This window comes from Pseudomonas sp. 14P_8.1_Bac3, assembly GCF_025466085.1.
Classification (GTDB): Bacteria; Pseudomonadota; Gammaproteobacteria; order Pseudomonadales; family Pseudomonadaceae; genus Aquipseudomonas.
Map to the genome: position 1 here is coordinate 115,343 of NZ_JANLOD010000048.1, position 224,553 is coordinate 339,895.

Genomic DNA, 224,553 nt, shown 5'->3' on the forward strand with positions numbered 1-224,553 from the left:
ATCTACCGCCGTGGCTGGATCGAGCCCGGTTTATGGTTGCCATTGCTGGGCATTGGCGCAGCGTTGTTGGCGATCTATCATCTGGCGCCACAGCCACGCTTCTTCGCCTGGGGCTTGCCGAGTGCGATGCTGGTGATGGCGTGCATGGCCTTGGAACGCTTTTTCGAGAACAGCCGGGTATTCAAGTTGCTCGGCGATTGTTCCTACTCGGTGTACCTGATGCACGTATTGGTGCTGTCCGCCGGTGGCTTCGTCGCACAGCATTACGGGATTAATCCCTACCTGATGTTCGTCATTTGCATCGCCACCATCGGCGTGGCGTCTTGGGCAAGTTATGAATGGGTGGAAAAAGGCAGCTATCGGTGGCTTAAAGCGCGGATCGACGGCGAAACGACGACTCAACCGGCCCCGACGCTTTCCCGACAAAAATACTAGGACTTTGTACGGCGCGATGATTGGCGTAAACTGCGCCCAAGCCTGCGAGGAGTTTCCATGACCGCTATTACCATCACCGACGCCGCCCACGATTATCTGGCTGATCTGCTCTCCAAGCAGAACACCCCGGGCATCGGCATCCGCGTCTTCATCACCCAGCCTGGCACCCAGTACGCCGAAACCTGCATTGCGTACTGCAAGCCGGGCGAAGAAAAACCTGAAGACACCGCGCTGGGGCTAAAAAGCTTCACCGCCTACATCGATTCGTTCAGCGAAGCGTTCCTGGACGACGCGGTGGTCGACTACGCCACCGACCGCATGGGCGGGCAGCTGACTATCAAGGCGCCCAACGCCAAAGTACCGATGGTCAACGCCGACAGTCCGGTCAACGAGCGCATTAATTACTACCTGCAAACCGAAATCAACCCGGGGCTCGCCAGCCACGGCGGTCAGGTCAGCCTGATCGACGTGGTCGAAGACGGCATCGCCGTGCTGAAGTTCGGCGGCGGTTGCCAGGGCTGTGGCCAGGCGGACGTCACCTTGCGTGAAGGCATCGAGCGCACCTTGCTTGAGCGCATTCCCGAGCTCAAGGGTGTTCGTGACGTGACCGACCACACGCAGAAAGAAAACGCCTACTACTAAGGTGTTCGCTGCAATATGAAAAAACGGCGCCCCGTGAGCGCCGTTTTTTTATGGGTGCAATTCAAGGACGCCATCGCTGACTTGCCAGCGATGAGGCCCTACGGCCGATACACATGCGCATGGCTCGCACGGTAAAGCGACGACTCGCTGAACTGGTCGCTCCCGAGCACGCGACCCACCAGAATCAGCGCCGTTCGCCGAAACCCCTTCACCTCAACCTTTCCGGCAATGTCCGCAATCGTCCCCACCACCCAGTCCTGATCCGGCCAGGTCGCGCGATGAACCACCGCAATTGGGCAATCCGCGCCGTAATGCGGCAGCAGTTCGGCGAGGATTTTCTGCAAATGATTGACCCCCAGGTGAATCGCCATGGTCGCGCCATGCCGGGCGAGGCTGCCCAGCTCTTCACCGGCCGGCATCGCGGTCTTGTCGGCGTAGCGGGTCAGGATCACGCTCTGTGACACATCCGGCAAGGTCAACTCCGCCCCTAGCAACGCCGCACACGCCGCCGTGGCCGTCACACCCGGAATGATTTCAAACGCTATACCCAACTCGCGCAAATGGCGAATCTGCTCGCCAATCGCGCCATACAGGCTCGGATCGCCGGAATGCACCCGCGCCACGTCATGGCCGTTGGCGTGCGCCGTCTTGATCAATTCAATGATCTGTTCGAGGTGCAGTTCCGCGCTGTTGACCACCTGTTCGGCGCAGTGACCTTGGAGCACGGCCTCGGGCACCAGGGAGCCGGCATAGATGATCACCGGGCAGCTGCGGATCAACCGCTGGCCTTTGACGGTGATCAGTTCCGGGTCGCCGGGACCTGCGCCAATGAAGTAGACGGTCATCGTCGTTTCCTGTCAGAAGAAGGGCTGGGCAACACTTCAGATGAAGATTGCTCATGATGAAAGGCAGGGATTATCAGAGATTTTACGTAGCGCAGGCCAATGCCAGGGTCGCCTGGGCGTATTTTTGTCGCGAAATCAGCAAAGTGGCCGGCGCCTGAGCCAGTTGTTCGGCGAGGGCGAGGGCGGCACTTTCGGCGATGCCGTAGCAGCCAGTGCGTTCGAAAGCGATTTCGGAGCGGTGGCTGAGTCGCGGCTCATAACCCGCCAGTTGTTCACGGCTGAAGTACATCAGCGGCAGCGCGAGCTGTGCAGCGAGTTCGATCAGGCCAGGTTCGTCGCGCTTCAGATCGATGCTGGCCAGCGCCGTTATCTGGTGAAGCCCGATTTTATGCGCCTGCAAAGCCTGATCGAGTAACGCCCGCAGCGTGCTGACGGGGCAGCCACGCTGGCAGCCCAGGCCGACCACCAGGGTCGGCGCTGCGCCGGGATCGGTCATGCGTGGTATTGGCCAGCGCTTTTGCGGCGGAACAACCAGGCGCTGATCAGGCCCAGGGCCAGCCAGAACACGACGTTGGTCAACTGCGAAGCAATTTTGAACTGGGCTTCCAGCGCTTCTGGCGCGAGCATCGAGTGCACTTGCGGTTGCGGCGCGCCGATCACGTGAGGAACGGCAAGAATGGCCACGCCCAGGAGCTTCATCAGCCAGTGCCGGCTGAACACGATCAGGGCAATGCCAACTGCCGTGGAGGCGGCCGTACCGATCCACCAGATTTGCCGTTGCGCCAGGTCCGCCGCGGCGGTGCCCGGCAGTTCCGGCGGCAGGCCGAGGGTTGGTGCCAGCACGAAGGTCGCGTAACCGGCCAGGCCCCACAGCAGGCCCTGGGAGGTCTTGGTTGGTGAACGCAAGGTGTAGAGGCCGGCGAGCATCAGCGCGAAACCGACGGCGACCACCAGGTTGCCGCCCGTGGTCGACAGCACGCGCTGCCAGCCGTTTTCCGGTTCCCAGGCTTCGGCGTCATGGGTGTGGGCAGCGGCACCGGCAGCGTGCTCGTGCACTTCAATGGCAGCCGGCTCGGATTTTTCATAGGTTTCCGCTTGCAGAATCAGCGGGGCGACCCAGAAGCTTTGCAGCAAGGTCAGCAACAGGGCGGCCAGCAGCCCGGTGAAACCTGCGGTTTGCGCGATACGCTTGATCATGTCGACAGGTCTCAATGGCACGGGAAAGCGGAGCTGTGACGGGTGTCGTGGGCGGCGTTGTGCACCGCTTCGATGTGCGAGAAACCGGCGAAGTAGACCAGGCACGCGCCGAGGATCGACGCACACACGGCGGCGGTCAGGCGTTGCGTCAGGGTTGTAGTCGTGGTGCTGGCGGCTGTGTGGTCGGTGCTGCTGATGATCGACATGGCGCTTCCCTCTGGTCTGTCAGCGGGTGAATAGAGCGCATGGAAGACCCCTGCGAATCGGGCTCGCAGCGGTTCAAACAGCGCCCGCCCACCGCGGGTTTGTTGTTCAGTGAATGTGGCGTCACTTTGTGTTGCGGGCCGGTCTCCGGGCTCACGAGGGGCTTGGGCGTCAGCCGAAACCTGCAAGCATCACCTTCCCATACCGCATGGCACAGTGGATCTGACGCTTCGCTCGCTTACCGTTGCGGGGGCAGCACCGGACTGACATGGCTTTGAGTAAAGCACATGATTCACCGGTTTCCCGTTTCACCCTGTGAAGGGCACCCGTAACAAGGCGTGTAGGAGAGCATGGGCAGTGGCAGGGCGTCAATTGGCAGCGGTTCTCAATTCGGAATCGAAGGCAGCGCCGCCGATGTCATGTGAACATTGACCCGCCCCAGTACCATGCGTAGCCTTGCGCATTCGAGGTTCTTCGGCAGTGCCGAAGCTAAGAAGGGAACGCGGTCGATGCCGCGGCTGCCCCCGCAACTGTGAACGGTGATGTTCGCTGCCACGCCACTGCAAACCCTGTGCAACGGGTTCGCGGGAAGGCGCAGCGAATGTCGGGCCCTCGGCCCGACACACTGTCAGCCAGGAGACCTGCCTCGACACAGATTCTCACTACAACCGGGCGGGGTGATCCGGTGGCGAACTCTTCCGCGCGCGTCCGTCGCAGCGATTGTCGTCCCGTATGCCCGCCACCTTGCCAAAGGGCATCCGATGAAAACACTGGCCAAACTTCCCGTCACCATCGTCACCGGCTTCCTCGGCTCGGGCAAAACCACCTTGCTGCGGCACATGCTCGACAATGCTCAGGGCCGCCGCATCGCGGTGATCGTCAACGAGTTCGGCGAGCTGGGCATCGATGGCGAAATCCTCAAGCAATGCTCCATCGGCTGCACCGAAGAAGAAGCCAACGGCCGCGTCTATGAACTGGCCAACGGCTGCCTGTGCTGCACCGTCCAGGAAGAATTCTTCCCGGTGATGCGCGAGCTGGTCGCCCGTCGCGGCGATCTCGATCACATCCTGATTGAAACGTCTGGCCTGGCCCTGCCAAAACCCCTGGTGCAAGCGTTCCAGTGGCCGGAAATCCGCAGCGCCTGCACGGTGGACGCGGTGATCACCGTGGTCGACAGCCCGGCCGTGGCCGCTGGCACCTTCGCGGCTTTCCCGGATCAAGTGGATGCCCAACGCAAACTCGACCCGAACCTGGACCACGAATCACCGCTGCACGAACTGTTCGCCGACCAACTGGCCAGCGCCGACCTGGTGATCCTCAACAAGGCCGATCTGATCAGCCCTGAAGACCTGGCCCGCGTGCGCCTGGAAGTCGCCGAAGAACTGCCGCCGGCGGTGAAAGTCATCGAGGCCAGCAGTGGTCGCGTGCCGCTCGACGTGCTGATTGGCCTGGGCGCCGGTTCCGAAGAACACATCGACAGCCGTCACAGCCATCACGATCACCACCATGAAGGCGAAGATGACCACGATCACGACGCGTTCGACTCCATCTCCATTGAACTGCCGCAGGCGGACGAGAGCCTGCTGATGGACGCGCTGACCCAACTGGTGGTCAAGCACGGCATCCTGCGGGTCAAGGGTTTCGCCGCGATTCCGAACAAACCGATGCGCCTGCTGATCCAGGGCGTGGGCACTCGTTTCGACAAGCATTTCGACCGTCAGTGGGGCGCCGATGAAGCGCGCACCACGCGTCTGGTGTTGATCGGCCAGGAATTGGACGCCGGGCAACTCGAAGCGCAACTGCGCGCCGCGCTCAGCGTTTAACCCATGCACCTGCTCAGGACCCAGCCCGGCGGTTTCGTGTCGGATGACAACATCGCCGACCTCGGACAAACCCCCGCCGAGCTGGTGATCCTGTGCAGCGGCGACTCCAGCCTGGCGCTGCTCGCCGAAGCGGCGCAGCAATTGCCCGACGATTACCCGAGCGTGCGCCTGGCCAACCCGATGCAGGTGCAAAATCACGCTTCGGTTGATTTATATGTCGATGAAGTGCTGCGTCATGCCAAGGTGATTCTGATTTCGCTGCACGGCGGCATCGCCTATTGGCGTTATGGCGTCGAGCGGCTGGTGGAGTTGTCGCAGCGCGGCGTGCGGCTGATCCTGGTGCCCGGCGACGATCGCCCGGACCCGGAACTCAGCGACCTGAGCACGGTGCCGGCAGAAGAACGCGACCGGCTCTGGCATTACCTGCGCCAGGGCGGCATGGCCAACGCCCTCGAGCTGTTTCGCTGCCTCGCCACGCACTGGCTGGACCGTGATTATCCGTGGGCCGAACCGCAAACCCTGCCGCGCACCGCGATCTACCATCCGCAAACAAGCCCCGCCGCCCTGGGCGATTGGCGAACCGACTGGCTGCCCGGTCAACCGGTGGCGGCGGTACTGTTTTACCGCTCGCATTTGCAGGCGGCGAACACTGGGTTCATCGATGTTTTTTGCCAGCGCCTGCAAGCGGCAGGGTTGAACCCGCTGCCGATTGCCGTGGCCAGCCTGAAGGAGCCGGGCTGCCTGACGGTGGTCGAGGACTGGCTGGACGAGGTCGAAGCCGGGGTCATTCTCAACACCACCGGTTTCGCTCAATCCAGCCCCGAAGCGCCACATCTGCGGCCGTTTCGCCGCAATATCCCGGTGATCCAGGCCATCTGCGCCCAGGACAACGAACCCGGCTGGCGCGCCAGCGAGCAAGGCCTCGGCCCGCGGGACCTGGCGATGCACATCGCGCTGCCGGAACTGGACGGCCGCATCATCAGCCGTCCGATCAGTTTCAAGGACCTGGCCTGGCGCAGCGAGCGCAGTCAGTCCGATGTGGTGTGTTATCGCCCGCACGCCGAACGTATGGATTTTGTTGCCGAGCTGGCGCGGCGCTGGGTCGATCTGGCGCGGGTGCCGAACGGCGAGAAACGCATCGCCCTGATCCTCGCCAATTACCCGACCCGGGATGGGCGCATTGGCAACGGCGTCGGCCTCGACACGCCGGCCGCTGCGCTGAATATCCTGCGGGCATTGCATCAGCAGGGCTACCCGCTGCCGGCGGAACTGCCGGACAGCGGCACCGCGTTGATCCAGCAATTGCTCGGCGGCGTCAGCAACGATCTCGATACCCTCGATCAGCGTCCTTGTCATCAGAGCCTCGCTCTGGATGACTACCAGCGGATGTTCAGCGCCTTGCCCGACGCCAACCGCCAGGCGGTGCTGGAACGTTGGGGCACGCCCGAGAGCGACCCGATGTGCCGTGGCGGGCGGATGATGATCGCCGGGTTGTGTTTCGGCCTGACGTTCGTCGGCATTCAACCGGCCCGGGGCTATCAGGTCGATCCGAGCGCGGTGTATCACGACCCGGACCTGGTGCCGCCGCACGGTTACCTGGCGTTCTATTTCTGGTTGCGCCACACCTACGGCGCCCACGGCGTGATCCACGTCGGCAAGCATGGCAACCTCGAATGGCTGCCGGGCAAAGGCGTCGGATTGTCGGAAAACTGCTGGCCGGATGCGTTGCTCGGACCGCTGCCGAACATCTATCCGTTCATCGTCAACGATCCGGGCGAGGGCGCCCAGGCCAAGCGCCGCACGCAAGCGGTGATCATCGATCACCTGATGCCCCCGCTGACCCGCGCCGAAACCTACGGACCGCTGCGCAACCTCGAGCTGCTGGCCGACGAATATTATGAAGCGCAGCTGCTCGACCCACGGCGCGCCCGGGAGTTGCAGCGCGACATCCTGCAACTGGTGCGCGACACCCATATCGACCGCGAATTGCAGCTCGACACCCCACTCGACAGCGATGCCGATGCGGCGATCTGGCTGCCGCGCCTGGACACCTATCTGTGCGATTTGAAGGAGTCGCAGATCCGCGATGGCCTGCACATCTTTGGTGAATCACCCAGCGGGCGCCTGCGCCTGGACACCGTGCTGGCGCTGTTACGCATCCCGCGTGGCGATGGACGCGGAGCACAGTCGAGTTTGTTGCGGGCGCTGGCCAGGGCATTGGAACTGGGGTTCGATCCGCTCGATTGTGCGTTGGCGGCCCCGTGGGCCGGCCCGCGTCCCGAGGCAATGCAAGCGGTGAGCGACGAACTCTGGCGCACGGCGGGCGATACCCGTGAGCGCCTGGAATTGTTTGCCCTACACCTGATTGCCCAGACGCTGGATGCCCCCTGTAGGAGCGAGCTTGCTCGCGATGGAGTCTCAGACACAGTGGTGTCGACTGACACACCATCGCGAGCAAGCTCGCTCCTACAGGAGGGGCCCCGGTGGGACGACGTCCGCGCGATTCTCGACCACCTGCGCGAAGTCGTCGCCCCACGCCTGGACGCCTGCGGCCCCGCAGAAATGCGCGGTCTGCTCGACGCACTCAGCGGCCGTTTCGTGCCCGCCGGCCCCAGCGGCGCGCCCAGCCGCGGTCGTCTGGACGTGCTGCCCACCGGGCGCAATTTCTATTCGGTGGATGTGCGCAACCTGCCCACCACCACGGCGTGGCGCATCGGTTTCCAGTCGGCCAACCTGATTCTCGAGCGGCACCTGCAGGACCATGGCGATCATCTGCGTCAGCTCGGCCTGTCGGTCTGGGGCACCGCGACCATGCGCACCGGCGGTGATGACATCGCGCAAGCCATGGCGCTGATGGGCGTGCGTCCGGTCTGGGCCACGGGCAGTCAGCGGGTCGACGATTTCGAGATTCTGCCCCTGAGCCTGCTCGACCGCCCTCGCGTCGACGTGACCTTGCGTGTCTCCGGGTTCTTCCGTGATGCGTTCGCCAACCTGATCCGCTTGTTCGACGCGGCAGTGCAAGCCGTTGCCGCGCTCGACGAGCCGGACGACCTCAATCCGCTGGCCGCCAAGGTCCGCGCCGAACGTGACAGCCTGTTGCAGTCGGGGCTCGACGAAGAGGCCGCCCGACGTCAGGCCGGCTGGCGCATCTTCGGCGCCAAACCCGGCGCTTACGGCGCGGGGGTGCAGGGCGCTATCGACGGGCGTTTGTGGCAAAGCCGCGAAGACCTTGCCGAGGTGTACCTGAACTGGGGCGGCTACGCTTACGGCGGCGCCGACGAGGGCACTGCCGCCCGCGACCAGTTCGCCCAGCGCTTGAAGCAGGTGCAGGCGGTGCTGCAAAACCAGGACAACCGCGAGCATGACGTGCTCGATTCCAACGATTATTACCAGTTCCAGGGCGGCATGCTCGCGGCCGTAGAAAGCCTCAGCGGCGCGGCGGCGGCCAGTTACCATGGCGATCACAGCCAGCCGGACCTGCCGAAAATCCGTACGTTGAAGGAAGAGTTGAACCGGGTGATCCGCTCCCGGGCAGCTAACCCGAAGTGGATCGACGGCGTGAAGCGCCACGGCTACAAAGGTGCGTTCGAGATGGCGGCCACGGTCGACAACCTGTTCGCCTTCGACGCCACCACCCGGTTGATCGACGATCACCAGTACGCGTTGCTGGCGGATGCTTACCTGCTGGACCCGGCGACCCGGGCGTTTGTCCGCGAGCATAATCCACATGCCTTGCGCGACATGACCGAACGTATGCTGGAAGCGCAGCAGCGGGGCATGTGGAAGGAGCCGGGCGAGTACCGCGAGGCGCTGGAGAACCTGTTGCTGGACATAGAAGAAGACGGTTAGCGCACACCACCTGACCTTGTGGGAGCGAGCCTGCTCGCGATGGTGTATCTGCCACATTGATGTCGACTGACACTCCATCGCGAGCAGGCTCGCTCCCACAGGGACGAAAGTGTCTGTGAATTTATTGATAGATCATCGACCACGACAGAGACAACCCCAATGACCGACACCCCACATTTCCCGCTCTCCGCCGTGGTCGGCGCCGACGATTTGAAACTTGCCCTATGCCTCACCGCCATCGACCCGAAAATCGGTGGCGTGCTGATCGAAGGCCCGCGCGGCATGGCCAAGTCGACCCTGGCCCGTGGCCTTGCAGACCTGCTCGCCAGCGGCCAGTTCGTCACCTTGCCACTCGGTGCCACCGAAGAGCGCCTGGTCGGCACCCTAGACCTCGACGCGGCCCTGAGCGATGGGCGCGCACAGTTTTCACCCGGCGTGCTGGCCAAGGCGGATGGCGGCGTGCTCTACGTCGATGAAGTCAATTTGCTCCCCGATCACCTCGTGGACCTGTTGCTCGACGTCGCCGCCAGCGGCACCAACCTGATCGAGCGAGACGGCATTTCCCATCGGCATTCGGCGAAGTTCGTGCTGATCGGCACGATGAACCCGGAAGAGGGCGAGCTACGCCCGCAATTGCTCGACCGCTTCGGGCTGAACGTCGCCCTCAGTGGTCACACCGAACCGTCCCAGCGCGGGCAGATCATCCGTCGGCGCCTGGATTTCGACAGCGATCCCCAACGTTTCTGCGTCGAGTGGGAAGATCAGCAGCAGGCGTTGCGCGAACGGTGCGAGACAGCGCGCAGCGCAATGGCGAGCATCCCGCTCGACGATGCAGCGCTGGCGCAGATTACTGAGCGCTGTTTTGCCGCTGGCGTCGATGGCCTGCGTGCCGATCTGGTCTGGCTGCGCGCGGCGCGTGCCCATGCGGCGTGGCGCGGGGCGAGCGCGATTGCCGCGGAGGATATCGACGCGGTGGCCGAGTTCGCCTTGCGCCACCGTCGTCGCGAACCATCGCCGCCGACACCGCAACAGGCCCAGCAGCCTTCGGCGCAAAACTCCACCCCGAGCGCCGGTGAGGGCCAGTGGGGCGAAATGCCCGCGCAGGCGTTGCCGGTCGGCGCCCGACGTGACGTGCCGAGCTGGCCAAAAAAGCCCTAGGCATTCGCCCTCGATCTGCTGCGGGGGCGAATGCCAAGCCCCGTGCGGGACAGCTGGACAGCGGCAGGCAAGGCAAGCGTCGGGCGGCGCAAAGCGGTTCGATCAACTGGCCCGGCACGCTGCTTAACGGTCGCCCGCGTCAGCGCGAGGATGTGCTGTTTCATTTACGTACGCGTTCGCCTCATGAGCTGTGGCTGGTGATCGTCGATGCCTCGGCTTCGACGCGCCGTCATCAGGCATTGAGCGACGCCAAAGGGCTGCTGGCTCAGCTGTTCGACGATGCTTATCGGCAACGTGCGCGTCTGGCGTTGTTGACCGCCAGCGGTCATGCGCCGAGATGGCAAGTGCAGGGGCTGAAAGCCTCCGCGGGCCTGCGCCACTGGCTCGATGAGCTCGGCGCGGGTGGCGGCACACCGTTGCTGGCGGCGTTGGGCGAGGCGGGGCGCTGGCTTGCGGCGAGGCAAAAGCGCTTGCCGGCGGAACAACAGCGGTTGCTACTGGTCACGGATGGGCGCTTGAAAGAGTGGTCGGGCGTGCCGGCGCTGGGGTGCCCGGGGCTGCTGATCGATATCGAGCGCGGGCCGATTCGGTTGGGACGGGCGAGGCAGTTGGCGGCGGAGTTGCAGGCGGATTATCGACATATCGATGAGCTGGTTTCGGGTTGAGTTCTGCATCGTCTGGGCCGCCCCATTCGCGGGCAAGCCACAGTGCTGATTATTTGCCCATGGCCTGACGGTATTGACGCGTACGACGGCCGATGTACACGCGGTCGAGGATTAACGCCCAGAGCGCCGACACCTGCGGACGGGGCTGGCGTCCGCGGCTGAGACGATGGAGCTGGAATTTCACCACGGCCATACTTGCCAGCGCCGCCAGGGGCTTGCGTTTCCAGCGGATCGGCGGCAGTTGCGGGTGGCTGTCCCGGCCTTCACGCCACTGTTTGACCAGCTGCGGCTCGATAGCCAGCGCTGTGCCGATGCCGGCCATGGCGACGCCGCTGGCGAGTACCTGTTCGACAACGGCCAGGCGCCGGATGCCGCCCGTCACCATCACCGGCATCTGCGCCACGCCGGCCAGTTCGCTGGCCATCTCCAGAAAGTAGGCTTCCCGCGCCAGCGTCCGCCCATCGCGCGCTTCGCCTTGCATGGCCGGGGCTTCGTAGCTGCCGCCCGACAGTTCCAGCAAGTCGATCTGTTGATCATTGAGCCACTGGATCACGTGCCGGGCGTCATCGGCATCGAATCCACCGCGCTGGAAGTCGGCCGAGTTGAGCTTCACCGCCACGCAAAACTGCGGCGACACGGCGTGGCGCACGGCGCGGAGCACTTCCATCAGCAGGCGCGCGCGATTCTCGAGCGTTCCGCCCCAACGGTCGGTTCGCTGGTTGGTCAATGGCGAGAGGAACTGGCTGATCAGGTAACCGTGCGCGGCATGAATCTGCACGCCGGTGAAGCCGGCCTCTTCCGCCAGGGCTGCACTGGTAGCGAAGCGCCGGATCACTTCGGCAATATCCTCTTCGGACATCGGCTTGGGGGCAGCGAACATCTTCGAGAACGAACCCAGGTCCAACGCCACTGCCGAGGGCGCCATCGCCTGCTGGCCCAGGTTGGCCATGGTCTGGCGCCCCGGGTGATTGAGCTGCATCCAGAACTGCGCGCCGCCGGCCTTGCCGACCGTCGCCCACTGACGAAAGCGCTGCAGGTCGCGCTCGTCCTCAAGCACCACGCCACCGGGGCCGGTCATGGCGCGGCGGTCGATCATCACGTTGCCGGTCAGCAGCAGCCCGGCTTCGCCCTCGGCCCAGGCCTGGTACAACCGGAATAGCGCAGCGGAAGGTGCCTGCTCGGTATCGGCGAGGTTTTCCTCCATTGCCGCTTTGGCAATGCGATTGCGCAGGGTCTGACCGTTGGGCAGATTCAACGTCTGGAAGGGCGACATGCTTGACTCCTCATCAATGAAGAGCAGAGGCTAAGCTTAAAGCTAACTTTAATGTCAAGCGGCACAATGGGGCTGAGATGAAGATTGGAGAATTGGCGCAACTGAGCGGGCTCAATGCCTCGCGTATTCGTTTTTACGAAGCCCAGGGTCTGATCCAGAACGTGGAGCGCCGGGCAAATGGCTACCGGCATTACCCCGAACAGGTTTTACAAACGCTGTATCTCATCCAGTGCGCGCAGCAGGCCGGCTTCAGCCTGGAAGAGCTGAAACAGTTGTTGTCGATTACCGCGTCCGGCGACGTCAAGCAAGACGAACTGATCGCGGGCTTGAGGCGCAAGATCGAGCAGATCGAACAGATGCAACGGCACCTGGCACAGAGCAAGGCGAAGCTGCTGACGGTGATCGACGACATTCAGTCCAGGCCCGACGGCATGGGCTGCGCTGCCAATGCCGAGCGGGTGCTGGCGTCATTCAGGCCTTCGCGCTGAAGGACGCCGTCGACGGGGCAGGGATCGGATGGCGCATCAAGATGCCGACCACGACTGCGCCCAGCAAGGCCAGCAGGCCCGCGACCCGGAGCAGCAAACTGAAGCCGCCGACGAACGCTTCGCGGGCCAGCGGTTCCACGACGTTACGAGCGGTGTCCGGCAGCAGGCTCAGCGCCGCCGACATGTCGCCGGCCACGACGCGCGAGGCGATGCCCTGGGTTTCACCGAGCCATTGCGCACCGTGAGCGGCCAGGCCCGCGCGCAGCAATGCCTCGGTATGACCGGACAGCAACGCACCGTATACACCGAGGGTCAACACGATGGCGCTGAAGCGCATGGTGGTGCTCATGCCCGACGCCATGCCGGTGCGCGCCCGGGGCACGCAGGCCATGATGTTCTTTTGCGTGTCGCCATTGAGCAATCCGGCCCCGGCGCCGGTCACGGCGATTGCCAGGGCGAAGGGCAGGTAGCCGCCGCTGCTGACCGCCCAGGCACTCAGCAAATTACCGGCGCCGACGAGCGTCAAACCGGTCGCCATCATGGTCGCCGGGGCAAAGCGGCTGGACAGGCGTACGCCGAGCCGCGGCCCCATCAGCATGGTCACGGCAAACGGCAACATGCCCAGGCCCGAGGCGATGGCCGAAAACCCCAGGCCGTTTTGCAGATAGAACGGCAGCAGCGTCATCATCACCTGGGCGCAACCGGCATAAGCGAACATGCCCAGCAGCGCGCCGATAAAGCGCGGGTATCTGAATAATTGCAGGTCGACCATCGGCCGTTGTTGCAGCCGTTCAATCACGACAAACACGCCCAGCAGCAGCGCACCGCCGATCAGCCGCCCGTATGTGACCGGGTTGCTCCAGCCGATCCGGTTTGCCTCGATCAGGCCCCAGATCAGGCACAGCAAACTGGCACTGAAGGCCAGGCTGCCCCACGGATCGAGGCGTGCGGATTGAGGATCGCGGGATTCCGGCACCGCGCGCCAGACCATGACGATCAGCAACAGGCCGACCGGCAAGTTGAGGTAGAAAATCCAGCGCCAGCCGATGTATTCGGTTATCAGCCCGCCGAGGGGCGGCGCCGCGGTCATCGCCACGCCCATGCACGCGCCCCAGAACGCCCAGGCCTTGGCTCGCTCGACTTCATCGTGAAAGGTGTGTCCGATGGAGGCCAGCGCCGAAGTCAGCAACAGCGCCGCCCCGACACCCTTGACCGCGCGGGCAATGTCGAGGAACAACGCCGTCGGCGCGGCACCGCAACCCATGGATGCCAGAATGAACAGGCCCAGGCCGCAGAGCAGGGTTTTCTGCCGGCCAAAGCGGTCGGCGATGCTCCCGGCCGGCAGCAACAGGGCCGCGAACGCCAGCATGTACGCGCTGACCACCCATTCGATGTCGGCAAAATTGGCGCCCAGGTCCCGGGCGATCGTCGGCAGGGTGACGGCGACTATATTGGTGTCGAGGACGATCAACGAACAGACGCCGGAGGCCGTCAACAACGTCAGGTGGGGACTGACGCGGCTCATCATCGGATTGCCTTTTGGGCAAGGGTGCTGATCGATGCCGCGTTATGGGGTTTGACGTGCATGGCATAGGCTCTCTACTGTCAGTACACGACGAGCTTATCGCGAGCGATCAAGCGTTCCGTTAGCCCTGTATCGGGATTTCATTACCTTTGAGCTAATGCACCATGGATATTCGCCATTTCCGCTATTTCCTGGCCGTCGCCCGGCAAGGCAACTTCACCCGCGCCGCCGAACAACTGGGCATCGCGCCGCCGACCCTGACTCGACAGATCCAGGACATGGAAAGCGAACTCGGCACGCGGCTGTTCGTGCGGCAAACCCGTGAAGTCAGTCTGACCGAGGCGGGTGCCGCGCTGGTGATCGAAGCCGAAGCGACGGTGCGCCAGTTCGAATACGCCCAGCACAATGCCCAGCGCGCCGGACGCGGGGAAATTGGCCATATCGAACTCGGCTATGTGGCGTCAGCGGTGTACTCGGGCCTGCTGCAGAAACAAGTTCAGGCCTTCAGCCGCGAGTGCCCCGACGTCAGTCTGAACGTGCGCGAATACCCGATGGTGTCATTGCCGGCCATGGTGGCCGAGGGTCGATTCGACATTGGTTATGTGCGCTCACCCATGACCCTGCCCGAAGGCCTGGACGCGATCCGGCTGGACGCGGAAGGCTTCGTGCTGGCACTGCCGGTCGAATCCTGGCTGTGTCGCTTGACCGAGATTGGCCCGGAACGCCTCCAGGGCGAAACATTCATCCTCCCGGAACAAATCAGCGGCACGTTGCAAGTGGCCGCCGAGGGCGGGTTTTCGCCAAAACTCGGAGCGCAACCGGGTGGGCTGGTCGCGGTGCTGGCGCTGGTGTCGCTGGGGCAGGGCGTGGCGGTGGTGCCGGAGTCGGTGGTCGGACACGTCGGACTGCCCGGGGTCGCGTACCGGTCGATCAAGGGTTGCGAGGCGAGTTCGTGGTTGTCGTTGGTGTATCGGCGGTTCGAGAAGTCGGCGGCGGTGGTGCGGTATATCGAGCGGGTGAAAAGCACTGCAGTCAAAAGCTAGAAGCTTCGCGAGCAAGCCCGCTCCCACAGGGTGCAGTGTCGAGCACACAATTTGCACCGGACACTGTTCAACTGTGGGAGCGGGCTTGCTCGCGAATGCGGCCGCCTGAACAGCTAAAATCCTGACCTTCTACAGATTTTGTAATGATTTCCAGCTGTAGGAAAAGTCCCTGGCGCCTGTACGCTCCAAGGCCTTTTCATTTTCAGGACTTGCATGAACACCCTCTCGGAGCCCCCCAGTTATCCTTCCCCATCGCGCCTCCACGCGCGTCTGATGCCCGCGAAACATCCAGTCTTTCGACTTCCCGATACCTTTGTCATTCATGCCCCAAGGCCTCTGGGCCGCGCCTTGCCGTGCCCGGCATTGTGAATTCACTGAAGAGATCGAGACATTTTTATGGAATGGATAGCTGACCCCACCGCGTGGCTGGGTTTGTTGACGCTGATCGTGCTGGAACTGGTGCTCGGCATCGATAACCTGGTGTTTATCGCGATCCTCGCGGACAAACTGCCGCCCGAGCAGCGCGATCGTGCGCGTCTCATCGGCTTGTCATTTGCGCTGCTGATGCGCCTGGGCCTGCTGGCGAGCATTTCCTGGCTGGTGACCCTGACGCAGCCGCTGTTCGAGGTGTTCGACAAAAGCTTCTCGGGGCGTGACCTGATCATGTTGTTCGGCGGCGTGTTCCTGCTGTTCAAGGCCACCATGGAACTGCACGAACGACTCGAAGGCCATGTCGGCGAGCGCAGGTCCAATACCGCGTATGCGCTGTTCTGGCCGATCGTCGCGCAGATTGTGGTACTCGATGCCGTGTTCTCCCTCGACGCGGTGATCACCGCCGTGGGCATGGTTGATGAGCTGGCGGTGATGATGATCGCGGTGATCATTTCCATCGGCCTGATGATCGTCGCCAGCAAACCGCTGACCCGTTTCGTCAATGCCCACCCGACCGTGATCATGCTGTGCCTGGGCTTCCTGATGATGATCGGTTTCGCCCTGACCGCTGAAGGCCTGGGCTTCCACATTCCGAAAGGCTACCTGTACGCGGCCATCGGTTTCTCGATCCTGATCGAAATCTTCAATCAGATCGCCCGCGCCCGGCGCAAGCGCTCCATGCAGGGCCTGCGGCCGTTGCGCGAACGCACGGCTCATGCGGTGCTGCGTTTGCTCGGTGGTCGCACGTTGGCGGCCGAGGAGGTCGGTGAGGAAATTACCGACCTGCTGGACAGCGCTGAGGCGCCCGGTGAAGCTTTGTTCGACCGTCGTGAGCGGGTGATGATCAGCGGCGTACTGCAACTGGCTGAGCGTCCCATCCGCACCTTGATGACTGTTCGCGCCGACGTCGATTACATCGACCTGTCCGACGACGCAGAAGCGATTCGTGCTCGGCTCATGCACTCGTCCTATTCGCGTCTGCCACTGATTCGCGACGGCATCGTGGATGAGCCACTGGGCTTCGTGCACAAGAAGGAGTTGCTCAAGGAATACCTGGCCGGCAATGAGCCGAACCTCGAGCATCTGGCACGCAAGCCCCTCAACTTGCTGGACAGCTACTCGATCCTCAACGCCCTGGAGCAAATGCGCAAAGCCTCGACGCACATTGCCTTCGTGGTCAACGAATTCGGCGACTTCGTCGGTGTGCTGACCATGACCGACATCCTCGAATCGATTGCCGGCGAACTGCCGGACGCCAGCGAAATCGAAGGTCCGGACGTGGTCGAAGAGCAGGGCGGGTTCATGGTCAGCGGCGCACTGAACCTGTCGCGAGTGCGGCAGCGAACCGGTTTTGCCGCTGAACCAACCGACGACTACCAGACCCTGGCGGGTTTGGTCATGAGCTTGCTCGATCGCTTGCCGATGATCGGCGACAGCCATGAGTGGCAGGGCTGGCGGATGACGGTGGTGGCGGTAGAGGAGCGTCGGGTGACGCGGGTGTTGCTGGTTCGCATCGGCGGGTGATCGTGCCAGATCTCATGAAGTTTTTCCTACGTGAATCAGGACGGTGTTCGCCCTGACTGAAGGACTTGGCCGATAAGAAACACGGAAATCGAGAAGCGCAGGAGCTGATACCTTTTGCGCTTTCCCATTCTCGGTAACGCTGCCATGTCAAAAGCAATAACGTCAAACGCGCATCAGAGTGCTATTTTTAGTACGTCTAAAAGCACTCCAGGAAACACCTTCATGCCGCATATCGTGCTTTCACAGGTTGTAGCGAGTATCTCCGAACTGAAAAAGAATCCGATGGGTACGGTCGCCGCGGGCGGTGGCCAGTCCGTTGCAATACTCAACCGCAACGAGCCGGCTTTTTACTGCGTACCGGCCAAAGAGTACGAGGCCATGATGTCTCGCCTCGACGATCTGGAATTGATCGCTCTATGTAAGGAGCGTGAAAATGACCTGACTATAAAGGTTTCGATTGATGACCTATGAGTTGGAGTTTTCTGAAAAAGCATTCAAGGAGTGGAAGAAGCTCGGTGCAAACCTCAGAGACCAATTCAAAAGAAAGCTTCAACAGCGGCTGATCAACCCGCACGTTCCTGCGGACCATCTGTGTGGGTTAGGGAATGCTTACAAAATCAAACTACGTAGCGCGGGTTATCGACTGGTTTATCGCGTAGTTGATGAGGTGCTGATCGTGACCGTAATAGCGGTGGGTAAGAGGGAGCATGGAGATGTTTACAAGGATGCCAGCGATCGCTAGCTGTGCTTCGATTTCATCGTGGACCAGGATTGTCTTTATAAGGAAATATGATGGCTGTCAGTAACGTAGAACCTGTTCTTCCGCAGTTGACCGCAATCCTTGAGGTCATGAAGTATTGTCTTCCCCTTATGCTGGTCCTGCTGCTTACCTGGTATGGCTACTTAAGAGCAGCTTCCGGTTTCTTCCTGATCGAACGCATTTGGCGATTGATAGGCGGTGGTAAGGAGTTCTCCAGTGATTTTCTCAACCAACAATGGTCTGCCGTCAAGGACCTCGAAAGTTTCCGATTCAAAACAGGCATACGACTGGATAGCTATGAGCAAATGCTTGAGTTGCTCGAACGAATTAAACGCCATGACATCAACATCGCTCAATTGATCCGCGGCAGAAAGTACTTTGATGCAAATCTCCTAGTGATGCGTAATCCTGATTTGAACAGCTGGAAAGGTCGTCATGGCACCGGCTTGGTGCTGGCCATGCTTCTCATGGTTTTGAGCATGATCGCCATAATCCCTGATTATGCGGTTTTGACTATGAAAAAGAGTGATATCACTTTTATGGTGCGGGAAGACTCGGCTAAATCCTTTCTTTCTGACGACTGGGTATTGAAGCCAGAAAACTGCATCAGGCCGACCGTTCGGCCAGACGATGAAATCAAGCAACTGGTCTGCGGAGTATTTGCCAGCGAAGCAGATGGGCGTTATGTCCGGAACATCATTTTCGAGCAACGAGCCTTGTCCGGAATTTTTCTGACTTTGGGTTTTTGGGGCTTTGTATCCATGATCGTTGCAGGCAGCAAAGCACAAGCTGCACGGCGCGTGTTCGAACAATTCACTCGAAGAATGCCTGCATCGGGCGAAAAACTGAATCCGTGGATGCGCGGTGAGCCTGCACCTTGATGACGCTGTTCCTCTGCATTCCCACTTAGGATGTAGGCGGGCGTTTTAATCACCCCTTCGCGAGCAGGTTCGCTCCCACTGGAGAATGCTTCCAATGTGGGAGCTGCCTCTAGCGAAGACGACCTGTTGAACTCCACGATATCGATAAACCCACCCGCGCCATTTTGAGCCACCCAACTGCCTTTGTGGTGCAAGTACCCGCTCTGTGTGGCCAACGGTAGCGCTACGCCGCTGCCTCGTTTGGTAACGTTGTTGCCACGCATTATTCCATCTGTTTGATTCAAAACACTTTTCATTTACCCCTGCCTTCCCGCTACAACCTGTGGCACACTTTCTGCTGTCTATTCCGTTGTTACATACCTGGTTCCGGTATAGCGGAATAAACATCATCCTGGAGTGCTTGCCATGCATCGCCGACCTTCCTTGTTTAAAGCGTGTGTTTTTCTCTTTGCAGCTTCGGCTGCTGCCGTGGGCGTGGCCCAAGCGGCGGACAGCAAGCTCGATAGCGTGCTGGCCCGCGGGAAATTGATCGTGGGGACGGGCAGTACCAACGCGCCGTGGCACTTCCAGGGAGCGGATGGCAAGTTGCAGGGTTTTGATATCGATATCGGGCACATGATTGCCAAGGGCCTGTTCAATGACCCGGCCAAGGTCGAGTACGTGGTGCAGTCGTCCGATGCGCGGATTCCCAATCTGTTGACTGACAAAGTCGACATCAGCTGCCAGTTCATCACCGTCACCGCCAGTCGCGCGCAGCAGGTGGCGTTCACGCTGCCGTACTACCGCGAAGGCGTCGGCCTGCTGTTACCGGCCAACAGCAAGTACAAGGAAATCGAAGACCTGAAATCCGCTGGTGACAGCGTGACCGTAGCGGTGCTGCAGAACGTGTACGCCGAAGAGCTGGTGCATCAGGCGTTGCCGAAAGCCAAGGTCGATCAGTACGACAGCGTGGACCTGATGTACCAGGCCGTGAATTCGGGTCGAGCCGACGCAGCGGCCACCGATCAGTCGTCGGTGAAATACCTGATGGTGCAGAACCCTGGTCGCTATCGCAGCCCGACTTACGCCTGGAGCCCGCAAACCTACGCCTGTGCGGTCAAACGCGGCGATCAGGACTGGCTGAACTTCGTCAATACCACCTTGCATGAAGCCATGACCGGCGTTGAATTCCCGGCTTACGCGGCATCCTTCAAGCAGTGGTTCGGTGTCGATCTGCCGACCCCGGCCATCGGTTTCCCTGTCGAATTCAAATGATCCCGTGAGAGCGGGGCGGTGCTGAATCGCCCCGTTCAAGGTACTGCTGACCATGAACTATCAGTTGAACTTTGCCGCCGTGTGGCGCGATTTCGATACCTTGCTGGCGGGGCTCGGTCTGGGCCTGGAGCTGGCACTGGTGTCGATCGCCATCGGCTGCGTGATCGGCCTGATGATGGCGTTTGCCTTGCTGTCAAAGCACCGCACGCTTCGGGTGCTGGCGTCGGTGTATGTGACGGTGATCCGCAATACGCCGATTCTGGTATTGATTCTGTTGATCTACTTTGCACTGCCCAGCCTCGGTATCCGCCTGGACAAGATTCCCTCGTTCATAATCACCCTGTCGTTGTACGCCGGGGCGTACCTGACCGAAGTGTTCCGCGGCGGCTTGCTGAGCATTCCCAAGGGCCAGCGCGAAGCCGGTCTGGCGATCGGCCTCGGCGAGTGGCAGGTCAAGGCCTACGTCACCGTGCCGGTGATGCTGCGCAATGTGCTGCCGGCGCTGTCGAACAACTTCATTTCGCTGTTCAAGGACACCTCGCTGGCGGCGGCGATTGCCGTGCCGGAGCTGACCTATTACGCGCGCAAGATCAATGTCGAGAGCTACCGGGTGATTGAAACCTGGCTGGTGACCACAGCGCTCTATGTTGCGGCCTGTTACCTCATTGCCATGCTGCTGCGTTACCTCGAGCAGCGTCTGGCGATTCGCCGATAGGAGGCCCCCATGTACGAATCACCCAGTTGGTTGCATGAGTTATGGGTTGCCCGCGACGTGCTGTGGCAAGGCTTTCTGACCAGTGTGCAGGTGTCGGCCCTGGCCATTTTGCTGGGCACGGTGGTCGGCATTGTCACCGGTCTGGTGCTGACTTACGGCAATGTCTGGATGCGCGCGCCGTTTCGTTTTTACGTCGACCTGATCCGCGGTACGCCGGTGTTCGTGCTGGTGCTGGCCTGCTTTTATATGGCGCCGGCGCTGGGCTGGCAGATCAGTGCGTTCCAGGCGGGTGCCTTGGGGCTGACGTTGTTCTGCGGTTCTCACGTCGCCGAGATTGTGCGCGGCGCTTTGCAGGCGTTGCCCAGCGGTCAGATGGAAGCGAGCAAGGCCATCGGCCTGACGTTCTACCAATCCCTCGGCTATGTGCTGTTGCCTCAGGCGTTGCGGCAGATTCTGCCGACCTGGGTCAACTCGTCGACCGAAATCGTCAAGGCCTCGACCTTGCTCTCGGTGATCGGTGTGGCCGAGCTGCTGCTCAGCACCCAGCAGATCATCGCCCGGACGTTCATGACCCTGGAGTTTTACCTGTTCGCCGGATTTCTGTTTTTCGTCATCAACTACGCCATCGAATTACTCGGCCGGCACATTGAAAAGCGGGTGGCCTTGCCATGACTCAACCTTCCAACACTCAAAACGGCCAGGCCCTGCTGGACATTCGCGGCCTGCACAAACAATACGGCAAGCTCGAAGTGCTCAAGGGCGTCGACCTGAGCATGCAGCGCGGCAACGTCGTGACGTTGATCGGCTCCAGCGGTTCGGGCAAGACCACGCTGCTGCGTTGCGTGAACATGCTCGAAGAATTCCAGGGCGGGCAGATCGTGCTCGATGGCGAGTCCATCGGTTATGACGAGGTCAACGGCAAACGCGTGCGTCACGCGGAAAAGGTCATCGCTCGCCATCGCGCCATGACCGGCATGGCGTTCCAGCAGTTCAACCTGTTCCCGCACCTCACTGCGTTGCAGAACGTCACCCTGGGCCTGTTGAAGGTCAAGAAGCTGCACAAGGACGAGGCCGTGGCGCTCGCCGAAAAATGGCTGGAGCGCGTCGGCCTGCTCGAGCGCCGCGATCACTATCCGGGCCAGTTGTCCGGCGGCCAGCAGCAGCGGGTGGCGATCGCCCGGGCCATCGCGATGAACCCGAGCCTGATGCTGTTCGACGAAGTCACCTCGGCCCTCGACCCGGAACTGGTCGGTGAAGTGCTGAACGTGATCAAGGGCCTGGCGGACGAAGGCATGACCATGCTGCTGGTGACCCACGAAATGCGTTTTGCGTTCGAGGTCTCGGACAAGATCGTTTTCATGAACCAGGGGCGGATCGAAGAGCAGGGGCCACCCAAGGAACTGTTCGAACGCCCGCAATCGCCGCGTCTGGCGGAATTTCTCAAGAACACGCGTTTTTGACCTTTCACTTTTCAATCAGGAGAAACACTCATGAGCATTACTCGTTACGGCACCGGCAGCACCGCCGCTGGCGGTCAGCCTCGCCCGTTCGCCCGCGCCGTTGAGGCTGATGGCTGGCTGCACGTTTCCGGGCAGGTGCCGGCGCTGGACGGCGAGATCATTACCGGTGGCATCGTCGAACAGACCCACCAGACCATGAAGAACCTGATCGCGATTCTCGAAGAGGCGGGTTATGGCCTCGAAGATGTCGTGCGTGCTGGCGTCTGGCTGGAGGATCCGCGGGATTTCACCAGCTTCAACAAAGTGTTCTCCGAGTATTTCAAACCCGAACACGCGCCGGCACGGGCCTGCGTGCAGGCGAACATGATGGTCGACTGCAAGGTCGAGATCGACTGCATTGCCTACAAGAAAAAGGCCTGAGCCGAGGTGGCTTCATCGCCAGCAGGCTGGCTCCCATAGGGAAACGCATTCCAAATGTGGGAGCCAGTCTGCTGGCGATGGCGGCCTTACAGCCATCGCTGAACCCCAGGTAAACTCCCGGCACTTTAATGGGAACCACTGACATGACCGAAGACACCATCAAGCGCCGGGCCCGCGGTCTGGACCGGGCGTTCGATATCCTCGATTTCCTCAAGGAAATCGGCCAGCCGCTGCGCCCGAATGAAATCGCCAGCGGCATTGGCAGTCCAAAATCCACGGTCTACGAACTGGTGGCCTCGCTGCTGGAACGGCGCATTCTCGAACCCGTGGGCAAGGAAGGTCACGTCTACCTCGGCCGGCAGCTGTACTTCCTCGGCCAGGCGCACCTGCGCCATTTCGACCTGACCCGCGAGGCCGATCATGCCTTGCAGGAGATCGTCAGCCAGACCCATGAAACGGCGCAGATGTGCCTGCTCAACGGGCGCAAATACACCGTGGCGCTGATGAAAGAGGGCGTGCGGCATTTCCGCATTTCCTCGGACATCGGCGAGAACGCGCCCATTCCCTGGACGGCCTCCGGACGCCTGTTGTTGGCGCACCTGAGCGACCAGGAAATCATCGACCTGATCGACCACGACGACTTCATCCTGCCCAACGGCGAACGCCTGCCGCTGGAGCAGTTTCTCGGGGAAATCCGTCAGGCGCACATCGATGGGTTCTTTTCCTTCGACAGCGTTGCCGACACCTTCACCCATTGCTTCGCCGCCCCGGTGAAAGACCCCAACGGCATCGCGATTGCGACCCTGTGCATCGTCGCGCCACGGGCCGATGCCAAGACCCATTACACCGACTACCGCCGGGTGCTGATCGACAGCGCCAACAGCCTCGCCCGGCGGATCAACGAATAACAGCGGCTGCCTGCAGCCGCGAATGTGAGGAGTTTGACCATGACTACTGCCCAACCGACTGCCGCCGTGGAAAAGGGCTTTGCCCAGACCGGCGCCCATCTGGTGCGTGATGTCAGCCTGCCGGCGCTGGTGCTGCACCGCGAAGCGCTGGAACACAACATTCGCTGGATGCAGACGTTCGTCAGCAACAGCGGCGCCGAACTCGCGCCCCATGGCAAGACCAGCATGACCCCGGCGCTGTTCCGCCGCCAACTGGACGCCGGCGCCTGGGGCATCACCCTCGCCAGCGCCACGCAAACCCGCGCCGCGTATGCCCATGGCGTGCGCCGGGTGCTGATGGCCAACCAACTGGTCGGTACGCCGAACATGGCGTTGATTGCAGATCTGCTGGCGGACCCGACGTTCGATTTCCACTGCATGGTCGATCACCCGGACAACGTCGCCGACCTCGGTGCCTATTTCGCGTCGCGCGGCGTGCGGTTGAACGTGATGATCGAGTACGGCGTGGTCGGCGGTCGTTGCGGTTGCCGCTCTGAAGAGGAAGTGGTCGCCCTGGCCAAGGCCATCAACGCGCAACCGGCGCTGGCGTTGACTGGAATCGAAGGCTACGAAGGTGTGATCCATGGCGACCATGCGGTGACCGGGATCCGCGAATTTGCCGCGTCGCTGGTACGTCTGGCGGTGCAGTTGCAGGACAGCGGTGCGTTCGCCATTGCGAAGCCGATCATTACTGCGTCGGGCTCGGCCTGGTACGACCTGATCGCTGAATCCTTCGAAGCGCAAAACGCCGCTGGCCGCTTCCTCAGCGTGTTGCGCCCGGGGAGCTACGTGGCGCATGACCATGGCATCTACAAAGAAGCGCAATGCTGCGTACTCGACCGTCGCAGCGATCTGCACGAAGGCCTGCGCCCGGCGCTGGAAGTCTGGGCTCACGTGCAGTCGTTGCCGGAGCCGGGTTTCGCGGTGATTGCCCTGGGCAAGCGCGACGTGGCGTATGACGCCGGCCTGCCGGTGCCTTTGTTGCGTTACAAGGCCGGTGTGGTGCCGGCGACGGGCGACGATGTCAGCGCCTGCAAGGTGACGGCGGTGATGGACCAGCATGCGTTCATGACCGTGGCGCCGGGGGTTGAGTTGCGCGTGGGCGACATCATTTCGTTCGGCACATCGCACCCGTGCCTGACGTTCGACAAGTGGCGCACCGGGTGCCTCGTTGATGAGCAGTTGAATGTCATCGAAACCATGGAAACCTGTTTCTAAGTCCGAAACCGAGACGTGGCCTTCGCGAGCAAGCCCGCTCCCACATTGGAATGGGACCCGATGTGGGAGCGGGCTTGCCCGCGAAGACGCCTTGTAAGACACCAAAAATGCATCGGACAGACTGAGAAAGAATCATGACTACCATCACCCCCCCACGCATCGCCCTGATCGGCGAATGCATGATCGAACTGCAACACCGCGCCGACGGCAGCCTGCAACAAAGCTTCGGTGGCGATACCCTCAACACTGCGGTCTACCTGTCCCGCGAACTCGGCGAGCGTGGCGCGGTGGATTACGTCACCGCCCTGGGCGATGACAGCTTCAGCGACGCCATGTGCCAAAGCTGGGCCAACGAAAATATCGGCCTGGGCATGGTCCAGCGCTTGCCCGGTCGCTTGCCCGGTTTGTACTGCATCCAGACCGATGCCGCCGGTGAACGCCGCTTTCTCTACTGGCGCAACGAAGCCGCGGTCCGCGATTGCTTCACCACACCGGCGGCGGTGCCGATTCTCGCGGCGCTGCCCGATTACGACGTGCTGTATTTCAGCGGCATTACTCTGGCGGTGCTGGGTGTGCAAGGTCGGGCGAAGTTGCTGGAAACTCTGGTCGAAGCCCGACAGCGGGGCGCGCGGATCGTGTTCGACAACAACTACCGGCCGCGTCTATGGACATCGATAGAGGAAGCGCGGGCGGCGTATCGCAGCGTGCTGCCGTATGTCGACCTGGCATTGCTGACCGTGGATGACGAACAGGCGCTGTTCCATTTTTCCGATAGCGAGGCGGTGTTTGCCGCGTACGAACAGATCGGCACGCCGGAAGTGGTGCTCAAACGCGGTGCCGAGGCCTGTCTGATTCGTTGTCAGGGTGAGTCGTTCGAGGTGCCGGCGCAAAAGGTTGAGCGGGTGGTGGACACCACGGCGGCGGGGGATTCGTTCAGTGCGGCGTATCTGGCCAGTCGGCTCAAGGGTGGTAGCCCGGTGGAGGCGGCCGAGGCCGGGCATCGGTTGGCGAGTCGGGTGATTCAGGTGCCGGGGGCGCTGATCCCCGGATAAGAGCTGGATGGCTGTCTGCTTCGCAGTCGGTTCGCGAGCAAGCCCGCGAAGAGGCCCTCAAGCCAACCGCTCAATCCCGATAAAAAACCTGCACCAGGTGATAGCCAAATTTGCTCTTGATCGGCCCATGCACCACACGTAGCGGTTTCTTGAAGATCACCGCATCGATCACCCCGACCATCTGCCCCGGCCGCACTTCACCAAGATCGCCGCCGCGCTTGCCAGACGGGCAGGTGGAGTATTTCTTGGCCAGCACATCAAAGGCTTCGCCCTTGGCGATGCGTTGTTTGAGTTGCTCGGCTTCTTCCAAGGTTTTCACCAGGATATGGCGGGCTTGAGCTTTCATTGGGACGAGTACCTTGCAACGGTGATGGCAGCGGGGCGCGGGATTATGCCTTAACTCAATCCGATTGGCCGATCATCGTGCGAATCTTGTTGGCCAGCAGGTCGATGGAAAACGGTTTGGCCACCATGTCCATGCCTTCCTCAAGAAAACCCTGGCGTTCCGCGGCTTTCTCCGCATAACCGGTCATGAACAGCACCTTCAGTTCAGGGCGGTGCTGTCGGGCAATTTCTGCCAGCTGCCTTCCGTTCATGCCCGGCAGCCCGACATCCGTCACCAGCAGATCGACGCGCAAGCCGGATTCCAGTAAGGGCAGGGCGGTCTTCGCATCTTGTGCTTCGTGGGCGTGATACCCCAGTTCTTTCAGCAGGTTAAGCACCAGCATGCGCACCGCCGGATCATCTTCCACCAGCACCACGGTTTCCCCGGCAATCGCCGCAGGCGCCTCGCCGCTGAACGGCAGCAGGGTATTTTCCGGCTCCGTGTAACGCAGACGCGGGAGGTACAAACGCACACAAGTGCCCTGGCCCGGCACGCTGTCGAGGCTGACGTGGCCGCCCGACTGCTGGGCAAAGCCATAAATCATCGACAAGCCGAGACCGGTGCCCTGGCCGATGGGTTTGGTGGTGAAGAACGGGTCGAACGCCTTGGCCAGCACCGACGGCGTCATGCCGGTGCCGTTGTCGCTGACGGCAATCATCACGTAATCGCCGGACTTGACCGACTCCACGGGTGTGATGTCATCGCCGTCGAGGTACACGTTGGCGGTTTCGATCAGCAATTCGCCGCGGTCGGGCATGGCGTCGCGGGCGTTGATCACCAGGTTGAGCAGGGCGTTTTCCAGCTGGCTGACGTCGGTACTGACCGGCCAGAGTTCATCGGCCAATCGCAGTTGCATCTGGATGTGATCGCCCTTGGTACGGCTGAGCAGGTCTTCCAGGGAATGAATCAGTTCGTTGGCATTCAGCGGTTTGCGATCCAGCGACTGCCGCCGGGAAAATGCCAACAGGCGATGGGTCAGGGCGGCCGCGCGATTGGCCGACGACACCGCCGCTTCGGTGAAACGGCCGATCTCGGCGGCGCGGCCGTCGGCGATGTAACGCTGCATCAGGTCGAGGCTGCCAATGATTCCGGTGAGCATGTTGTTGAAGTCATGGGCAATGCCGCCCGTGAGCTGACCGACTGCTTCCATCTTTTGTGCGTGCCGCAAGGCGTCTTCGGCCCGTTCGCGCTCGAACATCTCGTTCTGCAAGCGCTGGTTGGCTTCGGCCAGTTGCTGGGTGCGTGCGGCCACACGTTCCTCAAGGGTTTCGTTGAGGTTGCGCAAGGCTTCTTCGGTCAGTTTGCGCTCGGTTTCGTCGATCACGAAAATGTAGAAACCGTTCACCGCGCCGTCCGCTCCGTGACGCGGCAGGTAGTTCATCAAGGCCTGACGGGTGCTGCCATCGCGATGGGGGGTGCTGATACTGAAACAGCAGGTGCGTCCCGCCAGTGCCTCCGCGATGTATTCAGCGCGCAGGGCGTAGGCTTCTTCACCGAGCACTTCACGAATGGTCCGACCGTAAAGCTCCTGGGGCGTCAGGCCGTACCAGTCCAGGTACGCGGCGTTGTTCAGGCGAAAGCGCTCCTCGGCGTCGACGTAGCTGATCAGGATCGGCATCGCGTTGATGATCAGCTGCAACTCGGTCTGGCTTTGGCGCAGCGCTTGTTCCGTGAGTTTGCGTTCGGTCAGGTCGAGGGCCGCGCCGAGGAAGCGAATGGGCCGGCCATGGTGATCCTTGTAACAGCGGCCACGGGCAAACACCCAGCGCAGCTGCCCATCGGCCTGGAGCAAGCGATATTCCTCGGCGTATTCGGTGCCATGGGTAATGCAGTGCTTGATGCCCCGGGTGACCATCCCGCGGTCTTCCGGGTGCACGGCTTCGAGGTAGGCACTGATCGGCAGCTGGCTGGCGAGCAGCGGGTCGACACCGTGCAGTTGGGCGAAATGGCTGTCGGCGATAAAGCGGTCGTCGCTGATGTCCCAGTCCCAGGTGCCGACGGCGTCGGTGGCGGCCAGCGCCAGTTGCAGGCGTTCCTCGGTTTCGCGCTGGGCCTTCAGGCTGGCGGCCGAGCGCTGTTCAAGTTCGAGGGCGATACGCCGGCGCTCGTTGGTTTCGATGGCGGTGACCAGGATGCCAGCGACCTCGGCGCTTTCATCGCGGATCGGGCTGTAGGTCAAATCCAGCCAGAAATCGGAATCTTCACCATCACGTTGCAGGGTAAAACGCTGTTCACTGTAGGTTCGCACCTGACCTTGTAGGACGGCGCTGTAAATCGGGTCAGTAAAGTCCTGGAGCTCTGGCCAGATCAGGTGTGTCGGCTGTCCGAAAGCGTGCGGATGTTTACTGCCGGCCAGCAGGGCGAAGCCGTCGTTGTAAATCTGCGTGAGCGCCGGGCCCCACAGCAACAGCATCGGCATCGGCGAATGAATCACGATGTCCACCGCGGTGCGCAGGCTCTGCGGCCAGTCACTGGCGGCGCCCAGGGGGGTGCACGTCCAGTCCAGTCTGGCAATCAAGGCCTGGGCATCGCTGCCGGTGGGTATTGCGTTCATCAAGGTGTCCTGCATATCTGTCAGTATGGCGGCGTCTACTATCCTGGGGAGGTAGACGCTGTATGGCCCTTTTTCAGGGTCATTCCCGTTCATTGAATGCTTCGCGGATGCTTTTTGCCATGGAAATCGATGCGCTGTTGAAGATCCTGGCCAGCCAGGATGGTTCCGACCTGTACCTGTCCACTGGCGCGCCACCCTGCGCACGGTTCGACGGCGTGCTCAAGCCCTTGACCGACCAACCGTTCAAACCGGGGCAAATCGCCGCCATTGCCACGTCCATCATGGACGCCGAGCAACGGCTGGAGTTCGATCGGGAACTGGAGATGAACCTGGCGATCTCTTTGGCGGGTGTCGGGCGCTTCCGGGTCAATATTTTCAAGCAACGCAACGATGTGTCGATCGTGGCGCGCAACATCAAACTCGACATTCCGCGCTTCGAAGACCTCAAGTTGCCCGCGGTGCTGCTGGACATGGTCATGCTTAAACAGGGGCTGATGCTGGTCGTAGGCGCCACCGATTCGGGCAAGTCTACCTCACTGGCGGCGCTGGTCGATTATCGCAACCGTCACAGCAGCGGGCACATCGTCACCATCGAGGATCCGATCGAGTACATCCATCGGCACAAGAAATCGATCATCAATCAGCGCGAGGTCGGCGTGGATACCCGCAGCTTTCACGCCGCGTTGAAAAACACCCTGCGCCAGGCGCCGGACGTTGTGCTGATCGGAGAAATCCGCGACCGCGAAACCATGGAACACGCGCTGGCGTTTGCCGATACCGGGCACCTGGTGATTTCTACCCTGCATGCCCACAACGCCCATCAGGCGCTGGACCGCATCATCAATTTCTTCCCGGAAGAACGGCACACACAACTGTTGCATGACCTGAGCCACAACCTGAAAGCGTTCGTCTCGCAACGCCTGGTACGCACCCGCGACGGCCAGCGCCGGGCGGCGGTGGAAGTGATGCTGGGCACGCCGACCATCGGCGACCTGATCCGGCGCCACGAACTCGACGACCTGAAAGGGATCATGGAGAAGTCAGTGGAGTTGGGCATGCAGACGTTCGATAGCGCGCTGTACGCGCTGGTGGTGGAGGGTGCAATCGATGAGGAGGAAGCATTGAAAAACGCCGATTCGGTCAACAATTTGCGCCTGCGCCTCAAGTTGCACGCCGAATCGACCCCCGCTGCCCACACGCCACCGGGTGAATGGGGATTGATGGACTGACGAAACCCCTTGTGGGAGCGGGCTTGCTCGCGAAGGCTGAGGGTCTGAGACATCCAGGTCACTGACGCACCGCCTTCGCGAGCAAGCCCGCTCCCACAGGGGAATGATGATGTATGCCAGGAACGGCATAAGCGATTTATAGAAGAGATTTCCGCCACCGGTCTTTAGGCTCACAAGTCGATCCAGTCAAAACGGAAATCCGCTTGGTGCCTTCTCTAAACGCGACACAGGTTCACTTCCAGCCGAAGCTGGTTACACATCTCAACGACTTGAACACGCACACGTTCCTCTCCGAAAGCCTGCTTCGCGTCGGCAATAGTCCCAACGCCCTGGCAAACCTCATGGCCATCGTGAATGGCATGTCCGCTGAATCGAGTGACGGTATCGCTCCTCCGGTGCTGCACCAACGGATATTGAGCCAGGCCGCACCGGACTTCCGTGATCAGGAGGACGTGGATACTCGATGGCTCGCGCTGCAAAAGCACCTGCAGACCGCCACGCTCACTGAGCAGGAGGTATTGGCGGTGCTCGGTAACGAGCGCGATATTTTGCACACAACCAACACAGGCAAGGCCATTAAAGGGCTGTTTGCGCAAGCGATGTTGCGTTCGATTCGGCCTGTTGGTTCGTTGGATGAAAGTCGCCTGAAAGAGATTGTCGACGTGATTTGCGACTTGCCACGGGCTCAATGGCAGAGCGCCTTGGGCGAAAACGTGCGGTTCCCCAGCGGGCAGGAAAACCCGCAAGGCGTCACGGGTTTCATACAGGCTCAACTGGACCGTTCAAGTGCTTTGCGCGACAAGCGGATCGAGAACTTCGAACTGATCTCCGATCAGCAATGGCAAACCCTCAAGACGCTTGCGGAAAAAGGTCAGGACTATATCCGTAAAAGTGATGGCGACGTTTACAGGGCGATGATGAAACTGGACGAAGAGCCGCAGATGCAGCCTTCTCCCCAGGAGGCGCACGCACGACTGGAAGCCTTCATCGACCAGCTGGAACAGGGCACGGTGAAACGAGCGCGTTGGCCGGAGCGCTATCTGACAGAGGTCAAGGCACTGCGCGATAAGGTCGACCCCCACGAGGGTGCGGCGCCAAGTGCGTGGGACTGGCTGGATGGCCCGAGTTGGCTGGAAGGCCTGCGTGCGCATCCGTCCTCGGAGCCGGTGAACGCAACGCCGACGGCAACGAGTGTTGCCTCGTCGGACGATGGCGCCACGTGGTTGCTGGAAGAACTCGAAGCCTTTGAACGCAGTACCGATTTTTACACCCACGTTGCTACGGGGGATGCAGGTATTCCCGAGGGGGTGTTTGCCAGGTTTTTGTGGGCCTGCAATGTCCTGAAAACGTTCAATCTGCTGGAACTCGACCATAGCCACATCACCACCGGGCCCGGACCGAAGCCTAGTGGCGAGGCATGGAAAAACGGCACAACGGATTTTTACAGATTGCCGATAGGGCCCGACGCTGCTGGTGCGCAATCTCTGCTTGAAACAAATCCACTGGTGTTGCTGGAACAACTCGTGACGCAGGCGGATGACTTGTTCACTCAAATCACCCGCAAAGTGCTGCCGTGGGACAGTGCTTCTGCAACTGACGAAGTGATAGAGATGCTTCCGCCCGTTTACCGATCAACGACGGAAGTCGACCCGACAACATTTGCAGCGCAAGCGGAAGTGGTGCGAGAGCAAATGGGTTCATTGCTGACCCGGATGAGCAGCTATTTAGTCGGCGCGGGTGCGGCGGCACTCGGGCGGGCAGGTGAGTTGATCGTGGAGAATCCCGTGAAAGCGACGGGGCTGGTTGGCCTCTATCTGGCGCTCCAGCAATTGTGCGCCCATGTGTTCCTGCCCGAACCGGAACCATTGGTTGATCCTTTGCAGGGCCTCTTATCCGATCCGGAGACCGTGCGTGATGAAGCCTCCGTTGCCTACGACAACATTATGCTGGGCATCCAGGAGCTTTTTGACGATCTGCCGACATTTGCAGAAGACGTCGAGCGACTCGTCAGCCAATCCGATGAGCTTGATCCCGTTGACGACCCACTGGTGCTCGCGGGAATCGAGATCTTGTTGAAAAAAGTGGTGCCCGATAATACGCAAAACGTTACTTACAGGGACTATGTGAGTGACACCCTTCAATCAGCGTTGGTCGATGCGCTGGATGAGTTCATGGATGAGCCGGACGGTTCAGCGACCGATCCTGACGACGTTCGTCCGTCTGAAATGCTTACGTCCGATGAATCCGCAAGCCACCGTAACAGCCGCAGCCTGCTCAACAGCGCGGGCCTGTCTTCCAATGTTCAAATCTCGGAAGACGGCGAAGCAGATCATTCATTGGCACGCCTGGTGATTCAGGCGGGTCAGCAAGCAGCCGATGCCCGGATTGCTCTTCAATCAGCTGAAGAAATCGCCCCCGGCGTCCCGATCCAGCACGTTGCAGACCGCTTTATCGAAGCGTTTACCGCGACCCAAAAGCTGTCTGATCCACTGCAGTTCATGAGTTCGGTCGTTGAACACGCCATTGAGAAATCCGGTTTGCCGAAAAACATAACGTCGACGCTTACGCCTGAGACAAGGTTTACGGTCGAATACGACTCGCCCAGACCCGTCGCAAGCAAAGGAAATTTTTATCCGATTCATAAATACCGCTATCAGGGTTTTACCTTGCTGGAACTCTTTGCCGGCCAGCATGAGAGAGCCGCGAAGTCACGCGAAGACATAAAAATACTGTGGCCTGCGGGGTACACGGCCGACTTCAAGAAAACCGTCACGGACAATGATTTTCCGGAGGAATTCGAGAAGAAGGCCAAAGAGGTGCTCGCCCAGCCGGCCGCGGCAAATTTGTGGAAGGCGAATAAAAAACTGGAGTTGAAGCAACTCATCAAAAATTATTCGCGCAGCGGTAACGCCACTGCGACGGGAAAGACGGTTGCCAGCAGTTTTCTCGACGGAAACATACAAGCGAGGGCCATCTCCATAGCCAATGGCCCCTTGAGCGGCCTTGATCACGTCGCTAATGCAGTCTACGTGCACCCTGAAAACAGCACGGTCGGCTTGTTTGTTTTTCTAGGTGGAGAAGGCAAGGTTATCGAGTGCCCACTCGATTTATTCAAGGAAGGTGGTCGTTCGATAGAGGAGTTTCCGGAGCTGCGTAATGAGCTATCGAAGCGAATTCCTATCAAGGCACTGCTTTCCCGCGGTGAAGATGATTTCAAATACAGCCAAGGCATATTTGATCTCAAGGATCTGCACTGGAGCGACATTTTCAAACCCCTTATTCCCACGTTGATAGGTAACGTGGACAAACTTAAAACACCCTATTGGCCGATAGTGATGGGGCGGGCGGACGGTGCTGATTTCGATCTTTTTGATGAACTGCATCATCGCCAGAGCGTAAAGATGATGTCCGATATCGACACATTGACCTCGACGAAGGGTGAGCGCATTGCTGATTTTCTACTGGAACTCATGAGCGATTCGTTGGCCGCGGCGTCCTGCATTCTTGCCGTGCCTGAGGCGGGTGCGGTGGCGAAAGCCTTGGCGTTGCTGTTTGGCATCGGCTCGTCAGCCACGGAATATGCTCGCAGCCTGGTCGATGATGATCCTCAGCAGGCGGATCGACACAAGGCCAATGGTATACGCGGAGCCGTTTTCGAACTGGCAGCGCCGTTTGCCGGAAAACTGTTGGGTAAAGGCATTTCCTACGCGATGAAGAAACGCCTCGCCGGCACGATCCTGGAGCGTTTGAAGTCACTGGGGCATCTGCCGCCGGGCATCGTCAAGCATCTGCCGAAATTCGACATGCCGAAACTGGCGGTGAATATGGCTAAGGGAACCCGTAAATGGATTCCTCCGAAAGTCCAGGACTTGCAGTGGACTAACAAGAAGCTGCTGGCAAGATTCAAGAATTACCAGGTGATCAGGAGACTGAACAACCTGGAGCAGGGGCCGCACATTGCACAAAAACTGATGGACAGGACGGGGCTCGTTATTTATCGCGGGAAAAAAGCCGGGTATGTCTACAAAGGGTTTGTCATGCGCGGGGATATGCGAGCCCCTGACGAAGTGTTTCGCGAGGGGTTCAAACTTCGTGCTCCGGTCACGGACGTTAAACAGGTCAATGGCATGAACGGCGGCTTTGGTGGCGGTAAAAATGCGCTGGACCCCGACGGCATGGGGGTTTCCACTTCCGCGTTTTACAGTGATGGTGGCGTGGGTGCGTACCATTACGGAGGTGGCAAGGGCGGATACACCTATCTGGTGGACGCCAGGGACATGATCGGTTTCGACCTATATAGAAACCGTAACTTCGACTCTATAAAGCCGGAACGAATTGGTTTTAAACCAGTGGAAATAAATTTCGGAAACGATATTCCTGGTTCGAGGATTGTGGGAGCCTACGGCCCTAATGGCGAATTCATACGCAATGATCGCGCTATCGCGCGCAGCATCAGGAACAGTGAGCCCAACCCGCTCCAACCCCCGTTGCCGTTCAAAAAGTATGTAAAGGAAACCAACGCCACCATCGCCTCGACATTGTCGCCCGGCTGTCCCTACTAAATCCTCTCACGCCCCCACGCAGTGACTACGCTTGCTGGAGATGCCCCAACGAGCATGTCCATGCAAGCGCTGCTGCAGTATTTCAAGGCGATCCTGCGCCCCGGCCCCGGGGTGCCATTGTTCGCCTTGAGGACCATCGCCGCCGGGCTGTTGACCTTGTACCTGGCGTTCCTGTTCGACCTCGACCAGCCCAAATGGTCGATCATGGCCGTGGTCATCGTCAGCCAACCCATGGGTGGCATGGCGTTGGCGCGCAGTTTTGGTCAGGTCATTGGCACCACCCTGGGTGCGGCGGTGGCGGTGGTGATCATGGCGATCTTTCCGCAAGCGCCGCTGCCTTTTCTCATCACGCTGGCGTTATGGCTGGCGCTGTGCACCGCCGGCGGCACGTTGTTGCGATACACCAGTTCCCAGGCGTTCGTGCTCAGTGGTTATACGGCGGTGGTGGTGGGATTTCTGGCGGTGCCTGATCAGGACGGCACCTTTCTGTTGGCCGTGACCCGCGTGACCGAGACGCTGTTGGCGGTGGCCTGCGTGTGTGTCGTCAGCTTGCTGACTGCACGCCCCGAAACGGTCGCCCGCGACTATTTCAGCAAGATCGATCAAATCACCCGGTTGCTGGCCACCCATGCCAGTGCGGTCATACGCACTAACGAAAGCGAGGCCGATTTTCAACGCAGGCAAATGCAGCTGCTCGGCCAGATCAGCGCGCTGGAGGGCGTGCGGCGCCATTTGTATTACGACGCGCCACGCCTGCGCAGTGCCGACGACCTGGTGCAATTGCTCGGCAATCAACTGCTGTTGCTAACCGCACGGCTCACCGCGCTACGTCATCAGCGCGAGTTGTTGCTCGAGCGCTGGGAAGGCGAGTTGCCCGTTGAGATTCAGAGCGTGCTCGCCGAGGAAGCAGCGCTGCTCGACGAACTGGCGCGGCAGGGAAGAGCGCTGCCGACTGAACAGCGACGCCAGTTCGCAACGCTGCAGAAACGTTTCGAGGCGCTGGCCTACCGTTCGGAGCAACTCGTCGAACCCTTGTCGGCGACCCTGCGTTCGTTGTCCTGGTCATTGCGCTGGGAGCAGGCGCGGCTGCTGGAGCAATTTGAGACGATTCTGGAGTTGAGCGATGCAATCCAGAGTGGACGCCGGGCCAGCAGCCTTCATCGCGGACAAAAAAATACGCTGCACATGGACTACACGTTGGCTGCGATGAACGCGATCCGCGCGTTTTGCGCACTGATGGTGGCCGGGATGCTGTGGATCGAGACCGGTTGGGACGGCGCCCGTGGCGGGATGATCGTCACCGGGATTCTCTGTTCGCTGATGGCGACGTTTCCGCGACCGCTGCTGGCGGTCCAGAGTTATGCCCGAGGTCTGGCGCTGGCGTTGGTGGCATCGGCGATTCTGCAGTTTGCGCTGGTGCCAATGATCAGCAATTTCGAGCTGTTGGCCTTGTTGCTCGCGCCGTTGCTGTACGCCGTCGCGGTGGGGCTGTCCAGTCCAGCCACAACGGGCACGGGGATCGGTCTGGGGCTGACGACGTTTCTGCTGCTGGGACCGCAAAACTATGGCCTGGGACAGAACACCGCCATCCAGTGGTTCGAGTTTGCCGGCGCCTATGTCTGCGCCGCGACGTTGGCGTTGAGCGTTTATGCGTTGATTTTTCCCTTCAGGCCCCAGTTGCGGATTCGCCGCTTGTACAAGGAAAGCCGCGAGCAGGTCTACGCCTTGCTGAAGATCCCGGCCACCGATGAAAACCAGTTCGCCTTCGAAAGCCGCATGGTCGACCGCCTGACCAGCATGCTGGGTCTGTTGCCGGCCATTCAGGCCCCGAGCGCACGGGATCTCTTTAACGTCAGCCTCGGCGGCATGGCCCTTGGTACGGCCTTGAACCAGCTCAGGCAGCAGGGGCAGAACAATCCGTTACTCAGCGCAGACATGCAAAGCCGGCTGTTCGCCGCGGTCGGGGAAACCGGGCGGCTGGTCGCCGGGCGCCCCGACGTTGACGTGGATCGCGTGCTCGACAGTCTGCATGCCTTGGGTGATGAACTGGATGCGCTGCATTGCAGCGTGCATGAACAACTATGGTCGGTGTTCCGCATGCGCGTCGCGCTGCTGATCGCGGTGGCGTTCCTGGAACGCTACCGCGACCATTTCCATCCTGTAACGCCACAGGGAGTACCTGCGCTTGCCCATTGATCTGGAACTGGGCGGGGTCTACCTGCCGCCAATCGCTCAGGCGCTGCTGCTGGGCCTGCCGGTTTTTCTGTTGCTGGACTGGATTCTGCGGCGTCTCGGCGTGTTGCAGTTTGTCTGGCATGAAGCGTTGTTCGAGGGCGCGTTGTACGCCTGCGTGTGCGCGACATTGATTCTGCTGATGGGAGCCTGATGCATTGAAGAAGATTCTTGCCCGTCTGACGACGGTGGCGGTGGTGGTGTTGGCCTTCGTACTCGGCTGGTTTGCCTGGGAGCATTACACCCGGGCGCCCTGGACGCGGGACGCCCGGGTGCGTGCCGATGTGGTGACCTTGTCCGCCGACGTCGCGGGACGCATCGTCAACCTCGGCGTGCAGGATAATCAGCATGTGGAGAAGGGCCAGTTGCTGCTGGAAATCGATCCGTCGCGCTATGCCCTGGCGGTGGATCATGCCAAGCGCTCGGTGGAAGTGGCGAAGGCTTCGCTGGGGCAATCCGAAGCCACCATCGTCGCCAGTCAGGCGCTGCTGAAACAGCGGCAGAGCGAAGAGCGCCGGCGCAGGACGCTGAAGGAGGGCGCGGCAATTTCCGGCGAAGAGTGGGAAAAATCCAGCACCGATGTTGCGGTGGCCCAGGCCGATTTGCTGCGCAATCAGGCCAACCTCGGCTTTGCCCAGGCGAATGTGCAACTGGCGATCGCCGCCCTGGCCGAGGCGGAACATGACCTGGAGCGCACACGGGTGGAATCGCCGGTCAGCGGCTACGTCACCAACCTGCTGACCCGTCAGGGCGACTACGCGACGGCGGGCGGTCCGCTGGTGGCGCTGGTCGACAGCGAATCCTTTTACATCAGCGGTTATTTCGAAGAAACCAAACTGCCGCGAATCGCCGAGGGTGACCGGGTCGATATCGAATTGATGAGTGGCGAACGGTTCGGCGGCACCGTGCAAAGCATCGCCTTCGCCATCGCCGACCGCGAAAACCTGCCGGGCGGCCGCCTGCTGGCCAACATCAACCCTAGCTACACCTGGGTAAAACTGGCCCAACGGGTGCCGGTGCGGATCAGCATCGATGACGACTATGAGGGCAAAGCCAAACTGCGGGCGGGGACGACGGCCACCGTGACCGTCCAGGAAAAGGCTCACCGCTAACCCCGTAGGAGCCAGCATGCTGGCGATGGTCGTCAACGATAACGCGGGAAACCAGATGCCCAGCGGCGCACATGGTTTTTTCGCGAGCAAGCTCGCTCCTACAGGGGCAAGCGCCGGCCACGGACAAAAAAAAGCCCCGCGACCGAATGAGGCGCGGGGCAAAGGAATTTGGTTGGTTGCGGCCAACCAAAAGAGCACGGTTACTTGCTGGCGACGGTCTCCGGTTGCCAGCCGCCGCCAAGGGCCTTGTAGATCGCGACGATGCCGCGATACAGGTCGATTTCGGCCTGGGCCTGGGTGTCTTCCGCCGCCAGACGTTCGCGTTGGGCGTCGAGCAGGACGAGGAAGTCCGACGAGCCTTCGCGGTAGCGAATTTCCGCCAGGTCGGCGGCGGCGCGGCTGGATTCACTCTGACGAATCAGCGAAATCAGGCGTTGCTGGCGCTTGCCGTAATCGCTGAAAGCGTTTTCCGATTCTTCCAGGGCCAGCAGTACTCGCTGTTCGTAGGTCGCCAGGGCGCCTTCGGCATCGGCATCGGCGCCGCGCAACCGGGCGCGGACGCTGCCAAGGTCGAACGCGGCCCAGGTGATGCTTGGACCCAGCGCCCAGGCATTGGCCGCCGAGGAACCGATCTGCGAACCCCGGCCGGCGGTCCAGCCCAGGAAACCGCTAAGGCTGACCCGCGGAAACAGATCGGCCTTGGCCACGCCAATTCGCGCCGTGGCCGACGCCAGTTTGCGTTCGGCGCTGAGGATGTCCGGACGACGCTGCAGCAGTTCACCCGGATCACCGATCGGCAAGGCCTTGGCAATCGCCGGCAGGTCTTTCGGGCTCAAGTCCACGGTCAGCTTGTCCGGACGTTCACCCAACAGGGTGGCGATGCGGTTTTTCTGCCGAACCTGTTCGGCCTGCAATTGCGGCACGCTGGCTTCGACGGACGCCAGGCGGGCGTCGGCGCGGACCACATCGAGCTGATCGCCGACACCGGCGTCACGCAGGCTTTCGGTGATCTTGCGCGATTCCTGCTGGTTGTTCAGGTTGGCCAGGGCAATCTTTTCCCGCAGTTGTGCTCCGCGCAGTTGACCGTAGGCGTCCACCAGCTCGGCAATCATGGTGACTTGCAGCTGGTACAGATCGGCTTCGGCCGCTTGCTGTTCGGCCTCGCTGGATTCCAGGTTGCGCTGGATCCGCCCGAACAGGTCGAGTTCCCAGGCCATGTCCAGGCCGAGGTCATAGCGTTCGCGATTGACCCGTTGGGTGGTCTGGCCGGGAATCTGGCCTTTGCCCAAATCACTGCTGGCGCGGCTGGTGATGGTTGGCATGGCGTCATTGCTGACGTCATCGCGGATCGCCCGGGCCGCTTTCCAGCGGGCGAAGGCCACGCGCAGATCACGGTTGCCCTGCAGGGATTGCGTCACCAACTGGTTGAGGGTCGGGTCTTCGAACTGCTGCCACCAGACGCCCTCGAAACGCGAGCGGTCGAAGTTTTTCTGGCCGGCGGCGCCATCGGTGGCGGTAGTGATATTGGCCGGTTCAGTGGCTGGAGTCTTGTAGTCCGGGCCCACGGCACAGGCGCTCAGGGCCAGTACCAACAGGCTCGGCAGGAAGGCTTTCAGGCTCATTGTTGCGCCTCCAGTGGCTTTTGAAGAGTGTGCGCCTTGGCCGCTTTGCGCTTCTCGCCGCGCTCAACGAAATTACGGATCAACACGTAGAACACCGGCGTCAGCAACAGACCGAAGAAGGTCACCCCGAGCATCCCGGAGAACACCGCCACACCCATGGCGTGACGCATTTCGGCACCGGCACCGCTGGAGAAAACCAATGGAACCACACCCATGATGAACGCGAAGGAGGTCATCAGGATCGGCCGCAGACGCAGACGGCACGCTTCGAGCACCGCAGCCAGCGGGCTCATGCCTTCATCCTGCTGTTTATCCTTGGCAAACTCGACGATCAGAATCGCGTTCTTACACGCAAGTCCCACCAGTACGATCAAGCCGATCTGGGTGAAGATGTTGTTGTCGCCTCCCGAAGCAATCACACCGGTAATGGCCGACAGCAGGGTCATGGGTACGATCAGGATCACCGCCAGTGGCAGGCTCCAGCTTTCGTACTGTGCCGCGAGTACCAGGAACGCCAGCAATACGCAGAGCGGGAACACGAACAGCGCGGTGTTGCCGGACAGGATCTGCTGGTAGGTCAGGTCGGTCCACTCGTAGGTCATGCCGTTAGGAAGTTCATCCTTGAGCAGTTTCTCGATGGCTTGTTCGGCCTGGCCGGAGCTGTAGCCGGGTGCGGCCGCGCCGTTGATTTCAGCGGTGATGAAGCCGTTGTAGTGCATGACACGGTCCGGGCCCGAGGTATCGCTGACCTTGATGAAGGTCGCCAGCGGGATCATCTCGCCCTTGTTGTTACGCACTTTCAGCTGACCGATCTGGTCCGGCTCGAGGCGGAACTGCTGCTCGGCCTGAACGTTGACCTGATAGGTGCGACCGAAGCGGTTGAAGTCGTTGGCATACAGCGAACCCAGATAGATCTGCAGGGTGTCGAAGATGTCGCTGACGGCCACGCCGTGGGTCTTGGCTTTTTCCCGGTCGATGGCGGCATCGACCTGCGGCACGTTCACGGTGTAGCTGGTGAACAGCCCGGCCAGTTCCGGCACGTTGTGGCTTTTATTGATGATGTTCATGGTTTCTTTGTACAGCTCGTCGTAGCCCAGGTTGCCCCGGTCTTCGATCTGCAGGCGGAAACCACCGATGGTGCCCAGGCCTTGTACCGGCGGCGGCGGGAAGATCGCCATGTAGGCTTCCTGGATCCCGGCGTACTGGCCGTTCAAGGCACCGGCAATCGCACCGGCGGACATGCTCGGGTCTTTACGTTCGTCGAACGGTTTCAGGGTCACGAACACGATGCCGGCGTTCGGGCTGTTGGTAAAACCGTTGATCGACAGGCCAGGGAACGCCACGGCGCTTTCCACGCCCGGCTGTTTCAGCGCGAGATCAGACATGCGTTTGATCACGTCTTCGGTACGGTCCAGGCTCGAAGCGTCCGGCAGTTGCGCGAAGGCCACCAGGTATTGCTTGTCCTGGCCAGGTACGAAACCGGTCGGGGTGTGGGCGAAACCGAAGAAGGTCAGCACCATCAGGCCTGCGTACAGCAGCAGGGCAATACTGCTGCTGCGGATAACCCGGGCTACGGTGCCAACATAGCCATGGCTGGCGCGTTCGAAGAACCGGTTGAACGGACGGAATAGCCAGCCGCCCAACAGTTTATCAAGCACTTTGGTAAAGCGATCTTTCGGCGCATGGTGGCTCTTGAGCAGCACGGCGGCCAGGGCCGGGGACAGTGTCAGCGAGTTGAACGCCGAGATCACGGTCGAGATGGCAATGGTCAGAGCGAACTGTTTGTAGAACTGGCCGGTGAGCCCGGAAATGAACGCCGCCGGGATAAATACCGCACACAGCACCAGCGCCGTCGCGATGATCGGCCCGGTCACCTCTCGCATGGCTTTCTTGGTGGCTTCTACAGGCGTCTCTCCCAGCTCGATGTGCCTTTCCACGTTCTCCACCACCACGATGGCGTCGTCCACCACGATACCGATGGCCAGTACCAATCCGAACAATGACAAGGCGTTCAGCGAGAAGCCGAACAGGTGCATCACCGCGAACGTACCGATCAGCGACACCGGCACCGCCACTAACGGGATGATCGAGGCGCGCCAGGTCTGCAGGAACAGGATCACCACCAGCACCACGAGAATCAGCGCTTCGAAGAGGGTGTGGACCACCGCCTCGATGGAGCCGCGCACGAAGATCGTCGGGTCATAGACGATGCTGAAGTCCATGCCTTCCGGGAAGCTCTTCTTCAGCTCCGCCATCTTGTCGCGCACTTCGTTGGAGATTTCGATCGCGTTGGAACCCGGACGCTGGAAGATCGGGATCGCCACCGCCGGCTGATTGTTCAGCAACGAACGCAAAGCGTACTGGCTGGAGCCCAGCTCGACGCGAGCGATGTCTTTCAGGCGGGTGATTTCACCGTTGTCGCCGGAGCGAATGATGATGTTCTCGAACTCTTCCTCGGACACCAGGCGACCCTGGGTGTTGACCGAGAGCTGGAAGGCCGTGGCATTCGGCGCAGGTGGCGCGCCCAGGGCACCGGCGGCGACCTGCCGGTTCTGCTCACGAATCGCCGTGACCACATCGGTCGCGGTGAGGTTGCGCGAAGCAGTCTTGTTCGGGTCGAGCCACACCCGCAGGGAGTAATCGCCCATGCCGAACAGCTGCACATCCCCGACACCGCCCAGACGCGCCAGCTCATCCTTGATGTTGAGCAGGGCGTAGTTGGACAGGTACAGCATGTCGTAGCGTTTGTCCGGCGAGGTCAGGTGCACCACCATGGTCAGGTCAGGCGACGCCTTGTCCACGGTGATACCGATGCGCGTCACTTCTTCTGGAAGTTTCGGCTCGGTCCGGGTCACGCGGTTCTGAACCTGCACCTGCGCGTTGTCCAGGTCAGTGCCCAGGGCGAAGGTGATGGTCAGGGTGATCTTGCCGTCAGCGGTGGACTGCGAGGACATGTACAGCATGTTCTCGACGCCGGTGATGGCTTGCTCCAGAGGAGCGGCCACGGTTTCACCAATCACTTTCGGGTTGGCACCCGGGAAGTTGGCACGGACCACAACGGTCGGCGGCACGACTTCCGGGTATTCGCTGATCGGCAACTGGAACAGCGAGATGGCGCCGGCGATCAGGATCAGCAGCGACAGCACCGCTGCGAAGATCGGCCGTGAAATGAAGAATTGGGAAAAATTCATCGGAGTTGTTGTCCCTTAACCGCGTGGAGTCGCAGCAGCCAGTTTCACAACCGAACCCGGTGCAGCCTTGGCAGGCGCGACTTGGGGCAGGTTGCTGGCTTCCAGCGCTTGTCGTTGTTGTGCAAGGGCGGCGAGGGTTTGCTCGCTGGCCATCGGGATCACTTCAGGAGTGACCGGCGAACCGGGACGTACCCGTTGCAGGCCCTTGACGATCACGGTGTCGTCTTTGCTCAGGCCGTTACGCACGATGCGCAACCCTTCGATCTTCGGACCCAGTTCAACTGCGCGATAGGCCGTTTTGTTGTCGGCGTCCATCACCAGCACGAACTTTTTACCCAAGTCGGTGCCGACCGCTTCGTCGTTGATCAGCACGGCGGAGTAAGTGCCGCTGCCGACCAGTTTCAAACGGGCATACAAGCCCGGGGTGTAGGTGCCGTCAGTGTTGTCGAACACGGCGCGACCACGGATGGTGCCGGTTTTCGGGTTGACCTGGTTGTCGACGAAGTTCATCACGCCCTGGTGCGGGTTGCCGTCTTCGTTGGACAGGCCGAGATAGACCGGGGTGGTGGCGCCGCGTTTACCCTGGCGAGCGAGCTGGGTGTATTTGAGGAACACACGCTCGTCGGCGTCGAAGTAAGCGTAGACCTTGTCGGTGGACACCACGCTGGTCAGCGGGGTGGTGTCGGCGGTGACCAGGTTGCCGGCGGTGATTTCCGCACGGCTGACGCGGCCGCTGATCGGCGCGGTGACACGGGTGAAACTCAGGTTCAGCTTGGCCAGGTCCAACTGCGCTTGAAGCGCGCCAACCGCGGCACGGGCTTCTTGCGAGGCGCTGGTACGCGAATCGGCCAGCTCGGCGGAAATCGCGTTGCTGGTGCGCAGACGTTCGCCACGCTGGGCTTCGTTTTCGCTGCGGGTGGCGTTGGCGCGGGATTGGGCAACCAGGGCTTCGAGTCGGCGGACCTCAGCCTGGAACGGACGCGGGTCGATCTGGAACAGCAGGTCGCCTTTCTTGACCAGCGCGCCTTCGGTGAAAGCCACCTCATCGATCTGGCCGGAAACCCGTGGACGAATCTCGACCGTTTCCGGCGCTTCAAGGCGCCCGGTGAATTCGTCCCACTCGTTGACCGGTTGTTCCAGCACCTTCGCGACGCTGACTTTCGCCGCCGGCATCGTCGCGGCAGTCTCCGGAGCCTTGCCGCAAGCGCTCATCACCAGTACGGCCAGCAAGGCCAGAGGGAAGCGCAAATGTTTGAGTGATTGTTCCATGGATGCATCCGCCAATGTATTGAGAATGGACGGATGATGCTCGGCGGGGGGGTAGGGCACGAATCGAATGAAGCGAAGGTAACTATCATTCGGAATGATATAAGCTCGGTGCCAGCCCTCTAGCATGCACCTTTGGTTAGAAATCGATCAATGTGCTTGATGACAATTCTGTGTTGCGGGGAATGCAAGACTGGATCGCGCCGCGCCCTTCGCGAGCAAGCCCGCTCCCACGGGGGGCGCGAGGCTTGCCAGGGTCAGGCCAGGCTGTCCGGATCGCCAAAGAACATCTGAATCCGCGAGCGCAACCAGCGTTCACCCGGATCATTGTCCTGCGACCCGCGCCACGCCATGTGCAATTCGAAGCTGCGTACTGGCAGCGGTGGATCTTCCGCCCGCACACCACCGGCCGCCGTCAACGCTTCCGCCGTGTAATCCGGCACGGTTGCGACGATATCAGTACCGCTGATCAGCGTACTCAGGCCGTTGAACTGCGGCACCGCGAGCACCACGTGGCGTTTGCGCCCGAGTTTTTCCAGTTCCTCATCTATGAAGCCGCTCAGGTCACCCGCAAACGACACCAGCGCATGTGGGCGGGCGCAGAAGTCGTCCAGGCTCAACGGCCCCGGCACACTGTCGGCGCGCAGCAGCTTCGGCGAACTGCGGCGCAGCACCTTGCGCTTGGCGTTGGCCGGCAGGTCGGTGGTGTAGCTGACGCCGATGGAAATCTCACCGGAGGCCAGCAATCCTGGCATCAGGATGTAGTTGACCCGCCGCACCACCAGCACGATCCCCGGCGATTCGGCGCGCAGACGCTTGAGCAGCATCGGCAACAGGGCGAACTCGACATCGTCCGACAGACCGATACGAAACACTGCGGTACTGGTCGCCGGGTCGAATTCCGCCGCGCGACTGACCGCGGTGGAAATCGAGTCCAGGGCCGGGGAGAGCAGGGCAAAGATCTCCACCGCCCGGGCGGACGGCTCCATGCTGCGGCCGGTGCGTACGAACAGCGGGTCATCGAACAGGCCACGCAGACGCGAGAGCGCCGCGCTGATGGCCGGTTGGCCGAGGAACAATTTTTCCGCGGCACGGGTCACACTGCGTTCATGCATCAATGTTTCAAAAACGATCAACAGGTTCAGGTCGACACGACGCAGGTCATTACGATTCATCTGGAGTCCTGGCAGAGTCATCAAGCTTGACGAGAGCAGCCATATGAGAACAATGGCCGGCATGAATATTAAGGGGAAAGGCTGCTACTCTGCACCGAGTAATTCAGTTTTCCTACAAAGGCTGCTTCGGATTCTTACGACATTTGACGATGTCGCCGCTGCTGCGGAATCAATGACAGGCATGTCGACTATTAATAGCCACTGATGGTCTTGGGCGGAAAGCCCAGATAGAGTTCATGGCATTAGAGGTTTCTTTGGCGAGGTTTGCGATGTCCCGCACGATCCGTTTTCACAAGTTTGGTTCAGCCGAGGTGCTCAAATGCGAAGAGCATGCGGCTGCTCTCCCTGCGCCGGGCGAAGTGCAGATTCGCGTCGAGGCGATTGGCATCAGCTGGTACGACATCCTCTGGCGCCAGAACCTGGCCTCTTCCCATGCCCGTCTGCCTTCAGGCCTCGGCCATGAAATGTCCGGCGTCGTCACGGCGGTCGGCGAGGGCGTCGATGACCTGTCCGTGGGTGACAAGGTCGCCAGCTTCCCGGCAGAGAGCCCGAATGACTATCCCGTGTATGGCGAGCAGATCGTTCTGCCGCGCTCGGCACTGACCCGCTATCCGGACGTGCTCAGCCCGATTGAAGCGGCAGTGCACTACACGCCGCTGTTGATTGCCTACTTCGCGTATGCCGACCTGGCACGGGTCAAGCCTGGGCAATTCGCCCTGGTGACCGACGCCAGTCACTGCGCCGGTCCGTCCTTTGTACAGCTGGGCAAAGCCCTGGGTGTACGGGTGATTGCCGCAACCAAGACCGCGGAAGAGCGTGAATACCTGCTGTCGCTGGGTGCCGAGAAAGTCATCGTCACTGAGGAAGAAGATCTGCTGATGCGGATCAACAAGATTACCGACAACCGCGGCGTCGACGTGGTGTTCGACGGTCTTGGCGGCCCGCAGATGTCGTTGCTCGGCGATGTGCTTGCACCGCGCGGTAGCCTGGTGCTGTACGGCCTGCAGGGCGGTAACCAGACGCCATTCCCGGCTTGCGCAGCGTTCCAGAAGAACATTCAGTTCTTTGTGCACTGCATCGGCAACTTCACCGGCAAGCCGGAGCTGGGGATCATCCAGGACACGGTTGCCCTGCAGCGGGCCTTGCGCGACATCAACCAGCTGACCGCCGACCGCGTCCTGCTGCCGCTCAAGACTCGGGTCTTCCCGTTTTCCGAGTTCGTTGAAGCACACCGTTACATGGACGAATGTCCATGCCGCGAGCGGGTTGCGCTTCAGGTTGAACCGGCGTAACAACATCCCTCTGAGAAGCCCGTGCCTGCACGGGCTTTTTTCTGCCCGGAATTCCGAATAGAGGCAACGCCAACCAGTAGGCCCCAGCTTGCTGGCGATGGACTGAAAGCGCCGCATTTACTCAGACAGCGCCCGCCAGCCTCATCAGCCAATACAAGTAATCCAATTCCTACAGATAACACTCCGTTTGGAACTCAAAAGCATCGTTAAGAACCTCTGTTTTACACTTAAGAGGGTGCAATGCAGCAACTGAACTGGTTTTTATCCTCGATCTGTATCTTCTAATCCCCTTTTAAGCCCTGATAATTGAATGATTACTTTCATCTCAAGGAAAGAGTCATGTCTGGGTATCGGATTGATACTTTTAAACGCACATCTTTAATACATTTCCGACAAGCTGTAGGTCGATGCGCAGTTGCCAAACAACCGTGTGCGACTTCTTTCTTTATTTCTTGTGCTATATGTCTGTGGGGCGCTGTCGGATATTTCCTAGGACCTCTCTTTCAGCTCAATGTACCCGCTATTACGGGGCTTTGCAGCGAGCGGCCCTTCGCCGGAATGGAGGCATTGTCGAGTTATTTCAAATAATTACTTAAGACTTAAGTGTTAGCATTTGAATAACGTCCAGCACTTCATGCATGGCAGGCAATCCGCCTGCGCAATGCATATTGTTGTTTGCGCACTATTGAACTTACGAGCATCAGGTAAATAAAGATGACCCTTATCCATGACCAGGCGATGAATTATGTCTACCAGCAAATGCTGCAACGCTTGCTGAGTTTCTTTTCCCGGGCGGAACGCACCGCTTTGCAGCTGATGATCCAGCGGTTGGTCGTCACTGCGGGCGGCATGGAGAACATTGGTGATTACAAGGTACTGGCGATCCAGAACGGGTCGCGGGACAGTTGCTACACCCTGGCGCTGCTACGCGCGGCGCAACTGAGCATTGCGGGCAGGGCGCCTGCGACCTTCCAGCTGCGCGTGGCTTCGCTGCGCATGAGCGGCGGCAGTGCGACGGCGCAGGACAACATTCATCGCTGCTACAGCGCGCTGTTTCTCTACGACGATCCGCGGGCCGAAGTGGTGATGGCCGATAATCGTGAGGTGTTGCCGTTCGCCCACCCCACGCCGATCTCGGACGCGGGCCGCGAAGCCAATCGACTGAACCTGCTGATGGTCGGGCATCGGCGGGCCCTCGATGGCCCGCTTGACCTGTGGGACGACAGGTATCTGGCCACCGGCGAGTTCTATGGACAGGTTGCCCGTTGGAACCGCGGCGTCGATGCCCTGGTCAGCAGCGACACGCCGCGCCAGCAGAAACTGTTTATCGAAGGCCTCAAGCGGGCGGCTGCCAAGGCCGGGCTCAAGGCGTCGAACCCTCGCGGGACGGGCCTCGACGAGCTGTTTGCATCCCTGGACGAGTTCGGCAGCGACTGTTATCGCGGGTTTTATGGCGGCAAGGGCCAGGCACAATGGCGTCCGGCCGAGCAGTTCGAAGCCTGCCGTCGCACGACGTTCATCGACATCCACGACATGCTGGTCAGCAATCTGGAAGAACGTTGGCCCTTGCTCACCGAGTTCCTGGGTTTCCAGCCGGATGAACTCACGGCCCAACTCAGTGACAACGACTACATCAGCCCACAGATATCGGCCCATGTCCGGGGTTTGCAGGCGTGTTTCGTCCACGGTCGCAGCTATGAATCGGGCGTCGCCGAGTACTTGCAACGCGCCCTGGTCATGATGCGCCGCAAGAAACTCCCGGAGCGTCTGTGCGTACAAGCCATGGAGCTCTTCGGCAACCCGGCGCGGATATTTGATCAGCGTGGTGTGGCGGCGGCCGAAGCGCAAAAAAGCCTCGGCTTGAGCGAGGCGCAACTGGTCTGCCTGCTTTTTGCGCCTTTTGTCGAAAACGGTGCCGGGCTTGAGCGTTTCCTGCGTCAGTGCCATCCGGGAATGTTGGTTGCGATGCCTGACTTGCACCGGGCGATGCAGGGCAATCCGGTGTCGGAGCAGATCGCGCAATGGATGGTCGACGTCAGCGGGCTGCCTGTCAGCCTGATCGGCAGGCTGTATCGCATGGGGCCGTTGCCTCGCATCCAGAGCGGTTTGATCGGCGGCGAGTTCGCCGATGGAGACGGGCGGTCCGATTATGGCAATGGTGCTGCGGTGGCGGGTGAATGGTCAGCGGGACATTGAAAGCAGCGCGCGAGACCGACTTTGCCTATCAGGCGGTGTACCGATACCTGACTCATCTGATCAACGAGCCGGCCAACGACGCGAGTGTCCGTTTACCTTCGTTGCGTCAGTTGGCCAATCGCCTGAGCGTCTCGATCTCGACCATACAGTACGCCTACTCGCTGCTGGAAAAAGAAGGACGCGTCTATTCGGTGGCCAAGTCCGGGTACTACGCTCTGCCGGTGTCCTCGATCAATATGCCCGGCAATGGCAAGGACCTGCTCGAAACCGTCTATGTCAGCGCCCGGCGCCCGGGCATGCTGGTGTTCAGCGCCGATGAGCCGGCCTTGCTGCAGCCATTGGACAGTCCGCTGCTGCTGTTGGAACGTGAACTGTTGCGCCAGTACCCGCGCCTGCCGCGACCGCCTTCACAGCCGAGCGGCGAACTGGAACTGCGCGCGGCCCTGGCGGCGCGCTATACAACGTCGCCAACACGCTGCTGGCACGCGGATGACGTCTACATTGGCGCCGACTTGCGGGGTGTCCTGGAAATACTGATCGCGGTGCTGGGCCTCAAGGGCGCTGCAGTGGTGGTCGAGTCGCCGTGTGACTGGACGATTCTGCGTCTGTTGCAGGCGGCGGACGTTCAAGTGATGGAATGGCCGGTACAAGCCAACGGCAGTCTGGATGCTGAATGCCTCAAGGAGTTGCTGGAATCCCGGCCGGTACGGCTGGTGCTGCTGTCGTCGGGGTTGAGTGTGCCACGGGGCAGTCTGGCGCCCGATGACAACCGGCGAGCCATTGCCCGGTTGCTGGAGCGGCATGGTAGCTGGGTGCTGGAAAACGACTGTTACGGCGAGCTCGAATTCGAAGCTGGCGGCCTGCGATTCCGCGATTTGCTCGACCCTGACCGGCTGATCGTGTTTTCCACGTTCGAGAAAATCATCGGGCCGGAAGCCCCCTACGGCTATCTGCTGTCGCGGCATTTCAGAGAACAATTGCAGCGGCACTTTCTGCTGCGCTCGTTCCGCCTGTCGCCGATCCGCCAGAAAGCCATCGCCCGTTTGTACGGCAATGGGCGGATCGATCAGCATCTTCAGGTGCTGCGCCGGTTGCTCAAGGATCGCAAAGTACAGATGACCCAGCTGTTACAGGAGCGGCTGGGCGATGCCTTGCAAGTCGTGGAACCTCAAGGTGGGGCGACGATCTGGGCGCGTTCGTTGCGTCAGGTTGACATGCGCCGGGTGTTTCAGCGCCTGCTCAAGCATCACGTGGTCATTGCGCCGGGCGAGCTGTTCAGCCTGCAGGGCCTACACTCACAGCACTTGCGCTTGAGTCACGCCTTTGGTGGCGATCATGACCTGGGAGCTGCGTTGAGCCTGATAGGGGACGCGTTGCGGCTCGAATCCATCGACTGAACGTGGGCAAAAACAACCGGTGCGCCCGGTGGATCGATCCCATCGCGTTACGGTCAAACTGCCAGTAAACTGCGATCCTATTCCTGAACCACTCTATTCCAGAGGTTTTGCATGACACTCAGTCCTTTTGCGGGCAAACCGGCACCGGCAGAATTGTTGGTCGACATCCCGCGACTGGTCACGGCCTATTACACCGGCCAGCCCGATGCCGCCATCTCGACCCAGCGCGTTGCCTTTGGCACGTCCGGGCACCGGGGCAGCTCGTTCGACCTGAGTTTCAACGAATGGCACGTCCTGGCGATCAGTCAGGCGATCTGCCTGTACCGCGAAGCCCAGGGCATCGACGGGCCGTTGTTTGTCGGCATCGACACCCACGCGCTGTCCACCCCGGCCGGCGCCAGTGCCCTCGAAGTGCTGGCCGCCAACGGCGTCACGGTGATGATCGCCGAGGGCGACGAATACACCCCGACACCGGCAATTTCCCACGCGATTCTCTGCTACAACCGTGGCCGCACTACCGGGCTGGCGGACGGCATCGTCATCACGCCGTCCCACAACCCGCCGCAAAGCGGTGGCTATAAATACAACCCCACCAACGGTGGCCCGGCCGACACCCACATCACCAAGTGGATCGAGGCGAAGGCCAACGAACTGCTGGGCAACAAGCTTGCCGGTGTCAAGCGCATCAGCTATGAGCAGGCGCTGAAGGCCAACACCACCCACCGACACGACTACCTCAACACCTACGTCGCCGACCTGATCAACGTGATCGACTTCGATGCCATTCGCGGTGCCAAGCTCCATCTGGGCGTGGATCCGCTGGGTGGAGCAGGGGTGCGCTATTGGTCGGCGATTGCCGAACATTACAAGCTCGACCTTGAAGTGGTGAACAAACAGGTTGATTCGACCTTCCGCTTCATGACGGTCGACTGGGACGGCCAGATCCGCATGGACCCTTCGTCCAGCCACGCCATGCAAGGCCTGATCGGCCTGAAAGAGCGCTTCGACGTGGCGTTTGCCTGCGATCCCGATCACGACCGTCACGGCATTGTCACGCCATCGGGTGGCTTGCTGCAGCCAAACGCCTACCTCGCCGTCTCGATCGACTACTTGTTCCAGAACCGCCCGCAATGGCGTGCCGATGCGGCCGTGGGCAAAACAGTGGTCAGCAGTGGTTTGATCGATCGTGTGGCCAAGCGCCTCGGCCGTCGCCTGTACGAAGTGCCGGTCGGCTTCAAATGGTTTGCCGATGGTCTGTTCGACGGTTCGCTGGGTTTTGGCGGCGAAGAAAGTGCCGGTGCTTCGTTCCTGCGCAAGGACGGCGGGGTGTGGAGCACTGACAAGGATGGCTTGATTCCGGCCCTGTTGGCGGCGGAAATGACCGCTCGCACTGGTCGTGACCCGAGCCAGGCTTACCGTGCCTTGACCGACGAACTGGGTGAACCGTTCTCGGTACGGGTAGACGCCAAGGCCAATCCGGAACAGAAAGCGCTGCTGAGCAAGTTATCGCCGGATCAGGTCACCTCGACTCAACTGGCGGGCGAAGCGATCCAAAGCATCCTCAGCCATGCGCCGGGCAACGACCAGGCCATTGGCGGGCTGAAAGTCATGACCGAGAACGGCTGGTTTGCGGCGCGTCCTTCGGGGACCGAGGACATCTACAAGATCTACGCCGAGAGTTTCGTCAGCGACGAGCATCTTAAACAGTTGGTGGCGGAAGCGCAGACGTTGGTGGATGGCGCTATTTCTGTGAATAAGTAAGACTCTTCGCGAGCAAGCCCGCTCCCACACGGCTGAATTAGCCCCTGTGGGAGCGGGCTTGCTCGCGAAGACGGCGCCACGAACGCTAAAAAATCCGAAAAAAAAGGGGCGACCATCAAATGGCCGCCCCTTTTTTTGGCTTGCATTCACCCCATCAAGCCAAATCCACCAACACGATTTCGCTGTCTTCAAGGGCCGTGACCCGCAATACCTGCTCATTCGCCACCGCTACACCGTCTCGAGCTTTTGCTTGTAACCCATTGACTTCAATTACCCCTGTGGCCGGAACCAGGTACGCGCGACGACCGGTATCCAGTCGGTATTCAGCCGACTCGCCAGCCTTCAGGTTCGCCGCCACCAGGCGCGCATCAGCCCGAATCCGCAGGCTTTGATCGTCGCCGGCCTTGCCGCTGGCCAAGGTCACGAAGCCTTCACGCTGGCCCTTGGGAAACGGTTTCGCGCCCCAGGACGGGGCTAGGCCGGTTTCATTCGGGATGATCCAGATCTGGAAAATCCTGGTCTCAGTCGCTTCCAGGTTGTACTCGCTGTGAGCGATGCCAGTACCGGCACTCATGACCTGAACGTCGCCTGCTTCGGTGCGGCCCTTGTTACCCAGGTTGTCTTCGTGGGTAATCGCGCCTTCACGAACGTAAGTGATGATCTCCATGTCCCGGTGCGGGTGTTTCGGGAACCCGGTGCCGGAAGCGATCACGTCATCGTTCCACACGCGCAGGTTGCCCCAGTTCATGCGCTTGGGGTCATGGTACTCGGCGAACGAAAAGTGGTGATGTGCATCCAACCAGCCATGGTGGGCGCCGCCCAGGGAGTTGAAAGGTCTGAGTTCGAGCATGATCGTCTCCTGAAAAGGGTAGGTGATGGTGATCATCATCCAGCAGACTCTGATCGATAAAAAGCGTAAATAATGCCTGAATAACATCGAATAATTTGATATGAAATAAGCTCGAAATGATCTTATCCAGCCTTCACTTCATCGCATAAGCCAATGACCTGTAAGCATTTCACTAGAACTGAACGGCAAATGCAGACACCATAGGCCGCAACAGCCTCACACCCTGGAGTCAGCCCGCGTGCCGCAACACACCCCCGATCTTCCTCCTGAACTTCGCCCTCTGGCCGAGATGCCGCTGCTCAAGCGTCTGGCTGCCCGGTTCTTCGGTCATGGCCTGACCCGGCTGCGTGCACAACACCGTGCGTCATGGCTGCATGGCCAGGCCGATGGTTTTCGCAGCGGTCACAGTGCCGGCGTGGATTATGGCTATAAGGAAGGCAAAATCGACGGATTGGAGGAAGGCCGGCAGGTATTGCTGATTCGGGACTCGCGCTCGACCGAGCACCGTCCGCCTAACGTCGACGACAACCTGTTCGATGATTGGCGCCTGCCATTGAGCGCCGAGTTAAAGAAACGCATGAAGGCCGACGTGGCCCGACTGTTGCCAACCCATGCCCAGCCCAGCGCCGCACAATGGAAGATGATTTTCAGCGACACGCCTTCGACGTCGGTCATCGCCGGCGCGGGCGCGGGTAAATCGACCACCCTGGTGCTGCGCATCGTGCTGCTTACCTATTACCTGGGCTTCGAGCTCGATTCGATGACGGTGGTGACCTTCACCCGGGAATCGCGCAAGGATTTCATCAACAAGTTGATTGAGCTGTTCGGGCTCTGGGGGCGGGCACTGAGCTTGAAAGATGCGCGGGACCTGGTTCGCACCTTTCACTCGCGAATCCTGCCGATGGTACGCAGCCTGCCGGGCTTCGAGCGCCTGCAAGCCTTCGAAAACATCAGCAACCGTCCTCAAAACGCAGCTGAGGACATCGACAGCAATCCGTTCGACCTGCGTATCAATGACGCCCAGCGTCAGCTGCTGAATGCTTGTTACCACCGGCTACATGCGCGCGATGAGCGTTTTCGTGAGCTGATCAAGCCATTGTCGCGCCACGCCTTGCAGCTCAAGGAGCTGGAGCGCGATCACCCAGATGTGCAAAAACGCGTAGCCGTGACCGAACTGGCGGCCAAGCGCGACGAAGAGCTGTGCGACGTCATCGAGGATATGTGGCTGCGGGCCGGCGCGTGGCCGATCAAAGGCATCGAGCCCAATCGCCAGTCATTTGATATCAACGGCGCGACATTCCACTGCCATGGTTACATTCCGAGCCTGGATGCGTGGGTGGTACTGGGTTTCGATCCACGGGAAAACCCGCAGGTCAGTCGCCCGAATGCCAAGCTTAGCGTCCGTGCAGAGTGGGCGGTAAAGCGCACCCTTTTTCAAGCTTTCTGTCGTAAGCCATTGATATGGCTAGATAGTTACGAGTCATCGCGACGCGTATTGGCGTCACTGGCAGGGGATGCGAGTGCCGGGCCGGGGTTCGATTACAAGGTCAAGGGAGAACTTGGCTCGGCCCCGTTGCTCGACTGTTTCGTAGCGGCCGCCGGGTTTATCGAGAACATGGGGCTGGATGTTCCGAGCGCCGTGGGCCAGATGAGTTTCGCCAAGGACGATCCTGACCGCTTTTTCTTCGAAGCGCTCAGCCTTTACTGGCGTGCCCTGGAAGATCATCTGCTGGATCAGAAACCGCCAGTGATGACCTACAACCGAATGTTCGCGCTGTTCAGTGAGCATTCCCCGGAAAACCAGAAGCTGCTGAGTGATGAGCTGCTGCGCCCGCTGTCGCACCTGATGATCGATGAATTTCAGGACGTATCGCCGCAGATCGTTTCCTGGATTCGCGCCAGCCTGGCCGAGATTCGCAGTCGTGGGCCGGCGATGCATGTCGGGCGTGGTGCTCAGCGTTCCTCGTTGCTCTGTGTAGGTGATGACTGGCAATCCATTTATGGCTGGCGCGGCAGTTCACCAACGTACTTCATGGAGTTCAACAAGGAATTTCCATCGCCAAGCACCACCAAGGTCATGCTCAGTGACAACTACCGCAGCCACCAGCACATCATCGATGCCGCAGAGCACATCGTCCGCGCCGCGCCCGCCATCGCCGGCAAGAAGGCCAAGGCAAGCGGCGAGCCCAAGGCGCTGTTGCCGGTGAACGTGCTGGACCGGGATGATCAGGGCATGGCCCAGCGCTTGATGGAACATTATCGAAAGGGCGACTCGATCTTGATGCTTTATCGAAAAAGTAGCGATAAGTCATTGATAGAAGAGCATATTTCACCCGTAGTTAATGTTGATTCGAGCTTGCCGTACGAGTCGCGCCGGCTGAAGCAGCTGACCTACCACAGCGCCAAGGGTCTTCAGGCTGATGCCGTGTTTCTTCTGGGCGATTGTCAGCACTTGACCAGCTCGCCGTACAAAAATCAGGTTTATCGCATGGCCGGGCTCGGCAAGCCGGGCGATAACGAAGCCTACGATAACGCGCAAAAGGACGAGATCCTGCGGCTGGCTTATGTCGGCATTACCCGCGCGGTCAGTCATTGCTACTGGTACGTCGACGGGCAAGAAACCCAGGCGGCGAATATGCCCAAGGCCTCCGACAGGATCGGCAAGGGCAAGGCTTTCTTTGCCGATCATAGATCGATGAAAACGTCCCCATAAACGCCAGTACAGAAAAATAAGCTGATTACGTTATGCGTCGGTGCACGTAGATCTGTTTCTGATAGTTGCGCCCTTGTTTGTTGTGGAAATGATTGTGGTAAAAAAGGACCATCACAGTCACTTGTCACTCCTCACCGCTTATATCCCATGATTCGCAGGAGAGGGGGACAAACTGTCAATGCAGCGGACGAGGTAGTAGTGTTAGATTCGATATCCTTTGCAACTCGCAGTTACAACATGAATGCCGGGCAGGCGTCGAGTGCAACCGGTCTACAGGACGAGACGGTAGTGTTGATCCGTCATGAAAAACGGCCGTCAAAGATTGAAGGCCTGACCGTTTCCGATCGTGAGTGTATTCCGTCGTCCAGTCGGTCTCTGTATGCGCTTAAGGAATTCCAGCTTAATTTGGTTAATGTTGCAGAGTTCGTACTGCAAGACTTCCAGCTGGAAACAGAATCATTGCCGAAACTTCCATTTCTATTGACTTCCACTCCACCCTTCGATCGCTTGGCCACTCCAAAGGAAATGCAAGCAGCGAAAGAGATAAAGAAACAATTGATCAGTCATGTTGCTGGAAAATTCTGCGTCGCAAGAGGTGTTACATTTCGCGAGGCAGAGGCGATTGTGCGGAAGGAGTTCAAGGCCGCCGAAACCACATTGCGCAATGATGCGCGCTGGGACACGATTCAAACCGTGGTACAACACAATGATCAAAAATATGTTTGTTCCATGGTTCCCGCCGGGCAAATGAAGCTCGGTTCAGCGGATATATTCGAAATTTCTTACGGCGATAAGGGGGTTTGCAGTTCGTCGACTAAGACCGCTGAACACGCCGCTAATTTGTGGGTGTCAGAAATCGCAATAGCCGACGAGTCTGGCGAGACGAAAGAATTATACAAGGGGGTCAGGCACGGTACTCTTTCTGTATATGGCCTGAATACAGATGATCCTGCTCGTCGTCAGGGCACTTTGGCCCGGGCCAGGGAAGTGGTCACGGCGGCGCTGTTCACCCAGCCAGACGTGCTGAAGAGCGCGCTGGCAGGGAATGAGGTTTCCCTGAACATTGTCTCCACGTCCTTGATGACACCCAGTCAATTTTATAACGAAAATGAAATGCTCAAGGATCAAATGCAGGCTTGGCAAACGCTGACTCAACAATCACCAACCTGTTTGGCCATACGAGGGGAAGATGGGGAAATAGTTCAGGTTAAGGTTAATTTGAATATCGTTGCGTTCAATTTTGGCGTCAACACGATGGCTTTGAAACTTGGTTTGGGTTGGTCAGTTTCAGACAAAGTAAATGCTCGCGCGGTGGAGCAGTTATTAGGAAAGGATTTCAGTAGCACCTCTTCACCTGGCGGCATGGTGGGTGACTATTTGCGTGATGATCCCGACAATAAGGCTAAGGTTCTGACGTTATGCCGCCATCTCAAACAGATATTCGCAGAGAATTCACATCATCATGATGGCGGCGATCCTTATAAAGCGGCACTGCGTATCGTTATCCTGGCCTATGAAATCGGCGCCGTGCCGCTCTCCAATTGCAAAAGTGGCAAGGATCGAACCGGAATGCTAGATGCGGAAATAAAAAGAGAGGTTATAAGTTTGCACCAGGGGCACCCACTGAGCGAGCCTGGAAGTCCTCTCGGGGCGGTAAATAAGGCGATTTTTCAGCAAGTACTGATCAACGGCGGTAATTCTGGAGTTCAGTCTTACAACATGGGTGTGGAGGGCAATAAAGTACTGGTGAATCGGACGCTTTCAAGTTTGAACCTGTCCTGTGAAGAGCGTATAGGCAACCGTGCAGTGTTCGATGAGGCGCAAGGACTTTCCAGACTGGTCGTTAGCTGAGGTTATTATGTTGAGCATTATTTATCGGTTGCATGAATCGTTAGGGCTTGAAATTGATGCTGATGACCCGACGTATGTGGTGGACAACGACCTGACGGTATATTTCAACGAAAGTGCGGACGTCCTGGAAATGTACTGTCTTGTAGGAGCACTTCCGAGCGATTCGTGCAGGTTGCAGCGTGCGCTGCAGTTCAATTATTCCAATACCGTAGTTTTAGCGGCAGATGCAGACAATGCCGTATTGATTGCGCTGCTTCGTTTCCCGGAAACAGCGCCCGACACAGATTTACAAACAGGATTTCAGCAGTTGGTGGCGGTTACGAGGGAACTGCGTATGAATCTATAAGAGAGCATATCTAAGAGGGCGAAGTGAATTCGCCCTCGATAACGATGCCTCAGGCATAGCTCCTGAGGGCCACCGGCGGAATGAACGACTCCAGCTCATCCTCCACCGCTTCAATGATTCGTTCCACATCCGCGGCATTCATGACGGTTGCGCACGGAATACCGGCGATGGCGATCATGGTCTCGCCACTGGCACGGTCAAACAGACGGGCGATCATGCTGCCCGGGGCGTCCATGCTCGCCTCGAATCCCATGGGATGAAAATGCCAGCGCATCAGCTGGCAGGCGTTTGGAAAAGTGACCTTACTGAACCCTTTATTCATATGTTGCCCGCCTTCTTCATCGAGCGCTTCCTTTAGCTCATGTTAGGAGGGAAGAGCCTTCATTGGCTCAACCAGTGACTGCCCTTAAAAGTAGCATCTGCACGTGAAAGTAATGTGGATTTTTCAGGCCGTTTGGCGATTGGTTCTGCTTTTTTTGATTCAGGTCACGGCGTCGTGGTGATTAGGCAAAAGGCCAGTACCGAATCAACGTTGAAGCAGCGCGTGAATTTCGGCAAGCTCGCTGTTTTCGCCTCGAGCCCTCTAATGCCCGCCGATGATGATGGTCCGCTGCAAACCCAGGCCACGAGTGACACGGTCATGCGCTATCACTTGCGCTGGAAAGAGCGGGACCTGGAGGGGGTCATGGCGCTTTATCACCCGCAGGTCCAATACAACGATTTCTTCCAGGACCGGGTGATGGGGCTGGATGAGTTGCGCGATTACGTGCGCCACAGCATGCCGCGGGATCCGGATGAAGCGCTGGAACACTCGGACCGCATTCGATTTGACGGCAACACGGCGTTCATTCAATACCGGATCACCCTGCGCGGCGGCGATGGCCTGGTGTCGTTTCGCGCCAGCGAGGCGATCACGGTGCGTGACGGCCTGATCTGGCGGGTCAATGAATACGCGTCGCTGGTTCGTGAACAACCGGTCGGCCAATCCGCCAGCACGCCGCGTCCGGCGGCCAGTCGCCTCGGCTTGTCCCCGCGTCAGCTGAGTTTCATGGCTGAAGACCTGCAACAGTATTTTCAACGTCAACAACCCTACCTGGACCCCGAGCTCGACCTGCAACGGGTGGCTAAGGAGTGCGGGTACAGCCGCAATCAGATTTCCTATCTGCTGAACCAGGTCCTGGGCCAGAGCTTCTATCGCTACGTCAACCAGGCGCGCTTGAAGCATCTGCTCGCGGCGCTGGACAGCGCCACGCCGCCGCTGCGGATCGATGACCTGGCGTTTGCCGCCGGCTTCAATTCCCTCTCGGCGTTCTACAGCTGTTTCCGCCAACACACCGGCCAGTCGCCCAAGGCCTACGCCAAACAAATTTCTTTGCGTGCACGCGCGCAAGACAGCGTCTAAGCCCGCGCACTAGGATCAGCGCCATCGAAGTTTGAGTGGCGGAGTCTTGCATGCCGGCGTGGCGCACTATCAGTTTGTGGATGGACCAGCTCGACGAGCCGTTGCTCGCGCGTCCGGCGTTGGAACAAGACCTGGATGTCGACGTCGCCATCATTGGCGCGGGGTACACCGGATTGTGGACGGCGTACTACCTCAAGCGCCTGGCGCCGGGCCTGAACGTTGCCATCGTTGAAGCGCAGACCGCCGGTTTTGGTGCCTCGGGGCGCAATGGCGGCTGGCTGATGGGCAACATCCTGGGTGAAGACCGCTTGCTGGCCGATCTGCCGGCCGAGCAGCGTCGCGCCTCTTATGAACTGTTGCACAGCATTCCGGATGAAGTGGAGATTGTCCTCGAACGCGAAGGCATCAACTGCGATTATCGCAAGGGTGGCGCACTGTATTGCGCCGCACGCTACCCGGAGCAGGAAGCCAGCCTGCGTCACTATCTGGACAAGCTCTACCAACAAGGCCTGACCGAACGCCACTACCGCTGGCTCAGCCCCGAGCAACTGGCGCAGCAGATCAGAATCGCCAAGCCCTATGGCGGTATTTATGCACCTCACGTCGCGACGCTGCACCCGGCCAAGCTGGTGCGAGGCCTGGCGCGGACGGTGGAGCGCCTGGGCGTGCGGATCTACGAGAACAGCCCGGTCACCCACTGGAAGTCAGGCAGCCTGCGCACGGCCAAGGCCGCGGTGCGCAGTCGCTGGGTCGTGCCAGCGGTCGAGGGATACGCAACTACCTTGCCACCGCTGGGCCGCTATCAGTTGCCGGTACAAAGTCTGATTGTGGCGACCGAGCCGCTGTCCGCCGCGACGTGGGACGAAATTGGCCTGAGTAATGGCCAGGCGTTCGGTGAAAGCAGCCGTCAGGTCACTTACGGTCAGCGCACGGCGGATAACCGCTTGGTATTCGGTGCCCGGGGCGGCTACCAGTTCGCCGGCAAGTTGCGCCATGACTTCGACCTGACCGCCAGCGAAGTCGAGTTGCGCCGTTACCTGTTCGGTGAACTCTTCCCGCAACTCAAGCATGTACGCATCACCCACGGCTGGGGCGGCAACCTCGGCATGTCCCGACGGTTCAAGCCGCACATGCTGTGTGACCAGGCCAGCGGCATCGCTTTGTCCGGCGGCTATGGCGGCGAGGGCGTTGGCGCCAGCAACCTGGGCGGTCGGACCCTGGCCGATCTGATCCTGCAACGCGATTCCGAGCTGGTTCGCCAGCCCTGGGTCATCCCTCAGGGCGGTCTCGACGCGCTGAAAGCCTGGGAGCCGGAACCCTGCCGCTGGCTCGGTTACAACGCGATCATTCGCAGCTTCGTCCACGAAGATCAGACCCTGGCCAACCCCGCGACCGCGCCGTGGCGGCGCAAGGTGGCCAGCGGGGTCGCCGAATTCATGGAAGGTTTCATGCAGTAATCGACGTGCTCTTCATCCATAGGCTCCCTCGACAGGTAATCCCATGAGCATCACCCAGTTCAAGAACACCGCAACCCTCAAACTCGACGAATCGAACCCGGTCGCCGTGCCGCTGGGCACCCCTGTCGCGGTGGCGTCGACCACCAGCGTCGAGCGCGACGACGGCGTTGAAACCGGCGTTTGGGAATGCACCCCGGGCCGTTGGCGCCGGCAGATCGTCGCCCAGGAATTTTGTCATTTCATTCAGGGCCGCTGCACTTTCACCCCGGACGACGGTGAAACCCTTCACATAGAAGCCGGCGATGCACTGATGTTGCCAGCCAACAGCCTCGGTATCTGGGACATCCAGGAAACCGTGCGCAAGACCTACGTTTTGATTTTTTGAATGTTGATTCTCTTGATTGCCTGCCAATAAAAATAGCCCACCCAGGAATCGAATCATGATGCGAAAGACACTGACACTGGCACCCCTTGCACTCGTCGCGACGCTCGGCCACGCGGCCGAGACCGTCAAGATCTACAACTGGTCGGACTACATCGCCCCGGACACCACCAAAAACTTCCAGGCGGAAACCGGCATTGGCTTCAGCTACGACGTCTACGACAGCAACGAAACTCTCGACGGCAAGTTGATGACTGGTAAATCCGGTTACGACGTTGTGTTCCCGTCCAACCACTTCATGGCCCGGCAGATTCAGGGCGGGGCATTGAAGAAACTCGACAAGCAACAGCTACCGAACTGGAAGAACCTCAACCCGGTGCTGCTCAAAGCGCTGCAGACCAATGATCCGGGCAATGAGCACGGCTTCCCGTACCTGTGGGGCAGCACCGGTATCGGCTATAACATCGCCAAGGTCAAAGCAGTGTTGGGCGACAACGCCCCCGTGGATTCCTGGGACCTGATCTTCAAGCCCGAGAACATGGCCAAGTTGCAGAAGTGCGGCGTGGCGATCCTCGACAACGGCCCGGAATTGCTCCCGGCCGCCCTGAACTACCTAGGTCTGCCGCATCACAGCAAGAACCCGGAGGATTACAAGAAGGCTGAGGCGCTGCTGATGAAGGTCCGGCCGTACGTCAGCTATTTCCACTCGTCCAAGTACACCAGCGACCTGGCCAACGGCGACATCTGCGTGGCGGTCGGCTTCTCCGGCGACATCCTGCAGGCGGAAACCCGCGCCAGGGAAGCCAAGAACGGCATCGACATCGGCTACGCGATTCCCAAGGAAGGCGCTGCCATCTGGTTCGACATGGTCGCGATGCCCGTCGATGCCCCGGACGAAAAAGCCGGTTACGCCTTCATGAACTACCTGCTGCGCCCGGATGTCATGGCCAGCATCAGCAACTACGTGCATTACGCCAACGGCAACCAACAGGCGGACAGCCTGATTGATCCGGCGATCAAGAACGACACCAAGGTCTATCCGAGCCCGGAGATGATGGGGAAATTGTTTGCGCTGGAAGCGATGCCGCTGAACATCGACCGGATCCGGACGCGGGTGTGGAACAAGATTCGCACGGGGAGTTGATCGTCTTCAGTCTGTGATGGCCTCTTCGCGAGCAGGCTCGCTCCCACAGTGGACTGGTGTCGAGCCTGAATCCTGAGCTCACCCGATATCCCTGTGGGAGCTGGCCTGCCAGCGAAGAGGACATCACCTTCACATTGATGTTGACTGACCCACCGTAATCGCGAGCAGGCTCGCTCCCACGGTGGATGGGTGTCGGGCCTGAATCCACCACAATTCCCGGTGGGAGCAGGCTTGCTCGCGAAGAACGATAACGCGGCTTTTAATCTTCCTTGCGAACGGTGGCCACTTCGTCGGCCTTGACCCTGACCTTCGCCCCGGAAATATCTTCGAACTCATAGAAGCCGTCCTTGCTGCTGGCCTTCGGCATATCCTTGGTCAAATACTGGGTGCCGTTCTGCAGGGTCACTACGGTTTGCGTCGAGCAACCGGCCAGTGCCAGGAAGGCCGCCACCGCCAGGGGCAAGCCCAGAGTCTTGATGTTCATAACCACCTCTCTCCAATAAAAAACGCGACTGCTGCGAATCCTTCAATCGCCACTGTACCTCTAACGCGGTTGGTGCGACGGATCGGTAGAAAGTTCGACGGTCCGTGAAAAAATCCCGCATCCTGCCGCCGCTTATCCTTTTCCGTTTGCACCGGATGGGGCGTTGCTGGTATCTGTACGCATAACCAGTACTCGCTCGCCATGGCCCTGTTTTCCGTGACCACAAACCCGCTCGACGATCCGTTCTATTACTTGAACAACTTTATGCAAGTGCTTGATTGGCTAGGGCATCGCTATGCCGATGTGTTGACTGTCGAGGAGCAGGCTTTCATCCAAGATTTCAACCGGTTGCCCCAGGAGTCCAGGGCGCTGCTTGTGCGGATGGTGATGCGCAAAGGCAATCATTTCCGGGCGAGCAAACTTCATTATCGGGAGATTGGCGACATCGCCAGCGCCGCGGTTCCGTTGCTGGAACTGGGCTGGATCGACGAACACGTACCGCTGCCACTCGCAACGTTGTTCGACGTATTGCTCAAAGCGGAAATCCTGCAATGCTTCGGCAGCGCGATTGACCAGCCCAAAGGAAAAAAGACCGATTGGCTGCCGCCCCTGAGCGAGCAGTTTCCCGAAGCCCTCAGCTTTGAAAAGTGGTGCGTGGCACTGGAAGACCGCTTGTTCAGCCTGACCATCATGGGCCTGTGTGATCGTCTGCGCCTGATGTTTTTCGGCAATCTTCACCAGGACTGGTCGGAATTCGTACTGGCTGACCTTGGCATCTTTACCTATGAAAAAGTCGAGTTCTGCGCCGAATCCCGCGGCTTGCGCAGCCGTGAGGACGTGGACGCCTGTTTGTTCCTTTACGAATGCCAGCAGCGCTTCGAAGCCGGCGAAGCGGTGACGGAGATCGTCGAGCAAATCAACGGGCTTGCACTGAACAACCCCTGGTTGCAGAAACGCCGCGGCAAGCTGTTGTTCCAGATTGGTCAGTATTGCGAACGCGTCGCGGATTTTGCCAATGCGCTGAACATCTACCGCGACTGTGCGTGGCCCGGTGCGCGCGTACGCTTGATTCGCGTGCTGGAGCGCTGTGACGAGTATCAGCTGGCCATGGACCTGGCCACGGTTGCCGGACAATCACCGGAAAGTGCTGCCGAACACCAGCAACTGCTGCGTATGTTGCCCCGACTGCGGCGCAAACTCGGCGGGCCGCCAGCGAAACGTGCGTCGCCGAGAAAAATGCTGCGCCTGGACCTGCAACTGCCCAGGGTCGATCCCGAGCGGTCGGTCGAGTTTTACGTGCAGGCGCATCTGGCAGAAGATTCGGCGCCGGTGCATTACGTCGAGAACAGTCTGATCAACTCGCTGTTCGGCCTGCTGTGCTGGCCAGCGATCTTCGCGCCGTTGCCGGGGGCATTTTTTCACCCGTTTCAACGAGGGCCAGTGGACCTGCTCAACGAAGATTTCCACGCACGCCGGGCCGATCTGTTCCAGGTCTGCCTTGCCGAACTCGATGACGGGCGTTATCTGCAAACGATCCGCGAACGTTATGTCGCCAAGTGGGGGGTGCAGTCGCCGTTCGTGTTCTGGGGCGCGTTGAGCGAGGAACTGCTCGAACAGGCACTCGATTGCCTGCCGGCCGAACACCTCAGGCACTGGTTCAACCGTCTGTTGCTGGACATCAAGGCCAACCGCGCCGGCATGCCGGACCTGATCCAGTTCTGGCCGCAGCACAAGACCTACCGCATGATCGAAGTCAAAGGTCCCGGCGATCGCTTGCAGGACAACCAACTGCGCTGGCTTGAGTTCTGCCACGAACACCAGATGCCGATTGCCGTCTGCTACGTGCAATGGGCGGAGCAGGGCGCTTGAGCTACAGCATTGCGGTGCGGGCGTTGTGTGAGTTCACCGCCAAGGTCGGCGACCTCGACCTGCGCTTTACGCCGTCGCCGACGGCGCTGGAAGGTATCGTCGGCCATCGGACGGTGGCGTCCCGGCGCAACGACGATTATCAGAATGAAGTCGCGCTCGAAGGCCAGTATCAGTCGCTGAAGGTCAAGGGCAGGGCGGACGGCTACGATCCGGCGCAGAACTGCCTGGAGGAGGTGAAGACCTACCGCGGCGACCTGAGCAAGCAACCGGCCAACCACCGGCAGTTGCACTGGGCCCAGGCCAAGGTTTACGGCTGGCTGATGTGCCGCAAGCTGGATCTGGTGCAGATCAACCTGGCGCTGGTGTACTTCGACATCGTCAGCGAAAAGGAAACCTGCCTGGTGGAAGCCTTCAGTGCGCAAGCGCTGAAGGTGTTCTTCGAGCATCACTGCCAGTTGTTCCTGCATTGGGCCGAGCAGGAAATGGCCCATCGCGAGGCGCGCAACGGTGCGGCGCAGCAACTGGCGTTTCCCCATGCCGACTTTCGTCCGGGGCAGCGTCATCTGGCGGAGTCGGTGTTCAAGGCCGCCAGCACCGGCCGTTGTCTGATGGCCCAGGCGCCAACCGGGATCGGCAAGACGGTCGGGACGCTGTTTCCGATGCTCAAGGCCTTGGCACCGCAGCAGCTGGACAAGGTGTTCTTCCTGACGGCGAAAACCCCGGGGCGCAAACTGGCACTCGACGCGGCTCAGGTCATTCTGGACAGTGCCGGCGCACCGCCGCTGCGGGTTTTGGAGATGATCGCCCGGGACAAGGCCTGCGAGCACCCAGACAAAGCCTGCCACGGTGAATCCTGCCCTTTGGCCCAAGGCTTCTATGACCGTTTGCCAGCCGCTCGCCAGGCTGCCAGCGAGCTGTCGCTGTTGAACCAGAACGCCTTGCGCGAGGTGGCGCTGGCACACGACGTCTGCCCTTATTACCTGAGCCAGGAGATGGCCCGTTGGGCCGACGTGGTGGTGGCGGACTACAACTACTATTTCGATTTCAGCGCGCTGCTGTTCGGGCTGGCCCAGGCCAACCACTGGAACGTCGCGGTGCTGGTGGACGAAGCCCACAATCTGGTGGAGCGCGGGCGGCAGATGTACAGCGCCAGCCTGGATCAGTCGACCCTCAACGGTGTGCGCAAAACCGCGCCGGAACCGTTGAAGAAATCCCTGCAGCGAGTCAACCGGGAATGGAACGCCTTGCACAACCTGCAGCTGGCGCCGTACCAGGCCTATGATCGCCCCCCGGAAAAACTGCTCCAGGCGCTGTTCTCGTGCAGCGCCAGCATCGGCGATTACCTCAACGATCACCCGCAGGGGCTCGACAGCGCCTTGCAGAACTTCTACTTCGACATGCTGCAGTTCTGCCGGGTGGCTGAACTCTTCGACGAGCACTTCCTGTTCGACATCAGCAAGCGTGACCTCGACCGCCCGCGCAACCTGTCGCAGCTGTGCCTGCGCAACGTGGTGCCCGCCGGTTTCATCCGTCCGCGCCTGACGGCGGCCCGCAGCGCCGTGCTGTTTTCCGCGACGTTGAGCCCACGTCATTACTACGCGGATCTGCTCGGGACCCCGGCGGATACGGTGTGGATCGACGTCGAATCACCGTTTCACGCTGATCAGCTGCAAGTGCATATCGTCAGCCAGATATCCACGCGGTTCGTTCATCGACAGTCGTCCCTGGCACCGATCGTCGAGTTGATGGCTCGCCAGTTCAGCCAGCGTCCGGGCAATTACCTGGCGTTTTTCAGCAGTTTCGACTACTTGCAGCAAGTGGCGCAGTTGCTGGCCGAGCGCTATCCGCAGATCAATGCCTGGTCGCAATCCCGAGGCATGGCCGAAGGACAACGCCAGGACTTTCTCGACCAGTTCACCGCTGACAGTCAGGGCATCGGCTTCGCCGTGCTGGGCGGGGCGTTTGGCGAGGGCATCGACTTGCCCGGGACGCGGTTGATCGGCGCCTTTATCGCCACCCTCGGGCTGGCGCAACTTAACCCGGTGAATGAACAGCTGAAACACCGGATGGCGGCGATTTTCGGCGCCGGGTACGACTACACCTACCTGTATCCCGGCGTGCAGAAAGTGGTTCAGGCGGCCGGGCGAGTGATCCGTACCCAGCAGGACCAAGGGATGGTGATGTTGATCGATGACCGATTTGGTGACAGCAAGGTCAAGCAACTGCTGCCGCGCTGGTGGACAGTGGGCACTCATGTCGTTTGCACTGCAGAAAACACTTCGGCGTGAGGTAATCTGCTCACCCCATACGCCAGGGACCATTTTCGTGCTTTTCAAATATTCGGTTTGTCCCATACTTCAACAAAACAGTCTTGCCGTGAGGGCTCAATGAGCGAAGATCGAACCAAAGCCAGCGCCATCGAGGACGGGCGTTTTCGCTTGCTGATCGATGCGGTGATTGACTATGCGATCTACATGATTGACCCCGACGGCATCATCACCAGCTGGAACGCCGGCGCCAAACGCTTCAAAGGCTATGAGGAAGCCGAGATTCTCGGGCAGCACTTCTCGCGTTTCTACACCGAAGAGGACCGCCTCCGGGGCTTGCCGCAGCGGGCGCTGGATACGGCGATTCACGAGGGGCGTTTCGAAGGCGAAGGCTGGCGGATTCGTAAGGACGGTACGCGCTTCTGGTGCCACGTGGTGATCGATCCGATTCTCGATCCCTCGGGGAAATTGCTGGGGTTCGCCAAGATCACCCGGGACCTGACCGACCGCAAGATGGCCGAGGAAGTCCTCAAGCAAAGCGAGCAGCAGTTCCGCCTGCTGGTGCAAAGCGTCACCGACTACGCCATCTATATGCTCGACGCGAATGGCCGCCTGACCAACTGGAACCCAGGTGCCCAGCGCATCAAGGGGTATATGCCCGAAGAAGTGATCGGCCAGCATTTTTCGATGTTCTATACCCCGGAAGACCGCGAGGCCGGCGAACCGCAACGTACGTTAAGCATTGCCGTGCGTGAAGGGCGCTTTGAAAACAAGGGTTGGCGATTGCGCAAGGACGGCACGCGGTTCATGGCGCATGTGGTGGTCGACCCGATCTGGGGCGACACCGGCACCTTGCTCGGTTTCGCCAAGATCACCCGGGATATCACCGAATCGACGCTCGCCCAGCAAAACCTTGAAAAAACCCGCGAAGCGCTGTTCCAGGCACAAAAAATGCAGGCCATCGGCCAGCTCAGCGGGGGGATTGCCCACGACTTCAACAACCTGTTGACGGTGATCCTTGGCAACCTGGAAATCGTGCGCAAGCGGGTGGGGGAGGATTCGAAAATCACTCGCTTGCTGGATAACGCTACGCAAGGCGCCTTGCGCGGGGTATCGCTGACGCAACGGATGCTGGCGTTCGCCAGGCGCCAGGAGCTGAAGACCGAGTCCGTCGAAGTGCCGAAGCTGGTTGAAAGCATTACCGGACTGCTGCGCAGTTCCCTCGGGCCGTCCGTGGTGCTCGAAACGCGATTCCCGCCAGAACTCGAACCGGCACTGGCGGATGTCAATCAGCTTGAACTCGCGGTCCTGAACCTGGTGACCAACTCCCGCGACGCCATGCCCCATGGCGGGACCATCGTGATCAGCGCGCGTTCTGAAGGCGCTGAAGATCAGTCCTCGCTCTCGCAGCTGACCGGCCGTTATGTGTGCCTGAGCATCAGTGACACCGGGGAGGGCATGGACGCGACCACCCTCGCCATGGCGATGGACCCGTTCTTCACCACCAAAGGGGTCGGCAAAGGCACGGGGCTGGGGCTGTCGATGGTGCATGGCTTCATCGAACAACTGGGCGGACGGTTCATCCTCAAAAGCGAGAAAGACCAGGGCACCACAGCCGAACTGTGGATACCCGTCGCGACCCAGGGTTCGGCTGCCAGGCCTGTTCCGGAGGAAGCCGCGTCGCCGGTGTCCCGGTTGTGTGTGCTGGTGGTGGACGACGACAGCCTGGTGCTGACCAGTACCTGCATGCTGCTAGAAGACCTGGGCCATCGGGTGGTCAGTTCAGTGTCCGGGGAGGAGGCGCTGAAGGTGTTCGACAGCGAAAAGGCGATTGATCTGGTCATTACCGATATGGCGATGCCGCATATGAACGGCGCCGAACTGGCGCAGGCGATCCGGAAAATCAAACCGGGCCTGCCGATCATCCTCGCCACGGGGTACGCTGAACGGCTGGAAGGCTTCGCGATTGAACTGCCGCGTCTGTCGAAGCCGTTTTCTCAGCTTAATCTGGTGGAAATCATCGCCTCGACCATGAAGTGAGCAGCGTGCGCGTTGCCCAGCGCAGTATCAATCCGGCTGAACTTGTCAGCAGGCGTTTCTTCTAAGCGTCTTTGATCCTTTGCGTGACTCCCTTGCCAAGAATACTGACTGAGGCCACGGCCGAAGATGCCCTGACCGAACATAACGCCAAGATGTTCGGCTCGCCCAAGGAGCGCCTGGATTTCTACCGTCGAGAAATCCAGTACGAAACCAGCATCCTCGCCAATCGCACCGACGCCTACCTGGCGGCGCAATCGTTTTTGGTCATTGCATTCGCCTCGTGCATGTCCAATCTCAATCCCGAGTGGGGCAAACTGTTCACCCTGATCGTGCCGCCGTTTCTGGCACTGCTGGGACTGCTCAGTTCGCTCAACGCCTGGCCGGGCATCCGCGCGGCGTATGACATCATCGATCACTGGCATTTCAAGCAAAGCGAGTTACTGCGCAGCGAACCCTTGATGGGACTGGCTTACGACGAGTCGCCGCTGTTCAGCGAAATGGAATCGTCGCATAAGGGCTACCGCAAATCCTTGTTGTTTTCGGTGCGTACGCCGTGGATCTTCGCCACATTCTGGGTACTGCTGGCCACTTACTCGGTGTTCATCCAGGTGACTAACCCGGGCGGGTGAGCGCTTTACAGCAAGCGTCATCGCCAGCAAGCCGGCTTCTACAGATTCTGTGTCGGCTGGCAGAGCCAGATAAACGCAAAAAACCCCTGTAGGAGCCAGCTTGCTGGCGATGGACTTGAACGCGTCGCGGTGAATCAGATCACACGCTTCATCGTTAACGACCATCGCCAGCAAGCTGGCTCCTACAGGGGTAGTCTTTGCTTGGATCACGCCGCCAGATTTGCGGTCATTTCTTTCTTGTACTGGGCTTTCAGGCTTTCCATTTGCGCGCCCAACTCTTCAAGTGTTGCCTTGCCCAGCAACTTCTTTGCCTGAGGAAACATCTCCGTTTCCTCTTCTTCGATGTGATGCTCCAACAGCTCCTTGACCACTTTCACCCGCCCGGCAAATTCCGGGGTGGACGGGTCGGTCACTTTCAGGTCCGGCAGCACCAGCGAGTCGACGGTGCGGTGCTCTTCCTTGGCCTCGTAATACATGACCTCCTGTTCCTTGCCGCCGGCTTTTTTGAAGGCAGGGTACAACACTTCTTCTTCCAGTCGGGTATGGATAGTGATCTCCATCTCCAGCTTGGCCAGCAGTTCGGTGCGTTTCTTGATGCCGCGTTCAGTGGATTCGCTGAGCTGGGTCAGGATGCCTTTCACGCGTTCATGGTCGGCTTGCAACAGGTCAATAGCGTTCATGGTCGAGTCTCTCAAAATAGTCACGGGGATGAGCGCTGACGGTCTCGAGGCCGAAAGTCGCTTATAAACCCAGAGCATTTGTCGTGCCGAATCTAAATGCGAGCATGACCTTTTATAAATCAACAACTTGAAGCACCTGGAGGCCAACTGCGGTCGTGCAGCCTGCATGAGTCTGAAATTTAACCCATGCAGTTCGCGGCTTCGTTTCAAGCTCTGGATTCGTGTTGTGGCAAAGCGCGCGTTGCAGACATTGGAATCGGCGGGAAGTCTTCGTTAAGCACGCGCAAATGCTCGATCGCCTCTTCAAATTTCAGGTCTGCCTTGCGGCGCAACGCCTGGTAGCGATCGAACAACTCACCATCCAGATCGCCGCCCTCAAGCATTTCAAAAGCGTTGCGACTCAGAGACTGGGCTTCTTCGAACATCTGACGGTTACGCTCCAGGGCGAAGGCCCGGCAGGCTTTGATTTCATCGCGAGTGGAATACTGAATCATGACCAGCACCTTAATTTCCGAAAAAACGGTTTGATTGGCATGCACGCCCCGGAAAAAAACCGGGCGATTAAGCGTGTGACCTGCCGCACGGAAAAAGGATTTCAAGTTTATGAACAGGAAAAGTTGATACGTCCCTGCGAAAATCCGCGGGCATCAAATCAACTATTTTTCTCTTTGCGTTGCTCATACCAAGCCAGCATCGGCTGAGTGCTGATGCCATGGACCAGGATGCTAAGCGCCACCACCGACAAGGTCAGGTCGGTACACAGCGTGGCAATCGATGGGGCGAGCCCATGGTTCAGGGCATAAAACAGGTAATACAGGCTGCCGATGCCGCGGATGCCGAACCAGCCAATCAACAAGCGTTGCTGGCTGTCCAGCAACCCCCTCCAGGGCATGACGACCACGCTCAGCGGCCGGATCAGGCAAAACAGCACCGCGCTGATCACCAGCGCTCGCCAGTCCCAGTGTGCAATCAGCACCACGCCGAGCAGCGTCACCAGGAACACTTCCATGGCCCGTTCCACCAGACTGCCGAAAGCGAGCATGTCGCCCATCATGATGCCGGCAGCGACCTGAGTGTCTTCAAGACTTTCGGTGTCGCCATGCACGGCCTGCTGCGGTTCGACGTTCTGATGGCCGACCACCGGTTGCACCAGATGCTCGGCGGGCAGCGCATCATTGCCGGTAGATTTCACCTCTTCATGGCGCAGGCCGAGACCCGCGGCGAAGACCGACAAGAAGCCATAGCCATGGATCGACTCAGCACAAACATAGGCGAGGGCGATTAACGCGAGGGCCAGGTAATCGTTGGGCGAGAGGGTGCTGTCGTCATTTTTTATCCGCAGCGTCAGGGTCAGACGACCAATGCCGCGGCCCATCCCGTAGCCGATCAGCAACCCGGCAGGCACTGCCCAAAGCAAGCTGCCCAGCGCCCAGTCACCTAACCAGCCGGGGTTGCCGTCGTGTTGCACCAGCAACAGCCCGAGGATCACGAACGGAAAGGCAATCCCGTCATTCAGCCCGGCTTCACCGGACAGGCCAAAGCGCACACTGTCGTCATCCCGCGCGTCGTTGACCTGCACCAGCGCGGCGAGCACCGGATCGGTGGGCGCCAGGACCGAGCCAATCAGCACCGCGGCACCCCAGGTCAATCCGAAGCCGTAATGCAACAGCAAGGTAACGCCGGCGATGGTCAGCAGCATCACCGGCGCGGCCAGGCCGACGGCGACGCGCCAGTTTTTATTCTTGAAGGGCGAGCGTAATTTCAGGCCGCAGACGAACAAGGAAAAGAGCACCGCGACCTCCGTCAGGTGCTCCATCCAGATTGAGGCATCGGCCATGTCCAGTTTCAGTAATCCGAGCGCTGAAGGCCCGATTGCGACGCCCACCACCAGGCACACCGCGGACGTGGTCACCGGCATCCAGCGCAAATACGACGAGGTCAGCGCCAGCGTCAGCAGCACGCCACCCAGCACCGCCACCCAGATAACGAAGCTCATGCGCGGTACTCGCTGGGTCGATGCAGCGATGTGAGGTCCAGGGAGATCAACCGACCGTCGCGCGCAGGTATTCCGGCGTCAGTACGTTGAACCACAGCAGGATCATTTCCACCAGGATAGTGACCAGCACCAGCAACCCGACACCCCAGACACACGCTGCGTTAAGCAGCCCTTGTTCCTTGCGTTCATGCATGAAAGTCGGCATGCCGACAAACAGCAGAAACGTCGAGTACACCGAGGCGGCACCGAGCACGATGATGGCGAGCCAGCGACTAGGGTACAAACCGGCAAAACCGGCGAGGAAAAACGGAGTCACGGTGTAGGCAGCAAAGCCGATGCACTGATTGACCGTCGGCCGCGCGTCGAACGTACGTGACATCCAGCGGATAAACAGTCCCATCAAGGCCACGCCGACAATGATGGACAGGTAAAGCAGCACGCACAATTGCAACGCGCTACTGCTGCTGAGCTTCACCGTCTCGTTCTCTGCCAGGCTCCAGCCGACATAGGTGGTCCCGATAAACAGGCACACGGGCGGGATCAAGGCGAGCAGCAGTAGATGCGCGAGGTAATGGCGCGGATGCGCTTCCTCTTCCTTGCGAATATCCGTCCAGGCGAAATTCGGTTGGGTGAACAACTTGACGATAGGTGCGGACATGATGACCTCCTGATCGGGAGCTGCCCCGTGAGAGGGGCACCTGAACGTATTGAGGGGCGAGTTTTATCAGGGGTTCACTTTTTTTTGCTCTGAAGTGGGAGCGCGTTTGTCGGCGATAGCGGAGTGTCAGTCGCCATTAATGCTGGATGTGCTGGCCTCTTCGCGAGCAAGCCCGCTCCCACCGGGGGATAGCGTCGTTCGCAAGGCTGAGTGACGCCCCGGACACTGTAGGAGCCGGCTTGCTGGCGATAGCGGAGTGTCACTCGCCATTAATATTGAATGGGCTGACCCCTTCGCAGGCCCGCTCCCCACGGGAAGATTGCTAAAGGATCGGCTTGCCGCCCGTAATCCCGTAGCGCTGGCCGGTGATGTAGCTGGCTTCGTCCGACGCCAGCAGTACATAAATCGGCGCCACTTCGACCGGTTGGCCCGGGCGCCCCAGCGGGGTTTCGCCCCCGAAGTTCTCGACGTCCTCGTCCGTCATGGTCGAGACGATCAGCGGCGTCCAGATCGGCCCCGGCGCCACGCAGTTCACCCGGATGTTCTTCGGTCCGAGCATCTGCGCCAGGCCGGCGGTGAAGTTGGCGATCGCGCCTTTGGTGGTGGCGTAGGGCAGGAGGGTCGGTTTCGGCATGTCGGAATTGACCGAGCTGGTGTTGATGATCGAGCCTCCAGGCTTCATGTGCTTCAGCGCCGCCTGGCAGATGCGGAAGATGGCGGTGATGTTGACGTTGAAGGTCATGACCCATTCGTCGTCCGGAATGTCCTCAAAGTTTTTGTGGGTCATCTGGAACGCGGCATTGTTCACCAGAATATCGATGTGTCCGAAGCGCTCGACAGTCTTGTCGACCAGGGCCTGGCATTGCGCTTTCTCGGCGATGTCGCCGGGCAGCAACAGGCTTTGACGCCCGGCCTGTTCGACCCAGCGTGCGGTTTCCTGCGCGTCTTCGTGTTCGTTGAGGTAGGCAATGGCGATGTCGGCACCTTCACGGGCAAAGGCGATGGCTACGGCACGGCCGATGCCGCTGTCGGCGCCGGTGATGAGGGCGATCTTGCCCTCCAGACGACCCGAGCCTTTATAGCTCTGCTCGCCGCAATCCGGGTACGGGTCCATTTTCTTTTGGGAACCGGGGACGGGCTGGGCCTGCTTCTTGAAGGGTGGTTTTGGATAGTCGGTCATGGGAAATCTCCGTTCTCAAGGCAGAAGAGTCACAAGGGTGGACTCCGCTGTTTTGCCTTGAGTTCGGTTGGATTTCGCTGAACTGCGTCCAACGTGAAACCCGTTGTGGGAGCGGGCTTGCTCGCGAAGGCGGTAGGTCAGCAACAGACATGTCGATTGACACACCGCCTTCGCGAGCAAGCCCGCTCCCACAGGGTATCGTGTCAGGCCTTGAGGTTTTGCAAACTGCGCTCCATCCGCGCAATGCCTTCCTCCAGCAACCCACGCGGGCAGCCGAAGTTCAGGCGCACGAACTGTTGATGGTCATCGCCAAAATCCAGGCCGGGGCTCAGCCCGACCTTGGCCTGTTGCAGGAAGAACTGCTGCGGATTGTCGAGCCCCAGTGCCGAGCAATCGAGCCAGGCCAGGTACGTGCTCTGCGGCACGTTCATGGTCACACCCGGCAGTCGCGTGCGCACGGCGTCGACCAGGTAGTCGCGGTTGGCTTGCAGGTAGGCCAACAGTTCGGCCAGCCACGGCGCCGCTTCGGTGTACGCCACCCGGGTGGCCTCCATGCCCAGCGGGTTGACGCTGTCGACCATGCCGCAACGGGCGTGGTTGACCCGCTCGCGCAGGGCGCGATCCTGGATGATCATGAACGAGGTCTTCAGGCCGGCGATGTTGTAGGCCTTGCTCGCGGACATCAACGTGATGGTGCGCTGGGCGATTTCCGGGCTCAGCGACGCGGTGGGAATGTGCTTGCGCCCGTCGAAGCACAGCTCGGCGTGGATCTCGTCGGAGATGATCCAGGCGTCCTGCTCCAGGCAGATGTCAGCCACCGCTTGCAACTCTTCCCGCGCAAATGTCTTGCCCAGCGGGTTGTGCGGGTTGCTCAGCAACAATGCGCCGCCACCCGCCAGAGACTGGCGCAGGGTGTCGAGTGGCGTGGCGTAGGTGCCATCCGCGAGACTATCGAAATTCAGCTCGACCTTGTTCAGCCCCCAATGCACCGGTGCATGGCGCAGCGGCGGGTAATTCGGAACCTGGACGACGACATTCTGTTGCGGCTGCACCAAGGCGTGCAGGGCCATGTTGAAACCCGATTCCACGCCCGGCAGGAAAATCAGCGCCTGCGGCTCGACGCGCCAGGCGTACTTGTCCCACAGGTCGGCAACGATGGCCTGGCGCAAGTCGTCCTGGGCCACGCTGTAGCCGAGCAACGGGTGTTGCAGACGTTTTTGCAGGGCCTGGATGATCACCGGCGGCGCGGCGAAGTCCATGTCGGCGACCCACATCGGCAACACGTCGGCCGCATAGCGGCTCCACTTGGTACTGCCGGTGTGGTGGCGGTCGAACACCTGATCAAAATCGAAAGTCATGCTCATCTCATAAGTGCGGGGGAAATCCGGCGGCCATGATAAACGCCAACCTCCTGCAGGGGCGAGCCCACTCAGGTGCGGCCCACGCGAAAATGCCCGACGGTCGGTTTTCACACAGGCTCCGACAGCATTGTCTAGAGTTTGAAGTGTCGGTAGCCACGCTGCCGCCACCGTGATTGTCCAGAAAACCCGGCACGCGTCCGGGTCTTCACTGATCAGGAGTGCACGATGGATCTCAACCGTCGTCAGTTCTTCAAGGTCGCCGGTATCGGCCTTGCGGGCTCGAGCCTGGGCGCGCTGGGGATGGCCCCGACGTCGGCCTTCGCCGAGCAGGTGCGCCACTTCAAGCTCGCCCACACCCATGAAACCCGCAACACCTGCCCGTATTGCTCGGTCGGTTGCGGCTTGATCATGTACAGCCAGGGCGATGCGGCGAAGAATGTCGCGCAAAACATCATTCACATCGAAGGCGACGCCGATCATCCGGTCAATCGCGGCACCCTCTGCCCGAAAGGCGCGGGCCTGCTGGACTTCATTCACAGCCCCGGTCGCCTGCAGTATCCGCAGGTGCGCAAGCCCGGTACGACCGAATGGACCCGGATCTCCTGGGATGAAGCACTGGATCGCGTCGCCGACCTGATGAAGGCCGACCGCGATGCCAACTTCATCGAGAAGAATGACAAGGGTCAGACGGTGAACCGCTGGCTGACCACCGGGTTCCTTGCGGCGTCGGCGGCGTCCAACGAAGCGGGCTACATCACCCACAAGGTGGTTCGCAGCCTGGGCATGCTGGGGTTCGATAACCAGGCGCGTGTCTGACACGGTCCGACGGTGGCAAGTCTTGCCCCGACGTACGGCCGTGGTGCCATGACCAATACCTGGACCGACATCGCCAACGCGAACCTGATCCTGGTCATGGGCGGCAACGCAGCAGAAGCGCACCCATGCGGTTTCAAATGGGTGACCGAAGCCAAGGCGCACAACGCCGCGCGGCTGATCGTGGTCGATCCGCGATTCACTCGCACCGCGTCCGTGGCCGACTATTACGCGCCGATCCGCACCGGCACCGACATCGCCTTCATGGGCGGGCTGATCAATTACCTGCTGACCGAAGACAAGATCCAGCACGAGTACGTGCGCAACTACACCGACGTGTCATTTATCGTCAAAGCCGGGTATGGCTTCGAGGATGGCATCTTCAGTGGTTACGACGTTGCCAAGCGCAGCTATACCGATAAATCCGGCTGGGGTTATGAGCTCGGCGAGGACGGTTTTGTCAAAGTCGACCCGACGCTGCAAGACCCGCACTGTGTGTATCAGCTGATGAAGCAGCATTACAGCCGCTACACCATTGACCTGGCGAGCCAGATTTGTGGAATGCCGGTCGATGCGATGCAGAAAATCTGGGATGAAATCGCCACCTGCTCGCAACCGGGCAAGACCATGACGATCCTCTATGCCCTGGGCTGGACGCAGCACTCGATTGGCTCGCAGATCATCCGCAGCGCGGCGATGGTGCAGTTGCTGCTGGGCAACGTCGGTATGCCGGGCGGTGGCGTCAATGCCTTGCGCGGGCACTCCAACATCCAGGGCCTGACGGACCTCGGGCTGTTGTCCAACGCATTGCCGGGCTACCTGACGCTGCCGGTCGACGCCGAGCAGGACTACAACGCCTACATCACCAAACGTACGCAGACACCGTTACGGCCGGGGCAGCTGTCCTACTGGCAGAACTACAGCAAATTCCACGTCAGCCTGATGAAAGCCTGGTATGGCGGCAACGCCACGGCCGAGAACAATTGGGCGTACGACCATCTGCCGAAGCTGGACATCCCCAACTACGACATCCTCAAAGTGTTCGACCTGATGGGGCAGGGCAAGGTGAACGGCTATGTCTGCCAAGGCTTCAACCCGATCGCCGCGTTGCCCGACAAGAACCGGGTGATGGCGGCGCTGGCGAAACTGAAATGGCTGGTGGTGATGGACCCGCTGTCCACTGAAACCTCGGAGTTCTGGCGCAATGTCGGGCCGTACAACGATGTGGAAACCGCCAGTATCCAGACCGAAGTGATCCGCCTGCCCACCACCTGTTTCGCCGAAGAAGACGGCTCGCTGGTCAACAGCAGCCGCTGGCTGCAATGGCACTGGAAAGGCGCCGATGGCCCGGGCGAGGCGCGTACCGATGTGCAGATCATGAGCGCGCTGTTCCTGCGTCTGCGGCAACGCTATCAAGCCAATGGCGGGGCGTATGCCGAGCCTATCCTCAAGTTGTCGTGGCCGTACAAGACCGCCAACGAACCTTCGCCGGAGGAACTGGCCAAGGAAATCAACGGCTACGCCACGACTGATTTCACCGACGCCACCGGCGCCGCGGTCAAGGGCAATGCGCAACTGGCCGGCTTCGCTCAGCTCAGGGATGACGGCAGCACGGCTTCCGGTTGCTGGATTTTCTGCGGCAGCTGGACCGAGACCGGCAACCAGATGGCACGGCGCGACAACAGTGATCCGTACGGGATGAAGCAAAATCTGGGCTGGGCCTGGGCCTGGCCGGCGAATCGGCGGATTCTCTACAACCGCGCCTCGGCCGACCCGCAAGGCAAGCCGTGGGACGAGAAAAAACGCCTGGTGTGGTGGAACGGCAAGGCCTGGGGCGGCACCGACATACCTGACTTCAAGGCCGACTCGGCCCCGGAAGCCGGGATGAATCCGTTCATCATGAACCCCGAAGGCGTGGCGCGGTTCTTCGCCGTCGACAAGATGAACGAAGGGCCATTCCCCGAGCATTACGAACCGTTCGAAACACCGATCGGGATCAACCCGTTGCACCCGGAAAACAAGAAAGCCACCAGCAACCCGGCGGCGCGGATCTTCGATTCGGTGTGGGATTCCCTCGGTGTGGCCAAGGACTACCCATATGCCGCCACCAGTTACCGGCTGACCGAGCATTTCCACTTCTGGAGCAAGCACTGCAAGCTCAACGCGATCGCCCAGCCGGAGCAGTTCGTCGAGATTGGCGAGGTGCTGGCCAAGGAGAAAGGCATCGTCGCCGGCGACCGGGTGCGGGTCAGCAGCAAGCGCGGGCACATCGAAGCGGTGGCGGTGGTGACCAAGCGCATCCGGCCGTTGCAGGTCAACGGCCAGGTGGTGCATCACATCGGCATTCCGTTGCACTGGGGCTTTACCGGCCTGACGCGTCACGGCTACCTGACCAACACCCTCGTGCCGTTCCTCGGCGATGGCAATTCCCAGACCCCGGAATCCAAGTCATTCCTGGTCAACGTGGAGAAAGTCTAAATGGCCAGCCAAGACATCATTGCCCGTTCGGCCACCACCACCGTACCGCCGTCCGTGCGCAATCAGGAAGCGGTGGCCAAGCTGATCGACACCACCAAGTGCATCGGCTGCAAGGCGTGCCAGGTAGCCTGCTCGGAATGGAACGAGCTGCGCGACGACGTCGGTCACAACCTCGGCACCTACGACAATCCCCAGGACCTGAGCGCGGAAACCTGGACGCTGATGCGCTTCACCGAGCATGAAACCGACGCCGGCAACCTCGAATGGCTGATTCGCAAGGATGGCTGCATGCATTGCGCCGAGCCGGGCTGTCTGGCGGCGTGTCCGAGTCCGGGGGCGATCATCAAGCACGCCAATGGCATCGTCGATTTCGATCAGGATCACTGCATCGGCTGCGGGTATTGCATCACCGGTTGCCCGTTCAACATTCCGCGGATCTCGCAAAAGGATCACAAGGCTTACAAGTGCACGTTGTGCTCGGACCGGGTGGCGGTGGGCCTGGAACCGGCCTGCGTGAAAACCTGCCCGACCGGGGCAATCGTGTTCGGCAGCAAGGACGACATGAAGGAGCATGCCGCCGAGCGCATCGTCGACCTCAAGAGCCGTGGCTTCACCAATGCCGGTCTGTACGACCCCGAAGGCGTGGGCGGTACGCACGTCATGTATGTGTTGCACCACGCCGACACGCCGGTGTTGTACGCCGGGTTGCCGAGCAGTCCGTCGATCAGTCCGCTGGTGGAATTGTGGAAAGGCGTGAGCAAACCCCTGGGTTTGCTGGCCATGGGCCTGGCGGTATTGGCCGGGTTCTTCCATTACGTGCGCATCGGCCCGCAGGTGGTCGAGGAAGATGAGCTGCCGATCCTCAAGGACCCGGCGGTGCATGAAGTCGACCCATCGGTGCACACCTTCGATCCGCGCGGGGAGGACAGACCATGATTCGCCATCAGATCCTGCGCTACACCGCGAACCAGCGCACCAATCACTGGCTGGTGGCGATCCTGTTTTTCATGGCGGCGCTGTCGGGGCTGGCGCTGTTTCATCCGGCGCTTTTCTGGCTCAGCCACCTGTTTGGCGGCGGGCCGTGGACGCGTATCTTGCATCCGTTCATGGGCGTGTTGATGTTCTTGTTGTTCCTTGGCCTGGTGATTCAGTTCTTCCGCGCGAATTTTTTTATCCGCAACGATGGGTTATGGCTGCGGCGCATTGGGCGGGTCATCCAGAACGAGGAGGAGGGCGTGCCGCCGATCGGCAAATACAATCCGGGGCAGAAGCTGCTGTTCTGGACGTTGCTGCTGTGCATGCTGGGGCTGCTGTTCACCGGGCTGGTGATCTGGCGGGCGTATTTCAGCGTGTATTTCGGCATCACCGCCATTCGCTGGGCGATGTTGTTGCATGCGCTGGCCGGTTTTGTGCTGGTGTTGAGCATCATCGTGCACATCTACGCCGGTATCTGGATCAAGGGGTCGATCAGCGCCATGGTGCATGGCTGGGTCAGCCGCGCGTGGGCGAAGAAACACCATGAACTGTGGTACCGGGAGGTGACGCGCGATGAGCACCCCGAGCGACCGGTCAGCAAAAAAGGATAAGCACCTTGGCGACGATTCTTGAGCCTGGCGAGATTGAAGCGGCGGCGAGTTCACCGCCGTTTCTGTATAGGCCGCCGAACAACCTGTTCACATTGCGCGCGCTAGGGCTGGAGCGGTTGGCCGAGGGGCATCCGTTGGCTGATTATCTGCACCTGGTGGCGGGTCTGTGCCATGTACAGCAGCAGTTGATGGATGATCCTCCGGTGACTGAGCGGCCGGATCTCGAGCGTTTGCGTGTGTGCCAGCAACATGGACTGCCACCGTTTGCCGCGGACAGTCGGGTGCGTGAGGAGGATTGGGTGCCTTGGCTGACGGCGTTGTTGCAACGTTATCAAGCGCCAGCGTCAGGCGCTGTCGAGCAGGCCCTGAGCCGTTTGCGCCACGCGGGTGTCGGTCAACTGAAAGCCTGGGCCATTGCTTTGGTTAGCGGCCAATACGCGTTGCTGCCGGCGGCCCTGGTACCGTTTCTCGGCGCCGCATTGCAGGCGGCCTGGAGCCATTGGCTGCTGACCACACCCGAGCTGACCTTGAAACCCGGCGACAGCCTCAGCCAGTGCCCGGCCTGCGGTTCGCCCGCAATGGCCGGAGTGATACGCCATCGTGGCAAATACAATGGCTTGCGTTATCTGGTGTGTTCGCTGTGTGCCTGCGAATGGCATGTGGTGCGGGTGAAGTGTGTGTATTGCGAGCAGAGCAAGGGGCTTGAATATGTCAGCCTCGATAATGATCACCATGCCGCTAACCAGGCGCCGTTGCGGGCCGAGGTCTGCCCGGGGTGTCGCAGCTATTTGAAGTTGTTGTACCTGGAGAATGATGCTGAAGCTGAAGCGCTGTCGACCGACCTGACCAGCCTGATGCTGGACATGCGCCTTGAGCAGGAAGGCTATCAGCGGCTGGCGCCGAATCTTTTGTTCGCGCCGGGTAGTAACTGACCGACCGCTATCGCCAACAAGCCGGCTCCTACGGGGTTTATGGTTGGTTCAGGGTTGAGGCCTGCTCGCGAAAAGGTTCAGCGTCTACACTCAGGCGGTCACCGTTCACGGGAGCCCCTGATGTCCTCCAGATCCGCCAGCCCGACCTTGCGGCTACCTTCCATCGACAGTTTGCTGCGCCATACGGCGTGTCAGCCGTTGGCCGAACGCTATGGCCGTGAGGCGCTGCTGGCCAGTTTGCGCCAGCTGCTGGATGACCTGCGCGAACCGGTGCTCGCCGGGCAACTCGACGCCGTGGAAATCGCCCCGGAGATCCTTGCGGGCCGCGTCGGCGAGCGACTCGCCCAACAGCATCGCAGCCACGTTCGCCGGGTATTCAACCTGACCGGCACCGTGCTGCACACCAACCTCGGCCGCGCCTTGCTGCCCGAAGCAGCCATCGAAGCGGTGCAGATGGCCGCGCGGTATCCGCTCAATCTGGAATTCGACCTGCGCAGCGGCAAACGCGGTGATCGCGACGACCTGATCGAAGGCCTGATCCGCGAACTGACCGGCGCCGAAGCCGTCACCGTCGTCAACAACAATGCGGCGGCGGTATTGCTGACCCTCAACAGCCTGGGCGCACGCAAGGAAGGGATCATTTCCCGGGGCGAACTGATCGAAATCGGCGGCGCGTTCCGCATCCCCGACATCATGGCGCGAGCCGGGGTGAAGCTGCACGAAGTCGGCACCACCAATCGCACCCACGCCAAGGATTACGCCGCGGCGATTGGCCCGCGCAGTGGCCTGGTGATGCGGGTCCACGCCAGCAACTACAGCATCCAGGGTTTCACCACCCGCGTGCCGACCGCCGAATTGGCCGCACTGGCGCACCAGCACGGTTTGCCGCTGCTCGAAGACCTCGGCAGCGGCAGCCTGCTGGACCTGACCCGCTGGGGCCTGCCCGCCGAACCCACCGTGCGCCAGGCCCTGCAAGACGGTGCGGACATCGTCACCTTCAGCGGCGACAAACTGCTCGGCGGACCGCAAGCCGGGTTGATCGTCGGTCGCAAAGAATTGATCGCAAAGATCAAGAAAAACCCGCTCAAACGCGCACTGCGCGTCGACAAACTGACCCTGGCCGCCCTTGAAGCCGTGCTGGGGTTGTACCGCGATCCGGATCGTCTCGCCGAGCGCCTGCCCAGTTTGCGTCTGCTCACCCGACCCCAGGCGGACATTCTCGCCCAGGCCGAGCGTCTGCAACCTGCGCTGGCCAAGGTATTAGGCGATGGCTGGACTGTCGGCGCGATGCCTGCGCTGGGAATGATCGGCAGCGGCAGCCAACCGGTGGCACGCCTGCCGAGCGCGGCGCTGTGCCTGCGACCTGTCGTCAGCAAGCGCCGGCGCGGCCGGTGCTTGCTTGAGCTGGAGGCGGCGTTTCGCACGTTGGCCATTCCAGTGCTCGGACGCATCGATGACGACGCCTTGTGGCTGGATCTGCGGCAACTCGACGACGAACCAGCATGGCTGGCGCAGCTCGACCAGCTGCAGGTGCCCGGGTGATCGTCGGCACCGCCGGGCACATCGACCACGGCAAGACCTCGCTGCTCCAGGCGTTGACCGGCCAGGCAGGCGACCGTCGGCGCGAAGAGCGCGAGCGCGGCATGACCATCGACCTCGGTTACCTGTACGCGGCACTTGAACCCGGCGCGTCGCTGACCGGTTTTATCGACGTGCCCGGCCACGAGCGTTTCACCCACAATATGCTGGCCGGCGCCCAGGGCATCGACCTGGTGTTGCTGGTGGTGGCCGCCGACGACGGGGTCATGCCGCAGACCCGCGAACACCTGGCCATTGTCGAATTGCTGGGCATTCCGCGGGCGCTGGTTGCGATCACCAAAGGTGACCGGGTGGATCCGGCGCGTGTTGAGCAGGTTCGCGCACAAATCGAGACGCTTCTGGCGCCCGGACCCTTCGCCGGTGCGCCGCTGCTTGCCGTGTCGAGCGTAACCGGGGAGGGCGTCGACACGTTGCGTCTGGCCTTGCTCGATGCGCAAAAAGACGTACTTCAGCGCAGCACCCTCGGCGGCTTTCGCCTGCCGATCGACCGGGCGTTCAGCGTTGCCGGTGCGGGCATCGTGGTGACCGGCACGGCGTTATCCGGTCAGGTGGCGGTGGGCGACACGTTGTGGCTCGGCCCGCAGGGCAAACCGGTGCGGGTGCGCGGCCTGCACGCGCAGAACCAGGCTGCCGACAGCGCCACGGCCGGCCAGCGCGTCGCGTTGAACCTGAGTGCCGAGCGTTTGGCCCTTGAGCAAATTCACCGTGGCCATTGGTTACTGGCCGAATGGCTGTATGCGCCGACGCAGCGCCTGGACATCGAGCTGCGGTTGCTGAGCAGCGAAGCCGGACCCTTCGAGCATTTTCAGCCGGTGCATGTGCACCTTGGCACCCAGGATGTGACGGGGCGAGTAGCCTTGCTGGAGGATTCCAGCCTGGCGCCGGGCGAGCGAATGTTCGCGCAACTGCTATTGAACGTGCCGGTTCACGCGGTGAAGGGCGACCCGTTGATCCTGCGCGATCAAAGTGCTCAGCGCACCCTCGGCGGTGGCCGGGTGCTGGACCCGTCCGCGCCGTCCCGCCAGCGGCGCAGCCCGGAGCGGCTGGCGCAGTTGAAGGCGCTGGCCTCGACCAACCCTCTGGAAGAGGTCCTGCCGGCCCTGTTGACGAACAGCGACATCGGGCTTGATTCGCAGCAGCTTGAGCGTCAGTTCAATCGTCCGCGCCACACCTGGGACTTACCCAAGGGCGTGCGCCTGATCGACACACGTCAGGGGCCGTTGCTGTTCAGCACCCAGCGCTGGGAGGCGCAAAAGGCGTCGCTGCTGGAACACCTGGCGCACTTTCATCAACTTGAGCCGGACCAAATGGGCCCGGACCGTGATCGCCTGCGGCGCTTCAGCGGTACGGCGCTGGACCGCGCAACGTTTACCCGCCTGATCGATGAACTGTTGGCCAGCAACGCCGTGGCCGCCAGCGGCCCGTGGTTGCATCTGCCTGATCATCAGGTGCGCTTGAGCGCGGAAGACCAAGCCCTTTGGCAACAGCTGCAACCGCTGTTCGAGCAGGCCGGGTTCGATCCGCCGTGGGTGCGGGACCTGGGTCATGATGAGGCGACGGTGCGCCTGCTATTGCGCAAGATGGCGCGGCTCGGGCTCATGCATCAGGTGGTCCGCGACCTGTTCTACACCGACGCGATGCTGCGCCGATTGGCGGCTATGCTGTTGCAACTGGCGGCGCAAAACGAGGTGATTCAGGTCACGGCGTTTCGCGACGCGGTGGGGTTGGGGCGTAAACGCAGCATCCAGATTCTTGAATATTTCGACCGCATCGGCCTGACCCGCCGCTTCGGCGACAAGCGCCATGTGCGGCTGGATAGCGCTCTGGCAGCACCCCAGCCCCTGTAGGAGCGAGCTTGCTCGCGATGGACTTGAGGACCCCGGTTTGCTCCAGGTTCCCCGCGTCATCGTTGACGACCCTCGCGAGCAAGCTCGCTCCTACAGGGATTTGTATTCTGGAAGGCAATCGCGCCCGGTGGCGCGGCCGGGCTTCAAACCCGGTTGGGGACGGCATCCGTTCCCGGGCCGGTTCGACTCCGGCTGCCTTCCGCCATTTCCATCAGAAGCGCCCGAAGCTCAGCGGGTACTCGATGACCACGTAAACCCGGTCGATGTCATCGCCGGCCAGTGCCTGGCCGGTGTCCCGGGTGTGATAGAGGTTGCCATCGAGGAACCAGCCGGACTGCCCAGATCCCTGTAGGAGCGGGCTTGCTCGCTCCCACAGGTAGGGCAGGGCGGAGCCGATTTAGTGACCTTCGGAAGCGCCAAACATGGTCTTGGCGTAGATCAGGCCCAAGCCGTAGGAACCGCCGTTGGCGATCGAGGTTTTGACGGTTTCTTCGTAGGTTTCGGTGCGAGCCCAGTCGCGTTGCAGTTCCAGCAGGTATTGCAATGAAGTCATTGGCCGCGCGCCGATCTGGATCATGCGCAGCATGGCCATTTCGTGGGCTTCAGTGCTGACATCGCCACAGGCGTCGGCAATCACGTACACCTCAAAACCCTGGTCGATGGCCGAGAGCGCTGGACCGACGATGCACACGGAAGTCCAGAGGCCGGCGAGGACGATTTTCTGCTTGCCGATTTTGTTCACTTCGACCGCGATGCGCTCGTCTTCCCAGGTGTTCATGCTGGTGCGGTCGATGACGTTGTGTTCCGGGAATACCGACTTGATTTCGTCGAAGATCGGCCCGGAAAAGCTCTTTTCCGCGACGGTGGTGAGGATCGTCGAGACCTTGAAGCCACGCGCAGCCTTGGCCACCAGCGCGGCGTTATTGCGCAGGGTCACGGCGTCGATCGATTTGGTCGCGAAGGACATCTGCGATTGGTGGTCGATCATGATCAGCGTGTGGTCGGTCGGGGTCAGCAGGGTCTTGCCGGGAACTGCTTTTGCGGTAGCCATGGCGATGTCCTTACAGGGGTGAGTGAGGCAGCCATGGTGACGTGGATTCGGGCGAGGATATTGAATCGGTGTGCTGTGTTTGCGGTTTTCTGCGGAACGGCGGCGGGGGTGGTCGTTACGCAGCCCCCCGTCGAATCACCGGCATGAGCAGTCGCGTTTTCCATCGAGCGTCTATGCTGGGCAAAGCGCCCCGCACCGTGGCGGCGACCTGCAAGGAGCGATCATGGAGCCCACGTCTTTCACCGAGAAAACCCTGACACGCACGCTGCTCGATGTGTTTATCCGGGCCGGGCTGATTGCCGTGCTGGTGCTGTTCTGTTTCGAGATCTTCAACCCGTTTCGCGACCTGATGCTGTGGTCGCTGATCCTGGCGATCACCCTGTACCCGTTGCAAACGCGCCTGAAAGGGCCTTTGGGGCAAAAAGACGGGCGGATCGCGACGCTGATCATCCTGGTCGCCATCGTCATTCTGATGGTTCCGATTTACTTGCTGGGCACCTCGATTGCCGACTCGGTTGAACACGCGATGGCAATGGTCAAGGGCGGCGACTTTCACATTCCGCCGCCTGCTGAATCGGTGGCCCGCTGGCCGCTGGTAGGCCAGCCGATTTCTGATTTTTGGCTGCAGGCCTCGACCAGTCTTCCCGACCTCACTGCCAAGTACATCCCGCAGATCAAAAGCGTCAGCCTGACCCTGTTGAGCAAGCTGGCCGGGGTCGGCATGGGCTTTCTGACGTTTATTTTCGCCTTGATCATCGCCGGCATCTTCATGGCCCACGGCGAAAGCGGTAGCCGCAGTGCGGTGCAGATTGCCTCCCGGGTCAGCGGCCCGGCCAAGGGGCCGAAAATCGCCGAATTGTGCACTGCCACGATCCGTGCGGTGGCGCTGGGCGTGGTCGGCATCGCATTTATTCAGATGCTGCTGGTGGGGCTTGGGTTTGTCTTCAAGGGCATTCCTGGCGCCGGTTTGCTGGCCCTGGCGGTGCTATTGCTCGGCATCATGCAATTGCCGGTGACGTTGATCACCGTGCCGGTGATTGCCTTTGTGTTCGCCACCGAAGGGGCCAACACCGCGACGATCGTGTTCGCCATCTACGTCTTCGTCGCCGGCCTGGTAGACAACGTGCTCAAGCCGCTGCTGCTGGGGCGCGGTGTCGATGTGCCAATGCCGGTGGTGCTGATCGGTGCCTTGGGTGGCATGGTCACCAGCGGCATCATCGGGCTGTTTATCGGACCGGTGGTCCTGGCGGTGGGGTATCAGTTGTTCTGGCAGTGGGTGCAGGATCGGCCAGACGTCCCACCGCCAACCCTGTAGGAGCCAGCATGCTGGCGATGGTCGCCAACGATGACGCGGGCCACCTGAACCAACACGGCGCCCTCGAGTGCATCGCCAGCAGCTGGCTCGTCGAGTTCAGGCTTGATCGAGCCTAGCGCGTTGTATCTGCCGCCGGTGCACGCCGTTCCTCGACTTCTGCCAGCACAGCCAGGTCCATATCACCCTGACCATGGGCAATCGCATCCAGCAGGTTGGCACGGATCAGGTCGGCGGTCGGCATCTGCACAGAAACCTGCCCAGCGGCTGCGCGGATCAGCTCAACGTCCTTGAGCCCAAGAGCCGCCTTGAAGGCGGCCGGCTCGTAGCGTCGCTCGCCGATGAGGGTGCCGTAACCTTGATACACCGGGCCGGGAAAGATCGTGGTCGAGACCAGGTTGATCAGGTCGGCCGATTGCAGGCCGTGGCGGGTGACCAGCACGGCCGCTTCACTCATGGCTTGTACCGCCGACACCAACAGGAAGTTGGTCGCCAGCTTCATGGCATTGGCGCTGGAGGCTTCCTCACCGAGACGCCAGGTCTTGCTGCCGATCAGATCAAGTAACGGCTGCACCCGGTCAATGGCGTCGGCCGGTCCCGCCGCCAGAATATTCAGCTGGCCCGCCGCGGCAACGTTGGGACGGCCCATCACCGGCGCGGCAATATAGTCGATGCCTTGCGCTTTGTGCAGGGCGGCCAGTTCCTCGGCGAAGTCCACGGCGATCGTCGCCAGGTTCACATGAATCAGCGGGCCCTTGAGCCCCGCAAGCAGCCCGGAGTCGAGCAATACTGCGCGCAGCGCTTTATCGTCCGCCAACATGGTAAACACCACATCGACGTCGAATGCCTGGGCCGCAGTCGCCGCGGCGTTCGCACCCAGCTCGACCAGATTGCGCGCCGCTTCAGGGGAGCGATTCCATACCCGGACTTCGTGGCCGCTTTTCAACAGATTGGCGGCGATTGCCTGGCCCATGCTGCCCAAGCCTAGAAAACCGATTTTCATGAGTCGTGTTCCTCAACAGGGGAGGTGGAGCATCGTTGGTTGAGTGATACGAAACAACAACGGTGGCGATGGCGCAAGGGGGGAGGGACGATGAGATTGCCTGCTGGGCGCCCTGTAAGTTCGGGATCCTTGTATGGCTTTCGAATGATTGAATTCTGTAGAAGAAGCGGAAAGAACTGCGTAGATCCTGCCCGCAGTCGAAGCGGTTGAATTTGTCGAGTTATTGTTTAGATAATTTCGAACTTGGCGGCGGCCACAATGCCGAACATTACTAGTAACAACCCCCATCCAATCCACTGCAAAATGACCAGCTTTCGTTTAAGGTCGGCAGGAAAATGTTTCAGATCTTCAGCGCAGGCACCACCATCGCGTAGATAGAGGCGAGGTGTGGTCATTACGCCCATTATGGCGCCAATTAAAAAAAGATTACCCCAAGGGCCTCCGTTTCTGAACGGCGCTCGGATCATAACTGCGGGGCTATTCTGCAGGTGATCCAACATAAGGTCCATTTTGGTGTAAGCAAGATGGAGCAAAATTCCGATTATTATGAATAGGCCGGCAAAGTCGACTAGCCCCACAACAAGAACTATTTTGTCGACGGTGCTTAAGCTCACTTCATTACCTCATATACTTTTTCACCCATTATTGCCCCACCACTTCCTAGCGCTTCCCCTGCCATTAATGAGCCAGCTCCCATTACCACGAGTCCACACGCAAAAGTTCCAACCCCACCCGTTGGTACACCAATAGCTGCACAGATAACGCCCGTCGCAGAGCCACCCAACAGCGCACTGGCAGCCACGCCGCCGGCAATCCCACCTAAAAAAGCTCCCGCCTTCAGTAAACTTCACTTTCTCACAAGCCTCTGCATCGCCTTCTGCGCAAACACCCTTGACCTTAACCGCCGAAGCCCCACCCCCCACCGCCGTACCAATCCAGCCACCATATTTCACATACTTCGCCGCTTTTGAAACGCCCGCGATATGCGTGGCGTAGCCCGGGATCCGTCCGGGGGCTCCGGCTTTTCTCCAGCGATGCACAAGGCTTTTGGTCGATATGCCCAGCAATGCCTTTAGGTTGAGTGATACGAAGCAACAACGGTGGCGATGGCGCAAGGGGGGGGAACGATGAGCTGGCCTACAAGCCTGTAAGTTCGCGATATCAAGGATGTATTGAGGGCCGGGACTGGTCGTAGCTGAAAATATTCAGCTATTTCAGCGCATCCCTAAGCTCGATTGATTGTCATGCAGACTTGAATAGCTATTACCTCACCTGAGATGAGAGGGGCGTTGAGGTCGTTAATAAAGCTTTCCAAACTTTCCCAAAAAGTAGAGAGCGAACATTGCAATTAGATGTATAACCAAGACCCAATGAACGAAGGCTAGTTTATGTCTCAACGGCTTCGGAATGGCTTCTAGATCTTTGCTGCACAATTGTCCGTTTTTTAGATACGGTCGCGGAAAGGCAAGGTAACCGGAAATTCCTCCGACCAAGATCAACTTGCCCCAGACCCCCCCGTTTTTTAAAGGGGCCATGGTTTTGACGCCGATGCTATTTGGGAAAAGTTCAACCAGCATTTTCATCTTGGTGCAAGCGATATGCAGGAACACGCCAAGGCAAACGAATATGGAAAAAAATACCCATCCCCCTAGATACACGGTGACAAGTTGGCCTGTGCTCATGTTTTATTCTCGTAGATGATTTCTGCCATTTCTTCGAAGAGTGCCCCTCAGGTCTGGATTCATCGCTCTTCGCCCCATGAACTGTAACCGGCGGTTTTCGCCAGATGATGGATCCAGGCGATCTCGCGATAACGAATGGCCACTTGTTCTTGTGGCTCAGCGTCGTTTTGTAAAACCACATGCGGCATCTCGAGCGTCAGGTCGACGATGACACCGCCATCGATTGAAATCGTATAAAACTTTTCCTGCATGCCGAAGGACGACACGCGGTAGAAACTGATCGTGCAGTTGATTTCTTCCCGGTTCGAAAGCGCTTGCGCAAGCAGGGGCGAGGATTTGTCGACGTTCTTGGTAATGATGATCGGATTGTGCGTTGATCTGTTGATGTTGCCGATATTGGCGATGTTGTGGCTGTAGGACAGCACCATGATTTCATCGGTGTGCACTGCCTGGTATTTGTTGCCGATAGAGTCCTGGGTTGAGCAGCCAGCTGAAATCAGCCCTTGGACCTTCCCTTTGATGGTCATGTATCCATGATTGGCCATAGAACGCACTCCTTGTATTCAGGCGGGCAGTCTAGGGCAGAACGTTTTGTGTTTATGTAGGCCGAGGTGTAGGTCATTTCCGAAAATGAACAGTGGAAGATTGATCAACGCGAAAGTTCTGTAGGAGCAAGCTCGCTCCAACAGAGTGCCGTGTCGTGACCAAGCCTGTGGCGGCGTTGCCACATTGACGCTGCACGGTCACTGACGTTGAATAGCGCTCTTTGTCCGCGTCCATCAGCGCGTGCCGTTCACTTCATCCTGTCGAGAAAACCTGTGCTCAGAAACGTTACGGACATGGACCTGCGCCTGTTGCGCATTTTTTCCATCGTCGTGAAGTGCGGTGGATTTACGGCGGCGCAAGCCGAGCTGAACATGAGCCAGTCGAACATCAGCACGCACATTTCCGGTCTGGAAAAACGCCTCGGCTATCGCATTTGCGAACGGGGCAAGGGTGGTTTTCGACTGACCGAAAAAGGCCAGCGTATTCTCAAGGCTTCGTCGGCCCTGTTTGGCGCGGTCGATGCTTTTCGCGATGAGGCTCAGGACCTCGCCGGGCGGCTGGTGGGGGATCTTTATCTTGGGCTGGCTGACAATATCGCAACGCTACCGGCAGCCCGCATCGACGCCGCGATCGCGCGTTTTTATCAGCGTGAACACGACATGCACCTGCACATTTTCGTCAATTCACCTACGGAGCTGGAGCTGGCGGTCATAGACGGGCAGCTGGACATGGCCATCTCCTACTTCAGCCGGCCATTGCCGACCCTGGCTTACCAGCCGTTGTATACCGAGGAGATCGGTATTTTCTGTGGGCACAAACATCCACTGTTCGGGGTGAAAGCGCCGAGCGGCGAACAGTTGCAGGCCAGCGACTGGATCAGGCATGGCTTCCTGCCGGCCGATCAGGTCCTGCCGATTGCACCGTCCCGGGCATCCGCCACGGCGCATCACATGGAAGCCGTCGTGCACGGCGTCCTGGCCGGAACCCATCTAGGCTATCTGCCGGCCCATTACGCCCGGCCATGGCTGGAGAGCGGGCAAATGCGCGCCCTGCATCCGGCAACGCTGCGCTATGAGGTGCAACACAGCATGATCACCCATGTGGGGCATCCTCAAAGCGAAGCGGTACGTGCATTTATCGAAGACCTGCTGGCCGAACACACTCATTGAGTCGTTCAGCCAAGGCAGCGCGTAACGTGCTTGACCGACTGATAGGCCGCCAGTCCCCATGGCCCAAGCTCACGGCCGATGCCGCTGCCCTTGGTGCCGCCCCAGGACGTCTCGACGAACACCGCCTGGGCCGAGTTGATCCATACATGGCCGACGTCAAGGGTGTTGGCGATGCGTTCAGCCCTGACCAGGTCGGCGCTGATCACCGTGGCAACAAGGCCGAAGCGACTGTCGTTGGCCAACGCCACGGCGTCGTCCTCCGAGCTGAAACGATGCGTGCATAACAGCGGGCCGAAGATTTCCTCCCCCCACAAACGGCTGGTGAGCGGCACGTCGGCGTACAGCGTCGGGGTGACGAACCAGCCGGGATCGCGCACCACTTCGCCACCGGCCATGCACTGCAGGTTTTCAGCGCGGGCGATGGCGAAGTAGTCGTTGACCTTGGACCATTGCGCCTGGCTGGTGAGGGGGCCCATGTCGACTTCTGCCGTCAGCGGATTACCGACACGCAGCGTTTCGAATGCGCTCTTCAGGCGCAGCAGCAAGGCGTCGGCGATGCTGTCCTGGACCAGCAGGCGTGAAGTCGCCGAGCACATTTGCCCGGCGTTCCAGCAGATACCAGCGACGATCCATTCAACGGCCTGGTCGAGATCGCAATCGTCGAACACCAGAATCGCGGACTTGCCGCCCAGCTCCAGGGTGACCGGCCGGCAAAACGTCGCGGCGCTGCGCATCACTTGGCTGCCCACGGCGTTACTGCCGGTGAAGGACAACTTGTCGATGCCCGGGTGATTGCTGAGCGCGGCTCCGGTCTCGGCTTTACCACCGACGATGTTCAGCACGCCGGCGGGCAGGCCCAGTGCGTCGGCGATCTGGCCGTAGGTTTGCTCGATCAACGGGGTAATTTCCGATGGCTTGAGCACCACCGTACAGCCTGCAGCCAGGGCTGGCGCCAGCTTCCAGGCGCTGGTGACCAGAGGGAAGTTCCACGGCACGATCAAGCCGACGACGCCGACCGGGTCCAGGCGCGTATGCGCAGTGAAACCGGGCGCCGACAGCGGCACTTCACGGCCCTGGCGAGCAGTCAGCTGCTCGGCAAGGCCTGCGTAATAGTTGAACGTGGCGACGGCGTCGTCGATGTCGACAACGGCTTCATGATGCGGCTTGCCATTGTTCTGCATTTGCAAGGCGATGAGGGCTTCCCGTCGCTGGTCGATGTGTTCGGCAAATCCCCGCAGATACGCCGCTCGCTGTTGCGCACTGACGTTGCGCCACGCGGGGAGGGCGCTGCGCGCGGCGGCGACCGCCTGATCGACTTGCGCGGGGCTCGCCGCGATCAGCTCGGCGAAGGGCTGACCCAGCGCCGGGTCATAAACGGTGATGCAATCGACACCTTCGCCGTGTTGCCAGTGTCCGTTGATGTAGTGAGCAGCGGTCATGCGTCTACCCCTTGCAAAACGCCCTGAACGGCGTTGCGAAAGATCTGGGTGTAATCGGCGGCGTCGAGGGCGCAGGCGTTGGTGTCCGAAGAAGAGATATCGGCCAGTGCCTGCTCTCCGACCCAGGTGGCAGCGCTGCTGTCGAGACCGATTTCACTCAGCGAATGGGGTATGCCCAGGCGTTGGCGCAGGTCCAGTACCCAGTCGAGAAAACCCTCGAAGTCTGGCCGTTGCAGTTCCAGATAGCGTGCGAGCCGCGAGATGTCGGCGCTGATCGCTGCCCGATTGGCGACCAACACATACGGCAACAGGATCGCGTTCAACAGCCCATGGTGCTTGTGATAACGGGCCCCCAGCGGGTGGGCCAGCGCGTGGACACCACCCAGGCCTTTCTGAAACGCTACGGCCGCCATGGCGGAAGCGACCAACATGCCTTCGCGGGCGATCATGTCCTGACCATCGGCATGCGCCGCCAGCAGGTGCTGCTGGATCAGACGGATGCCCTCGACTGCGACACCGGAGGACATCGGGTGATACAGCGGCGAGCAAAAGGCTTCGATGTGATGGGTAAGGGCGTCCATGCCCGTGGCGGCGGTCAACGCGGGCGGCAGGCCGCGGGTCAGTACCGGGTCGAGGATCACCGTCGACGGCAGCAATTCCGGGTGGCTGATGACACGTTTGATGTGCTGTTCGCTGTGGGTGAGCACTGCTTCGCGGCCCAGTTCCGAACCGGTCCCGGCGGTCGTCGGCAAGGCAATCAGCCGCGGAAGCTCCAGCCGTGGAAAGTCTGCCAGGCTCGGGTAGCAGGCAATGACCTGCGACCATTCGAAGCGCTCCAGGCCAAGCGGATCAGTGGTCGCCAGGCTGATACCTTTGGCGGCGTCCATGGCACTGCCGCCGCCAAGGGCGATCAGCGAATCGTGGCCGCCTTCCTTGAAGGCGGCAACACCGCGAGCCACGTCGTCCATGCTCGGGTTACTGGCGACATCGCTGAACACGCTGAACGGAAGATCGGCGTTGACCAGATGAGCCGTCAGCAACGCGAACGGTTCCAAGGCCAGCATGCCTGGGTCAGTCACCAGCAAAGGCTTGCGCATGCCGAACAATTTGCAGCGTTGCGCCACTGTTTCAAGCGCGCCGGGCCCGCAGAAAATCTCCGTGGGATAGTTCCAATAGTGCAGGGTGGACATCTGAAGCTCCAGATCGGCAAGGCGCAGGGGAGTGCGCCTTGCACTACAAGACGAGGGTGTTATTGCGTGCGCAGTTGTGGGCTGAGAGTGCGCTGATAGGGTTTGGCCCAAACCATGTAGATCAGGCCCAGGACTGCCAGGATTGAAAACACCAGAATCACCGCCCATACCTGAAACCAGGGGGCACCGGGTGGTGCGAGTGATTCCCGTGGCCAGGCAACGTTGATGCTTTCGAACACCAGCCAGAAGAACGCCGCCAGGTTGACCGGCACACCCCAGCGTCCGAGGCTGAACGCGCCGGCTGCGGCTTTCCATTTGCCGCTCAGACGGGCGAGCAGGGCGCAGGTCACGACGATCAGAAACACCACGAAGAAACCGCCGCTGCCAAACGCGATCAGTGTGCCGACGGCCGTGGCATTCAAGCCCAGTGCCAGGCCGAAGCTGGCGAACAGTGTGCTGAACACCATCGCTGCGAACGGCACTTTGCGCTTGTCCACACGCCGCAGCAGCGCCGAGGCAGGCAGGATCGAGTCCCGTGCCATACCGAAAACGGCACGACCGATGTAAGTCTGTACGGACACGATGCAGGCGATGAACGCCACCAGCACAACCGCCACGAACGGCCGCTCCGACCAGGCGCCAAAGGCGTCGACAACCGCAGGCGTCACCGGGTCGATGACCTGGCCGGACACCATGGCGGCGGTGTCGGTGTAAGACAAGGTGACGGCGAACGCGGTCAGCATCACGGTCAGTCCGACCAGGATCATCGAACGCAAAATCGCTCGCGGCGTCGACGTTCGGGCATCAGCGGTCTCTTCAGAAACTTGCGAACAGGCGTCAAATCCGAGGAAAGCCCAGCCACCAACCGCCATCGCTGTCAGAAAGCCTGACAGGTAAGAACCTTCAGCACCTTGTGTAGATGTCAGGCCTTCGAGCAACAACGAAAACGAGTGGTTGCGGAAAAACAGCAGCAACAACACACCAATACCGATGGACGCAATTGCTTCGGCAATGATGCCGGCATTGACGAAATACTTGAGCGGATTGATCCCGAACAGATTCACACCAAGACCGAGGAGCAACAGCACTGCGCCGCTGAGTACCTGAGCGTTCGCCGACGGCGCTTCCCCGGCGAAGAACAGCCATAACCAAAACCCGCCCAGGTAGGCCACGGTGGTCAATGAGGCCAACGCAGACGCCAGGTACATGAATCCCGTGAACCAGGCCAGACGGTCGCCGGACAGGCGTTTGACCCACTGATAACAGCCGCCGGCCAGCGGGTATTGCGAGGCCAGCTCGGCATACACCAGCGCCACCAGCAATTGCAGGGCCAGGCACAACGGGACTATCCACACCCACGATGGCCCGACACTCATCGCACCCAGGGACATCACCGAGTAGATGCCAACCACCGGCGAGACCGTGGCGAACCCAACGGAAAACGAAGACCAGAGCGACAGGCCACGGTGCAACTCCTGAGCGTAGCCCTGGCTGTGCAGCAGGTGTTCATCGGCGTTTTGCCTTGCAGGAGACGAACTCATTGTTCACCTCCGGAATTAGAACTGATGGCGGCGCAACGACGAGCACGACCGGACGCGAACGAAAGTGACATACAGATTCCTTGAGTCGGCAGACACATTATTTTTAGGATCGCCTTGTTTGCAGGCGTACCGACGAAACGGGCTCCCTCAGTGAAGGAGTAGACGGAGCTTAAGATGACTAAACATCAAAGAAAATTCATATGTTCTGAGGCTGACATCTTGGTTTTTAGATGTTTGATGCGAAGGGATGGAGGCGGGATTCAAGGGCGGCGGTGGGAATCGATTAAAATTGCTGAATCATCGTCGCCTGGAATGAAAGAGCCCGCCAAAAGGCGGGCTCGTTTTGATCGTTACTCCTTGCTCAGGCCGGTGAGCCCACACTCAAAGTAGTGTCGGTGCTGGGCGACTTTCCTTCCTTGCGCATTGCCGTTTTACGTACGAGTGCATAAAAGACGGGTGTGAACAGCAGTCCAAACAATGTCACACCAATCATCCCGAAGAACACCGAGGTGCCCACGGCTTTACGCATTTCGGAGCCCGCACCTGGCGTGGTCACCAACGGCAGCACACCGAGGATGAACGCCAGCGAGGTCATCAGGATCGGTCGTAGACGTAGCTTGGAAGCCTGCACTACCGCGTCGATGCGTTCCATCCCGTCACGCTCGAGTTGCACGGCGAACTCGACGATCAGAATGGCGTTTTTCGCCGCCAGTCCGACCAATACCACGAAGCCGATCTGGGTCAGGATATTCATGTCCAGGCCCATTATTTTCAGTCCCGCAGAGGCTGCCAACAGGCACATCGGAACGATGAGCAGAATCGACAGCGGAATCGACCAGCTACCGTATTGCGCGGCCAGGACGAGGTATACGAACAAGACACACAGCGGGAAGATCAGCAGGCCGGTGTTGCCCGCCGTGGTTTGTTGGTAGGTCAGATCTGTCCATTCATAGGCTATGCCCGGTGGAAGCACTTTCTTAGCCAGCGCCTCCATGGTGGCTGTGGCAAAAGCCGAGCCTTTGCCTGGTAAGGTATCACCGCTGATTTCGGTGGCCGGGTACAAGTTGTAGCGCGGCACACGGTCGGCGCCGGTGATGTCGCTCAGGCGCGTGACGCTGCCGACAGGCACCATGTTGCCGTCGCTGTTGCGGGTCTTGATTTTCGCCAGGTCTTCAGCGGTAGCGCGATAGGGCAGGTCGGCCTGGGCCGTGACCCGGTACGTACGGCCGAGGATGTTGAAGTCGTTGATGTAGGTCGAGCCGAAATAGGTCTCGATGGCTTCGTTGATCCGGTTCGCCGGCACCCCGAGCATCTCGGCTTTTTCACGGTCGAGGTCGACTTTCAGTTGCGGCGTACTCGCCGAGTAGGTGGTGTAGACCCCAACCATGCCCGGCGTGGCGTTGGCGGCGGCTACGAGGTCATTGGTTGCTTTGGCCAACGCTTCAGGGCCCAAGCCACCACGATCTTCAAGGCGCATGGCAAAGCCGCCAGTATTGCCGATACCTTCAACTGGCGCCGGAGGCACCACGATGATGCTGGCATCGGCAATGCTTGCCAGACGCTTGCGCAGTTCTGCGGCGATCTTGTCACCTGTCTGACCTTCCTTGATGCGTTCCGGGAACGGTTTGAGTACGACATACAATGCAGCCGAGTTTGAGGAGATAGTACCGGTGGCACCGGAAAAACCGGAGAACACCGGAACTCGTTCAACGCCGGGAACTGCCGCAGCGACGCTCTCGATTTCTCGCGCAACTTTAGTTGTCCGTTCGAGCGACGCACCACCTGGGGTTTGGGCGACAACAATCAAGTAACCACGATCCATTGCTGGAATGAAACCTTTGGGGCTATCGATCAGCAGGTAGGCTGTAGCGCCGATCAGTAATGCATACAACACAAGCATTGTCGGCGTCATCCCGATCAAGCGTCGCACCAGGCGTGCATAGCCCTCGGACATGCGCTCGAAACCACGGTTGAACGAGGCCCCGGCGCCGTGAATCAACGTCCATACACCTTCGAAGCGACGGCGCTTTTGCGGTTTATCACCCGGCTTGACGTGGCCTTTGAGGATCATGGCGGCCAGGGCAGGGGACAGGGTTAACGAGTTGAAGCAGGAGATCGCCGTTGCAATCGCAATGGTGATGCCGAACTGACGGAAGAACTGCCCGGAAATACCGCTGATGAAGGCTGTGGGCACGAACACCGCGCACAGCACCAGGGTAATGGCGAACAGCGCGCCGCTGACTTCCTGCATCGTCAGCAGAGTGGCTTCTCGCGGTGTCTTGCCTTCGCTCAAGTGTCGCTCGACGTTTTCGACCACGACAATGGCGTTGTCGACCACGATCCCCACGGACAGCACCAGACCGAACAGCGTCAGGTTATTGATCGAGAAACCGAGCGCCATCATCGCCGCCAGCGTGCCGATCAGGGAAATCGGGATAGCCAGAATCGGGATGATGGACGGACGCCAGCCCTGCAGGAAGATCAGGATGACCACGACCACCAGCACGACGGCTTCGTAGATGGTCTTGACCAGTTCGCTGACGCTATCGGCGATGAACTCGGTTGGGTTGTACGCGATGCTGTAGTCGATGCCCTTGGGGAACTCTTGCTTGAGTGCTTCCATGGTGCGTTCGATTTCACGGGTCGTCGACAGTGCGTTGGCGCCTGGGCGTTGCAGTACCTGCACGGCTACGGTGGGCTTGCCTTCCAGATAGCTGTCGGTGGAGTAGGCCAGTGCGCCGATTTCAGTGCGGGCGACATCCTTGAGGCGCACGACACGACCGTCTGCACCTTTTTTGAGGATGATGTTGTCGAACTCGGCCGGCTCTTTCATCCGCCCCTCGAAAATCAGGTTCGGTTGGAACGACTGACTCTCTACCGGAGGTTGCGCAATGGTACCGCCGGCTACCTGGGTGTTCTGATTACGCACGGCAGCGACGATTTCGTCGGGGGTTAAATCCAATGCGGCGGCGCGCTCAGGATCCAGCCAGATACGCATGGAATATTCACGGGCGCCGAAATACTGAATGTCGCCCACGCCATCGAGTCGCTTGATCACGTCGGCGACGCGGCGAATCATGTAGTTGGACACGTACAGTTGGTCGTAACTACCGTCAGGAGAGAACAGAAATACCGAACAGAACTGCGTCGGTGACGATTTACGCACTGACACACCGTTGCGTTGCACCGGTTGCGGCAGGCGCGGAATCGCCAACGACACACGGTTCTGCACCTGCACCTGGGCCTTATCGAGGTCGGTGCCGGGCTTGAACGTGACGGTCAGATTCAGGCCACCATCGGACGTCGCCTGGCTATACATGTAGATCATGTCTTCGACGCCGTTGACCTCCTGCTCGATCGGCGTGGCAATGGTTTCGGCCACGGTCTGGGCAGAGGCACCGGGGTAACTGGTGGTGACTACTACGGTCGGAGGAACGATGTTTGGGTATTCCGCCACTGGCAATACCAGGTACGCCAGCGCACCGACGATTACCGTGACAATCGACAGGACAATGGCCAGCACCGGCCGTTGAACGGAGAGGCTACCAAGGCTCATTGCGCACCTGCCACGGAGGTCAGACCTTCATCAATAGGCTTGAGTTGTACGGCGACTTTCTCGCCGGCCTGAGCACGCTGCAGGCCGGAGACGATGACGCGGTCGCCAGCCTCCAGGCCTTCGGTCACTTCACGCAACGTGCCGAATAGTCGACCGAGTTTTACTGGGCGTACATGCACCGTGTCCTGTGTGTCGACGACGTTCAGGACACGTCGCGTAGCATCGCTGGACAATGCGGAGTCCGGCACCAGGAGCGCCTGATGCGGTGCTTCGCTGATCAGTTCAACCCGCCCGAACTGCCCTGGATTGAGCGAGTGCTCGTTGTTGGCCACTCTCGCGCGGCCGCGCAGGGTACCGGTGGAGCGATCAAGGCGATTTTCGATAAAGTCGAGTTTTCCCAGGCGCGGCGCGCCGGTCTCGCCCGGCAGGCTGATCCGTACTTCGCTGCCCAGATTGTCGGCCGATTCACGTTTGCCATCCGCCACCAGTCGGCCGTAACGCAAGTAGGTTTCTTCGTCGATATCGAAATAAATGTCGATGGGGTCGATCGAGACGATGGTGGTAAGCAGCGTGGCGCTGGCATCGCCACCGGCGATGAGATTGCCCTGGCTGACCAATTTACGGCTGATGCGCCCACTCATGGGGGCACGGATCTCAGTGAAGGACAGGTCGAGTTTGGCACGCGCCAACGCGCCCGTTGCGCTCATGACTGCGGCCTGCGCGGCTTGCTGTTCCTGGGTTCGTTGATCAAGGATCGAAGTGGCAATCGCTCCTGAAGAAATCAGCCGCTTTGCACGTACGAGCTCGATGTCTGCCAACTGCAACTGAGAGCGAGCATCAGCCAGTCGACCTTCGCTCTGTGTGAGCGCGGCCTGATAAGGGCGAGGGTCGATCAGGAAGAGCAGGTCGCCTTTCTTGACGAACGCCCCGTCACGAAAAGCGATCTGTTCGATATACCCGCCTACGCGAGCGCGGATGTCTACGGCGTCCGTAGCCTCAAACCGTCCACTAAACCCATCTCTCCCTGTGACTTCACGCTGAATGGGAGGGCTGACGAAAACGGTTTGAACAGCCGTGGGTGCTGGTATGTCTTCCTTGCACGCGGCCAATACGGTCAACGCAATGGCGGTCAATGCAAAGCGGGAGGTGTTTCTGATGGTTAGCATGGAATCGGCCTACTCAAGTACTGCCACGCCTAGCTTGAGGGCTGCGCAGCGACGCGTGTTAAGTCATGGAATGACGTGCGTGTACGATAAGCAGCCGGACAGCGGCGAGTAAGTAGGTTGGCGTTCCGGTATTAGCGGACGTTTGCTTCCGTAATTGTTTCTTTGATCAACCAATATCCGGCTGATTGGGGGTGGAAAGCGGACGGGTTGCTTGCTCCCGGTTCTGGTCGGGAGCTCACTCAAACTATGACTTTGGTTTTCTGGACGGGGTGTTTTTCTTCTTCGCGGCTGTAAGCGTGGCAGGTGTTGTATCAGGGAACAGGTGCTCCCTCAGGAAGTCGATAAACACGCGCAGCTTGAGAGAGGGATGCTTGCCGGAAGGCCACATGATTTTGAAGGTGCCGGATTCGGAGCAATCTTCCAGAACACTCACCAGTTTTCCGCAATCGAGCCATTCGCGGATCGCAAAATCGGGTAAGTAGGCAATGCCGACCCCTTCAACGGCAAACCCGACCCTGGCTTCAAGGTTGTTGCATACCACTGAGGTGGGGAGTTGCAAGTCGAGTTCCTGGTCATCCCGCCGAATTGGCCAGACCTGCAGTTTTCCGGTATTGGGGAAGCGAAACTGAATGCAGGTATGCCTCATCAGCTCTCTGGGGTATTGGGGGACACCGTGTTCGTCAAAGTATTCGGGAGACCCTACCAATATCATCTGATAGTTACCTAAATGCCGCGACGTCAAGCTCGAGTCAGGCAGTTCACCGCTTCGTAATACGGCGTCGTAGCCTTCCTCGATCACTTCAACACGGCGATCGTCAAAGGTCAGATCAAGCTCAATTGAGGGATACGCCTTTCTGAACCGCGCGAGCACCGGAATAAACGGGTCGCTGACCAAGGGAAGGCTTATTTTCAGGCGGCCACGCGGTACTGCGTTGGTTTGTGAAAACTCCGCTTCGGCGGCCTCAATTTCCGCAAGAATTCTCTGGCTCCGCTCCAGGAATCGGAATCCTTCCTCGGTGAGCGTTACGCTGCGTGTGCTCCGATTGAACAGCCTCACGCCAAAGCGCTCTTCCAGGCGCACGATGCTTTTTCCGATAGCAGAGGCGGATACCCCCATCAGCCGTCCGGTGGCCACAAAGCTGCGTGTTTCAGCTACCGATACGAATACATTCAACGTGTTCAGGCTATCCATTTTTACTCTCAGTTACGGATACTTAGTTCCAGAGACTGGAACGGGCCACGACTAATGCCCTGGAGGTGGCGCGTTACAGTAGCTCCCTAATTTTAAACAGGTTTTTCGGTGGGTATCGCAACCCACATCGATCTACCTCCGCTCCCATCGAGTCAATTTTGCCTGCATCGCTAACACTCTCATCCCGCAAAGCATAGGCGTTGATGCTGACGCTATCTAAATCAGCATGAATCTATTGTGCGGCCGGGCACCGTATGAACAGCAAGCCCCGGATCGGTTGGATACGCCGAGTGAATGCATCAAAAATCAACGCTGAATTGCGGAGTAATATTTCCGTATATAGCGGAACGCTGACCTACTTAATCGAAGACGCAACGGCTCCTATCATAGGCATCACTGATACCTAACCGAGAGATCGCTGCCATGTCTGAAGTAATGCACCGCTGGGAAATTTCTGCGTTTGGCCTGGACAATCTGAGCCTTGTCAACACAGCCCGACCACAACCCAAAGCCGGTGAGGTTTTGGTGAAAATCGAAGCCGTCTCTTTGAACTACCGAGACACTCAGGTCATAGAAAATGGCATGACTGCTTCGCTGGCATTCCCGTTCACGCCGGCCTCCGACATGGCTGGTATTGTGCTTGCGGTAGGTGAAGGTGTCACCCGTTTCAAAGTCGGTGAGCGCGTGCTGTCCACCTACATTACCAACTGGGTTGATGGTAGTCCTAAGACCTGGGCCGAAATGCCGACTCAAGGTGGCCCGATTCAGGGCATGCTCGCGCAATACGTAGTGACCCCCGCTGAATGGTGTGTCCGCGCTCCGAAAAACCTCTCGGCAGTTGAAGCCAGCACGCTTCCGATTGCCGCGCTTACAGCGTGGATGGCCCTGATTGAGCTCGGTCATTTGCACGCCGGCCAAACCGTCGTTGTACAAGGTACCGGTGGCGTATCGTTGTTTGCTGTTCAACTGGCTGCAGCCAGCGGTGCAAAAGTAATCGTCACCAGCAGCAGCGATGAAAAAATTGAACATGCTAAAAAGCTTGGCGCCACACATGGCATCAATCGCACAACCACCCCTGACTGGCACACCGCCGTACTCGAATTGACGGATGGTCGTGGCGCTGACCACGTGCTGGAAATGGCCGGTGGCGACAACCTGGGTCGTTCGCTGCAAGCAGTCGTACCTGGCGGTCGTGTGTCCATCATCGGCTTGCTGGACTCCGACGAAATCAGTACCTCCATCATGCCGTTGCTCGGTAGCCGTGCGTCGATCGTTGCCGTCGCGGTAGGGCCGCGTCGCGCGATGGAAGACATGGTGCGCATGATTGACCATCACGGTATCAAGCCGGTCATTGATGCAACCTATTCGTTCTCTCAAGTACCAGATGCATTTGCCCACGTGTATCGCGGCGCGTTTGGCAAAGTCGTAATCGACTTCGAAAAAGCGTAATCAGTCGCGAATATTTCCTCTGGGGTGGGCACCGTTTGAGCCACCCACAGAGGCTTCAATCGATTGATCAGCTGTTCGTTCCACCCGGACGGCACACATTGCGCAATGCGGCCGACATTCAGGTTCATTGCGAACGGCGGGCGCGAGCCCGGACACCGTGCTTTACATGAAAACAAAACCTCTCACAGGCGGCAATTTGCTGATCCCTGATGAGCTCGTCTTGCTCTTTTTTCCCATAAAGGGATGGATTCCAAATGACCCGCTCAGCAAACCCCATGACTGTAATGCCGTTCATCATATTGGGCCTGTTTGGCCTGTACACCCTGGAGCTGGGCGTAGTCGGCATTCTTCCGCTGATTGTCGAACGCTTTGGAGTGACAGTGGCCCAGGCCGGTCTGCTAATGACCTTGTTTGCCATGATTGTTGCATTGTTCGGCCCGTTTCTCGTTCTGGTTTTTTCGCGCTTCAACCGCAAAAAAGTATTGGTGGGGGCACTGCTTTGTTTTTCTGTTTGTAGTGTTTTTTCTGCCTATGCGCCGAATTATTCGACGCTCATGGCGTTGCGCATTCTGCCCGCCATGCTTCACCCGGTTTTCTTCTCCGCGGCCTTCGCGGCGGCAATATCACTCTACCCGAAAGAGCGAGCCACCCATGCAACGACAGTAGCGTTCATCGGGACAACCTTGGGGCTTGTATTTGGCGTTCCTCTGACTGCCTGGTTGGCCGGTCGTTTCTCTTATGAGACGTCCATTCTGTTCTGTGCGGTGGCTACGTTGTTCGCGGCCTTGGGGATCTTGTTCAGGCTTCCCCGTCAAATCAATGCGCCGGAGACCTTTGGCAGTCAGTTGTCGATCTTGCGTAAACCGGCAGTCTGGTTGGCAATTGTCGCAACTGTCCTGGTGTTCATGACCAAGTTTGCTGTGTACAGCTACGCCGCGGAGTACCTGAAAACTCAGACGGGCATGGACAACGACACCATTAGCGTCATGTTGGTTTTGTTTGGGGTAGGCGGAGTACTGGGCAACCTGTACGCCGGACGAATGCTCTCCAGCAATCTTGTGAAAACCGTACTGATGTTTCCGATCCTGTTGAGTCTGGCTTACCTCGTGTTGTACGCATTCGGTAGCGCATCGATCGGCTCAATGGTGATGATTGTGTTCCTCTGGGGCGCCATTCATACGAGCGGCATGGTTATCACACAGATGTGGCTGACCACAGCTGCCCCGGAAGCCCACTCGTTTGCCACCAGCCTCTACGTCTCTGCGGCTAACGGCGGCATCGCCATCGGTGCGTGGGTCGGCGGTTTGTTCATTACCGCCTACGGATTGCCCGGCACGATTTGGTGCGGCCTTATTTTCGCAGTGCTTTCGTTTGTGGTTCTGGGGGTCAAGGCAGCCCTTTACGGAGGCGGCTCGGATCGCGTTAGTCAAGGCGCAGCGCAGGCAGGCTAAGGCAGGTACGAGATTGAGGAATCAGAAGATGCAAACGAAATTTCCGCTCCAGGTATTCAAGATCTCTGCACTGACGGCTGTGCTGTTGACCATCATCAGCTGTTCAGTTGAACCGAATTATGAGCGTCCTGAAGTGCCCATGTCGGGCGCATTCAAAGAAGCACAGAGGGTCGGGGATACACCGCTGAAACCATCCGAAGCAGGCACATGGAAAGTGGCTCAACCTTCTGAGGCAGTTTCCCGTGGCGAATGGTGGACGGTCTTTGGTGACGAGCACTTGAACGCTCTGCAACATCAGGCGAAGGAGGCAAATCAGACACTACAGGCTGCGACAGCAAGGTTGAAGGCTGCAAGAGCATTGAATCAGGTTGCACGCTCCTCGCTATTCCCAACGCTTGATGGTGGTTTTGGAGCGACCCGTCAGCGCGTCACTGAAGCCGCTCAACCGGAGGGTTCACAGCCTTATCAGAACACCATGGTGCGTGCACAAGTCGGGGCATCGTATGAGGTGGATATGTTCGGACGCGTGGCCTCTACTGTCGATGCCGCCCAAGCTGACATGGGCGCCAGGGAGGCATTGTTCCGCTCGGTGCAATTGGCGCTGCAGGCCGATGTTGCGCAGAATTATTTCCTGCTCCGTCAACTGGATTCAGAAACGCAGGTGTTGACCGATGGTATCGAGCTGCGCAGAAAAGCGTTGGAGTTGGTTCAGATTCGGTTTGATGCCAATCAAGCGAGCAATGCCGATATAGAACGGGCTAAATCGGAGTTGGCGACTGCTCGTTCAGAGGGCATGACCCTCCAGCGTGCTCGAGCTGCTTCGGAGCACAATCTGGCGGTGCTTCTGGGGAAGACACCGGCGGAGTTTTCCTTGCCCGCTGGCGCGTTGCCAACAGATACCGTACGTATTCCAGCGGGACTGCCTTCAGCGTTACTGGAGCGTCGACCGGACATTGCCGCTGCTGAATATGAAATGCGTGCTGCCAACGCCAGAATTGGCGTCGCCGAAGCGGCATTTTTTCCATCGTTGACTCTGACCGGCACCGCTGGATTTGAGTCTGACACGTTGGGTTCGTTGTTCAATTGGAGCAGTCGAGCATTTCTCCTCGGGCCACTCGCGGGGACGGCTCTGAACATCCCGCTATTCGATGGCGGCCGTCGTAAAGGCAACCTGGCTAACGCAAAAGCCCAGTATGAAGAAGATGTTGCCAAGTATCGGCAGCAAGTCCTGACTGCTTTCCGTGAGGTCGAGGACAACCTCGTCGATTTACGAATCCTGAATGACCAAACGGTGACACAGAACGAGGCCATGGCGTCGTCTCAACGAGTAGCCCAGCTTTCGCAAACGCAGTACCTGGAAGGCGCGGTGAATTACTTCGATGTGCTCGACGCCCAGCGCACGGCGCTGCAGGCTCGGCGTGCCGCCGTTCAATTGCAGGGCACGCAGACGATTGCGACTGTCAACCTGATTCGTGCACTGGGCGGTGGCTGGGATCATGCTGATTCAATCGGCAAGGTCTCGGTTACTCAAGCTCACTGACATTGCGAGGCAGAGCATCATGTCGATCAATGCGAAGGCGTTTATGGGTGTGGACCTGAATCTCCTCATTATTTTTCTCGTGGTGTTTCGCGAGGAAAATTTGAGCCACGCGGCCAAGCATCTGGGGGTCACCCAGCCTGCGGTGAGTGGGTCGCTGATTCGTTTGCGACGCTGCTTTGATGACCCGCTGTTTGTCCGTAATGGACGTTGTATGCGGCCCACAAAAAAAGCCTGTCGAATTGCCGAGTTGCTGACACCAGTGATGCAGCAAATCGAAGAGGTGATCACCCGAAGAGGAGCCGTATAGATCAATGCGCGGAGCGCAATGCCGTGATGAATGCCTGCAGCGCTGACGACATTTGTTTGTTGCTGGGGTAGTAGAGGTAGAAGCTGGGGAAGGGCGTCGCCCATTCTTCCAGCAACGGCAGAAGTTTGCCGCTGTCCAGTTCGGCCTTGATCCATTCGCGAATCCACACCGTGATCCCGAGGCCATCGACTGCCGATTGCAAGGCTACCGCGCAGTCGCTGACCACCAGCGAGCCTTTGACGCTCAGCTCGAAAGGCGTTTCGCCATTCTGGAAACGCCATTTGTACAGACCCGCCTCGCCCTGGCGCCGCCAGTTCACGCAACTGTGTTGCAGCAGCTCCACGGGTTTTTGCGGCGCGCCGCGCAATTTCAGGTATTTGGGCGAGGCCACGGCGATTTGCGTCAGGGGCTCGCTGAGCTTCAGTGCGATCATGTCCTGCTCGATGAACTCGCCCAAACGAATGGCCGCATCGAAGCCTTGGGCCACGATGTCGGTGGTGCTGTCGTCGGTGGTCAGTTCGAGCTGGATGTTCGGGTAGCTGAGCTGAAAGCTTGGCAGGATGGGCTGGATGAAATGCAGCATGGCCACCTGCGGCGCGCTGATGCGCAAAGTGCCTGACGGCGTATTGCGATAATCGTTGAGTTCTTCCAGGGCCGCATCGAGGTCGGTAAAGATCACTTGCAGGCGCTCGTACAAGCGTGTGCCGGCAGCCGTGGTCGACACGCTGCGGGTGGTGCGGTTGAGCAGGCGCACCCCGAGGCCTTCCTCCAGGCTTTTGATGGTTTGACTGAGTGCCGAAGGCGAGACGCCGAGGGACTGGGCGGCCCGGGAAAAATTGCAGGCCTGAGCCACCGCAAAGAAGGCCTTGAGGTTGGCAAACTCGTTACTGCGCATTGTGTATCTCTCTCTTCATAATGCTTGAAGATAATACTGTATTCTAAATAAGCACCTTGAGTCCGACAATGCAATCAACGGCAATCCTGCCCGCATCGCTCAAGGAGTTCCCATGTCCGTCCAGACATCCTCAGAACCGATTAACCTGCCGCTCGGCGCTTTGCCCAACGCTGATCGTTTGCTGCTGCTCAAAGGTGGCATGGTCGTCACCATGGACGACACCCTGGGTAATTTTGCCAACGGTGACGTGCTGATTCGCGGCACTGAAATCGTGGCTGTCGGCACTGAGCTTTCAGCCGAAGGTGCTGAGGTGGTGGATGCCAAGGGCATGATCGTGATTCCGGGACTGGTGGATACTCACCGTCACGCCTGGGAAGGTCAGCTACGGCGCATCAACCCCAACTCGCCGACGTTGGAAGACTACTGCAACGCCACGCACTTTTCGTTTGCCAAGTACTACCGCCCACAGGACATGTACGTTGGCAATATGCTGACCGCACTGGGCTGCATCAATGCCGGTATCACCACCATCATCGACAACTCGCACAACGCCCGTAGCGGTGCACACTCCGATGCCGCGATCGACGCCCTTCAGGACGCCGGCATTCGCGCTGTACACGCCCCAGGCGCACCGTTGTCCGGCGAATGGGAGTCGGCCAACTGGCCGGGTGACCTGCGTCGCCTGAAAGGCAAATACACCACTGAATCCGATTCGCTGGTGACCCTGGCGATGATGTCGCAGATCGACCGTGAACAATGGGCGGTGGCTCGTGAGCTGGGCTTGAATATCGTCACCGAATTCTTTGGTGCGGGCATGGCGTCCGAGTTGGGCGCGTTGCAGGAAGAAGGCCTGCTGGGCCCGGATAACATTTTCAACCACTGCACCTGCATGCCGGATCAGGGTTGGTCAATCCTGCGCCACGCTGGGGTGAAGGTGAACGTCTGCCCACGTTCGGATGCGCACTACGGCCTTGAAGATGGCGTGTTCGCCTGGCAGAAAGCGGTCGATCACGGCATGAATCCGGGCCTGAGCGTCGACAACGAAAGCTCATACAGCGGCGACATGTTCACTGAAATGCGCGTGGCGTTTTACCTGCAACGCGCCGCGGCACACAGTGCGCGTTTCCAAGGTAACCAGCCCGCGCCGGATCTGGTCAGCGCTCGCCAACTGCTGAAGGCGGCCACGGTTGATGGCGCGGCCTGTGCCGGGCTTGAAGCGAAGATTGGCAGTATCACCCCGGGCAAGCAGGCCGACATCGTGCTGATCCGCACCGACAACCTGAGCATCTACCCGTCCAACAACGCGCTGGGCACCGTGGTGCATGCGGCAGAACGCGGCGACATCGACACGGTGATCATCGCAGGTCGGATTCGCAAGCAGGGTGGCGTGGTATTGGGCGTCAACCGTCAGCAACTGGAAGCCGCCACCGAAGAGTCCCGTGCGTTCCTGTTCGAAGCGGCGAACTACACGGCGGATCCGTTCGCTGAGTCCTTCACTCCACTGCATACCCACTAAGGGGCAACGGCCATGATCCTGATTTCCTTTGCGCTGGCGTTCATCGCCGGTATCGCGATTGCAGTCCAAGCGGCAGTTAACAGTCAGTTAGCGGGTGCGATGTCGGGTAACACCATGGCCGCTGCGTTCTATTCGTTTCTGACCGGCATGATCGTACTGGGCGTGATCGCCTTCTTCCGGGGCGGTCTGGCCGAGTCGCTGAGCGTCGTGCCCAGCCAACCGGCCTGGCGCCTGGTCGGCGGCATCCTCGGGGCCGGGGCGATTTTCTGCACCGTGTGGCTGGCGCCGCGCATCGGCCTGGCGAACCTGTTGGTACTGGTCATCGCCGGGCAGTTGCTGTCTTCGGTGGCCATCGATCACTTCGGCTTGCTTGGCGCGGTGGTGCGGCCGGCGGCAGCGGTGAAGATCGCGGGTGCTTGCGTAGTGCTGCTGGGCGTTTCGGTGACGCTGTTCGGTGAGCGGATGATCGCGTTGCTCGCCAGAGCGTTCTGAATCCGGGGCCGGGCGATCAGCCTGGCCTCATTCCCCCTTTTTGAGTACGAGAGCCGAAGGCCCAGCCTTCAGCTGCGCCGGCTCTCGTACTCGATAATGTTGAAGGTGTTGCCATGACTTCGTTGATTCGTGCCGGCGCTCACACTGTCTTGCCCGTGCTCGCCTGTTCGTTGGCGCTGGCGGGGTTCAGCCCTTGGGCGCAGGCGGATTTTTTCGCCGACTCTCATGCCTCGTTCGAAACCCGTAACGTGTATTTCAATCGCGACTTCAGGGACGGGCCGAGCACGCAGCAATCGAAACGCGAGGAGTGGGCCCAGGGCCTGATTCTCAAGTTCGAGTCGGGCTACACCCCGGGCATGGTCGGTTTCGGCCTGGACATGATCGGCATGCTGGGCCTGCAACTGGATTCGAGCCCCGACCGGGCGGGCAGCGGTTTGCTGCCGGTGCGTTCCAACGGCCGCGCCGACCCGGAGTACAGCAAGCTGGGGGTGACCGCCAAGGTCAAGGTCTCGCAGACGGAACTGAAGGTCGGTTCGCTGATTCCGTCCTTGCCGACGCTGCGCCCCAACGACGGGATGATCCTGCCGCAATCGTTCCGCGGTGCGCTGGTCACCTCCCAGGAAGTGCCCGACACAACGATCACGGCAGGGCAGTTGCAGAAGGTCATCGCCCGTAATGACACCAGTGCCGAAGACATAGCGCTGAACAACAAGAACCAGCGCTTCACCCGTAATGCACAAGGCGACCACCTGACCCTGGCCGGCTTCGACCGCAAGCTCACCGACCAGGTCAAATTCAGCTATCACTATGCGCAACTGAGCGATGTCTACAGCCAGTACTTCGTCGGGCTGATTGCCACCCAGCCCCTCGGCCCGGGCGTGCTGAGCGGCGACCTGCGTTTCGCCACCAGCAAGGATCAAGGCTTGGCCAAAGGCGGCAAGATCGACAACCAGGCGCTCAATGGCATGCTCGCTTATGCCGTCGGCGGCCATAAGTTCAGTGCCGGTTACCAACAGATGATGGGCAAGAATGCCTTCCCCTACATCGAAGGCAGCGATGCCTACCTGGTCAACTTCGCCCAGATCGGCGACTTCGCCGAAGCCAAAGAGCGCTCGTGGCAGGCTCGCTACGACTACGACTTCACTAAGATCGGCATTCCGGGCCTGACTTTCATGAGCCGCTACATTGCCGGCGACAACGCCGAAGTGCCGGGTGTCGCCGGCAAAGGCAACGAGTGGGAACGCAACACCGAAGTGCGCTACGTGATCCAGGACGGTACGTTCAAGAACCTGGCCTTGCGTTTGCGCAGTGCGACCTATCGTTCGTCCTTTGCCAGGGATGCCGATGAAACGCGTATTCTGCTGACCTACACCAAGGCGTTGTGGTGAGTGAGCCTCTGGATGGCGGTGGCTGATTCGCGGATGCCTCAAGGATGCCTACCAACCTCCGGGATGCTGAATAGTTCCTCCGATTCACTTAGGCGCGGCGTAGACACCGCCGCTAACCAGGGATGCCCATGATTGAACTGAACGAAGTCACCGCCTTTCAACAACAGACGCGGGTTTTCGACCGAGTCTCGCTGAAGATCGGCTACAACGAGCGAGTCGCCATTCTTGGCCCTAATGGTGCGGGCAAGAGCACGCTGTTGAAACTCATCAATCGCGAGATTTATCCCGTCGAACGAGTGGGTAGCTACTTGAAACTGTTCGGAAATGAAACCGTCAATCTCTGGGCGCTGCGTAGCAAAATCGGTTTCGTTTCCCAGGACATGCAAGAAGATTACACCCCGTACACGTCTGCACTGGATGTGATTGTTTCCGGATTCTTCGGCGCCATGGGGGCGCACGCTCACCTACAACCGAGCGAGGATCAAATCAATTTGGCTCGCACGCTCATGACGCAGCTGTGCATGGATATCGACGAACAACGTATGTTTCAACGCCTTTCGACGGGGCAGAAACGTCGATTGCTGTTGGCGCGCGCATTGGTTCATCATCCTCAAGCGTTAATCCTGAATGAGCCTACCAGTGGCTTGGACATGGGTGCGAGCTTAGGGCTGCTGTCTCTGATGCGCAGTTTCTGCGGAGAGGGAAGGGCAATGATCATTACGACTCACCACATTGACGAAATCATTCCTGAGATCGATCGGGTGATCTTGATCAACCATGGGCAACTGATTGCCGATGGCCCTAAAAATGAGATTTTGACCAGCGAGAAACTGTCCGATCTTTATCAAACCGACCTGCAGGTGTCAGAGAACAATGGTTGGTACCGATGCTGGCATGGATGAGCCCATGGTTATGCTTTCAACGGCTGGTGATGTGAAGATCATGCTCAATGTTCAGCGTTTGTCTGGGAGTAGGAAATCTACCTCGTAGATACCCCGTGCCGCACGGATGGTCACAGGGTGTGTGACTGGCCTTACGTCACTCAACTCCCATGCGAGCCAGCCATCCTCAAAATAGCTTGCACAGGCCGCTTGCATATCAGCGAGGATGAAGGGACGCACGGCTTTCCCACGCACAATTGCGACGGCAATACCATTATCGTCTTCGTCTCCATCGTTATGGAGAAATCGCTCGTTTTCCACAATCAGGAGATCCTCGGAAGGATCTAAGTCTGGAAGCCAACGACGGACTTCGAGGATTTTCTCGCCAGAAGCGATTCGGCCGCCACTGGGCCGTACAATGGATAAAGCCTTTATGGTTCTCTCCTAAGAATTAGACGCTTGGAAAATAGTCGCTTCGACAGGATTCTCTCGTTGACCGACCTGTGATTTTAGGTGGACTCCATCGCCTTAAGCGATGGCATCAGGAAGGTATATTGCCCGGACGGTTACGCCGGCGATACGGCCGGATGCCCCTGTGCGGCTGGCCTGGCAACCAGTGATCGCGTTACCGCACGTGCACCGTTTGCAATCAAAGAACGCGCAACCGGCTTGGTTGTTTTCTCCACTCGATATCGAGAGCCCAGTCTCAGTCGGTCGACTGAGCCCCATAGATATGCACCAGAGCGCCGAGCGCCACGGTGCTCGTCAAAATGGCCATGAATAGGGGCGGTTGAGCCGCCTGTGGCCCTTCTACCAAGGCGTAAACCAGAACGCCTATTACCACTGTCAACGCAACTGCAATTTTGCCCATGTCCGATTTCCTGAAGGGTAGCGACTGACTGAGGTTATAGCGCCACTACGTGTCAGAGCGTAGTTGAGCAATATGACGGTTTTGCGTTTTTTACTATGTTCAAGCAGTTTTGGTCGACGTACCTCGGTCGTGTCCTGAGCGACATAACCTCCTTTTTTAAAATTGGGTACCTAGCCTGAGCATCAGTGCATGGGATCTTGAGTCGTCACCCAACCCAAAGGAGCCTTGATAGCTCACGCCTGTCGTCAACCTGCAGGGTAGGGCAACGTCCGCCCCCAGCACGACGGTCATCAGGTTTTCGCTTTGCCCTTGAGTGGACACGCCATAGGTGGAGTCACTAATGTCGGCGTACCCCATGCGTGCCGTGCTGTCACCGCTGAAGGTGTGGCTGTATTCGAGGCGGCCACGCAGGGTCAGCTCGGTCGGTTTCAGCGTAAAGCTATATTGTCCGCGCAGGCCACCCGTTCCGGACAATACGTTCATGCGTTGTGCCGCGTATGCCAGGTCGAACGCGCCGCTGCCGGATTCGCGAAATCCATCGAGCTTTGTCGATGACACGTCGACACGGCCATAGGGTGCAACACGCCAGGTGTCTTCCCTGAATTCATAACCCGAACTGAGCGAGCCGAAGAACTGGTCGCCGTCACGCGAGCCCTTGGCGTATCCGCCGTTGTCGGTCACATAGCGGCGGCTGTCGAACGACAGGTTGCTGTACCCAAGCAAGCCGTCGATGAACACGCGGCCCGGGTGGAAACTGCCGTAGATCGCGCCGCTGAAGGAGTCGCCTTTGCTGTGGCTGCCTTCGGAGCCGATATCGCTGGAGTCCCGCCCATACCCGAAACCGATACCGGCGGTGAAGGCATCGAAGAAGCGATAGTCGACGCCGGCGCTCATGCCGACCATGGTGCTGTCGAGCTTCACATCGTCTCGGCGGGTATCACTGACGTTGACGTAGCCACCACTCCAGAACGACAGGTTCTCATCTCCCAGCAATGCGCTGTTTGAGCCGGGGGCTGCGGACAATTGTGGGGAGGCTGTGCGATCACTGCCACTGAGTGACGACAGCGCCTGGTACATCTCCGAGGCGCTGGTATTGCCGATGCGTGACTGGCGTGATTGCGGCAAGCCGAGTTGCAAGTTGAAGCTGCTGCCGCGCCGGTTCTCTTTGTCGTGCAGTTGTTCGAGGCGGTCGTTGAAATTGTCGATCTGCGCCCGGGCAAAACGTGCGGCACTTTGCGCCTGGGCGCCGAGCATGCCGATCACTTCCTGGTCTTTACTCGGGTCGGAGCGTCCGGCCACTTGCAGCGTCAGGGTGATGGGTTGCGACGCGCCCCAGCGATTGCTCAGGGAGTAACGGATAATCGCAGCGCCTGAAGCTTGTGCGGCAGCCACAAATGTCAGACTCGTCCCGCTGAGCGTCGTCTGTCCCATGGCTTTGGAAGGCGTGTCCACCAATGCCGCGCCGGTGAATGGCCCGCCGCTGATGCCATCGGCCAGGTTCACGGTGACTGCCTGCCCGGCGTACAAGGAGGCACTGCGGTCGGCGCCGCTTGGCAACGTGGCGCCGATGCTCAGGCTGTAAGCGACATTGAGCGTCGCACTGGTGGCGTCCATGATTTGCACGGCAATAGTCGCCGAACCTGCTTCCGAAGGTGTGCCGGAAATTGTCCCGGAGGAGGCGTCGATGTTCAGGCCCGACGGCAGGCCGGTGGCACTGAAGCGATAGGGGCTGCTGCCACCGCTCACGCTCAATGCTTGTGAATAGCGTGCACCGATTGTTGCCGCTGGCAGCGAACCGGCGGCGGGAGACACGATCAGGGCAGGGGCTAAAATCGTCAGATTGACCGTCGCGGCCGGCGAGGTGCCTGAGGCATTACTGGCGGTGTAGGTGAAGCTGTCCGTCCCGAAGAACCCGGCTACAGGCGTGTAGGTGATCGTCAGGCCTCTGGCCACCGCACTGCCGTGCATTGGCGCTGTGACAACCGCTACCGATGTGGCTGTTCCGCCCGCCAGTGACAGCGCGATGCTGCCGCTGCTGTCGGCGGCGATGGAGGCGGAAACCGGATTGGCCACGGGCACTGGCCCACTAGCAATGTTCAGCGTGTAATTGGCGTTGCCGACGGCGCCATGTCGATCCGTCACGCTGACAGAGAAGTTATAGCTGCCAGGACTGGCAGGCGTACCACTCAGAACCCCACTGGCCGCATCGAGGTTCAGCCCGGCAGGAACTCCGGAGCTTGTATAGCTATAAGGTGCCGAGCCCCCGGTTGAGCTGAACGATTGACTGTAGGCTGTTCCAGCCAGACCAGCAGGCAACGCACCGGCAGCCGGGGTCAGCACCAGTGTCGGGGGCGTCACTGTGAGCGTGACCGTAGCGGGGGAGGAGGTGCCCGACAAGTTGCTGGCGGTGTAGGTGAAGCTGTCTGAGCCTGAGTAACCTGTCACGGGGGTGTAGGTGATCGTGGTACCACTAGCAACTGCAGAACCGTGGAGCGGGGCAGAGGCGACAGCAACCGAACTGGCAACACCGCCGGACAGCGCCAGGTTCACTGGCGTACTGGCATTGGCGACAACCGTGGCAGAAACAGCACCTGTGACGGGCAGTGCGCCTGCGACGATGCTGACCGAATAGCCCGTGCTACCCGTTGCGCCATGGCTGTCGGTGGCCGTAATCGTGAAGTTGAAACTGCCGACACTGGTGGGTGTTCCGCTCAACATTCCGCTGGCCGGATCAAGATTCAAACCTGTGGGAACAGTCCCCGAACTTGCATAACTGTAGGGCGCGGTTCCGCCCGCAGCGCTGAGCGATTGACTGTAGGCCGTGCCAACCTGGCCTGCGGGCAAGGAGCCCGGGGTCACCGCCAGTGTTGGCGGCGTCACGGTGATGGATACGGTGGCCGCTGAAGAACTGCCTGCCGTATTGCTCGCCGTGTAAGTGAAGCTGTCCGTTCCTGAATAACCTGCAGCCGGCGTATAGGTGATGGAGGTGCCACTAGCGGTGGCAACCCCGTGTAAAGGGGCGGATGTAACGGCAATCGACGTCGCAGTACCGCCTGAGAGCGCCAAAGTGATCGGATTGCCAGAGCTGTTGGCAGCCACGGTCGCGGACACATTGCTCGCATCTGGCGCAGCGACGGCCCGAGTGACCGTGATGGTGTACAGGTGGGTGGTGCTGCCGTCCTGGGCAGTACCCGATACGCTGATCGTGTTCGACCCCGTATTCAGGCTGATCGCTGGCGAGGTAGCGCCCGAGCCCACGCTCACTCCGTTGACCGTGATCGTAGCGTTACTGTCGGAGGCCGTCGGCGTGAAGGTGATTGACGATACGTTACTCGCGACCGCGACGTTGTAGGCACTAGTGCCCGATGAAAATGAAGGCGACAAAGTACCGGCTGAGGGGATCAGGTTCGACAGGGTGGCATCGCTGGAAACCGCCGCACCACAGTTGATGGTCACCGCGCTCAGGTAAGTGCCGACCTTGGTGCTGATGAACAGCCCGTTGGTCAGATCTGCAGCCGAAGCACTGCCCGCTTGGCTACCTGCGCTGCCGGTGTTGCTGCGGTAGTCAAAGTAGGGCGAGAAGGTAGTCGGGTTGCGCAGGATCACGTTATCGGCGGACGACGGATTGCTGTTGCCGACGTTGCCGCCATTGTCGTTGAAAGTCACCGAGACGCTTTCGCCGGCGGCGAAAGAACCGGCAGGAAAGGAGCGTGAAAAGGTACCCGAACCGCTCAGACCGTTGAGCGTCGTGCAACTGGCAGACAGCGCGTAGGCCGTTGAGGAATCAAACAGCAGGCTGCTGATTGCCAGTGCCATGAACACAAAAAACCTGGAAACCCTGGATGAAACGTATCGACCGTTTAGTGCCTTTGTGTCGCAGACAAGCTTTTGTGTTGGGTACATGCAGATAAACCTGATTCAAAGCCGAGTGCGGGTTCGCCGGGCGCGCGCAATGCTGCCCATTCTGGCGACTCGTACGATATCGACTGAGCAGAATGAGTCTTTAAGGCGGAGTTAGAGGTGACTTGTGAGATCGTCGCCAGCCGGGTGGGTCTTGAGCGGAGTCATGTCAATGTAGACATCTCTAACATGACACCTCGTTTAACAAGTGGGCCATGTCAGATGTTCATAGGCAGGCCGTTACTATGTTTTGCGGCAGGTCCGAAGGCTATTGGCGTGGAAATGTTCATCGGTCCAAGTTCATGGAAACCGGGCTGCAGCTTCCGGACTGTCCGCGCCAGCAGAACATCAAAACGGCCAAGCACCCCGACCATTCCAGCCAAACCGCGGCAATCTGATACTGTTTTTTATGTTGGATCTGAGCCTTTTATTAGTTAGCCGGCGCTCTATAGAGTGCGCGTCCGAAGCACTAGTGGACAGTGATCGGCCGCCACTATTTCTGGCTCTCTGAAGACCGGACGACCTCGAGAGTCTTCAGGAACCACCATGAATACTCGTCCGAGCTTTCACAGCAAGACCTTCCCCGAGTCGCAACGTGACATTCTCGGCATGATCGCGACCGACCATCATCTAGGCGACATACTCTGCGCCATCTGTCAGATGCACGACGCACAGGCCCCCGAAACCTTCTGCTCTATCCTGCTCACTGATGCCGAGGGCAAACGCTTGCTGAGCGGCGCGGCGCCCAGCCTGCCGGTCGAATACAGTGACGCGATTCATGGAATGGCCATTGGTCCACACGAAGGAACCTGCGGCACCGCAGCGTTCCGGCGCGAGCTTGTGGTGACCGAAGACATCGCCCGAGATCCAAACTGGGAGCGTTTTCGCGGCCTGGCGCTGGGGCATAACCTGCGTTCCTGCTGGTCGGTGCCTTTGCTCTCCCATCTGGGAGGCGTGTTGGGTACATTTGCCCTGTACCAGAACCGCACGAATGCGCCGGATGAGGCGCAGATTCAACGACTGGCCTGCGCGGCCCAGCTGGCAGTCATTGCGATCCGTCATGAGCGTGACGGCCAACGTCTGGAGGAAAGCGAACAACGTTTTCGTTCTTTGTTCACCTACAACCCCAACCCGGTATTCGCCCTCGATCTGGCCGGCAACATCCAGAGTGTGAATCCGGCGGGCCTGAAGCTGAAACCGCACACCGCGAGCGATTTCATTGGTCATCACTTCTCCCATCTGGTACTCGAAGAAGACTTGGAACGGGTCAGTCAGCATTTTTCCGCAGCCCGCGCCGGAGAACCTCAGCGTTTCGAGGCGCGGGTTCTCGACGAGAGTCAAGAACTGCTGACCATGGACATCTCTAACCTGCCGATCATGGTCAACGGAGAAATCGTCGGGGTATTTGGCATTGCCCGGGACATCAGCGAGCAAAAGCATTTCGAGCGCCAATTGAGTTTCAACGCCAGCCATGATCGCCTGACCGGTTTGCTTAACCGTGTTTCGCTTGAAGACCGGCTTGTTCTGGATTGTCACATCAGTCGTCGGCGTAAGCGTCGTCTGGCGGTGATGTGCATTGATCTGGATGGATTCAAATCCATCAACGATTCGATCGGACACTACTTCGGCGATCAGGTGCTGATTGAGGTGGCGCAGCGTATGACCCGGCAGGTTCGTCCCGGCGATACCATCGTGCGCATGGGCGGTGACGAATTTATCGTGCTGCTGCCGGACCTGCTTAGTGATGAGGACGTCGTACCGGTGGTCGAGCGCTTGATGGCCAGCATTGCCAGACCCTACTGCATTCAGGGCATTGACCTGCACGTGAGTGCAAGTATCGGCATCACCCTGAGCGATGGTCATATCGAGCAGCCGATGCAACTGATCCAGCAGGCTGACATGGCCATGTACAAAGCCAAGCAGCAAGGGCGCAACAACTTTCAGTGGTACACCAGCGATCTTAATCAGCGCGTTTGCGAGCACGCGAGTCTGCGCAATGACCTGCAAAAGGCTATCGAAACTCAGTCGTTACAGCTGCATTATCAACCGCAGATAGACGCGCGTACGGGTCGGGTGGTCGGGATCGAAGCGTTGCTGCGTTGGGAGCATCCGGAAAAAGGATTTATCTCACCCGCGGTGTTTGTGCCGGTGGCAGAGGACAGTGGTCAGATCATTCCGCTGAGCCTTTGGGTACTCGATAAGGCCTGCGCGCAGTTGCGCCAGCTAGGCGAGCAGGGCATCACCGGCATCTCGATGGCGGTGAATATTTCGCCGATGCATTTTCAGCGTGGCCATTTCGTCCAGTATGTACAAGCCACCCTGGAGAAACACGGACTCTGTGGTGAGCAACTGGAGTTGGAGATCACCGAGTCGCTTCTGTTGCATAACGCTGAACAGGCGATCGACACGTTGCACCGGCTCAAGGCGTTGGGGGTGTGCATTGCGCTCGATGATTTCGGCACCGGTTTTTCCAGCCTCAGCTACCTCAAGCGTTTGCCCATCGACAAGATCAAGATTGACCGCTCGTTCATCCAGGAAATCGCCACCGACCATCACGATGCTGCGATCACCCAAGGCATTATTTCCATGGCCCATCACCTCAGCCTGACGGTGGTCGCCGAAGGCGTGGAAACGGCGTCTCAGGTGGATTTCCTGAAGGGCAGTCGCTGCGATGTTTTTCAGGGGTATTACTTTGCCAAACCAATGCCCTACGCAGACATCGAAGCTTTCCTGAGCCATCCCGTGTCCCATCCCTGACCGCCAATTCTGTCTGGACCCAGACCTGAAAATCAGACGCTAAGGCAAATTTTCAGACCCCAGCGCAGAACTCCCTCTCCCCAGGCAAGGCGCTCCCTGCGCCTTTCTCACACACTCGGCTCTAACGCTATCGCGCTGCACAACAACAAGAGCCGCGAAAAAAATGACTAGTTTCCAGCCTGCTACCGAAAGCCAGACCGGCCACATCGGCGCCCGTCAGACCCGTGTCGAGGACGCCGCATTGTTGCGCGGCCTCGGCTGTTATGCCGATGACGCTGCGATCCCTCCGGGAACGCTACACGCGGCGATCATCCGTTCACCCCACGCTCATGCACGGATCACCTCGGTGGACTTTTCCAGTGCGCTGCTGATGAAAGGCGTGCACGGCGTGCTGGTCGGCGAAGACGTCAAACGCTGGGCGCTGCCGTTCCCGGTGGGTGTGCGGCAGCCGATGGAGCACTGGTGCGTCGCCGTTGACAAGGTACGTTACGTCGGAGAGCCGGTGGCCGTAGTGATCGCTGAGAGCCGCTATCTGGCCGAGGACGCGATCGAAGGTGTGCGCGTTGAATACGAGCCGCTGCCACCGATCATCGATCCCGAACGGGCCACCGCCGAACAGGCGCCGATCCTGCACGAAGCGGTCGGCAGCAACGTGGTCAACGAACGGCGCTTTCGTTATGGCGAGCCGGAGCAGGCCTTCGAGCAGGCGCCGCACAAGGTCTCGCTCAAAGTGAAGTTTCCGCGCAGTTCCTGCACGCCCATTGAATGCTACGTGGTGCTGGCTCAGTACGAGCGCGCCACCGGCATTTATGACGTGCTGGCCAATTTCCAGGGCCCCTATGCGTTGCACACGGTCATGGCCAGGGCACTGAATGTGCCCGGCAACCGCCTGCGTTTGCGCACACCGAAAGATTCCGGCGGCAGCTTTGGTATCAAGCAAGGGGTTTTCCCTTACGTGGTGATGATGGGCCTGGCGTCACGCAAGGTCGGTGCACCGGTGAAGTGGGTCGAGGACCGTCTGGAACATCTTCAGGGGGCTTCTTCGGCGACCAATCGGGTGACCGAAATTGAAGCGGCGGTAGAAGCGGATGGCCGCATCACCGCTTTGCGATATGACCAGATCGACGATTGTGGTGCCTACCTGAGAGCGCCTGAACCGGCGACTTTCTACCGGATGCACGGCAACCTGACGGGCGCCTACGCGATCCGCAATTTGCAAGTGCGCAACCGAGTGGTGCTGACCAACAAAACACCTTCCGGCCTGAACCGTGGTTTTGGTGGCCCACAGGTGTATTTCGCCCTTGAGCGTCTGATGCAACACATCGCCGTGCAGTTGAAGCTTGATCCGTTGGACGTGATCCGCCGCAACCTGGTGCCGGCCGATGCCTTCCCTTATCGCGCGGCCGCCGGTGCGTTGCTCGATTCCGGCAATTACCAGGCAGGCATTGCCTTGGCGGCGGCTGACGGTGGACTCGACGAGTTGCTCAAACGTCGTGATCAGGCGCGTGCCGAAGGCCGGATCTACGGCATCGGTTATGCCGCCGTCATCGAGCCTTCGATTTCCAACATGGGATACATCACCACCGCGATGACACCCGAAGAGCGGCGCAAGGCCGGTCCGAAAAACGGCGCTGTCGCCACCGCCACCATCAACGTCGGCCCATTGGGTGACGTCAGTGTTCACGTGTCCTCGGCACCGCAAGGGCAGGGCCATCAAACCACCGTCGCTCAGGTCGTCGCCGAAGTGCTTGGGGTTGCGCTGGAATCCATCGTGGTCAACGTCGAGCTGGATACCCAGAAGGACGCTTGGTCGATTGCCTCGGGCAACTATTCCAGCCGCTTCGCCGGCGCTGTGGCCGGTGCCGTCTACAAGGCGGCGCTGAAGATCCGCGATCGCCTCGCCGCGATTGCCGCCGAGCAATTGCAGGCCAGCCCCGAAGATATTCGTTTCGCGGGCGGCAAGATTTTTGTGGTCAATGGCGGGGCGGTCGCGCCATTCCATCGGATAGCCGGTGCGACCCACTGGTCGCCGGGCCTGCTGCCGGAAGGTGAAAGTGGCGGTCTGCGCGAAACCGCGTTCTGGAGCCCGCCGCAATTGGTGGCCCCGGACGACCAGGATCAGGTCAACAGCTCGCTGTGCTACGGCTTTGTCTTCGACATCTGTGGTCTGGAAATCGACCGCATGACCGGCGAGATCCACATCGATCGCTACGTCACCTGCCATGACGCCGGCCGCCTGCTCAATCCGGCGCTGGTCGATGGCCAGATTCGTGGTGGCTTCACCCAGGGCCTGGGCGCGGCGCTGATGGAAGAGTTCGCCTATGGCGAGGACGGCAGCTTCCTCTCCGGGACCTTCGCCGATTATCTGGTGCCGACCGCACCGGAAGTGATCGAACCGGTGATCCTGCACATGGAAACGCCATCGCCATTCACCCCACTGGGCGCCAAGGGTGTGGGCGAGGGCAACAATATGAGCACGCCGGTGTGCATCGCAAACGCGGTGGCCGACGCCCTTGGCCGCTCGGACATCCGTCTGCCACTGACGCCATCGAAAGTACGCACGCTCATCGGGATCGACGAGCCGCCACGGCCCGCCGGTATGGAGCCCGATGAAAACCTGGACGCGGCAGCTGCCGGTGGACCGGCACTGCGGGCCAACGACTCGGTGGTGATTCCTGCTGCGCCGCAACAGGTCTTCGATACCTTGCTCGACCCGCAGACGCTGGCGGCAATCATTCCCGGTTGCCACGACCTCGTGCTTGAAGGCGAAAACCGTTACCGCGCAGACGTCACCGTCGGCGTCGGCATGATCCGTGCGCGCTTCGAGGCCAAGGTGGCCCTGAGTGATCTGGACCCGCCGCATTCATTGCGTCTGTCCGGTTCCGGCAGCAGCTCGATGGGTTCGGCCCAAGGTCAGGCCAAGGTGCGTTTCGTCGAACTGGAAAATGGCCACACACGTCTGGAATACCAATACCAGGTGGCGGTCAGCGGCAAAGTCGCTGCGGTCGGCGGCCGAATGTTGCAAGGGGCCTCGAAAGTGATCATCGGACAAATCTTTACTCGCCTGTCGCAACGGGTCAGCGGTCAAGCCATCTCCATCGGCTGGTGGGCGCGACTGCGGGCCTCGCTTGGCGCGCTGTTTGGCAAGGGAGGTGCGCAATGAAACCGGCTGCTTTCGATTACGTTCGGGCTGACACCCGTCGTCAGGTGGTTGAGTTGCTCGCCGAGTACGGCCAGGAAGCTCGCATCATTGCCGGTGGCCAATCGCTGATGGCGGTACTGAACATGCGCCTGGCTCAACCCAAGTTGCTGATCGATATCAATCATGTGGCTGAGCTGGCCTATATCGAACTGCGCAAGGATTGCCTGGCGGTAGGTGCCGGGGTACGACAGGCGCAGTTGCTGGCGCGTTCGACCCTGATGGACGAGGTGCCTTTATTGGCACTGGCGATGCCATGGATCGGTCACTTCCAGACGCGTAATCGCGGCACCGTCTGCGGTTCGGTCGCTCACGCCGACCCCAGCGCCGAGTTGCCGCTGTGCCTGGTGACGCTGGGCGGCGAGATCGTTCTCGAGTCCAAAAAAGGCAAGCGCATCGTCAAGGCTGCCGACTTCTTCCAAGGCATTCTCACCACCGACAAGCGTGCAGATGAATTGGTTGTCGAGGTGCGTTTTCCGCTCAAGCGCGAAGGCATCACCTATCGCTTCCGCGAAATCGCCATGCGCCACGGCGACTTTGCCATTGTCTCCCTGGCCGCGGCCATTGGCGCGGATCAGGTCGAACTCGGCATCGGCGGGGTCGCCGACCGTCCGCAACGTCGTAGCCTGCCTCGTGGTGCCGCGCTGCCAGACGCGCTCAATCAAACCGCCTGGTCGCTCGACGCACAAGACGATGTGCAGGCCAGCGCTGCCTATCGCCGCCAACTAATTCGCGAGCTGGGCCATCAGCTGATTGAAGGAGTCTGAACATGCGCGTAACTGCCGACCAAACCTTTCCGATTCGCCTGGAACTCAATGGCCGCTCCCGCGAAGCCCTGGCTGAACCGCGAACCCAACTCTGCGACTTCCTGCGCCACGACCTCGGTGCCACCGGTGTCCATGTCGGATGCGAACACGGTGTCTGCGGTGCCTGCACGGTGCTGGTGGACGGAGTCGCCATGCGCTCCTGCCTGATGCTCGCCGTACAGGGGCACGAGCGGCGTATCGAGACCGTCGAGTCCTTGGCCGACGACGACACACTGAGCGACCTGCAACAAGCCTTTCGCCGTCATCACGCCTTGCAGTGCGGCTTTTGCACTGCGGGCATTCTCATGTCCTGCGTGGATTTCCTGGAACGGGTACCCAACCCGGACGAGACCCAGGTACGCGACATGCTTTCGGGGCATCTATGTCGCTGCACGGGCTACACCGGCATCGTCCAGGCCGTGCTCGAAGTCGCTGCCCAGCGCCAAACGAACAAAGGGGTATAACAATAATGTTCGATCTCGGACGCAGTTTCCTCGCTGCCGTTGAACGCCGGCCGCACGCCGTGGCGGTCAGTGACGGGGCGTTGAAGAAAACCTATGAAGAGTGGTTCGTCGATATCCAGAGCGCCGCTTGGGGCTTGCAATGCCTTGGGCTGCAACGCGGTGATCGACTGCTGGTAGCGATGCAGAACCGTTGGCAGATGGCGACCCTGCATTGGGCCTGTCAGTTTGCGGGCATCGTCATGACCCCGTTGAACTGGCGTTCAACTGCCGAGGAGCTGGGCTACTGCATCGAAGATGCGCAAATCCGTGCAGTGGCTTACGACGACGCGACCGTGACCGCCGTGGCCGGTTGCAGCGCCGCCACAAGGCTGCCACGGATCGCCACCGGTCTGCGTGCTGCCAACACCGACCTGAGTTTCGAGGAACTGTGTTCGCAGACCCCCTCCGGCATCATTTTGCAGGCCGACGCCGAAGATTTTTCACTGTTGCTGTATACCTCCGGAACCACCAGCAAGCCCAAGGGCGTGCCCCGTCGGCACCGTAGCGAACGCGCCGCGGCGGTTGCTCACGTCGCGCAAAACCTTTACCGCCAGGGCGAATGCACGCTGGGTGTCATGCCGCTTTATCACACCATGGGCGTGCGTTCGTTGCTGTCCATGGCGCTGATCGACGGACATTTCGTCTGTGTGCCGAAGTTCGACGTGGAAGCGACGCTGCAGGCCATCGAGCGGGAAAAGGTCAGCAACCTGTACCTGGTGCCGACGCTCTACCACATGCTCATCGAACACCCGGCCTTTGCCCGCGAGCGAGTCGCCAGTGTGGAGAAAATCGGCTTTGCCGGTGCGCCGATGAGCGACGGCTTGATGCGTCGTGTCGAGCAGGCGTTCCAGCCGCAGTTGTTCGTCAATCATTACGGCAGCTCGGAGATCTACACCTTCACCATCGACCAGCAAGCCAGCCGCAAACCCGGTTCGTCAGGGCGCAGTGCAATGAACCAGCGCGTGCGCGTGGTGCCGATCGATGCTGAAACGGCAGACGTGCAGGTCAACCCAATGGAGGAGGGCCAGATCATCGCCGACCTGGCGAGTGACGAGGCGTTCGAAGGCTACCTGAACCGCCCCGAAGCGACCGCCAAGGCATTGCGTGATGGATGGTATTTCACCGGTGACATCGGCTACTTCGATCTGGAGGGCGATCTGTTTGTCACGGGTCGTGTCGATGACTTGATCATCACCGGCGGCGAAAACGTCAGCCCGGCGGAAATCGAAAACATGCTCTCTCTGCACCCGGCAGTGGAAGAAGTGGTGGTGGTCGGTCTGCCCGACGAGCAGTGGGGCAAGATCATTGCCGCGTTTATCAAGCTGCGCGCCGAGGTCTCGGAAGACGACCTCGATGCCCATTGCATCGCTTCGGGCCTGGCCAAATTCAAGCGGCCACGGCGTTACCAGTTCATCGATCAGATTCCAAAATCTCCAGTCGGCAAGGTTCTGCGGCGCGTGCTGCTGGCCCAATTTCAGGAACAGGCCTTGAAGGCCATCAGCTAATCATCCAGAGGACACTCTCATGCAACAACAAGCGATCCAGCAATTTCTCGACACTCAGTTCGATGGCTTCCAGGTTGAAGTCGATGTGTCCCGCGAGCGCGCCGACATCATCCTCAACCGGGCGCCATTGAACGTCATTTCCATGGGGCAGCGCGATCAATTGCGCCTGGTCTTCGAAGCCCTCGATGCACACAAAGACGTGCGCGTCATCGTGCTGCGCTCGGTGGGTGAACACTTCTCCAGCGGCGGCGACATCAAGGGCTTTCTCGAAGCATCGCCGGAGCACGTTTCGAAGCTGGCCTGGAATGTCGCGGCACCGGCACGTTGCGAAAAACCGGTGATCGTTGCCAACCGTGGCTACACCTTCGGCGTCGGTTTCGAACTGTCCCTGGCCTGCGATTTCCGCATTGCTTCACAAACCACTCGCTACGCCTTGCCTGAACAGAACCTGGGTCAGATCCCGGGCTCGGGTGGCTCCGCACGCCTGCAGAAAATCATCGGCATCACCCGCACCAAGCACATGGTGATGCGCGCCAAACGCATCACCGGCGACCAGGCCTTTGCCTGGGGTATCGCTACCGAGGTCGTGCCGGATGCCGAACTGGAAAGCACCGTCGATGCATTGGTCGATGAACTGCGGCGCTTCTCGCCGCTGGCTCAGCGCACGGCGAAAAAACTGATCAACGACAACGAAGATGCGCCGCTGACCGTCGCGATCGAAATGGAAGGTCACTGCTATAGCCGTCTGCGTAGCTCCAAGGACTTCAAGGAAGGCGTCGAAGCGTTTCACAGCAAGCGTGCGGCCGTGTTCATCGGCGAGTAAATCGTTCCGGCGAGCAGGCCCGGGAGTATGTCGGTAACGGCGTGCGCCCTTACGGAGCAGGGCCTGCCGCCCCTTTAATGCAACGGATATCACCGCTGACCTGCTGATTACCCGCAACCCGAGCACCGGGATGCAGAACGTTTCGATTCATCGTTTGTGTGAGGCAACCATGACTACGACAACAACAATAAATGCATCACCCACCAGCGCCGCTATCGATACACCGCAGATTCCACCGGGCAAGGCCTTGCTTGCGGCATTTGCCTCGACATTCGGCTGGGCGCTGGATTTGTTTGACTTGTTCATTCTGCTTTATGTGGCGCCGATCATCGGGCGCCTGTTCTTCCCCTCGGACACCCCGACATTGTCGCTGGCCGCGGTATATGCCTCGTTCGCCGTGGCCTTGCTGGTACGTCCGCTGGGTTCGGCGATCTTTGGAGCGTATGCCGACAAACACGGTCGCAAGCGTGCGCTGATGGTATCGATGGTCGGCGTCGGTATTTCCACGGCACTGTTTGGCGTGTTGCCGACCATTCACCAGGTCGGGGTGTTGGCCCCGATACTGTTTTTGGTATTGCGGGTGATTCAGGGCATTTTCGTTGGCGGCATCGTCGCTTCCACTCACACCATCGGCACCGAATCCATCTCGCCGCGCTATCGCGGCTTGATGTCCGGGTTGATCGGTGGCGCCGGTGCCGGCATGGGCGCGCTGTTGGCGTCATTCACTTATCTGGTATTGTCGGAGATCTTTCCGGGGGGCGAATTCGACGTCTGGGGCTGGCGCTTCATGTTCTTCTGCGGCCTGCTCAGCACATTTTTCGGTCTGGTGATGTTCCGTTACCTGGATGAAAGCCCGGTCTGGCGGCAACTGCAACAGGCCCGCAAAACCAAGGGGCCGGCGGTAGTGGTCGTGTCGCCACTCAAGCGTCTGTTCGGTTGCGAGTACCGCGCCGTGATGCTGGTCAATCTGCTGATTACATTCGGCGGCGGTGCCACGTATTACCTGGCCTGCGGTTATCTGCCGACATTGCTCAACGTGGTCGCCAAAGTGCCTCATACGCAGACTTCGCAGCTGCTCATGTATGGGTCGGTGGCAACCATTGTCGGAGCACTGGCCTTCGGTTACCTGAGTGACCTGATCGGTCGCAAGAAGACCTTCATGCTGCTGGGTGTGATCAACCTGGTGGGCCTGCCCATGATGTTCCATGGGGTCGCCGAGCCGGGTTCGCTGACCCGCACTGCGCTGTATTGCATGGGCATAGGCTTCATGGGCGGGGCGATCATCGCGCCTATCCTGATCTTCCTCAACGAACGCTTTGCCACCGAGCTGCGAGCCAGCGGCACCGGATTGTCCTGGAACATCGGTTTCGCCCTCGGCGGAACCATGCCGACCTTTGTGTCTCTGGTCAGCAGCAGCCCCGCGCAGATCCCCATGGTACTGGCGTTTTTCGCCGTCGGTCTGTCTGTGATCTACCTGATTGGCAGTGTGGTGATTCCAGAAACCCAAGGCAATTTCAAATAAAGGCGGGGAGGTGCTCCAGGAATTCGCAGATCAGCTGCAAGGTCTGCTCGGGCGCTTCGGTCTGGGGAAAGTGCCGACAGTTATCCAGCAACACACAGCGGCAGGGTCCAGGCACCTGTCGCTGGATGACCACCAGTTGCTCGGGCGTGGCGTAGTGGTCTTCGCGACCCTGAATGACCAGCAGCGGCTTTTCGATACAAGCCAACTGCGCTTCGAGATCGACCAGGGAAAAGTCCGGATGCAACCAACTGTCGCTCCAACCGTGAAAAGCACCATCGACATTGGTCCCGTGGTGGCGTACCAGGCGTTCGCGCAATTCGCCCTGATGCCAAGCCTCAGTGGTATGGCGAATGCCATCGAGGCTTTCGGTCTCGACAATCACGTGAGGCGCCAATGCAATGCTGCCCAACACGCGCGGATCGTTGGCGGCGGCATAGGCGAGGACGATGGATGCGCCGTCACTGTGACCGAGCAAGACCACTTGCGGCAGTTGCAAGGCATCGAGCAGTTGCCGCAGTTCACGAGGGCCGTCGCTGCTCAGGTAGTTCAGCGGACGCGGCAGGGTTACCGGGCTCGATTGCCCATAACCCTGACGGCTGTAAGTGACTACACCGTAACCGCTGGCCTGGGCCAGGCGCTGCGGGAAGTCTTTCCATTGTTCGGCGCTGCCAAGGCCTTCGTGCAACAGCACCAGTGTCGGTCGCGATGGGGCAGCCGCAGGGATTTGGCGATATTCCAGGCTCAGCGGCCCAAGTTGCAGAAATTGTGGTGGCGACATGTTGAGTCAACGATTGAACAAGGTTGCTCGCAGGTTACCGTAAACGTAACCCGGCATGCAGTACCACGCTTTGCTTGAGGTATAGAAAACATGCGTCATCTCGATGTTCAGGTGATCGACCAGGCACTGCAATGGGCTCGCGCCGGGCAGGCCCAGTGGCTGTGCACGGTGCTGTCCACCTATGGCTCGGCACCGCGTGCGCCGGGTGCGATGCTGGTGACCAATGGCTCAGGCGAACACGTCGGCTCGCTGTCGGGTGGCTGTGTCGAAGAGGAGTTTCTCGAAAGTCTGGCGCGCGGTGAGTTACGCGAACCGGCGCAGATCGTCAGTTATGGCGACAGCGTCGAGCAACGCCACCGTCTACGCTTGCCCTGTGGTGGTGTGCTGATCGTGCTGGTCGAGCATCGGGCTGCCAGCCTTGAATGGATCGCACACTTGGAGAGCCTGCAAGCGGCGTTGCTCGGCCAGCGTCGTCTGCTGCGTCACGTCGAGCTGAGCAGCGGTGCATTGCGCCTGGACCCGGACGCCGGACACGGCAGCGAACGGGTGCAAGTCGACGACGAAAGGGTGCGCATCAGCGTCGGCCCGGCGTTACGACTGATTCTGGCCGGGCTCTCGCCGGTCGCTGAATTCTGCGCCAGTTTTGCCCGCCATCGGATGCGAAGTTATCGCCTGCGACCCCCGGGAAGAGATGCTGCATGTACATCTCGAAGGCGTGGAGATGCAGCGTGTGCTGCCCTCGATGTTTATCGCCGCCGGAGGTTGCCACGCGGCGACGGCGGTGGTGGCGTTGACTCACGATCCGCGAATCGATGATCTGGCGCTGATGGAAGCGGTTCACACCCCGGCGTTTTACATCGGCGCCATGGGCTCTCAGGCAACCTCGGCCAAACGCGCCGAGCGGCTCAAACGCATCGGCGGCCTGACGGATGAACAGATTGCCCGTCTGCACATGCCCATCGGCCTCGATCTGGGCAGCAAGGCCCCGGCGGAAATCGCTCTGGCGGTGGTCGCCGATATCCTGCGCGTGTATCACGGGAAAGAGCGTCATGCCTTGTAAGACGGTTTTTCCGACGAGTGTGGGGGCTGCGAAAGTCGAGGTAGACGCTCGGTCATTCGCGCGCGATAGTGGTTTGCTGAACCATAGAGCGATCGCCGGTGTTGAGAAATAGATAGACGCCCCGATGATATGCATTGAGGTCGATAACGATATCGCTTCATGCGAGCGGAGAAATCTGATGTCCATTGCCCAACGGGTTTTCCACGGCAGGTTTGGACGGGTCGCCTTGCTGAATATGGATCGTTCGCTGGTCACCCACACCCATTCCGAATGCCATGTGCTGGTCAAAGTGTCTGGCGAAGACACTTACTTCAACGTTAACGGTCGGCGGGTACCGCTCAGCGATCGCACGGCGGTGCTGGTCAACGCCTGGGAGCCGCATTTCTACGATCCGCAGCCGGATGCCGGTGCCACCCTGATCCTGGCGCTCTACATCGAGCCCGCCTGGCTGGCCACTGCCCAGCAGTCGCTGGCGCTCAGCGGTCGGCCGGACTTTTTTGCCCAGTCGTGCATCGAGCTGTCGAGTTGTAATCGCACCTTGGCTGACATCTTGGTCGCCGAAGCGCATGGCTGCGGGATTGTTCCGAAAGAGCGCATGGAATTCATGCTGTTTGATTTCCTGATCGAGCTGATCGAGGACTTTTCCAGCTGGCGGCATTTGTCGCTACTGGGTGCGCCGAACTCAGGTGAGTTCCGGGACGCACGCGTGCGCCGTGGCACCGCCTGGTTGCTTGAGCACCTCGATGATCCGAACCCGATCGACAACGCCGCACGGGCTTGTGGTCTGTCGCGGGCGCACTTTTTTGCGCTGTTCAAGAAAGATACCGGCATGACGCCGACCCTGCTGCTTAACGACGCGCGCATGCGCCGGGCTTTTGCCTGGCTTGAGCGTGAGCGCAGTGGAACATTGGGCCTGTTGTCGGAGAACCTCGGGTTCTCCGAGCAAGGTCATTTCACACGGTTTTTCCGTCAGCACATCGGAGCTTCACCCAGCCAGTATCGGCGTGTAGTGGATTGTTATCCGACGGTTTGAATCGAGAGAAGGGCGGGGGTATTGGGCAATACTCCCGTCGGTGAAGTTAGTCGTTTATCTACAGCATTGGAGGCGTGTATAGGCTACGAAAGTTATAGAGTGGACTAATCGTCCAGAAACTCATAAATCTCTTTCATGCGTTCTTCACGCATCAACTCAAGCTCTTCATTAGTGTTAGCTACCCATTGGAGAATGAAGTCCCAACAATCGCAGTCATGAGCGTCTGCTTCTGTTTCAAATACTTCTTGCAGGAATTTCTGGCGATATTCTTTGGGCGACAGTCCGCAACTTTCAGCGAGGCTGTAGTTCAACTCGCTGAGTTCAAGCTGGAGCCATAAGTTGGCGTCCAGGAATTTCTTCAGGGCGAGTTCGGCTCTGAATTCTTTTGCGATCATGAATATTCTCTTGTGGCATGAAAAATGTGGCGGGTTGTACGAGGTCTGCCCAGCGCTAAATCGGACTATGTCAATTTCCTGCCATCATCCATCCTCGAACGCCATGACTTTCACTCAACTCTTTCACGACTCGAGCTGCGTCTTGTTTTTGTCTATACGGGCCGATGACGACAAAGTTGTTTTCTTTACGCGCTACCGGTAACTCCAGTTGCTTAATGGCATTTGTGGCGCGATGACGGCTGGGTGTGTTCAACGCTATTTCGATCACCCACAAGCCGGATGAAGGCGTGGTTGAAGCTTCTTTTTTAGCGTGGAGAATATAGCTACCACACGTTAAGCACGGGCTTTCCAGCGTGATTAGCGACCCAGGCACGGAGCGAAAGACATGCCATTGCGGATCAGAGGTTTTTTTGCGGGCGAAGAGCACCAGGAACAGGCCGGTAGAAGCAATCAGGCCGCTAAGGATAATTGTCCAATTGCGTGCTTGTGTGGGCAGTGAAGGCAGCGAAAAAACTGGCGATTCGTCTGGATTTTCGATCAAAAACTGTGCGGCGTGAGCCTCCGTTGAGTCGGGTATGGGGGATTCGTTTTCCGCAAGGGGCGTGAGCCCGTCGGAATATTTCGTAGTGAAGTTTGTTACAACTTCATTAGCGGTGTCATCGATGAGCTGTTTTAGCTTTGTCACGTTTTTCTGGATGTATGAATTGTCGACATTGTTTTCACAAAGTGGTCCTATGGATGTGTACGTCCATAATAATGCTGATAGTTGCCCTACAACGCCCGTTACCAGGAAACCCAAGCCAAGCTTTCGCACGTCACCATCTCCAAATCAAATGAATAGTTATTTGTCCCATTTCTTTCTGATAAAGCATGGTTCTATTGTTTATCCTGGGATGGTCTGGATTCTTGAGCGCGTCAGTGTGCCCAAGCGCCAAAATAAGTTAGCTTCTTGTTTGTTGTTTTAAAGAACATCGGGCTTGCACTTTATAGAATGCTGGTTGACGAAAAAGGCTCAGGTGAGCGAAAAAAAATAGTATCAGATGGGTTGTTATGCTGGCCTATTAAAACACTTGTATTTAAGGTAAATTTTGTGGCCGAAGTAACTGGCCAAAGATTTAGGTCATACCTATGCACTTGCTATAAAGGAAAGGACTGTTAGCCGGCCCTTTACGGTACGAACAGGGAGAAGCTATTGAATTTTTTGTCACCCTTTCAAACGATGGCGGTGTCCTGCGCTACATTTCAGGTGTCATTCCTACCTTGGAGCGTTCTTGGTGAACGATCCAGACATTGTGCTTGGTGAGCGCATTGATCCGCCGAACCACGAAGCGAGGGATGCTCAACAAGCATCAATTGTCGTCATTCGGTTCAACTGCGCTTCAGCGCAGAAAACTGACCACTTAACCACGTATAAAGCTGGGAAACCGCAGGGCTGATCTGCTTGCGATGCGGGCACACCAGACTCAACGGCGAAGCTTCGCCAGGAAAATCCGGCAGCAGCACAAGCAGGCGCCCAGTGGCGATATCGGCACTGACATCCAGCCAGGATTTGTAGGCGATACCGTCACCGTCCAACGACCAGCGTCGCACGACATCGGCGTCATCGCTGAACAGTGGCCCTGAAACCTGCACGGTTTGCCCGCCCAGGTTCCACTTGTCGTAGACCCGGCCATTTTGCAGATAGAGCAGGCAGTGATGCTTGCTCAAGTCATCCGGCGTTTGGGGAGAACCGCAGCGTTTCACATACTCCGGCGAGGCAACCAGAACCCGCTGGTTCCACGGTGCAAGCGGCAGTGCCACGTAGTTGGCGTCTTCATTCGGGCCATATCGAATCGCCACGTCCACAGGGTCGCGAAACAGATTGGCCATCTGGTCTGACAGGAAAAAACGCAACGTCAATTCTGGATGCTGACGGCGGAACAGCGTCAGCCACGGCAGCAGTATGTTGCGCCCCAGATCGGAGGGTGCTGTCACCTGCAGGACGCCCCGCAGCGTGGCGTTCTTACCACGCAAATTTTCCTTGCCTTGCTGCAGGGTCTCAAGCACTGAGTGGGCGGTGGGCAGATATTGCTCGCCTTCGGCAGTCAATCGCAGGCTACGAGTGGTGCGGGCGAACAGGCGTACGTCCAGCTCGCGCTCCAGACGTTTGATGGCGGCGGCGACCTGACCAGGCAATAGATCAGCCTCCAGCGCCGCTGCGGTGAAACTGCCCAGCGCGGCGCTGCGGATGAATAAACCAAGATCATCGATGCGGATCATTTTCACTCCTGCAGTGAAAGTGTTGGCGCATTCTGCTTGTTTTTCTTTGTACTTGGGAAGTCGAAGATGGCTGCGAACGAGTACATCACCCTTCAGACAGCGAGTGTCCATGAAAGCCATCACCTTTACCGAACATGCTTTGCCCATCGACAATCCACACGCATTGATCGACATCAGCCTCCCGGTGCCCACGCCTGGTCCACGGGATCTGCTGGTCGAAGTTCGCGCGGTGTCAGTGAATCCCGTCGATACCAAGGTGCGCGCCGGAACTTTCACAAAAGAACCGAAAATCCTCGGCTGGGATGCCACAGGCATTGTCCGCGAGATCGGCTCTGAAGTGACGCTGTTTCAGCCGGGCGATGAAGTGTTCTATGCCGGCTCGATTGCCCGCACCGGCAGTTACAGCGAATTCCATCTGGTCGATGAGCGGATCGTCGGGTACAAGCCTCGGTCATTGAGTGCCGCCGATGCGGCAGCGTTGCCGTTGACTTCGATCACTGCATGGGAATTGTTGTTTGACCGGCTCGGTGTCGTCGAGGGTTCGGGGGAGGGCAAGTACCTGTTGATCACCGGAGCGGCTGGGGGCGTCGGTTCGATGCTGGTGCAACTGGCCCGACAGTTGACCCGCCTTACCGTCATCGGAACTGCCTCACGCCAGGAAACCGCTGATTGGGTGCGGCAGTTGGGCGCGCATCACGTGATTGATCATAGCCAGCCACTGCTCGCACAGTTGCAAGCGCTCGGCGTGCCGGAGATCGACTATGTCGCCAGCCTGACTCACACCGAACAGCACTTTGCACAACTGATCGACGTGCTCAAGCCGCAAGGGCGTCTGGGAGTGATTGACGATCCCGACAGCCTCGACGTGATGCCGCTCAAGCGCAAGTCGCTGTCGTTGCATTGGGAGCTGATGTTCACCCGCTCGCTGTACGAAACCCCGGACATGATCAACCAGCATCACCTGCTCAATCGGGTCAGCGCTCTGATTGACCAAGGTGTTCTGCAAACCACTGTGGGCGAGCACTTCGGTGCGATCAATGCGGCAAACATGCGTCGTGCCCATGCGCTCGTCGAGAGCGGCAAGGCCCGGGGCAAGATCGTTCTCGAAGGTTTCTGATTTCACTTCAGGCGGGTCGCTTGCGGGCCCGCTGAACCGTCTGCGGCATCACTTGCCATTTTTTAATGTTGGAGCGTTGACGATGAATTCGTCCAGTAACGTGTTGGTATCGATTGCCGTGCTCAAGGCCAAGGCAGGCAAAGAACTGGCATTGAAACAAGAACTGCTGGCGCTGGTAGAGCCGACCCGAGCAGAGCCGGGCAATCTCGGTTATGTGTTGTTCAAGCTGCGCGACGAGCAGGACACGTTCTACATGCGCGAGGCTTTCAGGGATCAGACGGCGCTGGATGCGCATTTTTCGATGCCTTACTTTCAGCGCTTTGCCGCCACGGCAGATGACCTGCTCGAAGAGCCGTTGCAACTGATATTCCTTGAGCAGGTATCGGCCTGATGATTCAACCAGTTGAACCGCACCACCTCGGCCGGCGTGGAGGCGGCCGGCGGATCAATTCGCTTCAGGACGCGGCTGTACTCCGAATTGCGGAACGATGTGAGTCCCCAGCTCCTCAATGACTTGCGCAGCAGGGCGCTTTCCGTATTTGAGATTCAGGATAACGTGGTCCACTCCGATTTCCTCAAGCGACTCCAGCAAAAACCGGAGATGGTAGTGTCCAAGTTTGAACCCCAAATGAATGCGAGTGGGCGGCGTGGACGGGTTCTCATCGAGGTCGATGTAAAGCGACTGAGTGAAGGGCTTATAGACGGAACCACATTGCTTCATGACCTCCAGCCGCCAATCTTCCACGATCAGTCGCTGCATGTTCGGTGGGCGTGGATAGTTGATCCATCCGACGCTTTCGCGCGCGATCCAATCCAGTGACTGGCGGCTATTGCCGGTCACGAACATTGGAATGACTTGGGTTGTGGGTTTCGGAATGAGGTCTGCACCCTGCATCTCACCACCGCTCCAGCGAATGGGCTCAAAGCTGGTGCTGTGGGCTCTGCGAATCACCTCGTAATGCTCCCGAAAGATTTCTGCGCGCCTTTCGGGATCAACGCCAAAAGCCGAAAACTCCACAGGGCGATCGCCGGAAGCTACACCCAGAATCAAGCGACCTGCGCTCAACTGATCGACGCTGGCTGATGCCTTGGCCGTGTGCAGAGGGTGGTGTAGCGGGATGGCAATGGATGCGGTGCCAAGCGCTATCTCCGACGTATGAGCGGCCATATAGCCCAGGTAAACCCAGGGGTCGAAGACTTGGCCGACATCACCGAAATTAGGGGCCCGAAGAGGCACATCGCGAAACCAGAGCGCGCAGAAGCCCAGCGCCTCTGCTCGTTTGGCCAATGCGACCTGGTTGAGCATGTTCGGCGTGTCCCCATCGAAGGCCTCCAAAGGAAAGAACAATCCCAGGCTCAAATGACCCGGAGTGAAGGTTCGGCTGAACCCTCGATGCTCCTGATAAGGAATCGTGCTCGGCCGATACATACTCATCTTCCTCAATGGGGAGAACGTGAACAGCGCCCCTGTTTCCAGAGGTGCTGCGGCATCGGTCGCTTGGGAACGACAGGTGGGGTAGTGGGTGCAATCTTTGCCCGTTGCGCCGTACATGCTGGTCGGGTCGACCGGAGTGAGGGGCCAGTTGCTGGCGATACGCGCGGGCAGGTCCGGATTGGCATTGAGCGGGCGGTCAAAATAAATCAGATCGTTCCAACCCGATACATCGCCTGAGCAAAAGCATGGGGACCATCCAACAAGCGTAGGCGGCATTGCGGGGAACCGCCATGTCGTCGTCCGTCTCGGTACCTGTCGCAGATGATTACACCGCAGTCTGGGCCTTGGACGTCGTGATCGCCGCGCCGCGGGTTACTATAGAGGACAGTCGTCAGGTCAGCCCGCTGAGCCTTTGGGTACTCGACCGACAATTGGGTCCGGCCCCAATCCTGAAATTCAGACGATAAGATAAATTTTCAGACCGCAACGCAGAACTCCATTTCCCCAGGCAAGGCACTCCCTGCGCCTTTCTCACACAATCCGCTCTATCGCTATTGCGTTGCATAACAGAAACAGGTGCGATGAGCGACTTTGGAACTTGCATTAACAATATTAACTTGATGCAGGAGGGGCGAGGCATCGTCGATTTCTCGTTTTCAGCAGGATATTAAGAATAATAAAAAAACGCGCACCTGAAAATCTTGCGTTGCTTCTATTACTTTAAAATAACAAATGGAGCGCTATATAAATGAGTGGAAAAACAATAACTGCAAGTTCGGTGTTTCTTAGTATTACCCTGAGTGCCCAGGTGCATGCGGACTTCCTGAGTGACAGCAAAGCCACCTTGGGAATGAGAAACTTCTACTTCAATAACGACAACCGCGATGGCGTTGCCGCACCTTCCAAAACCGAAGAATGGGCGCAGGGTTTCATGCTGGACTTCAAATCGGGCTATACCGATGGAATGGTTGGCTTTGGTGTCGATGGCCTGGGGTTGCTGGGAGTTACCTTGGACAGTGGCAAAGGACGGCATGTCGGTAGCAGCATGATGCCTTCTGACAGTGACAACCGTGCCGTCGACGAGTGGAGCCGGCTGGGGCTGACCGTAAAAGTCAAAATGTCGAAAACTGAACTTCGCTACGGCACTTTGATTCCGAAACTCCCAATTCTGGTCGCCAACGACGGGCGCGTGCTTCCACAAACCTTCGAGGGCGGTCAAATCACCTCGAGCGAGTTCAAAGGGTTGACCTTGACTGGAGGTCGTATCGAACATGCAACAGGACGTGGTTCGAGCGATCAGACGGGGTTGGCCGTTGCCGGTGGTACGCGGGAAAGCAATCAGTTTGACTTCGCCGGGGGCGATTGGAATGTCACCAAGGATCTGACAGCTCAGTACTACTACGCCAGCCTCGACAACTACTATACGCAGCATTTTATGGGATTAATTCACACCCTTGCCCTCTCGGACAATCAGTCCCTTAAAACCGACCTGCGCTATTTCAAAACTGACTCGTCAGGGGCAAATAGCTCCGGGACGTCAGGCTACAGAATGAGTGGCTACACCAAAAACGGTAGTGGAGAGATCGACAACCGTACCTGGAGTGCCGCGTTGATTTACACACTGGGTGGTCACGCGATTACTGCGGGGTACCAAAGTGTGTCAGATGGCAGCAACTTCACTCAACTCAGTCAGGGTAGCCTAACAGACAAGGGCGCCGGTGGAGCAAGCCTGTATCTGTATACAGACCGCCTGATCCAAACTTTCACCCGTGCAGGCGAGCGCACAGCTTTCGGTCAGTATGCTTACGACTTCGCCGCTCTGGGTGTCCCTGGCCTGAAAGGCTCGGTCATGTACCTCTCCGGCGATAATATTAAAACTACGTCAGGCAACAACCAAAAGGAATGGGAAAGAGACATTAGTCTGGACTACGTCCTTCAGTCCGGAGCGCTCAAAGGCGTCGGGTTCGGCTGGCGTAACGGCAAGTCCAACAGCGAAGCATCTCGAAACGTAGATCAGAATCGTATTTTTGTGACCTATAGCATTCCGCTTCTCTAGATAGCGGTGCGGGAAGTTTAGGGATATCGGATGCTCATGATCGGCGCAGACCCGCAGTGCGACACGCCAGTCATGGTCAAGCTGGTCGTCGAGGCCGAGGTTAGAGAGGTCCTTTACTATCGGTCGTGTGCCGTGCACCTCGGGCTGCATTTGATAGTGTCCGTTCGAAGGCATACGATCGAGATTGAAGGTGTCTACATGCAAGTTACAGCGCCGCCACGGTGACACTACGCCGGATGCGCTCAGCAGACCGGGAGGTGTTACTTGAAGTGCACAACTGATATGCCCGCCAGCGTCATCACAAAACTCACCTACCTGGTCAAGCACGATGCGAAGCCCTATGTGCATACCGAGGCTCTGACCGGTAACAGTGAACCGCACTACTTTGCTGAGCAGGAGGAGCGTGAGGTCACGATACACAACGGTCGTCCGTTGGCAGACAGCCTTTCCCTGGACAAGCAGGGGTTTGAACTCCATCGGCGGGCTACGGTGGTCGACGATCTCTACGACGATACCTCAGTGGAAAGCGTCTACTATGACGAGGTCAAGGCCTTGATCAAGGAGTTGACGGGCGCGAGCCGGGTCGTCATCTTCGACCACACCAGGCGCAGCGACGCCGAGCGGCGGGATATTCGCGGGCCAGCCAGCCGTGTGCATAATGACTACACCGACCGCTCGGGGCCTGAACGTATTCGCGACGTGCTGGGCCAGGATCAGGCCGCCGCACGGGCGTCGGTGGCCCAGATTAACCTCTGGCGCCCGATGAGCGGCCCCGTCAAGCGCTCACCGCTGGCCGTGCTGGACGCCTCGACGCTCGACCCCAATGACCTGCTGGCCACCGACTTGGTCTATCCGGATCGTATCGGTGAGATCTACCACCTGGCCTACAATCCGCAACAGCGCTGGTACTATTTTCCGGACATGCGCCGTGACGAAGTCTTGCTGATCAAGGGGTATGACTCACGTCACGACGGCCGTGCCCGCTTCACGCCCCATACCGCCTTCAAGGACCCCAATACGCTGCCGGTAGCCCCGCCGCGTGAGAGTATCGAAGTTCGAACCCTGGCCTTCTTTGAGTAGGTTTTTGCCGCTTGGCGCGGGCCTCACGCCGCGCGGTGTTTACCCCCGTGCTTTCCAGGCGACCACCCGCTTTGGTTGGTAGGAATGTATTGATGCGCGCGGATAGCTGATTCACCCGTGATATGGCCCAACTTTAAAGATTCAACGATACCGGAAGTTTAGTAAAACATAACAGATCATGGTTGCTGTCAGGCCGACCAATATGTACTCGACTCGGGGTAGGAATATAACCAAACCACCTAGAGAAAACACGATCAAGGTGTTTTGTAGTATGTATTTCCTTATTTTAGGTACCGCTATGAAGTAGCCATATTGCTTGCCTAAGAAAAATAAGGCCATGCCGATGACTGACGTAATCTGGAAATCGCGCATCGCAATGTCATTCAGGATCGCATGCCTGATCAAATTTGCGAGAAGTGCTAGCCCCATAAATAGAAAAAGGTGCGAGTAGATTAAGGAGTGCCCACTCATACTACTTTCATTTTTGCTCAACAAGTAAAAGCTATCAAAATATATCCACCAGATACTGCAAATCATGATAAATCCGGTGATTGCCGCCATCACATTATAATGATCCCATTGAATGTCAGATAACCCTCCAGAAAGGCTAATTACCGACTCGCCCAATAAGATGAGGGTGAGTAAACCTAGTCGTTCAACCAAGTGTTCTGTATGTGCGGGTAATGGCTTTAGCTTACCCCAAGAAAATAAAGGGAGCAGAATATCAAGAAAAATCCCTATGTAAGCGACAAGGTAACGCATAGGCGGGTCAAAAAGAATGGATGAAAGACTAACAACTGCGCTAACTAACAGGGCGAAGCCAAGCCTGGAGGAGAATTCACTACGATGATCGAATTTATTTATGGACGAAATGTACATAATACTGATGATGGCACGTATACCAAAATAGCAGGCAATAACAAGCGCATAGTTTACTTCCAATTCTCCCCCAATCCGTGCAGACAGCACAATGAGCAGCAACATTAAAAATAAAGTTGCCAAGCGGTGAAGGTTACTGTCTGTATCAAACCTATTTGAGTAAATCGTGTGGCTGGACCAGATCCACCATAATGGAACAAAAAGTAGTAAAAATGTCCATAATTGCTCCTGTTCAACATGGCCGTGATGAAGATGTCCGAGAGTATGCGTAACCTCGCCAATTGCAACAACAAAAATCAGGTCAAAAAACAACTCTAACCATGTGGCGTGTCGATTTTTTTCATAATACTTCAAAGATTTCATTCGCTGCTGGCTCCGTGTGCACCTCTTTAATGTAGAAGGAAACTAACGGATAAGCGAACGGGTGGACGGGTATAGGCGTCAACCTTTGGGGGCGGTCGCAAAAACTGAGTGCAACACCTGACCTAGTCCACCACCACGTCTGTTAGTACGGTCAATACAGAATCCAGCGTGCCATCGGGCCGATAGCAACATTGCGCACGGGCGGACCTTAGCGGGCAACTGGGCTGCTGTTCCGCCAACCATTCATTCAGCGCCTCGACCAGGACACGGGCCTCGACTATGGAATCTTCCGAGCTGTCAAAAATTAACATCGCCAATTTTTTATGTCCTCGGTTCGCTGGGCTGATATTTTCGTGCCGCTGCTTTATGAGCGATGCTTATCGCTGGCAGCACCGTGGATTCTTCAATCTCCCGTATTGAAATATTATCGAATGCACACCTGGTGCGCTGCGCAATGGGGCACGTTCGCCCTCGGCTACGGTGTGGGTGATGCCAAGCGATTTCACTATCTAGCGATTTCGTCAACTCACTAACGAAAGCTCAATCATCTGACTCATCTCGGTGAACTCTGGAGCCCCGTCATAGCGAAGCCCGTCAATGTAAAACGCTGGGGTGCCATTCACGCCGCTGCGTACGCCGCCATTAAAATCGGATTTTATTTTGGGTACGTAGGTACCGTCTTGCATGGCAAGATAGAGTTCTTCGTCGGAGAGGCCATGTTTTAGAGCGATGGCCCGAAACAGCGGCAGGCCCAATCGATCCTGATTTTCATACAATTCGTCGTGAGCCTCCCAGAAGAATCCTCGACTCCCGGCAAACTCAGCGGTGACAGCTGCAGCCATCGCATGCGGGTGAGCAGTGGTCAGTGGAAAGTTACGGAACACAAACTGCAGATCATCGCGAAAATGCTGCTGTAGCTTTTTGACGACCCAATACGCTAAACCGCAGTAGGGACATTCATAGTCGCCAAATTCCACCAGTGTGACCTTGGCATGCGCACTTCCCTGGCGATGGTCGCTGGCACTTACCGGGACTTTGAGAGTGGCCATGGGATCACCTGTTAATTTTAGGTTGGCGTGCTTTGTGATGAATTCGCCAGAGCATCCAGCGCATCCAGAATGCCGTCCGCCCCCGGATTGATTGCCATTGGTGAGATGTAGCTCCAGGCGATCACTCCCTCCTTGTCAATCACGAACAACGCCCGCTTACAAACTCCCAGGTGGGAGTCGTACGCTCCATACTGTCGCGCCACAGCCCCTTTGGGCTCGAAATCGGCGAGCAGGCTGAAGTGAAAATTCCGATCTTTGGAAAAGGCCTGATGACACCAAGCGCTGTCGACCGAGATACCCAGTAGCGTCGCACCGTATTCTCTGAATGTGGGTAGCAACTGGTTGTACAAGGTCAGTTGGTCGCCACAAACCGAAGTCCAGTCTGCGGGATAAAACGCCAGTATCACGGGATTTCCCTTTAGCTCGCGTAGGGACAACTGCTGATCAGGGGTTGCGTACAGAGTGAAGTCGGGCGCGACAGTGCCGGCCGGCAGCGGCCCCTGAACCAGGTCGCCATTCGTTTCTTTCGCATCATCCAATTCTGAAGTGTGCATGGCTTGAGCCCTTATAGATGGGCGGTTGGGGTCTGCTCAGCGGGATACGACTTGCCCGGGGGGATAACTCCATCCACCGCCAAGTGATTTGTAAATGGCGACGATGCCTCGATACACCTCGTTCGAGGTCTGAGCCTGAGTGTCTTCGGTTGCGAGACGTTCACGATCCGCATCAAGAAGCACGAGGAGATCCGCCGTGCCTTCGCGGTATTGGATTGAGGCCAGGTTGGTAGCGGAAAGGCTGGATTCGCTCTGACGCACCATTGACTATAGTCGTTGTTGGCGCTTGCCGTAATCGCTGAACGCGTTCTCCGTTTCCTCCAGTGCAGGCAAGACCTCGCGCGCTCGTTCTTTTGCTGTCATTTTCGGCGGTTTTTTTTATCCGATGGTTTTGGTGCGAACCGCAATCATGTCCTTGCTGATCGATTCGCCCCTGCGAATTCCGACATCGAATCGTTGCTCGATCACGCTGGTGATTCCATAGCCTCCTTTGCTGATGAGTTGGTGGTTTACGACTGGCGGTATTTTTGAGCACGAATTTATCAGACGTCGTTCGTCGGTATCCTGGGTCGCCCATAGCGTGTTTTGATGAGATCCGACTATCGTTATTGGATGGCGTCGTCTGCCGAGACTGCCATTCCCTCCAACGTAATCGTCTTCCTGAGAAATCTCAGCGTATTGCGGATCTCATGCCCCTGTTGCTTGAGCATCATTTACGGGGACGTAGATCCATCTGAATGAGTCCGTGTTATCCATCTTTGGAGACAACTCATCATGGCTACTCTCTGTGAAATATGTAATGCGAGACCCGCTGTAGCGCGAGTGACCGTATCGCAAAATGGCCAAGCCAGGACAATGTCCATTTGCGACCACGATTACCGTCAACTCTTACGCCATCAAAGCATGTTGAATCCATTCGACTCTCTACTGGGCGGGGGTGTGTCCCGCTTTTTCGACAGCATGGGCGGAGCAAAGGATCAAGCGGGCGATGACTTCAGGCTCTCTGCGCAAGTGCCTCGAGAATCTGTCGATGCAACCGATGCATTCAGTTCCCAGACGCTGGAAATCCTGCAACGCGCGGGTGAAAAAGCCCATGAGCTCAACCGTAGCGAGCTCGATACTGAGCATTTGTTGTATGTGCTTGCGGATACCGATGTGGGTACGGCGTTGCTTAAGGAGCTGAAGCTTTCTCCGGACGAGATCAAAGGCTACATCGATCAACATGCTCAGAGGGGCACAGCGGAGGCCCAGGCCCCGGTGGACCAGATGAGCATTTCGCCACGGTTAAAGAAAGTTTTCAATTTTGCGTTCCAGGCATCTCGTGATTTAGGACATTCGTACGTTGGCCCAGAGCATTTGTTGATAGGGCTTGCCTCCGTACCAGAAAGTATCGCCGGGACATTGCTCAAAAAATACGGCGTAACGCCTGAAGCCTTGCGGCAGAAGGTGGTAAAGGTGGTGGGTAAGGGGGCTGAGGATGGGCGAGTCGACACCCCGACGGGAACTCCGACACTCGACAAGTTCGGTCGCGACCTGACGTCACTGGCTCGTGAGGGCAAACTGGATCCCGTACTGGGGCGCGCGCAGGAAATCGAAAATACCATCGAGGTGCTGGCGCGGCGCAGAAAGAACAATCCGGTTCTTATCGGCGAACCTGGCGTCGGTAAAACAGCCATCGTTGAAGGGCTTGCACAACGAATAGTAAAGGGCGATGTCCCTGAGATTCTGCGTGGCAGACGGCTTGTTGAAATCAATCTGAACTCAATGGTTGCGGGCTCTAAATATCGTGGTGAATTCGAGGAGCGAGCCAAGCAACTGCTTGATGAAGTCGCCGCAAAAAGCTCGGAGCTTATTCTGTTCATTGACGAGTTGCACACGATCGTTGGCGCGGGGCAGGGTGGTGAGGAGGGTGGCCTGGATATCGCCAACGTCTTGAAGCCCGCATTGGCGCGCGGGGAGCTTAGTTTGATCGGTGCAACGACACTCAATGAGTATCAAAAGCACATCGAAAAAGACGCAGCGCTTGAACGACGTTTTCAGCCTGTGCTGATATCCGAGCCCACCGTCGAACAGACCATCATTATCCTGCGTGGGCTGCGCGATAAGCTTGAGGCTCATCACCAGGTCACATTCGCCGATGAAGCATTTGTGGCGGCAGCAGAGCTGTCGGATCGTTACATCACCTCGCGCTACCTGCCGGATAAAGCCATTGACCTGATCGATCAGGCCGCGGCCCGTGTTCGAATCAGTTCCTCCTCAAGGCCGGCTGGCATCCAGGAGTTGGAAGCCGAAATCACGCAACTTAAACGTGAACAGGACTATGCATCTTCCCGTAAACGTTTTGATGAATCCAAAGGCTTCGAAGAACGCATTGGTCAAAAACAAGCGCAACTGGGAGAGGAAACAGAAGCCTGGCAGCGCAAGACAGGTTCCGAAACCCTTGAAGTGACCCTGGAGTCAATTGCCGAGGTGCTGTCCCGTCTCACCGGTATTCCTGTGACCGAGCTTACGCAGGAAGAGCGTCAAAAGCTGTTGAACATGGAAGACACGTTGCGTGAGCGGCTGGTTGGGCAGGAAGACGCTGTTCTCGCGGTCAGCGATGCCGTTCGTTTGTCTCGAGCCGGCCTTGGCCAGGCGAACAGACCTATTGCTACGTTTCTCTTTCTAGGCCCTACGGGCGTTGGCAAAACTGAACTTGCCAAAGCGTTGGCGGAAACGGTGTTTGGTGACGAGCAATCGATCATTCGTATTGATATGTCGGAGTATATGGAGCGGCATGCGGTTGCTCGTTTGATCGGGGCGCCACCCGGTTATGTGGGATACGACGAAGGCGGTCAGTTGACAGAGCGTGTCCGCCGCAAGCCCTACAGTGTGATTCTGCTCGACGAGATCGAGAAAGCGCATCCCGATGTGAGCAACGTATTGCTGCAGGTATTCGACGATGGGCGTCTAACGGACGGTAAGGGACGTGTCGTGGACTTCAGCAATACGATCATCATTGCCACCAGCAACTTGGGCTCTCCCATTATCATGGAGAATCTTGAGCGCCCCGAAGATGAACGCCTTACGGATAAAGCGTTACGTGATGAATTAATGGGCGTCCTGAAAGGGCATTTTCGTCCCGAATTCCTGAACCGTATTGATGACATCATCGTGTTCCATGCCCTTACCCGTGACAACATCCGATCGATTGTGAGCATTCAACTTGATCGGGTCATTCGAACCGCAGCTGCACAGAACATCACAGTGAAAATTGATGGCTCACTCATCGATCATCTGGCGGATGTTGGTTATCAGCCTGAGTTTGGCGCGCGCGAGTTGAAACGTCAGATTCGCCAGGCCGTCGAAACGCGGCTTGCGAAGGAAATGCTCGCTGGCAAGCTGCAAGCCGGCGACAGTGTTGAGTTGGGTTACGACACGGAACGTAGGGAAGTGGTCTTCAATAAAGTGGAGGTGGATGCGCCAAAGACCTCCGGAAAGAGTAGTCCGCCAGACCAGCCAGATGATCTGGCACCTACTGCGGAGACCGGGACTTAGCCCCAGCACACTCACGTAACCTGGGAGCAGGCCTGTTGATCACGACGTGCAGTGGTGTACTGGATCCTCAAATGCCTGGACGAGCCCGGCGGACTGAAGACGCAAGTGTGGAGGGTTATCGTGTCAAAGCCTGATTCTGAAAGGCGTGAGCGCAACTCGACGCTGAAAAATTTCAGACTTCAGTGGGCGCTGATGAATGCTTACGAACGTTTCGAACAATTGGTTGTTATAGCGCTCAGTCTCATCATCGCGTCTGTGATTTTGATGGCGCTACTGCAGCTCTGTCGCAGGGTTGTGCCGTTGGTGATCGGTGGTGCGATTGACCCTCTAGATCACGATGTTTTCCAGGCCCTCTTTGGCTCAATCTTCACCGTGCTGATAGCCCTGGAGTTCAAGCATTCGATTGTGCGCCCGGCCCTACGACGCAACAGCATCGTTCAGGTTCGCACAGTGCTGTTGATCGCCTTGCTGGCGCTCAGCCGGAAGTTCGTTATTCTCGATTCTGCCGCTACGCCTGCGCTCACCATTGCCGCACTAGGATTTGCCACCTTGGTGCTCGGCATCGTCTGCTGGCTCTTACGGGAGCGTGATAAGGATGACTTACGAGAGTGTGATAAGGATGAATAGCTGCGAGGGCTTCGCAATGCCAACAATTTTCCACCGAGAGAACATCAAGGCCAGCGGGGTGATCAACTTTGCTTCGCTAGCCGGGGTCGTCGGCATGCCGGGCTATGTGCTGTTTCTCGCCAGCAAGGATGGGCAATTTTTGACGGGGGATAGCCTCTAGAGGCAGACAGGCAGACCTACGCGCGTGTCACCGCTAATGACTGTGCCAGATCGAAAGCAATACGGGCACGCCAAAACCCGGCGCCCTGGTTGTCGGCCTGTATCAACGCTTGATTCAGCAGTTCATTCACATAGTTGCGTGATGACGGTGTAGCGTCTTTGAGCAGCAGTTGTCCCTTGACTCTCAGCAGTTCCGGTAGAAACCATCGTTCATCACGTGACGAGGCAATACGTATGGTTTCATCGATCGTCTCCAGGGCCTGCTGGTTCAAGCCCAGCATCGCCATCCCTTGCACACCTTCGCAACGCAGCAGGTTATAAAACGGACTGGCGCCTTGCTGGTCCATTTCGCTCATTGTTTCACTCAGCCGGCGCAACCCCCCCTCTGGTTCATCCTGGCGAATCAGAAGAATGCTTTCGAAGCATCGGGTGAGTTGGCGCCAGATCGGCAAGTCATGCAGTGCGATGCTTTTTTGCATTGTGGCGAGATGACTATGAACCTTGGGTAAGTCGCCCGCGATCAGCGCCAACACTCCCAGTTCTGTTCCCAGTTGTTGAATGTTTGGAGATACGACGGCGAGGAACTCGTCCCTTGAGCGTCGTGCGATCCAGACAGCTATTGTCCAGCTGACTTTGTGTCGACGCGCTCAGGGCGTGGTGAAATACCGCCCGGGCTGGTAGTTCTCCAGTTGGGTGCGACGCCTCAAACTTCGAATGCTATGAACGGCGGCGCTGAAGGGCGTGATAGCTACCGCTGATATTGAGGATCACCCGGTACCAGGTCGAAACTGTTACGAGTTCTGGGAGGCGTGCCTGTCGCCCAGCCTGTGCGGTACGTTTGCCACATCACAGCGTTACTCTGCGGAGCCGGTGCCGAAGGCTGCGCTGGCACCGTCATTCGCAGCACATAGGCTGCGCCGGGGGTTGCTCTAAGCGGTGAGGCAGGAGACAGTAACGCATCATTGGATCTCGAGCTTTTTATGGACGAATTGGCCAGCTTCAACACTACGTTAAACCACCGGCATTATGGCGAGGGGGCTTATGAACATAGAAAGCAGCGCTCGTCCCTCACTGATCTAAAGATCATCACTTACGGCGCAGCGACTGGTTTGCAATCACTGTTCCGGTATGTAGACCAAGAATATCTAAAGCGCGCCGCAGGCTCACCTGCCAAGATCCTGCTCGGTCTGGCTGGGGTAGCTGAGCTGGATGACACGCAAGCAGGGGTAATGACCGAGACGGTCATGGCAATCGCTCGCCAACTGCCGACGTCAGACCTCTATCTCCATGCTGCGTGCCACATCAAATTATTGAGCCACGATGGCATCGCCTATCTGGGGTCGCAAAACCTTTCCAACGGTGCCGAGCCGTATTTCGAGGGCGCAAACTCGTCGAAAAAATACTTCAACCGTTTCCACGAGGTCATCCTTAAGGTTGAAGACACGGATTTGGCGTGGGTCAATACCTTGTTGTGCAAGGTGCTCGCTGATCATCAACTTTGCGTCCGAATTACCTCGGAGCATCAAGACCGAACACTGGCGCAAGAGCTTATCAAGCGGTTTGTGCACAACGCAAAACTTGCACGGATCATTGAAAACATCACGACGGGCAGCCTACTGGAAGCATTTCTCCAGCAAAAACCTTCACTCATGGCGGTCGAGTTCAATGAGACGTCTGCCGCTGAGACTTGCAAACTAGTGGCTGCTATCGTGCAGGAGCGGGCCCCTAAGCTACGCTTGGACGAATTGAAGGAACTGCTGCTGCCTGAAACAGATTTTTCCTGGTTCAAACAGGCAAATCCGCTCGCGGAACTAAAACGCATCATCTCAAGGCTGGGAGAGGATTTTCCTGGCAAAGTCGCCTTGCAACGTAAACTGGACGATGAGCAGCCCTTAGTGCTACCCGACGGCAGCGACGAGTGCCTCATTGAAGGTATTCGGAAAGTCGCACGCAGCCATGACCTAGAGTCATTGGACGAGTACGTGCAAAAACAACGAAATAACATAATTCATTCCATTATCCAGTCACCGGATTATTCGCAACACTACATGTTTGGCGCGATCGACAATGACGGTAACGTAAATGAAGAATTACTGAATAATCGCTTCTCGGACAGCGACGTTGAGTGGGATGAAGACGAGGAGGGCAACCTCCACCGTCATGAGCGCGATGCCATGTCTTTGGATGAAAACTAGACCAGATTGATATCACCTCGCTGCGTGTAGACTTGGACGCAGTGTTCAGTAAGGAAATCAATAAGCTTTGGGCTGATGAGGTGCTGAAACTGTCGAGCGCTCTATCGATAGAGCTACAGACGCTATACCAACGAGAGTTGGATAACCGTGATTTTATGGCATTCGTCAATCAGGTGCGGGCAGGTCAGTCCGGCAAATGGTCCGATCGATGGAGTAGCTAAGCGGCCTGCCAGCCAATGATGCTATAGCCATCTTGGACGCTGAAAATAGGGACAGTCATAGGGGAATCGGATTCGCATGCTCGAGAAAATCGTCTGTATCGATAACGTCGGTGTTATCAAAAAAGGGATCACTAAGCCCATAGATTTGGAAAAAGTCAGCCTTATTTACGCCGATAACGCCCGTGGAAAGTCGACACTGTCATCGATCCTGCTGGCGTGTTCTACCTTCGACGCTCAGGATCTGATCGACCGCAAAACAATTGGCGCACTGACCTCACAGAAAGTCCATTTCCGATTCCGTCCCTGGGGCGGATCACCTCCCTTCAGCACTGAATTCGATGGTGCCTCCTGGAAGGGGCAGCAACCGAACCTTCACGTGTTCAACCAGGCTTTCGTAGATCGCAATGTATACGCAACTGCTGGTGTTCTTCCTGAGCAACGGGAGGCGCTACTCAATCTGGCCCTTGGCGACGCGGCTGTAGCCCAACGGACGAAATTCGACACCGAGTCCGCGACAGTGCGGGACTGTACTGCGAAAGTCGCCGCCGCCGAGGGGGCATTGCAGGGGTACAGAGGTAATTTCTCGGTCAGCCAATTTACCAAGCTCAAGCCAATTAAAGATGTCGACGCCCAGATTGTTGAGACCGACAGGCAACTGAACGAAGCTCGGGCATCCCAACAGATAATGAGCCGTCCAGCATTCAAGATGGTGGATATACCAGCGTTTAATTTCGAAGGTCTGCCCAGCCTTCTGGAAGGCTCCTTCGAGAGTATTTCAGTCAACGCAGAACAAACAGCAAAAGCCCATTTTACCAAACACAAGGGGCCAGCAACCGAGCGGTGGGTTGCCGAGGGGCTCCAGCACCTTCCAGAAGATGAATGTCCGTTTTGCGGCCAGGAAACGAATGAGCTGAGTTTGCTCAAGGCTTACAAATTGTACTTCGACGGCTCCTACTCCGAATACCAGCGCCGCATTGCCGCGCTTCGTCAGACTGTGCTGCAGAGGTTGGGTGATAAGAAGCTTGGAGGGTGGAGTGCTGCCAACGAATATAATCAGGGCCTTCGAAGCGTGTGGGCCGAAAGCCTAGGAATCGCCGATATTCCTGTTCTCGACAATGTGGCTGCTTGGCAAGTGCTCGGCGAGGTTGAGGCAGACTTGCTTGCAATTGTCAGTCAAAAGGAAGGCGATCCGCTAACTGCACTCGATTCCGCGCCGTTCCTGAAAGTGGTAGAGCGTTTGAATGAACTTGCCCAGATTGCAACTGACTTCAACCAGCAAATAGTCAAGCTCAATGATGAGATTGCTGAATATAAGGCGAAGATGGCTAAACCCGATATTTCGGGACTTGAGGCATCTCGATCCTCGCTCATGCTCGGCAGGACAAGGTTTGATACTCCGGTTGTAGCTCTTGTTGCAGAGCTGGCCACTGCAAAGACGAAGCTGAAATCCGCAGAGGCCGCAAGAGATACTTCTCGTACTGAGCTAGACAGGTTGATGGAGCAAACGCTGAAGGATTTTCAATTATCCATTAACAATTGGCTTCGTAAATTCGCGGCCCCTTTCGAGATCCAGGCATTGGCCCCCACCTATAGAGGTGGGGGCTTGCGCTCTGAATATGCGCTGAAGGTGAGAGGCGCCACTGTCATCGTTGGCCCCGGCGTAGGAGGGGACTTGTCGTTCCATTCGGCTTTGAGCGAAGGGGACAAAAGGACGTTGGCGTTTGCTTTCTTCCTTGCCCGACTGTTCGCCGACGCCAATCGATCCGGTGCTACGGTAGTACTTGACGACGTTTTTACCAGCTTGGATAAGCATCGCCGTCATAACACGGTTGAAGCAGTGCTACAGATGGTCAACCAATGCTCACAGGTCATCGCTTTGGGCCACGATGCGCACTTTCTACGTGAGGTCAAACGGCGTGTAGCGCGTAAAAAGCTTGGAAAGATAGGAGAGCTTTCCCTTCATCGGGATGCGGATGATTACAGTCGACTGGATGATTTCGATCTAGATGACTATTGCTCCTCGGAATACTACAAGCATTACCAACTCGTTGAGCGATTCATCGATGGAGATACTACCGTCAGCTTGCTCGAAGTGGCCAAAGCCTTGCGTTTACTGGTTGAGGGGCACCTGCATCGATGTTTTCCAAAAAAGTTCGCTGAAGGGCAGACGGTGGGCGACATGCTGGGCCAGGTCAAAGGGGCGGTCGCCCCAAATCCCCTGGCACTGTTGCATCCTCTTCATGCTGAGTTGGTCAGCTTTAACGAGTTCGCTGCGGCATTTCACCATGACACCTCTGGGGGCTATACCAGAGTGGAGATCAATGCTGCGGAGCTACTGCCATTTGCCAAGGGCGCGTTGGGGTTTATCCAGATGAGAAAATTCAGCTAAGTGGAGTTTCTGAGGTTCTCTTCAGCGGCCGGCCCAAGAATCTGTTCCTTACTCGGGCCACCGTAACAGGGCCTCTACTTGGCCATTGGCTTTCAACGACTGTAACCCCATCTGGGGTTGGGACAAGCGACCATATGCGTGCCTCGATCCCATCGCCTATCGGGCGAACTCTGGTGGGGGAATGCGTCGACGGCGCGATGCAGCAGGTTTTTTCATGGCTTCTTTCAAACGCTGAGCAGGCGCTTCTAACGCAGACGGCGACGCAAGGCTAACAGCAAGCATTAACGCATCACGGCGTTTCTGCTTGCCTTCCAAAATCTCAGAGAGGCTATTTTCCGGCTGAACTGGGTGCTCCATCGTTGCTGACCTCGATCTTCGGATCAAATTGGATGCTAGCACAAGCCTTACAATCCACAGTCTTCCGTTGATCCCCTTTGCTTATGAAACTTGATCCATAAGATGTTCATTGCATCTCGCTTGGCAGTTCCGTTCGAATAAGGGAAAACAGTTCGTCGAGGGTGATCGGATTGTCCTGAATCAGATAACAGCCTACGAGTATGGTCAGCGGATGAACGCCCATTACAGTTGCCAGATCATCTACCTTCTCGATCGTAGGGCTCTTCAGACCGCGCTCTAGGGTGCTGAGATAGGTACGACTACTGACGTCAGAGAAATCTTCCTGGGAAAGCTTCCTCTCCGATCGCAGCTTTTTCAGGGCCGCGCCAAATGCCTGTTTCAGTTCCATATTGCCGACCTCGCAAAAGGAACGATGAAGCCTTTTTGAGCTCTATAGGGCTACAATCTATAGTGTTCACTTTTGGAATGGCGCTATGTTCATCACTCACAAACCAGCAGAGATTTTCCTCGACGCGTACTTGGGTGATGAGTCTACCCAGTACTGGCAGTACGTTGAGCAGACCACTCATTGCCCCTGGTTTTACGTCAGAGTAGGTCGACAACAAAGAAGTGAAGCATTGACTTGCATGGTTATGCTTCCCAGCATTTCAGCGCTTGAGCAGTTACTTAATGAACAAGGATCAGACATCTGGCTGTTGGATATCCAGTTGGTTTCACCGGCTTATCTCAACCGAAGTGATGGGTGGAAGATGGAGAGGCTGTTAGAGGTGCGCGAAATGGTGGATGACCTCAGTGAGGAGGCGGCCTACGTGTATAGTCTGGAGGGAGGGCATATCTACACTGAGGCCTTGGGGTCCAGCACATCCGATTTGCAAAATCCTCGTATCATTTTTTCGGCTACACCGGCATCTCGGCGAGCATGAGACCAACACGCTCGAAAGGTTAACTGCATCTTCGACGCGCTAGCGGTTAGGCAATCTTGCCTGCCCGCTGCGTCAGTTGGCGGCTTTGGCAACCTTTTTGCCACTTACCGCTTTCGCAATGGAGTCAGTATGTTTTCGACATCCAATCCTTTCAGCAGGCAGTTGTGCGCAATTGCCGACAGTGCTTCATAGAGCTGGTCTCGCTGCTTTATCAAGTCGGCATTCTCCGCCTGCAGATTAGCAATACGTTCTTCGAGGCTTCTTCGGCGGCGGGCACCGTCTGGATCTCTCCCACTCTCCTTGAGTTGTACGATACGGGCGGACTCGATTCGCCTCCCACGGTCCCCCACTAAGGTAGCTCGGCTAGTCAGGCCCAATCGACGCTGCACTTCGGGGCGTGAAATAGGCGCGTTCTCTAGTCCTAAGCTAATCATTTGGGCGAGGAGGGCGTCGATCGCCTCATCCAAGGTCCCGCCTCTCAAGGTCTGTCGATGAGCCATGGTCGCCTCTAATCATCTGAAACAGAGCTGTGCCGTTTGTCCGTGTCCGCAATCGTCATTGGATGCCCCTTCGGAAATACGCGTTGCACTCCTACATTGGTATCGCGTGCGAGGACGGATTTTAAATTGTTGAGCTTGTCTTCCTGGTCCATCAGCCATACATCGCTACCTGCCTCTCCGGCGCCGGCATCGCGCATGATGGTAATTGCCTTCGTCAGATTCTCGGCTTGTTTCTCAAGGTTGGCCCGCTCCGATGGAGTGCCCATCAGATGAAGATGCGAGCAGCCATTCCAGCACTGAAGATGCTTAGGGCAGGGCGCCTGGGAGAAATCGTGAATGCAACCTCCGAAGGGTGTTACATGTAACGCCGTGGCGTGTACGGTGAGGAATGCTTCTGCAGTTGTCGTGCCTTTATCTGACAGCAACGCATGGTAACTGTCGGTCAACGCGCCCTGAATGCGTTTATCTCTTATGCCTGTATGCAGAAAATCGATGCGTTCGTGATGGCTATTGAACGCCAAGAACTCCTGGTGGGCAGCGGTGTTTTCTTCAATGCTCATGTGTTGGTAATAAGTATTTTGGTCGAGGCGTTTTCGCCCCAAGGCCAACGCTTGCTGCACATCGCTCATGCCGGTCAGATGGTAAATCGTGTTCCGCCAGTGTCGAGGTTGGTGGCTTGTTAGCCGAATCGGCGTGCCGTTGGATTCGATCAATGACCGGCGCGAAAAAATGGACGCATACTTTTCATCGTCACCCAGCGCGTGATTGATATCCACGAGGGTCACCCGCCTTGGGATTACTCGAAACACATTTGCTTCCCGCCCACCGAGGCGGAATTGACCATCAAACGCAATGGCTAATGTTTCGCTGGTTTTTAGGACAACACAGAGTTTGCCTCCAACATTTTCAGTAAGCGCTGCATGATCGCGAAGTTTGGGAACAAGAAAACGCTCAATATCGCCAGCCAAGTATCTGCGTTTGATCGCCTTCCCTCGATCCTTGATCTGGTCGCAGGGATGAATTTCGTTTCGTAAAAAGTACATGTATAGATTCCTAGCGGTGTCTCGGCTCTGGCTAAACCCGAGCCAACGCAGAACTTCATCCTCTGACATTGCAGTCTGCGGAGAGTAATCCCAGAGACGGCCTGGATGGGTCTCTTGCCACCTCGCGATTTCTCGTTGCTCTTGCGTCAGCACCTTCAATCGTTCGACCGCACGCCTGGCTAAAGGGACGTCGCTTTCTGCGAACCAATGAACACGAGATTGAAACTGCTTTTCCGCAAAGTACCTGATCCCGCATTCGACCAGAGGCCTGCCATTGGCATCTACAACCACCTCACCTGTCGCCCCTTTGATCGGTCTCTCGACCCAACAGTCATATGGTATTACTGATACCTCATTACCCCGTTGCCCAGTCGCGATCAGCAAATCGATCACGCGCAGCAGGATTTCTTCACCCTCATTAAGTGGGTTGTTCGAACATAAGGCGTAGGCCTCCATCGCCTCGCGAGAAGGCAACCTGTCATCAGATTTACGTTGTTTTACAGCACGATCAGGATCGTGCAATGAAATGTAATCGTGTCGGCGTTTTTCTGGTTTGGCATCATGCTCGAAGTGGATGGCGATCTCGGTTAATTGCAGATTATCAATCGTATCCGCTATTACTTGGAGGTGAGAGACCGCGTCATAGAGATTTTTGTAGCCGCTCTCACGGAGAAATCCTACGACGCGGTCAAAATCGCCCCGCATCAACTGTTTGGGGTCGGATACGCCGCGTTCAAACAAGGGGTTGTACAGCCGGCGAATCGCAATATTGTAGGCAGCCACCATCGAAAACTTCAGGCTCCGGGTGCGCTGTAGATATACGATTAACGCCTTGCAAAAATCCTGAAAATCCAGGGGGAGAGCAGCTTTAGGAGGAACGGAATAGCCATTCTTTTCAAGCGATTGTCGGTGTGTTTCAAAGGTTATTGTCTGTTGCTTTAGGCGTTGCGGTAACCAGCGCTCGACCGACCAAAGTGTTGACCCCCACGATGTTGTAATCGGTAACGACTGAAAAATCGCTTGTTCCTGTGTAATGAAGCCTTCGAGGCTCTGCCTTGCCCTAGACAGCGTCATCTGCGGCATCCTCCGTGTGCTGCCGGCAGCGTTCGATCGTAGCGCTTACCGCTAGGATGGTTGTCTGATGCTGGGCAAGGGGCCGGTTGTGAATGAGCTCTCCGGCTTGTTCTGCCATGTCAATGAACCGTTGCGTTTCCCGTTGCAACGCCTCTTTCACCTGCTCATGGCGGCCGTCAGCAAACGGATGAAACTTCTTGCAGGTGTAGCAGGCATACACGGGATTGTAGGGGCAGTGGGTATGAACCGGGAGGGCGCAGGCACCAATGTCCCCGATGTACTGCGTATCGATGACGCCGCGGATGGCTCTTTCCGGCACCGTATCGCGGCGTTGGACGATTTCCCCGGTTAATAAGCTGCGCATGATGCGTTGATAGGCCGGGCTCTTACCCAGTGCTTTCTCTTTGATCCGAGCAATGTTTGGGGTTGCCGTTACATAAGCACGCGCCGCAACTGTGCTGTTGTGGCCCAGCAGTTCGGCAATCATGTCTGCTGGAGTTCCTTGGTCCGCCAAACCTTGCCCGAGGTGATGACGCAGTAACATGGTTACCTGGTTCGGTTTGTCTATCCCGGCTTCACGCAGCTCGTGTTTGAGGCCTACACCGATTTCGGTTACCGAGAGGCGCCTTCCTTTGGGATTTACAAATAATGGTTCACAGCTGCTGCCAAAGCGGCGTTGAATTGCCGAAACATGCTGTGAGATTTTTTCACCCAGCCGGGTGGTTATTTTGCGGGGGCGGCGTTCAGGTCGGCGTTGACCAACCTTTTTGGCCATGGGGAGCCACAATGTGTAGTACTTCTCATGATTAGTGCTTTCAATGAATTCAAAATCCGCAATGTCAAGCGAGTGGAACTGAATCGCGCGCGGTCCGAGCTCAAAACCCAAGAGAAGCATCAAATTTAACTGGGCGTCCTCCCAAGGATCTGTTGGAAGTACTCGCTCAATACGCTTGAGCAACCGAACCTCCTCATCAAGGTCAAAACCAGACTGCGAAAGAAAAATTCGTGCATACGGATCCACCCGGGCTGACTTTGTATCTTTGATTGTTAGGTAAGTATTTAGATCAAAACCTTCGATGCCTCTATCAACCGCCCAACGATAAAACCTACGAAATCCTACAAGATCGTGTCTTGATTTTTTCAAGTTCTCAAGAACGGTAATTAGAAGGGTCTTATCCCAAGGAAGGCCATTTGCTAGCTTAGTCCTAGATAAAACCTGAAGGGAATTTGCAAACATTTGCGCAGTTCTTGGTGCATATTTTTCAAGCGCATATGCCATAAAGCTTTTGCTAATTGCCTTGAGCTCAGAGCTAAATCGAAGAGCAGTCCAATCAATTTTCATTGCAAGACCGCCGTCGTACCACGTCCAGACGCTCAATCGGGTATCGACGTACCTTGGCTGGTCATTAGTACGAGTTCGAATAGCAACCTGAGCCGGCCCCTCGAACACATAGGCTGGCGCAGGGGAGGCGGGTAACGCGTGTTCTTGGTCAGATGACTTGGCCACACCTAATCTCCCTACGTGTCGAGCCGCTCCCAAGCCGCCGAAGCCCGCTGGGCGTTGTGGAGGTTGGCCGACTCGGCTAGATAACGACTTGCATAACGACGTGGCATCGTCGAAGTATCAGACCAGCCACAGACTCGCCGGAGTTCGTCTGTAGCTCGCTCTAGGTCATACCCCCGCGTCGCGACCAGGTATGCCAAGAAGTGGTCAGCAAAGGTGTGACGAAAGTCATGAGCGGATAGTGTAGGCAAAAGTCCCGGATGGGCCAGCTCAATGGTCAGAAACAGCCGATCAAGCACGCTAGATAGGGCGCGAATCGACAGTGGGCGGGCTTGGTCGGAGATGAACAAATAGCGGTAAGGCAGTTTCATCGGTTTACCGTTGCGCACGGGGCGTCGGTTGCCTTGGATATAACGTTCATAGACCTCATACAACTGCGCCGAGATGCCGACCGTACGACCACGTGTTTTCAGTGCAGGCTCTTCGGCGCGCGGGTCGCCTGGATCATGTTCGCGATCATTGATACTGACATAGGCATGCTGAGAACCCTGATTGATATCCGTGGTGTAGAGCTTCAGAAGCTCACCGCGACGGATCCCAGTCTCCAGCAGCAATTCAATCATTAGCCAATTGCGCAACTGCAATCGTTCCGGAAACGGATTCTCCGCGGCGCCCGGGCGAATCAGTGTGCGAATGATCTGGAGTTGCGTAGCTGTCAGGCTGCGGTAACGAGTGTGGTCGGGACGAACATTGATGATATGGCTCTCAAAGCGCCGCTCTATGACGTCGGCGACATCTGCAAATACCACCTCGATGTTAACCAGGGTGGTTGAGTTTTGACGGGCGCGGGGGATGTAACGGGTGACACACCAGGACAGGTATTGCTTCAGCAATCGCAGGTACTGGTTACGGGTACGCGGATCGATCTGCGGAAAAGGTGCCGTTGCAGCGATGCCGATTCGGGCGACCAGATTATCGGCTTGACGGCCGCTTTGGAGCCAGATGGCGTAACCATCCAGCAAAGCCAGAATCGCCTCAAAGTGGCAGGCCAAGATGGCCTCATCGATATCCAGATCTCGGGTTTTGGCATAGGTGTAGAAAGCCTGGATCGCGCGCAGATGCGCCGCAGCAGTATTGTAAGCGCGGTGCCTGAGTTTGAGTTGGACGTAGATGAACGGAACGAGTATGGGCAACGGCGCTGCATTACCAGCTTGCACGAGCAGCGGTACACGCTGACCTGAAGAGAAACGGCACTGAATCAGCTTCATCGGCAGCCACCTCATTCAATGACTTGCCATGAACACGAAGTACATGGCCCGTTGAGAGAGTGGACGCCAGAAGCGGGTTTGTCGAATCAGTGGCTTGGGCAGCTCATGAACATCTATGACATGACCTGTCGTTTAACATAATATACATTATGCGAATCCCTAAAAGCCTCTACCTGGACTGGCGTGTGTTCTTTTGGCTGGAGGAACAATGGTCTGCCAGATGACAAGCCTCATGCTTCGGCTTTGTCCACTGGCAGACTTAGAGGAACGCTAAGAGAAAACCGCCAGTACGGTCAGAGCTGAAACGGGCACGTATTCATCGTCGGACCCATCGTCAGGCCTGAGAAGCAATTGTGACTCTATTCCGTAGCCCGGAGCACCTGCCTGAAAAGCAACAACCACAGCACCGTAACGAAGAACTTGTGTCGAGTATTCCTGCTCATGCTCGACTTGAACATGCCTACCGAGCAGTCCGAGGGGATCAAGACCGGAAAACGGCGAGAATGAACATGATATTTTTTCACCTTGGAGCAGGCTTTGAGGCAGAATGCCGAAAGCATGGAAGCCGGTTGTGTCGGGGTTTTGAGTAAAATGTGAAGCAGCCATTGTTGATCCTCCTAGATCGGTAATGGTCAGCAGGAATGGGGAGGTCAGATCTCCCCTGCCTGCATTTAATCGGCCTTAGGGCCAAATTCTTCTGTAAAAATCCGATCAAAACTTTCAGTGTAGGGAACGGCAATATCAATGCCGATCTTGCGAAGCCGTGAACGATGAACTTGTACTTGTCTTTTGGTCAGATCAAAAGACTCTCCCTCCTTCCAAAGTTGAAAGTACAAAGCAGTAGTTCTAACGGAGTTGGCGTGAGTAACAACGCCTTTTTCCCGAAGCAACCGGGAGATAAGAGACATGTTCATCGGATAAACCTTTACCGCGGGAAACCACGGTAAAACGTGCGCTTCTGAGCGTCAAGGAAAACTCCACAAAAGCCCATGAAATTGTGGAAAATCACAATAAAGTGGGGGTGTAACAGCACCCCCACCCGGTGGCCGGAAAAGCTCGCTTGGAAATTGGACCTGACGGGACCTGTCCGGCGATGGCGCTGAAAGTCACGGGACCGCGTTAGCTACGCAAGGAATCGGGGAAAAAGCTATTGGCAGAACATGGCGCGAAGTGACACCAGAGCGATTCTGGGAAGTTTGGACGCGAAAGAAACCCCCAGTGATTTGACGATCGCCGGGGGTTTTTTGTTGGGCGTGAGAACGGCCGGCTTTGCCGGGTTTCGGCGCAGACGTTGTTTAGCCTGGCTGTCGATCGACGTGGCGCCTAATGCCCTGCGGGCAGGTCGAGGTATGGCGAGATTAGAGGTTCAGGATTGAAGTGCAGGCGTCCTGCAGGGCCTGTAGACGCTTATCGAACTCGGCAGTCTCAGTATCCATCTGAGAGAGCCTAGAACGCATCTGGCGAGCTTCGGCGACGATTCTGGGGTAATCGGCGAGCACATAGCAAACTGCGTCGAGGGGGTCACGTGAAGGCGCGTAGAGGGTTGCATCGCGGATAAGGTGATCGGGTATTTGGAGAGTGGTTCGCATAATGGCCGTTACATTAAACGACCCATGGTGGCCAAGCCAGTTTCCATAGGCCGTTCAACGTAACGCCCGTCATTACACGTAACAAGATGTTTCAGGATTAGCCCGGTTGCACAGTGCTTGCACACAGCAGATTCCCGCCCGTATAACTAACTCCTAGCATTGTCCTGGAGTTCTTTCTGGAATCTCGCAGCTGTCCTCCAATTCCAGAATGTCGTTAGCGATGTGGCGATGAGCTTGGCTTTTCCAGGCAATGATCAGCTCACATCTCCAGCGGTCATCTGTTTCTCAAAAACATAGCGTTGCCCTGTAGCGTTTAATGCGATTGAGCGTTCGGCGTGGACGACGAATTTAGGAAAGCCTCCGATCACGGTTAGGCGCATTTCCCATCTTGATCCTGGAAAAATTCGACATCAGCAAACTTTCGCCATCAAACACTGCTTACACCTTCACGACAGCATAAAACCCCGGATCATTAGTGCTCCAACCCTTTCAGCCAAGGAGCTACAAATGCTGGATCAACTGTCTCGGGAAATTGTCAGTCGCGCGGTGTCGCTGGCGAACGAGCAAGGCTTTGCAGTCTGTACCAGCGTGGTTGATGACGCCGGCCTCTTGCGCGCCTTTCTGCGAATGGACGACGCCTTGCCCGGTGCCATTGACGTCGCAACCAAGAAGGCTCGCACCGCTGCGTTGTTCCGGACTGACGGCGCCGACCTCGGTGTTCGGGCTCAACCGGGGGGTGATATTTACTCCCTGGAAGGCACGAACGGCGGGCTGATTAGGGAGAAGGTTGCGTTGCAACAATTACCAAAGACGAAAGCTGACTTGCGCAAAACAGCACGAATGCGCTCGTGACTTCACCTGCACCGCCGCCCTTGCAGTCACGACGGGGCGGGCCTGATTAACGATCCAGTCAATGAACAACATCACCTCGGATGCCATCAACCACTGCACGCAAGACACCGGGCCATGGCCCGGTGCGTTCAGCCTTTAAACGATGCCTGTCAGACCTGAATCGCCTTCACCTCGACGAATTCGTTAAGTCCCTCCTCGCCCCATTCACGCCCATTTCCCGATTGTTTGTAGCCGCCGAATGGCGCCTGGTAATTGAACGCCGCGCCGTTGAGGAAGCACTGACCGGCGCGCAATTGCCGGCCCAGTTGCAGAGCCCGCTCGGTGCTGCCGGCCCATACACCGCTGGACAGACCGAACGGCGAGTCGTTGGCGATCTGGATGGCCTGGGCCTCATCGGCATAGGGAATCAGACACAACACCGGACCAAATATTTCTTCCTGGGCAATGCGCATGCGGTTGTCGACGTCGGCGAACAGCGTCGGGTTGACGTAATAGCCACGCTCGAACGCCGATGCTGAATCGCTGCCGCAGAGCAAGCGCGCACCTTCCGACTCACCGAGGCGGATGTAGTCCTGCACGGTGCGTCGTTGACCGGCGGAACACATCGGGCCGAGAAAGCTTTGCGGATCGAGCGGGTCGCCCATGCGCAGACTCAAGGTTTCTGCCAGGGCGATTTCCACCGCTTCGGCATAGCGGCGGGCCGGCAGCAACAGGCGGGTCAGCGCGGTGCAGGTCTGCCCGGAGTTGATCATCACGTCCTGCACGCCGTAACGCACCGCCGCCTGCAGATCCGCATCCTCGGCCACCAGCAGCGGCGATTTGCCGCCCAGCTCCAGACACACGCGTTTCACCGAAGGCGCTGCGGCTTGCGCTACCCGCACCCCCGCGCCAGTGGAACCGGTGAACGACACCATGTCCACGTCCGGGTGCCTGGCCAACGCTTCACCGACCTTGGAACCAGGCCCGCTGACCAGGTTGAACACCCCGGCCGGCAGGCCGATGTCTTCTATCATTTGCGCCAGCAGAAACGCATGCAGCGGGGTTTCCTGGCTCGGCTTGACGACCACCGTGCAACCGGCGGCGAGCGCCGGGGCCAGCTTGCCGATCAATTGGTGCAGCGGGTAATTCCACGGATTGATGAACGCGCAGACGCCCACCGCCTCGCGAATCACCAGCGAGTTGCCGACCTCGCGCACTTCGTCCATCACGCTGGCGAGTTCGACGTACTGCTCAAGACCGGCGATGGGTCCGTCGACCTGCACTGAACGGCACCACTGCACCGGCATGCCCAGTTCAGTGGTGATCACCGCGGCCATTTCATCGGCGCGAGCCCGCAGTTGGTCGGCCAGTGCGCGGATGTAACCGCCGCGCACGCTGGACGGTGTACGCGACCACGATTCAAACGCCTTGCGTGCCGCCGCCACCGCGTTGTCGACATCACGTTCATCGCCCAACGGCACGCTGCCGGCGACCTCTTCAGTGGCCGGGTTGATCACTTCGGCGACGCCCTGCCCCGACGGAATTTGCCAGCGACCATCAATAAACAGCGCTTTGTGATTAAGCATGATCCAGCGTCTCCATGAGTTCGTGAGCACAACGGGCAATACGCTGGCAGGCATCGCGCAACGGTCCGGCACCCACCACCAGCCCGAGTCGAATGTGACCGGCCGCGCTCGGGCCGAACGCTTCACCGGCCAGTACCGAAACGCCGTGCCGATCGAGCAGGCGATTGGCGAACGCCTGGGCGCTGAGCCCGGTTTCGCGGATGTCGACCATCACGAACATGCCGCCATCGGGTTTCAACGCCCGCACACCAGGACAATCAGCCAGGCTTTCGCAGACCAGATCACGGCGCTGGCGATAGGCTTTGCGCATCGCTTCAAGCTCTGGCAGTTGGCTTTCCAGCGCCACCACGGCGGCGTCCTGAATGAAGTCCGGCGAGCCGTAAAGCATGCACAGCGCAAGGTTTTCCAAGTGTGTGGACAACGACGGCGGTGCCACCACCCAGCCCACGCGCCAACCGGTCATGGCGTGGGATTTCGACAGACTGTTGAGCGTCGCGGTGCGCTCGGCCATGCCTGGCAGACTTGCCGGGCTGACGTGTTCGCCTTCAAACAGCAGTTCGCTGTAGACCTCATCGGAAATCAGCCACAGATCATGGGCGATGCACAGTTCGGCCAAGGCCTCCCACGTGCGACGCGGCAGGCTCGCGCCCGACGGGTTGTGCGGACTGTTCAACGCCAGCGCACGGGTGCGCGGGGTGATGCGCGCGGCGACGTCTTCCGGCGACACCCGGAAGCCGTTTTCCGGGCGCACCGGCAGCGGCACCACCACGGCGCCGCAGGCACCGAACACCGCTTCGTAGGTGACGTACATCGGTTCCGCGACGATCACTTCATCGCCGGGATTGAGCACGCATTGCGCCACGCTGAACAACGCGCATTGCGCGCCGGCCAGCACCGTCACCTGCTCCGCCGACACGTGTTGGCCGCTGCGTTGGCGGTGTCGCCTGGCGATGGCCTCACGCAAGGCGCGCTTGCCGCGCACTTCGGCGTAGTGAGTGTTACCGGACAACAAGCTGTCGATGGCGCTCTGCACGATGGGCTGCGGTGTGTCGAAATCCGGGTCGCCCACCGACAGCAACAGGATGTCTTCACCCTGCTCACGCAATGCCAGCGCTCGGTAATGAATATCCCAGGCCGCAGCGCCGTCACCGGCTATGCGTTGGGTCAGATCTGAAAAGCGCATGGCCCTCTCCTTGAAAAAACCAATCAAACACTGGGCAAACTCGGCGCCAGTACCGCCCCGCGCTTGCGATGGAACACGAAGTACACGCCATAGCACAGGGCGATGAACCCGAAGCCCCAATACAGCGATGGACGCTGGGTTTCATCCAGCGCCAGGAACACGAACAGCGAGCAGCACAACGTGATGCACATCAGCGGCAGCACCGGGAACCACGGCGCGCGGTATTTCAGATCGCTCAGTTGGCCGCCGTCGCGCAAATAGGCCTTGCGGAATTTGTATTGCGCCAGCGCGATGACGATCCAGGTCACGGTGCCGGACATTCCGCTCACCGCCATCAGCACCATGAACAACGTGTCAGCCGCTACGAAACTGGTCATGAGCGACACCAGGGCAAAGCACAAGGTGATGCTCAGGGCGCGCAATGGCACACCGCGTTTGCTCAAGGGTGAAAGGCTCTTCGGTGCCATGCCGGTTTTCGACATTGCCCACAGGATGCGGGTCGAGGCGTACAGGCCGGAGTTGCCCACCGACAGAATGGCCGTGAGGATCACGAAGTTCATCAGATCAGCGGCGTACGGAATGCCGACCATGTCGAACACTTGCACGAACGGACTTTCCATCAGCCCCGCCTGCTGCCACGGCACGATGGCCGACAGCACGATGATCGCCAGCACGTAGAAAATCAGCACGCGGAACACCACGTTGCGCACGGCACGCGGAATGCTTTTTTCCGGTTGATCGGTTTCGCCGGCGGCCACGCCCATGATCTCGCAGCCCTGGAAGGCGTAGACCACGGTCATCATCACTGCGAACACTGCCGACAAGCCGTTGGGAAACAGCGAGTCGCCGATCAGGTTGGTCGCCATTGGCGCAGGCGCGCCGCTGGTCAGCGGGATCGCGCCAAAGATCACCAGCACACCCACGACGATGAAGCCGAGAATCGCCGCCACCTTGATTCCGGAGAACCAGTATTCCGCCTCGCCGAACGCCCGGGTCGCCAAGGCGTTGATGCCGAACAGCACCAGCACGAACAGCGCCGACCAGTACCAGATCGGCACCGCCGGGAACCAGCGGGTCATCAGCATGCCGGCGGCGGTGAACTCCAGGCCCACCGTGGTGGCCCAGCTCATCCAGTACACCCAACCGATCATGAAGCCGGTGGCCGGCCCGATGAATTGGGTGGCGTGGGTCTGAAACGAACCGGACACCGGCATCTGCACCGACAGTTCACCCAGGCAGACCATCACCAGGTACATCAGGAAGCCGGCGACGAGGTACGCCAGAATCGCTCCCACCGGCCCGCCCTGGTTGATGGTGACGCCGGAACCCATGAACAGCCCGGTGCCGATCACGCCGCCCAGCGATAGCATGAAAATGTGCCGGCTCTTCAGGGCGCGGGTCAGCTGGATGCCTTTGCGGTCGATGTTTTCGCTCATTGTCGGCACCTCAGCAATCGGTAAGGTGCGCAGCGCAGGACGGGACGTCATTGCGCAAGGAAGGGAAAGCGTTACGGCCATTCATTATTATTATCTCCAATAAGCTTCTAAGACCGCGCTCGCGCGGTGGCGTCGATTATTGGAAAGCCATGTAAGGTCTTGTTGTACTTGCGGATCGAAGTTGTAGAAAGTCGTAACAAAGTTGTATCTCAGGCCTGCAACAACCCTTGCAGGATGTGCAGCGAGCGCTGCAATTGCACTTGAACCGACGGCGCCAGCGTGCGAATCGCCGCGTCATCGTTGGCCAGGGCCGCGCTTTCCAGGGGCCGCAACACCCCGGCCAATGCCCGAAATCCCAGCGAATCGCCGCTGCCGGCCAGGCGATGCGCAAGCTGCGCCACCTCGGTGCAATCGTCGGCATCGATCGCTTCGTTGAGCGCTTCGCGGTGCTGCACAATCGAGTCGCGCAGCACCGTCAGCAAACTCTGAACCTTTTGCTCGCCGAGCAACGTGCGATGGGTGTGCAGCAACGGCCAATCGATCGCTTCGTCATCCGCCAGTGATCCTCCGGCCAGCGGTGGCTGCCCCGCTAACACCTGACGCAGGTGTTCCAGCTTCAGCGGTTTGGCGAGGATACCGTCCATGCCGGCGTCCAGATAACCACGCACCAGCGCCGGTTGCACGCTGGCGGTCAGGGCAAAAATACGGGTATGGCGGTTCGCTCCGTCGTTGCCGCGGATCTGCTTGCACAATTCGACGCCGCTCATTCCGGGCAGATGCACGTCCAGCAGAATCAGATCGAAACCCCGCGCAGCGCATTGCATCAACGCCTGCTGCGCCTCCTCCGCCAGCCATACCCGGTGGCCCTCCCGGCGCAGCAATCCCTCAGCCACTTCACGGTTGAGCGCCACATCCTCAACCACCAGAATTTCCAGCGTCGGGCCCGCCACGCTCAACGGTGTCACGTCGACGACAGCGCTGGCCGGCTTCAACGTCAGCTCGAACCAGAAACAACTGCCGCGCCCGACTTCGCTGTTGACACCGATGCGACCGCCCATGTGCTCGACCAGATGCCTGCAGATGGCCAACCCCAGTCCGGTGCCGCCATAGCGCTGCGCCACCTCCTCGTTGGCCTGGGTGAAACGCTCGAAAATCTTCGCCTGCATGGCCGGAGCGATGCCGATACCGTTGTCGGTGACACTGACCCGCAGCTGTTGCCCGCTGTCCCCGTCAGCCGGCGGGAGCAACGCCACCTCGACGCTGACCTCTCCGCCTTCAGTGAACTTGATCGCGTTGGCCAACAGGTTGCTCAAGACCTGGCGCAAGAACTGCTCGGCGCCGTGGTGATGCCCGGCCACGCGCGGATCGATCCGGCACAGCAGAATCGTGTCGTTGTCCAGCGCCTTCGGTTCGAGCAGGGTCAGCACTTCGTCGAGCAACTGGCGAATCGAGAAATCCACCGGTTCGGGCAGGCTGGCGCCCTCCTCCAGCTTGGCGAAGTACAACACTTCATTGAGGATGGTCAGCAACCCTTCGCCGGCCTTGTGCAAGGCATCCAGGCGTTTACTGTCCTGCGGATCAAGACTGGCGCCGCGCAACAATTCGGCCATGCCGAGAATCCCGTTGAGCGGCGTGCGCAGTTCGTGGCTCATGGTCGCCAGAAAGCGCGACTTGGCCAGATTGGCCGCCTCTGCTTCTTCCTTGGCGCGCATCAGGCTGGCCGTACGGCGTTCGACCCGGCGCAGCAATTCATCGCGGTTGTCCTGCAACGCCAGTCGATCGCTTTCCCGGCGATCGATATCGCTGAGAATCGACCGGCGCATGTCGTCGAGCGCGTGAGCCACGGTGTCGATTTCGTCCTGAAAGGCGCCACGGCGTTTGTCCAGGTGCAACGGCTCGTGCCATTGTCCGGCGGCGATGCGCCGGGCGAACCCGGCCATGACTTGCAGGTGCCGGGTGACCAAGCGGTAAAACAACCCGGACAACGCCACCGCCAGACCGCACAGAAACGCCCCCATCCACAACAGGCTGGTCAATCCGGTGGCATACAGGCGCTCATAGACCGCGCCGAGATCGGTGCTGACTTCCAGTTCGCCAAGGTGCCGCAACGGGCCGGAGGGTGGTTGGTAGTCCAGGGCGAAACGCTCGATGCGCAAGGGCCCGGCCGGCTGCGGATTGCCTTGCAGCAAGTCGAAGTCCGGATTGATCAGGTGCACCCGCGCCACATCGGAAAAATCCACCAGGCCGCGCAGCTGCACGTTCAACTGCTCCTGATTGAGGTCCCACAGGCTGCGCTCCAGGCTCGCCAGGTAACCGGCGCGAATCAGCTCCATACGCGAATCGATGTCGCGCATTTCCCGGCGATACTCGAAGTACAGTTGCACGGTGCTGGCAAGCAAGGTGAAACACAGGCTGAACAACAGGATGAACAGCAGCAGGCGCCGCAACAGTCCACCAGGACGGGCGCTGATCATTTTGCGTTCGCCGGCAAATGGAGCATGTTGCGGTAGCTCACTTCGCTTTCATTGAGCAAGCGCTCGATATCACCGGCGTCGACCATGCGTTGCAGCTGTGACTCGATTTCCGGCATCCGCCTGGCCAGCGGCGAACGCCGGGAAACGGCGATGCGCAGGTAATCGACGCTTAACGCGTTGGGCAACGCGACGATGTCTTGCGCCCCTGGCAGATTCTCGACGTACAGCTGGCCGGTGCGACGTTCCTGGGTAATGAAATCGATGCGTCCACGGATCAGCTTGCCGAAGTTCTGCCGATTTTCGGACACCCATTCGATGTTGTTGTGTTGCGCCACCATGCGATCGAATTCCACGCCGTAGCTTTCGCCAATCAGCAAGCCGCCACGGTAGCGGGTCAGGTCTTGCAGGCGCTCGACCTGCACCGGGTGCTGGCGATTGATGAACAGCGCCACTTCTTCGCGCAACACCGGCAGTGTGGAAAACAGCATGCTCTGTTCCCGCTGCGCGGTCCTGTAGGCCATCACCACGTCGACCTGGCCTTCGGCAGCGTCGAGCAGGCAGCGTTTCCAGTTGCCCAGCACGACGATTTCGACCTCATAGCCCAGTTCGCCGAACAGCTTTTGCACCACGCTCGGCGCCAGGCCGCGGACCTGTTTACCGTCACTCCATGTGACCGGCGGGTACACCGGGTAATCGCAATAACGGACCTTTTCGAGCGCCAGGCTATTGCCGGCCGCCAGCATCAGCACCAGCCCGAGCAGTCGCCTCACCAGCGTCACGCCGCCTGACTGGCAGTGAACAGGTAACCGGCGCCGTGGATGGTGATGATCAGCTGCGGTTCGGCGGGATCGTCGTGCAGCTTGCGACGCAAGCGGCCAACCAGCACATCGATGGAGCGGTCGTTGGGCATCCATTCGCGGTTGCGAATCTGGTCCATCAACTGGTCGCGGCTCAGGGTGTGGCCGCTGTTGCGCAGGAACACGCTGAGCAACTGGTATTCGCCGTGGGTCAGCAAGGTTTCACCGCCGGCCGGATCGATCAGCCGTCGGCGATCGGTATCCAGTGCCCAATCGGCGAACTGTTTGACCGGTTTGGACAGCGCCACCACCGGCGGTGGCACCTGCGCCTGGCGAACACGACGAATCAGGTTTTTCGCACGGGACACCAGCTCCCGTGGATTGAGGGGCTTGATCACATAGTCATCGGCGCCGCATTCGAGGCCGACGATACGGTCGATTTCATCGTTACGCCCGGTGATCAGGATGATCCCGACTTCCGAACGCACCCGCAGTTCGCGCGTCAGCGTCAGGCCATCCTTGCCCGGCAAGCGGATGTCGAGCATGACCAGGTCCACCGCCTGGCTGGCCAGAAGGGTTTCGGCCAGTTCCGCCGTAGCGGCGCAATGCACGTCGTACCCTTCCTGGGACAAGTAGGCATGCAACAGTTCGCGAATCAGTGGATCGTCATCGACGATCAGTACCCGAGGAGTCATGGCTTGGTGTCCTGCACGGGCCCGAAGGCGTGTTTCTTATTAGAGTGTTTTGTTGCGTCGGTACGAGGGAGAGAGTAGCCACTACTGAACAATCGATCAACAGCTACTTGTCCGCACGCAATTCAGCGTGACGTATCGAAGATGTCGACAGGGTTGGCTATTGGCGAGGGGCAGACGTCAGCCCGGTCGGCGAAACGTCTATCTGGAGGGCTGTAGAGCATTCCGGGACGAATGCCCTACGTTTTGCAGGAGGGTATTTCCGTGATCGATTACAGGCCCGGCAGTACATCCGATGGAACGATCACACCCCCTTTCATCACAACGGGTACATTTTCGAGGATTGAAATATCGGCAATCGGATCGCCGTCGACCGCAACAAGGTCAGCAAAACGGCCCGCACTCACCGCGCCCACATCTTGCTGCCAGTTCAGCAAGTCAGCGGCAACGATGGTGGCGGACTGGATGGCCTGCATGGGTGTCATTCCATACTTCACCATATAAGCGAACTGTCGGGCATTTTTGCCGTGAGGATAAATCCCCGCATCTGTACCGTAGGCGATTTTTACACCCGCTTTAACGGCCTTGCGAAATCCTTCACGCTGTACTTCCGTTGTTTCCGTATTTTTACGCAGGTAACTTTCCGGCCACTTTTCCTCGCGGCCAACTTTATCGATGAAGTCGCCGTTGTAGACGTCCATCACCAGATACGTGCCGTGTTCTTTCGCCAACTTGATGCCTTCGTCATCCAGCAGCGAGGCATGTTCAACGGATTTTGCGCCTGCCCGAATAGCGGCCTTGATCCCCTCGGTGCCATGCGCATGCACGGTGGCATAGCTTTTGTGAACCTTGGCTTCCTGCACCACGGCGCGCATTTCATCTTCGGACATTTCCATTTGACCTGGCTCTGTCCCTTCGGCAAGCACGGCCCCCGTGCCGATCATCTTGATGGTGTCGACACCGTGCTGGAACAGATAGCGGGTCTTGATTCTCGCTTCATTGGTATCGCCGAACACGCCTACGCGCATATCGTCGGGCAGCGTCACCCCGGAGGCGAAACCCGTCACTTCGCCCCCGCCCCCCGGTACCGACATGTAAGCCCCGACCACGTTCATCCTGGGCCCCAACACCTGATTGGCATTGATCGCATCGCGCAGCGCGACGTCGGTGAAAGCCCGGTAAGTCCCGACGTCATGCACCGTGGTGAACCCGGCGCGCAACGTCTGATAAGCGTGCTTTGCCCCCAGCAGTGCATAGTCTTGCGGGGAATGCAGCAGCGGCTCCGCGACGTTATTGGTCATGTCCCAATCGGCAATATGCGTGTGCATATCGATGAGGCCCGGCAACACTGTCTTGGCGGACCAGTCGATCACTTTGCCGTCTGCGGGGGCGGCACCCCAAGGGTCAACGGAAACGATGCGATCACCGTCAATCTTGATGCGTTGATCGGTCAGCACCTTACCCCGCTCCACATCCACCAGACGGCCGGCGTGGATATAAACGATGTCAGCGTGCGCGGATAACGCCAGGGATGACAGCATTACAGCCAACATAAGGCGATTAATTTTAATACATTCCATTTTGTTCTCTCTTGTTATTTTTTTGGATGCCGTTAATGAATTGCGCCCACACGGATGAAGCCTTCCTTCACCAAGTCGGCTCCACTAATTTCTATTAACTGATGTTAGGAGTTGGAAGGTCGGAGCCTGCACTGGCTGCAACTATAGAAAGGCCGACGGCTGTTGAGTTGTTTTTAATGTACGAAGTTGTCCGTGCCTGTAATAACTGCGTAACGTCAACGCAACTAAATCATGCACTGCTTATATGCGCCGGAATTGACAAGTTCGGAGTAGAAAGGCACTACGCGGGGGAGAAATGGCGCACAGGCACGTTCTTCAGCAGGATGAAGACGCGGGGAAAGCCTGGCAGTGGGCGGCCCTTAAGGCCGCCTGCCCTGCTGTTTCAGCACACGGCGATATGCGAATCGGTACGCGGCTCGGTGCCCCCGCACAGCACACCGGTTTGCGGATCGCGCAGGATGATTTGCCCGCGCCCGTAACTCGTCAGGTCGCACACCACTTGTACCTCGTGCCCGCGTCGAGCCAGTGCCGCCGCCATGTCTCGCGATGCGCCCTGCTCGATCCCGATTTTCAAGCCGCCCAGCCATTGCCAGCGTGGTGCATCCAGCGCTGCCTGCGGGTTGAGGCCGAAATCCACCAGGTTCATGACCATCTGCACATGCCCTTGCGGCTGCATGTAACCGCCCATCACGCCGAACGGTCCCATCGCCACGCCATCCTTGCTCAGGAAACCCGGGATGATCGTGTGAAAGGTCTTTTTGCCCGGCGCCAGGCAGTTGGCATGGGCAGGATCGAGGCTGAATTCTTCACCGCGATTTTGCAGGGCGATGCCGCTGTCGGGCAGTACCACGCCGGAGCCGAAGCCGTGGTAGTTGCTCTGAATGAACGACACCATGTTGCCTTCGGCATCGGCGGTGGCCAGGTACACCGTGCCACTGGCGTGCGGGTCCCCGGGCTGCGGCGCCTGCGCGCGTTCGGCGATTTGTGCGCGCCGGTGCGCGGCGTAGTGGTCGCTGAGCAGATCGTCCACCGCCACACGCATGTGTTCCGGATCGGTGATGTAGTGCAGGCCGTCGCTGTAGGCGAGTTTCATTGCCTCCAGTTGACGGTGCCAGGTCTGCTGGCTGTCGCGGTGATCAAACTCAAAGCCTTCGAGGATTTTCAAGGTCATCAACGCGACGAGGCCCTGGCCGCTGGGTGGAATCTCCCAGACGTCGACACCGCGATAGTTGACCTTGATCGGATCGACCCATTGCGCGCGGTAATCGCGCAGATCACTGGCGCGCAGATAACCGCCAGTGGCTTGGGAATGCGCGTCGAGCCGTTGTGCCAGGGCGCCGCGATACAGGCTCTCGCACTCGGTGTTCGCCAGCTCCGTCAGCGTCCGGGCTTGCGCCGGGTTGCGGAACATCTCGCCGGCGCGAGGCGCGCGCCCCTCGATCAGGAAGGTCTCGAACCAGCTGTCGAGCACCGCGTCGCGATCCGGGGTGAAACCCTCCAGCGCCGTTTGCCATTGCAGCGCGACCACCGGCGACACCGGAAAGCCGTCGCGCGCCAGGCTGATCGCCGGTTGCAGCAGGTCGACAAAAGGCAGGCGGCCGAAGCGTCTGGACAACTCGGCCCAGGCCGACGGGCAACCTGGCACGGTGACCGGCGTCCAGCCGTGCAGGGGCATTTTTTCATGCCCGGCAGCTTTCACCGCGTCGATGCTCAGGCTTTGCGGTGCGGCGCCGTTGGCGTTCAACCCGTGCAATTTGTCCTGGGTCCAGACCAGCGCAAAGGCGTCACCGCCGATGCCGCAGCCGGTCGGTTCAACCACGGTCAGCGCCGCAGCGGTGGCAATCGCCGCGTCGATGGCATTGCCGCCCCTGCGCATGATTTCAATGCCGGCTTCGGCGGCCAGTGGCTGGGACGCGGCGACCATGCCGCGCTTGGCGAACACGCTTTGACGCTGCGAGGCGTAGGGATACTCGTGGGCAGAAAATTCGAACATGGCAGGACTCACACAAAAATAATGTTTTGAGCAGGCGCTGGCTTGCCTGGGTGGCAGCTGCGAATTCGCCGCACAATTCAGGGGCGCTTTCGCCAGCAAGCCGGCGCCTACAGAACGTGTTCACAACGCTCACAACACCCGGCTGAGAAACGCGCGGGTACGGGCGTGCTTGGGCTGGCTGAAGATCTGTTCCGGCGGGCCTTGCTCGATCAACTCGCCTTGATCGAGCACCACCACGCGGTCCGCCACCTCACGGGCAAAGCCCATCTCGTGGGTAACCACGACCATGGTCATGCCCTCCTCCGCCAGCTCCTTCATGACGTGCAGCACTTCGCCCACTGTCTCCGGGTCCAGCGCACTGGTGGGTTCGTCGAACAACATCGCCTGGGGCTTCATCGCCAAGGCGCGGGCGATGGCCACCCGTTGCTGCTGGCCACCGGACAACATCGACGGATAGTGGTCGGCCTTTTCCGCCAGCCCTACGCGCTTGAGCAGCGCTCTCGCCTGCTCCACTGCCGCCGCGCGTGCCACACCGAGCACCTGGATCGGCGCCTCGATGATGTTTTCCAGTGCGGTCATGTGCGGGAACAGGTTGAAGCGCTGGAACACCATGCCGATGTCCCGGCGCTGGCGAGCGATGTTGCGTTCCGAATCCTTCACCAGCTTGCCGTTGGCTTTAGTGCGATAGCCCATCGGCTGGCCACTGACGCGGATCTGCCCGGACTGGATGTCTTCCAGCAGATTGATGCAGCGAATGAACGTGGTTTTGCCCGAACCGGACGCACCGATCAGCACCACCACTTCACCGCGTCGCACTTGCAGCGAGATGCCCTTGAGAATCTCCAGGTCGCCGAAGGATTTGTGAATATCCAGCGCTTCGATGACCAGTTCTTCACTCATGTGCGCCATTTCAACGCCCCCTCAGCAGTTTCATGGTAGTGCGCCCGAACAGGCGGCTGGCGGCGGGCGCAGGCCGGTCAGACTGGCCGAAGCGCGTTTCGAGCCAGCGCTGGAAAAAGCCCCAGAGCGTGGTCAAGGCGAGGAAGTAGATGGCAACCACCAGGTACAACTCGAACACGCGGAAGGTCGCGGAGGTGACCATTTGCGTGCTGAGCAGCAGTTCCTGCACGCCAATGACGCTGACCAGCGTGGTGTTTTTCAGCATCACGTTGAACTCGTTGCCCAGCGGCGGCACGATCACCCGGAACGCCTGAGGCAGCACAATGCGCCGCATCAATTTGGGGAAGGTCATGCCCAGGGAACGCCCGGCTTCGTACTGGCCCTTGTCGACCGCGCCGATACCGGCACGGATGATCTCGGCCATGTACGCGCCCTCGTTCAGGCCCAGGGCGATGATCGCTGCCTGGATATTGCCCGGCACAATGAACCAGCCGAGGTCGAGATCTTCGAAGCGGAAAATCCCTCCGGCCGCCAGCGCCGTGTACAGAAACACGATCTGCACCAGCAGCGGCGTGCCGCGCATCAGCCACACATAAAACCGCACCGGGTACTGCAACAGCGGGTTGCTCGACAGCTTCATCAACGCGGCAATCAATCCCAGCACGCAGCCAAGCAGCATTGCCGACACGCTGATCAGGCAGGTCAACCAAAGCCCGGTCAGGTACACATCGCTGGGTTGCAGCAGGTACTGCCAGAACACATCCCAATTGAAATTCATCGCATCCGCCCTCAGTCCAGTTTGTCGCTGTCGACATGCCATTTGCCCAAGAGCGCGGCGTAGCTGCCGTCGGCGCGCATGCCTTGCAGGACTTCGGTCAGGGCAGCGGTCAGCTGCGGATCGCTTTTACGCACGCCGAAACCGGTGAGGATGCGGTTGAACGCGGGCACTGCCGACTGGAACAGGTCTGGCGCCAGTTGTTGATAGTGCCCGGCGGATTCCACGGTGGTGCCGAACGCATCGACCTGGTTGATGCGCAGTGCCTGGAAGGCATCGGCGTCGACGTTGTAGACGACCAGTTTCATCGGCGCCTTGCCGGCTGCTTCGAGCTTTTCGTTTTCCTTGCCGAGCAGCATGCGGATGGTCGAACCGTTGCTGACCGCCACCTTGAGTCCGGACAGATCCTCCAAGGTATTCACCGATTTCGGATTGCCCTTGGGCACCACGATCGACTGACTGGAATACATGAAGTTGACAATATCGATCACCTCGCGGCGTTCGGGTTTGTCGAACAGCTGGTCTACGATCATGTCGCACTGTTGCGCGAGCAACGCCGGGATCAGCCCGGCGAACGGCGAGATCCGCCATTCGACTTTCTTGTCCCCCAGGCGCTGGGCAATCGCCTCGCCCATGTCGACCTGCAAGCCGACCGGCTTTTGCTTGAGGTCAAACGACACCAGCGGTGGCGAGTCCATGCCGGAGCAGTAGACGATTTTCTCGCTCTTGCTCAAACGCTCCGGCAATTCGGGGGTGGCGAAGGCCGACAGGGAACAGAGACTCAGGGTGACAACGGCAACTAACGCGCAAGACTTGGGCATGGCAAGACTCCAGGGTGTGCTGCAACGGATGTCCTTTGTAGGAGCCGGCTTGCCGGCGATAGCGGCTGACTGAGCGAGGCAAGGCTTGAGGCCCGATCGCCAGCAAGCCGGCTCCTACAAGGGTTCGGATTACTGGTGAGCTTCGAGAAACTGGATCAGGCGCGGGATGGTGCCTTCGATGTGCTCGCACACCACTTGCGCAGCTTTGTCCGGATCCCCGGAACGCAACGCGGCGACAATCGAGGCGTGTTCGTCCCGGGCGCTGCGGGGTTTGTCGGCGTGTTGCAGCCACAGGCGCATGTGCGGCTCGATCACCGAATACAGCGCGCTGATCTGGCGCATCAACCGCGGACGCTCACTGAGGCTGCACAGGTACTCATGGAAAGCCCGGTGGCGACTGACCCATTCGGCGCCGTCTTCGCGGAAGTCGTCCATGTCATCGAGCATCCGCTCCAGATGACTGAAGTGCCGCTCGGTCATCTTGGTCACGGCCACCCGGATCGCCAGGCCTTCAAGGGCGCTGCGCATCTCGAACACTTCGCGCATTTCGTCGATGTTCAGACCGCGCACGATGGCGCCGCGATTGGGCCGCAGCGTCACCAGGCCATCCGCATCCAGGCGCCGAAAGGCCTCGCGCACCGGCATCCGGCTCATGCCGATTTCACCGGCGATGTCCTCGGCAATCAGCCGCTCACCGGTGCGGTAACGTCCTTTGCAAATGGCTTCGAGCAGAAAGTTGTAAGCCTCCTCCTCAGCGGTGACGGGCTGACGCTCTGTGTAAACCGGGGCGAACTTCATGGGCGGCACCTTTTGTATTTTTGTATCCAATTATCCATGAAGCCAAAACAGCATATTGCGTGCCAGTTCACGCTGATTGGTTTTAGGTGATTGATTCGATTGGTTTATTGAGCGAGTGAAGATTTTTCAGCGTGTTTCTTTTGAGGCACGAGCGGGTTGAAATGCCCCAAGCCGTGGCGTGGTGCTACGGAAAAGTGCAGGCAAGTAACACAGACGCTAGCGCCTCAGGGTCTCACTGGGCAATTCTTTGAACAGCGCGCGGTAGCTGCTGGAGAACCGACCCAGATGCCAGAACGACCACTGCATCGCCACTTCAGCGACGGTGGTGTCCAGCGGCGAGCGGCTGAGCAGTTCGCGGTGGGCGCTGTTGAGGCGGCGCAGGCGCAGCCAGTGGGTGGGCGTCATGCCGGTGTAGGCCTTGAACGCATGCTGCAACTGACGCAGCGAAACCCCGGCGATTTGCGACAGCTCCATCAGGTTCAGGGTTTCTTCGGGGGAATCGGCGGCCCACTCACCGATGCGCTTCATCACCGCCCGTTCTTCGGTGCGGCGCTGCAAACCGCCGCGATCCAGGCAGACGCAGGCGTTGTCGAGGATGTACAGGCAGTCCTCCAGCAACTGTTGGGTCAACGCTTCTTTGCTCGGTGGGTCGAGGGTCTGCGCCAGGCGGGTCAGGGTCCCGCTCAGCCAGCGACAGAACAACGCGTTCTGCCCTGAATTGAGCGGCGCCATGAACAAGCCTTCCAGCCGGGCGACATTCAGGCCGTGGCGCTGGACGAAATCCGGCCCGAACACCACGGCGATTTCCTGGTAGTTCTCCGGCGTGATCCAGATGTTGCGGCTTTCTTCATTCAACACGTACAGCGCGTTATCGCTGCGATCGAAACAGAACGCCAGCGAGCCCTCCGGCGCGCTGAAATTCTGCTCGACCCGGGTGTTCATCTGTTCTTCGTAGATCTCGACACCTTGCAGGTCGAGGTAGCGCACGCGCCCGGCGAAATGACCCGGCGACATCTGCTGGTAATGCTGGACCCAACCAGGCGTGGCGCGGATTTGCTCGGCGACGTCGGCGGTGTCGAACGCTTGGACCTGTAACGGGTTGAACGTTGTCATGAGTGACCTTACGCACTCGTTTGGTGCGCTTTGGTGCTGCTGAAAGTGGATAGATGGAACCTCAAGGCTCGCCCAAGATAGTCGTCAACGCGTCTCAGGGGAAGTGTGTGGTGGATGAAACCACCCTCCCCGGCGTTAATAAAACCAATAACGAGGTCTTTATGAATGTCCCTTTCGATCAGCTGCTCACGTGGCTGAAAGATCACAAGATTACCGAAGTCGAGTGTGTCGTCAGCGACCTGACCGGCATTGCACGCGGCAAGATTGCACCCACCAACAAGTTCCTGCATGAGCGAGGCATGCGCCTGCCGGAAAGTGTGCTTCTGCAAACGGTAACCGGGGACTTTGTCGACGACGACATCTACTACGACCTCCTCGACCCGGCCGACATCGATATGGTGTGCAAGCCGGTGTCGGATGCGGTCTACGTGATTCCATGGGCCATCGAGCCGACCGCGATCGTGATCCACGACACCTTCGACAAGTTCGGCAACCCGATCGAGCTGTCGCCGCGCAACGTGCTGAAGAAAGTCCTGCAGCTGTACACCGACAAGGGCTGGAAGCCGATTGTTGCACCGGAAATGGAGTTCTACCTGACCCAGCGCTGCGAAGACCCGGACTTGCCGCTCAAGGCACCGCTGGGCCGTTCGGGCCGGGCGGAAAGCGGTCGGCAGTCGTTTTCCATCGACGCCGCCAACGAGTTCGATCCGCTGTTCGAAGACGTCTACGACTGGTGCGAACTGCAGGGCCTGGATCTCGACACGCTGATCCACGAAGACGGCCCGGCGCAGATGGAAATCAACTTCCGTCATGGCGACGCGCTGGACCTGGCCGACCAGATCACCGTGTTCAAGCGCACCATGCGCGAAGCGGCACTCAAGCACAACGTGGCGGCGACGTTCATGGCCAAGCCGATTGGCGACGAGCCGGGCAGCGCCATGCACATTCACCAGAGCGTGGTGGACATCGCCACCGGCAAGCCGATCTTCGCCGGCGACGACGGGCAAATGAGCGAGCTGTTCCTGCATTACATTGGCGGCCTGCAGAAATACATCCCGAAAGTACTGCCGATGTTCGCGCCCAACGTGAACTCGTTCCGCCGCTTTCTTCCGGACACCTCAGCACCGGTGAACGTCGAATGGGGCGAAGAAAACCGGACTGTCGGCCTGCGTGTGCCGACCTCCAGCCCTGAAGCGATGCGCGTGGAAAACCGCTTGCCGGGCGCCGACGCCAACCCGTACCTGGCGATCGCCGCCAGCCTGTTGTGCGGCTACCTCGGCATGGTCGAGGGCGTCGAGCCGAGCGCTGCAGTCCAGGGCCGCGCCTATGAACGACGCAACCTGCGCCTGCCCATCACGATCGAAGACGCGCTGACGCAGATGGAAGAATGCGAAACCATCGGGCGTTACCTGGGCAGCAAGTTCGTCCGGGGTTATGTCGCGGTCAAGCGTGCCGAGCACGAGAACTTCAAGCGGGTGATCAGTTCCTGGGAACGTGAGTTCCTGTTGCTGAGTGTCTAGCAAACCAACGCTCACATGAGACCGCTTCCCCCTGTGGGAGCGGGCTCGCTCGCGAAAGCGCCCTGTCAGCCAACGGTGATGTTGGATGGACTGGCCTCTTCGCGAGCAAGCCCGCTCCCACAAGGGAAAATGCAAGCGCCTGAGAAATCCAATAAATCCAAGAGGTGTCGATATGCGTCTATTGAAATCCGTGGTTCCGGCCGCGCTCGCAGTCCTGTTCAGCGCCGTTGCACACGCTCAACCCCAGGTCAGCGTCTACAACTGGACCGATTACATCGGCGAGACCACCCTCGCCGACTTCCAGGCGAAAACCGGGATCAAGGTGATCTACGACGTCTTCGATTCCAATGAAACCCTCGAAGGCAAACTGCTCGCCGGCCGCACCGGGTACGACGTGGTGGTGCCGTCCAACCACTTCCTCGCACGCCAGGTGAAGGCCGGCGCGTTCCTCAAGCTGGATCGCGCGCAACTTCCGAACTTCAAGAATCTCGATCCAAAACTGCTGGCGCTGCTGGAGAAGAACGATCCAAATAACGAGCACTCGGTGCCCTACCTGTGGGGCACCAACGGCATCGGTTACAACGTCGACAAGGTCAAGCAAGTGCTGGGCGTCGACCACATCGATTCCTGGGCCGTGCTGTTCGAACCGGAAAACATCAAGAAACTCAGCCAGTGCGGCGTGTCGATGATGGACTCGGCGGATGAAGTGTTCCCCGCCATCCTCAATTACATGGGCATGGACCCGCGCAGCGAAAACCCCGAAGACTTTAAAAAGGCCGAAGCCAAGTTGTTGAGCATCCGGCCTTACATCACCTATTTCCACTCGTCCAAGTACGTGTCGGATCTGGCCAACGGCGACATCTGCGTTGCGTTCGGTTACTCGGGCGACGTGTTCCAGGCCGCGAACCGCGCCAAAGAAGCCAAGAACGGCGTGAACATCGCCTACGCGATCCCGAAGGAAGGCAGTAATTTGTGGTTCGACCTGCTGGCGATTCCCGCCGATGCCAGTAACCCGAAAGAGGCCCACGCCTTCATCAATTACCTGCTCGACCCGCAAGTGATCGCCAAGGTCAGCGCCTCGGTCGGTTATGCCAACCCGAATCCGCCCGCCAAGCAATACATGGACGCCGAACTGGTGAACAACCCCGAGGTGTATCCGCCCCAGGCCGTGCTCGACAAGCTCTACATCTCCACCACCCCGCCCCAGTCGATCATGCGTCTGATGACCCGCTCCTGGAGCAAAGTGAAGTCCAACAAATGAATCAGTACAGCAATGAACATGCGCGGTCGTATTACGCCGCGTCCGCTCATGCCCTGGCGCCCTTCCCTGCGCTGTCCGAGGACCTCGTTGCCGATGTTTGCGTGATCGGCGGCGGGTTCACCGGGGTCAACACCGCCATCGAACTGGCACAGCGCGGGCTCTCGGTGATTCTGCTGGAGGCCCGGCGAATCGGCTGGGGCGCCAGCGGGCGCAACGGCGGGCAATTGATTCGCGGGATTGGCCACGACGTCAGCGGGTTTGCCAGGCATGTCGGCAACGAAGGTGTGCGTTACCTTGAGCGCGCGGGTGTGGAATCGGTGGCGCTGGTTGGCCAGCGTATTCGTGATAACGGCATCGAGTGCGACCTGCGCTGGGGTTTCTGCGAACTGGCCAATACCAAGGCCCAGTTCGCCGCGTTCAAGGATGAGCAGGAAGGTCTGGTTGAAGCCGGATACGCCCATGAAACCCGTCTGGTCGGGCCGGAGCAGATCCGCGAGCAGGTGGTGAACTCAGGCGTGTATGCCGGGGGGCTGGTGGACATGGGCTCCGGGCATCTGCACCCGTTGAACCTGGTGCTGGGGGAAGCACGCCTGGCACAAAGCCTGGGCGTGCAGATCTTCGAGCAGAGCCCGGTGCTGGAGCTGATCCATGGCAGCACCGTGCAGGTTCGCTGCGCCGCGGGCACGGTGCGCGCCGGCAGTCTGGTGCTGGCGTGCAATGCGCATCTGGATGAACTGGAACCGAAACTCAGCGGCAAAGTGCTGCCGGCGGGCAGCTACATCATTGCCACCGAGCCTTTGGCGCCGGAGGTAGCGGCGCAACTGATCCCGCAGAACCTGGCGTTGTGCGACCAGAAGGTCGGCCTGGATTACTACCGACTGTCGGCCGACCGCCGTTTGCTGTTCGGCGGCGCCTGCCACTATTCCGGGCGCGATCCGGCCGACATCAGCGCCTACATGCGCCCGCAGATGCTCAAGGTCTTCCCGCAATTGGCGGATGTGCGCATCGATTATCAATGGGGCGGCAAGATCGGCATCACCGCCAACCGTTTTCCGCAGGTCGGCCGCTTGCGCCAGCACCCGAACGTGTTTTACGCCCAGGGTTACTCCGGCCATGGCCTCAACGTGACCCATTGGTGCGCCAAACTCCTGGGTGAAGCGATTCATGCCGGGCACAGCCAGGGCTTCGACGTGTTCAGCGCCGTGCCGCACATGACCTTCCCCGGCGGCCCGATGCTGCGCTCTCCGCTGCTGGCACTCGGCATGTTCTGGTATCGACTGCGCGAAGTGCTCGGCTGACCACCCACTCGCTCACCGTGTCCTCCCTGTAGAAGCTGGCTTGCCGGCGATGGCGTCCTCACCCTGCCCGCCGGGCTTGAGGCCCGATCGCCGGCAAGCCGGCTCCTCCAGTGGCGGGATGTGCAGTCGCTGCTCCTATTGTCTCGACTCGCCTTTTAATTTGCTCAATCGCTAGGCACTTCTATATTGAGGAGGTGCTCTGACTTTCCTGTCTCCTGGCGAGTGCGGCCTGTGGCTACGACTGACCAACTGATTATCTGCGAGCACTGCGACTGTGTGTATGAAAAAGTCACGCTCGCGAAGCATCAGAAAACCCTCTGTACGCGCTGCGGCGGCGTGCTTCAGCGCTATAACGGCCTGACGGTGGAGCAGCGCCTGGCGCTGACGTTTACCGCGTTGATGCTGTGGGTGTTCGCCAATTTCTACCCGGTGATGAGCATCAGCCTCAAAGGCCTGAAAAACAGCGCGACGCTGTGGGATTCGGTGCTGGCCCTGAGCCTGGGTCCGATCACCTTCATTGCCCTGGTGGCGGCCATCGCCATGATCATCGCGCCGATTTTCCAGTTGCTGCTGTTGATCTGGGTCCTGAGCTACGCCCTCGCCTCCCGTCGCGCGCCGGGGTTCCGCTTCTGCATGCGCTGGCTGGAAACGCTGCGGCCCTGGAGCATGCTCGAAGTCTGCCTGCTGGGGGCAATGGTCGCGGTCATCAAGCTCGCAGGATTGCTCGACGTACTCCCCGGCATCGGCCTGTTCGCCCTGGCCGTTCTCAGCCTGATGATGATCCGCATTGCCGGGCGCGATATCCGTGATCTGTGGGACATTTTATGACCACGCCGCCGGTCGCCAGCGAACTCAACCTGTGCCTGTGCCACAGTTGCGGCCTAGCCTGTGACATGACCGGCGAACCCGACGAATGCGCGCGCTGCGGTGCGCCGCTGCACCGTCGCAAATCCAACGCACTGACCCGCACCTGGGCCTTCCTCCTCACGTCCCTGGTGTTCTACATCCCTGCCAACCTGCTACCGGTGATGAACACGAAAATGGTCGGCAACGGTGCCGACAGCACCATCATGAGCGGCGTGCTGGAGTTCTGGGAGGCCGGCGCCTGGGACATTGCCCTGATCATCTTTATCGCCAGCATCGCCGTGCCCGGCATCAAGTTCGTCGCCTTGACCCTATTGCTGGTGACCGTCCAGCGTGACAGCCAGTGGGCGCGCAAGGAACGCTCGAAAATGTACCGCTTCGTCGAACTCATCGGCTACTGGTCGATGCTCGATGTGATCGTGGTCGCGCTGGTGGCGTCGCTGGTGAAATTCCAGGCCCTGGCCGACATCGAACCGCGCCCGGGCATTCTGTTTTTTGGGCTGGTGGTAGTGTTCACCATGCTCTCGGCAATGAGTTTCGACCCGCGGCTGATCTGGGACACCAACCATTCGAACAACGAGGAGGTCATGGATGAAGTCGCAAGCCACTGACGGGCCGCAAACCCCTGGACAGGCCCCGATCAAGACCCGACGCTTCAGCGTGTCGCTGGTGTGGATCGTGCCGATCGTCGCGGTGCTGGTGGGCATTTCCCTGGTGGTGCACAGCGTCCTGCAGGAAGGCCCGACCATCACGGTGACCTTCAAGACCGGCAGCGGCCTGACCGCCAACAAAACCGAAGTCAAATACCGCAACGTGGTGATCGGCCATGTGTCCGACGTGGAGCTGAGCGACGACCAGAAGAGTGTCAACGCCACCATCAAATTGGCCAAGCAGGCGGAAAGCTTCACCCGTAAGGATTCGCAGTACTGGGTCGTCAGGCCGCGCATCGGTGCAGGCGGCGTGTCGGGCATCGATACCTTGCTCTCCGGCGACTACATCGGCGCCGATATTGGCCAGGACGACGCGCGCGCGAAGAACTTCACCGGCCTGGAAAACCCGCCGCCCATCACCTATGGCGAGCCGGGCAAGCGTTTCACCCTGCACAGCCAGGACCTGGGCTCGCTGGACATCGGCTCGCCGGTTTATTACCGCAAGATTCCGGTCGGCCAGGTGGTCGCCTATGCGCTGGACGCCGACGGCAAGGGCGTAAACATCGACGTGTTCATTCATGCGCCGAACGATGCCTACGTCACCGACAACACCCGCTTCTGGAACGCCAGCGGGATCGATGTGAATGTTGGCGCCAACGGCTTTGCGGTAAAGACTGAATCGTTGTCCTCCATCCTCGTCGGCGGCATTGCCTTCCGTGCGCCGGACTACAGCCCCGACGATGTGCCGGCCAACGAGGAAAAAGGCTTCGAGTTGTTCGAAGACCAGCAAACCGCCCTTGCCCCGCCCGCCGGCAAGGCGCAATACCTGAGTCTGCGTTTCGACCAGGCCTTGCGCGGGCTCAAGGTCGGCGCGCCGGTGGAATTCCTCGGGGTCGAGTTCGGCCGGGTGGTGTCGGTCAATCTGGATTTCGACGCGGTAAAACGCAGCTTTCCGGTCAACGTCGGCATCCTGATTTACCCGCAACGGCTGGGCCTGGCGCACACCAAAATGCTCAAAGCCCTGAATCATAATCCTGACGACGAAGCCGCCGGCGTTCGCCTGATCGGTTCGTTCATCGAAAACGGCCTGCGCGCCCAGGCCCGCAGCGGCAATCTGTTGACCGGCCAACTGTATATCGCGCTCGATTTCTACCCCAAAGCAGAGAAAGTCGCGTTCGACCCGAGCGCCCGTCCGGTCTCGATCCCGACGATTCCCGGCAGCCTCGAACAGTTGCAGGAAAAACTCGAAGGCATGGTCGACAAGATCAACCAACTGCCGATCGAGCGCATCGCCAGCAACCTCGACAGCAATCTGGTCGAGCTGCGCAAAGGCCTCACGCAATTCAACGCGAAGACCCTGCCCGGCGTGCAAACCACCCTGGCGGATGTCAGCAAGACCCTGCAATCGGCCAGTTCGACCCTCGCCGAAGACTCGCCGCAACGCGAGCAGTTGACCCAGACCCTGGACGAACTCGGGCGCATGTCGCGCTCCTTGCGTGAACTCTCGGATTACCTGGGCCGGCATCCGGAGTCGCTGATTCGCGGTCGCCCCGACAACGCTGCGCCACTGGACTTGAAGGGCCCACCGCGCAATTGATCACAGGAGCTGCACCGATGGTTGCTTCGATGAAGATAATGCTGGTCACTGCGCTGATGTTGCTCGTCGCCTGCCGCAGCGAGCCGATTCAATTCCACACCCTGACACCGGCGCAATTGAGCGGAACCCGTGGCGGGGGTGGCGAAATCCAGATTGAAGGCCTCAGCGTACCGCCCCAGGTCGATCGCCCGCAGATCGTCATCCGTCAGGGCAACAGCGGCCTGGCAATTCTGGAAACCCAATGGTGGGCAGCGAGCCTGGCGGATGAATTGCGCAGCGCATTGGTGGATCAACTGGCCAACGCCACACCGCAACGCAAAGTGTCGGTGCGCATCGACGTGCAGCGCTTCGATTCGATCCCCGGTCAATACGCGCTGATGGACGTCAAATGGCGCCTGCGCAGCGCCGGAGAAGGCGATAACGCGTTGATCAGTTGCCGCAGCACGTTGCAAACGCCCTCCGGCCCGTCCATCGACGATCTGGTCATTGCCCAGCAGAACAACGTCAAGCGCCTCGCAGCGTTGATCAGCCGTGCCGCGAGCGGAACGCAAAAAGGTTGCCCGGTGACGCCTTGAATTGACGTTTTTTTCTCATTCTGGTCCTTACATTTGGCGGCGCTTGAATCTGCTAATGATTCGTATTGACCCAAATTGATCGACGCCCCCTCTGGTCTGCCCGCGTCCACGATCAAAACAATAACTGGAGCCGCCACCGCATGAATTGCCGAATTCCCTCGTTGCTGAAACACGTTCTGCTGACCTTTGCCCTGTTGAGTGCCAGCCACGCGTACGCTGCCGATGCCGACGGTATCGTGGTCTACAACGCCCAGCACGAAAGCCTGACCAAAGCCTGGATTGAAGGCTTCACCAAGGAAACCGGGATCAAAGTCACCGTGCGCAACGGCGACGACACCGAGATGGGCAACCAGATCGTCCAGGAAGGCGCGGCGTCTCCCGCCGACGTATTCCTCACCGAAAACTCCCCGGCCATGGTGCTGGTCGATAACGCCGGGCTGTTTACGCCCGTTGCGCCGGCCACCCTGGAGCAGGTCGATGCGGCTTACCGCCCGGCCCATGGCAATTGGGTGGGCATTGCCGCGCGCTCTACAGTGTTCGTCTACAACCCGAGCAAACTGCCGGAAGCGGAACTGCCGAAGTCGCTGATGGACCTTGCCGAGCCGAAATGGAAAGGTCGCTGGGCCGCATCGCCAGCCGGCGCCGACTTCCAGGCCATCGTCGCCGCCGTACTGGAACTCAAAGGTGAAGCCGCTACCCTCGACTGGTTGAAGGGGATGAAAACCAATTTCAGCGCTTACCGGGGCAACAGTTCGGTGCTGAAGGCAGTGAATGCCGGTCAGGTCGACAGCGGTGTTATCTATCACTATTACCGCTTCGGCGATCAGGCCAAGACCGGCGAAAACAGCAAGAACACCGCCCTGCATTACTTCAAGCACAAGGACCCGGGAGCGTTTGTGAGCACCTCCGGTGGTGGCGTGCTGGCGTCCAGCAAGCACAAAGACCAGGCCCAGGCGTTCCTTAAATATGTGACCGGCAAGGACGGCCAGGCCATTCTCAAGACCGGCAACTCGTTTGAATACGCCATAGGCAAGAACGCAGAATCCAACCCGAAACTGCTGTCTTTGCAGCAACTCGATGCGCCGAAGGTCGATGCGTCCAAACTCGACAGTCGCAAAGCCGTGGAGTTGATGACTCAGGCCGGGCTGCTTTGAATTGATGCCTGAAACGCTACCGGCGGAGGGCGCGGCGGCGCTTCCCGACCATTTGCGCCGTCGCTCCCGCGGGCTGTTCGCGGGGCGCGGCGGTGCGTGGGTGATCAGCTTGTCGGTGCTGGTGTCATTGCTGTCGCTATTGCCGATTGCCTTCGTCATCGGGGTGTCGCTGCACACCGGTTGGGCGACCCTGTCAGCGCTGATGTGGCGGCCAAGGGTTGGCGAGCTGCTGATCAACACCGTGCTGCTGGTGGCGATCACGATCCCCCTTTGCATCGTCCTTGGCACGACCCTGGCCTGGTTGACCGAGCGCAGCGATCTGTCCGGACGGCGCGGGTGGTCGCTGCTGGCCATCGCGCCGCTGGCGGTTCCGGCCTTCGTGCACAGTTATGCCTGGGTCAGCTTGATACCCTCGATCAATGGCCTGTTCGCCGGGGTGCTGGTGTCGGTGATCGCCTATTTCCCCTTTCTCTACCTGCCGATTGCCGCGACGTTGCGCCGGCTCGATCCGGCCATTGAAGACGTCGCGCAATCCATGGGGCTCAAGCCCTGGGCGGTGTTTTTCCGCGTGGTGTTGCCGCAGCTGCGCCTGGCCATCTGCGGTGGCGCCTTGTTGGTTGGCCTGCACCTGCTGGCCGAATATGGCCTATACGCGATGATCCGCTTCGACACTTTCACCACGGCGATCTTCGATCAGTTCAAATCCACCTTCAACGGGCCGGCCGCCCACATGCTGGCCGGCGTGCTCGCCTTGTGTTGCCTGGCGATGCTCACGGTCGAGTCCGCCGCGCGGGGTCATGCGCGGTATGCACGGGTCGGCTCAGGCAGTGCCCGCGACCAGCGAGTGGTGCGCCTGAAGGCCGGCGCGCGCATGCTCGCGCTGATCCTGCTGATCACCACCTGCGCCCTGTCGCTGGGGGTGCCGTTGATCACACTGGGCAAATGGTTGATCGCCGGTGGTGCGCAGGTCTGGCAGATGAGCGAACTGCTGCCGGCCCTGCAACAGACCTTGCTGCTTGGAGTCGCCGGCGCGGCGCTCACCACGTGCGCCGCGATTCCGATTGCCTGGCTGTCGATTCGCTCGCCGGGGCGCTTGCAGCGGATCCTCGAAAGCTGCAACTACATCACCAGTTCCCTGCCGGGCATTGTTGTCGCATTGGCCCTGGTAACCGTCACTGTGCAGTTCGCGCGGCCGATTTATCAGACCACGATCACCGTGCTGCTGGCGTACCTGCTGATGTTTTTACCCCGTGCGCTGGTGAGTTTGCGGGCGGGCTTCGCTCAGGCGCCGGTTGAGCTGGAGAACGTCGCCCGCAGCCTGGGTCGCTCGCCGGGTCGGGCGTTATGGCTGATCACCTTGCGCCTGGCCGCGCCCGGTGCTGCCGCGGGCGCCGCGCTGGTGTTCCTGGCAATCACCAACGAACTGACCGCCACCCTGCTCCTGGCTCCCAACGGCACACGCACGCTGGCGACCGGATTCTGGGCATTGACCAGCGAAATCGACTACGCCGCAGCGGCGCCTTACGCCCTGTTGATGATTCTGCTGTCGCTGCCATTGACCGGGCTTCTCTATCACCAATCCAAACGAGCGGCGGGTCGATGAACGCACTTGAACTGCATTCAGTCTGCAAATCCTATGGCGCGCACCGGGCCTTGGACAACATCAACCTGTCGGTGCCGACGGGCAGCCGCACCGTGATCGTCGGCCCTTCGGGGTCGGGCAAGACCACGTTGCTGCGGATGATCGCCGGCTTCGAGTTTCCGGATGCCGGGCGCCTGTCGCTCAACGGCCAGACGCTGGTCGACGCCACCCACGAAGTGCCGGCGCACCAACGCCAGATCGGTTACGTGCCGCAGGACGGCGCGCTGTTTCCGCACATGACCGTGGCTGCCAACATCGGCTTTGGCCTGGCGGTCAAGGGCCAGGAAAAACGCGAGCGCATCGCCCAGTTGATGGACAGCGTGGCACTTGAGGCGAACATGGCCGAGCGTTGGCCCCATGAACTGTCTGGTGGCCAGCAACAACGGGTGGCTTTGGCGCGGGCCCTGGCGCAACAACCGCGCCTGATGCTGCTGGACGAGCCGTTCTCCGCGCTCGACACCGGCTTGCGCGCCGCCATGCGCAAACTGGTGGCGCGGTTGCTGGCCGATGCCGGGGTCACCACCATCCTGGTGACCCATGACCAGAGCGAAGCGCTGTCGTTTGCCGATCAATTGGCGGTCATGCGTGACGGCCGGCTGGTGCAGTCAGGTCACCCGCTGGACCTTTACCGTCACCCGAGCGACGAACAGACCGCATTGTTCCTGGGCGATGCCGTCGTCATGCCTGCCCGAATAGAGGCCGGCTGGGCCCATTGCGACCTGGGACGGATCCCGGTCAACAACCATCGCAACAACCGCTGCGCGCAGATCATGCTGCGACCCGAGCAGTTGCAACTGGTCAGCATCCTGCCCAGCGTTGCAGAGCCCACCGGCTGCCGCGCCGTGGTGACCGAACGCGACTTCAGCGGCAACACCTGCACCCTGACCGTGGAACTGGAGCCCCTGCCCTCCGCCGATCAGCCCGGCCGATCGTTGCTGGTGCGCAGTTCCGGCCTCTACGCGCCACCCACCGGCAGCGCGGTTCACGTCTCGACCATCGGCCATGCGCATGTGCTGAGCGAACCTTAGAGGCGATCCATCGGTCGCCAGCGTCCTGCAACACATAACGCATAGTCGACCGGCTGGACGGCGCCAGTCGCGCCAGATAAAAACGGGCATCGGTTGGATGGGGGAATACGTAACTCGGCAACAGGTAAGTCAAAAAACGGCCTTGGGTGAAAACAGACCAATACAACAACTAAGGATTGAAACATTCCTCATATAAAACGGGACACTTCCGTAGGACTTTTCTATTAAGAAGTGCGATGAGCGGCAGGAGCCTGAACATTGGCTTAATAACGTTCAGATAAACGATTCCGCGACCGTATTTTTATGTTCCTTTCACAAAATCTCGCCTAACCTCATTTACAACAGGTGAGCCCCGACCGGCTCCCAACCTGCCGCCCACGGCCGCAAAAGTCAAATGCGATCCGTCCCGGGCAGGCCACTAAACCGTTGAATCCCGTTTGTTTCGGCACTTTGTCCGAAGGACGGCTTACGCCCCGAGGTTTCCCTATGAGTGAAGCTTTTCTACCCTTCTCCCGCCCCAGTATCGGCGATGAAGAAATTGCCGCCGTAGAGCAAGTATTGCGCTCCGGCTGGATCACTACCGGGCCGAAAAACCAGCAACTCGAAGAGCACTTCGCCAACTATGTCGATTGCAAGCATGCCGTCGCACTGTCCTCCGCCACCGGAGCGATGCACGTCACGTTGCTGGCGTTGGGCATCGGTCCTGGCGACGAAGTCATCACACCCTCCCAGACCTGGGTTTCCACCGCCAACATGATCTGCCTGTTGGGGGCGACGCCGGTGTTTGTCGACGTTGATCGCGACACATTGATGAGCAGCATTGAGAGCATCGAAGCGGCCATCACCCCGCGCACCCGGGCGATCATCCCGGTGCATTACGCGGGTGCGGCGTTCGATCTCGATCCGCTCTACGCCCTCGCCGACAAGCACGGAATCCCGGTGATCGAAGACGCCGCCCACGCCGCCGGCACCCGCTACAAGGACCGTCACGTCGGCGCCAAAGGCACCGCGATCTTCTCGTTCCACGCGATCAAGAACATGACCTGCGCCGAAGGTGCGATGTTCGTCAGCGACGATGAAGCGCTGGCCAATCGGGTGCGCATGCTCAAGTTTCACGGGCTCGGCGTCGATGCCTACGACCGCATGACCCACGGCCGCAAGCCGCAGGCCCAGGTCATGGAACCGGGTTTCAAATACAACCTGGCCGACATCAACGCCGCCATCGCCCTGGTGCAACTGGAGCGCCTCGACGAGATCAACGCCAAACGTAGCGCACTGGCCAGAACCTATCTGCAAAGGTTCGAAGGCTTGCCGGTGCAACCGCTGGCGATTCCGACGTATTCGCAGCAACACGCCTGGCACCTGTTCATCCTGCGCATCGACACCGAACGCTGCGGACTTGACCGCGAAGCGTTCATGAAGGCCTTGCAGGCACAGAACATCGGCACCGGCATTCACTTCATCGCCACGCATCTGCACACCTGGTATCGCCAGCGCTTCCCCAACCTGTACCTGCCCAACACCGAATGGAACTCGGCCCGCCTGTGCTCGATTCCCTTGTTCCCCGACATGACCGGCGACGATGTCGACCGTGTCGTCAGCGCCATTGAACAGACACTGGACACTCGCCTGTGAAACCCTATCCGATCCGTTGCGTATCGATCGTCATCCCGGTCTACAACGAGCAAGACAGCCTGCCCGAGTTGCTGCGGCGCACCGAAGCGGCGTGCCGGGAACTGCACCATGACTACGAAATCGTCATGGTGGATGACGGCAGTCGCGATCACTCGGCGCAACTGCTCGAAGAAGCCGCCAGTCGTGATTGCAGTCCGGTGGTGGCGGTCATTCTCAACCGCAATTACGGCCAGCACGCGGCAATCATGGCCGGGTTCGAGCAATGCAAGGGCGATGTCGTCATCACCCTTGATGCCGACCTGCAAAACCCGCCGGAAGAGATTCCGCGCCTGGTGGCCCAGGCCGAGCTGGGCTATGACGTGGTCGCCACCGTGCGCAGCAATCGCCAGGACTCGGCCCTGCGGCGCTGGCCGTCGAAGCTGATCAACCTCGCGGTGCAGCGCTCCACCGGCGTGGCCATGAGTGACTATGGCTGCATGCTCCGTGCTTATCGCCGCTCGATTGTCGACGCGATGCTCGCCTGCCGCGAACGCAGCACCTTCATCCCGATCCTGGCCAACAGTTTCGCCCGGCACACCACGGAAATCCTCGTGACCCACGCCGAGCGCGAACACGGCGAATCGAAGTACAGCCCGATGCGCCTGGTCAACCTGATGTTCGACCTGATCACCTGCATGACCACCACCCCGCTGCGGCTACTGAGTATCGTCGGTTTCGCCATGGCCGGGCTCGGCGTGGCGTTCGCTACCGCGCTGATCGTGCTGCGCCTGGTGTTCGGCGCCAGTTGGGCCGGCGACGGCACGTTCGTGTTGTTCGCGGTGCTGTTCGTGTTCACCGGTGGCCAGTTCATCGGTATGGGCCTGCTGGGCGAGTACCTGGGGCGGATGTACAGCGACGTCCGCGCCCGCCCTCGGTTCTTCATTGAAAAAGTCCTGCGCAGCCAGCCTGCCGCACCCGCTTCCGTAGTCACCGTTGATGGCCTCACTTCTACTTCCTCCGATCAGGTTCTCTCATGAGCTCAAAAGCCAAAACTGTTGTTTTCGCCTATCACGATATTGGCTGTGCCGGCATCGAAACGCTGCTCAGCGCCGGTTACGACATCGCCGCGGTGTTTACCCACGCCGATGATCCGAAGGAGAACGCCTTCTACGCTTCCGTCGCGCAACTGTGCGCCCGCCGTGGCATCCCGGTGCACGCCCCGGAAGACGTCAATCACCCGCTGTGGATCGAGCGCATCGCCCAGCTCGATCCCGACTTCCTGTTTTCCTTCTACTACCGCCACCTGTTGAGCGAGCCGTTGCTGGCCACGGCGCGCAAAGGCGCGTTCAACCTGCACGGTTCGTTGCTGCCACGCTACCGCGGGCGCGCGCCGGCCAACTGGGTGCTGGTCAACGGCGAAAGCGAAACCGGCGTGACGTTGCACCGCATGGTCAAGCGCGCCGACGCCGGTGCCATCCTTGCCCAGCAACGGGTGCCGATTGAGCGCAGTGACACCGCATTGAGCCTGCACGGCAAACTGCGCGTGGCGGCCGCGGACCTGCTGCGCGATACGCTGCCGACGTTGCTCGCTGGCAAAGTCAACGAAACCCCACAGGACGAAACCAAAGCCACGGTATTCGGCCGGCGCACCCCCGCCGACGGCAAGCTGGACTGGAACCGTCCGGCCGAGCAGCTGTTCAACCTGGTTCGCGCCGTGACCCAACCCTACCCCGGTGCCTTCTGTGCGGTGAGCGAGCACAAACTGATTGTCTGGAGCGCCGAGGTGGTCAAGGGCAACGACGGCCTGGCGCCGGGCCGGGTCATCAGCGTCGATCCGTTGCGCATTGCCTGCGGCGAAGACTCCCTGGTGATCAGCGCCGGCCAACGCAACGACAACGGCTTGTACCTGAGCGGCCCGCAACTGGCTGCTGAACTCGGTCTGGTCGAGGGCTCCGTGCTGCGCGGTGCCGAATCCGCGCGTGCACCACGGCGCACACGGGTGCTGATCCTTGGCGTCAACGGCTTCATCGGCAATCACCTGTCCGAACGGTTGCTGCGCGATGATCAATACGAGGTCTACGGCCTGGACATCGGCAGCGACGCCATCGAGCGTTTGCGCAGCCATCCGAATTTCCACTTCGTCGAAGGCGACATCAGCATTCACTCTGAGTGGATCGAGTACCACATCAAGAAGTGCGACGTGATCCTGCCGCTGGTGGCGATTGCCACACCGATCGAATACACCCGCAACCCGCTGCGGGTGTTCGAGCTGGATTTCGAAGAAAACCTGAAGTTGGTGCGCTACTGCGTCAAGTACAACAAGCGGGTGATCTTCCCGTCGACCTCGGAAGTCTACGGCATGTGCCAGGACGACAAGTTCGACGAGGACACGTCCAACCTGGTGGTCGGGCCGATCAACAAGCAACGCTGGATCTACTCGACTTCCAAGCAGCTGCTCGACCGGGTGATCTGGGCTTACGGCCAGAAAGGCCTGAACTTCACCCTGTTCCGCCCTTTCAACTGGATGGGCCCGCGCCTGGATCGACTCGATTCTGCACGTATCGGCAGCTCCCGGGCGATCACCCAACTGATCCTCAACCTGGTGGAAGGCACGCCGATCCGCCTGTTCGACGGTGGCGAGCAAAAACGCTGCTTCACCGACATTGCCGACGGCGTGGAAGCGCTGGCGCGGATCATCGACAACCGCAACAACGCCTGTAACGGCCAGATCATCAACATTGGCAATCCGGACAACGAAGCCAGCATCCGCCAGCTGGGCGAAGAGTTGCTGCGACAGTTCGAAGCCCATCCGCTGCGCCACAACTTCCCGCCGTTTGCCGGTTTCCGCGACGTGGAAAGCAAGGCGTTCTACGGTTCGGGCTACCAGGACGTATCGCACCGCAAGCCGAGCATCGACAACGCCCGACGTTTGCTGGACTGGGCGCCCACGGTGGAGATGAGCGAAACCATCGGCAACACGCTGGACTTCTTCCTGCGTGAAGCGATGCTCGAAATCAGGGACAAACGTTGATGCAGGCGGGCCTTCGGATTGATGTCGACACCTACCGCGGCACCCGTGAAGGCGTGCCGCGGCTTCTGGAAATGCTCGATGAAGCCCAGGTCAAAGCGACGTTTTTCTTCAGCGTCGGGCCGGACAACATGGGCCGGCATCTATGGCGTCTGATCCGCCCGCAGTTCCTCTGGAAAATGCTGCGTTCCAACGCGGCCGGCCTCTATGGCTGGGACATCCTGCTGGCCGGCACCGCGTGGCCGGGCAAGCCGATTGGCCGTGACCTCGGGCACCTGATGCGGCAAACCCGGGCGGCGGGGCATGAAGTCGGCCTGCACGCCTGGGATCACCACGCCTGGCAGGCCAATGCCGGGCGCTGGAGCAACGCCCAGTTGACCGAGCAGATTCGCCGGGGCGTCGACACGCTCAACGACATTCTCGGCGAACCCATCCGGTGTTCGGCCTCCGCTGGCTGGCGCGCGGATGACCGGATCATTGAGGCCAAACAAGGTTTCGGCTTTCTGTACAACAGCGATTGCCGCGGCCATAGCCTGTTCCGGCCGGCCTTGCCCACGGGCGGCCTTGGTGCACCGCAGATTCCGGTGGACCTGCCCACCTTTGATGAAGTAGTCGGGCCGAGCCTCGCCGCCAACGATTTCAACGCCTTCATTCTTGACCGGTTCACCCCGCAGCACCACAACGCCTACACCATTCATGCCGAAGTAGAAGGGATTCTGATGGCCAATCATTTTCGCGCGCTGCTGGCTGAGGCACGCCAGCGTGATATCCACTTTCAACCCTTGGGTCACTTGCTGCCGGACACACCGGACGCCTTGCCCCGTGGCCGCGTGCTGCGCGGCGCGCTCGACGGTCGTGAAGGCTGGCTGGGAGTGCAAGGCGCATGAGCAAACGCTGGGCATTGCCATTGTTGCTGGGCCTGTGTCTGCTGGCCTATCTGCTGCCACTGGCCAGTCATGGTCTGTGGATTCCGGACGAAACCCGCTACGCGCAAATCAGCCAGGGCATGCTCCTGAGCGATAACTGGGTATCGCCCCACTTCATGAGCCTGCGCTATTTCGAAAAGCCGATAGCCGGTTACTGGATGATCGCCCTCAGTCAGGCCGTGTTTGGCAACAACCTGTTCGGTGTGCGTTTCGCCTCGGCCCTGTGCTCGGCGCTCAGCGTGCTGCTGTGTTACCTGATCGCCCGCCGGCTGTGGGACGAGCCACGTAAAAGTTTTGCCTGTGCGCTGCTGTACATGAGTTTCACCGTCGTCGCCGGTGCCGCCGGTTACGCCAACCTCGATCCGCAATTCACCTTGTGGGTCAACCTGAGTCTGGTGGCCCTTTGGTTTGCGCTGGACAGCGTCAGCCGTGGCCAGCGTCTGATCAGTTGGGCGCTGCTGGGCCTGGCCTGTGGCATGGGGTTCATGACCAAGGGCTTTCTGGCCTGGCTGCTGCCGATGTTGATCGCCCTGCCCTGGATGCTCTGGCAAAAGCGCTGGCGTGAACTGTTGCTCTACGGCCCGGTGGCGATTGCGGTTGCCTTGGCGGTGAGCCTGCCGTGGGCCTTGGCGGTGCACGCGCAGGAACCGGATTACTGGCGATTCTTTTTCTGGCATGAGCACATTCGCCGTTTTGCCGGCGACGACGCCCAGCATGACGCGCCATGGTGGTACTACCTGCCGTTGCTGGTGGCGTTCAGTCTGCCGTGGGTGGCGCTGTTGCCTCCGGCACTGCGCCAAGCGTGGCAAACACGTCAGCAGGCGAATATCGGGTTCCTGTTGCTGTGGCTGGTGATGCCGCTGTTATTTTTCAGCCTGAGCAAAGGCAAACTGCCGAGCTACATCCTGCCGTGCCTGCTGCCCCTGGCCTTGTTGCTGGGCCATGCGCTGGCGGATCGCTTGCGCCTGGAGCAAAGCCGCGCGCTGGGCCTCAATGGCTTGCTCAACCTGCTCCTGGGTCTGACCACCCTGATCGTTCTGGTCTACCTGCAACTGAAGAAGCCGTTGTACTCCCATGAACTGCACAATCTGGTGCTGATATTCATCGGCCTGATCGGTTGGATCATGGCCAATCTGCTGCAAGCGTTCCGGCCGCTGCAATGCTGGGCGGCACCGGCCTTTGGCAGCCTGTTGCTGATCGGCGTCGTGCCGGCGGCGCTGCCCGAAGCAGTGGTGGCGAACAAGATGCCCGACCAGTTCGTCCTCCAGCATCTCGACGAACTCGGCCAGTCCGGTGCGTTGCTGAGCAACGACCTGGGCGCTGCGTCGGCCCTGGCCTGGCGCCTGAAGCGTGCGGACGTGGCGTTGTACAACACGATAGGCGAACTGAAATATGGCCTCGCTTATCCTGATGGCGCGCAGCAGCAAGTCGACCCCGATCGTGTGCAGCAGTGGATGCGCGACGCCCGCCAGAAAGGTTCGGTGGGCGTGCTGATGCGGGTCAAAGGTGAGGACGAACTGCGTGAAATCGACCGCTTGCCCAAGGATGGCAAACGCTATGAACAAGGCAACCTTGTGATTCTGATTTTCCCCCAGGGTGCATCATGAGCCTGGTGCTGGTATTGGCCGCCTGCCTGCTGACCTGCGTGGGCCAGATCGCCCAGAAATATGCGGTGGAAAGCTGGCGCGGCGGCATGTCGGGCTGGGCTGAAAAACTGCGTTCGCCGTGGTTGTGGCTGGCGCTCGTGGCCCTGGGCGCGGGCCTGCTGGTGTGGCTGCTGGTGTTGCAGCGCCTGGAAGTCGGCCTTGCCTACCCGATGCTGAGCCTGAATTTCGTATTGATCACCCTGATCGCCCGCTTTGTCTTCCACGAAGCCATCGACCGTCGTCACTGGCTGGGCGTGGCACTGGTGATTGGCGGTGTCATTTTGCTGGGGTTGCACACATGAGCCTGCGCCGTGGCCTCGCTTTCGCCCTCGGCAGCGTGCTGCTGGGCAGCGCCGCGCAACTGGGCATGCGCTGGAGCATGACCCGTCTGCCGCCCCCCGAACAGATGCTTGATGCTCCGATTGATCCGAGCGCAGTCGTCGTCGTGCTGCTGGCAATTCTTGCCTATGCCCTGTCGATGCTCAGTTGGCTCGCCGCCCTGCGCGACGTGCCGCTGGGCCGGGCCTATTCGCTGTTGAGCATCAGCTACGCGCTGGTGTACCTGCTGGCCGCCGCGTTGCCGGCGTTCAACGAAGATTTCAGCCTGTTCAAAAGCCTCGGGGTGGCGCTGGTCATCCTCGGCGTCGTCACCATCAACTCTCGACCTGCTGCGTCCAATCTCAGGAGTGACCTATGAAAATCAGTGTATTTGGGAGCGGTTACGTGGGCCTGGTGCAGGCCGCTGTTCTGGCTGAAGTCGGCCACGACGTCGTCTGCATGGACATCGACGAGAAAAAAATCGAGTTGCTGCAACAGGGCCACGTGAGCATTTTCGAGCCAGGGCTCGCCAGCCTCGTGCGTGAAAGCCTGGAAGCCAAGCGCCTGCAATTCACCACGGACGAAAAACTCGCGGTGCAACACGGCAAGGTGCTATTCATCGCGGTTGGCACGCCGTCCCGGGAGGACGGTTCGGCGGACCTGCGCTACGTGCTGTCGGTGGGCGAAGCGGTGGCCCGGCATCGCGAGCAACCGGTGATCCTGGTGGAAAAATCCACCGTTCCCGTGGGCACTGGTGACACCTTGCGCGCGCACATCGACAAATGCCTGCTCAAGGTCGGCCGCTTGCTGCAGTTCGAGATTGTCTCCAACCCCGAGTTCTTGAAGGAAGGCTCGGCCGTGGCCGATTGCCGGCGTCCGGACCGCATCGTCATCGGCTGCGAAAGCGATGAGGTGCGCGACGTCATGCGCGACCTCTATGCGCCGTTCAACCGCAACCATGACCGGATCATGTTCATGGACCTGCGCAGCGCCGAGCTGACCAAATACGCGGCCAACTGCATGCTGGCGACCAAGATCAGCTTCATCAACCAGATCGCCGAACTGGCCGAGCACCTCGGCGCCGACATCGAATCGGTGCGCCTGGGCATCGGTGCCGACTCGCGTATCGGCTACCACTTCATCTACCCCGGCTGCGGTTATGGCGGTTCGTGCTTCCCCAAAGACATGCGCGCGCTGATCCACAGCGCCGAGGAAGCGCACTGTTCCAGCGACCTGCTGCAAGCCGTGGAAGCGATCAACCAACGGCAGAAACACAAGCTGTTCGAACGCATCAACGCGTTCTACAAAGGCGATCTGCGCGGCAAGACATTCGCCGTGTGGGGCCTGGCGTTCAAACCGAACACCGACGACATGCGCGACGCGCCGAGCCGCGTCCTGCTGGAATCCCTGTGGGCCGCCGGTGCCAGCGTACGTGCCTTCGACCCGGAAGCGATGCAGGAAACCCAGCAGTTGTACCCCGACGAAGCGAAGTTGATGCTCATGGGAACGCCGGAATCGGTGTTGGCCGGCGCCGATGCGTTGATCATCTGCACCGAGTGGCAGCAGTTCAAGGCCCCGGATTTCAACCTGATCCAGCAGCGGCTCAACGCGCCGGTGATCTTCGACGGGCGCAACCTGTACGACGCCGATCGTCTGGCGCGCAACGGTTTCATGTACTTCCCGATGGGCCGTGGTGAATCGCGCAAGTTGCCGATTCCGCATCTGCAATGGCCAACGGCGTCGGTTGTCGCTTGATCGCTATATCGCCGCGCATCCGTCAGCAGTCCCTGGGTATCGGGTTGCTGGCGCTGCTGCTGTTCAGTGCCGGGGTGTATCAGCAGGCGGCCATCGGCTTCGACTCGCGGTTCGTGCTGTTTGCCCAGGAAATGTTGCGCCATGGACCATCGGTGTTTCCCACCACCTATGGTGAGCCCTACGCCGATTATTCGGCGCTCTCGACCCTGTTCATCTGGCTGCTGTCGTTGCCGTTCGGGCAGGTCAACAGCTTCAGCGCCTGGTTGCCGAGCGTAATCGCCGCTGCGGTCATCGTTACCTTGATGTTCCGCTTGGTGGCGCCCTATTCCCCGCGCTGGGCGCTGCTGAGCATCGCCCTGATGCTGATGACCAGCACCTTCATCACCGAAACCCGCGCGGTGTCCCAGGACGTGATGCTCGCCGCCGTGGCGTTCGCCGTGTTCTACCTGGGTTATGCCGCCGACCACTTCGCGGCCGGACGCCGATGGTGGCTGATTCTGGCGCTGTTGCTGCTGGGTTTCGGCATTCGTGGGCCAATCGGCCTGGTGATCCCCACCGGCATGTTGTGCAGCTATTTCCTGATCAATCGCCAATGGCGGCGCCTGTTTGGCTTCGGCCTGAGCGCGGCATTGCTGCTGGCGGTGTGTGTCGGCCTGTTGTTGTGGCTGGCCGAACGCAGCGGCGGCCCGGCGTTCATGCATGACGTGGTGCGCATGCAGTTCCTCGGGCGCATGGACGGCAGTGAAGGTGTGAGCGGTTCGCTGTATTACCTGACCGGTTCGCTGGGCAACTACGCGCTGGCCTATCCCCTGGCATTGCTCGTGCTGGCGGCGGTGTGGCTGACGGATTCGCGTCAGGCCAGACCGGCGTTGCAGCTGGTGCATTACTGCACGGCGGCGGCGTTGATCGTGCTGGTCGGATTGTCGATTCCCCAGGCGAAGAAAGCCCGCTACGTGCTGCCGATGTTGCCGCTGGTGGCGATCATCGCGGCGTATCCGTTTCAGGTGGCGCAAGGTCGGGTGTTTGCCTGGTTGCGTGGGGGCATGCAGGGCTTGTGGCTGGTCATGCCGACGCTGCTGATCGTTGGGTTGCTGATCGCTCAGCGACGATTGGCAGAGCCGCTGACTTCGGTATTGATCACCCTCGGCGCGCTGCAGGTCATCGCTATCGTCGTGCTGCTGAAGTCGCAATGGCGGGCGCAAGGCCTGGCGTTGTGCGCGATACTGGCGTTGTGGCTGGTTTACATTGCGGCGTTCGAACCGGTTGAGCGTCGGCTCTACGACACCCGGACGTTCAGTCGCGCTGCGTTTGCTTTAGTGCAGCGAGACCCGGCGCCACTGGTGTTGCACGGTCTGGGCAAGGACGCCAAGGCGATCAAGTTCATGGTCAATATCGGGGAGGACCTGCAACCGCTGTTTACCGAGTCGATTCAGGAGCTGGAAAGTGTCCCGGGACCGGCGTGGATAATGATGGATCAGAGTGATTACAACGCATTGCACGGCAGTGTATTGGGCACGCTACAACCGGTATTAAGCGGGCGTTTCGATAACAATGATTTTGTATTGATTCATCTGGCAAAACATTGATCTCTGTAGGCGCGCGCAGGCTCCTACAGAGAGGTGGCCGGGGATTTCAAATCAACGCCCAACGCCTGGGCGAACGCCTTGATCAACGGACTGCGTACCGTGTTGTGCCGCAGGATCAGATTGAACGGCGTGTTGATGTGGATCAGGTCCGGCCGAACCGCGCGAAACTGTCCCTGGGCGACCATTGCCGCTCTGCTCGCCTGCAATGCCATCAGCGTTATCCTGCTGCAATACCAGATCGGCCGTTTCCTCAAGCGCGAACAATTGCGCTACTGGATCGCCGGCGGCACCAGCCTGTTCATCGTCGGCCTGATCGGCTTCAGCCTGGCAGACAGCCTGGTGTCCTGGTGCGTGGCGATGTTCATCTTCACCCTCGGCGAAATGATCATCTACCCGGCTGAATTCCTTTTCGTCGACACCCTGGCCCCGGAAGAACTGCGAGGCAGTTACTACGGCGCGCAAAATCTCGCGGCCCTTGGCGGTGCGCTGAGCCCGGTCATCTGTGGCTTCCTGCTGATGCACACCCCGGCGTCGACGATGTTTTATGCCCTGAGCGGGCTGACCGCCATGGGCGGCTTCCTGTGTTTCATGAGTGGTCGCAGGGTCGCCTTGCAGCAAAAATAATGAACTCAAACTGCATTAATATGAATTTGTCAGCATGTTCAATGAAAGGCACACTGTGCCTCGTTCCTCCCCCAAGTTGTTGGAACACTTCAAGGGCTTTCTGGGAATTCCAGCTAAGCCTTTTTTTTGCCCGGATTTTCGCTACGGATCGATTAGCCCATGTTTGCTCGCTGGATACCTTCCGCCATCAACACCCGCCCTTTGGAATGGAGCCGCGCCGCCATCGGCATGGCGCTGGGCACGCTGTTCAGCGTCTGGTTGTGCTCCCAGGTGTTTGGCGTTGAAGTGGCGCAACACTTGCTGGGGCCGCTTGGCGCATCGGCGGTGTTGCTGTTTGCGGTGTCCTCCGGGGCGCTGGCACAACCCTGGTCGATACTCGGCGGCTACTTGAGTGCGGGCGTGATGGCGCTGCTGGTCGCTCACGTGCTCGGCCGCACCCTCGGCAGTGCATGCCTGGCGGCGGGAATGTCGCTGATCCTGATGTGCTGGCTGCGTTGCCTGCATCCACCGGCCGGCGCCCTGGCGCTGACGCTGGTGTTGGCCGATCCGGCGACGGTCGCCCTGGACTGGAAAGAACTCGGCCCGGTGATGCTCGCTGCCGCGAGCATGCTGTTCAGCGCGCTGGTCTACAACAACCTGACGCGCATTCGCTACCCCAGACGCCCCGCGGAACCCGAACCGGCCATGCCCTCGGCCGACAACCAGGCCATCACTGCCGAGGATTTGAAACTGGCATTGGCGGACATGGAAGCCTTCTTCGACGTCACTCCCGAAGACCTCGAACAGCTGATCCATGCCAGCGAACTGCACGCCAAGCGCCGCAGCATCGGCGAAGTGCTCAGCAGCCGCTCCTGACACCACACAGCCCCTCTGTGGGAGCGGGCTTGCTCGCGAAGAGGCCATGTCAGTCAACCCTTCGTTTGCTGACACACCGCTTTCGCGAGCAGCCCGCTCCCACAATGACGGCGCTGCAAATATGCAGACAGAACCTGCACATATCCCGGTTGTACATCACAAATTTGCACTGGTACGATCCGGGATCGCTCGCGCGCGAGCTTGTCTATAAAGAACAATAAAAGCAGGGAGTTACTGATGACTGCTCAGGTTTCTTCTCCGGGGACTCAGTCCATGGATGCCACGCAAAACGAAGTGCTGGCCGAGGTCCGCAACCACATCGGTCACCTGACCCTCAATCGCCCCGCCGGTCTCAACGCGATCACCCTGGACATGGTCCGCCTGCTGCAGCGTCAGCTCGATGCCTGGGCCAAAGACCCGCAGATTCACGCGGTCGTCCTGCGCGGCGCCGGTGAGAAAGCCTTCTGTGCCGGTGGCGACATCCGCTCGCTGTACGACAGTTTCAAGAACGGCGACACCCTGCACGAAGCGTTCTTCGTCGAGGAATATGCCCTCGACCTCGCCATCCATCATTACCGCAAACCCGTGCTCGCCTTGATGGACGGTTTCGTCCTGGGCGGCGGCATGGGTCTGGTGCAAGGCGCCGATCTGCGAGTCGTCACCGAGAAAAGCCGTCTGGCAATGCCGGAAGTGGGCATCGGTTATTTCCCGGACGTCGGCGGCAGCTACTTCCTGCCACGCATTCCCGGCGAACTGGGGATTTACCTGGGCGTCAGTGGCGTGCAGATCCGGGCGGCGGACGCGCTCTACTGCGGACTGGCCGACTGGTATCTGGACAGCGCCAAACTCGGTGCGCTGGACGAACAACTCGATCAACTGGAGTGGCACGACACCCCACTGAAGGACCTGCAAGGCCTGCTGGCTCTTCACGCGGTGCAGCAATTGCCCGACGCCCCCTTGAAAGCCCTGCGCCCGGCCATCGACCACTTCTTCGCCTTGAGTGACGTGCCGAGTATGGTTGAGCAACTGCGCGAAGTGACCGTCGCCGACAGCCATGAATGGGCACTGGCCACCGCTGACCTGCTGCAAAGCCGTTCGCCGCTGGCCATGGCCGTGACTCTGGAAATGCTGCGGCGCGGTCGGCACTTGAGCCTGGAAGACTGCTTCGCCCTCGAGCTGCACCTGGACCGTCAATGGTTCGAGCGCGGCGACCTGATCGAAGGCGTGCGCGCCTTGCTGATCGACAAAGACAAGACCCCGCGCTGGAATCCGCCGACCTTGCAGGCGCTGGACGCTGAGCATGTCGCGAGTTTCTTCACAGGGTTTGACCGGAGCGGGAGCTGAGCCATGCACGATATCGAATTGAGCGAAGAGCAAGTCATGATCCGCGACATGGCCCGGGATTTTGCCCGCGGCGAAATCGCGCCCCATGCGCAAGCCTGGGAAAAAGCTGGCTGGATCGACGACGGCCTGGTTGCAAAGATGGGTGAACTGGGCCTGCTGGGCATGGTGGTGCCGGAGGAATGGGGCGGCACCTACGTGGACTACGTTGCCTATGCCCTGGCGGTGGAAGAGATTTCCGTCGGCGACGGTGCCACCGGTGCGTTGATGAGCATCCACAACTCCGTGGGTTGCGGACCGGTGCTCAACTACGGCACTGAGGAACAGAAACAGACCTGGTTACCCGGTCTGGCCAGCGGCCAGACCATCGGCTGTTTCTGCCTGACCGAGCCCCAGGCCGGTTCCGAAGCGCACAACCTGCGCACCCGCGCTGAATTGCGCGATGGCCAGTGGGTGATCAACGGCGCCAAGCAATTCGTCAGCAACGGCAAGCGGGCGAAACTGGCGATCGTATTCGCCGTGACCGACCCGGACCTGGGCAAGCGCGGGATTTCGGCGTTTCTGGTCCCGACCGACACGGCCGGTTTCATCGTCGATCGCACCGAACACAAGATGGGCATCCGCGCCTCCGATACCTGCGCGGTAACCCTGAGCAACTGCACGATTCCCGAAGCCAACCTGCTCGGCGAACGCGGCAAAGGCCTGGCGATTGCGCTGTCGAATCTTGAAGGCGGACGCATCGGCATTGCCGCTCAAGCCTTGGGCATTGCCCGCGCGGCATTCGAGGCGGCGCTGGCTTACGCCCGTGATCGTGTGCAGTTCGACAAGCCGATCATCGAGCACCAGAGCATTGCCAACATGCTGGCCGACATGCACACGCGGCTGAATGCGGCACGTTTGCTGATCCTGCACGCCGCGCGGTTGCGTAGCGCGGGCAAGCCGTGTTTGTCGGAAGCGTCCCAGGCCAAGCTGTTCGCCTCGGAAATGGCCGAGAAGGTCTGCTCGTCAGCGATACAGATTCATGGCGGGTACGGGTATCTGGAGGATTACCCGGTGGAGCGCTACTACCGGGATGCGCGGATCACGCAGATTTATGAAGGATCGAGCGAGATTCAGCGGATGGTGATTGCCCGGGAGCTGAAAAACTACCTGGCGTGACCCTCTGTAGGCGCGAGCACGCTCGCGAGGGTGGTCAACGATGACGCGCGGCGCCTGAATTAACGCGGCGCCCTGGCGTTTTTCGCGAGCAGGCTCGCTCCTACAGGGGATTTTTGCGGCATTCCGATGGGGGCGCGTTTGAATGCGCTACATTATTTGCCTTGGAACTTCGCCTCCCGCTTGGCAATAAACGCCGCCATCCCTTCCTTCTGATCCTGCGTCGCAAACGCCGCATGGAACACCCGACGTTCAAAACGCACGCCTTCCGACAGGCTCACTTCAAACGCGCGGTTGACGCTTTCCTTGACCATCATCGCAATCGGCAACGATTTGCTGGCGATCAACGTCGCGACTTTCAGCGCTTCATCCAGCAGCTCATCGCTCGGCACGATCCGCGCGACGATGCCGCAGCGCTCCGCTTCCACCGCGTCGATCAGGCGACCGCTCAGGCACATTTCCATGGCCTTGGCCTTGCCCACCGCACGGGTCAGGCGCTGGGTGCCGCCCATGCCCGGCAGCACGCCGAGGTTGATTTCCGGCTGACCGAATTTGGCGTTGTCGCCGGCCAGGATGAAGTCGCACATCAGCGCCAGTTCACAACCACCGCCCAGGGCGAAACCGTTGACCGCGGCGATGATCGGCTTGCGACGGTTGGCCACGCGATCGCTGTCGCTAAACAGGTCGTCAATGTAGATCTGCGGGTAGGTCAGCTCGGCCATTTCCTTGATGTCGGCACCGGCCGCAAAGGCTTTCTTCGAACCGGTCAGCACGATGCAACCGATGTTCGCATCGGCTTCCAGGCCATCCAGGGCGTGGTTCAGCTCGCTGACAATCTGCGCGTTCAACGCGTTCAGCGCCTGCGGGCGGTTCAGGGTGATCAGGCCGACACGGCCCCGGGTTTCCAGCAAAATCGTTTCGTAACTCACAATGGACTCCTTCTTAAAGACTGCGCGAAATGACCATGCGCTGAATATCGCTGGTGCCTTCGTAGATCTGACACACCCGCACGTCGCGGTAGATCCGCTCCAGCGGGAAGTCGTTCAGGTAACCGTAACCGCCGAGGGTTTGCAAGGCCGCGGAGCAGACCTTTTCGGCCATTTCCGAGGCGAACAGCTTGGCCATCGACGCTTCGACCAGCGCCGGCTTGCCGCTGTCACGCAGCGCCGCGGCGTAATGCACCATTTGCCGGGCGACAGCGATCTGGGTAGCCATGTCTGCCAGGCGAAACGCGACCGCCTGATGCTCGATGATCGGCTTGCCGAAACTCTCGCGCTCACGGGCGTAGTCCCGGGCCGCTTCGAACGCGGCGCGGGCCATGCCGACCGCTTGCGACGCGATGCCGACGCGCCCGCCTTCGAGGTTGGCCAGGGCGATCCGGTAGCCTTCACCCTCCTCGCCCAGGCGGTTGGCCACCGGCACTTTGACGTCTTCGAACAGGATCTGGCAGGTGTCGGACGCGTGCTGGCCGAGTTTGTCTTCGACGCGCGCGACTGTGTAGCCCGGCGAATCGGTGGGCACGATCAGCGCAGTGATCCCGCGTTTGCCGGCGCTCGGATCGGTGACCGCGAACACAATCACCACCCCGGCGTTTTGCCCGGAGGTGATGAACTGTTTGCAGCCGTTGAGCACGTAGTGATCGCCTTCAAGACGGGCACGGGTTTTCAGGCCGCTGGCGTCGGAGCCGGCCTGGGGTTCGGTCAACGCAAAGGCGCCGAGCATCGCGCCGCTGGCCAATGGCTTGAGGAAGCGCTCTTTCTGCTCGTCGTTGCCATAGTTGAGGATCGGCACGCAACCCACCGAGTTGTGCACGCTCATGATGGTCGAGCAGGCGCCGTCGCCGGCGGCGATTTCTTCCAGGGCCATGGCGTAGGCCAGGTAACCGGTGTCGCTGCCGCCCCACTGCTCCGGCACCAGCATGCCGAAGAAGCCGAGCTCGGCCATTTCGCCGATGGCTTCCCTTGGGAATCGATGCTCGCGGTCCCATTCGGCGGCGAACGGTTTCAGCCGTTCCTGGGCAAACTGCCGGGCGGCTTCGCTGATTTGTTGTTGTTCGTCATTGGCAATCATGGTGAATCCTTGAATCGAGTTGCGACGCAGAACCCTGTGGGAGCCAGCCCTGCTGGCGATAGCGTCGGGCCAGTCGATGCCGGCTTTTATGACACACCGTCATCGCCAGCAGGCTGGCTCCCACAGAAGTGAGGTTGGCCTAGTACAGGCATTCCACGGCCATCGCCGTCGCTTCACCGCCGCCGATGCAGATGGCCGCGACGCCGCGTTTCAGGCCTTTCTGGCGCAGTGCCGAGAGCAAGGTCACGAGGATCCGCGCGCCCGATGCACCAATCGGGTGGCCGAGGGCACATGCCCCGCCGTGCACGTTGATCTTCTCGTGGGGAATCTCCAGTTTGGTCATGGTCACCAGGCTGACCACCGCGAACGCTTCGTTCACTTCCACCAGATCGACTTCATCCAGCGACCAGCCGGTTTTCTTCAGCAACTTCCTGATCGCGCCCACCGGGGCCACCGGGAACAGGCCCGGCGTATCAGCGAACGCCGCGTGCCCATGGATCACCGCCAAAGGCTTCAAGCCACGCTTCTGTGCTTCGGAACGGCGCATCAGCACCAGCGCCGCCGCGCCATCGGAAATAGAACTGGAGTTGGCCGCGGTCACCGTACCGCCTTCGCGGAACGCCGGTTTCAGCGAGGCGATCTTGTCCAGCTTGGCTTTCGGTGGTTGTTCATCGTTGCTGATCAGCACCTGCTCTTTGCCGACAGTCACGGTGAGCGGGACGATTTCATCCTTGAAGCTGCCGTCCTTGATCGCCTGCTGTGCGCGGGTGGTCGAGGCGATGGCGAATGCATCCTGGGCTTCGCGACTGAAACCGTTGGTTTCAGCGCAATCTTCGGCGAAGGTGCCCATCAGCCGGCCTTTGTCGTAAGCGTCTTCGAGACCGTCGAGGAACATGGAGTCCAGTACGCGACCGTGGCCCATGCGGTAGCCGGCGCGCGCGCGGTCCAGCAGGTAGGGTGCGTTGGACATGCTTTCCATGCCGCCCGCGACCACGACTTCAGCGCTGCCGGCGATCAGCATGTCGTGGGCCAGGATCGCCGCTTCCATACCCGAACCGCACATCTTGTTCAGGGTGGTGCATCGGGTCGATTTATCCAGCCCGGCGCCCAGCGCCGCCTGACGTGCCGGGGCCTGACCGAGGCCGGCGGACAGCACGCAACCAAACAGCACTTCTTCAACCGCCTCCGGCGCCACGCCGGCCCGTTCGACGGCGGCTTTGATCGCGGCAGCACCAAGCTGCGGCGCGGTGAAGCTTTTCAGTTCGCCCTGGAACCCACCCATCGGGGTGCGGACGGCGCTGACGATAACAATTGGATCGTTGGACATAGTCATGACAACTCCTCTTACTTGGCGGCCATGCGCAAGGCGCCGTCGAGACGGATCACCTCGCCATTGAGCATGCTGTTCTCAATGATATGCCTGACCAGCGCGGCATACTCGCCCGGTTTGCCCAGGCGCGGCGGAAAAGGTACGCCAGCGGCCAGGGAGTCGCGGGCTTCCTGGGTCATGCCGGCCATCATCGGCGTTTCGAAAATGCCTGGGGCGATGGTCATCACACGGATGCCGAAGCGCGCCAGTTCGCGGGCGGCGGGTAAGGTGAGGCTGACGATCGCGCCTTTGGAGGCGGCATAGGCCGCCTGGCCGATCTGCCCGTCATAGGCCGCCGCCGAGGCGGTGTTGATGATCACCCCGCGCTCGCCATCGGCGTCCGCCTCGGTTTCAGCGATGGCGGCGGAGGCCAGGCGCAGCATGTTGAAGCTGCCGATCAGGTTGACGTTGATCACCTGGCTGAAACTGGACAATGCGTGCGGACCGTTCTTGCCGAGGATCTTCTCGCCCCGGACGATGCCGGCGCAGTTGACCAGACCGTTGAGGCCGCCAAAGGCCTTGACCGTGGCCTGCACTGCCGCTTCGGCCGCGGCTTCATTACTGATGTCCGCCACCACGCTCTTCGCGCCGAGGCGTTCAGCCTGGGCCGCGACCGCTTCGGCATTCATGTCCACCAGCATGACGTTGGCGCCAGCCTCGACCAGCATTTGCGCCGTGGCCGCACCGAGCCCGGAGGCACCGCCGGTGACGAGAAAAACCTTGTTTTCGATCTGCATGATGGTTTCCTTGGATTCAAGCTGAAACGTTCTTCGCCGCGGCCTCTTGAGCCTTGGCGATTTCCTGGTTGCGCAAGATAAAGCGCTGCAATTTGCCGCTTGGGGTTTTCGGCAACTCGCTGACAAATTCGATTTCACGGGGGTACGAGTGCGCGGCCAGGCGCTTGCGCACGTGCTGGCGCAGTTCTTCGGCCAGTTCCGGCGCGGCACGGTATTGCGCGCTGAGCACCACGAAGGCTTTGACCAGTTCGGTGCGCTCCGGATCGGGTTTGCCGACCACGGCCGCTTCGACGACGGCCGGATGCTCGATCAGCGCGCTTTCCACGTCGAACGGGCCCACGCGGTAGCCGGAAGTGGTGATCACGTCATCGCTGCGACCGACGAAGCTGATGCTGCCGTCCGGGTTCCATTCAACGGTGTCGCCGCTCAGGTAGTAGTTGCCAACGAAGGCTTTGGTCGGTGCGCCTTCGTAGCCATTGAACCAGCACATCGGCGATTGGGGACGGTCAATGGCGAGAATGCCGGGCTGGCCGACGCCCAGCTCCTTGTATTCATCGTCCAGCACCACGATGCGATGGCCCGGCGAGGCAAAACCGGCGGCACCCATGTGAATCGGGTGTTCGAGTCCGTGGTGGTTGCACAGGACCATGCCCAGTTCGGTCTGGCCGTAATGGTCATGGATCACCACGCCGAGGTTGTCGGCAAACCAGCGGATCACTTCCGGGTTCAATGGCTCGCCGGCGCTGCTGACGATGCGCAGCTTGCCCTTGATCGATTGGGCGAACTCGTCGCCGCCAGCGATCAACAGGCGATACGCGGTCGGCGAACCGGTGAGGTTGGTGATCCCGTACTTGTTGATCACCCGGCAGGTACTTTCCAGGGTGAACGGGCCATCGTAGAACGTGATCGGATGCCCCATCGACATCGGTCCGGTCACGCCGAAATAGATGCCGTAGGCCCAACCCGGATCGGCGACGTTCCAGAATGCGTCTTCCGGGCGCAGGTCCACGGCGTCACGGGTGTAGCTCTGGAATGCAACGATGGCCTTGAGCGGCACCGACAAGGCTTTCGACGGACCGGTGGTGCCCGAGGTGAACATCAGCAGGAACGGGTCTTCGCCGGTCAGCAGCACCGGCTCGCACGCGGAGGAATAATTGGCCAGTTCGGCCCAGAAACTGAAATCGCCGCGGACAATGCCCTGGCCCTTCGCGCCGCCGACGGTCACGATGGCCGGGCAGTCGGCCACGTCAGCGAGTTTGGAACGATTGACCGCATCGGTGACCACGACCTTGGCGCCCGAGCAGCTCAGGCGGTGCTCGATGGCTTTCGGCCCGAACGCAGTGAACAACGGCTGGTACACCGCGCCGATGCGCCAGGTGGCGAACACTGTGATCAGTAATTCGATGTTGCGCGGCAGCAGGCCGGCGACCTTGTCGCCCTTCTGCACGCCCTGGGCCAGGAGGAAATTGGCAAAACGCGCGGCTTTGTCCTGCAGATCGCTGAAGGTGTACGTCGCACTGCTGCCATCGCGGCCTTCCCAGAACAGCGCAATGCGGCCTGGCAACGCATGCCGGTCGCAACACTCGACGCAGGCATTGAGGGCCGTCAGATTGCCCGCGAGGGCGGCGTCGACGGTGTGCTGGTAATCGAACTGTGACGTAGCAGACAGGTAATCGCGCATTGCCAGAATCCCTTTGTATTTTTATTAGGTTGGGGGAACCGTAAAAACCAGGGAAATACTCGCCCCGCGCGGGGTGGCGGGCAATGGTCAAAGTTATCAAGTTGCTTGACTGGTTTGGCCAAGGTTTGAGGGATGTGTCGTCCGGGTGGGCCTCATTGCGGGCAAGCCCGCGAAGGCGTCAGCCGCCTCAATGCAAAATCCGGATCAGGTCGCTTCGTTGAGAATCAGGCTGCGGTAATGCCCCGGATTCGACCCCGACCACTTGCGAAACGCCTTGTAGAACGAACTCGCATCGGCAAACCCCAGTCGTGTGGCGATTTCGGCGAAGCTGATGCTCGGCTCCGCCAGCCAGACGATGGCCAACTCCTTGCGCACGCTGTCCTTGAGGCCCTGATAGGTCTGCCCTTCTTCCGCCAGCCGTCGGCGCAAGGTCGACGCCGACATGCACAATTGCTGCGCCAACGGTTCGGTTTCCGGCCATTGTTCGGCGGGTAATTGCCGCAGGTCCTGCTTGATGCGACTGGCCAGGCTCTCCGGGTCGCGGTACTTGACCAGGATGTTCGCCGGCGCATGGGCGAGGAATCGCTTGAGCTCTTCGGCGCTGCGCTTGATCGGCAGATCGAGGCAATCGGCGGAGAAAATCATCCGCGTGCGCGGCCGGTCGAAACGCAGGTTTTGCGAGAACATCACCTGATAGTCGTCGCAGAAGTCCGGCTGCGGACAGCGCAACTCGATAGCCAGAATCGGGATGCGTCGCCCCGCCAGCCAGCAGGCCACGCCGTGGACGATCATCCAATAAGTGAAATAGGTGAAGGCGCGACGCGGGTCCTGGTCGTCTTCCAACAGCACGATTTCCGCGAGGCTTTGCTGGCGCACCAGCTGCGCCGGCAGGTGTTCAAGCATCAGCGACAGGAACGCCAACCCCGAGGCCAGGCCGGCGGCGAGGCTCGGCTGGACCATCGAGCTGCGGCACAGAAACGCCAAGCTGCCGGATTTGAGTTTGCGCGGGTCCATGCCAAAAAATTCGTCGTCGTGCCGCCGGGCGAGCAAACGCCACAGACGCGCATAGGACGTGGCCGGGACGCGCGCCTCGACGGACTGCAGCAGCGCCGGATCGATACCGACCTTGTCCAACACCTCGTCGGAGGCAGCGCCCTGGGCGCAACTTTGCAACAGCGCTTCACGCACCAGTTGCATGGAAATGGTGTCTTTTTCCGACATTGAGCGCGGTGAGCCCTGTTGTTTTTGAGTGTCGGCATCTTACCGCAACCGCCCATCCATCGCAGATCCCCATTGTGGGAGCGGGCTTGCTCGCGAATGCGGTCTTTCCGTTAAAAATGCAGCGACTGACACACCGCATTCGCGAGCAAGCCCGCTCCCACGAGAGGATCTGCGCGGGCCACCGATTCCAATCTTCAGAGTTGTTCAGCTTAGGTTCAGGTTAATGTCAATGGTTGCCATTTGGGAATGAGTGTCATTATGTTACAAATTAGCATCCCTATCTGATCCGAGACGCCGCTGAATGCTCGTTCCCTTTCTGATCATGCTGCGTGAAGGCATTGAAGCTGCACTGATCGTCGGCATCATCGCCAGTTACCTCAAGCAAACCGGCCGCGGCCAATGGATGCCTGCCGTGTGGATTGGCGTGTTTCTCGCCGCTGCACTGGCGCTGTTGGTCGGCGGCGGTCTGGAGCTGGTCAGCGCCGAATTCCCGCAGAAGCAACAGGAACTGTTCGAAGGCGTGGTCGGCCTGGTGGCGGTCGGCATTCTCAGTTCCATGGTGTTCTGGATGCGCAAGGTGGCGCGTTCGATCAAGCATTCATTGCACGTCTCTCTCGATCACGCGCTGGCCGGTTCGAAGCATCAGGTGACTGCGCTGATCGCCATGGTGTTCTTCGCCGTGGCCCGGGAAGGCCTGGAAACCGTATTTTTCCTGCTCGCGGTGTTCCAGCAGAGCGAAGGCCCGGGCGCGCCGATCGGAGCCCTGCTCGGCCTGATCCTGGCGATCGTTATTGGTTTCCTGATCTACAGCGGCAGCATGCGCCTGAACCTTGGCGCATTTTTCCGCTGGACCGGCCTGTTCATCCTGGTGGTCGCCGCCGGCATTCTTGCCAACTCGGTGCAGGCGCTGCACGAAGCCGGGGTCTGGAACCACCTGCAAACAGTGCTGTTCGACTTCAGCGCCGCGCTGCCGATGGACAGCCCGCTCGGCTCGGTGCTGGCCGGTATGTTCGGTTATCAGGAAGCCCCGACCGTCAGCACCCTGGGCGCCTATCTGATTTATCTGGTGGTCGCGCTGGTGATGTTCTTTCTCCCGGCGCCAGCACCCCATGCCAACCCTCGTGGGAGCGAGCCTGCGCGCGATGGTCGTAAACGATGACGCGGAAATCCTGATTCCCCGCGGTGCCCTGAGGTTCATCGCGAGCAAGCTCGCTCCTACAGGGCCATTTTCAAACTATTACATTTCCAGTCAGTAAGGGCCCCCATGCCAAATCAAGCCCCACCCCAGGCCTCCCCTCCCCGCGCCTTGCGCTGGGCGGTGGCCGGTTCGGTGATCGTGATGATCGCTGCCGGCGGCCTGTTCTACTACGCGTCGAAAATGGCCGCGGCCAAGCGTCAGAGCAACCATGACGAAGTGCTGGTGACCATTCAATCGCACAGCTGTGAGCCGAATGCGCTGACCGTGCCGGCCGGTCGCGCCAGTTTCCGCATCGTCAACCGTTCGGACCGGGCGGTTGAATGGGAAATCCTCGACGGCGTGCTGGTGATCGAAGAACGGGAAAACATCGCCCCCGGCCTGAGCCAGGTGATCAACGCCAACCTGTTGCCCGGCGATTACGCGATCACTTGCGGCCTGCTGAGCAACCCGCGCGGCACACTGCACGTCACGCCGACCGCAGCCTCCGAGGCGGCTGCCAAGGCCAGGCCGTCAATGGTCGCGTTCATCGGGCCATTGTCGGAATTTCGCGTGTACCTCAGCAGTCAGGGCTCTGCGCTGGTCAAAGCCGTCACTGCCCTCGAGCAAGCCATCGAGGCCGGCGACCTCAGTCAGGCGCAAGCCTTGTATGTGCCAGCCCGCGCCGCCTATCAACGCATTGCCCCCGCCGCGCAACGCCTGGCCGAGCTTGACAACGCGATCAACGCCCGCGCCGATTACTTTGAAAAACGCGAGCAAGACCCCGGTTTCAGTGGTTTCCATCGCCTGGAATACGCACTGTTTCAGCAACGCAACGTCGATGGCCTGACGCCGGTAGCCCAGCGCCTGCTGACCGACGTTACTGCCCTCAAGCAACAACTGCTGGCTCAATCGCTGCCGCCGGAACAACTGGTCAGCATCGTCGTGCGCAACCTCAACAACCTGGGCGACGTGCGCGCCAGCAGCGGCGAAGAAGAGCGTTACAGCCATACCGACCTGAACGGCTTCGCCGGCAACCTCGAAGCGGCGCGCAAAGTCGTCGACCTGTTGCGGCCGCTGCTGGCCAAGTCCGCGGCCGACCTGCTGCCGCGCATCGACGGCGCCATCGCCAGCCTCGATGCCCAACTCAATGGCTTCAAGGTCAATGACGGCTACGCGAGCTACGACAGCGTCAGTGCCGAACAGCGCAAACAGATCGCCGACAAGGCCAAGGCCCTGGCCGATGCACTCGACGGAATCGATCCCGCCCTTGGCCTTTCAGGCCTGTAGCAGAAGACCACTCCAGATGAACGATACAGAGCAATTCAACCTTCAGCGGCGCCGGGTCTTGATGGGCATGGGCGCCGCCGGTGTGGCCCTCGCCGGTTCGGCGCTAAGCTGCCCGGCCATGGCCGCCAGCCCGGCGCAGGTCACCGAAGCGCCGAGCAGTGAAAAAACCGAAGACCGCCACGATTTCTACGGCCAGCACCAGAGCGGGATCGTCACCCCGCGCCCGGCGTCCGGCATGCTGGTGTCGTTCGATGTGCTGGCCAGCGATCGCGACGACCTGGAGCGGCTGTTCCGCACGCTCAACGAGCGCATCGCCTTCCTGATGAAGGGCGGCCCGGTGACCCAGGTCGACCCGAAACTGCCGCCGGTGGATTCCGGGATTCTCGGGCCGGTGGTCACCCCGGACAACCTGACCATTACCGTGTCCGTGGGCGAGTCGCTGTTCGACGAACGCTTCGGCCTGGCCGACGCCAAGCCGAAGCGCCTGAGCCGCATGGTCGGCTTCCCCAACGATGCGCTGGAGGCCGATTGCTGCCACGGCGACCTGAGCCTGCAGTTCTGCGCCAACACCACCGACACCAACATCCACGCCCTGCGCGACATCGTGAAAAACCTGCCGGACCTGCTGCTGGTGCGCTGGAAACAGGAAGGCAGCGTGCCACCGCAAGCCCCGGCGAAACCCGGCATACCGGCGCAGAGTGCGCGTAACTTCCTGGGCTTTCGCGACGGTTCGGCCAACCCCGACTCCAACGACGCCAAGGCCATGGACCGCCTCGTCTGGGTGCAACCCGGCAGCGATGAACCGACGTGGGCCGCCAACGGCAGCTATCAAGCGGTGCGGATCATCCGCAACTTCGTCGAACGCTGGGACCGCACGCCGTTGCAGGAACAGGAAAGCATCCTCGGCCGGATCAAAAGCACCGGCGCGCCCATGGGTGGCAACCACGAAACCGAGGTGCCGGACTACGCCAAGGACCCGCAAGGCAAGCTGACCCGACTCGACGCGCACATCCGCCTGGCCAACCCGCGCACCGCGGCAAGCCAGGCGAACCTGATCCTGCGCCGGCCGTTCAACTACTCCAACGGCGTGAACAAGAACGGCCAGCTGGACATGGGCCTGCTGTTCATCTGTTACCAGGCGGACCTGGAAAAAGGCTTCATCACCGTACAAACCCGACTCAACGGCGAACCGCTCGAGGAATACCTCAAGCCGGTCGGCGGTGGGTATTTCTTCACCCTGCCGGGTGTGACGGGCGACCAGGACTTCATCGGTCGCGCGCTGCTTCATGCCACACAACCCACCACAAACACCTGACCAACACACGGAACCGTCCCATGAAAAAGTCGCCACTCGCGTTACTGCTGACCCTTGGTTTGCTCAACACCCCGTTTTCGGCTTTTGCGGCGACGGCGCCGCTAGAGCTGGTCGGCCCGATCTCCGACTACAAGATCTACGTCACCGAACAGCTGGACGAACTGGCCAGCCACACCCAGCAATTCACCGACGCGGTAAAAAAAGGTGACCTGGCCACCGCACAAAAACTCTACGCGCCGACCCGGGTTTACTACGAGTCGATCGAGCCGATTGCCGAACTGTTCAGTGACCTCGACGCGTCCATCGACTCCCGCGTCGACGACCATGAAAAAGGCGTGAAAGCCGAAGACTTCACCGGTTTCCACCGCATCGAGTACTCGCTGTTCTCCGAAAAGAGCACCCAAGGCCTGGGCGACCTGGCCGACGGCTTGAACAAAGACGTCAAAGATCTGCAAACCCGCGTAGCCGGCCTGACTTTCCCGCCAGAAAAAGTCGTCGGCGGCGCCGCAGCGCTGCTGGAAGAAGTCGCGGCGACCAAGATCTCCGGCGAGGAAGACCGCTACAGCCACACCGACCTCTATGACTTCCAGGGCAACATCGACGGCGCGAAGAAAATCGTCGACCTGTTCCGTCCACAGATCGAGAAGCAGGATGCTGCGTTCATCGCCAAGGTCGACAAAAACTTCGCGACGGTGAACAAGACCCTGGCCAAGTACAAAACCAAGGACGGCGGCTTCGAAACCTACGACAAAGTCAAGGAAAGCGATCGCAAGGCGCTGGTCGGGCCGGTGAATACACTGGCAGAAGACCTGTCGACCCTGCGTGGGAAACTCGGCCTGAACTGAGTTTTTGCAACGCCTGACGGGCTCCTTTGCGGCAATCGCAAAGGAGCCGCGGCGTCAAACGCGCTGGGCAGGATTCAGTGGCGTGAACCCCACGAGGGGCGGACCAGAGGGATGCCCCTGACGATCCACGCCGTACCACTTGCCGTTGGCTTGAATGGCCGTTGCATTCGAACCGAGGCGAACGCCTTTCAGAATCGCGTGCTCAGCGTCCATCCACCCCGGAAGCTTTTGCCCCGCCAGCGCGACGGGCAATCCTCCAAAGAAACTCCTGACTTGCTCAAGACCGTTCTGCAACCGTCCGAGGCCATTCTGGGTGACCTCGAAGACGCCGCTCGTTATCAGATGAGCGAAGCGCCGCACGCCCCTGGCAGTGCCGATGATCAGGTCCGGGATGCCGCTCAACGGGTTGATCACCGAAGCAACCGAGCCCGTGGTGATTTTCAGCACTTCGAAGGCCTTGACCTTGATGGGTGCAATCGTCCTGACCGCGCCAATGGTTTTGCCCGCTCCGCCGACCAGGCCGAAAAGGCTGGACACCGCATCGGTGACGCAACCGATCGAGCCATTGATCAGCCCCATCCGCGTGCCGTCCCTGAGGTCGCTCACGCAGCCGACGAAGGGAATGAGCCGCAGCAGGAAATCACCAATTTTTTGCCAGAACGCCACCTGTTTTTCCCGGGGCGTTTCGCCTTTGGCTGCCGCATGAAAAAATGCCTTCTGCCCCTGCAAAAGGTTGTCGTTGATCACCCGCTCGGCGATTTTGGCCACTTTGCTCGAGAAATAACTGTTGGGTACATAAGTGCCTGGATCATCGGCCCCCACCAGCGCAGTGCCGGGCAGGCTGCCGCCCAGCCGTTCGATAATCAGTCTGGGTGAATGGGTGTTGGCGGTCGGGTCGGTTCCGGTCGAATAGGCCTTGAAATCGAACGGCAGGCTAGTGCCACGCTGCACATCGACATTGACGGCGGAGCCCTTGCTGACTCTTGCCTTCTCCACTTTTATCTCACCATCGAGCGGCAGTGTGCGGGGCAGATCCGTGCGTTTGATGATCTTCATCTGAGCAAGGAACACTTCAAAGTAACTGACATCACCCGCGTGCTCGCAACGGATCAGTGTGCCGAAATGTCCGCGGAATGAGTCCCGAAGTTGCGGCGTTTCATCTTCTTTCAAGCTTCCGGTCTCTTCCCGCAGCGTGAACAACTCTACCGTCCCCAACTCCAGGCATTGGCGATCTTGCAGCGGCAGTTCGGAAAACAGCAATTTGGCCGGCGCCAGGAAGCCCTGCTGGAATTCGCTGAAATAGCGATCGACAGACGCGGTCAGGACGTTGTTGAGGTCGGGTAGCTGCCGGATTTTCTGATTCAGTTGCTCGGCGTTGATGCCCTTGCTGGGTATCCACCAGTCGCCTGCCGTCAAGTCACCGGCCATGTAGACCTCGATCAAGCCGTGGATGCGTCCTTCCAATGCCTCCAGATTCAGGGTCGCCGGAAGGTTTTTTGACCACAGCTGCAGGGCTTCGATGTCAGCGACACTGGTCGCGGGGAACACCTTGCGAAGTTCGATGATGGCCAGCTCCCGGCGGGTTTGCAGCGGTTGAGTGATGGCCTGGAACGCCTTGGCCAGTTCGGCGCGCTGGCGCGCCAGCAGGTTCGCTGCGTGCTCATAATCTCCCGGCGAATAGGATGACGACGGGCGCTGACGGATCAGTCCGTTCATGACGCCCCACGCCACGGTGATATCGACGCCCAGGCTCTGAAACAGCAGGCGGTTTTCCTCCGTGACCGGATCGAGTACCGCAATGGCCATGAGTTGTTCATCGGTCATGCCCCGCGAGCAGCCAGGATGGCTGGCTTCTGCGATGTCGACACCCAGGCGCAAGGTCATCCAGCCGGCAGACCCCATGACGACGCCTTTGCCGACCTGATGCACCAGGAGTTCCGGCGCTGCGTCGGCCAGAAACAGATGGGCTACCAGCGGCGCCGCCAGCTCGCTGACGCCTTTGTTGTCAATCAGGTGCGCTTCAATATCGCTGCGGATCGCCGCCGCATCGCGTCCCATGTTTTTCGGTTGATAGACGTCGTAACCGGCGACGCTGCCGGACTTGCCCGACGCCTCGGGATCTATGTTCAATTTGATCGCCGTCAATAGCAGCTGTTGGTAGTGACGTACAGACGCGGTCTGCCCTTCAGCGGCGCCGAACCAGTCGAGCTTTTCGACGAGTGTCTGCCCCCACGCGTCGGATTGATCGGTATCCAGCATTTGGCCAACCAGCGTGTCGGCCTGGGTACGCCGGTCTTCCAGCGAAGTATCCCCCAGCAACTCGGCGCCCAGGGCATCGATAATGGATGGCGCGCCGTTCAGCAGTGCCTTGGACGCATCGACGAGCGCGGTCCTGGCCACTTTCGATAGGGCGACGGAGGCTGCGTCGCCCGCCAACAAGTCGACTGCGTAGTTGCCCAGCGGCGGCGATGGCGGTAACGCGGTTTTCAGCCAGCGAATGATGTTGCGCACTTCGCCCGCATTCCTGGGGGCATCGAAGCCCTTGAAACGAATGACCTGCAACAGGTCGAAGGATTCGCGGCTGTACAGCGAATGTCCGGTCTTCTCCGTCTGCTGAATCAACGTGTCGAGTTGCAACTTCAAGGCTGGCTGAGCGTTAACGGCGCCCGTCAGGTCAACCCACTGGGTCTCGTGCAACACCTGGATCTTTCGTTCGCTGACTCTGACCGGCATCTCGCGGCAATCGATGTGTTTAGCCTGGCAAAGGTCGATCATCGCTGGCAACGCTAAAAAATCGTTCAGATGCTGGCGTATAGCCTGGCTCTCCTGGGCGAGAGACCGACTCACGCCAGCCGCGGCGACATCGGCCAATGCCAAGGTCGCGTTGTCGGGTTTGTCCTTCACGCTGTGTTCAAGTGCGTGGACCAGTGCCGCACGGGCTTCTGCCTCTTCCGCCGCGAGCTCAACCCGCTCAAGGGCTTTTTCCAGCCGGGCCTTTTTGCCGGTGGTGAACTCGGGCCAGCCTGAGGCCTTCAATTCGCTGGCAAGGTTCTTTGCTTCCGCTTCAGAGGTGGGCGGATTGACCCCGTAGAACGCCAGTACCACATCCGGGGGGATGGCGTTCGACTCATCGTTGACATGACACAACCCGCTGTCGTCAGGATCGAGCACTTGCAGGATCGGCAGCAGTTGCTGTGAAACCTGCCACCAGCCCGAGTTATCCCACAGGGTGAACGTCTCCGTGGTGGCGATTCCGTCACGGGTGACCAGCCCAGTAACGCAATCGTGGTGGATACGCAGCGTCGACGGGTCGAGGCCCTGAACGGTGAAGAAATCAAACAGCCCCGTGTCGTTCAAGGCGTTTTTGTAGCGTTCGACCGGCTCATGAATCAACGTGTCCTCGGGTATCGATAACGGAACGTTGTGGTTGGCATCCAGCAGGGCAATGACGCTGTCACACAAGTCTCGATCCGCGCTTGACGTTGCATCGGCGTCGTTCAGTGTCTCCAGCGTCCACTGCGCCGCGCGCTTTCGTCGATCCGAGCGTTCGGGCGGCTCATGGCCTGCGCTGATGATTTCATCGAGCAATGCAGCGCTGGTGATGTGCGGGCTCCAGGGCACCGGTTGCTCTAACAGGAGAACAACATCGGGCACTAACTGTTGATCCAGGTGAGGATCGGCATGGGTTGAGTTGGCGATTCGCGCCTGGACAGCCTTCGCCACCTCCGGCACGCGCTCCAGAAACGACTCGACCCCCTCGACCATTGTTCTGCGTAAGCCGGGATCTGTTTCCGGGGCGAAGTGCCTGGCGAGGGCCGGCGCCGGGTCGGCGAACCAGCGACTGTGAAACGCGTTCACCGCCGCGTAAATCGCGGCCCACATCACGCTGGCGCTGGCACGCGGGTGTCGTTGGGCGAAACCGGCGGCACCGGTGATGACCGTCGCCCCCGTTGCCCCCAGATACCCGGCTGCGGAGTTCAGCCAGGCCCCCAGCTGGCTGGCCAGTTCTTCCAGCGTCGCCAGGCTGCCGCCCGGTGTGTTGACGGGTTCGGTGGTTTCCGCATAGGGATTGCCGCTTGCACCGTATGAATTCGCTGGAGGCCCTTGGCGCAATGGCGTTCGTACGCCCGAGCCGATGATGCGGTCGATGATATTTCTTGGATCAGGGAGTGCGGCTTCAACAGGGCGCCAGCCGGTCATGGAATGGGTGATCGTGGTCAGAAGCGCATCGGCCTCGCGGAGCATTTGCTCCAGAACGATCGGCGTCGTGGCTCCGGGCAGCGCCTGAGGGCCGGGCTCCCCTGCTCGCCCCGGCAACTTGTTGAGTTGGTCGTTCAGATTGAGCACATACAAAAGTCGTTTCACGAGCCCCAAGGGTACGGACGGGCCACTGCGGGTGACGAAATCGTAGAACTCGCCTTTGCGCTCGATCTCCTCCAGCACCGCCAGCAACGGAAACTCCCGCTCCGGGGCGTTAGGGCCCTGGTTGTAACTCACCAGGTGGTTGTGCGGCCTGAAGGGTTTAAGGAACTCGAAACTCAGCGTTTCTTCAACGGTACGATCAGCCACGGCGGGGTCGGTTTTTTCCAGGATACCGTTCAGAAGCTGATGGATCCTGGTTTCATATTCGCTCGAAACCGCTTCGTTCGTCGTATTCCCGTTGATGACCTGCCTGCACTGGCTCAACAGAAATTGCGCGGCAGCCGGTGACGGTCTGACATGTGATACGTCTTCCAGGTCGACCCACGACTGGCCGGCAGGTTGCCTCTCCAGTTCAAGATCAAGCCGCTGCGCCCAAGCTTCATAAACCCACGGCGGACTCTCTTCGATAATCTCGCGAAGGCATTGCCATTGAGCATTGGTAAGCAATTGGTGCCTGGCGATCTGCTCGTCCCGCTGTTGGCGCGATAACGTGAGTCGGGCCTGGATAAAATCGGCAACCATCGAGTGGCCTTGCGCAAAGTTGAGCCGCTCGCCCAACACGCTTGCCCAATCGTGTGGCGGTAAATCAAAAAGAACCTCGACGATCTCGCGCAGTCGCTGCGGCGTCAAGTCGCCCAGCGGGCGAGTCGAGCGCATGAATGCCTCGATGAATTCTTGCTTCAGTTTTTTTCCGAATACGGTGCACGGGAAACCACTTTTCAGCAGCTGGAGAATCTCCCGTTCCGACAATGGCTGGGTGGTCAGTTGCTCATAAGCGGCAGCCCAGGCCTCGCTTAAGGCGTCCACACTGTCGATGCGGTCACCTTCGCGTTTTGCAGCCGGGTAATACAACGGAATCTCGACGGTGTTGTTGTCCAGGCGGGTGAGCGCCGGGTGGGTCTGGGTGAAGACTCGGGAACTGCTTGAGGTGCTCAAAACCTGCGCTGCCAACCGGATCGAAGCCAATGGTTGATCAGACGATTCAGAGGGCGTTGCGGTACGAGTGGCATTTGCAGCGAGGGACGGGATGGCCAAACTGAATTCCTTTTCCAGGTGTGCACGCCCTCAGCCTAGAGCGGCACACCTGCAAGGAACTATAAAAAAACGCTCTACGGTCTACAGAATGCGGTACAGCAAGCGTTCGATGCGCACCCGGCTCACCCGCTTGAGAAACTTGGCCACCGCCCCCGGATAATCCGGCAGCGCTTCCAGATCCTGATAGCGCTCGATGCGCGTGGTGTGCTGAAAAATCTCCGCCAGTTCGCTGCGACGCGGCCCCAGCCACTCGCCTTTCGGATCATCGATCAGCAGCGCGTTTTCCAGATCGAGGCGGAACGCGCGCGGGTTGAGGTTGTTGCCGGTCAGCAGGGTGTAACGCTGATCGACCCACATGCCCTTGAGGTGATAAGTGTTGTCGCCATCCTTCCACAGGTGCAGGTTCAACTGGCCGCTGTCGACGCTGCGCTGATGGCGCTTGGCAAAACGCCGCAGGCTGATTTCGTAGAGATACGGCAGCGCCGCGATCACCTTGAACGGTTCGCTCGGCGGGATGTAGAAGTCGTTGGCGGTCTTGTCGCCGACCACGATGTCGATCTTCACGCCCCGCGCCAGCGCCCGGTTGATTTCCCGGGTCACGGCCAGCGGCAGGTTGAAATACGGGGTGCAGATCGTCAGTTGATGCTGGGCGCTGGCGATCAACTCGCAGATCACCCGGCTCAACGGATTATTCTTGCCGACGCCGAGCAACGGGCTGACCGACAAGCCATCCTTGACCGTGCTGCCTTGGGTGGTGTCGTACGCGGCGTGCTTGAGGCGGCTGCGCAAGTCGCCGATGTCGTTACGCAGGCTGCGGGTGGTCGGCAGGTTCGGCAGATCGAGGCGGTGCACGGCTTTCGAAGCCATCAGGCCATGCTGGACCAGGTGCTGCATCGAATCGGCCAGGGCGCGGTTGTGTAGCAGGTGATAACGGTCGTAGCGGTATTTGTCGAACTTATGCAAATAGACGTTATTCAGGCTCGCGCCGCTGTAGATCACACAGTCGTCAATCACGAAGCCTTTCAAATGCAGCACGCCGAACAGCTCGCGGGTCTGCACCGGCACGCCGTACACCGGGACCTCGCTGGCGTGGGTGCGGGTGGTTTCCTGATACCAGGCCGAGTTGCCCGGCTGCTTGCCGGCACCGATCAGGCCACGTTGGGCGCGCAGCCAGTCGACAACGACCACCACGTCCAGCTCCGGGCGTGCCAGTTTGGCGGCGTGCAAGGCATCGAGGATTTCCTGACCGGCTTCATCCTGTTGCAGGTACAACGCGACGATGTAGATGCGCTGGGTCGCAGAGGCGATTTTTTCCAGCAGGCAGCGGCGAAACTCGGCAGCGCCGGAAAGGATGGTGACGGCATCGGCGGTCAGCGGAAAACTGCGCAGTTTGGGCAGCAGAGAGCGTTTGAAAAGCGACGGCATAGGGCTCGCAGTGGGTCGAATCCAGAAGGGTTGAGAGCTTACACCATGGATCGGCCGGGGTCTCGTGGGTGTCTGCTCGCGAATACGATTTCACTGGCATCACAAAAACAGGATTGACCAAGAAGAACGATCGTTCTACTGTGCACCCATGAACGAAATCACTCGCAACGACACACGCGACATCATTCTGGATGTCACCGAAAAGTTGATCTATAAAAGTGGCATCGCCGCCACGGGTATGGATCTGCTGGTGAAAACCGCCGGCGTCTCCAGGAAAAGTATCTACCACTACTTCGCCAACAAGGAGGAACTGATCGTCGCCGCCCTGCAACGCCGCGACGAGCGCTGGATGCGCTGGTACCGAGACGCCGTCGATCAGGCCGAATCCCCGGCCGGCCGCCTGCTCAACCTGTTTACCGTGCTCCGGACCTGGTTTGACTCGGAAGGCTTCCGCGGCTGCGCGTTCATCAATACCAGTGGTGAAACCGGCGACCCGCAAGACCCGGTGCGCCTGGTCGCCAGGCAACACAAACAGAAACTGCTCGACTACGTGCGCGGGCTCTGCACCGAACATGGCGTAAGCGACCCGGAGACGCTGGCCAGACAGCTGCTGATCCTGATCGACGGCGCCATTACCGTGGCGCTTGTCATGGGTGATCACAGTGCCGCCGATAATGCGCAATGCATGGCGCGAAAGTTATTGGACCTTTAACACTTTTACCCAGCCCGACAACGTGCTTTAACTTCAATTGATAGGGAGACCGTACATGTCTAACGCTGAAGTTCGCCCGCCATTGCCGCCCTTCACTCGTGAATCGGCCATCGAGAAAATCCGCCTGGCCGAAGACGGCTGGAATTCCCGCGACCCGGCGCGGGTATCCCTCGCTTATACGCTCGACACCAAATGGCGTAACCGCGCCGAATTCGCCAACAACCGTGAAGAAGCCAAAGGGTTTCTGACGCGCAAATGGGCCAAGGAACTGGACTACCGCCTGATCAAGGAACTCTGGGCGTTCACCGATAACCGCATTGCCGTGCGTTACGCCTATGAATGGCATGACGACTCGGGCAACTGGTTCCGTTCCTACGGCAACGAAAACTGGGAGTTCGACGAGAACGGCTTGATGGCCCACCGGTTTGCCTGCATCAACGACCTGCCGATCAAGGAAAGCGAGCGCAAGTTCCACTGGCCGCTGGGGCGGCGGCCGGATGACCATCCGGGTCTGTCCGACCTGGGCCTGTAAACGTTGAGCAACAATGTGGGAGCGAGCCTGCTCGCGATGGCGGAGTGTCTGTCGCCGCAATAGAGACTGATCCACCGCCATCGCGAGCAGGCTCGCTCCCACAATGATGGTTTGCGGTACGTCAGGCGACGGCCGCCGATTTCACCGCAGCCTCTGCCTCCAGTTCCCGCACCAATGGCAATACCCGTTTGCCGAAATACTCCACCTCTTCCTGAAAGTGCAGGAACCCCGCCAGCACCAGGTCCACCCCCACCGCTTTCAATGCGACAATCCGTTCGGCAATCTGCTGCGGCGTACCGATCAGGTTGGTCTTGAAACCGTCGTTGTACTGCACCAGGTCTTCAAACGTCGATTTCGCCCAGTTGCCCTCGCCTTCCGGCGACGCCCTGCCCGCCTGTTTCGCCGCGTCGCCAAAGGCGTTCACCGCGTCTGGATCGGCCTCGTCAATGATCTGCGCCAGCACCGCCCGCGCCTCCTCCTCGGTGTCGCGAGCGATGACAAACGCGTTCACCCCAACCTTCACCGAGTGGTTGTTGACCGCCGCCTTGCGCCGGATATCGTCGACCTGGGCCTTGATGCCTTCCGGGCTGTTGCCATTGGTGAAATACCAGTCCGACACCCGCGCCGCCATGTCCCGCGCCGCGCGCGAGCTGCCGCCCTGGAAGATTTCCGGTTGGCCCAGAGGTTTCGGTTTGAGGCTGTAATTGTCGAAACGGTAGAAGTCGCCGCGAAAGGTGAAGTTGTCCTGGCTCCAGATGCCTTTGAGCGAGCGAATGAATTCCTCGGAACGGCGATAGCGTTCGTCGTGTTCCAGCCAGTGCTCGCCGATGGCCTGGAACTCGCCTTTGAACCAGCCACTGACGATGTTCACCGCAACCCGGCCATTGGTCAGTTGATCGATGGTCGCCAGTTGTTTGGCTGCCAGCGCCGGTTGCCACGGGCCGGGCAGAATTGCGGCGATCACTTTCAGCGTGGTGGTGGCGGCCAGCAGCGCGTGACTGAAGGCGACGGATTCATGCTGGTATTCAGCACCGTAACCGGCGGTGAAGCGAATCTGCGTCAGGGCATATTCAAACCCCGCCGCCTCGGCCAGTTGCGCCAGTTTGCGGTTGTAGTCGATGCCCCAGTGGGTACGTTGCTCGATCTTGCTGACCACCAGCCCACCGCTGACGTTCGGCACCCAATAGGCAAATTTGACGGCTTGCTGACTCATAGGCGTGTCCTCGGGACGTTGGGGAAGTCCTTCGGGCTAGAGCAGCAAGCGTGCCAGCGCTTGTCATCGCCAGTCCTGGGCCTGATTCGAAACCCTGTGGGGGCGGGCTTGCCCGCGATGGCGGTGTGTCAGCCATAGAGATGTCGACTGAACCTCCGCTATCGCGGGCAAGCCCGCTCCTACAAGTTTCTGGGTGTATGTGAGGCAGTTTGTTGCCGTGCTGTTGGCGCAGCAACACTTCAAGCCCGATTTACTTCCACAGCCCCAGCAAATGCCCGCTGACCAGTCCGGCATGGACCCTGCAATCCCCTTTGGCCTCCACTGCCAATCAAGGAACCGAGCCCATGACCGAACACCAGGTAATCAACCCACTGTCCATTGGCACCGACTACGAAGCCTTGGCCGCGCGATTCCGCCCCATCTTCCAGCGCATTGCCGCCGGAGCCGTAGAACGTGAGCAGTCGCGCAGCCTGCCCTTCGAGCCGATTCAATGGCTCAAGCACGCCGGTTTTGGCGCCGTACGGGTGCCGGTGGAATACGGCGGCGGTGGCGCCTCGCTGCCGCAGTTGTTCGAACTGCTGATCGAGCTGGCCGAAGCCGATTCCAACGTGCCGCAAGCCCTGCGCGGGCATTTCGCCTTCGCCGAGGATCGTTTGAACGCCGCGCCGGGACCGGCACGGGATGTGTGGTTCAAACGCTTCGTCGAAGGTGACATCGTCGGCTGCGCCTGGACGGAGATCGGCAGCGTGGCAATTGGCGACGTGATCACAAAAGTCACGCCCCACGGCGACAGCTGGCGACTCAACGGCGAGAAGTTCTACAGCACCGGCAGCCTGTTTTCCGACTGGATCGACGTCTACGCCCAACGCAGCGACACCGGTGGCGACGTGATCGCGGCGGTGCGCACGCATCAGCCGGGGATCGTGCAGAGCGATGACTGGGACGGTTTCGGCCAGCGCACCACCGGCAGCGGCACGTCACGGTTCATCGAGGCCGAAGTCGAGGCAGAGAACGTCATCGATTTCGCCAGCCGTTTCAAATACCAGACCGCGTTCTATCAATTGGTGCTGCTGGCCACCCTCGCCGGCATTGGTCGCGCGGCGCTGAACGATGTGGCCCGTCAGGTCCGCGAGCGCAAGCGCATCTACAGCCACGGCAATGCACAGCGCGTCAGCGAGGACTCGCAGGTGCAGCAAGTGGTCGGGGAAGTGTCTGCGTGGGTGTACGCCGCCGAGGCCAGCGCATTGAAAGCCGCACAACCGGCACAGCAGGCCTATCTGGCGCGGTTTTCCGGGGATGAGACTCGGGAGCAGGCGGCCAATGTCGCCGCCGAGATCGAATCGGCGAAGGCGCAGGTGGTGGCGTCGGAATTGATTCAGCGGGCGACCACCGAGTTGTTCAATGCGCTGGGGGCGTCGGACATCCGCGAAGGCAAATCCCTGGACCGGCATTGGCGCAATGCGCGGACGGTGTCGTCGCACAATCCGGTGATCTACAAGGCGCGGATTGTCGGGGATTGGGCGATCAACGGGACCGAGCCGCCGTTTGTGTGGCAGATCGGGAATGGGCCGGCCGTCAAGTGATTTAGCGTCTGGAAGTCAGCCTTCGCGGGCCACCCCCCCCCCCCACCCGGAACCCACTTGGGGGCGGGG

At 59.5% G+C, this 224,553-nt stretch carries 178 protein-coding genes, 1 tRNA gene, 4 pseudogenes and 2 riboswitches (1 of these 185 running past the window's edge); of the genes and pseudogenes, 107 read left to right on the top strand and 76 right to left on the bottom strand.

Annotated elements, in window-relative coordinates; genetic code table 11:
• Both NTD84_RS13360 and nfuA read left to right on the top strand, forming a co-directional pair.
• Positions 1-435: the final stretch of an acyltransferase family protein gene (locus NTD84_RS13360; protein ID WP_262166130.1), read on the top strand. Its footprint begins 600 nt before the window's first position; the window shows 435 of its 1,035 coding nt (coding positions 601-1,035); its start codon lies beyond the left edge, outside the window; the stop codon is at positions 433-435.
• 57 nt (positions 436-492) lie between these two features.
• Entirely contained in the window at positions 493-1,077 is a 585-nt protein-coding gene (gene nfuA, locus NTD84_RS13365; protein WP_007898222.1) for a Fe-S biogenesis protein NfuA, read from the top strand.
• Between the two features lie 98 nt (positions 1,078-1,175).
• On the opposite strand, the gene cobM is transcribed toward nfuA, so the two are convergent.
• From cobM to NTD84_RS13385, 4 genes are all read right to left on the bottom strand, one after another.
• Positions 1,176-1,922, bottom strand: coding sequence for a precorrin-4 C(11)-methyltransferase (gene cobM / locus NTD84_RS13370; protein WP_262166134.1), 747 nt, complete (start codon positions 1,920-1,922; stop codon positions 1,176-1,178).
• A gap of 82 nt (positions 1,923-2,004) precedes the next feature.
• On the bottom strand, positions 2,005-2,418 hold the full coding sequence (locus NTD84_RS13375; protein ID WP_262166136.1) for a cobalamin biosynthesis protein: 414 nt from the start codon (positions 2,416-2,418) through the stop codon (positions 2,005-2,007).
• On the bottom strand, positions 2,415-3,119 hold the full coding sequence (locus tag NTD84_RS13380; RefSeq protein ID WP_262166139.1) for a CbtA family protein: 705 nt from the start codon (positions 3,117-3,119) through the stop codon (positions 2,415-2,417). Before NTD84_RS13380 ends, NTD84_RS13375 begins: the two co-directional genes overlap by 4 nt.
• Positions 3,120-3,130: 11 nt before the next feature.
• Positions 3,131-3,325, bottom strand: coding sequence for a CbtB-domain containing protein (locus NTD84_RS13385; protein WP_262166141.1), 195 nt, complete (start codon positions 3,323-3,325; stop codon positions 3,131-3,133).
• Positions 3,326-3,443: 118 nt separating this feature from the next.
• A riboswitch (cobalamin riboswitch) is annotated at positions 3,444-3,668 on the bottom strand.
• Between the two features lie 105 nt (positions 3,669-3,773).
• Positions 3,774-3,987: riboswitch (cobalamin riboswitch) on the top strand.
• A gap of 97 nt (positions 3,988-4,084) precedes the next feature.
• Between NTD84_RS13385 and cobW the strand changes: the two genes are divergently transcribed.
• The 4 genes from cobW (at position 4,085) to NTD84_RS13405 (ending at position 10,818) form a co-directional block, all read left to right on the top strand.
• The gene (gene cobW, locus NTD84_RS13390) at positions 4,085-5,146 is read left to right on the top strand and encodes a cobalamin biosynthesis protein CobW (protein WP_315975567.1); all 1,062 of its coding nucleotides are present in this window, start codon (positions 4,085-4,087) and stop codon (positions 5,144-5,146) included.
• Between the two features lie 3 nt (positions 5,147-5,149).
• Entirely contained in the window at positions 5,150-8,995 is a 3,846-nt protein-coding gene (cobN, locus tag NTD84_RS13395) for a cobaltochelatase subunit CobN (protein ID WP_262166143.1), read from the top strand.
• 159 nt (positions 8,996-9,154) lie between these two features.
• Positions 9,155-10,153 (top strand): ATP-binding protein, encoded by a 999-nt coding sequence (locus tag NTD84_RS13400; protein ID WP_262166145.1) that lies wholly within the window; start codon positions 9,155-9,157, stop codon positions 10,151-10,153.
• Positions 10,135-10,818 carry a vWA domain-containing protein gene (locus NTD84_RS13405; RefSeq protein ID WP_262166539.1) on the top strand — a complete coding sequence of 228 codons (684 nt, stop codon included), beginning with the start codon at positions 10,135-10,137 and terminating at the stop codon, positions 10,816-10,818. The genes NTD84_RS13400 and NTD84_RS13405 overlap by 19 nt, the downstream gene beginning before the upstream one ends.
• A gap of 49 nt (positions 10,819-10,867) precedes the next feature.
• On the opposite strand, the gene NTD84_RS13410 is transcribed toward NTD84_RS13405, so the two are convergent.
• Positions 10,868-12,091 carry an NADH:flavin oxidoreductase/NADH oxidase family protein gene (locus NTD84_RS13410; protein WP_262166148.1) on the bottom strand — a complete coding sequence of 408 codons (1,224 nt, stop codon included), beginning with the start codon at positions 12,089-12,091 and terminating at the stop codon, positions 10,868-10,870.
• Positions 12,092-12,168: 77 nt separating this feature from the next.
• On the opposite strand from NTD84_RS13410, the gene NTD84_RS13415 reads away from it, so the two are divergent.
• Positions 12,169-12,579 carry a MerR family transcriptional regulator gene (locus NTD84_RS13415; protein ID WP_262166151.1) on the top strand — a complete coding sequence of 137 codons (411 nt, stop codon included), beginning with the start codon at positions 12,169-12,171 and terminating at the stop codon, positions 12,577-12,579.
• On the opposite strand, the gene NTD84_RS13420 is transcribed toward NTD84_RS13415, so the two are convergent.
• Entirely contained in the window at positions 12,563-14,104 is a 1,542-nt protein-coding gene (locus NTD84_RS13420; RefSeq protein ID WP_262166152.1) for an MFS transporter, read from the bottom strand. The two genes, NTD84_RS13415 and NTD84_RS13420, sit on opposite strands and share 17 nt — an antisense overlap.
• Positions 14,105-14,268: 164 nt before the next feature.
• On the opposite strand from NTD84_RS13420, the gene NTD84_RS13425 reads away from it, so the two are divergent.
• From NTD84_RS13425 to NTD84_RS13485, 13 genes are all read left to right on the top strand, one after another.
• Positions 14,269-15,147 (top strand): LysR family transcriptional regulator, encoded by an 879-nt coding sequence (locus NTD84_RS13425; RefSeq protein WP_262166153.1) that lies wholly within the window; start codon positions 14,269-14,271, stop codon positions 15,145-15,147.
• 396 nt (positions 15,148-15,543) lie between these two features.
• Positions 15,544-17,103 (top strand): TerC family protein, encoded by a 1,560-nt coding sequence (locus tag NTD84_RS13430; RefSeq protein ID WP_262166154.1) that lies wholly within the window; start codon positions 15,544-15,546, stop codon positions 17,101-17,103.
• Between the two features lie 222 nt (positions 17,104-17,325).
• Positions 17,326-17,574, top strand: coding sequence for a type II toxin-antitoxin system Phd/YefM family antitoxin (locus tag NTD84_RS13435; protein WP_262166155.1), 249 nt, complete (start codon positions 17,326-17,328; stop codon positions 17,572-17,574).
• Positions 17,564-17,845 (top strand): type II toxin-antitoxin system RelE family toxin, encoded by a 282-nt coding sequence (locus tag NTD84_RS13440; protein WP_262166157.1) that lies wholly within the window; start codon positions 17,564-17,566, stop codon positions 17,843-17,845. The genes NTD84_RS13435 and NTD84_RS13440 overlap by 11 nt, the downstream gene beginning before the upstream one ends.
• 50 nt (positions 17,846-17,895) lie before the next feature.
• Entirely contained in the window at positions 17,896-18,744 is an 849-nt protein-coding gene (locus NTD84_RS13445; RefSeq protein ID WP_262166158.1) for a DUF6216 family protein, read from the top strand.
• Between the two features lie 405 nt (positions 18,745-19,149).
• The gene (locus NTD84_RS13450) at positions 19,150-19,998 is read left to right on the top strand and encodes a transporter substrate-binding domain-containing protein (RefSeq protein WP_262166160.1); all 849 of its coding nucleotides are present in this window, start codon (positions 19,150-19,152) and stop codon (positions 19,996-19,998) included.
• A 52-nt stretch (positions 19,999-20,050) separates the two neighbouring features.
• Positions 20,051-20,713 carry an amino acid ABC transporter permease gene (locus NTD84_RS13455; protein WP_262166161.1) on the top strand — a complete coding sequence of 221 codons (663 nt, stop codon included), beginning with the start codon at positions 20,051-20,053 and terminating at the stop codon, positions 20,711-20,713.
• A 9-nt stretch (positions 20,714-20,722) separates the two neighbouring features.
• Positions 20,723-21,385, top strand: a complete 663-nt coding sequence (locus tag NTD84_RS13460; RefSeq protein WP_262166163.1) for an amino acid ABC transporter permease — start codon at positions 20,723-20,725, stop codon at positions 21,383-21,385.
• Entirely contained in the window at positions 21,382-22,173 is a 792-nt protein-coding gene (locus NTD84_RS13465; protein ID WP_262166165.1) for an amino acid ABC transporter ATP-binding protein, read from the top strand. Before NTD84_RS13460 ends, NTD84_RS13465 begins: the two co-directional genes overlap by 4 nt.
• 30 nt (positions 22,174-22,203) lie before the next feature.
• Positions 22,204-22,593 carry a RidA family protein gene (locus tag NTD84_RS13470; protein WP_108217295.1) on the top strand — a complete coding sequence of 130 codons (390 nt, stop codon included), beginning with the start codon at positions 22,204-22,206 and terminating at the stop codon, positions 22,591-22,593.
• Between the two features lie 143 nt (positions 22,594-22,736).
• Positions 22,737-23,501 carry an IclR family transcriptional regulator gene (locus NTD84_RS13475; protein WP_262166168.1) on the top strand — a complete coding sequence of 255 codons (765 nt, stop codon included), beginning with the start codon at positions 22,737-22,739 and terminating at the stop codon, positions 23,499-23,501.
• A 39-nt stretch (positions 23,502-23,540) separates the two neighbouring features.
• Positions 23,541-24,758, top strand: a complete 1,218-nt coding sequence (locus NTD84_RS13480) for an amino acid deaminase (RefSeq protein ID WP_262166170.1) — start codon at positions 23,541-23,543, stop codon at positions 24,756-24,758.
• A 134-nt stretch (positions 24,759-24,892) separates the two neighbouring features.
• Complete coding sequence (locus NTD84_RS13485; RefSeq protein WP_262166171.1) at positions 24,893-25,810, top strand: sugar kinase; 918 nt, start codon at positions 24,893-24,895, stop codon at positions 25,808-25,810.
• A gap of 70 nt (positions 25,811-25,880) precedes the next feature.
• Here NTD84_RS13485 and NTD84_RS13490 read toward each other — a convergent pair whose 3' ends face one another.
• Positions 25,881-26,156: a peptidylprolyl isomerase gene (locus NTD84_RS13490; RefSeq protein WP_262166172.1), complete on the bottom strand. Its 276-nt coding sequence runs from the start codon at positions 26,154-26,156 to the stop codon at positions 25,881-25,883.
• A gap of 55 nt (positions 26,157-26,211) precedes the next feature.
• Positions 26,212-28,749, bottom strand: a complete 2,538-nt coding sequence (locus tag NTD84_RS13495; protein WP_262166173.1) for a PAS domain-containing sensor histidine kinase — start codon at positions 28,747-28,749, stop codon at positions 26,212-26,214.
• A 119-nt stretch (positions 28,750-28,868) separates the two neighbouring features.
• On the opposite strand from NTD84_RS13495, the gene NTD84_RS13500 reads away from it, so the two are divergent.
• From NTD84_RS13500 to NTD84_RS13520, 5 genes are all read left to right on the top strand, one after another.
• A complete protein-coding gene (locus tag NTD84_RS13500) occupies positions 28,869-29,978 on the top strand; it encodes a PilT/PilU family type 4a pilus ATPase (protein WP_262166540.1) in 1,110 nt (369 codons plus the stop codon).
• 206 nt (positions 29,979-30,184) lie between these two features.
• Complete coding sequence (locus tag NTD84_RS13505; RefSeq protein WP_262166174.1) at positions 30,185-34,540, top strand: hypothetical protein; 4,356 nt, start codon at positions 30,185-30,187, stop codon at positions 34,538-34,540.
• A gap of 60 nt (positions 34,541-34,600) precedes the next feature.
• A complete protein-coding gene (locus tag NTD84_RS13510; RefSeq protein WP_262166176.1) occupies positions 34,601-36,736 on the top strand; it encodes an FUSC family protein in 2,136 nt (711 codons plus the stop codon).
• Complete coding sequence (locus NTD84_RS13515; protein ID WP_262166179.1) at positions 36,726-36,926, top strand: DUF1656 domain-containing protein; 201 nt, start codon at positions 36,726-36,728, stop codon at positions 36,924-36,926. The genes NTD84_RS13510 and NTD84_RS13515 overlap by 11 nt, the downstream gene beginning before the upstream one ends.
• Before the next feature lie 4 nt (positions 36,927-36,930).
• Positions 36,931-37,884 carry an HlyD family secretion protein gene (locus NTD84_RS13520; protein WP_262166181.1) on the top strand — a complete coding sequence of 318 codons (954 nt, stop codon included), beginning with the start codon at positions 36,931-36,933 and terminating at the stop codon, positions 37,882-37,884.
• A gap of 200 nt (positions 37,885-38,084) precedes the next feature.
• On the opposite strand, the gene NTD84_RS13525 is transcribed toward NTD84_RS13520, so the two are convergent.
• The 4 genes from NTD84_RS13525 to NTD84_RS13540 form a co-directional block, all read right to left on the bottom strand.
• A complete protein-coding gene (locus tag NTD84_RS13525) occupies positions 38,085-39,506 on the bottom strand; it encodes an efflux transporter outer membrane subunit (protein WP_262166183.1) in 1,422 nt (473 codons plus the stop codon).
• Complete coding sequence (locus NTD84_RS13530) at positions 39,503-42,697, bottom strand: efflux RND transporter permease subunit (RefSeq protein WP_262166185.1); 3,195 nt, start codon at positions 42,695-42,697, stop codon at positions 39,503-39,505. Before NTD84_RS13530 ends, NTD84_RS13525 begins: the two co-directional genes overlap by 4 nt.
• 15 nt (positions 42,698-42,712) lie before the next feature.
• Complete coding sequence (gene mexE / locus NTD84_RS13535) at positions 42,713-43,966, bottom strand: multidrug efflux RND transporter periplasmic adaptor subunit MexE (RefSeq protein WP_262166188.1); 1,254 nt, start codon at positions 43,964-43,966, stop codon at positions 42,713-42,715.
• Positions 43,967-44,220: 254 nt separating this feature from the next.
• The gene (locus NTD84_RS13540) at positions 44,221-45,138 is read right to left on the bottom strand and encodes a LysR family transcriptional regulator (protein ID WP_262166190.1); all 918 of its coding nucleotides are present in this window, start codon (positions 45,136-45,138) and stop codon (positions 44,221-44,223) included.
• A 269-nt stretch (positions 45,139-45,407) separates the two neighbouring features.
• On the opposite strand from NTD84_RS13540, the gene NTD84_RS13545 reads away from it, so the two are divergent.
• From NTD84_RS13545 to pgm, 4 genes are all read left to right on the top strand, one after another.
• Positions 45,408-46,430, top strand: coding sequence for a zinc-dependent alcohol dehydrogenase family protein (locus tag NTD84_RS13545; RefSeq protein ID WP_262166193.1), 1,023 nt, complete (start codon positions 45,408-45,410; stop codon positions 46,428-46,430).
• Between the two features lie 714 nt (positions 46,431-47,144).
• Positions 47,145-48,626 carry a hypothetical protein gene (locus NTD84_RS13550; protein ID WP_262166195.1) on the top strand — a complete coding sequence of 494 codons (1,482 nt, stop codon included), beginning with the start codon at positions 47,145-47,147 and terminating at the stop codon, positions 48,624-48,626.
• Complete coding sequence (locus NTD84_RS13555) at positions 48,623-50,023, top strand: PLP-dependent aminotransferase family protein (protein ID WP_262166541.1); 1,401 nt, start codon at positions 48,623-48,625, stop codon at positions 50,021-50,023. The genes NTD84_RS13550 and NTD84_RS13555 overlap by 4 nt, the downstream gene beginning before the upstream one ends.
• Before the next feature lie 111 nt (positions 50,024-50,134).
• Positions 50,135-51,784, top strand: coding sequence for a phosphoglucomutase (alpha-D-glucose-1,6-bisphosphate-dependent) (gene pgm, locus NTD84_RS13560; protein WP_262166197.1), 1,650 nt, complete (start codon positions 50,135-50,137; stop codon positions 51,782-51,784).
• A 154-nt stretch (positions 51,785-51,938) separates the two neighbouring features.
• On the opposite strand, the gene NTD84_RS13565 is transcribed toward pgm, so the two are convergent.
• Positions 51,939-52,634: a pirin family protein gene (locus tag NTD84_RS13565; protein ID WP_262166198.1), complete on the bottom strand. Its 696-nt coding sequence runs from the start codon at positions 52,632-52,634 to the stop codon at positions 51,939-51,941.
• A 238-nt stretch (positions 52,635-52,872) separates the two neighbouring features.
• Here NTD84_RS13565 and NTD84_RS13570 point away from each other — a divergent pair, with 238 nt between their 5' ends.
• From NTD84_RS13570 to NTD84_RS13580, 3 genes are all read left to right on the top strand, one after another.
• Positions 52,873-55,347, top strand: a complete 2,475-nt coding sequence (locus NTD84_RS13570; RefSeq protein ID WP_262166201.1) for a UvrD-helicase domain-containing protein — start codon at positions 52,873-52,875, stop codon at positions 55,345-55,347.
• A 237-nt stretch (positions 55,348-55,584) separates the two neighbouring features.
• Positions 55,585-57,198 (top strand): inositol phosphate phosphatase SopB, encoded by a 1,614-nt coding sequence (locus NTD84_RS13575; protein ID WP_262166203.1) that lies wholly within the window; start codon positions 55,585-55,587, stop codon positions 57,196-57,198.
• Positions 57,199-57,205: 7 nt separating this feature from the next.
• Positions 57,206-57,544: a hypothetical protein gene (locus NTD84_RS13580; RefSeq protein ID WP_262166205.1), complete on the top strand. Its 339-nt coding sequence runs from the start codon at positions 57,206-57,208 to the stop codon at positions 57,542-57,544.
• Between the two features lie 49 nt (positions 57,545-57,593).
• On the opposite strand, the gene NTD84_RS13585 is transcribed toward NTD84_RS13580, so the two are convergent.
• Positions 57,594-57,866: a DUF1652 domain-containing protein gene (locus tag NTD84_RS13585; RefSeq protein WP_150711725.1), complete on the bottom strand. Its 273-nt coding sequence runs from the start codon at positions 57,864-57,866 to the stop codon at positions 57,594-57,596.
• A 264-nt stretch (positions 57,867-58,130) separates the two neighbouring features.
• Between NTD84_RS13585 and NTD84_RS13590 the strand changes: the two genes are divergently transcribed.
• From NTD84_RS13590 to NTD84_RS13605, 4 genes are read left to right on the top strand one after another with little or no spacing between them, the layout of a single operon-like run.
• Positions 58,131-58,946, top strand: coding sequence for a helix-turn-helix domain-containing protein (locus NTD84_RS13590; protein ID WP_262166210.1), 816 nt, complete (start codon positions 58,131-58,133; stop codon positions 58,944-58,946).
• A 50-nt stretch (positions 58,947-58,996) separates the two neighbouring features.
• On the top strand, positions 58,997-60,403 hold the full coding sequence (locus tag NTD84_RS13595; RefSeq protein ID WP_262166212.1) for an NAD(P)/FAD-dependent oxidoreductase: 1,407 nt from the start codon (positions 58,997-58,999) through the stop codon (positions 60,401-60,403).
• A 43-nt stretch (positions 60,404-60,446) separates the two neighbouring features.
• Positions 60,447-60,788, top strand: coding sequence for a cupin domain-containing protein (locus NTD84_RS13600; protein WP_262166214.1), 342 nt, complete (start codon positions 60,447-60,449; stop codon positions 60,786-60,788).
• Between the two features lie 55 nt (positions 60,789-60,843).
• Positions 60,844-61,929 carry a polyamine ABC transporter substrate-binding protein gene (locus NTD84_RS13605; protein ID WP_262166216.1) on the top strand — a complete coding sequence of 362 codons (1,086 nt, stop codon included), beginning with the start codon at positions 60,844-60,846 and terminating at the stop codon, positions 61,927-61,929.
• Positions 61,930-62,188: 259 nt separating this feature from the next.
• Here the strand turns inward: NTD84_RS13605 and NTD84_RS13610 are convergent, their stop codons facing one another.
• The gene (locus tag NTD84_RS13610; RefSeq protein ID WP_262166218.1) at positions 62,189-62,413 is read right to left on the bottom strand and encodes a YgdI/YgdR family lipoprotein; all 225 of its coding nucleotides are present in this window, start codon (positions 62,411-62,413) and stop codon (positions 62,189-62,191) included.
• A 201-nt stretch (positions 62,414-62,614) separates the two neighbouring features.
• Between NTD84_RS13610 and NTD84_RS13615 the strand changes: the two genes are divergently transcribed.
• The 4 genes from NTD84_RS13615 to NTD84_RS13630 all read left to right on the top strand — a co-directional run bounded on the left by NTD84_RS13615 (position 62,615) and on the right by NTD84_RS13630 (position 69,218).
• The gene (locus NTD84_RS13615; RefSeq protein WP_262166220.1) at positions 62,615-64,282 is read left to right on the top strand and encodes a VRR-NUC domain-containing protein; all 1,668 of its coding nucleotides are present in this window, start codon (positions 62,615-62,617) and stop codon (positions 64,280-64,282) included.
• A complete protein-coding gene (locus NTD84_RS13620; RefSeq protein ID WP_262166221.1) occupies positions 64,279-66,570 on the top strand; it encodes an ATP-dependent DNA helicase in 2,292 nt (763 codons plus the stop codon). Before NTD84_RS13615 ends, NTD84_RS13620 begins: the two co-directional genes overlap by 4 nt.
• A gap of 99 nt (positions 66,571-66,669) precedes the next feature.
• Positions 66,670-68,589: a PAS domain-containing sensor histidine kinase gene (locus NTD84_RS13625; protein ID WP_262166223.1), complete on the top strand. Its 1,920-nt coding sequence runs from the start codon at positions 66,670-66,672 to the stop codon at positions 68,587-68,589.
• Between the two features lie 92 nt (positions 68,590-68,681).
• Positions 68,682-69,218: a hypothetical protein gene (locus NTD84_RS13630; protein ID WP_262166224.1), complete on the top strand. Its 537-nt coding sequence runs from the start codon at positions 68,682-68,684 to the stop codon at positions 69,216-69,218.
• A gap of 206 nt (positions 69,219-69,424) precedes the next feature.
• On the opposite strand, the gene NTD84_RS13635 is transcribed toward NTD84_RS13630, so the two are convergent.
• The 6 genes from NTD84_RS13635 to NTD84_RS13660 all read right to left on the bottom strand — a co-directional run bounded on the left by NTD84_RS13635 (position 69,425) and on the right by NTD84_RS13660 (position 75,090).
• Positions 69,425-69,898 carry a hemerythrin domain-containing protein gene (locus NTD84_RS13635; RefSeq protein WP_262166225.1) on the bottom strand — a complete coding sequence of 158 codons (474 nt, stop codon included), beginning with the start codon at positions 69,896-69,898 and terminating at the stop codon, positions 69,425-69,427.
• Between the two features lie 206 nt (positions 69,899-70,104).
• On the bottom strand, positions 70,105-70,497 hold the full coding sequence (locus tag NTD84_RS13640) for a hypothetical protein (RefSeq protein WP_262166227.1): 393 nt from the start codon (positions 70,495-70,497) through the stop codon (positions 70,105-70,107).
• 53 nt (positions 70,498-70,550) lie between these two features.
• Positions 70,551-71,894: a cation:proton antiporter gene (locus NTD84_RS13645; RefSeq protein WP_262166229.1), complete on the bottom strand. Its 1,344-nt coding sequence runs from the start codon at positions 71,892-71,894 to the stop codon at positions 70,551-70,553.
• A 46-nt stretch (positions 71,895-71,940) separates the two neighbouring features.
• Positions 71,941-72,552 (bottom strand): Yip1 family protein, encoded by a 612-nt coding sequence (locus NTD84_RS13650; protein WP_262166231.1) that lies wholly within the window; start codon positions 72,550-72,552, stop codon positions 71,941-71,943.
• Positions 72,553-72,874: 322 nt separating this feature from the next.
• On the bottom strand, positions 72,875-73,732 hold the full coding sequence (locus tag NTD84_RS13655; RefSeq protein WP_262166233.1) for a glucose 1-dehydrogenase: 858 nt from the start codon (positions 73,730-73,732) through the stop codon (positions 72,875-72,877).
• 203 nt (positions 73,733-73,935) lie between these two features.
• Complete coding sequence (locus NTD84_RS13660; RefSeq protein ID WP_262166235.1) at positions 73,936-75,090, bottom strand: MalY/PatB family protein; 1,155 nt, start codon at positions 75,088-75,090, stop codon at positions 73,936-73,938.
• A gap of 228 nt (positions 75,091-75,318) precedes the next feature.
• Here NTD84_RS13660 and fdnG point away from each other — a divergent pair, with 228 nt between their 5' ends.
• The 7 genes from fdnG (at position 75,319) to NTD84_RS13695 (ending at position 84,553) form a co-directional block, all read left to right on the top strand.
• Entirely contained in the window at positions 75,319-78,384 is a 3,066-nt protein-coding gene (fdnG, locus tag NTD84_RS13665) for a formate dehydrogenase-N subunit alpha (RefSeq protein WP_262166237.1), read from the top strand.
• Complete coding sequence (gene fdxH, locus NTD84_RS13670) at positions 78,385-79,320, top strand: formate dehydrogenase subunit beta (RefSeq protein ID WP_262166239.1); 936 nt, start codon at positions 78,385-78,387, stop codon at positions 79,318-79,320.
• Complete coding sequence (locus NTD84_RS13675) at positions 79,317-79,970, top strand: formate dehydrogenase subunit gamma (RefSeq protein WP_262166241.1); 654 nt, start codon at positions 79,317-79,319, stop codon at positions 79,968-79,970. Before fdxH ends, NTD84_RS13675 begins: the two co-directional genes overlap by 4 nt.
• Positions 79,971-79,975: 5 nt before the next feature.
• Complete coding sequence (gene fdhE, locus NTD84_RS13680) at positions 79,976-80,902, top strand: formate dehydrogenase accessory protein FdhE (protein WP_262166242.1); 927 nt, start codon at positions 79,976-79,978, stop codon at positions 80,900-80,902.
• A 120-nt stretch (positions 80,903-81,022) separates the two neighbouring features.
• The gene (selA, locus tag NTD84_RS13685; RefSeq protein WP_262166243.1) at positions 81,023-82,444 is read left to right on the top strand and encodes an L-seryl-tRNA(Sec) selenium transferase; all 1,422 of its coding nucleotides are present in this window, start codon (positions 81,023-81,025) and stop codon (positions 82,442-82,444) included.
• A complete protein-coding gene (gene selB, locus NTD84_RS13690; RefSeq protein WP_262166542.1) occupies positions 82,441-84,348 on the top strand; it encodes a selenocysteine-specific translation elongation factor in 1,908 nt (635 codons plus the stop codon). Before selA ends, selB begins: the two co-directional genes overlap by 4 nt.
• A gap of 109 nt (positions 84,349-84,457) precedes the next feature.
• Positions 84,458-84,553 (top strand) — tRNA-Sec (locus tag NTD84_RS13695).
• Between the two features lie 192 nt (positions 84,554-84,745).
• Here the strand turns inward: NTD84_RS13695 and NTD84_RS13700 are convergent.
• Positions 84,746-85,399, bottom strand: coding sequence for a hydrolase (locus tag NTD84_RS13700; protein WP_262166246.1), 654 nt, complete (start codon positions 85,397-85,399; stop codon positions 84,746-84,748).
• A 223-nt stretch (positions 85,400-85,622) separates the two neighbouring features.
• Between NTD84_RS13700 and NTD84_RS13705 the strand changes: the two genes are divergently transcribed.
• The gene (locus NTD84_RS13705; protein WP_262166248.1) at positions 85,623-86,714 is read left to right on the top strand and encodes an AI-2E family transporter; all 1,092 of its coding nucleotides are present in this window, start codon (positions 85,623-85,625) and stop codon (positions 86,712-86,714) included.
• 112 nt (positions 86,715-86,826) lie between these two features.
• Here the strand turns inward: NTD84_RS13705 and NTD84_RS13710 are convergent, their stop codons facing one another.
• From NTD84_RS13710 to NTD84_RS13730, 5 genes and pseudogenes are all read right to left on the bottom strand, one after another.
• Entirely contained in the window at positions 86,827-87,714 is an 888-nt protein-coding gene (locus NTD84_RS13710) for an NAD(P)-dependent oxidoreductase (protein ID WP_262166250.1), read from the bottom strand.
• A gap of 227 nt (positions 87,715-87,941) precedes the next feature.
• Positions 87,942-88,328, bottom strand: a complete 387-nt coding sequence (locus tag NTD84_RS13715) for a hypothetical protein (RefSeq protein ID WP_262166251.1) — start codon at positions 88,326-88,328, stop codon at positions 87,942-87,944.
• Positions 88,325-88,793: pseudogene (locus tag NTD84_RS13720) on the bottom strand (hypothetical protein); the annotation flags it as partial. The gene NTD84_RS13715 and the pseudogene NTD84_RS13720, both read right to left, overlap by 4 nt.
• A gap of 219 nt (positions 88,794-89,012) precedes the next feature.
• Entirely contained in the window at positions 89,013-89,396 is a 384-nt protein-coding gene (locus NTD84_RS13725; protein ID WP_262166253.1) for a hypothetical protein, read from the bottom strand.
• Positions 89,397-89,455: 59 nt separating this feature from the next.
• Positions 89,456-89,941 carry an Hcp family type VI secretion system effector gene (locus NTD84_RS13730; protein ID WP_262166255.1) on the bottom strand — a complete coding sequence of 162 codons (486 nt, stop codon included), beginning with the start codon at positions 89,939-89,941 and terminating at the stop codon, positions 89,456-89,458.
• A gap of 273 nt (positions 89,942-90,214) precedes the next feature.
• Here NTD84_RS13730 and NTD84_RS13735 point away from each other — a divergent pair, with 273 nt between their 5' ends.
• Positions 90,215-91,111 carry a LysR family transcriptional regulator gene (locus NTD84_RS13735; protein ID WP_262166258.1) on the top strand — a complete coding sequence of 299 codons (897 nt, stop codon included), beginning with the start codon at positions 90,215-90,217 and terminating at the stop codon, positions 91,109-91,111.
• A gap of 5 nt (positions 91,112-91,116) precedes the next feature.
• Here the strand turns inward: NTD84_RS13735 and NTD84_RS13740 are convergent, their stop codons facing one another.
• The 6 genes from NTD84_RS13740 to NTD84_RS13765 form a co-directional block, all read right to left on the bottom strand.
• Positions 91,117-92,550: an aldehyde dehydrogenase family protein gene (locus tag NTD84_RS13740; protein ID WP_262166262.1), complete on the bottom strand. Its 1,434-nt coding sequence runs from the start codon at positions 92,548-92,550 to the stop codon at positions 91,117-91,119.
• Positions 92,547-93,740 (bottom strand): iron-containing alcohol dehydrogenase, encoded by a 1,194-nt coding sequence (locus tag NTD84_RS13745; protein ID WP_262166265.1) that lies wholly within the window; start codon positions 93,738-93,740, stop codon positions 92,547-92,549. The genes NTD84_RS13740 and NTD84_RS13745 overlap by 4 nt, the downstream gene beginning before the upstream one ends.
• A 59-nt stretch (positions 93,741-93,799) precedes the next feature.
• Positions 93,800-95,281 (bottom strand): APC family permease, encoded by a 1,482-nt coding sequence (locus NTD84_RS13750; protein ID WP_262166268.1) that lies wholly within the window; start codon positions 95,279-95,281, stop codon positions 93,800-93,802.
• A gap of 361 nt (positions 95,282-95,642) precedes the next feature.
• The gene (locus NTD84_RS13755; RefSeq protein ID WP_262166270.1) at positions 95,643-98,837 is read right to left on the bottom strand and encodes an efflux RND transporter permease subunit; all 3,195 of its coding nucleotides are present in this window, start codon (positions 98,835-98,837) and stop codon (positions 95,643-95,645) included.
• A complete protein-coding gene (locus NTD84_RS13760) occupies positions 98,834-100,003 on the bottom strand; it encodes an efflux RND transporter periplasmic adaptor subunit (RefSeq protein ID WP_262166274.1) in 1,170 nt (389 codons plus the stop codon). The genes NTD84_RS13755 and NTD84_RS13760 overlap by 4 nt, the downstream gene beginning before the upstream one ends.
• A gap of 244 nt (positions 100,004-100,247) precedes the next feature.
• Complete coding sequence (locus tag NTD84_RS13765; RefSeq protein ID WP_262166276.1) at positions 100,248-101,195, bottom strand: LysR family transcriptional regulator; 948 nt, start codon at positions 101,193-101,195, stop codon at positions 100,248-100,250.
• A 423-nt stretch (positions 101,196-101,618) separates the two neighbouring features.
• On the opposite strand from NTD84_RS13765, the gene NTD84_RS13770 reads away from it, so the two are divergent.
• The 4 genes from NTD84_RS13770 (at position 101,619) to NTD84_RS13785 (ending at position 105,942) form a co-directional block, all read left to right on the top strand.
• Entirely contained in the window at positions 101,619-102,644 is a 1,026-nt protein-coding gene (locus tag NTD84_RS13770) for a zinc-dependent alcohol dehydrogenase family protein (RefSeq protein ID WP_262166278.1), read from the top strand.
• Between the two features lie 254 nt (positions 102,645-102,898).
• Positions 102,899-104,095, top strand: a complete 1,197-nt coding sequence (locus NTD84_RS13775) for an MFS transporter (protein WP_262166280.1) — start codon at positions 102,899-102,901, stop codon at positions 104,093-104,095.
• Between the two features lie 28 nt (positions 104,096-104,123).
• Complete coding sequence (locus NTD84_RS13780) at positions 104,124-105,635, top strand: efflux transporter outer membrane subunit (RefSeq protein WP_262166283.1); 1,512 nt, start codon at positions 104,124-104,126, stop codon at positions 105,633-105,635.
• Between the two features lie 19 nt (positions 105,636-105,654).
• Positions 105,655-105,942, top strand: coding sequence for a LysR family transcriptional regulator (locus tag NTD84_RS13785; RefSeq protein ID WP_262166284.1), 288 nt, complete (start codon positions 105,655-105,657; stop codon positions 105,940-105,942).
• 1 nt (position 105,943) lies between these two features.
• Here NTD84_RS13785 and NTD84_RS13790 read toward each other — a convergent pair whose 3' ends face one another.
• Entirely contained in the window at positions 105,944-106,837 is an 894-nt protein-coding gene (locus NTD84_RS13790; protein ID WP_262166285.1) for a LysR family transcriptional regulator, read from the bottom strand.
• A gap of 112 nt (positions 106,838-106,949) precedes the next feature.
• On the opposite strand from NTD84_RS13790, the gene NTD84_RS13795 reads away from it, so the two are divergent.
• From NTD84_RS13795 to NTD84_RS13810, 4 genes are all read left to right on the top strand, one after another.
• Entirely contained in the window at positions 106,950-108,353 is a 1,404-nt protein-coding gene (locus tag NTD84_RS13795) for an amidohydrolase family protein (protein ID WP_262166287.1), read from the top strand.
• Between the two features lie 12 nt (positions 108,354-108,365).
• The gene (locus tag NTD84_RS13800) at positions 108,366-108,845 is read left to right on the top strand and encodes a DMT family transporter (RefSeq protein ID WP_262166290.1); all 480 of its coding nucleotides are present in this window, start codon (positions 108,366-108,368) and stop codon (positions 108,843-108,845) included.
• A 113-nt stretch (positions 108,846-108,958) separates the two neighbouring features.
• Positions 108,959-110,233, top strand: coding sequence for an OprD family porin (locus NTD84_RS13805; RefSeq protein ID WP_262166292.1), 1,275 nt, complete (start codon positions 108,959-108,961; stop codon positions 110,231-110,233).
• Positions 110,234-110,361: 128 nt separating this feature from the next.
• Complete coding sequence (locus tag NTD84_RS13810) at positions 110,362-111,135, top strand: ABC transporter ATP-binding protein (RefSeq protein WP_262166295.1); 774 nt, start codon at positions 110,362-110,364, stop codon at positions 111,133-111,135.
• 51 nt (positions 111,136-111,186) lie between these two features.
• On the opposite strand, the gene NTD84_RS30050 is transcribed toward NTD84_RS13810, so the two are convergent.
• From NTD84_RS30050 to NTD84_RS13820, 3 genes are all read right to left on the bottom strand, one after another.
• Entirely contained in the window at positions 111,187-111,549 is a 363-nt protein-coding gene (locus tag NTD84_RS30050; RefSeq protein WP_410017348.1) for an ASCH domain-containing protein, read from the bottom strand.
• A gap of 271 nt (positions 111,550-111,820) precedes the next feature.
• Complete coding sequence (locus NTD84_RS13815; protein ID WP_262166297.1) at positions 111,821-111,985, bottom strand: hypothetical protein; 165 nt, start codon at positions 111,983-111,985, stop codon at positions 111,821-111,823.
• 156 nt (positions 111,986-112,141) lie between these two features.
• The gene (locus NTD84_RS13820) at positions 112,142-115,801 is read right to left on the bottom strand and encodes an autotransporter domain-containing protein (RefSeq protein WP_262166543.1); all 3,660 of its coding nucleotides are present in this window, start codon (positions 115,799-115,801) and stop codon (positions 112,142-112,144) included.
• A gap of 630 nt (positions 115,802-116,431) precedes the next feature.
• Here NTD84_RS13820 and NTD84_RS13825 point away from each other — a divergent pair.
• The 7 genes from NTD84_RS13825 (at position 116,432) to NTD84_RS13855 (ending at position 127,000) form a co-directional block, all read left to right on the top strand.
• Positions 116,432-118,642 (top strand): putative bifunctional diguanylate cyclase/phosphodiesterase, encoded by a 2,211-nt coding sequence (locus tag NTD84_RS13825; protein WP_262166299.1) that lies wholly within the window; start codon positions 116,432-116,434, stop codon positions 118,640-118,642.
• Positions 118,643-118,805: 163 nt separating this feature from the next.
• Entirely contained in the window at positions 118,806-121,805 is a 3,000-nt protein-coding gene (locus NTD84_RS13830) for a xanthine dehydrogenase family protein molybdopterin-binding subunit (RefSeq protein WP_262166301.1), read from the top strand.
• Positions 121,802-122,608: an FAD binding domain-containing protein gene (locus tag NTD84_RS13835; protein WP_102615848.1), complete on the top strand. Its 807-nt coding sequence runs from the start codon at positions 121,802-121,804 to the stop codon at positions 122,606-122,608. Before NTD84_RS13830 ends, NTD84_RS13835 begins: the two co-directional genes overlap by 4 nt.
• A gap of 2 nt (positions 122,609-122,610) precedes the next feature.
• Complete coding sequence (locus NTD84_RS13840) at positions 122,611-123,111, top strand: (2Fe-2S)-binding protein (protein ID WP_008060977.1); 501 nt, start codon at positions 122,611-122,613, stop codon at positions 123,109-123,111.
• A gap of 5 nt (positions 123,112-123,116) precedes the next feature.
• Complete coding sequence (locus NTD84_RS13845; protein ID WP_262166308.1) at positions 123,117-124,655, top strand: AMP-binding protein; 1,539 nt, start codon at positions 123,117-123,119, stop codon at positions 124,653-124,655.
• A gap of 19 nt (positions 124,656-124,674) precedes the next feature.
• Complete coding sequence (locus NTD84_RS13850; RefSeq protein WP_262166311.1) at positions 124,675-125,478, top strand: enoyl-CoA hydratase/isomerase family protein; 804 nt, start codon at positions 124,675-124,677, stop codon at positions 125,476-125,478.
• Between the two features lie 169 nt (positions 125,479-125,647).
• Positions 125,648-127,000: an MFS transporter gene (locus tag NTD84_RS13855; protein WP_262166314.1), complete on the top strand. Its 1,353-nt coding sequence runs from the start codon at positions 125,648-125,650 to the stop codon at positions 126,998-127,000.
• Here the strand turns inward: NTD84_RS13855 and NTD84_RS13860 are convergent.
• Complete coding sequence (locus NTD84_RS13860) at positions 126,993-127,778, bottom strand: alpha/beta fold hydrolase (protein ID WP_262166317.1); 786 nt, start codon at positions 127,776-127,778, stop codon at positions 126,993-126,995. The two genes, NTD84_RS13855 and NTD84_RS13860, sit on opposite strands and share 8 nt — an antisense overlap.
• A gap of 90 nt (positions 127,779-127,868) precedes the next feature.
• Between NTD84_RS13860 and NTD84_RS13865 the strand changes: the two are divergent.
• Positions 127,869-128,838 (top strand): annotated as a pseudogene (locus NTD84_RS13865) (XdhC family protein).
• A 178-nt stretch (positions 128,839-129,016) separates the two neighbouring features.
• On the top strand, positions 129,017-129,871 hold the full coding sequence (locus tag NTD84_RS13870; protein ID WP_262166320.1) for a helix-turn-helix transcriptional regulator: 855 nt from the start codon (positions 129,017-129,019) through the stop codon (positions 129,869-129,871).
• A 104-nt stretch (positions 129,872-129,975) separates the two neighbouring features.
• Here NTD84_RS13870 and NTD84_RS13875 read toward each other — a convergent pair whose 3' ends face one another.
• The 3 genes from NTD84_RS13875 to NTD84_RS13885 form a co-directional block, all read right to left on the bottom strand.
• On the bottom strand, positions 129,976-130,266 hold the full coding sequence (locus NTD84_RS13875; RefSeq protein ID WP_262166323.1) for a DUF6388 family protein: 291 nt from the start codon (positions 130,264-130,266) through the stop codon (positions 129,976-129,978).
• A gap of 70 nt (positions 130,267-130,336) precedes the next feature.
• Positions 130,337-131,080 (bottom strand): SPOR domain-containing protein, encoded by a 744-nt coding sequence (locus tag NTD84_RS13880; protein WP_262166326.1) that lies wholly within the window; start codon positions 131,078-131,080, stop codon positions 130,337-130,339.
• A 554-nt stretch (positions 131,081-131,634) separates the two neighbouring features.
• Positions 131,635-132,525: a LysR family transcriptional regulator gene (locus tag NTD84_RS13885; RefSeq protein WP_218534915.1), complete on the bottom strand. Its 891-nt coding sequence runs from the start codon at positions 132,523-132,525 to the stop codon at positions 131,635-131,637.
• Between the two features lie 109 nt (positions 132,526-132,634).
• On the opposite strand from NTD84_RS13885, the gene NTD84_RS13890 reads away from it, so the two are divergent.
• Both NTD84_RS13890 and NTD84_RS13895 read left to right on the top strand, forming a co-directional pair.
• Positions 132,635-133,642 (top strand): zinc-binding alcohol dehydrogenase family protein, encoded by a 1,008-nt coding sequence (locus NTD84_RS13890; RefSeq protein ID WP_262166329.1) that lies wholly within the window; start codon positions 132,635-132,637, stop codon positions 133,640-133,642.
• A gap of 82 nt (positions 133,643-133,724) precedes the next feature.
• The gene (locus tag NTD84_RS13895) at positions 133,725-134,033 is read left to right on the top strand and encodes a putative quinol monooxygenase (protein ID WP_262166333.1); all 309 of its coding nucleotides are present in this window, start codon (positions 133,725-133,727) and stop codon (positions 134,031-134,033) included.
• A gap of 54 nt (positions 134,034-134,087) precedes the next feature.
• On the opposite strand, the gene NTD84_RS13900 is transcribed toward NTD84_RS13895, so the two are convergent.
• Positions 134,088-135,071: an LLM class oxidoreductase gene (locus NTD84_RS13900; RefSeq protein ID WP_262166548.1), complete on the bottom strand. Its 984-nt coding sequence runs from the start codon at positions 135,069-135,071 to the stop codon at positions 134,088-134,090.
• Between the two features lie 754 nt (positions 135,072-135,825).
• Between NTD84_RS13900 and NTD84_RS13905 the strand changes: the two genes are divergently transcribed.
• Both NTD84_RS13905 and NTD84_RS13910 read left to right on the top strand, forming a co-directional pair.
• Positions 135,826-137,133, top strand: a complete 1,308-nt coding sequence (locus NTD84_RS13905) for an OprD family porin (protein ID WP_133839509.1) — start codon at positions 135,826-135,828, stop codon at positions 137,131-137,133.
• 282 nt (positions 137,134-137,415) lie between these two features.
• The gene (locus NTD84_RS13910; RefSeq protein ID WP_262166339.1) at positions 137,416-138,213 is read left to right on the top strand and encodes a CmcJ/NvfI family oxidoreductase; all 798 of its coding nucleotides are present in this window, start codon (positions 137,416-137,418) and stop codon (positions 138,211-138,213) included.
• Positions 138,214-138,354: 141 nt separating this feature from the next.
• On the opposite strand, the gene NTD84_RS13915 is transcribed toward NTD84_RS13910, so the two are convergent.
• The 4 genes and pseudogenes from NTD84_RS13915 to NTD84_RS13930 form a co-directional block, all read right to left on the bottom strand.
• Positions 138,355-139,455, bottom strand: coding sequence for a low temperature requirement protein A (locus tag NTD84_RS13915; RefSeq protein WP_262166341.1), 1,101 nt, complete (start codon positions 139,453-139,455; stop codon positions 138,355-138,357).
• Between the two features lie 521 nt (positions 139,456-139,976).
• Positions 139,977-140,504: a DsbA family protein gene (locus tag NTD84_RS13920; protein WP_150636621.1), complete on the bottom strand. Its 528-nt coding sequence runs from the start codon at positions 140,502-140,504 to the stop codon at positions 139,977-139,979.
• A gap of 17 nt (positions 140,505-140,521) precedes the next feature.
• Positions 140,522-141,058, bottom strand: a complete 537-nt coding sequence (locus tag NTD84_RS13925; protein WP_017338525.1) for a redoxin domain-containing protein — start codon at positions 141,056-141,058, stop codon at positions 140,522-140,524.
• A 36-nt stretch (positions 141,059-141,094) separates the two neighbouring features.
• Positions 141,095-141,400: pseudogene (locus NTD84_RS13930) on the bottom strand (TolC family protein); the annotation flags it as partial.
• 429 nt (positions 141,401-141,829) lie between these two features.
• Here NTD84_RS13930 and NTD84_RS13940 point away from each other — a divergent pair.
• The 3 genes from NTD84_RS13940 (at position 141,830) to NTD84_RS13950 (ending at position 145,382) form a co-directional block, all read left to right on the top strand.
• A complete protein-coding gene (locus tag NTD84_RS13940) occupies positions 141,830-144,595 on the top strand; it encodes an AAA family ATPase (protein WP_410017349.1) in 2,766 nt (921 codons plus the stop codon).
• Positions 144,596-144,787: 192 nt separating this feature from the next.
• Complete coding sequence (locus NTD84_RS13945) at positions 144,788-145,222, top strand: phosphate-starvation-inducible PsiE family protein (RefSeq protein WP_210624629.1); 435 nt, start codon at positions 144,788-144,790, stop codon at positions 145,220-145,222.
• Positions 145,223-145,238: 16 nt separating this feature from the next.
• Entirely contained in the window at positions 145,239-145,382 is a 144-nt protein-coding gene (locus NTD84_RS13950) for a hypothetical protein (RefSeq protein ID WP_262166353.1), read from the top strand.
• Positions 145,383-145,398: 16 nt separating this feature from the next.
• On the opposite strand, the gene NTD84_RS13955 is transcribed toward NTD84_RS13950, so the two are convergent.
• Positions 145,399-145,914 (bottom strand): hypothetical protein, encoded by a 516-nt coding sequence (locus NTD84_RS13955; RefSeq protein WP_262166355.1) that lies wholly within the window; start codon positions 145,912-145,914, stop codon positions 145,399-145,401.
• 447 nt (positions 145,915-146,361) lie between these two features.
• On the opposite strand from NTD84_RS13955, the gene NTD84_RS13960 reads away from it, so the two are divergent.
• Both NTD84_RS13960 and NTD84_RS13965 read left to right on the top strand, forming a co-directional pair.
• Positions 146,362-147,576, top strand: a complete 1,215-nt coding sequence (locus NTD84_RS13960; RefSeq protein ID WP_262166358.1) for a hypothetical protein — start codon at positions 146,362-146,364, stop codon at positions 147,574-147,576.
• Between the two features lie 297 nt (positions 147,577-147,873).
• On the top strand, positions 147,874-150,186 hold the full coding sequence (locus NTD84_RS13965) for an AAA family ATPase (RefSeq protein ID WP_262166360.1): 2,313 nt from the start codon (positions 147,874-147,876) through the stop codon (positions 150,184-150,186).
• A gap of 463 nt (positions 150,187-150,649) precedes the next feature.
• Here NTD84_RS13965 and NTD84_RS13970 read toward each other — a convergent pair whose 3' ends face one another.
• Complete coding sequence (locus tag NTD84_RS13970; protein ID WP_253427979.1) at positions 150,650-150,931, bottom strand: helix-turn-helix domain-containing protein; 282 nt, start codon at positions 150,929-150,931, stop codon at positions 150,650-150,652.
• A gap of 85 nt (positions 150,932-151,016) precedes the next feature.
• On the opposite strand from NTD84_RS13970, the gene NTD84_RS13975 reads away from it, so the two are divergent.
• On the top strand, positions 151,017-151,466 hold the full coding sequence (locus tag NTD84_RS13975) for a hypothetical protein (RefSeq protein WP_262166366.1): 450 nt from the start codon (positions 151,017-151,019) through the stop codon (positions 151,464-151,466).
• 508 nt (positions 151,467-151,974) lie between these two features.
• Here the strand turns inward: NTD84_RS13975 and NTD84_RS13980 are convergent.
• From NTD84_RS13980 to NTD84_RS14000, 5 genes are all read right to left on the bottom strand, one after another.
• The gene (locus tag NTD84_RS13980; RefSeq protein ID WP_262166368.1) at positions 151,975-154,083 is read right to left on the bottom strand and encodes a hypothetical protein; all 2,109 of its coding nucleotides are present in this window, start codon (positions 154,081-154,083) and stop codon (positions 151,975-151,977) included.
• Positions 154,070-155,590 carry a tyrosine-type recombinase/integrase gene (locus tag NTD84_RS13985; protein WP_262166370.1) on the bottom strand — a complete coding sequence of 507 codons (1,521 nt, stop codon included), beginning with the start codon at positions 155,588-155,590 and terminating at the stop codon, positions 154,070-154,072. Before NTD84_RS13985 ends, NTD84_RS13980 begins: the two co-directional genes overlap by 14 nt.
• 11 nt (positions 155,591-155,601) lie before the next feature.
• Positions 155,602-156,855: a tyrosine-type recombinase/integrase gene (locus tag NTD84_RS13990; RefSeq protein WP_262166373.1), complete on the bottom strand. Its 1,254-nt coding sequence runs from the start codon at positions 156,853-156,855 to the stop codon at positions 155,602-155,604.
• A gap of 270 nt (positions 156,856-157,125) precedes the next feature.
• The gene (locus NTD84_RS13995) at positions 157,126-157,461 is read right to left on the bottom strand and encodes a hypothetical protein (RefSeq protein WP_262166376.1); all 336 of its coding nucleotides are present in this window, start codon (positions 157,459-157,461) and stop codon (positions 157,126-157,128) included.
• A gap of 65 nt (positions 157,462-157,526) precedes the next feature.
• On the bottom strand, positions 157,527-157,769 hold the full coding sequence (locus tag NTD84_RS14000) for a phage/plasmid replication protein (RefSeq protein ID WP_262166378.1): 243 nt from the start codon (positions 157,767-157,769) through the stop codon (positions 157,527-157,529).
• Between the two features lie 1,182 nt (positions 157,770-158,951).
• On the opposite strand from NTD84_RS14000, the gene NTD84_RS14005 reads away from it, so the two are divergent.
• A complete protein-coding gene (locus NTD84_RS14005; RefSeq protein ID WP_262166380.1) occupies positions 158,952-159,296 on the top strand; it encodes a GlcG/HbpS family heme-binding protein in 345 nt (114 codons plus the stop codon).
• Positions 159,297-159,445: 149 nt separating this feature from the next.
• Here the strand turns inward: NTD84_RS14005 and NTD84_RS14010 are convergent, their stop codons facing one another.
• The 13 genes from NTD84_RS14010 to NTD84_RS14070 all read right to left on the bottom strand — a co-directional run bounded on the left by NTD84_RS14010 (position 159,446) and on the right by NTD84_RS14070 (position 175,423).
• On the bottom strand, positions 159,446-160,861 hold the full coding sequence (locus NTD84_RS14010; RefSeq protein WP_262166382.1) for an aldehyde dehydrogenase family protein: 1,416 nt from the start codon (positions 160,859-160,861) through the stop codon (positions 159,446-159,448).
• A complete protein-coding gene (locus tag NTD84_RS14015) occupies positions 160,854-162,044 on the bottom strand; it encodes a pyridoxal phosphate-dependent aminotransferase (RefSeq protein ID WP_262166385.1) in 1,191 nt (396 codons plus the stop codon). The genes NTD84_RS14010 and NTD84_RS14015 overlap by 8 nt, the downstream gene beginning before the upstream one ends.
• A gap of 23 nt (positions 162,045-162,067) precedes the next feature.
• The gene (locus NTD84_RS14020; RefSeq protein ID WP_262166388.1) at positions 162,068-163,480 is read right to left on the bottom strand and encodes an amino acid permease; all 1,413 of its coding nucleotides are present in this window, start codon (positions 163,478-163,480) and stop codon (positions 162,068-162,070) included.
• Positions 163,481-163,689: 209 nt separating this feature from the next.
• Entirely contained in the window at positions 163,690-165,954 is a 2,265-nt protein-coding gene (locus tag NTD84_RS14025) for an ATP-binding protein (RefSeq protein ID WP_262166391.1), read from the bottom strand.
• A complete protein-coding gene (locus tag NTD84_RS14030; RefSeq protein WP_262166392.1) occupies positions 165,951-166,724 on the bottom strand; it encodes a substrate-binding periplasmic protein in 774 nt (257 codons plus the stop codon). The genes NTD84_RS14025 and NTD84_RS14030 overlap by 4 nt, the downstream gene beginning before the upstream one ends.
• 5 nt (positions 166,725-166,729) lie before the next feature.
• Entirely contained in the window at positions 166,730-167,446 is a 717-nt protein-coding gene (locus NTD84_RS14035; protein ID WP_262166430.1) for a response regulator, read from the bottom strand.
• Between the two features lie 269 nt (positions 167,447-167,715).
• Positions 167,716-169,023, bottom strand: coding sequence for a metal-dependent hydrolase family protein (locus NTD84_RS14040; protein WP_262166433.1), 1,308 nt, complete (start codon positions 169,021-169,023; stop codon positions 167,716-167,718).
• A 382-nt stretch (positions 169,024-169,405) separates the two neighbouring features.
• On the bottom strand, positions 169,406-171,016 hold the full coding sequence (locus NTD84_RS14045) for a gamma-glutamyltransferase family protein (RefSeq protein ID WP_262166435.1): 1,611 nt from the start codon (positions 171,014-171,016) through the stop codon (positions 169,406-169,408).
• Positions 171,017-171,145: 129 nt separating this feature from the next.
• Positions 171,146-171,925 (bottom strand): amino acid ABC transporter ATP-binding protein, encoded by a 780-nt coding sequence (locus NTD84_RS14050; protein ID WP_262166438.1) that lies wholly within the window; start codon positions 171,923-171,925, stop codon positions 171,146-171,148.
• Position 171,926: 1 nt separating this feature from the next.
• Positions 171,927-172,694: an amino acid ABC transporter permease gene (locus NTD84_RS14055; RefSeq protein ID WP_262166439.1), complete on the bottom strand. Its 768-nt coding sequence runs from the start codon at positions 172,692-172,694 to the stop codon at positions 171,927-171,929.
• Between the two features lie 11 nt (positions 172,695-172,705).
• The gene (locus tag NTD84_RS14060) at positions 172,706-173,512 is read right to left on the bottom strand and encodes an ABC transporter substrate-binding protein (RefSeq protein WP_262166440.1); all 807 of its coding nucleotides are present in this window, start codon (positions 173,510-173,512) and stop codon (positions 172,706-172,708) included.
• Positions 173,513-173,641: 129 nt separating this feature from the next.
• The gene (locus NTD84_RS14065) at positions 173,642-174,310 is read right to left on the bottom strand and encodes a GntR family transcriptional regulator (protein ID WP_262166441.1); all 669 of its coding nucleotides are present in this window, start codon (positions 174,308-174,310) and stop codon (positions 173,642-173,644) included.
• A gap of 216 nt (positions 174,311-174,526) precedes the next feature.
• Positions 174,527-175,423, bottom strand: a complete 897-nt coding sequence (locus NTD84_RS14070) for a helix-turn-helix domain-containing protein (RefSeq protein WP_262166444.1) — start codon at positions 175,421-175,423, stop codon at positions 174,527-174,529.
• A 161-nt stretch (positions 175,424-175,584) separates the two neighbouring features.
• Between NTD84_RS14070 and NTD84_RS14075 the strand changes: the two genes are divergently transcribed.
• From NTD84_RS14075 to NTD84_RS14120, 10 genes are all read left to right on the top strand, one after another.
• Positions 175,585-176,943 (top strand): glutamine synthetase family protein, encoded by a 1,359-nt coding sequence (locus tag NTD84_RS14075; RefSeq protein ID WP_262166447.1) that lies wholly within the window; start codon positions 175,585-175,587, stop codon positions 176,941-176,943.
• A 172-nt stretch (positions 176,944-177,115) separates the two neighbouring features.
• Complete coding sequence (locus NTD84_RS14080; RefSeq protein WP_262166450.1) at positions 177,116-178,204, top strand: polyamine ABC transporter substrate-binding protein; 1,089 nt, start codon at positions 177,116-177,118, stop codon at positions 178,202-178,204.
• Positions 178,201-179,502, top strand: a complete 1,302-nt coding sequence (locus NTD84_RS14085; RefSeq protein WP_262166453.1) for an NAD(P)/FAD-dependent oxidoreductase — start codon at positions 178,201-178,203, stop codon at positions 179,500-179,502. The genes NTD84_RS14080 and NTD84_RS14085 overlap by 4 nt, the downstream gene beginning before the upstream one ends.
• 231 nt (positions 179,503-179,733) lie before the next feature.
• Positions 179,734-180,330 carry a paraquat-inducible protein A gene (locus NTD84_RS14090; protein ID WP_262166455.1) on the top strand — a complete coding sequence of 199 codons (597 nt, stop codon included), beginning with the start codon at positions 179,734-179,736 and terminating at the stop codon, positions 180,328-180,330.
• Positions 180,327-180,977, top strand: coding sequence for a paraquat-inducible protein A (locus tag NTD84_RS14095; protein ID WP_262166457.1), 651 nt, complete (start codon positions 180,327-180,329; stop codon positions 180,975-180,977). Before NTD84_RS14090 ends, NTD84_RS14095 begins: the two co-directional genes overlap by 4 nt.
• The gene (locus tag NTD84_RS14100) at positions 180,958-182,613 is read left to right on the top strand and encodes an intermembrane transport protein PqiB (RefSeq protein WP_262166459.1); all 1,656 of its coding nucleotides are present in this window, start codon (positions 180,958-180,960) and stop codon (positions 182,611-182,613) included. Before NTD84_RS14095 ends, NTD84_RS14100 begins: the two co-directional genes overlap by 20 nt.
• Before the next feature lie 17 nt (positions 182,614-182,630).
• A complete protein-coding gene (locus tag NTD84_RS14105) occupies positions 182,631-183,188 on the top strand; it encodes a membrane integrity-associated transporter subunit PqiC (RefSeq protein ID WP_262166461.1) in 558 nt (185 codons plus the stop codon).
• Between the two features lie 140 nt (positions 183,189-183,328).
• The gene (locus NTD84_RS14110; RefSeq protein ID WP_262166463.1) at positions 183,329-184,342 is read left to right on the top strand and encodes an iron ABC transporter substrate-binding protein; all 1,014 of its coding nucleotides are present in this window, start codon (positions 183,329-183,331) and stop codon (positions 184,340-184,342) included.
• 4 nt (positions 184,343-184,346) lie between these two features.
• Positions 184,347-185,945 (top strand): ABC transporter permease, encoded by a 1,599-nt coding sequence (locus tag NTD84_RS14115; protein WP_262166464.1) that lies wholly within the window; start codon positions 184,347-184,349, stop codon positions 185,943-185,945.
• A complete protein-coding gene (locus tag NTD84_RS14120) occupies positions 185,942-187,012 on the top strand; it encodes an ABC transporter ATP-binding protein (RefSeq protein WP_262166466.1) in 1,071 nt (356 codons plus the stop codon). Before NTD84_RS14115 ends, NTD84_RS14120 begins: the two co-directional genes overlap by 4 nt.
• A gap of 10 nt (positions 187,013-187,022) precedes the next feature.
• Here NTD84_RS14120 and NTD84_RS14125 read toward each other — a convergent pair.
• Positions 187,023-187,197, bottom strand: a pseudogene (locus NTD84_RS14125) (integrase); the annotation flags it as partial.
• Between the two features lie 301 nt (positions 187,198-187,498).
• On the opposite strand from NTD84_RS14125, the gene arnB reads away from it, so the two are divergent.
• The 13 genes from arnB to NTD84_RS14195 all read left to right on the top strand — a co-directional run bounded on the left by arnB (position 187,499) and on the right by NTD84_RS14195 (position 201,863).
• Positions 187,499-188,647, top strand: a complete 1,149-nt coding sequence (gene arnB, locus NTD84_RS14130; RefSeq protein WP_262166468.1) for a UDP-4-amino-4-deoxy-L-arabinose aminotransferase — start codon at positions 187,499-187,501, stop codon at positions 188,645-188,647.
• Complete coding sequence (gene arnC / locus NTD84_RS14135; protein WP_262166469.1) at positions 188,644-189,663, top strand: undecaprenyl-phosphate 4-deoxy-4-formamido-L-arabinose transferase; 1,020 nt, start codon at positions 188,644-188,646, stop codon at positions 189,661-189,663. Before arnB ends, arnC begins: the two co-directional genes overlap by 4 nt.
• Positions 189,660-191,657, top strand: a complete 1,998-nt coding sequence (arnA, locus tag NTD84_RS14140) for a bifunctional UDP-4-amino-4-deoxy-L-arabinose formyltransferase/UDP-glucuronic acid oxidase ArnA (protein WP_262166471.1) — start codon at positions 189,660-189,662, stop codon at positions 191,655-191,657. Before arnC ends, arnA begins: the two co-directional genes overlap by 4 nt.
• Positions 191,657-192,541, top strand: coding sequence for a 4-deoxy-4-formamido-L-arabinose-phosphoundecaprenol deformylase (gene arnD, locus NTD84_RS14145; RefSeq protein ID WP_262166474.1), 885 nt, complete (start codon positions 191,657-191,659; stop codon positions 192,539-192,541). The genes arnA and arnD overlap by 1 nt, the downstream gene beginning before the upstream one ends.
• Positions 192,538-194,187, top strand: coding sequence for a lipid IV(A) 4-amino-4-deoxy-L-arabinosyltransferase (arnT, locus tag NTD84_RS14150; protein ID WP_262166476.1), 1,650 nt, complete (start codon positions 192,538-192,540; stop codon positions 194,185-194,187). Before arnD ends, arnT begins: the two co-directional genes overlap by 4 nt.
• The gene (arnE, locus tag NTD84_RS14155) at positions 194,184-194,528 is read left to right on the top strand and encodes a 4-amino-4-deoxy-L-arabinose-phosphoundecaprenol flippase subunit ArnE (RefSeq protein WP_262166478.1); all 345 of its coding nucleotides are present in this window, start codon (positions 194,184-194,186) and stop codon (positions 194,526-194,528) included. Before arnT ends, arnE begins: the two co-directional genes overlap by 4 nt.
• The gene (gene arnF / locus NTD84_RS14160; protein ID WP_262166480.1) at positions 194,525-194,923 is read left to right on the top strand and encodes a 4-amino-4-deoxy-L-arabinose-phosphoundecaprenol flippase subunit ArnF; all 399 of its coding nucleotides are present in this window, start codon (positions 194,525-194,527) and stop codon (positions 194,921-194,923) included. Before arnE ends, arnF begins: the two co-directional genes overlap by 4 nt.
• Entirely contained in the window at positions 194,920-196,299 is a 1,380-nt protein-coding gene (locus NTD84_RS14165; RefSeq protein WP_262166483.1) for a UDP-glucose dehydrogenase family protein, read from the top strand. Before arnF ends, NTD84_RS14165 begins: the two co-directional genes overlap by 4 nt.
• Positions 196,272-197,885, top strand: coding sequence for an ArnT family glycosyltransferase (locus NTD84_RS14170; protein WP_262166486.1), 1,614 nt, complete (start codon positions 196,272-196,274; stop codon positions 197,883-197,885). Before NTD84_RS14165 ends, NTD84_RS14170 begins: the two co-directional genes overlap by 28 nt.
• A gap of 99 nt (positions 197,886-197,984) precedes the next feature.
• Positions 197,985-198,509 carry an MFS transporter gene (locus tag NTD84_RS14180; RefSeq protein ID WP_410017350.1) on the top strand — a complete coding sequence of 175 codons (525 nt, stop codon included), beginning with the start codon at positions 197,985-197,987 and terminating at the stop codon, positions 198,507-198,509.
• A gap of 159 nt (positions 198,510-198,668) precedes the next feature.
• Complete coding sequence (locus NTD84_RS14185; RefSeq protein ID WP_262166488.1) at positions 198,669-199,364, top strand: HPP family protein; 696 nt, start codon at positions 198,669-198,671, stop codon at positions 199,362-199,364.
• 237 nt (positions 199,365-199,601) lie between these two features.
• Positions 199,602-200,708, top strand: coding sequence for an enoyl-CoA hydratase/isomerase family protein (locus tag NTD84_RS14190; RefSeq protein ID WP_262166490.1), 1,107 nt, complete (start codon positions 199,602-199,604; stop codon positions 200,706-200,708).
• Positions 200,709-200,711: 3 nt separating this feature from the next.
• A complete protein-coding gene (locus tag NTD84_RS14195; protein WP_262166493.1) occupies positions 200,712-201,863 on the top strand; it encodes an acyl-CoA dehydrogenase family protein in 1,152 nt (383 codons plus the stop codon).
• A gap of 152 nt (positions 201,864-202,015) precedes the next feature.
• Here the strand turns inward: NTD84_RS14195 and NTD84_RS14200 are convergent, their stop codons facing one another.
• The 6 genes from NTD84_RS14200 to NTD84_RS14225 form a co-directional block, all read right to left on the bottom strand.
• On the bottom strand, positions 202,016-202,789 hold the full coding sequence (locus tag NTD84_RS14200; RefSeq protein WP_262166495.1) for an enoyl-CoA hydratase: 774 nt from the start codon (positions 202,787-202,789) through the stop codon (positions 202,016-202,018).
• A 13-nt stretch (positions 202,790-202,802) separates the two neighbouring features.
• A complete protein-coding gene (locus NTD84_RS14205; RefSeq protein ID WP_262166498.1) occupies positions 202,803-203,930 on the bottom strand; it encodes an acyl-CoA dehydrogenase in 1,128 nt (375 codons plus the stop codon).
• Positions 203,931-204,069: 139 nt separating this feature from the next.
• Positions 204,070-205,263: an acetyl-CoA C-acyltransferase gene (locus tag NTD84_RS14210; protein ID WP_262166501.1), complete on the bottom strand. Its 1,194-nt coding sequence runs from the start codon at positions 205,261-205,263 to the stop codon at positions 204,070-204,072.
• 11 nt (positions 205,264-205,274) lie between these two features.
• A complete protein-coding gene (locus NTD84_RS14215) occupies positions 205,275-206,036 on the bottom strand; it encodes an SDR family NAD(P)-dependent oxidoreductase (RefSeq protein WP_262166503.1) in 762 nt (253 codons plus the stop codon).
• Between the two features lie 16 nt (positions 206,037-206,052).
• Positions 206,053-207,717 carry an AMP-binding protein gene (locus NTD84_RS14220; protein ID WP_262166506.1) on the bottom strand — a complete coding sequence of 555 codons (1,665 nt, stop codon included), beginning with the start codon at positions 207,715-207,717 and terminating at the stop codon, positions 206,053-206,055.
• A 204-nt stretch (positions 207,718-207,921) separates the two neighbouring features.
• Complete coding sequence (locus NTD84_RS14225; protein WP_262166508.1) at positions 207,922-208,938, bottom strand: AraC family transcriptional regulator; 1,017 nt, start codon at positions 208,936-208,938, stop codon at positions 207,922-207,924.
• 301 nt (positions 208,939-209,239) lie between these two features.
• On the opposite strand from NTD84_RS14225, the gene efeU reads away from it, so the two are divergent.
• From efeU to efeO (NTD84_RS14245), 4 genes are all read left to right on the top strand, one after another.
• On the top strand, positions 209,240-210,097 hold the full coding sequence (gene efeU / locus NTD84_RS14230) for an iron uptake transporter permease EfeU (RefSeq protein ID WP_262166511.1): 858 nt from the start codon (positions 209,240-209,242) through the stop codon (positions 210,095-210,097).
• 105 nt (positions 210,098-210,202) lie between these two features.
• Positions 210,203-211,402 carry an iron uptake system protein EfeO gene (efeO, locus tag NTD84_RS14235; protein ID WP_262166513.1) on the top strand — a complete coding sequence of 400 codons (1,200 nt, stop codon included), beginning with the start codon at positions 210,203-210,205 and terminating at the stop codon, positions 211,400-211,402.
• Positions 211,403-211,418: 16 nt separating this feature from the next.
• Positions 211,419-212,717 carry an iron uptake transporter deferrochelatase/peroxidase subunit gene (gene efeB / locus NTD84_RS14240; protein ID WP_262166515.1) on the top strand — a complete coding sequence of 433 codons (1,299 nt, stop codon included), beginning with the start codon at positions 211,419-211,421 and terminating at the stop codon, positions 212,715-212,717.
• Positions 212,718-212,737: 20 nt separating this feature from the next.
• Positions 212,738-213,562 carry an iron uptake system protein EfeO gene (efeO, locus tag NTD84_RS14245; RefSeq protein WP_262166517.1) on the top strand — a complete coding sequence of 275 codons (825 nt, stop codon included), beginning with the start codon at positions 212,738-212,740 and terminating at the stop codon, positions 213,560-213,562.
• Between the two features lie 54 nt (positions 213,563-213,616).
• On the opposite strand, the gene NTD84_RS14250 is transcribed toward efeO (NTD84_RS14245), so the two are convergent.
• Positions 213,617-219,019 carry a hypothetical protein gene (locus tag NTD84_RS14250; RefSeq protein ID WP_262166519.1) on the bottom strand — a complete coding sequence of 1,801 codons (5,403 nt, stop codon included), beginning with the start codon at positions 219,017-219,019 and terminating at the stop codon, positions 213,617-213,619.
• A gap of 81 nt (positions 219,020-219,100) precedes the next feature.
• The gene (gene pssA, locus NTD84_RS14255; RefSeq protein WP_262166520.1) at positions 219,101-220,444 is read right to left on the bottom strand and encodes a CDP-diacylglycerol--serine O-phosphatidyltransferase; all 1,344 of its coding nucleotides are present in this window, start codon (positions 220,442-220,444) and stop codon (positions 219,101-219,103) included.
• A gap of 148 nt (positions 220,445-220,592) precedes the next feature.
• Here pssA and NTD84_RS14260 point away from each other — a divergent pair, with 148 nt between their 5' ends.
• Positions 220,593-221,156 carry a TetR/AcrR family transcriptional regulator gene (locus NTD84_RS14260; RefSeq protein ID WP_262166521.1) on the top strand — a complete coding sequence of 188 codons (564 nt, stop codon included), beginning with the start codon at positions 220,593-220,595 and terminating at the stop codon, positions 221,154-221,156.
• A gap of 55 nt (positions 221,157-221,211) precedes the next feature.
• Positions 221,212-221,688: a nuclear transport factor 2 family protein gene (locus NTD84_RS14265; protein WP_262166523.1), complete on the top strand. Its 477-nt coding sequence runs from the start codon at positions 221,212-221,214 to the stop codon at positions 221,686-221,688.
• Positions 221,689-221,809: 121 nt separating this feature from the next.
• Here NTD84_RS14265 and sfnG read toward each other — a convergent pair whose 3' ends face one another.
• Complete coding sequence (gene sfnG, locus NTD84_RS14270; protein WP_262166525.1) at positions 221,810-222,901, bottom strand: dimethylsulfone monooxygenase SfnG; 1,092 nt, start codon at positions 222,899-222,901, stop codon at positions 221,810-221,812.
• Positions 222,902-223,245: 344 nt separating this feature from the next.
• On the opposite strand from sfnG, the gene NTD84_RS14275 reads away from it, so the two are divergent.
• Entirely contained in the window at positions 223,246-224,484 is a 1,239-nt protein-coding gene (locus tag NTD84_RS14275) for an acyl-CoA dehydrogenase family protein (protein ID WP_262166527.1), read from the top strand.
• Positions 224,485-224,553 lie beyond the last annotated feature (69 nt).

What these genes read in the sequence shown, in the direction of transcription:
- nfuA (WP_007898222.1), top strand. Translation starts at nt 493, where the DNA reads ATGACCGCTATTACCATCACCGACGCCGCCCACGATTATCTGGCTGAT.
- cobM (WP_262166134.1), bottom strand. Translation starts at nt 1,922, where the DNA reads ATGACCGTCTACTTCATTGGCGCAGGTCCCGGCGACCCGGAACTGATC.
- NTD84_RS13375 (WP_262166136.1), bottom strand. Translation starts at nt 2,418, where the DNA reads ATGACCGATCCCGGCGCAGCGCCGACCCTGGTGGTCGGCCTGGGCTGC.
- NTD84_RS13380 (WP_262166139.1), bottom strand. Translation starts at nt 3,119, where the DNA reads ATGATCAAGCGTATCGCGCAAACCGCAGGTTTCACCGGGCTGCTGGCC.
- NTD84_RS13385 (WP_262166141.1), bottom strand. Translation starts at nt 3,325, where the DNA reads ATGTCGATCATCAGCAGCACCGACCACACAGCCGCCAGCACCACGACT.
- cobW (WP_315975567.1), top strand. Translation starts at nt 4,085, where the DNA reads ATGAAAACACTGGCCAAACTTCCCGTCACCATCGTCACCGGCTTCCTC.
- cobN (WP_262166143.1), top strand. Translation starts at nt 5,150, where the DNA reads ATGCACCTGCTCAGGACCCAGCCCGGCGGTTTCGTGTCGGATGACAAC.
- NTD84_RS13400 (WP_262166145.1), top strand. Translation starts at nt 9,155, where the DNA reads ATGACCGACACCCCACATTTCCCGCTCTCCGCCGTGGTCGGCGCCGAC.
- NTD84_RS13410 (WP_262166148.1), bottom strand. Translation starts at nt 12,091, where the DNA reads ATGTCGCCCTTCCAGACGTTGAATCTGCCCAACGGTCAGACCCTGCGC.
- NTD84_RS13415 (WP_262166151.1), top strand. Translation starts at nt 12,169, where the DNA reads ATGAAGATTGGAGAATTGGCGCAACTGAGCGGGCTCAATGCCTCGCGT.
- NTD84_RS13420 (WP_262166152.1), bottom strand. Translation starts at nt 14,104, where the DNA reads ATGAGCCGCGTCAGTCCCCACCTGACGTTGTTGACGGCCTCCGGCGTC.
- NTD84_RS13425 (WP_262166153.1), top strand. Translation starts at nt 14,269, where the DNA reads ATGGATATTCGCCATTTCCGCTATTTCCTGGCCGTCGCCCGGCAAGGC.
- NTD84_RS13430 (WP_262166154.1), top strand. Translation starts at nt 15,544, where the DNA reads ATGGAATGGATAGCTGACCCCACCGCGTGGCTGGGTTTGTTGACGCTG.
- NTD84_RS13435 (WP_262166155.1), top strand. Translation starts at nt 17,326, where the DNA reads ATGCCGCATATCGTGCTTTCACAGGTTGTAGCGAGTATCTCCGAACTG.
- NTD84_RS13440 (WP_262166157.1), top strand. Translation starts at nt 17,564, where the DNA reads ATGACCTATGAGTTGGAGTTTTCTGAAAAAGCATTCAAGGAGTGGAAG.
- NTD84_RS13445 (WP_262166158.1), top strand. Translation starts at nt 17,896, where the DNA reads ATGGCTGTCAGTAACGTAGAACCTGTTCTTCCGCAGTTGACCGCAATC.
- NTD84_RS13450 (WP_262166160.1), top strand. Translation starts at nt 19,150, where the DNA reads ATGCATCGCCGACCTTCCTTGTTTAAAGCGTGTGTTTTTCTCTTTGCA.
- NTD84_RS13455 (WP_262166161.1), top strand. Translation starts at nt 20,051, where the DNA reads ATGAACTATCAGTTGAACTTTGCCGCCGTGTGGCGCGATTTCGATACC.
- NTD84_RS13460 (WP_262166163.1), top strand. Translation starts at nt 20,723, where the DNA reads ATGTACGAATCACCCAGTTGGTTGCATGAGTTATGGGTTGCCCGCGAC.
- NTD84_RS13465 (WP_262166165.1), top strand. Translation starts at nt 21,382, where the DNA reads ATGACTCAACCTTCCAACACTCAAAACGGCCAGGCCCTGCTGGACATT.
- NTD84_RS13470 (WP_108217295.1), top strand. Translation starts at nt 22,204, where the DNA reads ATGAGCATTACTCGTTACGGCACCGGCAGCACCGCCGCTGGCGGTCAG.
- NTD84_RS13475 (WP_262166168.1), top strand. Translation starts at nt 22,737, where the DNA reads ATGACCGAAGACACCATCAAGCGCCGGGCCCGCGGTCTGGACCGGGCG.
- NTD84_RS13480 (WP_262166170.1), top strand. Translation starts at nt 23,541, where the DNA reads ATGACTACTGCCCAACCGACTGCCGCCGTGGAAAAGGGCTTTGCCCAG.
- NTD84_RS13485 (WP_262166171.1), top strand. Translation starts at nt 24,893, where the DNA reads ATGACTACCATCACCCCCCCACGCATCGCCCTGATCGGCGAATGCATG.
- NTD84_RS13490 (WP_262166172.1), bottom strand. Translation starts at nt 26,156, where the DNA reads ATGAAAGCTCAAGCCCGCCATATCCTGGTGAAAACCTTGGAAGAAGCC.
- NTD84_RS13495 (WP_262166173.1), bottom strand. Translation starts at nt 28,749, where the DNA reads ATGAACGCAATACCCACCGGCAGCGATGCCCAGGCCTTGATTGCCAGA.
- NTD84_RS13500 (WP_262166540.1), top strand. Translation starts at nt 28,869, where the DNA reads ATGGAAATCGATGCGCTGTTGAAGATCCTGGCCAGCCAGGATGGTTCC.
- NTD84_RS13510 (WP_262166176.1), top strand. Translation starts at nt 34,601, where the DNA reads ATGCAAGCGCTGCTGCAGTATTTCAAGGCGATCCTGCGCCCCGGCCCC.
- NTD84_RS13525 (WP_262166183.1), bottom strand. Translation starts at nt 39,506, where the DNA reads ATGAGCCTGAAAGCCTTCCTGCCGAGCCTGTTGGTACTGGCCCTGAGC.
- NTD84_RS13530 (WP_262166185.1), bottom strand. Translation starts at nt 42,697, where the DNA reads ATGAATTTTTCCCAATTCTTCATTTCACGGCCGATCTTCGCAGCGGTG.
- mexE (WP_262166188.1), bottom strand. Translation starts at nt 43,966, where the DNA reads ATGGAACAATCACTCAAACATTTGCGCTTCCCTCTGGCCTTGCTGGCC.
- NTD84_RS13540 (WP_262166190.1), bottom strand. Translation starts at nt 45,138, where the DNA reads ATGAATCGTAATGACCTGCGTCGTGTCGACCTGAACCTGTTGATCGTT.
- NTD84_RS13545 (WP_262166193.1), top strand. Translation starts at nt 45,408, where the DNA reads ATGTCCCGCACGATCCGTTTTCACAAGTTTGGTTCAGCCGAGGTGCTC.
- NTD84_RS13550 (WP_262166195.1), top strand. Translation starts at nt 47,145, where the DNA reads ATGACCCTTATCCATGACCAGGCGATGAATTATGTCTACCAGCAAATG.
- pgm (WP_262166197.1), top strand. Translation starts at nt 50,135, where the DNA reads ATGACACTCAGTCCTTTTGCGGGCAAACCGGCACCGGCAGAATTGTTG.
- NTD84_RS13565 (WP_262166198.1), bottom strand. Translation starts at nt 52,634, where the DNA reads ATGCTCGAACTCAGACCTTTCAACTCCCTGGGCGGCGCCCACCATGGC.
- NTD84_RS13575 (WP_262166203.1), top strand. Translation starts at nt 55,585, where the DNA reads ATGAATGCCGGGCAGGCGTCGAGTGCAACCGGTCTACAGGACGAGACG.
- NTD84_RS13580 (WP_262166205.1), top strand. Translation starts at nt 57,206, where the DNA reads ATGTTGAGCATTATTTATCGGTTGCATGAATCGTTAGGGCTTGAAATT.
- NTD84_RS13585 (WP_150711725.1), bottom strand. Translation starts at nt 57,866, where the DNA reads ATGAATAAAGGGTTCAGTAAGGTCACTTTTCCAAACGCCTGCCAGCTG.
- NTD84_RS13590 (WP_262166210.1), top strand. Translation starts at nt 58,131, where the DNA reads ATGCCCGCCGATGATGATGGTCCGCTGCAAACCCAGGCCACGAGTGAC.
- NTD84_RS13595 (WP_262166212.1), top strand. Translation starts at nt 58,997, where the DNA reads ATGCCGGCGTGGCGCACTATCAGTTTGTGGATGGACCAGCTCGACGAG.
- NTD84_RS13600 (WP_262166214.1), top strand. Translation starts at nt 60,447, where the DNA reads ATGAGCATCACCCAGTTCAAGAACACCGCAACCCTCAAACTCGACGAA.
- NTD84_RS13605 (WP_262166216.1), top strand. Translation starts at nt 60,844, where the DNA reads ATGATGCGAAAGACACTGACACTGGCACCCCTTGCACTCGTCGCGACG.
- NTD84_RS13610 (WP_262166218.1), bottom strand. Translation starts at nt 62,413, where the DNA reads ATGAACATCAAGACTCTGGGCTTGCCCCTGGCGGTGGCGGCCTTCCTG.
- NTD84_RS13615 (WP_262166220.1), top strand. Translation starts at nt 62,615, where the DNA reads ATGGCCCTGTTTTCCGTGACCACAAACCCGCTCGACGATCCGTTCTAT.
- NTD84_RS13625 (WP_262166223.1), top strand. Translation starts at nt 66,670, where the DNA reads ATGAGCGAAGATCGAACCAAAGCCAGCGCCATCGAGGACGGGCGTTTT.
- NTD84_RS13635 (WP_262166225.1), bottom strand. Translation starts at nt 69,898, where the DNA reads ATGAACGCTATTGACCTGTTGCAAGCCGACCATGAACGCGTGAAAGGC.
- NTD84_RS13645 (WP_262166229.1), bottom strand. Translation starts at nt 71,894, where the DNA reads ATGAGCTTCGTTATCTGGGTGGCGGTGCTGGGTGGCGTGCTGCTGACG.
- NTD84_RS13650 (WP_262166231.1), bottom strand. Translation starts at nt 72,552, where the DNA reads ATGTCCGCACCTATCGTCAAGTTGTTCACCCAACCGAATTTCGCCTGG.
- NTD84_RS13655 (WP_262166233.1), bottom strand. Translation starts at nt 73,732, where the DNA reads ATGACCGACTATCCAAAACCACCCTTCAAGAAGCAGGCCCAGCCCGTC.
- NTD84_RS13660 (WP_262166235.1), bottom strand. Translation starts at nt 75,090, where the DNA reads ATGACTTTCGATTTTGATCAGGTGTTCGACCGCCACCACACCGGCAGT.
- fdxH (WP_262166239.1), top strand. Translation starts at nt 78,385, where the DNA reads ATGGCCAGCCAAGACATCATTGCCCGTTCGGCCACCACCACCGTACCG.
- NTD84_RS13675 (WP_262166241.1), top strand. Translation starts at nt 79,317, where the DNA reads ATGATTCGCCATCAGATCCTGCGCTACACCGCGAACCAGCGCACCAAT.
- selA (WP_262166243.1), top strand. Translation starts at nt 81,023, where the DNA reads ATGTCCTCCAGATCCGCCAGCCCGACCTTGCGGCTACCTTCCATCGAC.
- NTD84_RS13700 (WP_262166246.1), bottom strand. Translation starts at nt 85,399, where the DNA reads ATGGCTACCGCAAAAGCAGTTCCCGGCAAGACCCTGCTGACCCCGACC.
- NTD84_RS13705 (WP_262166248.1), top strand. Translation starts at nt 85,623, where the DNA reads ATGGAGCCCACGTCTTTCACCGAGAAAACCCTGACACGCACGCTGCTC.
- NTD84_RS13710 (WP_262166250.1), bottom strand. Translation starts at nt 87,714, where the DNA reads ATGAAAATCGGTTTTCTAGGCTTGGGCAGCATGGGCCAGGCAATCGCC.
- NTD84_RS13725 (WP_262166253.1), bottom strand. Translation starts at nt 89,396, where the DNA reads ATGAGCACAGGCCAACTTGTCACCGTGTATCTAGGGGGATGGGTATTT.
- NTD84_RS13730 (WP_262166255.1), bottom strand. Translation starts at nt 89,941, where the DNA reads ATGGCCAATCATGGATACATGACCATCAAAGGGAAGGTCCAAGGGCTG.
- NTD84_RS13740 (WP_262166262.1), bottom strand. Translation starts at nt 92,550, where the DNA reads ATGACCGCTGCTCACTACATCAACGGACACTGGCAACACGGCGAAGGT.
- NTD84_RS13745 (WP_262166265.1), bottom strand. Translation starts at nt 93,740, where the DNA reads ATGTCCACCCTGCACTATTGGAACTATCCCACGGAGATTTTCTGCGGG.
- NTD84_RS13750 (WP_262166268.1), bottom strand. Translation starts at nt 95,281, where the DNA reads ATGAGTTCGTCTCCTGCAAGGCAAAACGCCGATGAACACCTGCTGCAC.
- NTD84_RS13755 (WP_262166270.1), bottom strand. Translation starts at nt 98,837, where the DNA reads ATGAGCCTTGGTAGCCTCTCCGTTCAACGGCCGGTGCTGGCCATTGTC.
- NTD84_RS13760 (WP_262166274.1), bottom strand. Translation starts at nt 100,003, where the DNA reads ATGCTAACCATCAGAAACACCTCCCGCTTTGCATTGACCGCCATTGCG.
- NTD84_RS13765 (WP_262166276.1), bottom strand. Translation starts at nt 101,195, where the DNA reads ATGGATAGCCTGAACACGTTGAATGTATTCGTATCGGTAGCTGAAACA.
- NTD84_RS13770 (WP_262166278.1), top strand. Translation starts at nt 101,619, where the DNA reads ATGTCTGAAGTAATGCACCGCTGGGAAATTTCTGCGTTTGGCCTGGAC.
- NTD84_RS13775 (WP_262166280.1), top strand. Translation starts at nt 102,899, where the DNA reads ATGACCCGCTCAGCAAACCCCATGACTGTAATGCCGTTCATCATATTG.
- NTD84_RS13780 (WP_262166283.1), top strand. Translation starts at nt 104,124, where the DNA reads ATGCAAACGAAATTTCCGCTCCAGGTATTCAAGATCTCTGCACTGACG.
- NTD84_RS13785 (WP_262166284.1), top strand. Translation starts at nt 105,655, where the DNA reads ATGTCGATCAATGCGAAGGCGTTTATGGGTGTGGACCTGAATCTCCTC.
- NTD84_RS13790 (WP_262166285.1), bottom strand. Translation starts at nt 106,837, where the DNA reads ATGCGCAGTAACGAGTTTGCCAACCTCAAGGCCTTCTTTGCGGTGGCT.
- NTD84_RS13795 (WP_262166287.1), top strand. Translation starts at nt 106,950, where the DNA reads ATGTCCGTCCAGACATCCTCAGAACCGATTAACCTGCCGCTCGGCGCT.
- NTD84_RS13800 (WP_262166290.1), top strand. Translation starts at nt 108,366, where the DNA reads ATGATCCTGATTTCCTTTGCGCTGGCGTTCATCGCCGGTATCGCGATT.
- NTD84_RS13805 (WP_262166292.1), top strand. Translation starts at nt 108,959, where the DNA reads ATGACTTCGTTGATTCGTGCCGGCGCTCACACTGTCTTGCCCGTGCTC.
- NTD84_RS13810 (WP_262166295.1), top strand. Translation starts at nt 110,362, where the DNA reads ATGATTGAACTGAACGAAGTCACCGCCTTTCAACAACAGACGCGGGTT.
- NTD84_RS13815 (WP_262166297.1), bottom strand. Translation starts at nt 111,985, where the DNA reads ATGGGCAAAATTGCAGTTGCGTTGACAGTGGTAATAGGCGTTCTGGTT.
- NTD84_RS13820 (WP_262166543.1), bottom strand. Translation starts at nt 115,801, where the DNA reads ATGGCACTGGCAATCAGCAGCCTGCTGTTTGATTCCTCAACGGCCTAC.
- NTD84_RS13825 (WP_262166299.1), top strand. Translation starts at nt 116,432, where the DNA reads ATGAATACTCGTCCGAGCTTTCACAGCAAGACCTTCCCCGAGTCGCAA.
- NTD84_RS13830 (WP_262166301.1), top strand. Translation starts at nt 118,806, where the DNA reads ATGACTAGTTTCCAGCCTGCTACCGAAAGCCAGACCGGCCACATCGGC.
- NTD84_RS13835 (WP_102615848.1), top strand. Translation starts at nt 121,802, where the DNA reads ATGAAACCGGCTGCTTTCGATTACGTTCGGGCTGACACCCGTCGTCAG.
- NTD84_RS13840 (WP_008060977.1), top strand. Translation starts at nt 122,611, where the DNA reads ATGCGCGTAACTGCCGACCAAACCTTTCCGATTCGCCTGGAACTCAAT.
- NTD84_RS13845 (WP_262166308.1), top strand. Translation starts at nt 123,117, where the DNA reads ATGTTCGATCTCGGACGCAGTTTCCTCGCTGCCGTTGAACGCCGGCCG.
- NTD84_RS13850 (WP_262166311.1), top strand. Translation starts at nt 124,675, where the DNA reads ATGCAACAACAAGCGATCCAGCAATTTCTCGACACTCAGTTCGATGGC.
- NTD84_RS13855 (WP_262166314.1), top strand. Translation starts at nt 125,648, where the DNA reads ATGACTACGACAACAACAATAAATGCATCACCCACCAGCGCCGCTATC.
- NTD84_RS13860 (WP_262166317.1), bottom strand. Translation starts at nt 127,778, where the DNA reads ATGTCGCCACCACAATTTCTGCAACTTGGGCCGCTGAGCCTGGAATAT.
- NTD84_RS13870 (WP_262166320.1), top strand. Translation starts at nt 129,017, where the DNA reads ATGTCCATTGCCCAACGGGTTTTCCACGGCAGGTTTGGACGGGTCGCC.
- NTD84_RS13875 (WP_262166323.1), bottom strand. Translation starts at nt 130,266, where the DNA reads ATGATCGCAAAAGAATTCAGAGCCGAACTCGCCCTGAAGAAATTCCTG.
- NTD84_RS13885 (WP_218534915.1), bottom strand. Translation starts at nt 132,525, where the DNA reads ATGATCCGCATCGATGATCTTGGTTTATTCATCCGCAGCGCCGCGCTG.
- NTD84_RS13890 (WP_262166329.1), top strand. Translation starts at nt 132,635, where the DNA reads ATGAAAGCCATCACCTTTACCGAACATGCTTTGCCCATCGACAATCCA.
- NTD84_RS13895 (WP_262166333.1), top strand. Translation starts at nt 133,725, where the DNA reads ATGAATTCGTCCAGTAACGTGTTGGTATCGATTGCCGTGCTCAAGGCC.
- NTD84_RS13900 (WP_262166548.1), bottom strand. Translation starts at nt 135,071, where the DNA reads ATGTATCGGCCGAGCACGATTCCTTATCAGGAGCATCGAGGGTTCAGC.
- NTD84_RS13905 (WP_133839509.1), top strand. Translation starts at nt 135,826, where the DNA reads ATGAGTGGAAAAACAATAACTGCAAGTTCGGTGTTTCTTAGTATTACC.
- NTD84_RS13910 (WP_262166339.1), top strand. Translation starts at nt 137,416, where the DNA reads ATGCCCGCCAGCGTCATCACAAAACTCACCTACCTGGTCAAGCACGAT.
- NTD84_RS13915 (WP_262166341.1), bottom strand. Translation starts at nt 139,455, where the DNA reads ATGAAATCTTTGAAGTATTATGAAAAAAATCGACACGCCACATGGTTA.
- NTD84_RS13920 (WP_150636621.1), bottom strand. Translation starts at nt 140,504, where the DNA reads ATGGCCACTCTCAAAGTCCCGGTAAGTGCCAGCGACCATCGCCAGGGA.
- NTD84_RS13925 (WP_017338525.1), bottom strand. Translation starts at nt 141,058, where the DNA reads ATGCACACTTCAGAATTGGATGATGCGAAAGAAACGAATGGCGACCTG.
- NTD84_RS13945 (WP_210624629.1), top strand. Translation starts at nt 144,788, where the DNA reads ATGAATGCTTACGAACGTTTCGAACAATTGGTTGTTATAGCGCTCAGT.
- NTD84_RS13950 (WP_262166353.1), top strand. Translation starts at nt 145,239, where the DNA reads ATGCCAACAATTTTCCACCGAGAGAACATCAAGGCCAGCGGGGTGATC.
- NTD84_RS13960 (WP_262166358.1), top strand. Translation starts at nt 146,362, where the DNA reads ATGGACGAATTGGCCAGCTTCAACACTACGTTAAACCACCGGCATTAT.
- NTD84_RS13965 (WP_262166360.1), top strand. Translation starts at nt 147,874, where the DNA reads ATGCTCGAGAAAATCGTCTGTATCGATAACGTCGGTGTTATCAAAAAA.
- NTD84_RS13970 (WP_253427979.1), bottom strand. Translation starts at nt 150,931, where the DNA reads ATGGAACTGAAACAGGCATTTGGCGCGGCCCTGAAAAAGCTGCGATCG.
- NTD84_RS13975 (WP_262166366.1), top strand. Translation starts at nt 151,017, where the DNA reads ATGTTCATCACTCACAAACCAGCAGAGATTTTCCTCGACGCGTACTTG.
- NTD84_RS13980 (WP_262166368.1), bottom strand. Translation starts at nt 154,083, where the DNA reads ATGACGCTGTCTAGGGCAAGGCAGAGCCTCGAAGGCTTCATTACACAG.
- NTD84_RS13990 (WP_262166373.1), bottom strand. Translation starts at nt 156,855, where the DNA reads ATGAAGCTGATTCAGTGCCGTTTCTCTTCAGGTCAGCGTGTACCGCTG.
- NTD84_RS13995 (WP_262166376.1), bottom strand. Translation starts at nt 157,461, where the DNA reads ATGGCTGCTTCACATTTTACTCAAAACCCCGACACAACCGGCTTCCAT.
- NTD84_RS14000 (WP_262166378.1), bottom strand. Translation starts at nt 157,769, where the DNA reads ATGAACATGTCTCTTATCTCCCGGTTGCTTCGGGAAAAAGGCGTTGTT.
- NTD84_RS14005 (WP_262166380.1), top strand. Translation starts at nt 158,952, where the DNA reads ATGCTGGATCAACTGTCTCGGGAAATTGTCAGTCGCGCGGTGTCGCTG.
- NTD84_RS14010 (WP_262166382.1), bottom strand. Translation starts at nt 160,861, where the DNA reads ATGCTTAATCACAAAGCGCTGTTTATTGATGGTCGCTGGCAAATTCCG.
- NTD84_RS14015 (WP_262166385.1), bottom strand. Translation starts at nt 162,044, where the DNA reads ATGCGCTTTTCAGATCTGACCCAACGCATAGCCGGTGACGGCGCTGCG.
- NTD84_RS14020 (WP_262166388.1), bottom strand. Translation starts at nt 163,480, where the DNA reads ATGAGCGAAAACATCGACCGCAAAGGCATCCAGCTGACCCGCGCCCTG.
- NTD84_RS14025 (WP_262166391.1), bottom strand. Translation starts at nt 165,954, where the DNA reads ATGATCAGCGCCCGTCCTGGTGGACTGTTGCGGCGCCTGCTGCTGTTC.
- NTD84_RS14035 (WP_262166430.1), bottom strand. Translation starts at nt 167,446, where the DNA reads ATGACTCCTCGGGTACTGATCGTCGATGACGATCCACTGATTCGCGAA.
- NTD84_RS14040 (WP_262166433.1), bottom strand. Translation starts at nt 169,023, where the DNA reads ATGGAATGTATTAAAATTAATCGCCTTATGTTGGCTGTAATGCTGTCA.
- NTD84_RS14045 (WP_262166435.1), bottom strand. Translation starts at nt 171,016, where the DNA reads ATGTTCGAATTTTCTGCCCACGAGTATCCCTACGCCTCGCAGCGTCAA.
- NTD84_RS14050 (WP_262166438.1), bottom strand. Translation starts at nt 171,925, where the DNA reads ATGGCGCACATGAGTGAAGAACTGGTCATCGAAGCGCTGGATATTCAC.
- NTD84_RS14055 (WP_262166439.1), bottom strand. Translation starts at nt 172,694, where the DNA reads ATGAATTTCAATTGGGATGTGTTCTGGCAGTACCTGCTGCAACCCAGC.
- NTD84_RS14060 (WP_262166440.1), bottom strand. Translation starts at nt 173,512, where the DNA reads ATGCCCAAGTCTTGCGCGTTAGTTGCCGTTGTCACCCTGAGTCTCTGT.
- NTD84_RS14065 (WP_262166441.1), bottom strand. Translation starts at nt 174,310, where the DNA reads ATGAAGTTCGCCCCGGTTTACACAGAGCGTCAGCCCGTCACCGCTGAG.
- NTD84_RS14070 (WP_262166444.1), bottom strand. Translation starts at nt 175,423, where the DNA reads ATGACAACGTTCAACCCGTTACAGGTCCAAGCGTTCGACACCGCCGAC.
- NTD84_RS14075 (WP_262166447.1), top strand. Translation starts at nt 175,585, where the DNA reads ATGAATGTCCCTTTCGATCAGCTGCTCACGTGGCTGAAAGATCACAAG.
- NTD84_RS14080 (WP_262166450.1), top strand. Translation starts at nt 177,116, where the DNA reads ATGCGTCTATTGAAATCCGTGGTTCCGGCCGCGCTCGCAGTCCTGTTC.
- NTD84_RS14085 (WP_262166453.1), top strand. Translation starts at nt 178,201, where the DNA reads ATGAATCAGTACAGCAATGAACATGCGCGGTCGTATTACGCCGCGTCC.
- NTD84_RS14095 (WP_262166457.1), top strand. Translation starts at nt 180,327, where the DNA reads ATGACCACGCCGCCGGTCGCCAGCGAACTCAACCTGTGCCTGTGCCAC.
- NTD84_RS14100 (WP_262166459.1), top strand. Translation starts at nt 180,958, where the DNA reads ATGAAGTCGCAAGCCACTGACGGGCCGCAAACCCCTGGACAGGCCCCG.
- NTD84_RS14105 (WP_262166461.1), top strand. Translation starts at nt 182,631, where the DNA reads ATGGTTGCTTCGATGAAGATAATGCTGGTCACTGCGCTGATGTTGCTC.
- NTD84_RS14110 (WP_262166463.1), top strand. Translation starts at nt 183,329, where the DNA reads ATGAATTGCCGAATTCCCTCGTTGCTGAAACACGTTCTGCTGACCTTT.
- NTD84_RS14115 (WP_262166464.1), top strand. Translation starts at nt 184,347, where the DNA reads ATGCCTGAAACGCTACCGGCGGAGGGCGCGGCGGCGCTTCCCGACCAT.
- NTD84_RS14120 (WP_262166466.1), top strand. Translation starts at nt 185,942, where the DNA reads ATGAACGCACTTGAACTGCATTCAGTCTGCAAATCCTATGGCGCGCAC.
- arnB (WP_262166468.1), top strand. Translation starts at nt 187,499, where the DNA reads ATGAGTGAAGCTTTTCTACCCTTCTCCCGCCCCAGTATCGGCGATGAA.
- arnA (WP_262166471.1), top strand. Translation starts at nt 189,660, where the DNA reads ATGAGCTCAAAAGCCAAAACTGTTGTTTTCGCCTATCACGATATTGGC.
- arnD (WP_262166474.1), top strand. Translation starts at nt 191,657, where the DNA reads ATGCAGGCGGGCCTTCGGATTGATGTCGACACCTACCGCGGCACCCGT.
- arnT (WP_262166476.1), top strand. Translation starts at nt 192,538, where the DNA reads ATGAGCAAACGCTGGGCATTGCCATTGTTGCTGGGCCTGTGTCTGCTG.
- arnE (WP_262166478.1), top strand. Translation starts at nt 194,184, where the DNA reads ATGAGCCTGGTGCTGGTATTGGCCGCCTGCCTGCTGACCTGCGTGGGC.
- arnF (WP_262166480.1), top strand. Translation starts at nt 194,525, where the DNA reads ATGAGCCTGCGCCGTGGCCTCGCTTTCGCCCTCGGCAGCGTGCTGCTG.
- NTD84_RS14165 (WP_262166483.1), top strand. Translation starts at nt 194,920, where the DNA reads ATGAAAATCAGTGTATTTGGGAGCGGTTACGTGGGCCTGGTGCAGGCC.
- NTD84_RS14170 (WP_262166486.1), top strand. Translation starts at nt 196,272, where the DNA reads ATGGCCAACGGCGTCGGTTGTCGCTTGATCGCTATATCGCCGCGCATC.
- NTD84_RS14185 (WP_262166488.1), top strand. Translation starts at nt 198,669, where the DNA reads ATGTTTGCTCGCTGGATACCTTCCGCCATCAACACCCGCCCTTTGGAA.
- NTD84_RS14190 (WP_262166490.1), top strand. Translation starts at nt 199,602, where the DNA reads ATGACTGCTCAGGTTTCTTCTCCGGGGACTCAGTCCATGGATGCCACG.
- NTD84_RS14195 (WP_262166493.1), top strand. Translation starts at nt 200,712, where the DNA reads ATGCACGATATCGAATTGAGCGAAGAGCAAGTCATGATCCGCGACATG.
- NTD84_RS14205 (WP_262166498.1), bottom strand. Translation starts at nt 203,930, where the DNA reads ATGATTGCCAATGACGAACAACAACAAATCAGCGAAGCCGCCCGGCAG.
- NTD84_RS14210 (WP_262166501.1), bottom strand. Translation starts at nt 205,263, where the DNA reads ATGACTATGTCCAACGATCCAATTGTTATCGTCAGCGCCGTCCGCACC.
- NTD84_RS14215 (WP_262166503.1), bottom strand. Translation starts at nt 206,036, where the DNA reads ATGCAGATCGAAAACAAGGTTTTTCTCGTCACCGGCGGTGCCTCCGGG.
- NTD84_RS14220 (WP_262166506.1), bottom strand. Translation starts at nt 207,717, where the DNA reads ATGCGCGATTACCTGTCTGCTACGTCACAGTTCGATTACCAGCACACC.
- NTD84_RS14225 (WP_262166508.1), bottom strand. Translation starts at nt 208,938, where the DNA reads ATGTCGGAAAAAGACACCATTTCCATGCAACTGGTGCGTGAAGCGCTG.
- efeU (WP_262166511.1), top strand. Translation starts at nt 209,240, where the DNA reads ATGCTCGTTCCCTTTCTGATCATGCTGCGTGAAGGCATTGAAGCTGCA.
- efeO (WP_262166513.1), top strand. Translation starts at nt 210,203, where the DNA reads ATGCCAAATCAAGCCCCACCCCAGGCCTCCCCTCCCCGCGCCTTGCGC.
- efeB (WP_262166515.1), top strand. Translation starts at nt 211,419, where the DNA reads ATGAACGATACAGAGCAATTCAACCTTCAGCGGCGCCGGGTCTTGATG.
- efeO (WP_262166517.1), top strand. Translation starts at nt 212,738, where the DNA reads ATGAAAAAGTCGCCACTCGCGTTACTGCTGACCCTTGGTTTGCTCAAC.
- pssA (WP_262166520.1), bottom strand. Translation starts at nt 220,444, where the DNA reads ATGCCGTCGCTTTTCAAACGCTCTCTGCTGCCCAAACTGCGCAGTTTT.
- NTD84_RS14260 (WP_262166521.1), top strand. Translation starts at nt 220,593, where the DNA reads ATGAACGAAATCACTCGCAACGACACACGCGACATCATTCTGGATGTC.
- NTD84_RS14265 (WP_262166523.1), top strand. Translation starts at nt 221,212, where the DNA reads ATGTCTAACGCTGAAGTTCGCCCGCCATTGCCGCCCTTCACTCGTGAA.
- sfnG (WP_262166525.1), bottom strand. Translation starts at nt 222,901, where the DNA reads ATGAGTCAGCAAGCCGTCAAATTTGCCTATTGGGTGCCGAACGTCAGC.
- NTD84_RS14275 (WP_262166527.1), top strand. Translation starts at nt 223,246, where the DNA reads ATGACCGAACACCAGGTAATCAACCCACTGTCCATTGGCACCGACTAC.